Below are 222,734 nucleotides of genomic sequence, written 5' to 3'. Positions count from 1 at the left end.
GGCCGCGCAGGCCAGCGCCACGTCCGACTGGTCGGGCCCGCGGCTCTCCTCGCCGATCAGCCGCATGCGGTAGGGCGTGTTGACGGCCTCCAGGGGACGCAGCGCGGCATCGCGCCACTCGAGCCGGAGCCATTCGCGGTGCTCGCGCAGCAGGCTGGCCGCGGCCTCAGGCCAGTGCGTGCGGTCCAGGCCGGAGGCTTGCGTGGCGCGCAGGCTCTGGGCGTTGCGCTGCAGGCCGTTGCGCAGGTCGGAAACCGCGTCGGCGGTGTCGCGGTCGAGTGTCGCCTGCACCTGCTCGATCTCGTGCCGCCCCGCGAGCCACACCACGGTGATCAGCAAGGCCGACACCAGGACGGCCAGGATCAGCCAGAGAAACCAGCGCTGCCAGAGCGAACGCAGGCGCGCGAAGGCGGACAGCGCCCACCGCGGCGGTGCGACTCGCAAGGCATCCTCCATCGCTAGAGCACGCAGTGCGAGAGAACCGGCAGCTGGGCGCGCATGCGCTCGATCTGCCCGGCATCGATGTCGAACAGCACCATGCCTTCGTCGCTGGCCTGCTGCGCCACCACCGTGCCCCAGGGGTCGACCACCATCGACTGGCCCCAGGTCTGGCGGCCGTTCTCGTGCGTGCCGCCCTGCGCGGGCGCCACCACCCAGGCCAGGTTTTCGATGGCGCGGGCACGCAGCAGCACCTCCCAGTGCGCTGCGCCCGTCGTGCGGGTGAAGGCACTGGGCACCAGCAGCAGTTCGGCGCCTTGCCTGGCAAGCGCGCGGTAGAGCTCGGGAAAGCGCAGGTCGTAGCAGACGCTCATGCCCACGCGCCAGCGGTGCCCGTCGCGCGAGGGCAGGTCGAACACCACGGGCGTGGCGCCCGGTGCGATCACGCGGCGCTCGTCGTAGCGCTCGCTGCCGTTGTCGAAATAGAACAGGTGGATCTTGTCGTAGCGCGCCACGCACTGGCCATCGGGCGAATAGCACAGCGAGCTGTTGAACACGTGCTCGGCATCGGTGGTCTCGATGGGCAGCGTGCCGCCGACGATCCAGAGCCCGAACTCGCGCGCCGCATCCGCAAGAAAGCCCTGCACGGTGCCGGCGCCCGCAGTTTCGCGCAGGCCCAGCTTGTCGGTGTCGCGCGCGCCCATCATGCAGAAATACTCGGGCAGCACCGCCAACTCGGCGCCGGCCTCGGCGGCTTGGGCGAGCAGGCCGTGGGCACGCGCGAGGTTGGCTTCGCGGGCGATGGCCGACACCATCTGGATGGCTGCGACTTTCATTGCGTGGTCTCCGTTTTCTTGCCTGCGCCGCCCGCGGGCGGCGCGGGAAGGGCCGAGGCGTTCGGCACGATGGATCGTGGCACCTTGGCGATCTTTGGGTCGGCCCAGGTGCCTTCGATGTGGAACTCCTGCGTGGCGGCTGCGGCGAGCGGCTTGCTCAGCACCCACTGCGCGAGGAAGGTGCCCAGGCCGATCGCGGGATTGATGGCGGTGGCCACCAGCGCGGCGGTGCCGGCGTTGATTTCGGGCACCACCACCACGCGCAGGTCTTGGGTCTCGCGCACGATGTCGGCCGAGCCGTCCATCAGCGCGGCGGCGTTGACGCCCTTCATCTGCAGGTTGTTGGTGCTCGCGATGCCGTTGGTGATTTTCGCGTCGCCGCGGATGAAGTCGAAGGCGAAGCCCTGGCTGAACACGTCGCGGAAATCCAGCGTGAGCCGGCGCGGCAGCGCCTGCAGGCTCAGCACGCCGAGCAGCTTGGCAAGGCCGGGGTCGGCCTTGAGGAACTGGCCCGATTCGACGTTGACCTGGATCTGGCCGCCCAGGCTCGGGTAGTCGAGCGAGAACGGCGAGCCGCGCCAATGGACGTCGCCCTCGAGCCGCCCGCTGCCGCGCCGCAGCACCCCGGGCATGCCGAAGCGCGTGAGCAGGTTGCCGGCGTCCGCGATGTCGAGCGTGAAGGTCATGGCCGTGCGGCGCCGCTCGGAACGCCCGGGCGTGGTGACCGAGCTCGCGGCCCAGGTGCCCTTGGCCGTGAAGTTCGCCTCGGGCATGGTGAAGCTCAGTTTGTTGAGCAGCCATTCGCGGCCCGCGCCGCCGCGGTTGACGGCGTCGATCTCGGCGCGGCCCAGGCGCTTGCCCAGCAGCTCGAAATCATCGACGACGATATCGAGCGCGGGCAGCGTGCCCGGCTCCTCGTCGAGCAGCGCTTCGACCTGCGTGGCCTCGGCCGGCGCAATCTTGAGCCGCGCGAGCCGCGCATAGAGCCGGCCGGCCTGCGCGTGGCGGTACTCGGCATAGCCGCTGAGTTCTGTGGCGTCGATGTTGGCGCGCCAGAGCGTACCTTCGCGCGTGCCGCCGAGCACCACGTTGTGCAGCGTCCGGCCCGCAATGCCGAGCTGCTGCGCGCGCACCGCGATGCGCGTGGGCACGTAGCTCATGGCCGCGTCCTCGGGCCGTTCGCCGCCGCCCGGCGCCTCGGCCGCACCAGCGCCCGTGCCGGTGTCGCCCACCAGGGCTTGCCATGCGGGCATGTCGAGCTTGGCGATGTTGACGTTGGCCGTCACGCCTCTATCTGGCACGCTGGCGGTTTCGCCCGCGGCAAGGCCGATGGCGACGCTTCCGCGCAGCACCCGCGCATCGGCGCCCGAAATGTCGCGCACATACTGAACCGCGCCAATGCGGCCGAGCTCCAGCGACAGCTGGTCCTGCACCGCAACGGCAACACCCGCGCGGGTTTCGCGCTGCAACACCTTCTTCTCGATGCGCAGCGGCATCTGCTCGTCGGCCGTCTTCACCAAGGGCGCTGGCAACTGCAAGGCCAGGCCCTGCAGCGTGCTGGTGAGAGAAAACTCGGGTGCGCCGTCGCGCATCGAGAAGGAGGCCGCGTAGGGCGTGCTGCCGCTGGCCTTGGCCGCGATCCGGGTGAGCCACTCGGCCTCGCGCGCACTGCGCAGGCCCTCGGCCGTGGCGGTGCCTTGCGCCTTCAGCGCCACTTCGCGGTTGGCACCGGCGAAGCGGCCGCGGCCCTCGAGGCGGATGTCGCCGCCCAGCAGCCTGGCCTGGACGCCGGCCAGCGAAAAACCTGTTTCGGTGAAGCTGACCGTGCCCTTGGCCTGCGTGAACGACGGCGCTTCGGGCACGAACTGCAGTTCGTTGTCGGACAGCACAATGCTGGCCTGGACCTTGGCCGCGTCCATCGCGGCGAGCGGCAGTTCGAGGTGCAGGCGGTAGTCGGCCACGCCGGTGGCGCGTGCGCGGGACAGCAGCTCGCCGGTCTCGCCGGCCAGCGGGGCGCCCACGCGCAGCAGTTCGCCAAGCGGCCCCTTGGCCTGTGCATCGACGCGCAGCAGCGAGGCGTGGTGCGACATGTCGGCAATCTGGGCTTCCGCCTTGGTCACCTCGATGCCGGATGCACCGACCAGCCGCCCGCGCGCATTGCGCACCAGCATGCCCGCGCGCTCGAACACCAGTTCGCCCGAGAGCCCCGTGAGCGCCGGCCAGACCGGCACGGGCGTGCCGGCGCGCGTTGCCGAGGCCGCAGCCTTCGACGCGGTCGACGCGGCAATGGCCGACGTGGGCGGAACGTAGGCGTAGTTCACGTCGGCCACCTTGGCCACGATGCGGAACTCGCCCTTCCTGGGGTCCATGAAGGGCATGTCGTGCAGGTCGCCGCGCACGCGGAAATCGACACTGCTGGCCGTGCCCTTGGTGACCGCATTGCGCACGTAGTCGCGCGTGTGCTGGGGAATTTCAAGCGGCAGGTAGCGAAACACGCGCGTGCCGTCGGCGCGCGTCAGCTTGCCCTGCAGGTCGAGCACGCCGGGGTAGCGCGCGCGCCCGGACGATACCGCAGGGTCGCTGGTGCGCCAGCTGGCTTCGGCCTCGCCCTCGGCGTCGGTGTTGGCGAAGCGCAGCTTGGAGACCTGGAGCTGCGCGTTGCCCTTGTCGAGCTTCCACTGGAGCTGGGCGGCGAGCCGGTCGATCGGAATCACCGGCTCTTCGAACACGCCCGGAAATTCGAGCGTGCCCTTGGCCATGGTCAGTGCCGCGGTGCCGCCGGCGTGGGTGGCCTCGAACTCGACCGTGGCGCCGCTCACGCCGGGCGAGCCGGCATGCGGGCGTTGTGGGGCCGAGGCCGTGCTGCCCGCGGTGTTGCCTGCAGCGGGTGCGGTTGTGGCGGTTTGCGGCGCCCCGGGCTGCGAGGCGACACGCAGGCCGCTGATCCGCCCCTTGGCCTGGTAGCGCTCGGGCGCGCCCAGCGACCCCTGCCAATTCATGTCGATGCGCTCGACCAGCCCGCGCGGCGCATAGGCATCGAGCACGCGGTGCGTGGCATCGCCCAGCGGCAGGCGGTCGGCAATCAGGGCCAGCGCCGCCAGGTCGAGCCGGTCGGCACGCAATGCGCCGTGCTCGGGCGTGCGGCCCTGCGCGGGCGAGTGCTGCAGCCACAGGTTGCCGCCGGGCCAGCGCATGCCGTCGGCGGTGTCGAACTGCAGCGCGGCGGTCGAGAACTCGAAGGTTTCTTCGTTCAGCTGGCCCGCGAGCCGGCCGGTCACCGAGCGCATCACCAGCGGCTGGAGGCCGCGGCCGAGCGAGGCATCGATGCGGTTGAGGCCGAGGTCCGCCGCGCCGCCCACGATCTGCCCTTTCTTCATGTCGGCCCACAGGCGCAGCGCACCGCTGCCTTCGCGGATGCGCGCGTCGATGGAAACGTAGCGGCCAAGGCGCGTGACGTCCATGTAGGGCAAGTCGGCGTAGATCTGGCCGTCCCACGTCTGCCAGCGGCCGGAGCGCACCGACAGCAGCGGCTGGCGGAACTGGCCGCGCAGGGTGAAGCGCTCGCCCCATCCGGCCGGCGGCGTGGCGTCGAGCCGAAGGTTGTGTCGGCGGGCGGTGTTGCGCGCCACGAAGCGCACGTTCGTCAGCAGCAGGGGCTCGGCCTGGCGCTGCTCGTCGGTCCAGCGCACGGTGCCGCCTTCGACGACCAGTTCGCGCTGGGCGAAAAACCAGTCGGCGGCACGGGTCTCTCCGGTGGTGTCGGTGTCCATGTGGAGGCCGGCCACGTGCAGCTTGCCGAGCACGTCACGGCGAACGTCGACCTCTGGCCCCTCGATGTAGAGCTGCTCGAAGTTGAGGCGCCACAAAGAACGCGGCGAGACGCTCGCCACCACCCGCACGAGGCGCAGGGCTTCTCGATCACGGGCATCGTGCAGCACCACGTCGCGCAGCTCGAAAACCGGAAACAGGCTATCCGATCGGGCGGTGATCGACCCGATGCGCACGGGTACCCCGATGGTCTTGCTGGCTTGCGCCTCCAGCGCACCACGGTACTCGCCGATTCGCGGCACAATCCATGCGTGTAGGACAACCACTGACAGTGCCAGCAGAAGCCATGCAGCGATCAGTAAACCCAACAGCCAGCGCGCCGTCGCAGCGGTGATCTTGAGCAGACGTGAAGGGGAAGACGCCGTGTCGTTCATTGAGGATCGCGCTGTGTCAGGAATTATGACCGCCAGCACTCAGAGGGGTTCCACGGAAACCAATATCAGTGTGAACCAGTTGCCAGCCACACCACCTGACGCGATCGAGGTCGCGTTTTCTTCTTACTCGCGCTTCGTTCAGCGCCTGCGCCGCAGGTATGCGGCGGAGCTTGCATTGCTTCCCCCTGGCGCGCCGCTGCGCGAGTCGATGTCAAAGGCCTACGAGGCATTGCGCCAACGCGGGGATGGCGTCGGCGATGCGCTTCGGATTGTGCGGCAGCTGGTGATGGAGCGGCTCGTCACCCTCGATTGCGACGCCCAGGCGCCGCTGGCCGTGGTGACCACTGCCGTGACCGAGCTTGCGGAATTCGCGCTCGATATCGCCTGCCGCGACGCCTGCCAGGAACTCGACGCCACGCACGGCGCACCGCTCGGTCCCGAAGGCCAGCGCGCGCAACTCTGGGTGGTGGGCATGGGCAAGCTCGGCGCGCGCGAGCTCAACGTGTCGAGCGACATCGACCTCATCTATCTGTACGACCTGGACGGCGAAACCCGTGGCGATGCCGACGGCCGCGGCCGCCTCTCGAATCAGGAGTATTTTTCGCGCGCCGTGAAGCGCATTTATGCGCTGGTGGGCGACATCACCGAGCACGGCTTCGTGTTCCGTGTCGACCTGGCGCTGCGGCCGAACGGCAATTCGGGGCCGAGCGTGGTGTCGCTCGACGCCCTCGACGAATATTTTCAGGTGCAGGGCCGGGAGTGGGAGCGCTTTGCCTGGATGAAGAGCCGGGTGGTCGCGCCGCGCGACATCGTTTCGGAAGGCCTCGCCCAAGGCCTGCGCGCCACGGTGCTGCCGTTCGTGTTCCGCCGCTATCTCGACTACAGCGTGTTCGATTCGCTGCGCACGCTGCACCGGCAGATCCGCGAGCAGTCGGCACGGCGCAGCGCGGGCCGACCCGAGCGCGCCAACGACGTCAAGCTGTCGCGCGGGGGCATCCGCGAAATCGAATTCACAGTGCAGTTGCTGCAGGTGGTGCGTGGCGGGCAGTTTCCTGAACTGCGCACCCGGCCGACGCTCGACGCCTTGCAGCGTGTGGCGCGTGCTGGACTGATGCCGCAGGAAACCGCCGATGCGCTGGCCGCGGCCTATGAATTTTTGCGCCGCGTGGAGCACCGCATCCAGTACCTGGACGACCAGCAGACCCATGTGCTGCCGGTGGCCGACGACGATTTGCGCTGGATCGCCCAGACCATGGGCTATGCCGGCTGCTGCCCCTTTCTCGAGCAGCTCGACACGCACCGCGAACTCGTGGCGCAGGAGTTCGACAAGCTGCTCGGCGGCGTGAAGCCTTGCAATGGCAAATGCAGCGGCAAGAAGGCGGGCGCGCCCACCGACCTGGTCGATCTGCTCGAAGAACTGCCGCCCGCCTTTGCCGCGCGCATCGGCAACTGGTGCGAGCAGCCCCGCGTGCTGGCGCTGCGCGAAGAAACCCGCGCCCGGCTGCGCCAGCTGGTGCAGCGCACCGGCCAATGGCTGAAAGAACCCGATGGCGACGGCCCGGGACAAACGCCGCGCCACGTGGACGCTGCGTTGCGCTGGGCCGACTGGATCGAGCCGCTGCTGCGGCGCGAGAGCTATGTGGCGCTGCTGGTCGAGCGGCCCGCCGTTCAAGAGCGGCTGCTGCGGCTCCTGGGCGCCGCGAAGTGGCCGGCGCGCTATCTGATGCAGCATCCCGGCGTCATCGACGAGCTCGCAAGCGATGAAATGCTGTCGGGCCGTTTCGTGGCGGCGGAGTTCGAGCGCGAGCTCGAAGCGCGCCATGCCTCGCTCAGCCGCACCGGCGAAGCCGACGAGGAACGCCTGCTCAACCTGCTGCGCCACGCCCACCATGCCGAGGTGTTCCGCACGCTGGCGCGCGACGTGGATGGCCGGCTCACCGTGGAACAGGTGGCCGACGACCTCAGCGCGCTGGCCGACACCACGCTGCGCGTGACCGCCCGCTGGTGCTGGCCGCACGTGCGCAACCGCCACCGCGAAGTGCCGCAATTCGCGATCATCGGCTACGGCAAGCTGGGCGGCAAAGAGCTGGGCTACGGCAGCGACCTGGACATCGTGTTCGTCTACGAGGACGACGACGAACGCGCGGGCGAGGTCTACGCGGCCTATGTGCGCAAGCTGATCAACTGGCTCACCGTGAAGACGCGCGAGGGCGACCTGTTCGAGATCGACACCGCCCTGCGGCCGAACGGCAACTCGGGCCTGCTGACGACCACCTTCGAAGCCTACGAGCGCTACCAGCTCGGACGCGGCAGCAACACGGCGTGGACCTGGGAGCACCAGGCCATGACGCGCGCGCGATTCGTGCTCGGCAGCGCCGAACTGGGCGCGCGCTTCGACCAGGTGCGGGAGGCCGTCATCGTGGCGCCGCGCGACCACAAGGCACTGAGGTCCGAGATCATCGCGATGCGCGACAAGGTGCGCGGCGCACGGCCGGTGAAGGCCGATCGCTTCGACGTGAAGCACAGCCCTGGCGGCATGGTGGACGCGGAGTTCGCGGTGCAGTTCCTGGTTCTGTCGGAGTCGGCCGGGCACCGGGAACTCATTCCCAACGTGGGCAACATCGCGCTCTTGGTGCGCGCGGAAGAAGCCGGCCTGCTGCCGGCCGCCGTGGGCCGCAATGCCGCCGCGGCGTACCGCGAACTGCGCCGCGTGCAGCATCGCGCGCGGCTCAACGAAGAGCCGACGCAGGTCACCCCGCCCGCCTTGGCCAATGAACGCAAAGCCATGCTGGCGCTGTGGAAGGCGGTATTTGGCTGACGGCGCCCGCACCCACGCGCCCTCGGCGTTGGCCGCCTGCGCGGTGGCTATCGCCGTTCTTCTCGCCGGCTGCGCGAGCGGCCCGCGCAGCGGGGGCGGCGCTGGCGGCAGTTTTGGCGGGCGTGACGGCCCCGGCAGCAACATTCCCTCGGACCTCGACCGCGTGCCCGATGCCGAGCCCCGTGTCGAACCCATCCGCAACAGCGGCGGCACCAGCAAGCCCTACACGGTGCTGGGCCGGGGCTATCAGCCGATCACCGACGACCGGCCGTTCCGCGAATCGGGCATTGCCTCGTGGTACGGCCGCAAGTTTCACAGCGCCTCGACCGCGAGCGGCGAGCCCTACGACATGTACGCCATGACGGCCGCGCACAAGACGTTGCCGCTGCCCAGCTATGTGCGCGTGCGCAACCCCGCCAACGGGCGCGAGGTGGTCGTGCGGGTGAACGACCGCGGGCCGTTCGTCGATGGACGCATCATCGACCTGAGCTACACGGCGGCACTCAAGCTCGACCTGCTGCGCGGCGTGGCGCCGGTGGAAATCGAACGCATCACGAACGAGGACTTACGCACCGGCGCGTGGCGGCGGGATTCGGGGACGGCGTATGCCTCGGCGGCCCCGGCTGTGCAACCGCCGCGCACAACGGCGGCTGCGGCTGTGCCCGTTCCCTCGGCATGGGTGGCGCAGGTGGCGATGGACGCGCCGGCTGCTTCGACGATGCCGATCGCACCGCAGACGACGATGACACCGATGACGGCGCCTGAGCCTCTGGCGCAAACGGCGCCGCCGACGCCGGAGGCCGCATCGCCCCGGCAGATGGAGGTCGCCGAGCTGCCGCCAATGGCGCCCGTCACGGCGCCAGCGCCCTTGGCTCGTTCAACGGCTGCAAGCTCTTCCGCCGCCGCAACGGCTGGCTTCTGGGTGCAGCTCGGCGCGTTCCGCGAGCGCGATGGCGCACAGAACCTGCTGAGCGAAGCCGCGCGCGGCCTCCCCGCGCTGGCGCCGCAGCTGCGTGTGTTCAGCGAGGCCGGCACGCACCGCCTGCAGGCCGGGCCCTTTCCCTCGCGCTCGGCGGCCGGCGAAGCCGTCGCTCAGCTGCGCGAGAGCCTGCGCATCGCGCCGATGGTGGTGGAACGCCGCTAAACCGCGGCCTCGGACGCACCGGCCTCAGGGCATCGGCTTGGCCAGCACCTGCGAGCGCATGCCGACGCCCATGCGATTCCACGCGTTGATCTGCGCGATGGCGATCGAAAGTTCGACGATTTCGAGTTCGCTGAAATGCGCCTTGAGCGCCTCGAACTCGGCGTCGCGGGCGTCGTGACGGTCGGCGAGACGCGTCAGCGTTTCAGCCCAGGCCAGCGCCGCACGCTCGCGCTCGTTGAAAAAGCTCACTTCGCGCCAAGTGGGCAGGCTGTTGATACGCTGCCAGTCTTCGCCCTGCTGGCGCAGGTCGCGCACGTGCATGTCGAGGCAGTAGGCGCAGCCGTTGATCTGCGAGACGCGGGCAAAGACGAGATCGATCAGCACCTTGCCGAGCGTGCTCGATTCGATGGTGCCGTTGACGGCGATCATGGCCTGGAAGGCCTTCGGAGCGGTCTTGTACCAGGTGAGGCGTGGGGCGATGGTGTTGCTGATCGTGTTGCTCATGGCGTGTACTCCAGGTGGTTGAGATTGAAAAAATCTGCTTGCTACCTGTTGAAGACGAGCCGGCCCCGGGCCCTGTGACACGCCGGGCGAATTATTTCGAAGAAAAATGTTGTGCGATGCGCGCCAGCTTGTCGGGATTGCGCTGTGCGCGGATGCGCACGATGCGCTCGCCCTCGATCTCGAAGGTTTGCGCCGATTCGAGCTGGCCGTCGACAAAGCGAAGCAGCCCGGGTTCGCCGTTGATCTCCGCCAGCTCCATGCGCACCGCCGCGCCCATGCGGCGCCAGAGCGCGAAGTAGAGCTGCGCCAGCCGCTGGCTGCCGCGCAGCACCTTGCTGAAGCTCTGCACCTTGCCTCCGCCGTCGCCGATGAGCTCGACGTCTTCCGCCATGAGTGCCTTCAGGTCATGCAGGCTGCCGCGCGCGGCCGCATCGGCGAAGGCGCGCAGCAGGCGCTGGTGGGTTTCGCGCGACACCTGATAGCGCGGGCGCGCCTCCAGCACCTGTGCCTTGGCGCGGTGCACCAGCTGGCGGCAGGCCGCCTCGCTCTTGCCCAGGGTACGGGCCACTTCCTCGTAGTCGGCGTCGAACACCTCGCGCATCAGGAAGGCTGCACGCGCCTCGGGCGCCAGGCGCTCGAGCACGGCGAGGAATGCGACGGAAATGTTGTCGGCGCGCTCCAGCGATTCTTCCGGCGTATCGGGCGATTCGGTCAGCGTGGGCTCGGGCATCCAGGCCCCGATGTAGTGCTCGCGCTGGACCTTGGCGGCGCGCAGCCGATCGATCGAAAGGCGCGTGACGACGGTGACCAGCCAGGCTTCGGCGCTGTCGAAACCGGCCTTGTCGGCCTCGTGCCAGCGCAGCCAGGCGTCCTGCACCACTTCTTCGGCCTCCGCAACGGAGCCGAGCATGCGGTAGGCGATGCCCTGAAGGCGTCGGCGGTGGCTATCGAAAGTGAGGGTGGCGTCGTCCATGTTCGGCTAGACGGCTGGCAGTGTGGCTTTGTGACACCTTTGCCCGCAATCCGACCGAAATTATCGGGGACGACCCGCCGGCTACGCGCCCTGGTATTCGGCCTTGGGGCCGATGGATGCGGCCAGTTCCTTGCGGTAGCGGTTGAGCTCCTGCACGGTCTTGAAGCTGCGGTCCATCAAGAGGCTCAGGTTGTGCAGGATGCGCTCGCCGACCTTGCTTTCCCAGACGGCATCGAACTTGATCTGCTTGTCGAGCCAGTGCTCGAGCCAATCCGGGTCGGGCATGCGGCTCTGGATGGTGTCGTTCGGGAACAGCGCCTTGTTGACGTGCAGGTTGGTCGGGTGCAGCGCCTGGGCGGTGCGGCGCGCGCTGGCCATCAGCACGCCGACCTTGGTGAACGCGGCCCGGGCCTCGTCGCCGAACTTTTCCATGGCCCGCTTCATGTAGCGCAGGTATGCACCGCCGTGGCGGGCCTCGTCCTGGCTCAGCGTGGTGTAGATGTGCTTGATGACCGGCTCGGTGTGCCACTGGGCGGCGCGGCGGTACCAGTGGTTGAGTCGGATCTCGCCGCAGAAATGCAGCATGAGCGTTTCGAGCGGCGGCGCCGGATCGAAATCGAAGCGCACTTCGTGCAGCTCCTGCTCGGTGGGCGCATGTTGGGGGCTGAAGCGCTTGAGGTATTCCATCAGCACCAGCGAGTGCTTCTGCTCCTCGAAGAACCAGATCGACATGAATGCCGAAAAGTCGCTATCGTGGCGGTTGTCGCGCAGGAACATCTCGGTGGCCGGCAGCGCCGCCCACTCGGTGATGGCGTTCATCTTGATGGTTTGCGCCTGTTCTTCAGACAGTAGCGAAGCATCGAACGACTGCCACGGAATGTCCTTGTCCATGTCCCAGCGGACAGATTCGAGTTGTCTGAAGAGTTCCGGATAAAGCATCAAAGTCTTTCTAAGGCCGCCGATTTTAATCGGCCCGTTTGGCGCGCCGGTGACAGACGCGCGATGATGCGAATTCGCGCTGCCTGGCAGCGCAGATTCACACCCCCCTTTTTTGTATCAGGAGCCCCCATGCGAACCCCCTCCCGATTGTCTGCGCTCAGGCGCTGCACACCGGCCGCCGCACTGGCAGCATGCCTGTTTGCCCTCGGGACGGCGGGTGCCCAGACCCCTTCGGCCCCTTCCGCAGCGGCATCAGCCGCCCCTGCCGACGGCGCTGCTACTGCCTGCCCCGCCACCTTGCAACATACCTTCCCGCGGTTGCAAGACGAAAAACCCCAAGATTTGTGCCAGTACTCCGGAAAAGTGGTGCTGGTGGTGAACACCGCGAGCTTCTGCGGCTTTACTCCGCAATACAAGGGCCTGGAAGCGCTGGACAGCAAATATCGCTCGCGCGGCCTGGTGGTGCTGGGCTTTCCCTCCAACGATTTTTCGCAGGAATCGGGCTCCAACAAGGAAATTGCAGATTTCTGCGAAAGCACCTTCGGCGTGAAGTTTCCGATGTTCGCCAAAACGTCGGTGCGCGGCGCCAATGCCAATCCGCTGTTCAAGCAGCTGGCCCTGGCCTCCGGAACCACGCCCAAGTGGAACTTCTACAAATACCTGATTGGGCGGGACGGCAAGGTGGTGCAGGCCTGGTCGAGCATGACGGCGCCGGACGAGGCGGCCTTCGTGAAGGTCATCGAAAGCCAGCTGGCCGCGCATTGACGCCCCCGAGGTCGTACGAGTCGTCACAAACGTTTACCACTGGGGTGGGAACCGGGCTGGCACACTGTGCTCATATCGAGCGTGGGCAGCAAATGCCCTCCGGTTTCATGTTGCGAGGTCTTCTGGGCGTCTAGTCTGGTTGAAATCCCGAGGCGATTCTTCTCCTCCTCCCTCCCTCCCTCCTTCGCGTCGGGGCGCCTCGCAGCATTTTTGTATTTCCCTCAGGGACGGGGCGCGGCAACACAGGCGCCCTGAAACGAAAAAGGCGCCAGAGGCGCCTTTTTTCATGGTTGGGTGTCGATGAAGCTGGGCCGAAGCAGCAGCTTGTCGTACAACTTTGCCAGATTGGGGTGCTGGCCGCGCCAGTCGATCTCGGGGAAGCGAAACCCCACCCAGCCCAGCGCGCAGCCCACGGCGATATCGGACAGGCCAAGGTGGATGCCGCTGCAAAAGGGCTTGTCGCTCAGTCCCTTGGCCATGGCGGCAATGCCGCCTTCGACCTTGGCGCGCTGGCGTTCGATCCAGGCCGCGCTGCGCTCGCCATCGCCGCGGCCGGTCCACGTGGATTCCAGGCGCCAAAGCACGCCGGCATCCATGACGCCGTCGGCCAATGCCTCCCATGTCTTGACTTCGGCACGCTCGCGGCCCTGCTGCGGAATGAGCTTGCCCACGGGCGACAGGGTGTCGAGGTATTCGACGATGACGCGCGAATCGAACATCGCGTCGCCGCCTTCCATGATGAGGCAGGGCACCTTCCCGAGCGGGTTGGAGTGCGCAATGGTGGTGTCGGCAGCCCAGACATCTTCGATCACGAACTGGTAGTCGAGCCGCTTTTCGGCCAGCACCACGCGCACCTTGCGCACATAAGGGCTGGCGGCCGATCCGATCAGTTTCATGAAAGCTCTCTCCCTAGGCTTTGATTTACGTTTATTCAACTTCATTTTAGGGGAACGCCAAAAGCGCGGCTTCGATCTGTCGCGAACGCACGTCGCCGCGGCCCGCCTAAAATTCGGGCATGAGCTTCTCCACCGTTTCCGCCCTCTCCCCACTTGACGGCCGCTATGCGGCCAAACTTGCGGCACTGCGACCGCTGATGAGCGAACAGGGCTATATGCACCGGCGCGTGCAGGTCGAAGTGGCGTGGTTCATTGCGCTGTCCGACTGCGGCTTTGCCGAATTCAAGCCGCTCACGGGCGGCGCTCGCAAATACCTGCTGGGCCTGGTGGCCCATTTCTCGGAGGCCGACGCCCTGGCCATCAAGGAAATCGAAAAGACCACCAACCACGATGTGAAAGCCGTCGAATACTGGATCAAGTCCAAGTTCGACGCCCGGCCGGAGCTGCTGGCCGCCGCCGAATTCGTTCACTTTGCCTGCACCAGCGAAGACATCAACAACACCAGCCATGCGCTGCAGATCCAGGCCGCACGCGAAAAAGTGGTGTTGCCGGCCATCGACGGGCTGATTGCCAAGCTGCGCGAGATGTCGCACCAGTTCGCCGGCGTGTCGATGCTGTCGCGCACGCACGGCCAGACCGCCAGCCCGACCACGGTCGGCAAGGAAATCGCCAACGTGGCGGTGCGGCTTTCGAAGGCGCGCGCGCAGATTGCCTCGGTGCAGCTGCTCGGCAAGATGAACGGCGCCGTGGGCAACTACAACGCCCACCTGGCAGCCTGGCCCGATTTCGACTGGGAGGCTTTCAGCCGCAAGGTCATCGAAACGCCCGCGCCGCTCGGCCTGGGCTTGAGCTTTCAGCCCTACAGCATCCAGATCGAGCCGCACGACTACATGGCCGAGCTGTTCGACGCCGTGGCGCGCACCAACACCATCCTGATCGACTTCTCGCGCGACATCTGGGGCTACGTGAGCCTGGGCTACTTCAAGCAGCGGCTCAAGAAGGGCGAGATCGGCTCTTCGACGATGCCGCACAAGGTCAACCCCATCGACTTCGAAAACGCCGAAGGCAACCTCGGCCTCGCCAACGCGGTGCTGCGCCACCTGAGCGAGAAGCTGCCGATCAGCCGCTGGCAGCGCGACCTGACCGACAGCACGGTGCTGCGCAACATCGGCGTGGCCTTCGGTTATGCCACGCTGGCTTATGCGAGCCTGGCCACCGGCCTGGGCAAGCTGGAACTCAACGAGGAAGCGCTGGCCGACGACCTCAATGCTTCATGGGAAGTGCTGGCCGAACCCATCCAGACCGTGATGCGCCGCTTCGGCGTGCAGGGCGCGTACGAGCAGCTCAAGGAAGTGACGCGCGGCAAGACCGTGACGGCCGAGGCGCTGCACGGGCTGATCCGCTCGCTCGACATTCCCGAAACGGAAAAAGAGCGGCTCCTGGCCATGACGCCCGCGAGCTACGTGGGCAAGGCCGCGGAGCTCGCCAGTAGAATCTGAGGCTTCCCGCACCGACGCAACAGCCGCTTGAAGGCGGTCTGCCTGCGTCGCTTCTCGGCCCCCTATCCAGCCAACGCGCCGCCCCGCGGTGCGCCAGCCAACGACCTGACGGGGCTTCAAAGTCCCTGTTGTTCATGCTGCGCGCCCCCCTCCGACGCCTCTGGCTCAAGGTTCACCGCTGGATCGGTCTCACGCTCGGACCGGTACTTGCCCTCACGGCGCTGCTTGGCGCGGTGCTTGTGGTCGCGTCGCCGATCGACCGCTATGCGCATCCCGAGCTCTTCGTGGCCCGAAACACGGCCGTTGCGGCGCCCGTGCTGCCGCTCGAGCCGCTGCGCCAGCGCATCCTGACCGAGTTCGGGCCCGACACCAACTTCACGCTGCGACCACCGCGCGACTCCGGCGAGACGCTCTGGGTGTATGTGCGCGGGCCCTGGGACGGCACGCTCTATCTCGATCCCGCCACCGGCGCCGAGCAAGGCCGGCGCGGGTCGCACGAAGGCGCCTACAACCTGCTCTTCGAACTGCACAGCAGCCTGCTGCTGGAAGATACCGGCAAGGGCATCCTCGCCTTCGTCGCGCTGGCCTATCTGTTGATGCTGATCACCGGCGTGGTGCTCTGGTGGCCCACGCGCTGGCCGCCTTCACTTCGCATTGCGCTCGACCGCGGCCTGCTGCGGGGGCTGTTCGACCTGCACCGCACCGGCGGCGCCGTGCTTGGACTGCTGATTGCGGTGTCGATCTTCACGGGCGCCTACATGGCATGGCGGCCGCTCGGCAACTTCATTTCGGCCGCCATGGGCCAGGAGCCGGTCAAGCCGCCCACGGTTCCCAAGGGCACGGCCGCAGGCCCCCGGCTGTCGCTCGACGAACTGGTCGCCCGCGCGCAGAACGTGTTCCCGGGCCAGCCGATCGGCTATGTGCAGGTGCCTTCCAAGCCGAACCGCCCGATCCGGGTGCGCTTCCGGCTTGCCGACGATCCGCATCCGAACGGCATCAGCTCGGCGTGGCTGCATCCGCTGACCGGCGAGGTGCTGGCGGTGCGCCGATGGCAAGACCTGGACGCCGGCAACGGCGCGGTGGTGGTGATCTATCCGCTGCACACCGGCGTGCTGGGCGGGCCGGTGCTCCAGGCGGTCGTCGCGCTGCTTGGCCTGGCACTGGCCGGCCTGGGGCTGAGCGGCATCTGGCTCTGGTGGCGGCGCCGCGCCGTAGCCGCCGCGGCCCGAGGCGCCGCGCTTTCCAACAACAGCAACCGCACGACCTCCTGAACGGGACGTCTGCTGCGGTCGATTTTTATTGATATTCGAGGAGAAGCCGTGTTCAAGCAGAAGAAGTGCGCCGCCCTGGTGATGGCGCTATTCCCCATCAGTTTCCAGAGCTTTGCGGCCGAAGCCGAACCGGCGGCCGATGCCACGTCTGGTGCGAAGTCGCTGGAAGCCGTGACCGTCACGGGCGACTGGCTCGGCACGCCCAGTGAAACCAAGGTGCTCGAGCACCCCGGCGCGCGCAGCATCATCGAGCGCAAGCAGATCCAGGAGAGCGGCTCGAGCAGCGTGCGCGACGTGCTGCGCCAGGTTCCCGGCGTGCAGGTGCAGGAGAGCAACGGCACGGGCGGCAGCGACATCTCGCTCAACGTGGGCGTGCGCGGCCTCACTTCGCGCCTGTCGCCGCGCTCGACCATCCTGCTGGACGGCGTTCCGCTGGCCTATGCGCCCTACGGCCAGCCGCAACTCTCGCTCGCGCCTGTGTCGCTCGGCAGCCTGGAGGCGGTCGACGTAGTGCGCGGCGCGGGCTCGGTGCGCTACGGCCCGCAGAACGTGGGCGGCATCATCAACTTCGTGACGCGGGCGATTCCGAAGCAGTTCGCGGGCGAAGTCGGCGTGGGCGTCGAAAGCGCCAGCCACGGCGGCGGCATCAAGACCACACCCACCCTTTTCATGGGCGGCACCAACGAGAACGGCCTCGGCCTCGCGCTGCTGTATTCGGGCACGCACGGCGACGGCTTTCGCCGGAGCAATGACCACACCAGCATCGACGACCTGATGCTGAAGGGCGCCTACCGGATTTCGAACACCGACGACATCGCCGTCTCGCTGCATCACTTCGAAGGCAAGGGCCGCATGCCGGGCGGCCTGACGACGGCGCAGTTTGCCGCGGACCCGTTCCAGTCCGACCGCCCTTTCGACGAATTCTCCGGACGCCGGACCGACGGTTCGATCAAGTACACGCACAACGACGGCGTGAACAAGTTCGAATTGCTGAGCTACTACACCGACTCGTTCCGCAGCAGCTACCTCGAGCAGGAAGGCACGGGCGCCAATGCCGGCCGGCGGCGCCTGACCAGCGCTCCGCGCAACTACAAGACCTACGCCTTCGAGCCCCGCTACTCGCGCCTGATCGATTCGGGCAGCGTGGTGCAGGAGATCAGCGTCGGCGCGCGCTACCTCAAGGAAGAGGCTTCCGAAGTGGCGACGCGCAGCGCCTACTACCGGCCGCGCCCCGGATTCGATGCGTTCACGCTCGCGCAGCCTGCGTACCAGTCGAGCAAAGGCGGCACGACCGCACATGCGTTCTACATCGACGACCGGATCGACTTCGGCAACTGGACCATCACGCCCGGCGTGCGCTACGAATCCATCCGCTCGCACAATGACGTCTTCACGCTGGCCAACAACCGGGTCACCGGCGCGAACTATCCGAAGATCGATTCCAACGAGGTGCTGCCGACGCTGTCGGTGCTCTACCGCATGAGCGAGCGCTGGTCGGTGTTCGCGAATGCCGGCGTGTCTTTCGGCCCGCAGCAGTACGCCCAGCTCGCGCAGTCGACCACGGGCTTGCATCCGGAGAAAGCCAAGACCTACGAAATCGGCACGCATTACAAGGGCGAGGCGTGGAGCGGCGAGCTGACGCTGTTCAATATCAACTTCGACAAGGAACTACAGCTCGCGCGCTCCATCACCGGCGACGTCGGCCAATGGACCGACCTGGGCGCCACGCGGCACCGCGGGCTGGAGTCGGCGCTGCGCTACGACCTTGGCACGCTGAGCGATTCGCTCAAGGGCGTGTCGGTGTCCGCAACCTACACGTACACGCAGGCCACCTCCAAGGCCGGCGCTTTCGCGGGGCGCGACCTGCCGTTCTACTCGCGACAGGTGGCGACGCTCGGCGCGCGCTATGAGCGCGGGCCGTGGACCTTCAACGCCGACGTGTACGCGCAATCGAAGCAGCGCTCGCCAGGCTCGCCCGACGACGGCGCGCAATACATCACGCTGGAGGATTCGACCGGCCGCCTGGGCAACATTCCGGGCTACGCGACCATGAACCTGCGCGCCGCGTACGACTTCGGCCCTTCGATGAGCAACCTGAAGCTGGCCGTCGGCGTCAAGAACCTGTTCGACCGGCGCTACTACAACCGGTCGGTCGACAACAACGGCGGCAAGTACGTGGGCCAGCCGCGCACCGTGTACCTGCAGGCTTCGGTGACGTTCTGACGAAGCCTGTAGGGGCGCATACACTCGCGCACCCATGGCCCTCAAATCCACCATCTTCAAGGCCGCCCTCGCGGTGGCCGACATCGACCACGGCTACTACGCCGACCATGCGCTGACCCTGGCGCGCCACCCGAGCGAGACCGACGAGCGGATGATGATCCGGCTCGTCGCGCTTGCACTCAACGCGCACAAGCTGCAGGACGTGTGCCAGGGCGACGGCACGCTGGCCTTTGGCGCGGGCTTGTCGAACGTCGACGAGCCCGACGTGTGGCTGCGCGATTTCACGGGCGAGACCAAGCTGTGGATCGAGGTCGGCCAGCCGGAAGACAAGCCCATCATCAAGGCCTGCGGCAAGTCGGACGAAGTGATCGTCTATTGCTTCAACCACGCGGCCGAGATCTGGTGGCGCGGCATCGAGAACAAGCTCACGCGGCCGCAAAACCTGCAGGTCTACCGCGTGCCGACGGAAGCCTCGCAGGCGCTGGCCGCGCTGGCGCAGCGCAGCATGCAGCTGCAGGCGACCATCCAGGAAAACACGCTGACGCTGGGCGACGGTGCAAACAGCATCGACGTCGAACTGCTGCGCTGGAAATAGCCTCTAGGCGGCCGGCATCATCGCGCCGCAGTGCCAGCACTGCTCGAAGCCGCCCTCGATCCGCTCGCCGCACACGCATTGCCAGTTGCGCTGAGGCCTGTGCTGCGCCGCATACAGCACTTGCTGCGCGCGCTCGAACTGCGCTTCGTCGTCGATCCAGATTTCAGGCAGGCATTGGTCGGGCGGTAGCTGTCCCATCACGGCGCCGAGAAATTCACGCTGCACCGTCGCTTCGACGCCCTCCTCTTGCAACGCATGCACCCACAGGGTCGCGATCGCGAGGTTCGGTGCTTGGGCGAGGCGGCGCATTTGGGCCCCTCAGGGCGTGTCGTCGGGCCCGAGGGGCTCGGCCGGGTCGTCAGGCCATTGCGCCGGCTCGGCCTCGCGGGCGCGCTCGGCGTACTTGTTGAAGCGCCAGGCCGTGTCTTCCATGGTGATGCGGCGCCAGGTCACGCGCTTTTCGACCGGCGACATGGCGGGCCAATGCTGCACTTCGTCGAAGGTGCGGCCGCAACCCTTGCACTCGTCGTCCCCCTGGCTGGTGGAACAGATCGCGATGCAGGGGGTGTCGGGCGTGCTGTGGTACCAATCGAGCCAGGCCGCCCAGGCATCAGACGGAAAACCGAACTCGTCGACCTCGTCTTCGTGGTGGAACACCATGAGCGCGTAGACCTCGGCGAGCGCGCGAAGTTGTGGCGCCAAGGTGACACCGTCGGGCGAGGGACTCTTCTCGCGCCAATGGTTGATGGCGGCCTCGATGTCGATGATGTGAATGGCGGCCATGAAGAGTGCAAAACAGCGAGCGGCGATCATAGTCCGGCAATGCCCCGCGACCGTCGAAGGTTATATGCGCTACAAAATTCATAGCCTCGTGCCTTGTTTCACCCAGCTTTTCAAGGCATTGCTTTTGGCGGACCGGAAATTTCAGGTTGCCAGAACACCGGCCAGGATGCTCTAATTCGCCCCACGAAGGGGAGTAGCTCCCAACTGCCGCACAACGGCGGGAATCGACTGGTCGTCAATACGAAGCACAACACTTCCGGCCTGTCGGGCAACACGTGCCCCTTGGGTACGCGCTGTCGAGCAAGACCTTCGATTTGAACCTGCGCAGGTTTGGTCGAAGCGTTCCAGAATCCCCGGTCATTCGCCCGGTCTTCGCCATCGCTTCGACATTCCTGCACGGGATGGATCGAAATGCAACGCATGCGCCGGACTGCTGCCATCCAGCCAGGATGGACGGGCCGCGCGAAGACAAGAGGAACCTATGGAACAGTTCATGACCCCGGAATTCTGGGTCGCGGTCGGTCAGATCATCATGATCGACATCCTGCTCGGCGGAGACAACGCCGTCGTCATTGCCCTGGCCTGCCGCAAGCTTCCGCCTGCGCAACGCACCAAGGGCATCCTGTGGGGCACGGCCGGCGCCATCGTGTTGCGTGTCGTGCTGATCTTCTTCGCGCTCACGCTCCTGGCCATTCCGTTCCTCAAGCTGGTGGGGGCCGCACTGCTGGTGTGGATCGGCATCAAGCTGCTGGCGCCCGACCATGACGACGCGCACGGCAACATCCAGAGCAGCGACAAGCTGTGGGCCGCCGTCAAGACCGTGATCGTGGCCGACCTGGTGATGAGCGTGGACAACGTGATCGCCATTGCAGGTGCCGCTCAGGGCGCCGGCCAGGCCCACCAAATGCCGCTGGTGATCTTCGGCCTGCTGGTGAGCATCCCGATCATCGTCTGGGGCAGCCAGCTGGTCATCAAGCTGATGGACCGTTTCCCGATCATCATCACGCTCGGCGGCATGCTGCTGGGCTGGATCGCCGGCACGATGGCTGTGTCCGATCCCGCGCTGTCGAACACCGCCGCCTGGACATGGGTGCCGAAGGTGCCGCAGTCCGACATGGTCAGGTATGCAGCCGGCATCGCCGGTGCGCTGCTGGTGCTGGTCATCGGCAAGTGGGTGGCAGTGCGCCAGGCGCGCCAAAAGCCCGCCGAGGCCGTCACGTCGAGCTGAACGCCGGCAAGCGCCGGCAAAAAATGCCCTTCCCCTATCGGCCAGTCTCTGCCACTCTAGCTACCTGAAGGAGCGCACCGTGGAAACGATCATTCTCTATGTCGACGACGCCGGCTATGCCTGCGAGCAGTTCGCCGAACTGACGCCCGACGCCAACAGCGTCGTGGCGCGCCATTGGGTGCTCGTGGCCTGCGCACCGCGCATGACTCACCGCATCAGCAAATGGGTGAGCCACAGCGCGCGAGAGAACTGGCGCGCCAAGTGGTTCAGCAAGGTCCAGGCGCAGCTGCTGCCGGTGCTCGAACGCAATGGCGGACAGGTGACGCCGGTGCTTGCCAAGGGCCCGCTGGCCGATCTCACGCAGCAGCTGAAGCGAGAGCATGCGGCCACCCACGTGGTCGATGCCCGCCGCCCCAAGATCGGTGTCGACCTGGAACCGGTCTCGCTGGACCAGACCCCCCCGCGTCAATCGGGCTGGGCCTTTCCTGGCGCCGTGATGGGCATGGGCGCGCTGCTGGTGCTCGCGAACGAACTGGCCGAATAACACATCCCGCTTCACGACGAGCCCCGGTGCGGCAACGCGCCGGGGCTCTCGTCTTTTTGGCGGGCCGGTGGGGTATCCTGCGGCGCATGCGCATCATCCTCAAATGGCTGCTCAGCGCCGTCGCGCTGCTGGCGGTGGCCTATCTCTACAACGGTGTCCAGGTCAACAGCTTCGGCTCCGCGCTGATTGCCGCAGCGGTCATCGGCTTGCTCAACATGGTCGTCAGGCCGGTGCTGGTGGTGCTCACGCTGCCGGTCACCATCGTCACGCTGGGGCTGTTCCTGTTCGTGATCAACGCGCTGCTGTTCTGGGCCGCATCGGGCCTGCTCGCGGGCTTTCAGGTCAGCGGCTTCGTGGCCGCGCTGATCGGCTCGCTGATCTATTCGCTGCTGGGTTTGGTGATCGAAGCCGCGCTGGGCGGGCTTCTTTCCAAGGCCTGAACGGCCGCGCGTCCTTTCTTTTTTCTACCTGAGCGGCGGCTCTTCGGCCTGCCGCTTCACCAATACCTCGACGTCGCGCGCGCGGGTGTCGATGATCGACGCCTCGTAGTGGTCGATGGGCGCGCCCGGCTTGCGCATCAGTTCCTGCGCGGCCTTGAACCGGTCCCGCGCAGCGGGGTAGTCGAGGATGGCCACGTTCGCTTCGGCGTCGGCACGCACTGCGCGCAGCGTGTCGTTCTGCGCGCCATACAAGTTGGCCAGCGCCCGCCAGGCGGTGGCGTCGCGCGGATGGGTGGCGACCCAGTCGCGCAGCACCGGCACCATTGGCGCGGGTTGCCGCGTGGCCACGGCCGCGTCGGCGGCCAGCAGCATCTCGGGCCGTTCCTTGGACTTCACATCGAGCAAGGCGGCGGCCTTGGCAGCGCCGCCGCCCGCAAGTTCGATCTCGGCATTGAGCCAGCGCGCAAGCCTGGCGGCCGATGGATCTTCCGCGGTGCGCGCCGTCAGCCGTTCGGCCATTGCGCGCGCCGCCTTGAAATCGCGCAGATCCTTGGCCGACAGCGCCGCCGCGTAAAGCGTGCCGGCCTGCTGCGCCGGGCTGCTCCTGGCAAACTCGCCGCTGGAAGCCGCATCGACCCAGAGCCGCAGCACATCGACCCCCGGCCGCGTGAGCACGCGCGCACGCGCCGCAATCATGGCGTGGTCCATGGCCAGCGGCATGGGTGGTGCCGCGTCGAAACGGAACTGGAACCGGCCCTGCATGTCGGAAATGCGCTCGGACGTGAGCGGATGGCTGCGCAGATAGGGGTAGGAGCCGTTGTCGTTGAGGCGCGAGGCGTACTGCAGCTTTTCGAACATGGCGGCCGCGCCCTGCGGCGCAAAGCCGGCCTGCGTCATCACGCCGAAGCCGACGCGGTCGGCCTCGCGCTCCATGTCGCGCGAGAAGCTCAGCTGGTTCTGCATGAAGAGCGCCTGGCTGCCCATGATCACGGCTTGGCCGGCATCGGCGTTGCGGCTCTTGCTGGCCGCGATCATGCCGAGGATCAGGCCGGCCAGCATCCACGGCATCTGCTTGCCCTGCCGGCTCATGATGCGCGAGATGTGGCGCTGCGTGACGTGCGACAGCTCGTGGCCGAGCACCGTTGCCAGTTCGTCGCGGCTGCCCACAGTAGCTATCAGGCCCATGTTCAGGCCCAGATAGCCGCCCGGCAGAGCAAAGGCGTTGACGTTGCGGTCTCGCCCGAGCAGGACGGTCCAGGCAAAGCGCTCGTCCAGTTCGGGCGTGAGTTCGCCACGCTGGCGAGCGGCGGCCAAGAGGCGCTGCCAGATCTCCTGCACATAGGCGGCAATGACGGGGTCGTCGATGTAGTCTGTGTCGCGATAGAGCTCGCGCGCAATCTGGTCGCCCAGGTTGCGCTCGGCGCTGGCGGTCATTTCGCCGCCGTCGCCCAGGCCCGGCAATGCCTGCAACTGTGCGCGGGCGGGCACCGGCAGCAAGATCTGGGACGCTATGAGAACCGTAGCGCACAGGGCCCGCAACGCGGGCATGGCAGAACTTTTTTTAGGGGCAGAAAGAGTCAAGCGCGGCATTCCTCGTCCATGGCTCGGGCTCGTATGATGCATCCACACACCGATCGTTCACACATGAGTTCCCTCACCCATTTTGACGCGCAGGGCCAGGCCCACATGGTCGACGTTGCGGCCAAGCCCGCCACCCACCGCGTGGCCGTGGCCACCGGCCGCATCGAGATGCAGCCTGCGACGCTGGCCCTGATCGAATCCGGAACCGCAAAGAAGGGCGACGTGCTCGGCATCGCCCGCATCGCGGGCATCCAGGCGGCCAAGAAAACCAGCGACCTCATACCGCTGTGCCACCCGCTGGCCCTCACGCGCGTGGCACTGGCCTTTGCGCTGGCCGAAGAAGGCAATGCGCCGCAAGTGGTCTGCACCGCGACGGTCGAGACCGTGGGACCCACCGGCGTCGAGATGGAAGCCCTGACCGCCGTTCAGGTGGCCCTGCTCACCATCTACGACATGTGCAAGGCCGTGGACCGCGGGATGCGGATCACCGACGTGCACGTGCTGGAGAAGCACGGCGGCAAGTCCGGGAGCTACGTGGCGGGCTGAAGCAAGGCGAAGCCAGGCTAAGGCATGTCGGCTTCGACGGACTGGCCGTTCAGCCAGCGCTCGTAGGCCTCCGGAAAGGCAATGCGGAAGCGCTCCGCCTGGTCTCGGGCTTCCTGGCGCTGCCCCATCAGTTCGGCGCTCTCGATCAGCTTGACGATCACGCGCGGCTCGGGCGAAAAATGCAGCGTGCGCTCGGCCAGCGAATGCAGTGCTGCCGCGTTGGCGGGGGTCACCGCCGTGAGCGTCAGTTCCGCAAAACCCACTTGCCTGGCGAAAAGCCACGATGACTTGGCCTTGGTCAGCGTGTTTTCTTCATAGGACGGCAAGCGCTCATCGCGCGTCAGGTAGACCTGGCTGATGCGGATGTAGTCCCAGGTGGCATAGCCGACCGCCCCCATCAGCACGCCCGCAGCAGCCAGAGGCAAGATGGGCGCCTCGCCCCATCGGCCCTTGCCGCGTTGACGCAGCGACGATGACTCCTGGCGCCTGGCTGGCCACAGCATTCCCAGGCAAAGCCCGAACGCCAGCTGGAAGGGCCCATACCAGAGCGGATATTCGAGCAGGCTGTGCAGCACGATCGCGCCCAGCACGCCCCACGCCATGAGCCGCGCCGGGTCGCGCTCCCACCAGGGCCTTGCGGCCAGCACCATCCAGGCGAAACCGCCGCAGATCAGCACCGACACCGGTATGCCCAGTTCCACGGCAAGGTGCAGCGGCAGGTTGTGCGCGTTGTCCAGGATCTCGGGAAACCGCGGCCCGTCGTACAGCGTGCTGTAGTGCGCGAAGCTCAGCTCGCCCCAGCCCCACCCCGCGAGCGGGTGCTGCGCAATCAGCGTCAGCACGTTGCGCCACAGGATGAGCCGCGTGTGGTCGCCCGGTGCGCCCTCCTGCAGGCGCCGCATCATGCCTTCGACCTCGCCCGCCGCAAGTTGCGGCAGCAACCACGCGATCGCGAAATAGATGGGAATCATCGCCAGCAGCAGCCACGGCGGCGGCAGGCTGAAGCGAACATCGCCCGGCGCGCTTTCGGCCACGCCGCGGCGCTCGCGCCACGCAATCAATGCAGACACGCCCACGATAGACAGCAACTGAAGCAAGCCCGTGCGCGAGGTGGACGCCGCCGCGGCCACCAGCAACAGCAAGGCCGCCGCCACCAGCCAGCGCCGCACGCGCACCGACGGCTGCGTGGCGTGAATCCATAGCGCCGCCACCAGCGCCATGCTGATCAGCGTGGCGAACTGGTTGCGCTGGCGCAAGTTTCCGTAGGCCTGCCCCAGCGCCGGCGTGGTGGTCCAAGGCACCAGCGGCTCGGCCAGCCCGTAGTACTGGAGCAGGCCCAGCACCGCACTGACCAGCCCGGCCACCAGGATGCCCACACCCAGCGCCGCCGAAGCCGAAGGCCCGCCGCGTGCCATGCCGGCTCCCACGCACGCCGCAGCCCCCATCGCGCCCAGCACCACCACGGCCGGCAGCCACGAAGCAGCGGCTGCGGCGTGCGAGGCCGAGAAGAAAGAAGAAAGCACGATCGCCGCCATTCCCGCCGCCAGCCAAGCCCAGACCACCCGTGCCGGCGCGCCCGGTGGGATGGCCAGAAGCAGCGCCGCAACGCACACCCAGGTGGCGAACAGCTGCCAGGCCTGGACCGAGGGGCCTGCAACGAGCGGACAGAGGAAAGGGAACGCCACCAGCCCGGCGCGCACCGCGCCAATGGTTTTCGATGGAAGGACGGCCGCCTCGAGGGGCGCTGTACGGGACGTCATGCGTCGATTGTGCCGACCGCGGGCCGACGAATGGCTGCGGGTGAGAGACGAGCGGTAGGCCCGGATGGCCAAGCAAAACTTACCATCCAACGGTCACATTTAGACACGTTTGCAAAGTATTGTGCCGATGAAAACGCTCCTTGTTACTCGCCGCGCGCGCCACACCGGCTTCAGCCTCATCGAAGTGCTGATCGCCATCGTGGTGTTGTCCTTCGGTTTGCTTGGAATGGTAGGCCTGCAGGCGGCCTCGCTCCAAGCAAACCGCGACGCCCGGCTGCAATCCGCCGCGACGGTTCTTGCGCGCGAATTTGCCGAAATGATGCGGGGCAACAAGGCGATCGCGCTTCTTGGCACCGGCAATCCGTACATCGGCGAATTTTCGAGTCCGCTGGCTCCGGAAACGCCGAGCTACTGCTTGACGGTGGGGTCGACTTGCGCGACCGCAGAAGCCACGGCTCAGGCGGAATTGACGGAATGGCTGGCCCGTGTCGATGCCGAGCTTCCTGGCGCCCGCGTCAGCATCTGCCACGACTCGGCCCCCTATGGGACGACAGGCCTTCCGACATGGACCTGCACCAGCGGTGCAACGACCGACGTCGTGGTGGTCAAGATCGGCTGGACGCGCGCGAGCACGCGCCGAGGCGACACAGCCCTCGACCAGGCCAGCGCGCCTTCCGTAGTGCTGCCCGTGACCGCTGGGAGCACGCTGTGATGCGCCGCTCGCAACAGCGCATGCGTGGCTTGACGCTGATCGAGCTGCTGGTGGCAATGGTTATCGGCCTGGTGATCGTCCTGGCTGCCGTTGCCGCCCTCACTGTCGCACGCCGTGGTTTCAACACCGTGGACGCCGCTTCGCAGTTGCGCGACAGCGGCCGTTTTGCAGCCGACCTGATCCAGCGCGTCGGCGCGCAGACGGGCTACCGCGATGTTTTCATTGCGGCCGGGCTGGCCTCGGAAGATGCCACGCGCGAAGCGAACCTCGGGGGCTTCAACAACGCTTTGCTGGACGCAACCAACCCCACCACTGCATCGACCGCGCGCACAGCCAGCGTGGTGGGCTACGGAAGCGACATCCTCATCCTGCGCTATCAGGCTTCGCAGCTCTACTCCAACTCGGAGGACAGCACGAAGGCCGCAGTCGCCGATCAGACCATGATCGATTGCGCGGGCAACACTGTGGCAAGTGTCCCGAATCCCAAGGACGCGGACCCGTCCCAAGTCGCCCAGGCCTACGACCGCCGCATCGTCAGCATCTTCCATGTGGCGATCAGCCAGGGAGAGCCGGCCCTGATGTGCACGTATTCCAGCACCGGCGCAGCGCCCTGGACCACCGTGCCGGTGATTCAAGGCGTGGAAAATTTCCAGGTGCTCTACGGCGTGGACGGCGTCACGGCCAATGCCGCCCCAGCCGCGCCAACAGCTGTGCCGGACGTGCCCGACAGCTACCTGCGGGCCGACCAGATGACGGTGGCTGGTTCCGCCAATAACACCAAGGCCAATTGGCGCCGCGTGCGGAGCATCCGCATTGGCATGGTGCTTCGCAGTGCGCCTGGGTCCAGCCAGGACATGGCTGCGCAAACCTTCTGGCCCTTTGGCGCAGCCAAGGGCTCTGCGACGGGCGAAGCGGGGACTGCATTTGCCAACTCGAACGACATGGGCACCTCGTTCCAACCCACGCCGGACGGGCGGCTGCGCCAGACCGTCTCTTTCACCATCCACCTGCGCAACGACCAGGGCCTATGACACATCCCGCCCACAGCTACTCGACCTCTCCTTTCGCATTGCGCGGACAGGAGCGCGGCGCATCGCTCATCGTCGTGATGCTGATCCTGATCATCGTCTCGATCCTGGGCGTCGGTGGCGCACAGATTGCCATGATGGCCGAGCGGGGTTCGCGAAACGACCGCGACATGCAGCTCGCGTGGCAAGCGGCCGAAGCGGCCCTCATGGATGCGGAGTTCGACATCCACGGTCCAGGTACGGCCAGCCGCAAGGTGCTCTTCACCGACATGCACAACACCAACGACTTCGTTGCCGGATGCGGCTCCTCCGACAACAGCAAGGGCCTGTGCGCGCTGGTGGAAAGCGGCAAGCCGGCCTGGCTGGTGGTGGACTTCACCAGCGACGCGACCGGCGCAAAAACCGTCCCGTTCGGCCTGTTCACCGGCCGCACCTTTGCCGCAGGCCAAACGGGTGTTCAACCTGCCAAGGTGCCGCGCTACATCGTCGAGCCGATCTCCGATCCGCTGAACCGCGACAAGACTTTCGACAAACCGCCCACCTACGTCTACCGGGTGACGGCAATGGGCTTTGGTCCGCGTGACGACATCCAGGCCGTTGCGCAAATCCTTTACCGCGATTGAGGCGGCAGTGCACATGAACAAACACCAAGAATCTCCTCGCCGCACGTTCGCTTCGCAAGTTGCGCGCACATGGGAGCTCGCAACCCGTCCGCGGCTGTGGTCGGCCCGCCAGCGCTCGGTCGCGTGGTTCGCCCTGCCCCTTGCGGCACTCGCGATATCTTTCGTGGTCAACAGCCAGACCTCTGCGCCGGCGTTCAAGGCCATCAGCCTTTCGAGCGACCCTCTCTACGCCACCACGTCCGGTGACAAGCCGACGCTTGCGCTCGCACTGTCTGTCGAGTACCCGACCGTGGGTGCGCAATACACGCCGGGCGGCGCCGACGACAACACCTACAGCAATACGACCGAGTACCTTGGCTACTACGACGCGGAGGCTTGCTACTCCTACAACAACGCCCCCACCGAGACGCCCGCAACCGGCTTCACGGCTGCCGACTACAAGCGCTTCGATCGTGTGGGGCCGGCCACCAGCCGCACTTGCGCAGACGCATATCCCAATGCATTCAGCGGCAACTTCCTGAACTGGGCCGGCAACTCGGCCATCGACATGCTTCGGCTGGCCCTGTCGGGTGGCGACCGCTACATCGACACGACCGACCTGACCATTCTTCAACGCGCGGTCATCCCGAACGGCGACCCCGTGTGCATGTGGAACAGCACCAACTTCCCGGCCAAACAGCTCCTGCGCAGCGGCGGTTCGAGCGGGAAGGCGTTCTGGGGCGCCGTTCCGGCCGCCATGGCCTCGGCCGCGGGCAGCAACGACATCTGGGTAGGCAACACCCTGAACCGCATGTACTTTGGTACGACGAGAGGCGGCGGTTGCGGCGACACGAGCAGCTACGCGCTAGGCACCGTGCCTTCGGGGCCCGCCATCGGGCCCATCGGCAACGGAAAAGATCTGCCGACCGACGCCACACGTTGCGCCGGCGAGGGCGGGACTTGCAGTTTCACAAGCATTAGTGAGGTTTGGTACGGCGCAGCTGGCAAATGGAAGGTGGCTCCCGTCAACATCAGTACGGCATGCACCAACGGCGTGTTCGGCGACCCAATCAAGAACACGGCCAAGGCGTGTTACACGCGACCCTACACCGGCTCATGGACGCCTCCGACCACCGGTGGCGGAGATGGCTTCTTCTACGCCCGCGTGCAGGTTTGCCAAAAGGACAGCGCCGGCAATCTGCTCGACAACCGCGACTACCCCTTCTGTACCAAATACCCAAGCGGCAATTTCAAGCCAGGCGGTGTGGTGCAGAAATACAGCGACCAGTTGCGGCTCGCGGCCTTCGGATATTTGCTCGAACAGACGGCCAGTTACGACGGTGGCCGCTATGGCGGCGTGCTGCGCGCGCCCATGAAATACGTGGGTGCGAAGACCTTCGACATCAACGGCCAGGACAGCACGCCGTCCGGAGGCAATGCCAATGCCGAGTGGGACGCCACCACCGGTGTGTTCAAGGCCAACCCGGACTCCAACACGATGGGCATCAGCGGTGTTGTGAACTACCTCAACAAATTCGGCCGCACCGGCACTCCGGGCAAATACAAGAAGTACGACCCGGTGAGCGAGCTTTACTACGAGTCCTTGCGGTACATGCAAGGCTTGTCGCCGAGCCCGGACGCCATCAGCGGCATCACCGATGCGTTGAAAGACGGCTTCCCCGTCTACACCGACTGGACCAACCTCGACCCCTTTGGCGGCGGACGCTCCAACACCGGCAACTACGCCTGTCTGAAGAACAACATCGTGGTCATCGGCGACGTCAATACGCATGACGGGAGCCGCTTTCCCACCGGCAACGCCGCAGGCAACATTCCCGACCTCGGCGGGTGGACCGGGGTTGTCCAGAACTTCGAAAAAGGATTGGTGCGGGACTACGTCGACGGTGCGGGCACCGGGCGTAAGACTGGCAATCCCAACGCGGCGAACACCAATCCCAAGGGAGACGCCATCATCGGCTACTCGTACTGGGCTCACACACACGACATTCGGGGCACCGGTTGGACCGGCGAGACTGCCAAACAACGCCCGGGCCTGCGCGTCAAGACGTTCATCTTCGACGTCAACGAGTATGGCGACCAGAACAATGTCGCCACCCGGCGCACCCGCAACCAGTTCTTCACGGCCGCCAAATACGGCGGCTTCGAGTCAGACAGCGGCAACCTCGGCAGCAAGCCATTCAACACCTACGGCAACCCCTTCCTGAAGGAAGACGGAACTGCCGACAACGACGTGTGGCAAGACCCGGAGAACCCTGGCGAGGCCGGAACTTACTACCTGCAAAGCAGCGCGCGCGGCGTACTGAGTGCCTTCGACAGCATCTTCAGCCGGGCATCGACCACCGCGCGAAGCATTGCCGGCAGCGCCATAGCGTCGCAAAAGCTCACCGCGGGCAACCAGATCTACCAAGGTTCTTTCGATACTTCCAACTGGTCCGGGGACCTGCAGGCGTTCAACATCAGCGTGGACAGGAACAACAACGTCTCGATCAGTTCGACGGCCGCCTGGAGCGCGAGCGACCGCCTTGCGGCGCTCACCGCCCCGGCAACGTCGCGGAACATCGTGGTGGGCAACTCCGGCGCAACGTCGTCCCCTACCGCCACGGCATTTACCTGGGCGGCCATATCGGATGTCCTGAAAGCCCATCTCAACAAGCCGTCACCTGCCGCCGCGGCCGACACACAAGGCGAAAACCGCTTGAACTATTTGCGCGGCAGTACTGCCAACGACGGCACCACCTTCCGTCGTCGCAACAACAAGCTTCTTGGCGACATCATCAACTCCGGGGTTGCGTATTCCGGCGCGCCACCCACGACCATCAGTTCGGCGAGCTACACAGGCTTTCGTACGGACAACCTGAACCGCACGCCCGCCGTGTTCGTAGGTGCCAACGACGGCATGCTGCATGCCTTCAACGCCGGGACCGGCGACGAACTGTTTGGCTACATCCCGAGTTGGCTGGGGCCAAAGCTGTCGGCGCTCACTTCCACCACGTATGTGTCGGACCACCAGAGCTACGTCGATGCCTCGCCGGCAGTGGCTGAAGCCGAAGTGGGTACGGCCGGCACCAAGGCAGACTGGAGAACGGTGCTCGTTTCGGGCACCGGTGCAGGCGGGCGCGGCGTCTTTGCGCTCGACGTGACCGATCCGGCCGCGTTCGACGCATCGAAGGTGATGTGGGAGTTCACCAACGCAGACGACGCCGACCTGGGCTTTGTCGTGGGCAAGCCTCAGATCCTGAAAATGCGCACCAGCGCGGCCGGCGCAACGGCCACCTACAAGTGGTTTGCCTTGGTTGCCAGTGGCGTCAACAACTACGTGCGAGACAGCGCCGGCTTGTTCAGCTCGACCGGGCGCCCTGCCCTGTTCCTGCTCGACCTGGCCAAGCCCGCAGGCACGGCCTGGACGCTCGGGTCCAACTATTACAAGGTGTCGCTGCCCGTCGACGCGACGCTGGCGCAGACCGTGGCGCCCGGCCTGATCAATTTCTCTGCCGTTCCGGGCCCGCAGCGCGAAGTCACCCAAGTGTTTGCCGGCGATCTGCACGGCAATGTGTGGAAGCTCGACTTCCGCGCGTTTGGTACCTCCAACTGGAACATCGGCAAGCTTTCGGCCTTCAACAAGGGCACAGCCGAAAACCCCGTTCCCTATCCACTTTTCATTGCCAAGACCAGCGCCGACAAGGTTCAGCCGATTTCCATGGCACCAGCCCTGATTGCCGGCCAGCGCGGCAACAGCACCTATGTGGCATTTGGAACCGGCAAGTACCTGGAAGCCGACGACCGCTCATCGACCCTCCAGAACTCCTTCTACGCAGTGCACGACAACGGCTCGACGACGCCGGACGCCAGCCCTGCCGGAGCGAGCGTGATCAGCGGGCGCGGCCGACTGCAGCCAGGGACTGTCGATGCAACTGCGAGGACCGTGGCGATTGCACCTTTTGTGTGGGGCCGCGCGATGTCCGACGTCGACGCAACCCAGCGCTCCGGCTGGTACTTCGACTATTCGACCAGCGGCGAGAAGCAGATCAGCAACGCGCTGCTGAATGGCGAAACCCTGATTTTCGGCAGCCTCATACCTGGCTCAACCAGCGGCGCCAATAGCTGCGGCGTGAGCGGTGGCAGCGGCAACGAATATCGCCTGGACGTCGACTCCGGTGACGGGGATTTCCGAGTGTCCACCGTGGGCATTCTTGGCCAGCCGCTGGTGATCGAGCTTGCGAACTCAGTCGAAACCGTCAGCAACAGCACCGGCCGTCGCACCCGGACCATCACGAGCCAGGTGGTGAAGCAAGGCTCCGGCGGCATCGACACCGCCACCGGCTCGGGCGACAAGACGACCAAGACGATCGTCGCTGGCCGCCTGAGCTGGCGGCAGATCAATAACTATCAAGACTTGAAGAACGCACCATGAAGAACAGGCCACTTATCCAAAGAGGCTTCACCCTCATCGAGCTGATGATCGTGGTCGCGATCGTCGGCATCCTTGCATCAATCGCTTATCCGGCCTACCAAGACTCGCTTCTGAAAGGGCGCCGCGCAGAAGCCAGGACCGCACTGCTGGAGTTGATGCAACAGCAGGAACGCTACATGACGCAGCGAGGCACGTATCTGGAGTTCAGCAATTTAAACGGGGTCACAACCCCCGCTGCCGCTGCAACGACGTTCAAGGTGTTCAGCGGCGACAACGCAGCCACCCCCTCGTACCGACTTTCGGCAACGGAATGCGCCGTTGGCGTGTCATTGCGAGATTGTGTTCGCGTAGACGCCACCCCTGTCCGAACTGATTCTGTGGTGGGCGTGCTCAGCATGACCAGCACGGGCGTCAAAAGCTGCAGCCGCAATCCCTCAAACGCGAAGCTTTGCTGGCCATGAAAAACTCTACTTCGAGCCGGCGTTCCGGTTTCACATTGATCGAGTTGATGGTCACCGTCGCCATCGCGGCAGTTCTGCTCGTTGTGGCCGTGCCGAGTTTCGTGAGCTTTCAGAGAAACTCCGAGCTGACTTCGGCAACCAATTCATTTGTTGCAGCCGTCAATGCAGCGCGAGGCGAGGCAATGAAACGCGGCATGAACGCGATGGTGGTACCAGCCACCGGCATCGATTGGAGTACGGGCTGGACAGTGTTCGTGGACCAAGACCGGAGCGGCGGACTTAATACGGGTGACACCACGGTGGTCCAGCAGCCTGCATTGTCGAGTTATTTCAGCGCTACAGGGCATGGCACTGCGAGCGAAACTCCGGCCTACATCATGTTCGACGCCTCTGGGTACGCAAAAACCAAAACGGCTGGCTTCGGCGCCCTCACGATTACCATCGCGCGCAACGATCTTAGCGATACCGCGAACACCGAGCAGACCCGGCGCGTCGTCATCGCTAAGTCCGGGCGTGCTCGAGCTTGTAAGCCTGCAACAGACAGCACGTGCACGGTGACTGCCGAAGAATAGTTCAGTCGTCGAAGGCTACCCACCTATGTCAGCAGCGGGCAGAACTACTGCCGCGGTCCCAGATAGGTGCCGGCACTTGCCCAATCAGACACATTGGTCCCCAGTACACCCACAGCCTGCCATCAAGCAAGCTGTGTAGGGCCCCATGACCCGAGGCTCACTCGCGGGGCCGGCGAAAGCACGCCATCGATCGACTTCGACGGCAGTAACTACCTCCCTAGTTCACTGCTCTCCGTTCGCCCCTGGCCTTTACGAGCATTGCTCTGGTTATGTCAGAGGGCGATTTCGCGGCCGAGCGCTGATCAAAAGGACGGGATTTTTCTTGCCGAAAGGTCTTGTCATTGATTTATGCGCCGGCGGCTTGCCCGAATCGAACCAACAGATGCGGCCGAACCGATTGGCATTCGTTCCCCTCCTCTTTGGACTGTCCATGAACGCAATCTTCCCTGTTTCAGTACCAGCTCAGCGCTACCGCTGTAACGGGGAATTGACGCCGGATTTCCAACCCAGATCAGGACGGGTCGCTGAAACGAAAAAGCCGCCCGAAGGCGGCCTTTCTCAAGCAGGCTTTGTGAAGCAACGCTGGATTTAGCGGCACGAACCCGGTGCGTACTTCTGGGCAGCGCCGGTCGAGGTGCACTTCCACTCATAGACTTGGGTGCCTTGGCCGCCGGTGGTCGCCGTTCCCAGAGCATAGGCAACTGGAGTGGGGGCAGCGCCGGCTGCAGCGGTATTGCGAAGGGGGGTAAGGATAATCTTGTCGTCCGCGGGAACGAAGGCTGTTGCCTGTCCCAAATTGGTCGCATGCGGAACGACGGTGATCGCACCGGTTGCGGCGTCCGTCGTGATCGAGGCGACCATCTTGGTGGGGTTGTCGGCCGCATCGCACCCGAAGGAGTTCGCGGCGCTGAGTGTCGTGCTCGGGCTCATGCTTTGAACCGTCTCGCTGATGGTCGTGCGGCACTGCGATGCGGCCAGAACCACTTCAGCCATGCGAGCCTTGATGGTGTAGTCCTTGTAAGCCGGCAGAGCGACTGCAGCCAAGATACCAATGATCGCCACGACGATCATCAATTCGATAAGGGTGAAACCCTTTTGCACGTTACGTGCAATCAAACGACGGTTCATTTAAAGAAACTCCAGGTTGGTTGGTAGAGCCCGGGAACCAAGCCCGGAGCGAGGTACCTTCCGCACCATCTGTGCCACCCTTTTGGGAGGCCGTTCTGGCGGAAAAATGAATACTTTTGTTGTCGTTTTACTTACATCACGTGACACATTCTGCGGATAGATGCTACAGAACGTGACAAATTTGTCATTCCCGGCATCTGCCCGGACTCAAAAAGTCAATACCCCGTCCGCCTTAAGCCACCGGATATCCCGCTGCGCCAACCCTGCCACCTGATGCCCAACGAGCGCGTCGATCTGACTCATGATCTCTTCGGTTTCGGCAGGCTTAGTGTGGGTAATGTAGATCGGGTAGTGCCTGCCGGGCACGATGCGCGCCAGCTCATCTGCGAGCACCTTGGGCGACAGGTGCAGGCTGCGGTCTGCCAGGGCCTGTTCGCGGTCGCTAAAGGCAGTTTCAATGACGAGCATGGCCACGTCGAGGGCGTTGACGCGGTCCCAGAAGGGTGCGTTGCGTTCGGTATCGCCTGAAAAAACCCAGTGGGCGCCGCCCTCGGCGCGGCTCACGGCAAAGCCGCAGGCGGGCACGGTGTGCACGGCGGGCAATACTTCGATGCGCTTGGGGACGGCGCTGCCCAGTTGCAGGGTCTGGCCGACGGTGATGTCGTGAAAGCTTACGAAGGGGGCTTCGGCGCTGGGAATGCTCTCGAAATCGGGCCAGATGACGTTGTTGAACACATGGGCGCGCAACGCCTCGATGGTTTCGCAGAGGGCGTGCACGCGCAGCGGGCGGGTGCGGCGGCCGCCGACGGCGTCGAGCATGAGGGGGAGGGCGGCAATGTGGTCGAGGTGGCAGTGGGTGAGCACCACGTCGTCGATGCCTGCCATTTCGTCGAGCGTGAGGTCGCCCACGCCGGTGCCCGCATCGACGAGCAGGTCGGTGTCGACGAGGAACGAGGTGGTGCGGCAGTCTTTGGCAATGGCACCCGAGCAGCCCAGCACGCGAACCTGCATTGTGAAAGTCCCCCCGTTTTTGGCTGTCGTCATTTGGTTTCGAACCGGGTTGCGCCGTCCCATTCGGGGTCCAGTGGGCGCAACGCCATCGAGGCTAATCGCTGGGCGTAGAGCTGGTAAAGGACTTTTTTGGCATCTGCGGCAAGCAATGGGTCCAGCAGGCTCCGGCCCATTGCCCAGTCCTGGCGCCGATAGGCATCGAGCACTTGCGCCCAGCGCTGCAAGTGTTCGGATTTTTCTTGGGCCGCGGGACCGTGGGCACGTTCGGTGTCCGCAGCCAGGGGCGTGTGCACGGCAACGGCCTGGGCCTTGCCCTTGACGAGCACGCTGTCGAGCTCCTGCCAGAGGCAGCCGGGCGCAAGGTCGCGGGTGGCGCCGCTGGCGACGATCTCCACACCGTAGTGTGCGCTGAGGCCCTCGAGACGCGACGCGAGGTTGACCGCATCGCCAACCACGGTATAGCTGCGCCGTGCCACCGAGCCCATATCGCCCACGCACATGACGCCGCTGTTGATGCCGATGCCCACGCTTATTTCGGGCCGCCCGGCGACGCGCTGGGCCTGGTTGATGTCGCGCACGGTGTGTGCCATTTCGAGCGCGGCGCGCACGGCCAGGGTGGCGTGGTCGGGGGTGTCGACGGGTGCGCCCCAGAAGGCCATGACGCAGTCGCCCATGTATTTGTCGACGGTGCCGCGGTGCTCGCTGATGACGTTGGTGAGCCGGCTGAACAGGGTGTTCAAGAAGGCCTGGAGCTCGGCGGGCGCCATCTTCTCCGACAGCTTGGTAAAGCCGCGCATGTCGCAGAACATGACGGTCATCTGCTTGCTCTCTGCGTGCATGTTGTAGCGGCCGGGGTCCATGAGCATTTCATCGACCAGCTGGGGCGGCACGTAGGTGCCGAAGAGCCGCACCAGCCCGCGCCGCTCGCGGGACTCGATGAAATAGCCCCAGCCCATGTTGAGCATGAAGGCGAGTGCCGCCATGGCCAGCGAGCCGGCCAGTGGCAGCACGACGCCGTGGCCCTGGTAGAGCCAGGCGTTGGCACCGACGAGCGCCGCCACGGTGGCAATGCCGAGCAGCACGGCGCGCGTGGCCGGCAGCAACGAGAGGCCCAGCGCCAGCACGAGGCCCGCAGCCAGCACGCTCAAGACTTCGTAGCCGGCCGCGTAGTCGGGCACCGAGAGCAGGCGATGGTCGAGCATGGCCGACACGATGTTGGCGTGCACCTCCACGCCGGGGAAACCGGCGCCCAGAGGCGTGGCGCGCAGGTCTTGCAGGCCGGGCGCTGTGGCGCCGACGAGCACGATCTTGTCTTTCAGCTCGCCGGGCGCGAGCCGGCCTTCGAGCACGTCGGCAGCGGCCACGTAGCGGAACGAACCGCCGTTGGCGCCGCCCGGGCCGCGAAACGGCACCTGCATGCTGACGGTCTGGTCGACAGGGATGCGCAAGCCGCCCACCAGCAAGGATTGGAGCCGAGGCGCGGCGCCATCGGAGGCAAAGGCCGGCAGCACGGGGGGCATGCCGCTGGCGAGCCGGTAGACGGCAAGGCCGAGCGATTCGTAGTAACCGGTCCACGCCGCATCGCCCTCATAGCGCGCAACAAGGGGCGCGGCGCGAATCACGCCGTCGCCTGTCGACGTGACCAGTGTGTTGACGAACCCGGAGTTGGGCGCAGCCGCGGCCAGCACGGGGAGGTTGGCGCCAAAGCCGTTCCAGGACGTGGCGTAGCCGTGGCCCGGCGGAAAGGCCTCGGGCTGCAGCAGCGGAGCGGCAGGCAGCTGGCCCTTGGCGCTCGGGTTTTCAGTGCGCGTGAAGTAGTAGCCGAGCGCCACGCGGCGGCCTTCGAGCGCGCGGGCAAAGGTGGCGTCGTTGTCGAGCGCGGGCGCGAGCCGCTCGATGTTCGCGGAAAGGCCGGGCATGTCGCGCAGCGGTCCGCTCGCAATCTGGCGCAGCTTGTCGAGCCCGGAACTCCGGTCGGGCTCGATGAACATCACGTCGAAACCCAGCACGGCCACCTGCTGGCGCCCGGTGAGCTCCTCGGTGAGCCGGGCCAGCTTGTCGCGCCCCCAGGGCCACTGGCCTTGCCGCGCCAGGCTGGCATCGTCCACGTCGACGATCACCACGCGCGGGTCGAGCGTGCGCGGCATGGTGGCACGCAGCCGGGCGTCGTAGATCAGGTGGTCGAGGTGATCGATGACGCCCACGCGCCAAATGCCGGTGGCGTGCGCAAGCGCCAGCAAGACCGGGAGCAGGGTGATGGCAATGCGCGGCCAGTGCCGACTCAGCGCTTTCATGGCGTCGCACGCACGCGGGCCGCGCTGTGGAAAGAAGAAAGAAAAGAGAAAAAGAAGAAGCGGAAAGAGTCAGACCCGCATGAACTGCATGCGCGTGGCGCCGCCGAGTTCCAGCACGTCGCGCTCCTGCAACCCCACGGCTTCGGTGCCCAGCGGGGTGCCGTTGAGCGTGACACCGCCCATGACGCTGGCGGCCACGTAACCTTGCCGACGGCGCGTGACCACGGCCACGGCAACACCGGGCTTGCCGATGGTGGTGACCACCTTTTGCAGCGGCACGTCCTCGCCCTTGTTGACGCCGGCAAGAACGCGCAGCACCGGCACGCCAAGCTCGACCAGCGCGCCGGCTTCGGTGGGCGCTGAAGACAAGGGGATGGAGTCCGCGAAGTCGCCGGGCGCGTCGGTGTGCGCCGTGCCGCCGCCCACCGCCAGGTGGCTGTCGGCGCGGAACTTGATGCGGCAGCCGCCCAGTTCGACGATGTCGTTGTCCTTGAGCACCTGCTTCTGGACGACGAGGGCATTGACGTAGGTGCCGTTGGTGCTGTTGAGGTCTTCAATTTCGACTTGGCCATCGCGCATGTGCACCACGGCATGCTCGCCGCTGACGGCGAGATTGTCGATCACGATGTCGTTGTAGGCGCGTCGGCCCAGCGTTGTCCGGTCTTTGGCGAGCGCCAGTTGCCCGATGACAGCACCATCGATCGAAATGATCATTTTCGGCATTGCCGATACCCCGAATAGCAGAATTTGATTGACCGCAAGCGGGACGACAGGTGTCGCCAGGGCCTGCGACTAGGCGGCGCCAGGCGTGTCTTCGTTGACGCGCGCTTTTGCCAGAACCACTGAAATGTTATCTCGGCCGCCATTGTCGTTTGCAATTGCAACCAAAAGTGAAGCTTTCTGCTTAAGTCCGATGTCGTGACCCAACAGCGTGAAAAGCTGCGCATCCGTGATCATCTCGCTGAGCCCGTCGGAGCACAGCATGTAAAGGTCGTCCGGCCTCGCGGTGTGCTCATGCATTTCGAGCACGACCTGGGATTCCACGCCCACCGCCCGCGTCACCAGGTTGCGGTGGGGCGAGTTCAGCGCTTCTTCGGCGGTGATGGCGCCGGCGTCGAGCTGCTGCTGCCGCAGCGAATGGTCGCGCGTGAGCTGCTCGAGCTTGTTGTTGCGAAGCCGGTAGCAGCGCGAATCGCCGATGTGGCCAACCACCACGCGCTGCGGGCGGAAGGCTGCAAGGACCAGGGTCGTTCCCATGCCCAGCACCTCGGGGTTGGTCATGCCGGCCTCGAAGATGGCCGCATTCGCCTCGTCGGTGGCCGCTTGCAATGCGCGGCGGATCACGCGGGCGGGCGCCTGCGGCCCGGCCTGTGCGTACCAGCGGGCGAAGCTGGACTGCACCAGCGTTACAGCCATGGCACTGGCCACCTCGCCGCCCTTGTAGCCTCCCATGCCGTCAGCCAGCACGGCGAGGCCGAGCGCCGGATCGATCTTGAGGTCGTCCTCGTTGTGAGCCCGGACACGCCCGACGTCCGTCAGGGCGGCAAACTCCCAACCCAGCGAGGGCCGGTTGGAAAAGAGGGACGCGCCGACGCTCGCCATATTTTGAGAAGGGGGCGGGCGCGCCGTCAGTGCCCCGCGCCGGCGTGCGCACGCCGTTGCAGAAACCGGCCCGCGGCCACCACGAACAAGGCGCCGGCAGCGGCCGCCGAATATTGCAGCCACGGGTCGGCAGCCAGCACGTCCTTCAGCGATACGTCGCTCACGATGGTTTCGCCGCCGACCCAGCCGATCAGGGCGGCGCCCAGCATGACGATGATCGGGAAACGTTCCATGAGCTTGATCATGAGCGTACTGCCAAAAATCACCAGCGGAATGCTGATGGCCAGGCCGAGCACCAGCAGCACCATGCTGCCCTGCGCGGCGGCGGCCACTGCAATCACGTTGTCCAGGCTCATGACCAGGTCGGCCAGCAGGATGGTGCGCACGGCCGCCAGCAGGGTGCCGTATTCCTTGGCCTCGCCGCCATCCTCTTCTTCTTCGCGCAGCAACTGCAGGCCGATCCACAGCAGCAGCAGGCCCCCGAGGATCTGCAGGTAAGGCAGCGCGAGCAGCTTGGCCGCGACGATGGTGAGCACAATGCGCAGCACCACGGCTGCGCCCGAGCCGAGCAGAACGGCTTTTTGCTGCTGCGCAGGCGGCAGCGAACGGGCGGCCATGGCAATCACCACGGCGTTGTCACCCGAAAGAATGATGTTGATCCAGACAATCTTGATCAGGCCGATCCAGAAATCGGCGCTTTGAAGGGATTCCATGCCTCTTTTTCCACTGTGTTGTTGTGAAAAAAGCGCCCGCAGAGTTTGCGGGCGCTTTTTACTTTTTGCGTGGTGCGCAGAGAGGAGATCTGCGGTGTTTTAGAGCTGAGCCTTCAGCAGCTTGGCCAGTTCCGAGAAGTTGCGCGTCACGGTAAAGCCGCACTCTTCCATGATGGCGAGCTTGGCATCGGCCGTGTCGGCGCCGCCCGAGATCAGCGCGCCGGCGTGGCCCATGCGCTTGCCGGGAGGGGCGGTAACACCAGCGATGAAGCCGACCACCGGCTTCTTCATGTGCTCTTTGCACCAGCGTGCTGCGTCGGCTTCGTCGGGACCACCGATTTCGCCGATCATGATGACCGCGTCGGTCTCGGGATCGTCGTTGAAAGCCTTCATCACGTCGATGTGCTTCAAGCCGTTGATCGGGTCGCCGCCAATGCCGACTGCCGACGATTGGCCGAGGCCGATTTCGGTGAGTTGCGCCACGGCTTCATACGTGAGCGTGCCCGAGCGCGAGACCACGCCGATGCGGCCCTTGCGGTGAATGTGGCCGGGCATGATGCCGATCTTGATTTCGTCGGGCGTGATGAGGCCGGGGCAGTTCGGGCCCAGCAGCAAGGTCTTCTTGCCGCCGGCCGCTTCCTTGGCCTTCATCTTGTTGCGCACTTCGAGCATGTCGCGAACCGGAATGCCTTCGGTGATGCAGATCGCCAGGTCCAGGTCGGCTTCGACGGCTTCCCAGATGGCGGCGGCCGCGCCTGCCGGCGGCACGTAGATCACCGACACGGTGGCGCCGGTTTGCGAAGCGGCTTCCTTCACCGAACCGAAGATCGGGATGTTGAAGATCGACTCGCCGGCCTTCTTGGGGTTCACGCCCGCGACGAAGCAGTTCTTGCCGTTCGCGTATTCCTGGCACTTCTCGGTGTGGAACTGGCCGGTCTTGCCCGTGATGCCTTGCGTGATGACTTTGGTGTCTTTGTTGATGTAGATCGACATGACTTTTTCCTTAGGCCTTCTTGACTGCTGCGACGACCTTCTGGGCCGCGTCCGCCATGGTGTCGGCGCTGATGATGGGCAGGCCCGAATCGGCCAGCAGCTTCTTGCCTTCGACTTCGTTGGTGCCCTTCATGCGAACGACCAGCGGCACTTGCAGGTTCACGGCCTTGCAGGCTGCGATCACGCCGGTGGCGATGGTGTCGCACTTCATGATGCCGCCGAAGATGTTGACCAAGATCGCTTCCACGTTCTTGTTCTTCAGCATGATCTTGAAGGCTTCGGTGACCTTCTCGGGGGTGGCGCCGCCGCCCACGTCCAAAAAGTTGGCCGGCTCGCCGCCGAACAGCTTGATGGTGTCCATGGTGGCCATGGCCAGGCCGGCACCGTTCACCAGGCAGCCGATGTTGCCGTCCAGGCTGATGTAGGCCAGGTCGAACTTCGAAGCTTCGACTTCGGCCGCGTCTTCTTCGTCGAGGTCGCGCAGGGCCACGATTTCAGGGTGGCGGAACAGCGCGTTGCTGTCGAAGTTGAACTTGGCGTCCAGCGCCATGACGTTGCCCTTGCTGTCACGGTTGAGCGGGTTGATCTCGACCAGCGAGGCGTCCGTCTCCATGTAGCAGGTGTAGAGCTTCTTCAGGATGTCGACCGTCTGCGCGGTCGAGTCGGCCGGCATGCCGATGCCGTCGGCGATCTGCTTGGCTTGCGCGTCGGTGAGGCCTTCCTTGGGGTCGGCGAACACCGTGATGATCTTCTCGGGCGAGGAGTGGGCCACTTCCTCGATGTCCATGCCGCCTTCGCTCGAAGCGATGAACGCGACCTTCTGGGTCGCGCGGTCGGTCACGGCCGAAATGTAGTATTCCTTGTTGATGTCGGCGCCATCTTCGATGTAGAGGCGGCGCACCTTCTGGCCTTCGGGGCCGGTCTGGTGGGTCTTGAGCTGCATGCCGAGGATTTCGCCGGCGAGCTTCTTGACGTCTTCGATCGACTTGGCGACCTTGACGCCGCCGCCCTTACCGCGGCCACCCGCGTGGATCTGGGCTTTGACGACCCAGACCGGGCCTCCAAGCTTCTGGGCGGCCTCGACCGCCTCCTGGACCGTGTAGGCCGGGATGCCGCGCGGCACCGGCACGCCGAACTTGGCAAGGATTTCCTTGCCTTGGTACTCGTGAATCTTCATGAGGGATGTCTCTCGGAAGGAGGAAGTTGAGAACGGGAGATCTGGGGTCTGAGGCGTCTTTGGCTCTGTTGTTCGCGGGCGACGGCAGCCTGACGGCTGGGGGCGGCGAACAACCGCGGACTGTATCATGGTGCGGCGCACCAATACTCGACGTGACCTTGCGGTCAATACGTACTTTCTTCTAGCCACACTACGCATACTCCGATATGGCCAAGGTTTTCATCGACGGCGAAGCCGGTACCACCGGCCTGCAGATTCGCGAACGGCTCCAGACGATGCCGCAGATCGAACTCGTGAGCATTGCCCCTGAGCTGCGAAAAGACGCGAACGCCAAGCGCGAGCTCATGGCCGGCGTCGACCTGGTGGTGCTGTGCCTGCACGACGACGCGGCCCGCGAATCGGTGGCGCTGATCGACCAGTTGCAAGGCAAGAAGCCCAAGATCATCGACGCCTCCACCGCGCACCGCGTGTCGCCCGGCTGGGTGTTCGGCTTCCCTGAACTGGCAGAGGGCCATTGGCAGGCCGTGGCCAAGGCCGACCGCGTCGGCAACCCCGGCTGCTACGCGACCGGCGCCATCGCCATCGTGCGGCCGCTGGTTGATGCCGGCCTGCTGCCCGCCGACTTCCCGATCTCGCTGCCTTCGGTCAGCGGCTATTCGGGTGGCGGCCGGGCCATGATCGAGGACTACGAAAGCGGCAAGGCGCCGCTTTTCGAAACCTACGCGCTCGGCCTCAAGCACAAGCACATCCCCGAAATCATGAAGTACACCGGCCTGACGCGCCGGCCGGTCTTCGTTCCTTCGGTGGGCAACTTCAAGCAGGGCATGCTCGTGCAGCTGCCGCTGCACCTCGATTTGCTTCCCGGCAAGCCGAAGTCGGGCGACCTGCACGACGCCCTGGCCGCGCACTACGCCAAGAGCAACACGCCCGAGAAGTTCGTCAAGGTGCTGCCGCCCACCGACGATGGCAAGCTCGATGCGCTGGCGCTCAACGACACCAACCAGCTCGAGATCCGCGTGTTCCCGAACGAAGACCACCGCCACGCGGTGGTGATCGCGCGCCTGGACAACCTCGGCAAGGGCGCGAGCGGCGCCGCGGTGCAGAACCTGAAGCTGATGCTGGCGCTCTGAGCGCCAGCCATCGTCTGCAATTCGCCTCGGTTCAGTTGACGAGCCAGAGGCCCACGCCCAGCAGGACCGCGTGCGCGCCCAGCGCAATGTAGAGCGGCTTGCGTGATGGCGTCGACATCTCCTGCAAGGTCTCGTTGATGCGGCGCGTGAGCAGCGCGCGCAAGGCCGGGTCTTGCGCCGCACCCTCCGCTGTCACCGGTTCTCCATGCGCTGCGCGGCCCTCTTGCCATTCGGCCAGCATGTCGCTCATCGGCAACCGGTTGAGCACAAAGCCAACCACCGAGCGCACGGCCTTGCCTTCGCCCAGCACCGGCGCAAGCTGCTTACTCAAGGCATCGACCGACAGCCAGTCGGCCGCACGCTGCAGCGTGCCATGGGTGCGCGGCATCGATTCGATGCGGCCCGCGATCGCGCCGGCCAGGCGCTCGGACACGGCCTCGCCGCGCGCGGCCACCAGGTGCTGCATCGCCTTGGCTCGGCCTTGTTGCACACCCAGCATCGCGTAGACGACAACGAAAAGAAGCAGCAGCACCGCGACCAGCAGCGGCGGCGACGTGATCAGCGCGAGTACCGCGCCGGCACCGCCCGCGCGCGCCGCCGTGTTGCCGGGGCCCTGCAGCTGGCCCACGTAATAGAAGAAAGCGCCGCCGCCGAGGATCAGCGCGAGCAGGCCGCCCTTGATGACAGAGCCGACGAACGCGGCCCCGGCCTTGGCGCCCGTGCGCACGAGCGACGGCTGGCCAGTTGGTCCTGAAGACATGGGATTTCCCCCTCCGAAGTTTTTTGAAGGCGGTCCTCGCACGGGACCGGCTGGCGCCGATCATGCCATCGGGGTGAATCCACAGCACGGCGTCGATTGGCGGCGCGCAGCAATGTGGCCGGCGATTCAGCCGGCTTCGAGCAGGCGACGCAGCGACTGCAAGTCGCGCGCGATCCATCCGACATCGCGCTCGAAAGCCGCATCGTCCATGTGCGGCTGGCGCAGCAGCGTGAACTGCAGCTCGCAGACGCCGGGTGCGACGCCGATCACGCGGAACGGCATATAAATTTCGGGCACGCCTTCGGGCGCCACCCAATGGTCGAGCACGCCGAAATCGTTGGGGGGTGCGAAGCGCAGGCGGGCTTCGCCGTCCGGTGTCGTGGCCACCCAGTGATCGCCATGCGGGACCAATGCGCTCTTGGCCAGGCCGCTGGCCCAATCGGGCAGCCGCGCCGGGTCGGAAGCCAGCGCATAGGCATGGCGCCAGTCGCAGGCCACGCGCTGCGTGACGACGCGGGACTGCACTGCGGCACCTTCATTCGCCTGATTCGTTGTTGTCGTCGCCATCGAAATCGCTCCTGAGTACCTTGGCCACCACCGCGCCCGAAAAGCCGCGTGCCAGCAGAAAGCGCATCTGTTTGGCGCGCTCTTTGGCATCGGCGGGCGGTGCGTCGAACCGGCGGCGCCAGAGAGCCGTGGCGCGCGCCACTTCGGTATCTTGCAGGCTGGCCACGGCCTCTGCAATGGCGTCCGGCGCGATGCCTTTGGCCTGCAGCTCCTGCCGCACCCGCAAGGCGCCCGAGCGGGCGGCGCGCTGGTTCAGCACCGAAGCCACCACACGCGGCTCGCTGATGAAGTCCTTCGCGACCAGCTCGTCGAGCGCGCGCGCCAGCGTGCCGGGTTCTTCTTCGTGCCGGGCCAGCTTGCGCTCCAGCTCCGCGCGCGAATGTTCGCGCTGGCTCAGGAGCCGCAATGCGCGGCCTTTGAGGGAGGGGGCACCGAAAGCCATGCCGGGTGATCGCTTGCGCGGCCCTGGAGGAGGCCGCGCTGTGCTTGCTTACTCGCCCTTGTCGGCCTTCTCTGCCTTGGCCGCCTTGGCGGGCTTCTCGGCTTTTTCAGGTGCGGCGTCGGCATCGGCCGCGAGCAGCGGAATGCCCAGCGACTCGCGCACCTTGTTCTCGATTTCGCGCGACAGCTCGGGGTTCTCGCGCAGGAACTCGCGGGCGTTGTCCCGGCCCTGGCCGATCTTTTCGCCGTTGTAGGCGTACCAGGCACCCGACTTGTCGAGGATCTTGGCGGTCACGCCCATGTCGATGATCTCGCCTTCGCGGCTGATGCCCTCGCCAAACAGGATGTCGAACTCGGCCGTCTTGAACGGAGGACTGACCTTGTTCTTCACCACCTTGACCTTGGTTTCGTTGCCGATGGCCTCGTCGCCCTTCTTGATGGTGCCGATGCGGCGGATGTCCAGGCGCACCGAGGCGTAGAACTTCAGCGCATTGCCGCCGGTGGTGGTTTCGGGCGAGCCGAACATCACGCCGATCTTCATGCGGATCTGGTTGATGAAGATGACCATGCAGTTGGTCTTCTTGATGGTGGCGGTGAGCTTGCGCAGCGCCTGGCTCATCAGGCGGGCCTGCAGGCCGGGCAGCGAATCGCCCATTTCGCCTTCGATTTCGGCCTTGGGCGTGAGCGCGGCGACCGAGTCGATGACGATCAGGTCGACAGCACCCGAGCGCACCAGCGAATCGACGATTTCGAGCGCCTGCTCGCCGGTGTCGGGCTGGCTGATCAGGAGGTCGGACAGGTTCACGCCGAGCTTCTGGGCGTACTGCACGTCGAGCGCATGTTCGGCGTCGACGAAGGCGCAGGTGCCGGCCTGCTTCTGCATGGCGGCGATGACCTGCAGCGTGAGCGTGGTCTTGCCCGAGGATTCCGGGCCGTAGATTTCAATGACGCGGCCGCGCGGCAGGCCGCCGACGCCCAGCGCGATGTCCAGGCCCAGCGAGCCGGTGGAGACCACCTGGATGTCTTCGAGCGCCTCGCCTTCGCCGAGCCGCATGATCGTGCCCTTGCCGAACTGCTTTTCGATCTGGGCCAGTGCGGCCTGCAGGGCCTTGGCTTTTTCGCTGTTGGCGACCGAGATGCTTGAGCCCTTGACGACTGCGTCCATGTGGAAATCTCCTTGAAAATCAACGGTTTGTGTGTGACTGCCATCCGTCTGCTTTTAATCACAGGCTGGATGCTTGAACAGTAGTGTAGGGGCTGATGGGTATGGGTAAACCCATTTTTTGGTCAGTTTGCTTTACTATTTGGCGGATGGTCGAAACCGCTTTTCCAACCGATCCCGACGCCTGGCGGCAAACCCATCTGGGCCGCCTGCTGGGCCATGCGATGCGCCGCTTCGATGAGCGCGTGCTCGAACTCATGGCACACGACGTGGACGTGCCGCTGGCGCTGTCGAACCTGGCCGCCCGCGCGCAGGTGAGCGCCGCGCACATCCACATCACGCGGCACTTGGCGCGCGAGGGTTCGCGCCTGACCGAGATGGCTGAACGCGCCGGCATGACCAAGCAGGCCATGGGCGCGCTGGTGGACCAGTGCGAGGCCTGGGGTCTGGTCACGCGCGGGCCCGACCCGCTCGACGCGCGCGCGCGGCGCGTGCTTTTCACCGCCGACGGACTCGCGTGGCTCGATGCCTTTCGCGGCGCGGTGACGCAGGCCGAGCGAGAATTCCGCGCCAGCGTGGGCAACGACGTTGCCACCGTGGTAACCATCGGCCTGGAAGCGTACGCCGAGGGCTAGACTCGGCTGAGAGAGACATATGTGAACGCGGCGCCAGCGAGGCGCCGAACCGGCCGGAGGTGGCTCATGCGGATTCTGATTGCCGAAGACGACCAGGTGCTGGCCGATGCCCTGCTGCGCAGCCTGCGCACTTCGGGCGCGGCGGTCGATCATGTGGCGAACGGCTCGCAGGCCGACGCCGCCCTGATGACGCACAGCGAGTTCGACCTGCTGATTCTCGACCTCGGCCTGCCCAACCTCCATGGCATCGAAATCTTGAAGCGGCTGCGCGCGCGCGGCTCGCAGCTGCCCGTGCTAGTGCTCACTGCGGCTGACAGCGTGGAGGAACGGGTCAAGGGCCTGGACCATGGCGCCGACGACTACATGGCCAAGCCCTTCAGCCTGCAGGAGCTCGAAGCGCGCGTGCGTGCGCTCACGCGGCGCGGCATGGGCGCCACCAGCAACACCATCCGGCACGGCCCGCTTGTGTACGACCAGGCCGGGCGCGTGGCCACCATCGACGGCAAGATGGTCGAGCTCTCGGCGCGCGAACTCGGCCTGCTCGAGGTGCTGCTGCAGCGCGCCGGTCGCCTGGTCAGCAAGGACCAGCTGGTGGAGCGCCTGTGCGAATGGGGCGAGGAAGTGAGCCAGAACGCGATCGAGGTGTACATCCACCGCCTGCGCAAGAAGATCGAGAAAGGGCCGGTGCGCATCGCCACGGTTCGCGGCCTCGGCTACTGCCTCGAAAAAATCCAGTAATGACACTCAGGCATGCCCGGCGGCTTTGGAGGCCGTAAGCCTTGAAACTGTTTCAGCGCGCGCAGCGCTCCCTGTTCGGCGAGATCCTCGACTGGATGCTCACGCCACTGCTGCTGCTGGTGCCGGTGAGCATCGGTGTCACGTGGCTGGTGGCGCAGGGCATTGCCAACGCGCCGTTCGACCGCGCGCTCGAATACAACGTGCATACGCTGGCGCGGCTCGTCACCGTGCAGCAGGGGCAGACGCAGTTCGTGCTGCCGCAGCCGGCACGCGAGATCTTGCGGGCCGACGGGGCCGATCGCGTCTACTACCAGCTGCTCGACAGCCACGGCAAGCTCCTCAGCGGCGAATCCGACGTGCCGCACCCCAATACCGATGAGCCGCCGGTCACGGGCGTGGTCACGCTGCGCAATGGCGAAATGCGCGGCAAGCCGGTTCGCGTGGCCTCGCTCTGGCTGGCCGACGGCGACGACGACTCGGCCTCGGCCCTGCTGCAGGTGGCCGAGACGCGCGAGAAGCAGTCGGTTCTGGCCACCGAGATCATCAAGGGCGTGCTGCTCCCGCAATTCGCGATCCTGCCGCTCGCGGTGCTGCTGATCTGGCTGGCGCTGGTCCGCGGCATCAAACCGCTGTCGGTGGTGGAGGCCCGCATCCGCGAACGCCGACCGGGCGACCTGAGCCCGCTCGACGAATCGTCGGTGCCACTCGAAGTGGTGCCGCTGGTGTCTTCGGTCAACGAGTTGCTCGACAAGCTCAACGATTCGATCCATACCCAAAAGCGCTTCCTGGCCGACGCCGCGCACCAGCTCAAGACGCCGCTCGCGGGCCTGCGCATGCAAGCCGACCTGGCGCAGCGCGAGGGCGCCAACGCCGACGAGCTCAAGCAGTCGCTCAAGCAGATCGGCCGCGCCAGCGTGCGCGCCACCCACACGGTCAACCAGCTGCTCTCGCTCGCCCGAGCCGAAAGCACCGGTGCGGGCACCGGCCGCCAGCCCTGCGACCTGGCCCGGCTCACCATTGAAGTGGTGCGCGAAGCCGTGCCGCGCGCCATCGAGAAACGCATCGACCTGGGCTACGACGGCGCCGAGGCGGGCGCGCCCGGCGTGGTGCTCGAAGGCAACCCGACCTTGCTGAAGGAGCTGGTGCGCAACCTGGTCGACAACGCCATCAACTACACGCCATCGACCCCCGAGCGGCCGGGCGTGATCACCGCGCGCCTGCTGGCCGATCCGTTCGGCCACGTGGTGCTGCTGCAGGTGGAGGACAACGGCCCGGGCATCGCGGAATCCGATCGGGAGCTGGTGTTCGAGCCCTTTTACCGCGTGCTGGGCAACGAGGCCGACGGCTCGGGGCTGGGCCTGCCGATCGTGCGCGAGATTGCCAACCAGCACCACGCGCAGGTCAAGCTCGAAGACGCGCATCCGGGGCGGCAACCGCCGGGCGCCCGCTTCACGGTGCGCTTTGCCGACGAAGAAGCCGCGCCCTGAGCCGCGACGCGCGCGCCGGTCAGGGAGCAGCGCTGCTGCCCTTGCCTTCCTTGCGGATCTGAAGCCAGTCGGGATGAACCTGGCGCGCAAGGCGCTGCGGTTCGCGCTCGCCGAGGATCGCGGGCGCCAATCCGAAGCCCGCCAGATCGCCGCGCGACCACAGCCAGTAGCCGGCATTGGCCAAAAGCAGAACCACCAGCACGAGGCGCAACTTCATGTGGATCTCAAAAGGCCATGCCGCGCGGGCGCACGCTGACTTCATCGCTCGAGACCAGCTGCAGGCCGGCGGCGGTGCGCACCTGCAGCTCGCCGCCCCAGGCCACGCCCTCGCACAGGCCGACGCTGCCGTCGCTGAGCTGGACCTCGCGCCCGCGCAGCGCATCGCGCGCGGCAAAGCGCTCGGCAAAGGACACGAAGCCCTCGGCCTCGAAACTCTGAACGCTTCGCACCAGCGGCGCCGCCAGCTGGGCTAGCACCTCGGGCGCGGTGGCGTCCGGGCGCCATTGGCGCAGCCACGCGGGCGGAGTGCGCATGCCCTCTGCGTCGCGCGGGCCGATGTTGATGCCGATGCCGATCACCAGGTAGCGCGGCTCTGCAAGCGGCCCCTCGGAGCGCGCGGCGTGCGGCATGGCGGTTTCGATCAGGATGCCGGCCAGCTTGCGGTCGTCCACCCACAGGTCGTTCGGCCACTTGAGCATGACCTTTGCATCGCCCGAGGGGTCGAGGCTTTCCGCCACGCTGACGCCCACGGCCAGCGACAGGCCCGACCAGTCGCGCGGCGCGAGCGGCAGGCCCAGAGAGAAGGTGAGGGAAGCGGCGCTGTCTTCGCTTTGCTGCGCGCTTTGCCAGGGCCGGCCGAGTCGGCCGCGCCCGGCGGTCTGGCGCTCGGCCACCAGCAGCACAGGTTCGATGCGGCCGGCGCGCGCGCGGCGCATCAGCTCGGTGTTGGTCGAATCGATCTCGGCCACGGCCTCGACCGTGAAGCCGGGCAGCAGCGGCGCGACAGCGGCGGCAATGCGGTCTTCGAACCAGGCGGCCGTGGTGCCCATGCTCAGCCCTTGCCGGCCTCGTCCTTCTTGGACTTCTTTTTTTCCGCCTTCTTTTCAGTCTTCTTGTCGGCCTTCTTCTCGGCTTCCTTGTCCGCCTTCTTGGCCTCCTTTTTCTCGGCCTTTTTCTTTTCGGCCTTCTTCTTGGCCTTTTTCTTCTTTTTCTTTTCTTCGTCTTCGTCCTTGGGCGTCAGCAAGGTGCCACGGCAACTCTCTGAGCCGCACCAGCAGGGAAACTCGGCCAGCAGCTTCGGCGTGTAGGGCTCGTCGATGATCAGCCCGTAGTCGTAATTGAGCTCTTCTCCTGCAGCGATGTTGCGCAGCGCCTTGATATAAACGCGCCCATTGACCTCGTCGGCCTCGCAGTTCGGCTCGCAGGAATGATTGATCCAGCGGGCCGCGTTGCCGTTCACGTTGCCGTCAATCACGCGCCCGTCGTCGATGTGGAAGTAGAAGGTGTGATTCGGCTGAGCGGGATCGTGCGGGTGGCGGCGCAGCGCCTCTTTCCAGTTGATGACTTCGCCCTTGTATTCGATCAGCGTCTCGCCTTCGGCCAAGTCGTCCACGGCGAAAACGCCGTTGCCGTGGACATCCGATCGCCGCATCTGAATGCGGCGGCCGGCAAATTGTGGGGATTTGGAAGGCATCGCCGAAGTCTGTTAGGTTGAATATGCACACATGCGCGTGTGCGCGTGCGCACACGCGGGAAGCCGCAGAGTATAGAGAGCCCTTAGATGACAAAGACTTTGGTAATTGCAGAAAAGCCGTCGGTGGCACAGGACATCGTCCGTGCGCTCACGCCGGTGGCCGGCAAGTTCGACAAACATGACGAGCATTTCGAGAACGAAAGCTACGTTGTGACCAGCGCTGTCGGTCACCTGGTCGAGATCCAGGCGCCCGAGGAGTTCGACGTCAAGCGGGGCAAGTGGAGCTTCGCGAACCTGCCGGTGATTCCGCCGCACTTCGACCTCAAGCCGGTCGACAAGACAAAGACGCGCCTGAACGCCGTGGTCAAGCAGGCCAAGCGCAAGGACGTGACGCAACTCATCAACGCCTGCGACGCGGGCCGCGAGGGCGAACTGATCTTCCGCTTGATCGAGCAGTACGCCGGCGGCAAGACCGGCCTGAACAAGCCGGTGAAGCGCCTGTGGCTGCAGTCGATGACGCCGCAGGCCATTCGCGACGGCTTCGACGCGCTGCGCACCGAAAAGCAGATGCAGGGCCTGGCCGACGCCGCGCGCTCGCGCTCCGAGGCCGACTGGCTGGTGGGCATCAACGGCACGCGCGCCATGACGGCGTTCAATTCGCGCGATGGCGGCTTCTTTTTGACGACCGTGGGCCGGGTGCAGACGCCCACGCTCTCGGTGGTGGTCGAGCGCGAGGAAAAGATCCGCAAGTTCGTGAGCCGCGACTACTGGGAAATCCACGGCGCGTTCCAGGCCGAGGCCGGACAGTACCCGGGCAAGTGGTTCGACGCCAACTTCAAGAAGCCGCCGCCGGGCCCCGACGGCGTGGCCGACCCGGAAATTCGCGCCGATCGCGTGTGGAGCGAGCGCGAAGCGCGCGAGATCGCCGATGCGGCGCGCGGCAAGCCCGCCACCGTCACCGAGGAAAGCAAGCCCACCACCCAGGCCTCCCCGATGCTGTTCGACCTGACGTCGCTGCAGCGCGAGGCCAATGGCCGCTTCGGCTTCTCGGCCAAGACCACGCTGGCGCTGGCGCAGAGCCTGTACGAGCGCCACAAGGCGCTGACCTACCCGCGTACCGACTCGCGCGCGCTGCCCGAGGACTACCTGCCGGTGGTCAAGGACACCATGAAGATGCTTGCCGACAGCGGCATGAAGCATCTCGCGCCTTTTGCGCAGCAGGCGGTCGACGGCAGCTATGTGAAGCCGAACAAGCGCATCTTCGACAACGCCAAGGTGTCGGACCACTTCGCCATCATCCCAACGCTGCAGGCGCCGAGCGGCCTTTCGGAGGCCGAGCAGAAGCTCTACGACTTCGTGGTGCGCCGCTTCATGTCGGTGTTCTTTCCGAGCGCCGAATTCCAGGTCACCACCCGCATCAGCACGGTGGAAGCCGGTGGCAAGAAGTACCCGTTCCGCAGCGACGGCAAGGTGCTGGTCAAGCCGGGCTGGCTGGCCATCTGGGGCAAGGAAGCCATCAACGACGACGACGAGAAGGACGGCAAGAACCTGGTGGTGGTGAAACCGGGCGAAACGGTGAAGACCGAATCGGCCGACCTGAAGGCGCTGAAGACCCGACCGCCGGCACGCTATTCGGAAGCCACGCTGCTCGGCGCCATGGAAGGCGCCGGCAAGACTATCGACGACGACGAACTGCGCGAGGCCATGCAGGAGAAGGGCCTTGGCACGCCAGCCACGCGCGCCGCCACCATCGAAGGCCTGATCACCGAAAAATACATGCTGCGCGAAGGCCGCGAGCTGATTCCCACCGCCAAAGCCTTCCAGCTCATGACGCTGCTGCGCGGCCTGGGCGTGGAAGAACTCTCCAAAGCCGAACTCACGGGCGAGTGGGAATACAAGCTCGCGCAGATGGAGAAGGGCGCGCTGAGCCGCGACGCCTTCATGCGCGAGATTGCCGAAATGACGGAGCACATCGTCAAGAAGGCGAAGGAATACGACCGCGACACCGTGCCGGGCGACTACGCCACGCTCGCGACGCCATGCCCCAACTGCGGCGGCGTGGTGAAGGAGAACTACCGCCGCTACGGCTGCGTGGGCAAGAGCGGCACGGGCGAGGATGCCTGCGGCTTCTCGTTCGGCAAGTCACCGGCCGGGCGCACCTTCGAGGTGGCCGAGGCCGAGGCGCTCTTGCGCGACAAGCACATCGGCCCGCTGGAAGGCTTCCGCTCCAAGGCGGGCTGGCCCTTCACCGCCGAGATCATCCTCAAGTACGACGAGGAAGAATCAAAGAACTGGAAGCTGGAGTTCGACTTCGGCGACGACAAGAACGCCGATACCGGCGAGATCGTCGACTTCAGCGAGCAGGACACGGTGGGCCCATGCCCCATCTGCGGTGCGCCGGTGTTCGAGCACGGCAGCAACTATGTCTGCGAAAAGTCGGTGCCCACCAACGCGCAGCCGACGCCGAGCTGTACCTTCAAGACCGGCAAGATCATCCTGCAGCAGCCGGTGGAGCGCGCGCAGATGGAAAAGCTGCTCGCCACCGGCAAGACCGACCTGCTCGACAAGTTCGTGAGCATGCGCACGCGCCGCGCCTTCAAGGCCTTCCTGACCTGGAATGCCGAAGAGGGCAAGGTGACTTTCGAGTTCGCACCGCGTGAAGGCGGCAGCAAGTTCCCGCCGCGCAAGACCTTCGGCAAAGCGCCGGCTGCCGGCAAGACTGCGGCAGCCAAGAAGGTGGCTGCGAAGAAAACCCCCGCCGCCAAGAAAGCACCGGCCGCGAAGAAGGCCGCCGCGCCGCGCAAGCCCGGCGCCGGCCTGAAGCCGAGCGACTCGCTGGCCGCGGTCATCGGCGCCGAACCGGTGGCGCGCACCGAGGTCATCAAGAAGCTGTGGGACTACATCAAGGCCAACGGCCTGCAGGACGCAACCAACAAGCGCGCGATCAATGCCGACGCCAAGCTCAAGCCGGTGTTCGGCAAGGACCAGGTGACGATGTTCGAACTCGCGGGCATCGTGGGCAAGCACCTGTCGGCGCCGTAACTTCGTGCTACGGGCCGGGAAACGCACCGGCCTATAGTGGGCGCAGTCTCACCATTGCCAGGAGTTTTCCGTGAAGCCATTCATTGCCGCCGTTCTTGCCATCGCGATGGGCGCCCTGGCGGCGGGCTGCGCCGGTACGGGGTCGGCGGGCAACGCTGACGGCAGCACCTCGTCGCCGCGCAGCAGCGGTGTGACGGTGTTCGGCACCATCGATGCCGGCGTCAGCGGCAGCACGAACCGTTCCGACCGGCGCTAGCCAGTCGGTGCGTCAGCGCCGCAGCAGCGCCTGGCGCAGCACGCGCGCCGCGCGGTCGCGGATGCGGCCTGATCCGGTATCGAGCGAGGTCCGGGGCGCGACCCTCGCGGTGGCGCAGGCCCAGAGAAAGTCGTGCAGGATGGGCGTGTCGTCCACGGTCTCGGTGCTGCCGTATTTGTGGAATTCAGGGTGCCACTGCGTGGCAGAGATGTAGCTGCGGCCCTTGTCGGTGCGGCGGCGGATGGCCTCGGGCACGCGGTCGGGCAGGCTCCAGGCCTCGACCTCGAAACCGGGTGCCAGATCTTTCACGCCCTGATGGTGAATGCTGTTGACCTTTGCGGTCTTCACCTCTGGATAGAGCTTGGCCAGGCGCGTGCCTTGGACGATCTCGATCTGGTGAAAATTCTGGTCGTAGGTCACCGGATCGCGGTGCCGGATGGTTTCGGGATGGTCGTGCTGCGCCTCGATGTCCTGGTACAGCGTGCCGCCAAACGCGACGTTGATGAGCTGCAGCCCGCGGCAGACGCCGAAGATCGGCTTGCCGGCCTGCTCGAAGGCTTCGACCAGCGCCAGGTCGTACAGGTCGCGAATGCGGTCGCCGACCCAGGCATCCTTGAGTGGCTCCTCGCCGTAGCTGCCGGGCCAGACGTCGGCGCCGCCGTGCATCACGACGCCGTCGAGCCATTCGGCGTAGTGCGAGAGCTTGGTGTCACCCCGCGCGGTTTCGCCCGTGGGGCAGGGCACCATCACCACCATGGCACCAGCCGACATGAGCCAGTGAGCGATGGACTGTTCGACATACTGCAGCGTCTTGTTGGTGAACAGCGAGCGCGCCGGATCCGCATGGGAAAAGCAGGCAGACAGGCCGATCTTCAGCCGGGCGGAAACGGGTTGCGGCATCTCGGGACTGGCAGGACGTGCTGTGCGAAAAGGAAAGTCCATTTTGGCGCTTTGGCCTCTCGCACGGGGTCGGACGACACGCCAAGTATGCTTTCAACGCCGCTACGACCAAGAAGGAAGACAAGCCATGAAGACGATCAAGGGCCCGGCCATTTTTCTCGCGCAGTTTGCCGGGGACGAAGCGCCGTTCAACTCGCTCGATGCCATTGCCGGCTGGGCCGCCGGCCTGGGCTACAAGGGCGTGCAGATCCCAAGCTGGGACGCGCGCCTGTTCGACCTCAAAAAGGCCGCCGAGAGCAAGACCTATTGCGACGAGGTCAAGGGCACGCTCGCCGCGCACGGCATCCAGATCACCGAGCTGTCGACACACCTGCAAGGCCAGCTGGTCGCGGTGCACCCGGCGTACGACGCAGGCTTCGACGGCTTTGCGGCGCCCGAGGTGCGCGGCGATCCGGTGCGGCGCCAGCAGTGGGCCGTGGAGCAGCTCCACTTGGCGGCCAAGGCCTCGGCCAACCTTGGGCTCACGGCGCATGCGACTTTTTCGGGCGCATTGGCTTGGCCGTATCTCTATTCGTGGCCGCCGCGGCCGCCGGGGCTCATCGAGGAAGCCTTCGACGAACTGGCGCGCCGCTGGCGGCCCATCCTCGATGCCTTCGATGCGGCGGGCGTGGACGTGGGCTACGAGATCCACCCCGGCGAAGACCTGCACGACGGCGTCAGCTACGAGATGTTCCTGGAGCGCGTGGGCAACCATCCGCGCGCCTGCCTTTTGTACGACCCGAGCCACTTCATGTTGCAGCAGCTCGACTACCTGGCGTACATCGACCACTACCATGAGCGCATCAAGATCTTTCACGTGAAGGACGCCGAGTTCAACCCGACCGGCAAGCAGGGCGTGTACGGCGGCTTCCAGAGCTGGATCAACCGGGCGGGGCGCTTTCGTTCACTGGGCGACGGGCAGGTGAACTTCAAGGCCATCTTCTCGAAGATGGCGCAGTACGACTTTCCGGGCTGGGCGGTGCTCGAGTGGGAGTGCTGCATCAAGCACCCGGAAGATGGCGCCCGCGAAGGCGCGGCCTTCATTGCCGACCACATCATTCGCGTGGCCGAGCGGGCGTTCGACGATTTTGCGGCGGGCGGTGTCGACGTGGCCGCGAACAAGCGGATGCTCGGCCTCGGCTGAGCCGCGCGCTCGAGCTATATCTTTAGTAGCACCAGACACCGTGTGGCGGGTGCCGGTGCCTAATTCACAGGTGCGTTGTATTTAAGACAAGCAACTGTCATGCCCCGCGCGCTATAATGTCGGGTTCGTTTCGATACCACGACGAAGCACTTTTCGTCACTCCGCCGGCTGACCTGTACCGTCCCTTGGATTTTTCAGGCCTCTTTTTTCAAGCCGGCTTCACAGTGTGTTGGAGCGCCAGACCGGGCGCCCATGATTGCCACCACTGCCTTCGTTCTTGTTGAAGCGAATAGCGCGTCCGCCGCGCCGTTCTGGCCGGCCCACGCCCGTTTTCAATCATTTTTTCGGCATTTTGCGCACACTTTTCGCGCAGGGTGCCAAGGCTTCATGGACATCATTCAACACAGTATCGCGGTGGGCAAGTACCTTGTTTCTCCGCTCATTCGCCACCAGGACGACGGCAAGTACGCCGCTTCCGTCTCGATCCGCTCCGGCCAGGGCAGCGGCATGCACGACCGCGTGATGCGGTTCACGCCGCGCTTTGCGAGCCACGCCGCCGCGCTGCGCTATGCCATCGACCAGGGTCTTTGCTGGGTGCGCGAACGCAGCAGCCCTCTCGGCGTTGCCCCGCTCGCACTTCCGTGCGCAGGCTGAAACAATTACGCCCATCTTCATATCCAACACACATCGAACGAGAATTCAGAGGTAATCACACATGCCCAAGGAAGAACTGATCGAAATGAACGGCGCAGTGACCGAAGTCCTGCCCGACTCGCGCTACCGCGTGACGCTCGACAACGGCCATCAGCTGATCGCCTACAGCGGCGGCAAGATGCGCAAGCACCACATCCGCATCCTGGCGGGTGACAAGGTGTCGCTCGAACTCTCGCCTTACGACCTGACCAAGGGCCGTATCACCTTCCGCCATCTGGAGCGCCGCGGTCCGCCGCCGACCAACTCCGGAAACAACAACGCACCTCGCCGCTGATCCGCGACGGACGAAGGGCCTTGCGGCGCCCCGCGAAGGGTGCCGGCAAGGCCTTTGTTTTTCCGGGTCCGGCTGCCGAACGACGATGACCACGACCAATTCCCCAGCCGACGGCTCCCCAGCCCAGGCCCCTGCCGACCACGGCTTTGCCACGCTGGCGCTCTCGCCCCAGATGCTGGCCAACCTCACGCAGCTCGGCTACACGCAGATGACGGCAATTCAGGCGGCCGCGCTGCCGCCGGCGCTGCTCGGCAAGGACCTGATCGCCCAAGCCAAGACCGGCAGCGGCAAGACCGCCGCCTTTGCCCTGACGCTGCTCTCCAACCTCAACCCGCGCCGCTTCGCCATCCAGGCGATGGTGCTGTGCCCCACGCGGGAGCTGGCCGATCAGGTCACGACCGAAATCCGCCGCCTGGCCCGCGCCGAAGAAAACATCAAGGTGGTCACGCTCTGTGGCGGCGTTGCGCTGCGCGGACAAATTGCGAGCCTGGAGCACGGCGCACACATCGTGGTGGGCACGCCGGGCCGCATCATGGACCACCTGGAGCGCGAGAACCTGAATCTCGAAGCGCTCAACACCCTGGTGCTCGACGAAGCCGACCGCATGCTCGACATGGGTTTCTTCGAGGACATCGTGAAGGTGGCTCGCCAGTGCCCGAAGGAACGCCAGACGCTGCTGTTCTCGGCCACCTACCCTGAAGGAATCGCCAAGCTCGCGCAGCAGTTCATGAAGAGCCCGCAGCAGATCACGGTGCAGGCGCAGCATGAAGGCAGCAAGATCCGCCAGCGCTGGTACCAGGTGAAGGAGAGCGAACGGCTGCACGCAGTGAGCCTGCTGCTCGACCATTTCCGCCCTGTGAGCACGCTCGCCTTCTGCAACACGAAGCAGCAGTGCCGCGATCTCGTCGAGGTGCTGCAGGCCCAAGGCTTCAGCGCACTGGCGCTGTTTGGCGAACTGGAGCAGCGCGAGCGCGACCAGGTGCTGGTGCAGTTTGCCAACCGCAGCTGCTCGGTGCTGGTGGCCACCGACGTGGCGGCCCGTGGGCTCGACATTTCGCAGCTCGAAGCGGTGATCAACGTCGACGTGACGCCCGATTCCGAAATTCATATCCACCGCGTCGGCCGCACCGGCCGCGTGGGCCAGCAGGGCGGCGCAGAAGGCCTCGCGCTGAACCTGGCCAGCATGGACGAGATGGGCAGCGTCGGCAAGATCGAGCAGCTGCAGGGCCGCGAATCCGAGTGGCACGACCTGGCCGAGCTCACGCCCGGCAAGGGCGAACCGATGCGCCCGCCCATGGCCACGCTGCAGATCGTGGGCGGCCGAAAAGAAAAGATCCGCGCCGGCGACGTGCTGGGCGCGCTCACCGGCGACTGCGGCTATGCCAAGGACCAGGTCGGCAAGATCAACGTCAACGAGTACTCGACCTATGTTGCGGTGGACCGCAGCATTGCCGAAGAAGCCGCACGCAAGCTCGACAACGGCCGCGTGAAAGGCAAGAGCGTCAGGGTGCGCCTGCTGACACCGCAGTCCACCTGACATCCCTCCCATGGCCCCTCGTTTCGGCGCTTGGCAGATGAAATCTGCCGATGTGGCCTAATCGGGGGTCGAACATCCTTTTTATCCGAGCTTTCCATGCCCAAGAAAATCCGTACCGAAGCCGACCGTCTTGCTAGCCCGAAGCCGACCCCCATGCCCGGCTACACCGCGCCTCGCACCGGTGGCGGCCAGAAGATCAGCCTCGAGCGCGGCACCGCCACGCGCAGCAAGAAGAACCCGGGCAAGCGCCCGACCAAGGGCGGCTGATCCTGCCCCCGCGGCTCTTTCTTCGGAGCCACGACGAACGCGCCCCCGGGCGCGTTTTGTCATTGGGCCCGCTACAAACAAGGCCGCCATGTCCGACGACAACCAGATCTTCATTCCGCCCTCGTTCTTCGCGGTTTATAGCGATGCGCGCCAGCGCCTCCTGGAGCCAATCGGCGTAGTGCGCGAGCGCTATGAGATCTGCGAAGACCTGGCCAATCACCTGGTGGGCCATGCGCAGATCCAGCACCACACCGAGGTGCCGGTCGAGAGCGAGATCCTGCGCCGCATCCACGCCGGGCTGGCCACGCCCGAAGCCGGGGTGTCGGTTGCCGAAGCCGATTGGATCGTGCAGCGGCTGGCCGAGCTGCTGGGTTGGCGCGGTCCCGAGCCGTCGCCGGCTGACTATTGACGAGAAGGCGCAAGCACGCAACGCATGTGCTGCGCGCGCATTGTGCGCAATTCCGCCGTCCAGAGGTCCTTCGGCCTTATTTGTCGATGATCTTGCGGGCGAACAACTCGAGGTAGTCCAGCAGGCGATTGGCCCCGGCCGTGGCCGCCGCCTCGTCACCGGTCGCAATGCCTTGCGCCAGTTCGAGGTGGGCATTCGCGCCTTCGACGATCTCGCCTTCATGCTGGTAGGCGTACCAGAAGCGCCGGCACTGCACGATGAGCGGGGTCACGGCCTTCACCGCCGAATCGTTGTGGCTCGCCTGATGGTTGACGAGGTCGAGCGCGCGGTCGGCCTGCATGTAGTCGTTCAGGTCGCCGCGGTGGGCGGCCTTCACCATCAGCTCGGCGCAGCGCACGATTTCCTTGCGCTGCAGCGCGGTGGCGCGGCGCGCCGAGCAGGCCGCAATCAGCAGTTCGAGCACGCGCCGGGTCTGGATCACGTCCAGGTGGTCGGCCAGGTCGATGGTCGACACCAGGAGGCCGCGGCGCGGCTGCTGCACGATGAGACCGATCGACACCATGCGCATCAACGCCTCGCGCACCGGCGTGCGGCCGAGGCCGGTGCGCTCGGCGAGGTCGGCTTCGACGATCTGGCTGCCGGGCTCCAGCTGCAGCGTGGAAAGCAGCGTCTCGATCGCGTCATAGGCGAGGTCGGCGGCCCGTCGTTTGGGCTGGGGGCGAGGCACGGTCTTCGGGGGGGCCATTGTTTTCTTCTGGTGCTGCTTCGGCTTCATTGTCGGTCCACATCGTCAGGGCCCGCGAGGCCGGCCAGGGTTGCGATGCGCGCCGGCGACAGCGGCGGGCGCGGCGCGGGCGGTGTCCAGCCGAAAAGGAACTGCGCGGCATCGCCGCAGACGCGGCCCTGGCAGGCGCCCATGCCGCAGCGGCGGTGGAGCTTGGCGTCGGTCCAGCCGCTGCAATCCGCGAGCGCCGAGAACGGCACATCCTCGCAGCGGCAGACGAGGGTGTCGGGCTTCGGCATGTGCTTGATGGCGGATGCCAGCGCGAAGCTGCGGTGTAGCTGCGCCGCAAAGGCGTCCCATCGGGCGCGCTCGCCTTCATGCTGCTTTGCGGCGTGCTCGTTGCCAATCGCCGCAAGGCCCGCGATGGTGCCCTGCGCGAGCGCGCGTTCGCTGCCGCCGAAGCCGGTGCATTCACCGGCCGCATAGACATCCGGCAGGCTGGTGGCCTGGCGCGCATCGACAGCCAGTGCCTGCACGCCGGTGCCTCCGGTCGTGAGGGCGCAGCCGAGCATCTGGCCCAGTTGCGTATTGGGGACGAGTCCGAAGCCGCAGGCCACGCGATCGCATGCGATCTCCACTTTGCGGGGGCCTTGGCGAAGCCGGACGGATTCGACCTGCGTGGCGCCTTGCACGGAGACGATGTGCGACGAGGTGCGGTACTGCGCATCGGCCAACGTGATCGCTTGCGCGGCCTTGCCGGGCCAGCGCGTGAGGCTGACGACAAAGCCTGCGATCGCTGCCAGCGAGGCCTGCTCGGCAATGCGCATGACCTTCGCGCCCGCGGCGCGCGCCGTCGCCGCCGCGGCGAGCAGCAAGGGTCCGCTGCCCGCAATCACGATGCGTTCGCCCTCGACTGGCAACCCCGCCTTGACGAGCGCCTGCAAGCCGCCCGCGCCCGTGACGCCGGGCAGCGTCCAACCGGGGAAGGGCAGCAGCAGCTCGCGCGCGCCGGTGCAAAGAATCAGCTTGTTCCACCGCATGCGCCAGCCACGTTCTGCGTCTTCGAGCAGCAGTTCGTTTCGCGATGGCGCCGCGACGACGCGCGTGCCGCTGCACACGCGGATGTTGGCGTGGCGTTCGAGCGCATCGCGCCACTTGCGCGCGGCCGGCGGCAGCGTGGCGCCAGGGCCGTCGCGCCAGATCTGCCCGCCGGGTGCGGGGTTGTCGTCGATCACGACGATCGATGCACCGCTCGGCGCCGCCGCCACTGCCACGGCCATGCCGGCAGGACCCGCGCCGACGATCAGCAGATTGCAATGTTCCAGCGTCATATTCGTCACTCGGAGGTCTCCACGCGCATGCCATCGGCGCAGACGGTCTGGCAGGCTAGCCTGCGGCGGCCGTCGATGCGCACGCGGCATTCCTGGCACACGCCCATGCCGCAGAACGGCGCGCGCGGCTGGCCCGTGACCGAGGTACGTGCCACGCCCATGCCGCCGACCACGCGCAAGGCGGCAGCCACCGAGCTGCCCGCCTTCACGCGGACGAGCCGGCCATCGATGTGCAGCGAGGTCTCGCCGCTCATGCGTGCCTCTCCAGCAGCCCGCGCGGCGCATAGGGCGCCGCATCGAATTCGGGGACGCCGCCGGTCATCAAGGCCGCGAGCAGGTGCGCGCTGCCCGGCGCGGTGGTCACGCCCAGGCCTTCGTGGCCGACGGCGAGCCACAGCTTGTCGCGCCACGGGTGCTTGCCCAGCAGCGGCAGTCCGTCGGGCGTGGCGGCGCGCATGCCGGTCCACGAGCGGATCGCGTTGAGATCCGCGAGGCCCGGCAGGTAGTCGAGCGTGCGCTGCAGCATGCGCGCGAGCATCGGTGTTTCGACGGCGGGATCGGTGGTGTCGAACTGGCGCGACGAGCCGATCAACAGTTGCCTGGTCGGCCGCGGCTGCACGTTGAACGCGACCGAGTCGCCGTCGCTGTGGTGCGCGCTGGTCACGTAGCCGAGCTCGACCAACTGGTGGTGCACCGTGCCCGAATAGCGGTCGGTGATCAACAGGTGGCCCTTCTTGGGGCGGATCGGAAGCTCGGGGCAGAGCGTCGTCGCCTCGATGCCATTGGCGAGCACGATCTGCGGCGCGCTGCGACGGCCGCCGTCTGCGAGCCGCAGCGTGCCGTCGTCTTCGATGGCATCGACCTTCGCATGCTCGATGCGGATCGAATCTCCGCTTTGCGCGAGCAGCCAGCGCGCCGCATTCGGTGCATAGAGGATGCCGTCGCCGGGCACTTCGAGCGCGCCCGCAAGGCCCTTGCGCAACGCGGGCTCGGCGCGAGCCAGCTGCAGCGCGCCGAGCAGGCGGCTTTCGATACCGTGCTCACGCAGCCGCTGCTGCTTGCGCTCGGCCTCGGCCATTTCTTCTTCGTTGGCCGCGATCCAGAGCGTGCCGCAGGCGCTGTACGCGCAGTCTTCGCTCATGTGCGGCGCCAGGGCGCGCCATTGCGCCGTCGAATGGCTGCTCAATACAAGCTCGGCCGGGTTGTCGTCCATCACCACGAGGTGCCCCATGCCGGCTCCGGTGGCGCCGCCGATGCGCGCGTCGAGCACCAGCACCCGGCGGCCGGCCTGTGCCAGCGCATGCGCGCAGGCGGCACCGACGATGCCGGCGCCGATGACGATGACGTCCGCGTCCATGCCGCCCGGCGTCAGAGCCGGATGCCCCATCCGAAGGGGTCCTCGTCCTCGATCAGCAGCGTGGCTTCGGCGCTGATGTACGCACGGCCGCGCAGCGTGGGAATGACCTTGCCGTCTTCCAGCGCGTAGCTGGCCTCGAAGCGGCTCCCGATCACACTGGCCTGCGTCCACACCTCGCCCGGCGCCAGCTTGCCGTCGGCCGCGAGGCAGGCGATCTTGGCGCTGGTGCCGGTGCCGCAGGGCGAGCGGTCGTACGCGTTGCCGGGGCAGAGCACGAAGTTGCGGCTGTCCGCGCCTTCGATGTCGTTGGCGAAGAGTTCGATGTGGTCGATCTCCGCGCCATCGGCGCCCGTGATGCCTTGCGCCGCCAGCGCCTTGCGCAACGCGGTGGTGTAGCCGGTGAGCGCGTCGAGGTTGTCGCTCGCCACGCGCTGGCCGTGTTCGCTCACCAGGAAGAACCAGTTGCCGCCCCAGGCCACATCGCCGCGTACGGTGCCGTGCCCCGGCAGGTCGACCGCGACCTGGTGCAGATGCCGGTACGCCGGCACATTGCGCACGCTCACCGAACCATCGGCATGCAGCGTGGTCGTGACCGTGCCCACCGGCGTCTCGATGCGGTGCTCGCCCACGCCGATGCGCCCGATGTGCGCAAGGCTTGCGACCAGCCCGATGGTGCCGTGGCCGCACATGCCGATGTAGCCGGCGTTGTTGAAGAAGATCACCCCGGCGGCGGCATCTTTCGACACCGGCTCGCACAGCAGCGCGCCGACGATCACGTCGCTGCCGCGCGGCTCGAGCACCGTGGCCGCGCGCCATTTGTCATGCCGCTCGGACAAGAGCGCGCGGCGTTCGGCCATGCTGCCGCCGCCCAGATCGGGAAACCCGCCGATGACCAAGCGCGTGGGCTCGCCGCCCGTGTGCGAATCGATGATCTGGATGCGTTGCATGTGGCGGGGTCCGATCAGTAGCTGGCGAGTGGCACGGGCGCTGCGTTCTTGAAGGTGAACACCGTGATCGGCGCCTGCTTCATGTTGCCCTTGTCGTCGTAGCTGTAGGTGGCGGCCACGCCCTTGTAGGTGGTCTTGTAGAGCTCAGCGCCCACCTTGTCGGGATCGATGGAGTTGGCCTTTTGCATCGATTCACCGATGAACAGCACCTGGTCGTAGTACGAGGCGGCATACGCGTCCGCGTCGGCGTTGAAGCGCTTCTTGAACTTTGCCTTGAACGCCGGGCCGCTCTGCGCCTTTTCGAGAATGGAGCCGCCTTGCGCGCAGAACACCAGGTCGTTGACCGCGTCGCCACCCAGCTTGCCGGTGGCCGGGCTGCACAGCGTGTCACCGCCCAGCAGCTTGCCGGGCACGGCGAGCTGCTTCATCTGGCGTGCCATGGGTGCGGCTTGCGGCGCGTAGCCGCCGAAGAAGATCGCTTCGGGCGCCTTGGCCTTCATGTTGGTCAGGATGGCGGTGAAGTCCACGGCCTTGTCGGTGGTGAACTCCTGCCCGACCACCGTCAGGCCCTGCTTTTTCGCTTCCTTGGTGAACTCTTCCGCAAGGCCCTGGCCGAAGGCGGTGCGGTCGTCGATCACGCCCACCTTCGTCACCTTGAGCACCTTGGCCGCGTACACCGCCATGCTGGAGCCGATCTGGTTGTCGCTCGCGATGATGCGGTACAGGTTCTTGTAGCCGCCCTGCGTCACCTTCGGGTTGGTGCCCACGGTGGAGACCATGGTGCCGCCATCGGCGTAGATGCGCGAAGCCGGAATGGCCACGCCCGAGCAGTACGGGCCCATGACGTACTTGACGCCGTCGTCCACAAACTTCTGCGCCACGCTCACGCCGGATTTGGCGTCGCACTGATCGTCTTCGGACACCAGCTCGAACTTCAGCGTCTTGCCACCGGCGGTGATCTTCTTCGCGTTGAGTTCCTCGATGGCAAGCCGCACGCCGTTCTCGTTGTCCTTGCCCGCGAAGGCATTGGGGCCCGAGAGCGGCCCGCTGTGGCCGATCTTGACGACCTGCTCCTGCTGCGCATTGGCGTGGCCCGCCACGGCGATGGCCACGAGGCCGAGAAACGGAATCATGTGTGCTTTGGACTTCATGCTTGTTCCTATGTAAGGGACGAGGGGGTTATGCCATGACCGACTGGTACTGCACAGGCCGCGTGGCCAGCGCCTTCTTCACGATGGCCTCTACGGCCGCGCGCTCCTCGCCGATGAGCGGCAGCCGCGGACGGCGCATGTGCTCGCTGCCCACGCCCACCAGGGCGTCGATCAGCTTCAGGTTCTGCACCAGCTTGTTCGAGACATCCAGGTGCAGCATCGGCGTCATCCACTGGTACAGCGCCAGCGCCTCGGCGAAGTTGCCCGCCTTCATCAGCTCGTACAGCGCCACGGTTTCCCGCGGAAACGCGCAGCCCACCCCCGCCAAGAGGCCGTCACAGCCCAGTGCCAACCCTTCATAGGCCAGGTCGTCCACCCCCAGGAACAGCTGGAAGCGGGTCCCCACCGTGTTGCGCAGGTCCGTGATGCGGCGGATGTCGCCCGTNGCCAACCCTTCATAGGCCAGGTCGTCCACCCCCAGGAACAGCTGGAAGCGGGTCCCCACCGTGTTGCGCAGGTCCGTGATGCGGCGGATGTCGCCCGTGCTCTCCTTGATCGCCGCAATCCACTCGCAGTCCGCCAGTTCCAGCATGTGCTCGGGCTTCAGGTCCACCCGGTAGGCCACTGGGTTGTTGTAGACCATGACCGGCTTTTGGGCCGCATTGGCGATCGTGCGCACATTCAGCATCGCCTCGCGNGGGCTTCAGGTCCACCCGGTAGGCCACTGGGTTGTTGTAGACCATGACCGGCTTTTGGGCCGCATTGGCGATCGTGCGCACATTCAGCATCGCCTCGCGTGCATCCGCCACGTAGATCACCGAGGGCATCACCATGAACCCGGCCACCCCCAGCTTGTTGGCCCCGTCCACATAGCGCAACGCTTCGCGGGTGCTGGTTTCCGACACATTGGCCAGCACCGGGATGCGGCCATCGGCCGCTTCCAGGGCGATCCGGGCGACCTGCAGCTTTTCCTCCAAGGTCAGCGTGCTGGCCTCGCCCAGCGAGCCGCAGGTCACCAGGCCGTGGATGCCGTTGCGGATCTGGAAGTCGATGTGGCGCGCGGTGCCTTCGGCATCGATGNAGCGTGCTGGCCTCGCCCAGCGAGCCGCAGGTCACCAGGCCGTGGATGCCGTTGCGGATCTGGAAGTCGATGTGGCGCGCGGTGCCTTCGGCATCGATGCTTTCGTCGGCGTGGAACTTGGTGGTGATGGCGGGGAAGATGCCTTGCCAGCGGGGGTTGGTCACGTGATCGGCTCCTGGGTTGCGCGACGGGAAATGGCCGCGGTTTAAATATATTAATAATATATCTTCAGGATATGCGTGGGGCAAGCGCTCTTTTGGGCGAGGGTCTTCTGTGATATCCGGGATATGGCGGGGGCGTCCGCCTGATTGGGCGCTGCTACTCGTGCGCGTCCGCTGGGCGCTCTGCTTTGTTCACGCGCATGCGTTCAGGGCGCGATCCCGCCGACGCGGTACCTTACTCCGCGAATGTCCCCCGCCTTCGGCTCCTCCTTTATTTCGCTGCGCAAGGCACCCCATCGACGTGATCGTTATTCAGAGCGGTAGTTGATCGAGCGGAACAAGAGCAGCGCCCAGTGGGCACAGGGCGCCGGGTGCTCCCCGCAGCGAAATAAAGGAGGAGGGCGAAGCCCGGGGGACATTCGCGGAGGGGAGTACCCGGTGGCCTTTGCACGCGCCCTGAACAGGAGCGCCAAAAAACCAGAAGCCAGTCAGTCGATCTTCGCCCCAGAAGCCTTCACCACCGCCCCCATCGCATCCCAGTCCGCTCGCAGCAGCTTCTGGAACTCTTCCGCGCTCTGCGTGCGTGGCTCCACGCCCAGGCGCTTGAACCGCTCCTGGATCGCTGGATCGGCCAGCACCTTGTTGGTGGCCGCGTTGAGTCGCTCGACCTCGGCCTTGGGCGTGCCGGCGGGTGCGAGCAGGCCAATCCATGAATCGAAGGCGTAGCCCGGCAGGCCGCTTTCGGCCACGGTCGGTAAAGTCGGCAGGAAGGGGCTGCGCGCCTGGCCGGTGGAAGCCAGCAGTTTCATGCGCGGATCGGCCTGGAAACCCATCACGCCGATGCTCGACGAGATGACCGCCTGCACGCGGCCCGCGAGCACCTCGTTGACGGCCTCGCCGGTCGACTTGGTCGGGATGTGCGTCATCTGTAGCCCCGCCTTCGCAAGGAACGACGCCATGGCCAGGTGCGTGGCACTGCCGTTGCCGGCGGAGGCGTAGTTGTACTTGCCCGGATTGGCCTTCACCTCCTTGATGAAGTCGGCTGTGTTCGACACGTTGAGGCCGCTCGACACCGCCAGCACATAGCCCGCGTTGCCGATGTTGGCCACGCCCACGAAATCCTTCAGCGGGTCGTAGGAGAGCTTGTTGTATAGGAAGCCTGCGATGTGGTGGCTCGCGGCTGCGAGCACAAGCGTGTTGCCGTCCGGCGGAGCCTTGGCGACCACGGCTGCGCCCACCGTGCCGCCCGCGCCCGCGCGGTTCTCGACGATCGCGCTGGCATTCAAAGCCGCGCCCAGTTCGGCGTTGAAGGCGCGCGCCACCGTGTCCTGAACCGCACCCGTGCCGAAGGGCACGACGATGTGGATCACGCGCTGCTGCTGCGCGTGCACGGGCGCGATGGCGCCCAGGGCCGTGGCGACTGCGAGGGCAGCCATCGAACGTCGGGTGAACAGGGTCGAGGTCATCAGGTGGCCGCTTTCATCATCGTCGTCAACAGAAAAAAAGTTCAGCCGCCCGAAGGCAGCCAGCGCTGCACCAGCTTCACGAAGTAGCTGGCGCCGATCGGAATGATCTCGTCGTTGAAGTCGAACGAGGTGTTGTGGATGATGCAAGGGCCGGGCCCGTGGCCACCCAGCCGGTGGTCGCCGTCGCCATTGCCCAGGAAGGCGTAGCAGCCGGGCCGCGCTAGCAGCATGTGGGCGAAGTCTTCGGCACCCATCACAGCGGGAAAGTTGTCGGTCACCATGTCGTCGCCCACCACTTCGCGCATCACACTGGCGGCAAAGCGCGCCTCGGCCACGTGATTGACCACCGGCGGCGAAGAGCGGTTGAAGAAAACCTCCGCCGTGCAGCCGTGTGCCGCGGCCACGCCGGCAGCCACTTCGCGCAGCCGGGCCTCGATCTTGTCGATGGCTTCGATGGAGAAGGTGCGGATGGTTCCGCCGACGGTCGCCACGTCGGGAATCACGTTGGGCGCATCCGAGCCCTGCAGCTGCGTGACCGCAAGCAGCGCGCGCTCGGTGCTCGGGATGGTGCGCGGCACGATGGTCTGCAGCTGCTGTGCAAGTGTGATCACCGCGGCCACGGGGTCGATGCCGGTGTGCGGCATCGAGGCATGCGTACCGCGTCCGCGCACCGTGATCTTGTAGGTATTGCTCGACGCCATCAGCGCGCCCTCGTTGAGCGCGAAGCGGCCCACGTCGCCAACCGGGAAGTTGTGCAGCGCAAAGACCGCGTCGCACGGGAAGCGCTCGAACAGGCCGTCCTGGATCATCTTCTTGGCGCCGGCCTTGCCCATCTCCTCGGCGGGCTGGAAGATGAAATGCACGGTGCCGTCGAAGTCATCCGGCCCCTGCTGCGACAGGTGCCACGCGGCGGCCAGCAGCATGGTGGTGTGGCCGTCGTGGCCGCAGGCATGCATGCGGCCCGCGTGCGTGGACTTGTGGGCGAACTCGTTGGCCTCGTGCAGCGGCAGCGCGTCCATGTCGGCGCGCAGGCCGATGGTGCGTGTGCCGGTGCCCTTGCGCAGCACGCCGACAAGGCCGGTGCCCGCAATGCCGCGGTGCACCTCGATGCCCCATTCGGCGAGCAGGCCCGCCACCTTTTCGGAGGTGCGGTGTTCTTCGAAACCAAGTTCGGGGTGGGCGTGGATGTCGCGCCGGATATCGACGAAGCGGGAGGCGTTGCTGGCGAAAGAGTCGACGATGTTCATGAGGGTGGGAACTGCAGCGGAGTCGTTCGAAGCGAACGATTCTGGCGCAGCCGCCCACCGCTTGCACGCTCGTTTGCGCCGGGCGGGCCCAAAGCGAAACCAGCCTCAGCCGAGGCGCCCTTGCTCGCGCAGCTGCGCCCCGATGCGCCGGATCTCGGCTTCGCCCTGATCGAGCGCCGCCTTGCTGGTGTGAACCGAGTAGCGTCCCATCACCAGGTCGTGCGGGTGCTTCACGGCGGAGCCCAGCACGAAGGACGTGTCGCCGTGGGCCACGAAGTCGATGGCCGCGCCGGATTCCTCGAACACCGCGAGTTCGCCGGTGGCGATCGGCTCGCCACTGCCGTCACCGGCGTCGAGCTGGCCGGCGTTGACTGCGACCCAGCCCACCGTGTGGCCGGCGGGCGGCGTGTAGCGCCAGTGCTCGCCGTCTTTCAGCTGGACGGCCAGGTAGTTCATGGGCGCGGGGGCCGGAATGGGGCTTTGCGCCGCGCCGTAGCGACCGAGCAGGACGCGCGCCGGGCCTTCGCTCGGTACCTGCGAGGGTGCCAGGTAGATGCTTTGGGCCGGCGCGTTTTCTTCCGCTGCCGGCAAAGCAACCCAGAGTTGGAAGCCCTGCACGCGCTTCGTGTCCGGCGCGGGCGCACCGTCGTGCCATACGCCGTTGCCGGCGCGCATCCATTCGACGCCGCCGGCCGGCAGCACGCCTTTTTCGCCGGTCGTGTCTTCGTACGCCGTGTCGCCTTCGATCAGCCACGTCAGCGTGGCGATGCCCGAGTGCGGGTGAATGCCGAACCCCTTGCGGCTGCCGGTGGTGTCGAAACCGAACAGGTCGAGGAACACGAAGGGCTTCAGAAATTCGCCCAGGTCGCCCGGGCTCATGAGCCGGATGATCGGCCCGTGCTGCGAGCCGCGCGTGCGGTAGACGATGGGGCGGGCTTCGGTGGTGGTTGCAGCAATGGCAACGGCGGTGGTCATGGGATGCTCCTGAATCGATAGAAGAAGAAGAAGAACAAGAGGAAGAAGAGATCAGGCCGCTCTGGCCGCCAGCCGCGTGAGGGGCCGCAGGCGCCAGGTCACGAACGCCGAAAGCAGTGCGAGCACCATGGCCGGTGCAGGGTTGCCGCCGATCAGCACCAGGTGCGTGGCCACGCCGAAAACCATGGTCACGGCCATCAGCAAGCCGCCGAGGAAACCGGTCGCCGGCACCAGCAGCAGCACCGCGCCGCCGACTTCGACCACGCCGGTCACATAGCGGAACCACTGGCCGAAGCCGATGGCCTCGAACACCTGGACCATCTGCGGTGCGCCGGACAGCTTGGCGATGCCCGCCGCACCGAAAGCCAGCGCCAGAAGGATGCGAAGACCCCAGACGATGCGGCGCTGGGTGGGAGAAGAAAAGGTTGAAGAAGTCATGGGTCCAAGGTTAGGACCGCACCCATTAATCGACTAGACGGCAGAATCGTATTGCACTCGTCCACATAAAGAAGGAATCGCCGTCATGCTCGACCTCAACGACATCGCAGTGTTTGTGCAGGTGGTGCGCCACGGCAGCTTTGCCGAGGCGGCGCGTCGGCTCGGCCTGCCGCCCAACACCGTGAGCCGGCGCGTCCAGCAGTTGGAAGCGCAGCTGGGCACGCGGCTGATGCAGCGCTCCACCCGCAAGCTCACGCTCACCAGCGCGGGCGAGGCCTTTCATGAGCGCTGCGCGGGCGCGGTCGACGGGCTGGTCGAGGCTGGCCAGGAACTGATCACCGGCAGCCGCGAACCCAGCGGCCTGGTGCGCGTCGCAGCCACCGCCGACTTCTTCGATTTCTTCCCGATGGAGTGGGTCGCCGACTTCCTGGCCGCGCATCCGCTGGTGCGCGTCGACTTCGTGCTCAGCGACGCCAAGGCCGACCTGATCGCCGAGCAGATCGACATCGCCTTTCGCGGCGGCGCATTGCCCGACTCAGGTTATGTCGGCCGCAAGCTCATGAGCGTGCGGACCGACGGCATGGTCGCGAGCCCCGAGTACATTGCCGCGCGCGGCGCGCCCGCCACCTTGCAAGACCTGGTGAGCCACGACTGCATCACCTCGCCCCATCCCAGTGGCCGCACCGTGTGGCGCCTGGCCGGTCCCGACGGCGCGGAAGAAGAAGTGCAGGTGGCGGGCCGTTTCACCGGCAACACCGCGCAGGCATTGCGCAAGGCCGCACTCGCCGGCCTGGGCGTCGCGCTGCTGCCACCCACCATGGCCCGGCTCGACCTTGAAGCCGGCCGGCTCGTGCGGGTGCTGCCGCAGTACCAGCGCACCGGGCAGGGGCTAAGCGTGCTGTATCCGAGCCGCAAGCACCTGCCGCTGGCGGTGTCGGCGTTCATCGGCATGGTGATGGAGAAGCTGCAGGGGGTGGAGGGGTTGCCGGAGATGTTGCGGGTGGGGGCGTAGCGCCACCGGCCGGCCGATTTGCACAGAAAATGCCCTTCATGAAAATCGAAAAAGACACCGTCGTCACCCTCAAGTACAAGGTCGCCGACGCACAGGGCAAGCTGATCGAAGCCAGCCCCGAGCCGATGGCATATCTGCATGGCGGGTACGAGAACACGCTGCCCAAGATCGAGGAAGCGCTCGATGGCAAGGAAAAGGGCTTCCAGACCACGCTGCATCTGGCGCCGGAAGACGCCTTCGGCCTGAGGGACGAGTCGCTGGTGCGCAGCATTCCGAAGGCCGACTTTCCGCCGGGCGTGAAAGTCGGCGGGCAGTTGGAAGGGCGGCTCGACGACGGGCGCGAGCACCTCTTTACCGTGATGAAGATCAAGGGCCCGATCGTGTTGCTCGACGGCAACCATCCGTGGGCCGGCAAGGCACTGCGCTTCAGCCTGCAGGTGACGGACGTGCGCGCGGCGCTGCCGGTGGAGATCGAGCATCGGCATGTGCATGGGGCGCACGGGCACCATCACTGACCGTTGGGTTTCAGTCGCCTAGTTCTGCTTTTTCTTCTTCCAAAACCGCGGCGCCTTCACGATCTTGCCGAGCGCCTTGCGGGACGCCTTTGCGCCCACCGCGTGGCGCGCGCTGAACCAGCCCACGGCGAACCAGGCGCGCGCATCGCGCGCGGTGGCCTCGCGGTAGAGGGCCTGTGCGACAGCCTCGTCGTTGAACTCGCCCAGTGCGTCTTGCGCCGGGCGCAGGCGTTTCAGGTAGCGCTCGGCGGCTGATTTTTCTTTATCGTCCGCATCCGCGAACAACGGCATCACGAACTCGGCGAGGTAGCGCAGGCGCTTGAGCCTCTTGCGCGTGCGATGCTGGTCTTCGGAGCTCAGCGATTCGAAGCGCTGGCCATCGCGGACGATCTGTTCATGCAGATGCTGCAAGCGCTTGCGCAGATAGCGGCGCGCATTGCTGGCATCCAACGGCCCCGATGGCGACGGGGCTTGTTTGGGTGCTTCGGCATCACTTTTCGGTGCGGCTTCCACTGCAACCGTTGCCGCGGTAAACCCGATCAGCGAAACCAGTACCGATTGCAAAGCCGGCGCGCGCACGACGTCACCAGGCGAAGGTGCGTGGGCCGCTGCCGCATCGTCGCCGGCCAGCGGATCGAACTCCGGCGCCCCCGCGTCTCGCAGTTGCGGCTGCGCCAGCTTGACCACTTGGTCGCGGTCGCGCAGCACGCCAAGCGCGCGAAAGGCCTCGACTAGTGGCGGCTCCCATTCAGCGCCGTTGAAAAGATCCGTCCGCTCGTCGAGCCCCGCCAGTTCGCGGATCGCGCTGCGCAGGCGCCGGATGCCGATGCGCAATTGGTGGATCTGTTCCTCATCAGTGCTGCCCGCCGCGATCTCGCTGGCGTTGGGCAGCATCTGCGCCAGGCACGACGCGACCACGCCTTGCTGGATGGCATGGCCGTCGGGCTCTTTGGCAAAACGCGGCGTCTCGGCTTTGACGGCCGGCACCACGTCGAGCTTGGCCAAGAGGCGCGCGCCGCGCTCGGCCTTCGAAACGGTGCTGAACCACAGGCCGTGCTGGTGGGACCATCGGCGTGCGAGCGCGACCAGGCCTCGCACATCGCCGCGCTTGAGTTCGAGCTCCAGCTCGCACACGGGCGATTCGCGCTCGTCGGGCGTGCCCGCGTGGGCGACGACCTTGCCGACGTCGAGCGCCAGCTCGACCGCTGCGCCGCCCGCCCCGGTGGTGCGCACGTCGCGGGTGAGCCGCACGATGTCGGTGGACTGGCGCTCGACCAGAGGCGCGCCGCTTGCGGCCAGCACCTTGGCGAGCCGGTCGCCCACGGGCGTGCCCTGGTGGCGCTGAGGGTCGATCAGCGGCGCTGCGCTGCCGGCCGCTGCTGCGCCCAGGTCGACGTTGTGCTCGAGCCGGTGCAGCGCGTTGTCGCCGGTGGCCTTGACGGTCTGAACCCAGCGCCGCCCTTCCTTGCGCAGCCGCAGCACGATGCCTTGCGCGGCCAGCGCCTGGTCGGCGGTGTCGAAGTAGCGCGCCTGCAGACGCGTGCGGACGACCGCGCCGCGCCGCATGGCGGCCTCCACCGCTTGCAGGCGCTCGGCGGGAATATGAAACTTGAACTCGATTTCCATGGCGGCCATGATGCCCGTCTTCACCATGCGCGCTACACACGACCCCACTGCATTGCTCGCCGCGGGCGCTGCACGGTCGGCCAGGGCACTGGCCGCCGGGCAGGTGAGCGCCGCTGACCTTTGCGAAGCAGCCATCGCCCGCATCGAAGCGCTCGATGGCGCGCTGAACGCGGTGGTCGTACGCGACTTCGCCCGTGCGCGGCGCCAGGCTGCCGAAGCCGATGCGGCCCTCGCGCGCGGCGAACGGCGGCCGCTGCTCGGCGTGCCGATGACGGTGAAGGAAGCCTTCAACGTCGCGGGCCTGCCGACCTGCTGGGGCCTGCCGCCGTTCCGCGATTTCGTTCCGCCACACGACGCCATCGCGGTGCAGCGTCTCAAGGCGGCGGGCGCGGTGATTCTGGGCAAGACGAACGTGCCGCCAGGCCTGGCCGACTGGCAATGCGACAACCCGGTATATGGCCGCACGGTGCACCCGCTCGACCACGCGCGCACGCCGGGCGGCTCGTCGGGCGGCGGCGCCGTGGCGGTGGCCACGGGCATGGTGGCGTTGGAACTGGGCAGCGACCTGACAGGTTCGTTGCGTGTGCCCGCGAGCTTTTGCGGCGTGTACACGCACAAGCCGAGCGAGGGCCTGCTGCCAACGCGCGGCTTTGCGTTTCCGGGCACCGAGGAGGCACCCTCGGGGCTGCCTTCGGTAATCGGGCCGATCGGCCATTGCGCCGACGACCTGTTGCTGGCGCTCCAGGTGCTGTCTGGGCCCGATGCAGCCCATGTGGCAAAAGGTTGCTTCGCGCTACCTGCGCCGCGCCGCACGGCCGCCAAGAATTGGCGTGTGCTCGTGGTCACGAAGCATCCGCAGGCCCCCGTGGCGGCGGAGGTGCGCGCCACCGTCGAAGGCGCGGGCCGGGGGCTGGCGAAGGCGGGCGCCGTAGTGACCGAAGCGTCCGATCTGTTGCCCGATCTGGCCGAGATCGGCGACACCTACGACCAGATTGTGCAGACCGTGCTCGCGCACGTCGAGCCGGGCGGCCGGTCGCCGATGTCGCGGCATGCCTGGTTCGACCTGCTCGCCACGCGCACGCGCATTCGGACGCAACTGCGGGCACTGTTTACGCAATTCGACGCGGTGCTGTGTCCCGCGGTCGGCTGCGCGGCCTTCGAGCATGTGAGCGAGCCGGATTTCAACAAGCGAATACTCACTATCGATGGAGTCGCTACACCGTATGAGGCGCTGGGCGTCTGGGCCGCCCTGGCGAGCCTTGGCGGATTGCCGGCCACGGTCGCTCCCGCGGGCTTCGCGAAGGGCGGATTGCCACTGGGTGTGCAGATCGTCGGTCCGTACTTCGAGGACCGCAGCACCATCGCCCTGGCCCGATTGCTGACGAGAACAGCGCTTGAAAAATAATGTGGACGCCGTCCATTTTCTTTGATATCTTTTGTGGACGGCGTACACAACACGTCGGCAAACATCCGATCCACTCTTCATCGAAACAGGAAGACAACCCATGGCCAACAAGCAGATCTTCGTGAACCTCGCCGTCAAGAACCTGGAGAAGTCCAAGGCTTTCTTTGCGGCGCTGGGCTACACCTTCAACGAGAACTTCACCGACGCGAATGCCGCCTGCATGGTGATCCAGGAGGGCAGCATCCACGCCATGCTGCTGGTCGAAGACTTCTTCAAGACCTTCACCGACAAGAGCCTTACCGACACCAGCAAGAGCACCGAGGTGCTGCTGTGCCTCTCGTGCGAAAGCCGGGCCGAGGTCGACGAGATGGTGGCCAAGGCCTTGGCCGCGGGCGGCACGGTGCCGCGCGCGCCGCAGGACTATGGCTTCATGTACGGCCACGGCTTCCAGGACATCGACGGCCACCTGTGGGAGCTGAGCTACATGGACCCGAACGCCGAGATGCCTCCGCAGTAAGGCACGGCCGAAGAGAACAAGAACGATGCCCATCGTTCCATATGCGCTCTTCACTGTTGCACGGAAGGCACCTTCCTTAAAGCACGTTCGCCCCGATATTCCGAGGAACAATGTTGCCGCACCTTCCGCGGCGCGATCACCGGAAAGGAATATCGAGGTGTCCAGCAACAAGAGTTATGAAGAAGGCAGCAGCCCAGTGCTGCAGGTGAGCCCGCTCGGCTTCCCGTGGCAGACGATCGACCCGTTCCTGTTCTGCGTCTATCACGACGACGCCTATCCCAAGGCCAACGCGCGGATGGGTCCCGATGCCCCGCTGGCAGGCCGCCAGATTGGCCAGGACTTCAGCCGCAAGGACGGCTGGAGCATGTATCACGGCGAGACGGTGCCGGGCTTTCCCTCGCACCCGCATCGGGGTTTCGAGACGGTGACCATCGTTCGCAAGGGACTGGTCGACCATTCCGATTCGCTGGGCGCCACCGCGCGCTTCGGCGGCGGCGACGTGCAGTGGCTCACGGCCGGCAAGGGCATCGTGCATTCGGAGATGTTCCCGCTGCTCGATGCGAACGCGCCCAATCCGCTGGAGCTGTTCCAGATCTGGCTCAACCTTCCGGCCCAGAGCAAGATGGCCGAGCCGCATTTCACGATGTTCTGGTCGGAGGCGATTCCGCGCTTTGCATCGGACGATGCGAAGGGCGGTCGCACCGAGGTTGCTGTCATCGCGGGCCGCTTCGGCGACGCTGCGGGCAATGAACGGGAAGCCATCGCGCCTCTTGCGCCGCCGCCCGATTCATGGGCCGCAAAGGCCGATGCCGACGTGGCGATCTGGACGCTCAAGATGACGCCGGGCGCCCAGTGGACGCTGCCGGCCGCCGCGGGCGAAGGCACGCGGCGCGTTCTGTACTTCTTCAAGGGCGCCTTCGCACACATCGCGGGCCGGCGCGTGGAAGGCCCGACCGCCATCGAGCTGCGTGCCGACGCGTCCGTGGAGCTGCGCAATGGCGACGCCGAAGCCAGCGAGTTCCTGCTGCTGCAGGGCCGCCCCATCGCCGAGCCGGTGGTGCAGTACGGCCCGTTCGTGATGAACACGCAGGCCGAGATCGGCCAGACCCTGGACGACTACCGCCGCACGCAGTTCGGCGGCTGGCCCTGGGACGATCCGGCGCCGGTGCACAGCCGCGGCGCCGCGCGCTTTGCGCGGCACCCTGGCGGACGCGAGGAAACGCCCAAGGTCTGAAGCGCGCAGCCTCGGGGCCGCGTCAAACGGTCTTGAGGATCTCGGTGGCAGGGGCGGTCATGCTCGGCACGAACTCGATCACTTCGGTGGTCGCGACGCCGTTCTGCACGAACGGATCGCGTGCCAGCACCGCCTCGAGCGCGTCCCGTTCGCCCGAGCGTGCAAAGATCACGCCGCCCTTGCGCGGCACCTGGCGGCCCGAGGCCAGGAAGAGTCCGCTTTCGTAGTGTTTTCGGAGCCAGGTCATGTGTGCGTCCATCAATACATCGAGCTCTTCGAGGGGGCGAATGTAGGTCAGGGTGACGATGAACATGGCAAGGGCAGCAAGTGGATCGAAGCTCCGATCCTATGGCCTTGCCTTTCCATTTCGTGACACCAGAAGTAACGAAGTGATCCACGTTTTACGGGTTTCTGCTACCGTCTTTTCTACCGCCCCATCGCTCGAGGAAAGTCGCCCATGCCGCTTCGGTCGCCACCCCTTTTGCCACCCAGCTTCGTACCGCCGTACCTGCTGGATCGGCTGGCGGAACGTGCCAGCGCGCATGCCAGCGCACGGGCGGCCCAGACGCTGATGATCGATCGCGAACACCGCGGCCTTCGAGAGGCGGTGGCGTCAAATGGCGTGTCGTCGGGCCCGGCGCCGCGCTACCTTCGGCGTGGCTCGCCCGCGCGCGCCATCCACGATGCGGATCACACCATGAGCCTGCCCGGCAGGCTGGTGCGCGCCGAAGGCCAAGCCGCCATCGGCGACATCGCAGCCGACGAGGCCTACGACTACCTTGGCGCTACCTACCGCCTGTACCACGACGTCTTCGAGCGCGACTCCATCGACGGCGCGGGCATGCCGCTGACCGGCAGCGTGCACTACGGCAACGACTACGACAACGCCTTCTGGAACGGCAAGCAAATGGTGTTCGGCGACGGCGACGGCGAGGTCATGAACCGCTTCACCATCGCGGTGGACATCATCGGCCACGAGCTGACGCACGGCGTCATCGACCATGAGTCGGGCCTCGTCTATCAGGGGCAGCCGGGGGCGCTCAACGAATCGATCTGCGACGTGTTCGGTGTCCTGGTCAAGCAGCACCTCCTGAAGCAGACGGCGCAGCAGGCCGACTGGCTGGTGGGCGCGGGACTTTTCACCGCCAAGGTGGAGGCGCGCGCGCTGCGTTCGATGGCCGAGCCCGGCACGGCCTACGACGATCCGGTGCTGGGCAAAGACCCTCAGCCCGCCCATATGAAAGACTTTGTCGTGACGCGGCAGGACAATGGCGGCGTGCACATCAATTCCGGCATTCCGAACCGCGCTTTCTACCTCGCTGCCACGGCCCTCCCTGGCGCGGCATGGGAGACCGCGGGCCGCGTCTGGTACGACACGGTGTGCGACCGGCGGCTGCGCCAGGACTCCGATTTCGAGGCCTTTGCGCAACTGAGCGTGGAGAATGCGGCCAAGCGCTTTGGGGCCGATAGCGCGGTGCACAAGGCCGTCGGCGCCGCATGGAACACCGTGGGAGTCACGCCATCATGATTCAGCTTCCACCCCTGGACCAAACCTCCGTCGTGCGCGTGACGCGCGAGGGCGGCGTTGCTTATTTGCCGGGGCTTTCGCGCCCGCGCAGCTACCAGCTGGGCAATTGCAGCAAAGAATTGCGCCAGCAGATCGGCGAGGCATTGCAAAGCGCTGCCCCGCATGCGGAGCAGGGCGGCGGGCCCGGCTCGCAGGGCGGCGACCAGCGCTTCTATCGCGTCGAAGTGGTGGTGGAAAGCGCTACCGCGCGTTCGAGTTCGGTCAGCTTCGAAGTGCCCGAGTCCGAGGCGCCCGAAGCGCTGGTGCACCTGTGGAAAGACGCCGCCGACCGCTGAGCGCGCAATGACAGGGTCGCGCGCGAGACCGGCGCCGAAGCGGCGAATCTTTTAGATTCGGCGACTGACATCCACAACCACACCGGAGCCTTTTTCCATGATTCACGTCGTCGCCGTCATCAACGCCAAGCCGGGCCAGCGTGCCAAACTGCTCGAAGCCTTTGCCGCCAACCGCGCGGCCGTGCTGGCCGAAGAGGGCTGCATCGAATACGGTGCCACCATCGATGCACAAGGCGTTCCGACATCGAAGGCCAGCTTCGGGCCCGAGACCTTCGTGGTCATCGAGAAGTGGGAAACACTGGCCCATCTGCAGGCCCATGCGGTGGCACCGCACATGGCGGCGCACGGCGCCAGGACGAAGGAGCTGGTCGAGAGCAAGCTGATCCACGTGCTCGAACCCGTCTGAGAGGTCCGCGAGCGGACCTTCGCGCGCGGCGCATTGCCTGCTACCCTCGTGCCGGGAGCAGGCATCTCGAGGAGGGATACAAGGCATGGCGATCTTCTTCAGACCGCATGGTTTGCGCTTGCGCGCTTTCATCGCAATGCTCGGCGCGCTGGCCGCGGGACTATTGGTGTCCGGCTGCGCGCAGCTTGCGGCGCCGCCCTACGCGGCCGACTACGAAGCGCTCGACCGGCTCGAAGCGGCGCGCCCCGGCATGGTGGCCGTGGCGAAGGTACAGCCGACCGATCCGAACGACGGCATCAACACGCTCGGCCTGCGCCGCGCGAAACTGGTGTCGCCCAGTGGCACCTTTGCGCAATACCTGGAAGACGCGCTGATGCGCGACCTGGGAGAAATATCGGCCTACGACCCCAAGGCGTCGACCCGCATCGCGGCGCGGATCGTGGTCAACGAACTCGACCTTGGCGTCATCAACGGCACCGGCCGCATGGACGTGGAAGTGGTCGTGACGCGTGCGGCCGCACAGCGGTTGCGCAAGACCTACCGCGGCGAGATCGCCTTCGACTCGAGCTACGCGAACATCGTGGCCGTGCCTGCCGGCCAGGCCGCCTACCCGCGGCTGGTGCGCGCGCTGCTGCGCCAGATGTATGCCGACCCGCAGTTCGTCGCGGCCATTGCACCGTAGAGCCGGAGAAAGCCGCATCATGACGTTTGTTCTTTCTTCGGCCGCTCGCCTGTTGGCTGCTGTCGCCCTGACCATCGCCGTGGCAGGTTGCTCCCATCCGATCACGATGATCACGGAGACGGCGCCGCCGCGCGCAACGGCCCATCTCCTTCCGAAGAAGGTGGCCTACGTGATGACCGACGCCCAGCGCGACCAGCAGGTGACCACCGCCGGCGGCAGCGGCGACCGCGTGAGCTACTACCCGTACCGCGACCTCGAAAAGTCGATTCGCGACGCGCTGCGCGCGGTGTACCGCGACGTGGTCGTGCTGCGTACCGCCAACGATGCCAAGGCCAATGAGACAGCGGGCGTGTCGCTGGTGTTCACGCCGCAGATCAAGACCGATTCGAGCTCGTCCTCCTGGATCACCTGGCCGCCCACGTCGTTCACCGCCGAGGTGAGCTGCGTGGTCAGCGATGCCGCAGGCGCCGAGGTCACGCGCGTGCGCGCGGTCGGCAACGGCACCGCGGAATTCGGCGAGTTCAACGGCGACTACGGACTGGCCGCCCGGCGCGCGGCGACGCGGATGACGTCGCAGCTCAGCAGCGAGATCCGGCGGAACGAGAAGCTGCGCTGACGCGATTCCCTTGTGCGCGAACCCATGAAAAAACGCGCCCGAGGGCGCGTTTTTCGTTGGAGCTTCGAAGGCTTACTTCGAAACGACCTTCACCATTTCGAGGCACTTGTTCGAGTAGCCCCATTCGTTGTCGTACCAGCTCACGAGCTTCACGAAGGTGCCGTCCAGCGCAATGCCGGCTTCGGCGTCGAAGATCGACGTGCGCGGGTCGCCGCGGAAGTCGGTGGCCACCACCTTGTCCTCGGTGTAGCCCAGCACGCCCTTGAGCGCGCCTTCGCTCTGCGACTTCATTTCGGCGCAGATTTCCTTGTAGGTGGCTTCCTTCTCCAGCTCCACCGTCAGGTCGACCACCGACACGTCGGAGGTCGGCACGCGGAAGCTCATGCCGGTGAGCTTCTTGTTGAGCTCGGGGATCACCACGCCCACGGCCTTGGCGGCGCCGGTGCTCGAGGGAATGATGTTTTCCAGGATGCCGCGGCCGCCGCGCCAATCCTTGTTGCTCGGGCCGTCGACGGTCTTCTGCGTGGCGGTGGCGGCGTGCACGGTGGTCATCAGGCCGCGCTTGATGCCCCACTTGTCGTTCAGCACCTTGGCGAGCGGTGCCAGGCAGTTGGTGGTGCAGCTGGCGTTGCTGACGATGGCTTCGCCGGCGTACTTCTTGTCGTTCACGCCGTAGACGAACATGGGGGTGTCGTCCTTCGACGGGGCCGACATGATCACTTTCTTGGCGCCTGCCTCGAGATGCTTCTGGCAGGTTTCCTTGGTGAGGAAGAGGCCGGTCGATTCGAGAACGATGTCGGCGCCGACTTCGTTCCACTTGAGTTGCGCCGGGTCGCGCTCTTGCGTCAGGCGGATCTTCTTGCCGTTGACGATCAGCGTGTTGCCTTCAACCGTGACTTCGCCCTTGAAGCGGCCGTGCACCGAGTCGTACTGGAGCATGTAGGCCAGGTAGTCGGGCTCGAGCAAGTCGTTGATGGCGACGATTTCGATGTCGTTCTTGAAGTTCTGCACCGCTGCGCGCAGCACGTTGCGACCGATGCGACCGAAGCCGTTGATACCGAGTTTGATAGCCATCTGATTTGCTCCTAAGGTTGAAAAACTTTTTGATCGAACAGAAAGAAAACGCCTCGCCGGGCTCAGTCGCGCAGGGCGGCTTCGACCGTGGCGGCAACGTTCTCTGCCGTGAACCCGAAATGCTTGAACAGCGCCGATGCCGGTGCCGACTCGCCGTAGCTGTCGATGCCCACCACGGCCGCGCAGCCGTACTTCCACCAGCCGGCGGTGCAGCCCATTTCGACGGCGATGCGCGGCAGCTTCTTCGGCAGCACGCTCTTCTTGTAGGCCACGTCCTGGCGGTCGAAGGTGGTGGTCGAGGGCATCGACACCACGCGCACCGCAATTTTCTTCTCGGCCAGCAATTTCTGCGCGGCCAGGGCCAATTGCACTTCGGAACCGGTGGCAATGATGACCGCGGCGGTCTTCTTGCTCTTGAGGCCGACGACCTCGGGTTCCGACAGCACGTAGGCGCCGCGGCTGATGTCGCCGAGGTCGCCCTTCGGCGCGTAGGCGATGTTCTGGCGGCTCAGCAGCAGCGCGGTGGGGCGCGCCTGGTTCTGCAGCGCCACGGCCCAGGCCACAGCGGTTTCGGCCGTGTCGCCCGGACGCCAGACGTCGAGGTTGGGGATCAGGCGCAGCGATGCGGCGTGCTCGATCGATTGGTGCGTGGGGCCGTCTTCGCCAAGGCCGATGGAGTCGTGCGTGAACACGTGCACCACGCGGCGCTTCATGAGCGCAGCCATGCGGATGGCGTTGCGGCTGTAGTCGCTGAAGGTCAGGAACGTGCCGCCGTAGGGAATGAAGCCGCCATGCAGCGAGACACCGTTCATGATGCCCGCCATGCCGAACTCGCGCACGCCGTAGTTGATGTGGCGGCCGATCACGCCGTGCGGCGGCTCGGCGTTGTCTGCGGTGCTCTCGGGCGCGGCTTCGTCTTCGGCGCCCTGGTTGGGCTGCTGGACTGGCACGTCCATGACCACGGTGCCGGTCTTCGCATCGAAGCGCAGAGCGGCCGTGCTCTTGGTGTTGGTGAGGTTGGAGCCGGTGAGGTCGGCGCTGCCGCCGAGCATTTCAGGCAGCGCGGCGGTGAAGGCCTCGAGCGCGAGCTGGCTGGCCTTGCGGCTGGCCACGGTTTCGCCCTTGGTGTGGGCGGCCACCACGGTGTCGAACGCCACCTGGTGGAAGTTCTTGGGCAGCTCGCCTCGCATGCGGCGGGTGAACTCGGCGGCGAGATCGGGGAAGGCCTTCGCGTAGGCGTCGAACTTGTCGTTCCAGGCCGCTTCGGCCAAGGCGCCTTCGGCCTTGTGATCCCAGTCGGCGTAGGCTTCCTCCGGCACTTCGAAGGCCGGGTGCGTCCAGTTCAGCGCGGCGCGGGTGAGGGTGATTTCCTCGGCGCCCAGCGGCTCGCCGTGGGCCTTGGCGGTGTTGGCGCGGTTCGGGCTGCCCTTGCCGATCTGCGTCTTGCAGATGATGAGGGTGGGCTTGCTGTCCTGCTTCTTCGCCTTGGCGATGGCCTTGGACACTTCCTTGGCGTCGTTGCCGTCGATCGGGCCGATCACGTTCCAGCCGTAGGCCTTGAAGCGCTCTTCAGTGTTGTCGATGAACCAGGGCTTGACCTGGCCGTCGATGCTGATGCCGTTGTCGTCGTACAGCGCAATCAGCTTGTTCAGGTGCCAGGCGCCGGCCAGAGCGCAGGCTTCGTGGCTGACGCCTTCCATCATGCAGCCGTCGCCCAGGAAAGCGTAGGTGTGGTGGTCGACGATGGCGTGGTGCTTGCGGTTGAACTCGGACGCAAGCAGCTTCTCGGCCAGCGCAAAGCCCACGGCATTGGTGATGCCCTGGCCTAGCGGGCCGGTGGTGGTTTCCACGCCGGGGGTCACGTCGACTTCGGGGTGGCCCGCGGTCTTGCTGTGCAGTTGACGGAAGTTCTTGAGCTCGCTGATCGGCAGGTCGTAGCCGGTGAGGTGCAGCACCGCGTACAGCAGCATCGAGGCATGGCCGTTCGACAGCACGAAGCGGTCGCGGTCGAACCAGTGCGGGTTCGCGGGGTTGTAGCGCAGGTGCTCGCCCCAGAGTGCGACGGCCATGTCGGCCATGCCCATCGGTGCGCCCGGATGTCCGGAGTTTGCTTGTTGGACGGCATCCATGGCCAGCGCGCGAATCGCGTTGGCCATCAGGGCTTGGTTTGCCATGGGCGGAGGACTTTCGGGGAATGTGGATTGGGGGGAACCCGCGATTTTACCGGGCTCGCTCCGACCCCCTTCAATACGCCCTGTGCACCCGGCCGATGTTCTTTGGCAGTGCCCGGACTGCTAGAGTTGCCACCCATGCATGGGTTGCACCTCACCGCCGATCTCCACGACTGCCAATGCGGGATGCAATGGCTCACCGACAAGGAGGCGCTCGGCGCCGTCTGCCTCAAGGCTGTCACCGCCGCAGGGCTGCAGCCGGTGGGCCAGCTGGTCCACGGATTTCCGGCCACGCCAGAGGGGCCGGGCGGCGTGACGGCCACGGTGCTGCTGGCCGAATCGCACCTGTGCATCCACACCTGGCCCGAACAGCGCGGCGCCACGCTCGACGTGTATGTGTGCAACTTCGGCGGCGACCATTCGGCCAAGGCGCATGCGCTGATGGAATGCCTGGTCTCTCTTTTCAAGCCCGGCCACAGCGAACGCAACGAGTTGCTGCGCGGCAAGGTGGCGGCTTGAGCACCCGGACTTCCCTGCGGGCGATGATCCTTGCCGCAGGCCGCGGCGAGCGCATGCGGCCCCTGACCGACACCACTCCGAAACCCCTGCTCGAAGTGCGCGGCAAGCCGCTGATGCAATGGCCGATGGAGGCGCTGGCCGCCGGCGGCTTCACCGAACTGGTGGTCAACACCGACTGGCACGGCGAGAAGATTTCCAGCCGGTTCGGCACCAGCCCATTGCTGAATGGGCGCAGCGCGCTATCAATTTCATATTCCGACGAAGGCCGCGACTTTGGCGGAGCGCTGGAAACGGCCGGTGGCATCGTGCGCGCGTTGCCTCAGCTGGGCGAGGTTTTCTGGGTCGCGGCCGGCGATGTGTTCGCGCCGGATTTCGCCTTCACGCAGGCTGCGGTCGACCGCTTCGCGGCGAGCGGCAAGCTCGCGCACCTGTGGCTGGTGCCGAACCCGGCGCACAACCTGAAGGGCGACTTCGGCCTTTCAGCTGGCGGGCTGGCGCTCAATTCGGCGGCGGAGAAGTACACCTTCTCGACGATCGGCCTGTATCGAGCCGCCCTTTTTTCGCCGCCCTATTGCGACATTCCTCCCGGCAACCCGGCAGGTGCCAAAGCCCCGCTCGCACCCATCCTGCGCGCCGCGATGGACAATGAACTCGTGAGCGCCGAGCTCTACACCGGGCCCTGGACCGATGTGGGAACGCCCGAACGGCTTCTTCAACTGAACACGCCAAGATGACCTCAGAACACAACAAGATCTACGCCGAGCGCCGCGCGCGCCTCGCCTCGCAATTGGGCAAGGACGGCATCGCCATCGTGCCGACCGCGCCCGAGCGGCAGCGCAACCGCGACAGCGATTTCTTGTTCCGGCACGACAGCTACTTCTATTACCTGACCGGCTTCACCGAGCCGAACGCCTGGCTGGTGCTCGCGGGGGACGGCCGCGCCACGCTGTTCTGTGCGCCCAAGGACCTGGAGCGCGAGATCTGGGACGGCTTTCGCCTCGGCCCCGATGCGGCGCCCGCGGCGCTTGGCGTGGACGAGGCTTTCTCGATCAACGAGCTCGACGCCAAGCTGCCGAAGCTGCTCGAGAACAGGTCGACCGTGTGGTTCCCGTTCGCGATTCACAAGGGTCTGGAAACTCGCATCGACGGCTGGCTGCAGTCGGTGCGTGCGCGCGTGCGCTACGGCGCACTGTGCCCCGAGGAGCAGCGCGACCTGTGCGGGCCGCTCGATGAAATGCGCCTCTTCAAGGACGCGCACGAACAGGACACCATGCGGCGCGCCGCACAGATCAGCGCGCGTGCCCACATCCGCGCGATGCAGCTCTCGGCCCGCATGCTGCGCGAAGGCAAGGACGTGCGCGAATACCACCTGGATGCCGAGTTGCTGCACGAGTTTCGCCTGAGCGGCTCGCAGTACCCGGCGTACGGCTCCATCGTGGCCGCCGGTGCCAATGCCTGCGTGCTGCACTATCGCGCCGACGCCGCGCCAGTGCGAAGCGGCGAGCTGGTGCTGATCGACGCGGGCTGCGAGCTCGACAGCTACGCGAGCGACATCACCCGCACCTTTCCGGCCAACGGCAAGTTCAGCGGCCCACAGCGCGCGCTGTACGACCTGGTGCTGGCCAGCCAGGACGCGTCGGCCGCGGCCACCAAAGCCGGTAACCGCTTCACCGATCCGCACGATGCGGCCGTCAAGGTGTTGGCGCAGGGCATGCTCGACCTGGGCCTGCTCGATGCGAACAAGGTGGGCAGCGTGGACGACGTGATCGACAGCCGCGCCTATTTCCAGTTCTACATGCACCGCACCGGCCACTGGCTCGGCATGGACGTGCACGACTGCGGCAGCTACGTCGAGCCCACGCAGGTCGGCGAGGTGAGCGAGCGCAAGGATCCGCTGTCGAACGAAGTCATCAAGAACCGGCCGAGCCGCATCCTGCATCCCGGCATGGTGCTGACGCTGGAGCCCGGCATCTACGTGCGGCCTGGCGACGGCGTGCCCGAGCAGTTCCACAACATTGGCATCCGCATCGAGGACGACGCGATCGTCACGGCCACCGGTTGCGAACTCATTTCTCGCGGCGTGCCGGTGAAGGCGGACGAGATCGAGGCGCTGATGCGGGCCTGACCGCCCGCACGCGGCAGCGCAACGCCCTTATTTCGCCTGCAGCAGCGCGCCTGCCTCGAGCAGCACCAGCTCGTTGTCATCCGCCTTGTTCGGCTCGCGGCTGCTGGAGAACGGCAGGTTGTTGTCGTTGCCCACCACGATGTGCGTGGCATCGACCACGTCGACGTTCTCGATGGTGAAGAACGGGAACTTGAGCACGCCGTCGTTGAGTGGCTTACGCGCGAGCTTGGCCGGGTCTGCAATGTTCAGCAAGTCGATGTAGCCGATCTTGCGCACCGCACCGCCCGCGTTGGCGTCGTTCAACTCGACCTTGTAGACGCGCTTGAATTTGGCAATGTCGTGGAAGCAGTCGGTGCGCTTCTGACCTTCGGGGCAGGCCTTGTCGCTCGTGCCTTCGCCGTTGTCGCGCTCGATGATGAGACCCGTGGTGGCGTCGATCATGTTGAAGTCACCGATGGCGTTGCCGTTGGCTTCGAGAACGTAGTGCCAGTGGCGGCCCGTCCATTTTTCCGAGGCCACGTCGAACTCCAGCACGCGCAATGCTTCCTTGCCGCCCTGCTTTTCGTAGTCCTTGGCCTCGGCGTTCCACACCGGACCTTCGAGCAGCGCGTAGAGCTTGCTGCCGTCCTTCGACGCCGCCATGCCTTCGAAGCCCTTGGAGCGCTTGACCTGGAAGTCGACCGCGCCGCCCGGTACGCCCGGGGTGGTGACTGCGGGATGGTCGGGCGAGCGCACGGCCTTGCTGTCGACCTGCGTGTCGAACACGGCGAGCACCTTACCTTTCAGGTCAGCCTTGATCAGAAAGGGGCCGAACTCTTCGCCGATCCACAGCGCGCCGCCGGCAAACTGAAAGCTCTCGGGGTCGAAGTCGGAACCGGTGAGGTAGCGCGGCTTCGTGCCTTCGTGAACGATGCGGAAGGGCACCTTCTTGTCGGGGTCGTGCAGGAAGATGGTGTCCAAGCGGTTGAACTTACCGCTCTTGAAGTCCACCTTGTAGTGGTTCAGGTAGAGCATGAAGTCGGGCGAGTTGGCCTTGGCTCCCGCACCGTTGTCGGTAAGGATCCAGAACGAACCATCGTCCATCTTCTTGATGCCCGAGTGGCCTTGCAGGGGCTGGCCCTTGAAGGGCAGCGAGACGCCTGTACCGCGGCCGGCCGAAAGGCCTTCGACCATTCCCAATGCTTCGACACGCTTACCCGAGGTGAACTTGCCGCTGGCCTGCAGGTCGGCAGGCGCATCCTTTGGCGCGGCCACGAAGCTCTGCGCGGGCAGCACCGCGTGGCCGGCGAGCGTCGCGGGGAAGGCGGTCTGTGCGGATACGCTGCCGCAGGCGAGCGCTGCGGCAAAGGCGATGAAGGAGAGCGAAGCAAGGCGCGTCATGAGCAAGAAGAAAGGTTTCAGTCGAAACGCGAGACCATGCCAATTGCGCGTGACGCAGCCATGACATGCAAGGCTCAGAACTGGAGCGCGGGCTTGTTCACCATCAGATAGAACACGACCACCATGGCGACGAACGCCGGATAGCCCAACACCTCCCAGTAGCGTTGATAGCGCGCATGGAGTTGAGGCAGCGGCGCTATGTCGCGGTGCGCGTGCGCGGCCATTGCTGCCATGCGGATCTGCAGCCACACCACCGGCACCCAGCAGGCGCCGGCGAACACGAACAGCGCTATCGAAAGCGCGAGCCACGGGGTGGAAAGCGGCCATCCCGCCATGTGAGCCAGGGCGAAGCCGGTCAGCGGCTGCACGATGGCGGTCGGCGTGGTGAACCACCAATCGGCCCGCACCACCAAGCGGCTCACAACGGCTTGCGCGGCTACGCTGCCGCTGCGGTTGGCAAAGAACATGTAGAAGGCCGAGCCGAGTCCGGTGCCGACCAGCAGCACGCTCGAGACGATGTGCAGCCATTTGAGAACGAGATAGGTATTCATGGCGTGATGCGCCGGTACAGGTGCCAGAGCAGCGCGGCGATTGGCAGGTTCTTCAGCAGCGGACCCAGCGGGTGCATCCACAAGCTCGGCTGGAGGAGTGTCGCTACCGCCGTCATGACCAGCAGCAGAGCCAAGGCCGCGAGGTAGCTGATGCGGCCCGGCCGCCACCACAGAGCGAGACCGATGACAAGGTCTGCCGCCGCGCCGCCGATGATCAGGCACCGAACCAACCAGAGCGGCGAAGCAACGCCGGCCTCGGCGAGCACCCGCGAGCTCTGGCCGTCGAGTTCCACGATGCTGGCGAATGCAGTGAGCAGCCACACCGCGACAAGGCTGAGGTGCAGCAGGCGATCGTCTTCGAGGGAAGTTGTCATGCCGCGCCGTTCCCGTGCTGCACCCGTTGCCACTCGACGACCTCGGCCGCGTGCTCGGTCAGGAAATCACGCATGCGCCCGAAACGCCGCTGCGTCTGCCGTGCAAAGACCCAGGTCACCACCGGCTCCAGCAGCCAGCGCAACGCCGTCGGACCGGCCTCGATGGTGTAGACGTAAATCAGCATCGAGCGGCCGGGTTGCGTGTCGCGGTGCCGCATGGAGGCAGCCCAGCGGCTGAAAGGGAAGGAACAGCCGATCATCGAAGCCGCCGCCACATGCGGTCGGTCGAAGGCAATGAACCGTGTGCGCATCGAAAGGCCGCGCAGCCACCCGCCGCCGGTGTTCTCGGTTTCCGCGCCGACGAACGGGCACGGTGCGCCGCCCACGACGCGGGCGTCACTCACCAAGGAATCCCAGCGTGCGCGCCAGACGTGATAGTGGAAAGCATCGAAGACCACGTCGGACGACGCCGGCATTTCGAATTCAAAGCGTTGATGCGCCATGGCCCGTCGCGTTTTCGTCAATCACATCTGTCACCATTCCCCAGCGCGCGAACTCGGTTTCGAACTCGCTCAAGGCCAGCAAGCCGCTACAGGCATGCGCGCCGACGGGCAGCGCGTCGCCGCGTGCCAGGCGGCGCGCCAGCAGGATGGCGGCCATGCAGGGAATCTCGGGGCCGTGGTTGTCGTCGGCGGCAATGTGCCAGGCGCGGCGCGCTTCCATGCCGCGCGCATCGATGCCTTCGACGCGCACCACCATGCCGCCCAGCGCGGTGCCGAAGGCATCGAACACGCGGCCCGCCGAATGCAGCAGCGGCGCAAGTCTTAGCGGCGATGGCAGCAGGCCCATGCGGCGCATGAATGCCATGAAGGCAAACGCATGCTGCGCAAGGCCGACCTCGAGCGCCGCGCGAAACATGACGGACTGGACGCCGACATAGCGCGCCGGAAAAAGTTCGAGATCGGGGATGTCGCACAGCGCGCCGCGGCGCGGCTTCATGCGCGCGAATCGCACTGCGGTGGGGTTGGCCCATCCTGGCTTGTCGGTCCATCCGCCGTCGCACCAGACCCGGATCGGCTCGCCGCAGTAGGCGAGCACGCCCGCAAGCGTGGCTTCGCCGCGCGGTGCGCCTTGGGCTGGCGCAATGCAGGTGTCGATGCTTCGGATGCTGCGCCATCCTCCGGTGAGGTGGTCCACCACCGCCGACGACAGTGCCGGCACGGTGCTGGCGCCGGCAATGGCCGTGCGGCCCGCGCTGCGAAAGGCCGCGTCGAGCGCAGCGGGAAAGTCGCAGACGAAGCGCCGCCCGTCGGCCAGGTCGATGTAGTGCGCGCCGGCTGCCGCCACGGCATGCGGCACGCGATAGTCCTGGTTCTGGAAAGGGCCCGCGGTGTGAATGACGAGTTCGACGCCGAAGCTGCGCAGGTTTTCGACAAGGTCGCCGGCCTGGACGTCGATTCGCACGCCGCGCGCCGCACCGCCCAGCGTCTGCGCGAAACCGGTGGCGCGCTGCTGGTCGCGGCCGCCGATCATCAGTTCGATGCCGGCATCCGATGCCAGCGCGCGGCAAATGCGCGCGCCGAAGTTGCCGTAGCCACCGAGCACCAGGATTTTCATGAGACGCCCATGCCCGCAACGTGGCCGCGCGTGAAGGCTTCTTCGAAGATCGAGTAGCCCGACCAGTCCGCATGCGCGAACGAGAGCCGCCCGACGGCAACGTGGCCTCCGTATCCCGCACCCATCCGTGCCAACAGCCCCGGCGCGGGAATGGCCATGGCGTGGCCATAGCGCGTGATCTCGATGCGCGTGGCCAGCGCCGGCAAATCAGGATGTGGCAGCGAAAGCTCGGTGAGCAACTCGTCGCGCCATGCGGCCCACGGGCGCTCGAGCAGCAGGCGGCGGCCGTCGGCGGGGTCGTAGCGGCTCGGACCGAGCGGGCGGTACCAGCTGATGACAGTGCCGCGCGGCGTGGGGTCGAGCGTCTGGTGGCGCGCATCGACATATCCCAGGCCGCGGGTGCCGAACACCACGTTGTCCCAGCTCGGCGCTGCGCCCAGGCGGTCGGCAAGCGGCCCGCGCAAGTGCACATTGGCGACAAGCCAGGGCGCGTAGCGCACATGAGCGGCGGCGTTCGCGAGGACTGGGGGCGGGCTCTCGACCACGCGCGCCGCGATGAACACCGGTAGCGCGACGATGCAGCGCTCGGCCTGCCAGCGCACCAGCGATTTCGATGCGGCGTCCCATGCGTCGACCTCGACACCGCCACGCAGCTCGGCGATGCGGGTGACGATCTGGCCGGTGCGCAGCCGGTCGCCGAGCGGCGCGGCCAAGCGCTGCGTAAGCCAGCCGTTGCCTTCGGGCCAGGTGAGCACGCCGTCGCGCTCGGGGGTCGAGTCAGCGCCGCTGCTCGATGAACCCGGCGCATGAAATCCGTGCCGGCTTGCAAAGTAGTGAATGCCGGCCCAGGCCGAAACTTGTTCGATGCCGGCACCGTAGTCATCGCGGCAGCAGTAGTCGAGATACCACCGAAGCTGCGGGTCGCCGAAGCCTTCGCTGTCGAGCCAGCGCTCGAATGGAAGGGCGTCAAGCGCGAGCAGCTCGGGCGTCGGGTCCACCCGGAGCGTGGGAATGGCGAAGTGCGCCGCATGCTGCAGCGCATCGATCCGCTGCGCGAACTTGCGGTATTGCGCATGGGTGCTCTCGCCCACGTCGTGCAAGGGCAGCAGGCCGTCCTGCCACTCCCCGCGGAAGAACAGCCGCTCCTGAGGGCTGTGGCACAGGTGGCGCTCGTCGTATTCCCAGCGGCCGGCCACGCGGCGACGCAGGCCGAGTTCTTCGAGCAGGTCCTGCACTTCGCGCGCATCGCCGTTGGGCACGGGCAGGTAATGCGCGCCGAGCGGGCACGCAATGCCATTAACCATGCCGCCGCGCGCATTGCCGCCCGGCGTGTCTTCGAGTTCAAGGAGGGCGAAGTCCTCGATGCCCGAAAGACGCAGCGCGCGCGCCGCGGCAAGCCCTGCGACTCCGCCTCCGGCAATGACCACGCGCGTTCGCTTGACGGTTGCGGGTGCCTGGCGCTTCAGTCCGCCGTCGCGCATGGCATGGCCTCTCGCCATGTCGGTACCGGTGAAGCCGCCTTCGATGGCAGGAAACGAAGCCTCGCAGCCGGCGAGCGCAAGAGCGCCCGCCGCACCGGCCACGCCAAGAAAATCGCGCCGTTGCATGCGAGGCTAGTGCGTCATGACCTTGCCCCACTCCTGCTCATAGGTGGTGACGAGGGTCTGGTTCGAAAGGCGATTCACTTCCGCGGGCACGCGCGCCATGTCGAGCGGAAAGTCGAACATCAGGGGCAGTGTGGACGGCGCCAGGAAGCGCAGGCCGGAAGGCAGCGCATCGGGCATGCGATAGGGCCTGCGGCTCGCGATGATGTAGCCCCATTCGCCGAAGCTCGGCACGTGCGCGTGGTAGGGCGTGGCCCGCAGGCCGACCGATTCGATGGTGGTTGCCACTGTCCAGAAGCTCTTGCGCGCCACAAGCGGCGAGGTGGTCTGGATCACCGCGTAGCCGCTTGCCGAAAGGCGCTTTTCGAGCAGCGCGTAGAAGCTGCTGGTGTAGAGCTTGCCGATCGCAAAGTTGGTCGGGTCGGGAAAGTCGACCACGATCACGTCAAAAACGTCCCCAGGTTGCTGCAGCCATTGGAACGCGTCGGTATTGACGATCTTCACTTTCGGCGACGAGAGCGAGTGCCCGTTCAGCGCCGCCAGCGTTTCGTGCTCGGTGAAGAGCTTCGTCATGTGGGGGTCGAGCTCTACCAGCGTGATCGATTCGACCGACGGGTACTTGAGGATCTCGCGCACCGCCATGCCGTCGCCGCCGCCGAGCACGGCCACTTTCTTTGGCGCGCCCTGCGCGGCCATGGCGGGGTGAACCAGCGCCTCGTGGTAGCGGTATTCGTCCCGCTCGGCGAACTGCAGGTTGCCATTGAGAAAGAGGCGATGGCCGAGCTCGCCGCGCGTGACCACGATGCGCTGATAGGGCGAGCTGGCGCTGAAGACGATGCGGTCCTGATAGAACTTGTCTTCGGCCAGCGTGGTGATGCGATCGGCCCAGGCGAAGGCTCCGATGAGCGCCGCAAGCGCAAGAAAGCACGCGAGCGCATGGGCGCCGATGCGCCGCAGTTCATGGCGAAACAGCCACAGCGCCCACACGGCCACGGCCGCGTTCATGATGCCGAACAACAGGCCGGTGCGGATCATGCCGAGCTGCGGCACCAGGATGAGCGGAAACGCAACCGACACCGCGAGCGCACCGAGGTAGTCGAAGGTGAGTACCTGCGACACCAGGTTTTTGAGCACGATGTTGCGCCTGAGAATGCGCATCACCAGCGGAATCTCGAGCCCCACCAGCGTGCCGACCACCAGCACGAGCCCGTAGAGCAGCAGCCGGAACGCGCCGGGCACGTACGCATTCGCCAGGAAAAGAATGGCAGGCAGCGCACCGCCGATGAGCGCCACGAGCAGCTCGATGCGCAAGAAGTGCGCCGGCAGCTGGCGCTCGAAATACCGCGAGAGCCACGAGCCCACGCCCATGGCGAACAGGTAGGTGCCGATGATGGTGCTGAACTGCAGCACCGAGTCGCCGAGCAGGTAGGAGCTCAGCGCGGCCGCGGTCAGTTCGTAGACCAGGCCGCAGGCGGCCACCACGAATACGCTGGCGAGCAGCGCGATCTCGACGGGCTGCGGCCCGTGCGCATCGGCGGAACTCGCGGACACGGCCGCCTCCCCGCTCAATGGATCGCGGCTGCGACGATGACGCAGATGCCAAGGCTCATGGCGGCCACGACCACGCCGAGCGCGACGTTCTGCTTCTCGACGATTTCGCCCCACAGGTCATAGGGCGTGAGCTTGTCGATGATGAGAAAGCACAGCCAGAAGATCAGCACGCCAAGCAGCGCATACACGAGCGATCCGAGGACGACGCCCGGTTTCAGCCATTCAAATCCCATGGGGACCTCCATTCGTAGTAGCAGTAATAGATGACATCAGCGCAAACCCGCCCTGTTCTTCATTTGTGGCCGCCGCCGCTCGAGTAGCCGCCATACGATCCGCCCGAACTGCGCGATCCGCTGGACGAACCGCTGCAGGTGCTCAGGATCACCAGCAGCACGATGACGGCGATCACGATGAAGATGATGGTGCCGCAGCCCAGGCCCGAGGCGGCGCTGACTGGCAGCGCGTCGCCGCGCACGAACATGTCCTTCTTGTCGTCGAGCTTGAACGCGGCGGAGACCACGCCGCTGTCGAGCTTGCTACCCGAAGACCAGGTCAGCTCGTTGGTCGAGCGCTCCATCGAAAGCAGCGCATTGCCATTGGCGAAGTCGCGGTTGAAGGTTTTCTGCCCGCGCTCCACCTGCCAGTAGAACTCGCCCGCCACGTAGGTGGTCTCGGCGTTGTAGGCGTACTGCTGGACGTAGCGCTTGCTCAGGTAGGTGGCGCTGCTGCCGCTCTCAGCCATCACCGGCGCGCCGGTGGTCGGCTTTACCATGCTCCAGCCGTCTTCGGCATCGACCAGAAAGCTGAAGCCGCGCTTCTTGTTGTACAGCAGGTACTCGTTCCAGCCGAAATGCTCGTCGTCGCCGGGCTCCACGCCCATGCGATGCTGAAAGCCTACCACCTGCCATTGCGCGCCCTGCAGCTGGCCAATGCTGCCGATGGCGATGAGCGGACGAACGGGTTCGTTCTGCTCCGCGTGCTTCAGCTCGCCGCCAATGCCTTGCGACAGGTCGATGATGCTGTCGCACGAGCCGCAGGTGATGCTCTTGCTGTCGGCCAGGTTGACCGTGACGGGCGCACCGCAGTTGGGGCAATTGAAGGCGCGGCCCTTTTCGTCCTTGGCGGATTCGTCTCGCAGCCCCGTGAGCTGCAGGTCCTCCAGCTGCACCGAGCGGCCCAGGTAGGCGGTGGGCGGCTCCGTGCCGTAGTCGATGCTGAGCACCAGGCCCTTGTCGTTGCGCAGCTCGACCATGGGGAACGCGCGGCCCAGCTCGGGCAGATACGGCAGTTCGCCTTGGGCAGAAAGCAACGCCACCTGTTCGTTCGACGAAACGGTGTAGCTCTGGCCGTTGAATGCGGTGGTAGCGCCGACGCGCAGCTCGGTGGGCGGAGGCGCCGCGCGTTGCAGCTCGAAGGGCAGCGCGAAGACATAGGCTCCGTTGTCCTCGCTGAGGATGCCGGTGCGATCGCCGTCGAGTGCGGCGATCCATTCGGTCCAGCGCCCGCCGGGGTTGCTGTATTGCAGCCGGCCGACGATGGTGAACGGCTGGTTCTGGATCCGGCCGGCGGCAAACAGCTGCAGCGGGCTGAAGTCGTCGAACAGCTCCGCCATCTTGCCGATGCGCGCGAGCGTCTCGCCCTGGCGGACGACGGTGCTCTGGCAATACGGACAAACCGCGAAGGTCGACTGCGCGGACCTGAATTCGACCGGTGCGCCGCAGCCGGGGCAAGGCGCACGGTAGGCGCGCTCGGCGCCTGGTTGCTCAGCCATTGCCGGTACTTAGACCAGCTTCTTGAGCAGTTCCGCCTTCTTGGCGTCGAATTCTTCCTGCGTGAGGATGCCCTTGGTCTTGAGCTCGCCGAGCTTCTCGAGCGTGGTCATCACGTCGGCCGGGCTCACCACGGCCACGGCCGGCTGCTGCTGGGTTGCCGCGGCCTGCGCGGCTGCGTTCGGGCTCAGGCCCTGCGCGAGGTTCTGCGCCAGCACCTGGCCCAGCGCCACGCCGGCGCCCAGGCCCATGGCATCGCCCGCGATGCCGCTGCCGCCACCCGCACCTTCGGCAAACTTGGGGATGGCCTGCGCCGTCTGGTACTGCATGAACTTGCCCATGTCGTTGCCGACCATGCCCATGCCGATCTTTTGGTCGAGGATCTTCTGCAGCTCTTCGGGCAGTGAGACGTTCTGGACCGTGATGTTCTCGAGCTTGATGCCGATCTTCTCGAACTCTGGCACCAGCTGCGCCGCAAGCGCCTGCGCAAACTGGATCTGGTTGGCCGCGAGGTCGAGAAAGGGCACGCCGCTGGAGGCGATGGCGTTGCTGATGTTCTGCAGCACCAGGCCGCGCAGCTGGCCGTCGAGGTCGGCCACGCTGTAGATGTCGCGCGTGCCGGAAATTTCGGTGTGGAAGCGCTTGGCATCGCCGATGCGGAAGCTGTAGTTGCCGAAGGCGCGCAGGCGCACGGCACCGAAGTCCTTGTCGCGGATGGTGATGGGCTGCGGCGTGCCCCACTTCTGGTCGACCTGCTGGCGGGTGCTGAAGAAGTAGACGTCGCTCTTGAACGGGGACTCGAACAGCTTGTCCCAGTTCTTCAGGTACGTGAGCACGGGCAGCGTCTGCGTCGTGAGCTTGTACATGCCGGGGCCGAACACGTCGGCCACCTGGCCTTCGTTGACAAATACCGCGACCTGCGACTCGCGCACGGTGAGCGAGGCGCCGTTCTGGATTTCCATCTCGGCCATCGGGAAGCGCCAGGCCAGCGTACCGTCGCCAGTTTCGGTCCACTGGATGATGTCGATGAACTGTTTCTTGATGAAATCCATCAGGGCCATGGCCGCTCCTCGTATATTTTTTTCCGGAAGAGTACATATTGCCACATCGTCTTGACGGGCCTTCGTGCTTTTGGCAAGGCGCATCTCCGCCATGTGGCCTATGACGCCCTTGGCCGAGGTCTACAATCGGCGCCCCCAGAAGAAGCGCCACCAGGAGCAACGGCCCATGTCCGATTTGACGACCTCATCGACCCCTACGCCCGAAGACAAGCGCGCCGAACTGCGTCGCGCCGCCCTCGAGTACCACGAGCTTCCGGTGCCGGGCAAGATTGCCATCGCCGCGACCAAGCAGATGGTCAACCAGCGCGACCTGTCGCTAGCCTATTCGCCCGGCGTGGCCGCGCCCTGTGAAGAAATCGTCAAGGACCCGGCCAACGCCTTCAAGTACACGGCGCGCGGCAACCTGGTGGCGGTGATCACCAACGGCACCGCGGTGCTCGGCCTGGGCGACATCGGCGCGCTGGCGTCCAAGCCGGTGATGGAAGGCAAGGGCGTTCTCTTCAAGAAGTTTGCCGGTGTCGATGTGTTCGACATCGAGATCGACGAAAAAGACCCAGCCAAGCTGGTCGAGATCATCGCCGCGCTGGAGCCAACCTTCGGCGCCATCAACCTCGAGGACATCAAGGCCCCCGACTGCTTCTACGTCGAGCGCGAGCTGCGCAAGCGCATGAAGATCCCGGTGTTCCACGATGACCAGCACGGAACGGCCATCACCGTGGCGGCGGCCATGCTCAATGGCCTCAAGGTCGCGGGCAAGGACATCGGCGAGGTCAAGCTGGTCACCTCGGGCGCGGGCGCCGCGGCGCTGGCCTGCCTGAACCTGCTGCTCAAGGTGGGCCTGAAACGCGAAAACGTGTTCGTGACCGACCTAGCCGGTGTGGTCTACGAAGGCCGCGAAGAGCTCATGGACGACGACAAGCGCCAGTACATGCAGAAAACCACGGCCCGCACGCTGGCCGAGGTGATCGAGGGCGCCGACGTGTTCCTGGGCCTTTCGGCTGGCGGCGTGCTCAAGCCCGCCATGGTGGCCAAGATGGCGCCGCGCCCGGTGATCTTCGCACTGGCCAATCCGAACCCGGAAATTGCGCCTGAAGACGCGCACGCCGTGCGCCCCGACGTGATCATGGCCACGGGCCGGACCGACTACCCGAACCAGGTCAACAACGTCCTGTGCTTCCCCTACATCTTCCGCGGTGCGCTCGATTCGGGCGCCACCACGATCACCGACGAGATGGAAATTGCCGCGGTTCGCGCCATTGCCGACCTCGCCCAGGCTGAGCAGAGCGAGCGCGTTGCTGCCGCCTACGTCGGCGAAAAGCTGTCTTTCGGGCCGGAATACCTGATTCCGAAGCCCTTCGATCCGCGTTTGATGATGAAGATCGCACCCGCGGTGGCCAAGGCCGCCGAGGAAAGCGGCGTGGCGTCGCGCCCCATCAAGGACATGGACGCCTACCGCGACCGCCTGCAGAGCTTCGTCTACGCCTCGGGCACCACGATGAAGCCGATCTTCGACGCCGCCAAGCGCGCGCAGAAGAAGCGCGTGGCATATTGCGAGGGCGAGGAAGAACGCGTCCTGCGCGCGGCCCAGATCGTGGTGGACGAAGGCATTGCCCGCCCCACGCTGATCGGCCGCCCGGCCATCATTGCTCAGCGCATCGAGAAGTTCGGCCTGCGGCTGAAGGAAGAGCTCGACTACGACATCGTCAACGTCGAGCAAGACCACCGCTATCGCGACTTCTGGCAGACCTACCACCGCATGACCGAGCGCAAGGGCCAGACGGTGCAAACCGCCAAGATCGAGATGCGCCGCCGCCTGACGCTGATCGGCGCCATGCTGCTGCACAAGGACGAGGTCGACGGCATGATCTGCGGCACCTGGGGCACCACGCTGATCCACCTGCACTACATCGATCAGGTGATCGGCAAGCGCCCGGGCGGCTGCGAGAGCACTCCGCAGGACGTGCCGGTGTACGCCTGCATGAACGGACTTTTGCTGCCCGATCGCCAGGTGTTCCTGGTCGACACGCACGTCAACTACGACCCGTCGCCCGAGGAACTGGCCGAGATCACGACCATGGCGGCCGAGGAAATGATGCGCTTCGGCCTCAAGCCCAAGGCCGCGCTGCTGTCGCACTCCAACTTCGGCACCAGCAACGAACCCAGCGCCATCAAGATGCGCAAGACGCTGGACCTGCTGCGTGTGCAGGCGCCCTGGCTCGAGGTGGACGGCGAAATGCACGGCGACGTGGCGCTCGACAGCAAGCAGCGCGCGATCGTCATGCCGCACAGCGCGCTGGCGGGCAACGCCAATCTGCTGGTTTTCCCGAACATCGACGCAGCCAATATTTCTTACAACCTGCTCAAAACTGCGGCAGGCGGAAATATTGCGATCGGCCCGGTGCTGCTCGGCGCGGCCAAACCTGTGCATATTCTCACGGCCAGCGCAACTGTTCGGCGCATCGTGAACATGACGGCCTTGACAGTCGCTGACGCAAACGCTGAGCGATAAGCCTTTTTTCGAGAGTGGTCGCCCACTTTGGGCGCCACTCTCCGTCCCATGCACTGCTCAATCTTTGGGCAGTCGCTTGCTATTTTCGTCAGCGTGGTGCACACTCGCGGGCTTGAATTTGCGGGTTAACCCCAGGGTTGATCGCCAATTCGGAACCCGCTCTTTTCTTGTGGTGCCCCATGGCGGCTTACGCCTCGATCACGTCCTCAGTCACTAAGTTTGCGCTCACCGGCTTTTTGCTGGCGGCGTTGGCGACGGGGGCCGAAGCCCGCGATTGGTTTGGCACCGGAAAGCCCGCCCAGGATTCGATTGCACTGGCCGAACTACCGGCTCAGGGCCAGCGAACCTACAAAGCCATTCTGAGTGGCGGCCCCTTCCAATATGAAAAGGACGGCACGGTATTTGGCAATCGCGAGCGTCTCTTGCCGCAAGCGCGGCGCGGTCATTACCGCGAGTACACGGTGGCAACGCCCGGCTCGCGGGACCGAGGGGCGCGTCGCATTGTCTGCGGCGGTGAACAGCGCACAACACCCGAGGCCTGCTGGTACACGGCAGACCACTACGCGAGTTTCAGACGGATTGCACCATGAGCGATGACAACGACTTGAGCGGCGCCCCGAAGCGGCCCGAAGAAATGATGATGACTATGGAAAGACCAGCGGAGATGACACTATCCCTTCGTGCCGTACGCCCGAACATCGTGCAGTCGATTCGTGCGTTCCGCGTGAACGACCTGCAGGAAGCCGCGAACGCCGCGGGCCAGCATTTCCTGTACGCCAATCTGGGCAACGCCCAGACCAAGCAGGACGTTCTCGACCTGATTGCCCAGCAGTTCACCTTTCCGGCGCACTTCGGCAAGAATTTTGACGCGCTGTACGACTGCATGACCGACCCATTGCATAAATCGGGCCCGCAGCCCGGCTTTGTGATCGTGCTCGAGCAGATCCCGGCCAACGCCAAGTTCGACAAGGAAGCGCGCGAGCAACTGCTCGACATCTTCCGCGACGCCTCCGACTACTGGGGGGACCGAAAAGTCCCGTTCCGGTGCTTCTATTCTTTTCTGTAGCCCGTTCTGCACACACCAGCCAAGCAGAACGGGCGAACGAGGCTCAGCCGAACGGCGCAGCACTCGATGGCATCGAAATCAACGGCGGCACAGCTGCCGCGGCAACCGGCACTGAGCCGGAAGGCGAAAAAATGCCGACCGATAAACTGGTCGACGTCTCGCCGCTCGCATTGCGCATGAGCAGCCCCTTCAACGCGGGCTACTGGCTAGCCGCAGCTTAAGGCTCGCCCAAGCGCCAACAAAAAAGCCCGTTTCGACGGGCTTTTTCTATTTGGGCTCGGGGGGAACGGCCTGGGCCAAGGCGACGTACTCGGCCACCGGCACTTCCTCGGCCCTGCGCTGGGCATCGAACTGGCCGGCGAAGCCGTGCTCGTCCAGCCACTTGCCCAAGGTGTGCCGCATGATCTTGCGGCGCTGGCTGAAGGCGACCTGCACGATCTCGCCGAGGCGGGCGGCATCGACGGCCGGCGGTTGGGCCAGCGGCACCATCCGCACCACGGCGCTGTCGACGCGCGGCGGGGGGTCGAAGCTCTCGGGCGGCACGAACAGCACGTTTTCCATTTCGTAGCGCCACTGCAGCATCACGCTCAGGCGGCTGTAGTCGGAAGTCGCGGGCCTGGCGACCATGCGGTCGATCACTTCCTTCTGCAACATGAAATGCTGGTCGGCAATCAGGTGCGCAAAGCCCAGCAGATGGAACAGGATGGGTGTGGAGATGTTGTAGGGCAGGTTGCCCACCACCCGCAGCGGGGCCGAAAACCTGGCGGCGAGCTCGGCGAAATCGACCTTGAGCACGTCCGACTCGATGACGTCGAGCTGCGGATGGTCGCGCAGCCGCTTGGCCAGGTCGCGGTCAAGCTCGATGACGGTCAGGCGCCCGAGCCGCTCGACCAGCGGCTGCGTGAGCGCCGCCAGCCCCGGACCGATCTCGACCATGGCGTTGCCAGGCTGCGGGGCGATCTCGTCCACGATCGCATCGATGATGCCCCCGTCGGACAGGAAGTGCTGCCCGAAGCGTTTCCTGGCGATATGGGCCATCAGGACTGGGGTGGCTCGCGGTATTCGACGTAGGCGCGCGCGCGCACTTCCTGCACCCAGGTGGTGAAGGCCTCTTCAACCCGCTGATCGCGCAGTACCGCGCGCGCAGCTTCGCGCTGCTCGGCCTGGGTGAGCTTGGACTCGCGCCGGCCGACCACCTGGATCAGGTGGACGCCGAAGCGCGACACGACGGGGTCGCTGATCTGGCCCGGCGCGAGCCGGTCCATGGCTTCCTCGAACTCGGGGACGAACTGCCCCGGACGCGACCAGCCCAGGTCGCCGCCTTCCTTGGCGCTCGCGTCCTGCGAGTTGTCGCGCGCAAGGCCGGCGAAATCGGCCGTACCGGCTTGCACGCGTCGCTTGAATTCGGCGAGCTGCGCCACGGCCTGGGCAGTGGGGCGCTTGGGATCGTTGAGCAGCAGGATGTGGCGGACCTGCGTCTGGGTGACGGTGGCATCGGTGGCGCCGAGCTGCGACTTGGCCAGCACCTTCAGCACGTGGAAGCCGGCGCCCGAGCGAATCGGCCCTGCAATGCCGTTGACTGCTGTCGACTGCGTGGCTTCGACGAACAGCGAGGGATAGCGGTCCGCGGTGCGCATGCCGACTGCGCCGCCGTTGGCGCGGTCGGGCGAATCGGAGTTTTCCTGCACCAGCTTGGCAAAGTCTTCGCCCGAACGGGCGCGCTGCGCCAGGCTTTGAGCCCGCTGCTGCAAGGTGGCGACCTGCGCCGGAGTCGCGTTCTCGGGCACGGCGACCAGCAGGTGCGCGAGGTTGATGTTTTGCAGCGACGCGGCCTTGGTGGGGGAGTTTCGCTGGTCGCGCAGGTATTCGTCGGCTTCGGAGTCGCTGATCTTGACCTTCGATTCGACCTCGCGGTCGCGCAGGCGCGTGAGCAGCAGCTGGTCGCGCAGGTCGTTGCGGAATTCGCGCGGCGAGATGCCCTCGGCCACCACACGGCGGCGCAGTTCTTCAACCGTGACCTGGTTCTGCCGCGCCACGGTCTGCTCGGCCTGGTCGATGGCAACGTCGTCCACCTTGATGCCGTTTTCCTTGGCCAGCTGGAGCTGGGCACGCTCGGAGATCAGGCGCTCGAGCACCATGCGGGTGAGCTCGGCGCGGGGAACGCGCTCGGCCTCGTCGTTTTCTCGGATCAGCCGCGTCACGCGCGACTGCACCTCGGTGTTGGTGATGGGTTCGGAGTTGACCAGGGCGACGATGTATTCGGCCGAGCGCTGCACCGGCGCGGCGGTAGAAGGTGCGGGTCGTGCAACGGGGGGAGCAAGGCGCGGTCCGGCGCGCATGATGTCCGTGATGCCGCTGCCGCCACCGGGACGCAGGCCCTGCGCGCCCGACGATGCGGCCAGCGCCGCGAGGCAGCTCAAGGTAAGGATGGAACGGATGTGTTTCATGGCGTTGCTCAATCGTCTCAGTCGTAATTGGTGAAGCGGCTCGGCCCTTCGGTGGGCTGGCGAAGAGGCTGGTAGCGCTGGATGTTTTGCCTAAGGGCCTGCATAGGACTCGATCCGATGCTGGAAAATCCGACGAATTCGAGCTGGAACATGATGCGGGTGTTTGCGGTCACTTGGCCGGTGGTGACGCGCTGGAGCACCACGCGTCCGATCCAGCAGCAGCCGTCGTATTCGAAGCCGAGCACGCCGTCCGTGAGTTTCTTGTCCTGCAGGCTGTAGTTGAGACGGCCGACGGCGTACCACCGTCCGCCACCCTGGCCCTTGCCGGGGCCGAGGTCCTTGCCCTTGTCGCCCCACAGGTCGTTGAGCGGCCATTGCCAGCCCACGTCGAACGATTTGTTGCCGTCGGTGGCGGTCGGGGTGCTGGGCGCCTGGTAGCGGAAGGCGGCGCTCAGGTTGTGATACGGCTCGGGGTTGTAGCGCGCGCTGATGGCCGAGCGCTCCGACTTGCGCGTGTCGGGGTTGTACTGGACCACGGTGTCCAGGCTCCACTTGGGCGTCCAGTTGATCTGCGCGCCCACCAACAGGTCGCTCGCCCGGTCGGTCACCGGCGTGCCGCCCGGCAGGGTGACCTTCTGGTCGCTGAAGCGCAGCCGCTGCGCAATGCCGAAGCGCGCCGCCTCGACGCCGGTTTCGGGGTCGATCAGGCGGGAGGTCACGCCGAGCGTGAGCGTGTTGGTGTCAGAGATGCGGTCGTTGCCCGAGAACGCGTTCTCGGTGTAGATGGTCGCAAAGCTGAAGTCGTTGGCCGCCGAATCGTAGTTCGGCAGCATGCTCTGGTTGCGGTACGGCGTGTAGACGTAGTACGCGCGCGGCTCCAGCGTCTGGCGGAAGGCGCGGCCGAAGTAGCTTGCGTCGCGCTCGAAGATCAGGCCGCTGTCCAGGCTGAAGGTCGGTACCGTCCTGTTGCTCGAGGTCGGAAAGAAGTACAGCGAATTCGGGTTGTAGGGCACGCCGTTGACGTACTGGATCCCGTTTACCGTGAGCCTGGGAACGTCCGACTGCGGCAGATAGTAGTTGTACGAAGCCGTGTTCAGCTGCAGCTTGGGAATGACGAAGGAACTCGGCGTGATGAACGGCCGGCTGATCGAGCCAATGGCCAGCGCGCGATCGCCGTCGGGCTGCGACTGCTGGTTGATGTCGAAACCAGGCTGGCCCGAAAGGATGCTGTTGACGCGGAAGCGCGTGTAGTCGAGGTTCAGCGAAACGTCAAAGCCGTGCCAGTCGTACTTGTTGTAGTTGGCCGTGATCTGCGGCATCCGGTCATAGGACGGGACGATCGGCGACAAGCTGTATTGCAGCGTCTGGTAGCGCAGCGCACGAATCCCGCCGCTCCAGTCGCCCTTGCTCCAGTTGAGCGCCGCTTCGTTCGACAGCTGGCGCTGCGCCAAGGTGGGCGTGCGCGTGAAGTCGCGCCAATAGTCGTCGTCGCTGACGCGGTTGATGTTGATGTTGGCCGACAGCGAATCCAGGCCCAGCGCCTTGGCGTTGAACTCCTGGTGGTGATTGGCCCAGATGCCCCAGCGCTTGCTGCTGCCGGGCGCAGCGGTCAGGTCCTTGGCCTGGATTTCGCCGTTGGCCAGCTGCTGGAGCTGGGTGGCGCGCAGCTCGTTGTAGCGCTGCCCCACCAGGCGATCGCTGCCCATCAGGTCCATGCGGATGCTGCCGCTGTAGTCCTTCTCGAGGTAGCGGAATTCCGAGCCCAGGTTGAGTCCGCGCTTGCTCATCAGCGTGGGCGTGAACGTGGCGTCGCGGTTGGGTGCGATGTTCCAGTAGTACGGCTGCGCGATCTCGACGCCGTTTGTGTTGTCGACGCCGATCGTCGGCGGCAGCAGGCCGCTCTTGCGCTCGTTCGACAGCGGAAAGCTCACGCTGGGAAGCGGCGGCGTGCTGATGCCCATGAAACTCAACCGCGCATCGGTGGCCACGCCGACGTTTTCCTCGGTGTCCGTGGTCATCGTGGCCGCGGTCAGCAGCCAGGCAGGCATCCAGCCCGGAAAGTCTTCGCGGCGGCAGGTTGTGTAGGTGGCGTTGCGGGCCACCGAGACGTTGCTGTCGACAAAATCGATGCGCTGCGCCTCGCCGTGCCCGCCGTTGGCGAGGAAGGAATAGCGCACGTTATTGAAAAAGCCCTCGAAGGTCTCGAGCTTGAGCTCGAGCTCGGGGCCTTCGTACACGTTGCCGGCCTGGTTGACCCGCACGTTGCCGCGCGCCTTGGCGCGGTCGTCGGGCTGGTAGTACTCGAGCCGGTCGGCCGTGATGGCGACTTCGCCGCGCCGCAGCGTGGCGCGGCCTTCGACCACGGTTTCGAGGTCTTGCCGGCCCGACAGCTTGTCGCCGGTGATGAGGCTCGGCAGCTGGCTGCGTTCATTGGCCGGAAGCGTTTCGGTGAGTTGCGGCGTGCGCTTGAGTATGAGCGGACCATCGAGGCCGCCCGCCTGCTGCGCGAATGCGCCGTGCGCATGCAGCAGCGCCAGCGACAACACGGCCAAAGGCAGGGGCGGGCCGGAACGCCGCAAGGCAGCGCGTCGGCTCATCAAGCCACCCGCCCAGTCGTTCCGGAGAAGTCACGCAGTCTCCCCCGGGAGGGCTGCGAGTGCACAAGGTGCCAAGCGTGAGGGCTTTGGATCGTAGGCATCGGTCAGGAACGAAGGATCGTCGGGAGGACGGCGCGGCAGGCCGGCAGGTTGCAGGAGCCGGCGGCAGCCCTGTTCGACCGTGGAGGATCGCAGGAGTTGCCGCGCCAGGCGGATTTGTAGAATCGATTATCCATGACAGCACCCTCGCTCCCGGCTTCCGAGCCTACCCCCTCCGCCGAGGCCATTCTCTGGGCCGATCCGCAGCGTGCCGCAACCTTCCAGCAATGGCTGGCCGGCATCTCCGCCACGCACCGCTTGTTGCCCGATACCGTGCGCCTTGCGTCCGCCGACGCGAGCTTTCGGCGCTACTTCCGGATCGACGCCGCGGATGATGGCGGGACCTGCATCGTGATGGACGCGCCGCCGGACAAGGAAAACAGCGAACCTTTCGTGCAGGTTGCCCGCTTGATGGCCGAGGCCGGTGTGATCGCGCCCACGGTGTTCGAATGGGACCGGGTCAATGGCTTCCTGCTGCTGGACGACCTGGGCCGCCAGACCATGCTCGACGTGATCGATCCGGCCCAGCCTGACGCGAGCCGTCCGCTCTACGACCAGGCCATTGATGCGCTGATCCGCTGGCAGCTGGCGTCCAAGCCGGGCGTGCTGCCGCCCTACGACCGCGCGCTGCTCGAGCGCGAACTGGCGCTCTTTCCCGAGTGGTACATCGGGCGTCACCGCGGCATTGCCGTCGAGGGCAAGCTCAAGGAACGGCTGGAGCGCAGCTTCAGGCTCATCGTCGAGAGCAATCTGGCTTCGCCGAGCGTCTACGTGCACCGCGACTTCATGCCGCGCAATCTCATGGTCAATATGGCCCCCACGCTCGGCACTGGCGTGTCCTCGCTGCCCCCCGAGGGGGCGCTCGCCGCCTTGGGGCGGCCCGGCGGCGGCTCGGCAGCTGACCTGGGCGTGCTCGACTTCCAGGATGCGGTCTACGGCCCGATCACCTACGACATCGCAAGCCTGATGCGCGATGCCTTCCTGAGCTGGGACGAGGAGTTCGTGCTCGACGTGACGATCCGCTACTGGGAGGCCGCTCGCAAAGCCAAGCTGCCGGTCGACTCCGATTTCGGTGCTTTCTACCGCTCGGTCGAATGGATGGGGCTGCAGCGCCACCTCAAGGTCGCCGGCATCTTCGCCCGCCTGACGCTGCGTGACGGCAAGCCCCGCTACCTGGCCGACACGCCCCGATTCATCGCTTACATCCGATCGACGGCCAGCCGCTACATGGAATTGACGCCGTTGCTGCGCGTGATCGACGAAATCGAAGGCAGCTCGGCGCTCACCGGCTTCGTCTACGGTCGGCCCTAGATGCCCCGTTTCTATTGCCCGGTGCCGCTGATTGCGGGTGCCACGTTCGAACTGCCCCCCGGCGCGGCGCGCCACGTGCAGGTGCTGCGGATGCAGCCCGGCGACGCGCTCACGCTGTTCGACGGCGCGGGCGGCGAATACGCAGCCACGGTCGAGCGCATGGGACGCAGCGACGTTTCGGTGACGCTCGGCGCGCATGCGCCCCTGGAGCGCGAAGCCGCTCGCGCGGTACATCTGGCGGTCGGCATGCCCGCCAACGAGCGCATGGACTGGCTGGTCGAGAAAGCCACCGAACTGGGCGTCGCAAGCATCCAGCCGCTGGCAACGGCCCACGGCGTTCTGCGCCTCTCGGGTGAGCGCGCCGAAAAGAAGAGGGCGCATTGGGAGGCGATTGCCATCGCGGCCTGCGAGCAATGTGGCCGCAACCGCGTGCCGGTGATCCATCCGGTGCGGCCGTTTTCGAGCCCCTCGGGCTGGATCGAGGCGAACACCGTTGGCAGTGCGCTGCGCCTTGTCCTGAGCCTCGCCGACGGCACACGGCGCCTGGCCGATGCCGCGGCATCGGGTTTGGCGGATCGCAGCGTACTGGTGCTGAGCGGCCCCGAAGGCGGCTTGAGCGGCGCCGAGGAGCAGGAGGCCCTGGCGTGCGGCTTTGCGCCGGTCACTCTCGGACCGCGCGTGCTGCGCGCCGAGACGGCCGCGCTTGCGGCACTGGTATCGCTCGCCGGCCCCTGACTGTGTTCCCGTGAGGCGAGCGTGCCTCACCCATTCGTCATGACAGACAGAGAGAAGGATCTTCACGCCATGCTTCGTTCGCCACGCGCCCACCGGCTCGCCCCCCTTGCGCCCCTGGTTCTGGCCATGCTTTGCGCCGCGCAAGGCGCGCAGGCCCAGAACACGGCCGTTGCGCCCACGCCGGCGCAGGTTGCTCCCGAGGTGGATAAAGCCTTTACCCAGCTGATGGCGGCGCCCGCAATCCAGAAGCTGCTCGACGCAGTCAAGGCCGACCACGACCGCGCGATCGAAGACCTGAAGATGCTGACGGAAATCGAGGCACCGCCTTTCAAGGAACAGAAGCGCGCCGAAGCCTTCCTTGCGCGCATGAAGGCGCTGGGCCTCGCGGACGCGAAGATCGATTCCGAAGGCAACGTGGTCGGCCTGCGCAAGGGCACCGGCAACGGACCCAAGCTGCTGATCTCGGCGCATCTGGACACCGTGTTTCCCGCTGGCACCGACGTGAAGGTGAAGGAGCGGGACGGCAGGCTTCATGCCCCCGGCATCGCCGACGACACGCGCGGCCTCTCGGTGCTGCTCTCGTGGCTCAAGGTGCTCAACGACAACAAGGTGCAGACCGTGGGCGACCTGCTGTTCGTTGCCAATGTCGGCGAGGAAGAGCTGGGCAACCTGCGCGGCATGAAGGCCATCTTCCGCGACCACCTGGACATCGACGGCATGGTGGGGCTGGAGCCTTCGCCCGACGGCAACGTGCTGATCCTGGGCACCGCGAGCCACCGCTACGAGGTCACATTCAAGGGGCCTGGCGGCCACAGCTTTGCGGCTTTCGGCCAAGTGCCCAGCGCGATCCATGGCATGGGCCGCGCCATTGCCAAGATCGCGGAGGTGCGCACGCCCAGCTTCCCGAAGACCACGTACACCGTCGGCACCGTGGGCGGTGGGACCTCGGTCAACACCATCGCACCCGATGCGCGCATGGCCGTCGACATCCGCTCGGACGACATGGCCTCGCTGCTGGAGACGGAGAAAAAAATCCTCTCGGCCATCGACGAGGCCGTGGTCGAAGAAAACAAGCGCTGGAATGTCGGCACGCTCAGCGCAAGCAACAAGCTGATCGGCGACCGGCCCGGCGGGCGGACACCTTCCGATTCAGCGATGGTGGAAGCGGCCATCCGCTCGAACACCGCCTTTGGCCACAAGACGATGCTGCGCGGCGGCAGCACCGATGCCAACGTACCGATGTCGTACGGCATCCCGGCCATCATCATCGGTAGCGGCGGCAAGTCGACGGGTTTTCATGCGCTCTCCGAGTCGATCGACGTGACAGATGCATGGAAGGGCGCGCAGAATTCGCTCGTCACGGTGCTGGGCCTGGTGGGCGTGCAAGGGGTGAGTCCCGCACTGCTGCCCAAACGCCCGGCACGTACGCGGTAATTTGTCACACAGCAGAGTTTTGGCAGCGCCCACTATCGGCTCGCCGTCCGTTTGCATTGGAAAATGCGAGCGGTTCTGTCACACACCAAGGAATGTCCATGGGTTTGCTTGATTCGGTACTCGGCCAGGTGCTCGGAGGCGCGGCCCAACAGCAGCAGCAACCGCAAGGCGGCGGGATGGGAGATCTCGGCGGACTGGCCGGCGCGCTGGGCGGGCTGCTCGCCAACAACGGCGGCGCAGGAGGCCTGGGAGGGCTGGTGTCGAAATTCGAACAGGCCGGCATGGGCGACGTGATCGGCTCCTGGATCGGCAAGGGAGAAAACCAGCCGGTCTCAGGCGGGCAACTGCAAGACGCGCTGGGCAGCGACACCATTGCCAGCATCGCTTCCAAGCTGGGCATCAACGCGCAAACGCTGCTGCCGATGCTGGCCACCCTGCTGCCCGTTCTCATCGATCAGCTCACGCCGCAGGGCAAGGTGCCGGAGCAGGGCCTCGGCGAACAGAACGATCTCCTCAGTTCGCTCGGCGGCCTGCTGCAGAACAGGCAGCCGTAGGCAAGTTCGCTCACAAGAATTCCAGCGCCCGCAAGGGCGCTTTTTTTCGCCTGCGCATTTCGGCTGGCGCAGCAAGGGCGAATCGCGTAGAACCTCAGGCTCCATGCCGCTGCGCGCCACTGCCATTTTTTCATGAACCGCAACCTTTGGCTCCTCGCCATCTGCCAGGGCCTGTTCCTGACCAACAACGTCACGTTCATCGCCATCAACGGGCTGGTGGGCCTCAGCATCGCGCCACAAAACTGGATGGCCACCCTGCCGGTCATGGGGTACGTGGTGGGTGGCGCACTCACCACCGGGCTGGTGGCGCGCACACAGCAACGCTTCGGCCGACGCGGGTCGTTCCAGATCGGCCTGGCCATCGGCTTCGGCTCGGCCTTGCTGTGCGCGTTCGCGGCGGTCTCCAAGAACTTCTGGCTGCTTTGCTTCGCCACTGTGGTGGCGGGCTACTACAACGCCAACGCGGGCCTCTACCGCTTTGCAGCCGCCGAACTCGCGGCGCCGGCCTGGCGGGAGAAGGCGGTGTCGCTGGTGATGGCCGGCGGTTTGATCGGCGCGGTGGCCGGCCCCAACCTGGCGGCCGCAACGCGCGAAGTGTTCGCCGTGCAGTTCGCAGGCGCGTACATCGCACTGGCGGCGGTGGCGCTGCTGTCGATGGGGGTCATGCGCTTCATCGAATTTCCCGCCACGCTGACCCGGCATCAGGCACTGGGTGGGCGGCCGCTGTCCGAAATCGTGCGGCAGCCGGTCTTCATCGTGGCGGCCGCGGCGGGGGCACTGGGGTTCGGCGTGATGAACCTGCTGATGGCCGCCACGCCCATCGCCATGCAGATCTGCAGCCTGCCGTTTTCCGATGCCGCACTGGTGCTCGAATGGCATGTGATCGGCATGTTCGCGCCGGGCTTCTTCACCGGACACCTCATTCGCAGGTTTGGCGCGCTGCCGGTGATGGGGGTGGGGCTCGCGCTCAACTTCTGCTGCATAGCCGTTGCGTTGTCGGGGGTGGAACTGCGGCACTTTCTGGTGGCGCTGTGCCTGCTAGGCGTGGGCTGGAACTTCCTGTTCACCGGCAGCACGACGCTTTCGCTCACGGCCTACACGGCGGAAGAGCGCGATCGGGCGCAGGGCGCGCTCAATTTCTGCGTGTTCGCGACGGTGGCGCTGACCTCGTTCGCCTCGGGCGTGCTGGTGACAACGCAGGGCTGGCAACTGTTGAACTACGGCTCGCTGGTGCCGGTGGTGCTCACGGGCGCGGCGCTGCTGTGGCTTGCGCAGACGCGCCGCCGCGAGGCTGCCGCGAACGCCTGAAGGGAGGCTTCAGCCCGGCGGAAAGCGCTTGTCGAGCCAGCGTTGCAGCGCGGCGAACACCGGCCCGGCATCCACCTCGTTGAATATCTCGTGATACAGGGATTCGAAGCACCGCGCTTCGACCATCCCGCCGGAGGCGGCCGCCTCGGCGAAGGCACGGCTGGCGGCCGGCACTACCAGACGATCGTCGCCCGCGTAAATCAACAAGGTAGGAACCGGCCAATGCGCCGCTACCTGCTGCACCAAAGCCCCTTCGTGCGCGAGAAAGCGCGCGAGCCGGCCTCCGATGCGGTCGTGCGTGAGCGGGTCGTCTCGGTAGGCTTGCACCACGGCGCGGTCGTGCGAAAGAAAATTGTCGTCCAGCCCATTGCCGACGCGAAGCCCGGGCGCAATGCGCGGCAGCACGGCGAGCAGCGCCTTCTGGAACTTATTCAGGCCGGGATCGAGCCCCGGAGAAGACAGCACCAGCCCGTCGACGCTCCGCACGCCGCGCGCCACGAGGCTGGCCGCGACCAGCCCGCCGAGGCTGTGGCCCAGCAGCACCAGCGGCAGGCCAGGGTTCTCGCGCCGCGCATCGTCGATGACCCGTGCAAGGTCGTCGACCAGCCGCAACTCGCTCGGCAGGCCGCCGCGCGCACCGGAGGACTCGCCGTGCCCGTGATGGTCATGCGCCCACACGGCGAAGCCCCACCCACGCAGGCGCTCGGCCAGCGCCTTGTAGCGGCCAGCATACTCGCCAAGCCCATGGACCAGCACCACCACGCCGCGCGATCGCCCAGCCGCCGGAAGGCGGCGCAGCGACAGCGTCTCGCCGTCCGGCGTGGACAGCGAAACGCGCTGCAGCCAAGTTGGCGTCAGCGGCGCAGGTCCGGTCAAGCGGCTACGGGCTCCGCGGTCGCGGCGCGATGCGCAGCCGGCAAGGCCGCAATCACCTCGGCCACGGCGGCGGTGAGCTTCTTGGCGTAGGGCACATGCAGGAATTCGTTGGGTCCGTGCGCGTTGCTCTTCGGGCCGAGCACGCCACAGACCATCATCTGGGCCTTCGGGAAGCCGGCGCTCAGCATGTTCATCAGCGGAATGGTGCCGCCCTGGCCGATGTAGCCACAGGAGGCGCCGAAGTGCGCCCGCGACGCCTTGTTGAGCGCGTCTTCGAACCAGGGCGTGATCGTCGGCGCATTCCAACCCGTAGCCCCGCCGCCACTTTCGAAGGTCACGCGTGCCTGGTAGGGCGCGTTGTCCTCGAGCAGCTTTTTCAGGTTCTGCACTGCCTCGGCCGCATCGACGAGCGGAGGCAGGCGCAGCGAGAGCTTGAACGCGGTGTACGGGCGCAGTACGTTGCCCGCGTCCTTCAGCGCCGGAAAGCCCTCCGCACCCGTGACCGACAGCGTCGGCTTCCAGGTGCGGTTGAGCAGCGCCTCCACCGGATCGGTGGTGGTCGGGAGGGCAAACATGGTCGAGCCGCCGCAGTCGTAATGCGCCCACGGAAAGCGCTTGTAGACCTCGTCGCCGAGGATGGCGGCGGTGGCCCTGGCTTGCGCCAGCCGGTCGGACGGCACTTCGCAATGGAAGCTCGCGGGCAGCAGGCGGCCGGTGGCGCTGTCTTCGAGGCGGTCGAGCACCTGCCGCATGATGCGAAAGCTCGACGGCACCAGGCCCGACGCGTCGCCGGAGTGGATGCCTTCGGTCAGCACTTCGACCTTGAGCGTGCCGCTGGCCATGCCGCGCAGCGACGTGGTGAGCCACAGCTGGTCGTAGTTGCCGGCGCCGGAGTCCAGGCAGATCACCAGTTCGACATTGCCCAGCCGCGGGCGCAGCGCGTCCACATAGGGCAGCAGGTCGTAGGAGCCGCTTTCCTCGCAGGTTTCGATGAGACCCACGATGCGCGGATGCGCTGCGCCCTGGCTCTTGAGCGCCTGCAGCGCGGCGACGCTGGCGTAGACCGCATAGCCGTCGTCAGCGCCGCCGCGGCCGTAGAGCAGGCCGTTCTCGTACTTGGGCGTCCAGGGGCCGAGGTCGTTGCGCCAGCCAGTGAATTCGGGTTGCTTGTCGAGGTGGCCGTACATCAGCACGGTCTCGCCCATGTCGGTGCCGGTGGCCGGCACTTCGAAGAACAGCACCGGCGTGCGGCCTTCCAGGCGCACGATCTCCAGCTTCAGGCCCTCGACCTTCTGCGCCTCGACCCACGCGGCCGCGTTGCGCAGTACCGTTTCAAGGTAGCCGTGCGCGGCCCAGTCGGCGTCGAAGCCGGGCGACTTGGCGGGAATGGCGATGTAGTCGGTCAGCTGTTTGACGATGTCGCCGTCCCAGCGGGCGCTGACATCGGACAGGGCGCGCTCGGCATCGAGCGTTGCGGCGGGCATTTCGCGGTGCAGGGGGGCGTTCATCGGGGGATTCTCCGCGGGTGACGAAAAAACGCATTTTGCGCCCGTGCGCGACCCCGCGTAGAGTGCGGGCGATCTCAACCCGGAGCGCAATGTGAGCAAGGCAACATCGACTTCGAACCAGATGGATATCAGGGTGGGCATCGGCGGCTGGACCTACGAGCCCTGGCGCGACAACTTCTATCCCAAGGGGCTCGCGCAAGCCAAGGAACTGCGCTATGCGAGCCGCCATGTGAGCGCCATCGAGATCAACGGCACCTACTACAGCACCTTCAAGCCCGAGACCTTCCGCAAGTGGCACGACGAGGTGCCCGAGGACTTCATGTTCTCGATGAAGGCGTCGCGCTTCACCACCAATCGCAAGGTGCTTGCGACCGCGGGAGACTCGATCAAGCGCTTCATCGAAAGCGGCGTGGTCGAGCTCGGCGACAAGCTCGGACCGATCGTCTGGCAGTTCATGCCGACCAAGCAGTTCGATGCGGAGGACTTCGAGGCTTTTCTGCAGCTGCTGCCCAAGAAAGAGGGCAGCCGCGCGCTGCGCCACGTCATGGACGTGCGGCACGAGAGCTTCGTCACGCCCGCCTACCAGGCGCTCGCGAAAAAATACAAGGTATCGACCGTGTTCACCGACGCGGACAAGTTCCCGTCGTTCGAAGAGCCCGAAGGCGACTTCGCTTATGCACGGCTCATGATGGCCGACGCCAAGCTCAAGACGGGCTATGCGCCGAAAGCGCTCGACAGCTGGGCCGAGCGCGCGCAGCAGTGGGCCGGATCGCCCAAGAAGCGCGAGGTGTTCGTCTACTTCATCAACGGCGCCAAAGAAAAAGCACCGGCCGCGGCCGGTGCCTTGCTGGAGCGCCTGGGCTGGAAGCCGCCCGAAGAAGCGGTCTGATCAGGCCGCGGCTTGCAGCGACGGCTTGGCGCCGAAGCTGATTTCGCCCGACAGCTGGCCGCCTTCTTCGATCACGATCTTGCCGTAGCGGATCTTGCCGGTGACCTTTCCGGTCGAATGGATCACGAGCTTTTCGCGCACCGTGAGGTTGCCGTCGAACACGCCGCGGATTTCTGCGATGTCGATTTCAGCCGAGCCCTTGAACTCGCCCTGTTCGGCGATCTGCATCAGGCGCGAGTCCATCGTGGCCTCGACCAGACCTTCGACCACGAGCGTGTCGCAATCGGTGATCTCGACGCCCTTGAGCTTGATGTTGGGGCCGACGGTGAGCTTGCTGCCGCCTTCCTTGGCGGGTGCGGTCGCTGCGGACAGGCCGCCTTGCTGGGCGGTCAGCGAAGAAGGATTGACGGGCGAACCCGAGAGATTGGTACCCGAACCCACCAGCGGCGCGGGGCGAGAGGTCAACGAGTCGGTGTCACGATCACGCTTGCCGAAAAAGGGGGACTGTGTAGCCAATGGGGAGCTCCTCAACAAAGGGGCTATCGTAAGAACCCCCTCGTGGCCTGCGGCACTTCATTGCGCAAGAAACGTAACTGAATAAATCCATGGCCGCCCGACAATGGCACTCTCCAGTGGCCTCGGCCTTGCAAAAGATGACCCGAACGAACACCGACTCTGCCGCCCGGACCTTCGCGATCTCCTCGACCATCGATGCGCGCTTCGACAAGCCGGCAAGCGGCTGGCGACGCCGGCTGTTCACGGTGATCTTCGAGGCTGACACGCGCGCCGGCCTGCTCTTCGACCTGGCGCTGATTGCCGTCATCGTGACCAGCGTGCTGGTGGTCATTCTGGACAGCGTGCAGTCGATCCGCGACCAGTGGCGGTCGCTGTTCAATGCGTTCGAATGGACGTTCACCATTCTGTTCACGCTCGAATACATTGCGCGGCTCGCCTGCGTGAACAAACCGATGCGCTACGCGCTCAGCTTCTACGGCGTGATCGACCTGCTGGCGCTGCTGCCGACCTACCTGGTGGCGTTCGCACCCGAACTCGCCTATCTCATCGACGTGCGCGTCTTGCGGCTCCTGCGCGTCTTCCGCATCTTCAAGCTGTCGCGCTACTCGGTGGAATACCGGGCGCTGGTCTCGGCCGTGGCCGCGAGCCGCCGGAAGATCACGGTGTTCGTGGGCTTCGTGATGCTCGTGGTGCTGGTGATGGGCACGCTGATGTACGTGGTGGAGGGCCCGGTGCACGGCTTCACCAGCATTCCGATCGCAATCTACTGGGCCATCTCGACCATGGCCACGGTGGGCTTCGGCGACCTCGTGCCCAAGACGGATCTCGGCCGTGCCATTACCTCGGTGATGATGCTGCTGGGCTGGGGCGTGCTGGCCGTGCCGACGGGCATCGTCACCGCCGAGATGGCGCGGCGCGGTCCCAATGAGGATGCCGAGCCCCTGCCGATAGCGGGGCGTGGCGTGCTGGCGATGACGGCGCCTTCGGCACCGGCGGTGCCCACGCGGCGGCTTACGCCTGCTGCCAGACGGCGCGCCCTTGCGCAGCATCGTCGAGGCGGGCGATGAAGGCGTTCGCGTCCGGCTCGGGCAGCGTGAACGTGAAGTCCACCGCATCGCCGTGGCGCACGTCGACAAGCGAGGCGCCTGCAACGGCCGCAATTTCGCGCCGCACCAGCCCCTCGAGCGCATAGGGCACGGCGCATTGCAGCAGCCGCTGGCGCACCAGCGCGATCAGCGTTGCCCCGAGGCAGGCCTGTGCCACGGCATCGGTGTAGGCCCGCACGAGCCCTCCCGCGCCCAGCTTGATGCCGCCGAAGTACCGCACCACCGTGGCAAGCACGCCTTCGAGTTGCTGGTGCCGCAGCACCTCGAGCATCGGCCTGCCGGCGGTGCCGCCCGGCTCACCGTCGTCGTTGGCCGCCGATTGGCCGCCTGCCATCAATGCCCAGCAGACATGCGCGGCGGCGGGGTGTTCGTTGCGAAGCGACGCGACGATGGCCAGTGCCGCGGCGCGGTCGGACACGGGCTGCACGCAACCAATGAAGCGGCTCTTTTTGATCAGCAACTCGCTGTGCGCCGGTTGCGAGAGCGTGAAGCTCATGAGTCCGCCGTTCTCCAGGGCGCTCAGCGCTCCCGCTCAAACTTGAACACCGCGGTGCCCGCGCGCGCATTGGGCAGCCAGCGCACGCTGCGGCCTTCCTGCACGCCGAAGGCGTCGAGCACGCGCAGGCTGTTCTTTTGCGCCAGCACTTCGAAGTCCTTGAACGTGCCGACGCGGATGTTGGGCGTGTCGTACCACTGGTAGGGCAGGCGGCGCGTCACCGGCATGCGGCCGCGCGCAATGCTGATGCGGTTGGGCCAATGCGCAAAGTTGGGAAAGGCGACGATGCCGATGCGGCCCACGCGCGCGGTTTCGCGCAGCATGACCTCGGCATTGCGCAAGTGCTGCAGCGTGTCGATCTGCAGCACCACGTCGAAGGTGGCGTCGTCGAACACGGCAAGGCCTTCGTCCAGGTTCAGCTGGATCACGTCGACGCCGCGGCGAATGCACTTCAGCACGTTGCCGTCGGCAATTTCGACGCCGTAGCCGCTGCAGCCGCGCTCGCGCTGCAGCAGGTCGAGCATGGCGCCGTCGCCGCAGCCGAGGTCGAGCACGCGCGAGCCTTCGGGCACCAGATTGGCGATGAGTCGCTGGGTTTCGATATCACTCATTGCGCTGCCCCTTCGGCCTGGATCTCATGCGCCACGCGCTCGAAGTAGGACCGCACCACGCCCATGTAGCGCACGTCGTCGAGCAGGAAGGCATCGTGGCCGTGCGGTGCGTCGATTTCGGCATAGCTCACGTTGCGGCGGTTGTCGAGCAGCGCCTTCACGAGCTCGCGGCTGCGCGCGGGCGAGAAGCGCCAGTCGGTCTTGAAGCTCACGAGCAGGAACTTGGCAGTGGCCTGGGCAAGGGCCGTGCTGAGGTTGCCGCCATGGGCGCGCGCGGGGTCGAAGTAGTCGAGCGCGCGTGTGATCAGGAGGTAGGTGTTGGCGTCGAAGTATTCGCTGAACTTGTCGCCCTGGTAGCGCAGGTAGCTCTCGATCTGGAACTCGATCTCTTGCGTCGAATAGCGGTAGTCCAGCCCCGCCGCCTCGCCCTCGACCGCACTGCGCAGAATGCGTCCGAACTTCTCGTTCATGACGTCGTCGCTCAGGTACGTGATGTGGCCGATCATGCGTGCGATGCGCAGGCCCCGCTTGGGTATGACGCCGTGATCGTAGAAATGGCCGCCATGAAAATCGGGGTCAGTGACGATGGCGCGGCGCGCCACTTCGTTGAAGGCGATGTTCTCGGCCGTGAGGTTGGGCGCGCTGGCCACCACCACCGCATGGCGCACGCGGTCGGGGTACTGCAACGTCCACGACAGCGCCTGCATGCCGCCGAGGCTGCCGCCCATCACGGCCGCCAGCGTGCGGATGCCGAGCGCGTCGAGCAGTGCGGCCTGGGCATCGACCCAGTCCTCGACCGTGACCACCGGAAAGTCGGCGCCATAGACGCGCCCGGCGGCGGGGTTCACATGCATCGGCCCGGTCGAGCCGAAGCAGGAACCGAGGTTGTTCACGCCGATCACGAAGAAGCGGTCGGTATCCACCGGCTTGCCCGGTCCCACCATGTTGTCCCACCAGCCTTCGGACTTGGGCTGCCCTTCGTAGGTGCCAGCGACATGGTGCGAAGCATTGAGTGCATGGCACACCAGCACCGCATTGCTGCGGTCGGCGTTCAGCGTGCCGTAGGTTTCATACGCGAGCGTGTAGTCGCCGAGCGAGGCGCCGCTGCGCAAGGCCAGCGGGCCCGCGAACTGCATCGACTGCGAAGAGACGACCAAAGAAGGTGACGACATCAATAAAAAACCCGGCCTCGCCAAAAACGAGCCGGGTTGTCGCCAACTGACTGTCTTTAGCTGAATTTATAAAGCGCCCGCAAGCTGAAGCAAATCGGCGCAAGAAGCAGTATATCGCCCTGTCGGATTACCAGCCGACGATCATCACGACGCCGAGCACGAGGAAGATCGCCGCCGAGATGCCGTGGACGAGCGTGATCGGCACCCGCTTCACGATCTTGTCGCCCAGCCAGACGACGGGCGCATTGGCCAGCATCATGCCGAGCGTGGTGCCTGCGACCACCCAGACGTAGGCGTCGGTGAAGCGGGCGGCGAGCATGACGGTCGCGATCTGGGTCTTGTCGCCCATCTCGGCCAGGAAGAACGCAATGAGCGTGGTGCCGAAGACACCGTAGTGCGAGGCTGCGGGCGCGTCGTCCGCATCGAGCTTGTCCGGAATCAGCATCCACGCGGCCATGGCGATGAACGAGCCGCCCAGGATCCAGCGCAGCACCTCGGGGCCGAGCCAACGGGTGATGTAGTTGCCGACGGCGCCAGCCAGGGCATGGTTGACGATGGTGGCGGCAAAGATGCCGAGCACGATGGGCCAGGGTTTTCTGAAACGAGCGGCCAGCAAGAGGGCCAGCAACTGGGTCTTGTCGCCCATTTCGGCGAGCGCAACCACGCCCGTTGCAACGAGAAAAGCTTCCATGAGAGCAGGGGTTCCTTGGGCCGAAGGACGCAATTGACCGTGCAACACCTTCGGCCATATTCCCGAAGTTGCACGGTCAAAGGTCTCGCCAGGTGATTCACTGCACGCGCCATGTCCTGTGTGGGGCAGGACAAGTCTGTTGACGCGGGCCCTTCTCGCGGTGGAAGGCGGCTACTCCCCAATGACGCTCGGGATTCTACCTAACCGCCGAGTGCCCTCTGTCGGCAGGTAAGCGGGCGCTAGCTTTTCGTAATTTTTGGAGCCCCTGCAGGAAGCGGCAAATTCCTGCTTGCATTTCACATATTTCACCCATAATGCACGAGCCTCCCTCTTGATTTTGCCGGGAGGAAGTTCGGTGATCGGTCAGTTTCGCGCGACTCGACAGCTCTTGGTTGAGTGATGCTTTCGGGACTCCATCGCTTTTCTTGCTATGTGTTTATAGGAGTCCCTTGATGGGCAACAAACTGTACGTCGGCAACCTGCCTTACTCGGTGCGCGACGGTGATCTCGAACAGGCTTTTGGACAATTCGGTTCGGTGACCAGTGCCAAGGTCATGATGGAACGCGACACCGGCCGCTCGAAGGGCTTCGGCTTCGTCGAGATGGGCAGCGACGCGGAAGCGCAAGCCGCCATCAACGGCATGAATGGCCAGCCCCTGGGCGGCCGCAGCGTCGTCGTCAATGAAGCACGTCCGATGGAAGCACGTCCTCCGCGCAGCGGTGGTGGCGGCGGCTACGGCGGCGGCGGTGGTGGTTATGGCGGCGGTGGTGGCGGTGGCTACGGCGGCGGTGGTGGCGGCTACGGTGGTGGCGGCGATCGCAGCGGTGGCGGCGGTGGCCGCTCCGGCGGTGGCGGCGGTTACGGCGGTGGTGGTGGCGGCCGCAGTGGCGGCGGTGGTGGTGGTGGCGATGGCGGTTTCCGCAGCCCCTACGGCGCCGGTCCCCGTGGCGGCGGCGGCGGTGGCCGCTCCGGCGGTGGTGGCGGTGGCTACGGCGGCGGCGGAAACAGCGGCTACTGAGCCCTGCGCCCAGGCACAAAAAAGCAAAAGGCTCCTACGGGAGCCTTTTTCATTGGAATGACCGCAACAAGGCGGCGGCCGATGAAGGCTCAGCTTTCGCCGCTGCGCTTCTTGCGGGCACGGCCCTGCACCGCGCGGTCGAGCAGCGCGTTCGGCAGCATGCGCATCAGCTTGGCGACCACACCCATCTGCCAGGGGATCACGCGGTAGCTGGTGCCGGCCTCGATGGCGCGCAGTGCCTGGTCCGCAAAGTCCTCGGCCTTCATCAAAAAGGGCATGCCGTAGCGGTTGCCCTGGGTCAGCGGCGTGTCGATGTAGCCTGGGCAGAGCGTGACGACCTTGACGCCGCTGTTGTGCAGCTCACCGCGCAAGCTCTCGCAGTACGCGACCACGCCGGCCTTGCTGGCGCAGTAGGCCCCGTGCCCCGGCAGGCCGCGAATGGCCGCAACGCTCGCAATACCGACCAGCCGGCCGCTGCCGCGCTGCCGCATTGCCGCCACGAAGGGGTGGAAGGTGGCCATCAGCCCCACGTTGTTGGTGGCGAAGGTCCGGGCCATCACCTCGATGTCCTCGCGCTCCGCCGTGTCGATGCCCACGCTGATGCCGGCATTGGCAATCACCACGTCGGGCAGGCCCTGCCGTTCGGTGCAGGCGGCGCCTGCAGCAACGATGCTGTCCGTATTGGCCACGTCGGCGCTATAGACCTGATAGCGCGACGGATCCAGCTGGACGGCGGCAGCCCAGGCTTCGATCTCCCCCGTGCGCCGGGCGGCCAGCGCCAGCCGGTAGCCTGCCTCGTAAAAACTGGCGGCAAGGGCCTGGCCAATGCCACTCGACGCGCCGGTGATGAAGACAAGGGGGGAGGGGCTCATTCGCGGGTTGTCTTCCGAGGTCGGCGACTTTTTCTTCAGCGCGGTTTACCTGCTGCGGCAGATGGAATCAGCACGCCGCGCACCCGGCCGGTCAGGTTGGCGACGCCGCTCAGGTTGTCGTAGTCGAGGTTGTCGGCGGTGAACTGGTCGGTGCCGCGGATGAGCGTGACGGGCTTGTTCGACGTGACGCGCTCGGTATCGAGAAAGGCGTGCAAGAAGTCGCCGCGAAACTCCAGGCGTGGCGTGCCCTTGCCGCCCGGCGCCACGACCGGGTCGCGAATCACGACGGCGTTGCCAAAGAGCTGGATCTCGCTGCCATCGGAGTTCGACACGCCGCGGTTGGCCGTGGCGTGGGTGGTGTAGCCCTGCGGGGAGACGGAGCGCATGCGCACGTTGTCGACCTCGACGGTGTCGGTGTCCGGGTAGTGGCGGCCTTCCTTGCCATGGAGTTCGCTGCGCAAATCGCCGTTGGGCAAAAAGTTCTTGATCACGAAACCGCGCATGAAATAGTCGGGCTCGTGCGTGGGCGCGACCTTGGCGGTGGGTTCGAGCAGCTTGGGCGCATTGCGCACCAGCCAGTAGGTGCCGAGCGCAACAGCCGCCGTCAGGATGATGGGCAGGTAGATGGTGGCGCGGTCGAGAACGTCGCGCAGCAGGTTCCAGGCACCCCTCATTGCTGGGGACCCCGGGCGGCGTCGAGCAGGCGCCGATATTGGCCGCAGGCCGTCAGCAGCAGGTCGCAGAATTCGCGCGCCGCGCCTTCGCCGCCGCGTGCACGGGTGACGTAGTTGACCGTTTCGCGCACTTCCACGTGCGCATTGGCGGGCGCCGCCGCAAAGCCGGCCCGCGCCAGCACCGGCAGGTCGGGCCAGTCATCGCCGATGGCGGCCGCCTGGTGCCAGCCGAAGCCGAGTTGCTGGAGCATGGCTTCGGCCGCCGGCAGCTTGTCTTCGGTGCCGTAGCGCACATGCTCGATGCCGAGCGCCTCGAGCCGCACGCGCAGCGGCTTCGAATCTCGCCCGGTGATCACCGCGGGCGTGATGCCGGCCAGTCGCAACAGCTTGAGGCCGTAGCCGTCGAGGATGCTGAAGCGCTTGAGGGTTTCGCCGTGCTCAGTGAAATAGACGCCGCCATCGGTCAGCACGCCGTCGATGTCGAAGAACGCAATGCGCGCGTCTTGCGCAGCGAGCAAGGTCTCGGCCTGGAAGTCGAGCGGCATCAGATGACCTTCGCACGCATCAGGTCGTTGATGGTGAGCGCGCCGATCAACTGCCCCGAGGGGTCGACGATGAGAACGCTGGTGATGCGGTGTTCTTCCATCAGCTCGGCCGCCTCGACTGCCAATGCATCGGCGCGCAGCGTGCGTGGACTGGAGTGCATCACGTCGGCAGCCGTCAGGCCGCGCAGGTCGCCGCCGGTCTCGACCTGCCGGCGCAGGTCGCCGTCGGTGAAGATGCCGATGGCCCGGCCGTCGGCGTCGACCACCGCGGTGGCACCCAGGCCTTTGGAACTCATCTCTCGCATCAGTTCGCTGAGCGTGGCGGTGGGGGCGACGCGCGGCACTTCGTCGCCCGAGCGCATCACGTCGGCCACGTGGGTGAGCAGCTTGCGGCCCAGCGCGCCGCCGGGGTGCGAACGCGCGAAGTCTTCGGAGCCGAAGCCGCGCGCATCGAGCAGCGCCACCGCCAGCGCGTCGCCCATCGCCATCTGGGCGGTGGTGCTCGCGGTGGGGGCGAGGTTGAGTGGGCAGGCCTCCTTGGCAACGCCGGCGTCGATGACGATGTCAGCGTGGCGCGCCAGGGTGGAATCGACGCGGCCGGTCATGGCGATCAGGGGCACGCCCTGGCGCTTGACCACCGGCAGGATCACGGTGAGCTCGTCGACCTCGCCGCTGTTGGAGATGGCCAGCACCAGGTCGACCGCCTTGATCATGCCGAGATCGCCGTGGCTGGCCTCGGCCGGATGGACGAACATGGCCGGCGTGCCCGTGGAGGCCAGGGTCGCGGCGATCTTGCGGCCCACGTGGCCGCTCTTGCCCATGCCCATGACGACCACGCGGCCGCGCACTTCGAGGATCTTGCGCACGGCGTCGACGAAGCTCGGGCCCACGCGCGACTTGAGGCCGAGCACGGCGTCGGACTCGATGTCGAAGGTGGCGCGAGCGCGCGCAAGGATCGCGTCGGCATCGACCACGGGGGGCAGGGGAGCTGAACTCATCGCAGGATTTTACGGGCCGGCCGCCCTGGCCGGTCGCCAAGGGAAAGCGGCACGCGCGGGGCATGGACATTGCTCTAGCATCCGACCATGTCTACGTTCGATCTCACGCTGATGTATTTGCTGGCCGCGGTCATCGGCGTGGTGGTCTGCCGCTCGCTGAAACTGCCGCCGATGCTCGGCTATCTGACGGCCGGCGTGCTGATCGGGCCTCATGCGCTGGGATTGGCGCACAACTCCGAAGCCATCCTGCACCTGGGCGAGTTCGGCGTGGTGTTCCTGATGTTCGTGATCGGGCTGGAGTTCAGCCTGCCCAAGCTGCGCGCCATGCGCAAGCACGTGTTCGGACTCGGCCTGTTGCAGGTGCTGCTGACGATGACCGTCGCCACCGCCGGCGCGCTTCTGATCGCCTCCCAGCTCCCGCCAGCCTGGCGGCTCGGCTGGCAGACGGCGCTGGCGTTGTCGGGCGCGCTCACCATGAGCAGCACCGCGATCGTGGTCAAGCTGATGGCCGAGCGGCTCGAGCTCGAGAGCGAGCATGGCCGGCGCGTGATGGGCGTGCTGCTGTTCCAGGACTTGGCCGTGGTGCCTCTGCTGGTGCTGATTCCTGCGCTTGGCGCACCGCCCGAAGCGCTGGCCAAGGCCATCGGCTTCGCGATGGTGAAAGCCACCTTGCTGATCGGCGTGCTGCTTTTCGGCGGGCCGCGCATCATGCGCTGGTGGCTCACCCTGGTGGCCCGCCGGCGCAGCGAGGAACTCTTCATCCTGAACGTGCTGCTGATCACCCTAGGCCTGGCGTGGCTCACCGAACTGGCCGGCCTGAGCCTGGCGCTGGGCGCCTTCATCGCCGGCATGCTGGTATCGGAAACCGAATACAAGCACCAGGTCGAGACCGACATCCGTCCGTTCCACGATGTGCTCCTGGGTCTCTTTTTCATCACGGTGGGCATGTCGCTCGACTGGCACATCGTGGTGGACCGATGGTTCTTGGTGGCCGTGCTGCTGCTGCTGCCGCTGGCCTTCAAGCTTGTGCTGGTGACTGTGCTGGCGCGGATGCTGGGCGCCACCTCGGGGGTGTCGTTGCGCACCGGCCTGTATCTGGCGCAGGCCGGCGAATTCGGCTTCGTGCTGCTGACGCTGGCGCAGGAGCGCAGCCTGCTGCCGCCGTGGCTGGCCAACCCGGTGCTGGCCTCGATGGTGCTGTCGATGCTGGCCACGCCATTCATCGTGATGTACACCAACGCCATCGTGCGCAAGCTGGTGGCGAGCGACTGGCTCCAGCAATCGCTGCAGATGACCAGCATCGCGCGCAAGACCATCAATACCGCGAAGCACGTGATCATTTGCGGCTACGGACGCTGCGGCCAGAACCTGGCGCGCATCCTGGAGCACGAAGGCATTCCGTACATGGCGCTCGACCTCGACCCCGACCGCGTGCGCCAAGCTGCCGCGGCCGGCGACTCGGTGGTGTTCGGCGACGCGGCACGGCTGCAGGCGCTGATGGCGGCCGGCCTGGCCCGCGCCAGCGCCGTGGTTGTGACGTACCTCGACGTGCCGGCCGCCATGAAGGTGCTGGCCAATACCCGGGCCCATGCGCCGCAGGTGCCGGTGATCGTGCGCACGCAGGACGACCACGACCTGGAGAAGCTGCAAGCCGCCGGTGCGACCGAGGTGGTGCCCGAGGCCATCGAGGGTTCGCTGATGCTTGCGAGCCACGCGCTCGCACTGGTTGGCGTGCCGATGCGACGCGTGATCCGCGTGGTGCAGGACCAGCGCGATGCGCGCTACAACCTGCTGCGCGGCTACTTCCACGGCGCCGACGATGACAACGCCGACGAGATCGACCACGAGCGGCTCGACACCTTCACCCTCACCCCCGGCGCCCGCGCCGTGGGCCAAACCCTGGCGCGAATCGCACTGGAATCGTTGGGCGTGCGCGTTGCCAGCCTGCGCCGCCAGAACGGCCAGGCCCAAGTACTCAGCGACGACACGGTGCTGAGCGACGGCGACACCCTCGTGCTGTCCGGCAAGCCGGCAGCCCTGGCGGTAGCCATCGAGCGGCTGCAAAAGGGATAGGCACTGCGGCCTGGGCGACGAAGGCGCGCGGAGTGTGCGGCAGCCTGCCGCGGACGCTCGATCTAGTTGATCAGCGTGGGATTGCGCTTTTCTTCGTCGATGCGCTGCTGCCGGCGAACCGTTTCGCATTGCGCATGCGGCTTGAATTCCGGCTTGAGGCACTGAGCGGCCATGCACTGGGCCTTCGCGATGAAGTTGCGGTCGCCGCAGATTGCCAGCGGGTCGGTGGGCGCCGAGGGTGCCTGGGACGGCGTCGGCGCCGCAGCGGTTGCCGCCGGCACGGACTCAGCCGCTCCGGCCTGCGACGGTGCCGCGGGTGCGGGCTTGCGAGACTTGCTCACGGCTGTGGGCGATGGTTTGAGGTTGGCGGCAGGGGCGGTGATTGCCGCCGCATCGTGCGGTGTGATTTCCGCGGCCGGCGGCTCTACACGCAGGGGTTCGGGCATTGCCGCCGGCGGCGCGCTCGATGGCACGGGCGGCACGGCGAGCGGCGCGGGTTTGGCGATTTCGACTCCTTCGTCGGGCTGGTCCGCTCCGTAGCCGCGCCAGCCCGCAACGACCATGACGAGCCCCACCGCCAGCAGCAACAACCAGAGCCAGAAGCCGCGCGAGTGCCAGGGCTTCCGGGGCTCGGCACGGGGCGGCCGCGGCGCCCTGGGCGTGGAAGACTTCCTTGCCCGGGGTTCCCGCGGCGGCGAAGGCGGGCGCCTCAAGCGGACCAGCGCGGCAATGAGGGTCCTCTCATCCGCCAGCGTTGCGGCGCCCCCGGACGGCGCCGTGAATGCGGCCTGCATGCCGGATTCGAAGAGCCCGCCGGGAATCGTGGGTGCGCGCAGTTGCGCCGGCGCCGTGGCGGCCCACTCGCGCTCCGACCGGCTACGAGGACCGGGAGGTGGCGGAATCGGCGTCGGCGCGGCAGGCGCCAGCTTGCCGCCGCAGCTCTTGCAGAAGTTCGCGCCCTCGCGGTTTTCCATGCTGCAGACCGGACAGATCAAGGCCATTGCGACTGACTTCTAGGGAACGGACGAACGATTTTTTCGGGAGCGAACCGCGGCGTGCTGCGAGCCACGGTTTGCGTGCGAGGCGGAATGGCCGGATGGAGTGCTCAGGTGACTGCGACGCGCTTGGACCTGTGCGCCATGCGCTTGGCGATCACCGCGCCAAGACCCATGGAGAGCTCGAGCGCGAGGTTGGGCTGCCGATTCGACATTTCCAGGAAACGGACCGCGGTGAGGCGCCATACCCGGCCCGCGCCGGTAACCACCACGTTGGCCGAATGCGGCTCGCGCGAGAAAAAGGAGCCTTCGCCCACCACCGACCCGGGCATGAGCACGGCCAGCTTCATCTGTTCCTTGCTGCTCACTCGGTGCACGCTGATGGCGCCGCTCTCGAGAAAGTACACCGAGCGATCATGCGTGCCTTGCTCGATGAGAACGTCGCCAACGCCGGTCGCGATGGGCTGCAGATAGCCCGCCAGCGTTTCCCACTGTTGTACGTTCAACGTCAGCACAAAGGCGTCGTTGCTGTTGTTTTCCGCGATGGCGCGGCTCAGGTTCTGGATGGACATGCTTTTCTCAACCCCCGCATCTGTGCCGGAGTATCCGCGAAGGGCGCGGTTTTCGGCTACAACTCTTTACGTTTTTCGGGTTGGCTGTCTCTATTTGCCGATACAGAAGCGCGAAAAGATGACCCCCAGCAAGTCGTCGGCGCCGAATTCGCCGGTGATTTCGTTCAGCGCGTTCTGCGCCAGGCGCAGTTCCTCGGCCAGCAGATCGAGCAATTGCGCCTGTGCCGCCAGGTGGCTCGCGGCCAGCGCCAAGTGCGTCTCGACCCGGGCCAGCGCCTGCACGTGGCGCGCGCGCGCCAGGTAGACGCCCTCGGGCACGGCCTGCCAACCGGCCATGGCCAGCAGCTGCTCGCGCAGCGGCTCGATACCGAGGCCGGTCTTGGCGGACAGGACGATGCCATGATTCGCGTTCGACGCTGGCGCGGCGTCCTGCTTGTTCCACACATCGAGCACGGGCACGCTCACGGGCAGCTTCTGACGAAGCCCGCGCAAGATTTCGGCATCGGCCGCGGCGTAATCGGACAGGTTCGCACGCGTCAGGTCGTGCAGGAAGAGTACCGCGTCGGCGCTCTCGATCTGGCCCCAGGCGCGTGCAACGCCGATCTGCTCGACCTCGTCGCTGCTTTCGCGCAGGCCCGCCGTGTCGGCCACGTGCAGCGGCACGCCGTGAATCTGGATGGTCTGCGAGACCACGTCGCGCGTGGTGCCCGGCACCGCGCTCACGATGGCCAGTTCGGCGCCGGCCAGCGCATTGAGGAGCGAGCTCTTGCCTGCATTGGGCTGGCCTGCGATCACCACCTTGATGCCCTCGCGCAGCAGTGCCCCCTGTTTCGCGCGCTGCTGCACCGCCGCCAATTGCGTCTGCAATTTCACGAGCTGCCCAGCCGCGTCGGCTTTCTGGAGAAAGTCGATCTCCTCCTCGGGAAAATCGAGCGTGGCCTCGACCAGCATGCGCAGATGGATCAACGCATCGCGCAGCGTGTGGATCTCGCGCGAGAAGGCGCCCGAAAGCGATCGTCCAGCGCTGCGTGCGGCCGCCTCGGTGCTGGCGTCGATCAGGTCGGCAATGGCCTCGGCCTGGGCCAGGTCGATCTTGCCGTTGAGAAAGGCTCGCTGGCTGAACTCGCCCGGCTCGGCCACGCGCAAGCCGGCGAGGCGAGGGCGACCGGTGACCGGATCGGGCTCGGCGGCGGCTTCGAGGCAGCGTGCCAGCAAAAGCTGCAGCACCACCGTTCCACCGTGGGCTTGCAGCTCGAGCACGTCCTCGCCGGTGAACGAATGGGGCGATGGAAAGTGGATCGCCAGCCCATGGTCGACCGGTTCACCGGCCGCGTCGCGGAACGGGAGATAGGTGGCTTCGCGCGGCTTCAGCGGCCGGCCGCAGAGGGCTTCGATCAGCGGCGCAAGCCGGGCGCCGGACACCCGCACGATGCCCACGGCGCCGCGCCCCGAGGCGGTGGCGACGGCGACGATGGGATCGGTGGTGCGGGCGAAGGTCATGGAAGCACGATTCTTTCAGCAAAAAGGCAAAGGGCCGCGGATGCGGCCCTTTGCATGGGTAGCGGAGACTGCTCGGCTTACTTGCCCAGCACGCCCAGCCGCTTGTTGATGAACCACTGCTGAGCGATCGACAGCACGTTGTTCGTGATCCAGTACAGCACCAGGCCAGCCGGGAAGAAGATGAACATCACGCTGAACGCGAGCGGCATGATCCACATCAGCTTGGCCTGCATCGGATCGGGCGGCGTCGGGTTGAGCCAGGTCTGGAACAGCGAAGTGAGCGTCATCACGACCGGCAGGATGTACCAGGGATCGGGTGCCGACAGGTCGGTGATCCAGCCGATCCACGGTGCGTGGCGCATTTCGACCGACGACAGCAGCACCCAGTAGAGCGCAATGAACACCGGGATCTGGATCACGATCGGGAAGCATCCACCCATCGGGTTGACCTTCTCGGTCTTGTAGATGCGCATCATCTCCTGCTGCATTTCTTGCGGCTTGTCCTTCAGCCGCTCACGCATTTCCATGATCTTGGGGTTGATGGCCTTCATCTTGGCCATGCTGGCGTAGGCCTTGGCGTTGAGCCAGTAGAAGGCCGCCTTCAGCAGCACCACCAGCGCCACAATGGCCCAGCCCCAGTTGCCCAGGATTTCATGCAGCTCGTTCAGCAGCCAGTACAGGGGCTTGGAGATGATCGCGAAGATGCCGTAGTCCTTGACCAGGTCCAGGCCGGGTGCGATGGCTTCGAGCTTCTTTTCTTCTTCGGGGCCGGCAAATAGCGCGCTGTTGACCACCTGCGTCTGGCCCGGGGCGATCTTCGGCAGCGTGGCCACCATGGCCACGGTGAAGAGGTTGCCGCCCAGGTCCTTCACGCGGAATTCGCGCTTGAGCTGTTCGCTGGCCGGGTCGCCCTTGAGCAGCCAGGCCGACACGAAGTAATGCTGCACCATGGCAATCCAGCCGTCGTTGGCAGGCGGCGGCGGCTCGACCTTGGCCTTGGCAATGTCCGAGAAGTCGAGCTTGTGGAACTTCTTCTCGTTGGTGTACGCCGCGGGGCCGGTGAAGGTGTTGGTGCCGAACATCGTGCCGGCGGCCACCGTGCCGTGGCGCAGCAGCTGCATGTAGAGCTGTGCGTCGCGCGGCTGGTCGCTCACGTTGACGACTTCGTGGCGCACGCCGATGGTGTAGTCGCCGCGCTTGAACACGTAGGTCTTGACGTACTTCAAACCGCCCGAGGGTGCGCTTTCGAAGCTCACCTCAAGCGTGTTCTGGCCTTCGGCCATCGCGCGCGGACCGGCCTTCGGCGTCATCGGCGTCAGGTGGTTGGGAAACGGCTCACCGGTCTGGCTCAGCAATCCGGTCTGCGCTATGTAGCGCGTGGCCGGCGAGTCGTTCTCGAACAGGACGACGTGCTTGGTTCGGTCGGCCTCTTCGTACTTCAGCAGTTCGAGGTAGTTGACCGTGGCGCCTTCGCTGTCGATCACCGCCTTGAACAGGTCGGTGGTCACGCTGACCTGCTCACGCGGTGCGACCGGCGCGGCTTGCGTCGGCACGGCGGCTGCGCTGCCGCCGGCGGTGGACGCGGTCGGCACGCCGTTGCTGCCGGCCGGCGTGCTGCCCGCCGGGGCGGAGGCCACGGCAGCCGGCTTGCTCGACGGCAGGAAGGTGGGCTTGTTGCCGTTGAAGACCTGCCATTGGTCCCACAGCAGCACCAGCGAGAAACCAAAAATCACCCACAGGATCGTGCGGCGTATATCGTTCATGACGAAGACTTCTTGTCGGAGGAGAGAAGAGACGAAAACAGCGAGCCTGGCTTGCCAGTGCGACGCCGTGATTTCGGTGGAACCGGATCGTGCCCGCCCTGGCACCAGGGTTGGCAGCGCACGATGCGGTGCAGGGTGAGATAGCTGCCCTTGAGAGCGCCGTGGACTTCGAGCGCCTCGATCGAATAGACGGAGCAGGTCGGCTCGAAGCGGCACGACTGCCCGAGCCAGGGGCTCAGCAGCAGGCGATAGCCCTTCACGAGGCCGATCAGCAGGCGCTTCATGATGACGAAGGTGCGGAAGTACGCGCGGCCCGCGCCAGCAGTTGCTGGAGCTCGGCGCGCACGGCGGCCTTGAGCTTGTCCGAGGAGGCGCTCACGAATTCCTTGCGGTCAAATCCCGCGCGCAGCCGCACCACGTGCGCCGCACGGGGCAAGCCCACATCGGGTGCGGCGCTCACGGTATAGATCTGACGCTTGATGGCGTTGCGCGTGACCGCACGGCGCGCCCAGCGCTTGGGCACCATAGCGCCCAGCCAGACGTCGTCGGACGCGAACAAGGGCTGCGCGCTCGACGAATCGAGCGCGCAGCGATGCAATGCGAAATGAGCAGTGCGCGCCACGGTGGCACCTGCGAGGACGGCCTGAAACTGCGCGCGGGTCTTGAGCCGCTGCATGGGAGCCGGGCCGCTTGCGTTGTCGCTGGTCGGGCCAGAAGAACTGGCGGCGAAAGCTGGCGCTGGCGGCTCGGCGGCTGGCAACGGCAGAACTGCCGTCAGACGGCCAGGCGCTTGCGGCCCTTGGCGCGACGTGCGTTGATGACGGCGCGGCCGCCGCGGGTCTTCATACGGACCAGAAAGCCGTGGGTACGGGCGCGGCGGACTTTGGAAGCTTGGTAAGTGCGTTTCATGATGAGATTTCCTGCTGATTCCCCCGATATGCACGCCGTCCTTCTATGAAGCCATGAAGGCCATATCGGACATGCGGGCGCTGGGAGCGTTTTTCGGATGACCCCCGAAAGACGCAATGAGGTTTTCAGGGAAACCCGCAATTATCGCAAACATTCGGGCCATCACCAAACGCCGAGCAACTTTGCGGGCCTTTGCCGGGCGCATGCGGGCATGTGGATAAGGTTTTGACAAGTTAGAATGCGGACCGCCTTGCAGCAGAGAATATCCACAATACATATACCAAAAAATGGACGAGGGACACACCACTTTTTCAAGCACCCATGTCGACTGACGGCATCGGTGAGAGCCTCTGGCAGGCCTGTGTCGACCAGCTCGCGCAGGAGCTGTCCGAGCAGCAATTCAACACCTGGATCAAGCCCCTGACGGCGCAGGTCGCTGACGACCTTTCGCGCATGACGGTGTTCGTTGCCAACCGCTTCAAGCTCGACTGGATCCGGGCCCAGTACGCCGGCAAGATTGCCGCCATGGCCGAGAAGATGTACGGCCAGCCCGTGGCGGTTGAGTTAGCGCTCGCTCCGCGCGAGGCGCCCGTGCGCTCGTCACCCGTGGCCGTTCTGGCCGAAACCGATGTGCCGCGCGACGTGGCCGGCCCCGGCGAAGAGCCGGCTGCGGCAGGCTTCAAGAACCGCCTCAATTCGGGCCTGACTTTCGACACCCTGGTGGAGGGTACGGCCAACCGCATGGCGCGCGCCGCGGCCATGCACGTGGCCGGCATGCCGGGCCACCTGTACAACCCGCTGTTCATCTATGGCGGCGTCGGCCTGGGCAAGACCCACCTGATGCACGCTGTGGGTAACCGGCTGCTCGCAGACCGTCCCGACTCCAAAGTTCTCTACATCCACGCCGAGCAGTTCGTCTCGGATGTGGTCAAGGCCTACCAGCGCAAGACTTTCGACGAGTTCAAAGAACGCTACCACTCGCTCGATCTGCTCCTGATCGACGATGTGCAGTTCTTCGCCAACAAAGATCGCACGCAGGAAGAATTCTTCAATGCGTTCGAAGCGCTGCTCGCCAAGAAGTCGCACATCGTGATGACCAGCGACACCTATCCCAAGGGCCTGGCCGACATCCACGAGCGGCTGGTCTCGCGCTTCGATTCGGGCCTCACCGTCGCCATCGAACCGCCCGAGCTCGAAATGCGCGTGGCCATCCTGATCAACAAGGCGCGCGCCGAATCGGCCGAAATGCCGGAAGAAGTGGCCTTCTTCGTCGCCAAGAACGTGCGCTCCAACGTGCGCGAGCTTGAAGGCGCGCTGCGCAAGATCCTGGCGTACTCCCGCTTCAATCAAAAAGAAATCTCGATTGCCCTGGCGCGCGAGGCTCTGCGCGATCTGCTGTCGATCCAGAATCGGCAGATTTCGGTCGAAAACATCCAGAAGACGGTGGCCGACTACTACAAGATCAAAGTCGCCGACATGTACAGCAAGAAGCGCCCCGCCAGCATTGCCCGGCCGCGGCAAATTGCCATGTACCTGGCCAAGGAGCTCACGCAGAAGAGCCTGCCCGAGATCGGCGAGCTGTTCGGCGGTCGCGACCACACCACGGTGTTGCATGCGGTGCGCAAGATTTCGGGCGAGCGCCAGCAGCTCACCGAACTCAACCAGCAACTGCACGTGCTCGAGCAAACGCTCAAGGGCTGACCTCGAATGTCATCAGGAATGCGCCTCGCAACAGCGGAGAATGGCGTCTTACAAGCGGATTCAAAGAGATAAGAGAAGAGGAAGAAGACATGATCGTTTTGAAGGCAACCCAAGACAAAGTCCTCGCCGCACTGCAATCGGTGGCGGGCATCGTGGAACGGCGCCATACGCTGCCGATCCTCGCCAATGTGCTGATCCGCAAGACCGGCGGACAGCTGCAGCTGACCACCAGCGATCTCGAGATCCAGATCCGCACCACGGCCGAACTCGGCGGCGATGAAGGCAACTTCACCACCACCATCGGCGCGCGCAAGCTCATCGACATCTTGCGCACCATGCCGGCCGACCAGACCGTGAGCCTCGAATCGAACGCGAGCAAGCTGGTGCTCAAGGGCGGCAAGAGCCGCTTCACGCTGCAGTCGCTGCCGGCCGAAGACTTTCCGCTGGTGCAAGAGGCCGCCAACTTCGGCCCCGTGTTCAGCGTGCCGCAAAAAACGCTGAAAGACCTGCTCTCGCAGGTCTCGTTTGCCATGGCCGTGCACGACATCCGCTACTACCTGAATGGCATCCTGTTCGTCGCCGAAGGCAAACAGCTGAGCCTGGTGGCCACCGACGGGCACCGCCTGGCTTTTTCGTCGGCGACGCTTGACGTCGAAGTGCCGCGCCAGGAAGTCATTCTTCCGCGCAAGACCGTGCTCGAAATGCAGCGCCTGCTGTCGGACGCCGAAGGCGCCATCGAGATGCAGTTTGCCAACAACCAGGCCAAGTTCAGCTTTGGCGGCATGGAGTTCGTCACCAAGCTGGTCGAGGGCAAGTTCCCCGACTACAACCGCGTGATTCCCAAGAACCACAAGAACAGCGTCACGCTCGGTCGCGCCCCACTTCTGGCCAGCCTGCAGCGCACCGCCATCCTGACGAGCGAGAAGTTCAAGGGCGTGCGCCTGAACATCGAGCCGGGCACGCTGCGCATCGCATCGAACAACGCCGAGCAGGAAGAAGCGCAGGACGAGCTCGACATCGACTACGGCGGCGACGCCATCGAAATCGGCTTCAACGTGACCTACCTGATCGACGCCCTGTCCAACATGGACCAGGACATGGTCAAGCTGGACCTGGCCGACTCCAACAGCTCCGCCCTTTTGACCATCCCCGAGAACGCATCCTTCAAATATGTCGTGATGCCGATGCGAATCTAGAAGACAGAAAACACAGCGCCTTGCGCAGACAGCCCGCGGCCCCCCGCGGGTTTGCGCTTTCAAGAGGCCGGAAAAACAGGCTCCCAGAGCCCGCAAATCCCCGTGAACGCCGTGAGAGATAGAGGAATATCCGAATGAGTGCAGAAGAGAACAAGCCCGAAGTGCCCCATACCGAACCGGTCTACACGCCCGAGATCGAGAATGCGGTGCCGATCGAGATCACGCCCGCCGACACCAGCTACGGCGAAGGCTCGATCACGATCCTCGAAGGGCTCGAGGCGGTGCGCAAGCGCCCCGGCATGTACATCGGCGACACCTCCGACGGCACGGGCCTGCACCACCTGGTGTTCGAAGTGGTCGACAACTCCATCGACGAAGCGCTGGCCGGCCATTGCGACGACATCGTCGTCACCATCCACTCCGACAACTCGATCTCCGTCACCGACAACGGCCGCGGCATCCCGACCGGCGTGAAGATGGACGACAAGCACGAGCCCAAGCGCTCGGCCTCCGAAATCGCGCTCACCGAGCTGCATGCCGGTGGCAAGTTCAACCAGAACAGCTACAAGGTATCGGGCGGCCTGCACGGCGTGGGCGTGAGCTGCGTGAACGCGCTGAGCGTGATGCTGCGCCTGGTGGTGCGCCGCGAGGGCAAGATCCACGAGCTCGAATTCAGCCGCGGCTTCGTGCAGAACCGCCTGATCGAGACCGTGAACGGCGTCGAGGTTTCGCCGATGCGCATCATCGGCGAAACGGACAAGCGCGGCACCGAAGTCCACTTTCTGCCGGACGCCGAGATCTTCAAGGAGAACGCCGATTTCCACTACGAAATCCTCTCCAAGCGACTGCGCGAGCTGAGCTTCCTGAACAACGGCGTGCGCATTCGCCTGAAGGACGAGCGCAGTGGCAAGGAAGACGACTTCTCGGGCACCGGCGGAGTGCGTGGCTTCGTGGAGTTCATCAACAAGGGCAAGACCGTCCTGCATCCAAACTCGTTCTATGCCGCTGGCGAAAAGCCGGCTGACACCTACGGCGGCATCCCGGGCACGCACATCGGCGTCGAAGTGGCAATGCAGTGGAACAGCGGCTACAACGAGCAAGTCCTCTGTTTCACCAACAACATTCCCCAGCGTGACGGCGGCACCCACCTCACGGGCCTGCGCGCCGCGATGACCCGCGTCATCAACAAGTACATCGAAGAGAACGAATTCGCCAAGAAGGCGAAGGTCGAAGTCACCGGCGACGACATGCGCGAAGGCCTGTGCTGCGTGCTGAGCGTGAAGGTGCCCGAGCCCAAGTTCTCGAGCCAGACCAAGGACAAGCTGGTGTCCAGCGAAGTGCGCGCGCCGGTCGAAGACATCGTCGGCCGCCTGCTCACCGACTACCTGCAAGAGCGCCCGAGCGATGCCAAGATCATCTGCGGCAAGATCGTCGAGGCCGCCCGCGCCCGCGAAGCCGCCCGCAAGGCCCGCGAAATGACCCGCCGCAAGGGCGTGCTCGACGGCATGGGCCTGCCCGGCAAGCTGGCCGACTGCCAGGAAAAGGATCCCGCCCTGTGCGAGGTCTACCTGGTGGAGGGCGATTCCGCCGGCGGTTCCGCCAAACAGGGCCGCGACCGGAAGTTCCAGGCCATCCTGCCGCTGCGCGGCAAGATCCTGAACGTCGAAAAGGCGCGCTACGAGAAGCTGCTCACCAGCAACGAAATTCTCACCATGATCACCGCGCTGGGTACCGGCATCGGCCGTGCGGGCGCCACCACCGCGGGCGGCGGCGCGGACGACTTCAACGTCGCCAAGCTACGCTACCACCGCATCATCATCATGACCGACGCCGACGTCGACGGCGCCCACATCCGCACGCTGCTGCTCACGTTCTTCTACCGGCAGATGCCGGAGCTGGTCGAGCGCGGCCACATCTACATTGCACAGCCGCCGCTTTACAAGGTAAAGGTCGGCAAGGAAGAGCAATACCTGAAGGACGGCCCTGCGCTCGACGCCTTCCTGCTCAAGGTGGCGCTGAAAGACGCAAGCATCGAAACCGGCGGTCCCAACTCGACCACCCTGAGCGGCGACACCCTGGCCGAGCTGGCGCGCAAGCACCAGCTGGCCGAGGCCGTGATCGCGCGCCTTCGCAACTTCATGGATGCCGAGGCCCTGCGCGCCATTGCCGATGGCGTGGCGCTCGACCTCGACACCACGCCTGCGGCCGAAGCCTCGGCCGTGGCGCTGCAGGCCAAGCTGCGCGAGCTCAACACCACCGGCGTTCCTGCCGAAGTGAGCAGCGAGTTCGACGTTCGCACCGACAAGCCGCTGCTGCGCATCAGCCGACGCCACCACGGCAACATCAAGAGCAGCGTGCTCACGCAGGACTTCGTGCACGGCGCCGACTACGCCGCGCTCGCCGAAGCCGCCAACACCTTCCGCAATCTGCTGAGCAGCGATGGCGCCATCGTCCGCCGCGGCGAAGGCGAGCGCGCCAAGGAAGAAAAGGTGGCCGACTTCCGCATCGCCATGAAGTGGCTGATCGGCCAAGCCGAAAACGCCACCTCGCGCCAGCGCTACAAGGGCTTGGGCGAAATGAATCCCGCACAGCTGTGGGAAACCACCATGGACCCGACCGTGCGCCGCCTGCTGCGCGTGCAGATCGACGACGCGATCGAGGCCGATCGCGTGTTCACGATGCTGATGGGCGACGAGGTGGAACCGCGGCGCGAGTTCATTGAGCAGAACGCGTTGCGGGCGGCGAATATCGACGTTTGATGTTGTCGGGTGACACGGAAAGTGAAAACTGCGACAGGTAGTGAAAAAACACTGACGCAGTTATTGAAAAATTCCTGAATCTTGCTCGTGCTCGTCGTCTTGAGGACGATGGAAGATCGGGCCACGCAACAAGTTTTCCCCAGAACTCTCGCGCGGGGCTCACTCTCCGTTCACTAGAGACACCCCGTCCAGCGGCTTAAGCATCCATTTCGCAACGTCCGCGCCCAACCCGCGAATTACCGCATCCATTGAGCTGCATTCGGTAGCCTCCGTCGTGATCTCGGAGGATTGGGTGTGCATCTGGCGCAGGCCTTTGAAATGGGCGGTTGGAAGTCCCGGTCGTTCGAGCACAGCATGGATGACCACGATCGTGGGACCGCCGGCGCTAACGGTCACTATGTCCATGATCTCGATCTTCAGCAAAGAGGCGGGATCTCTGCCGGTACCCAACACGGGGCGCACAACTTCAGATCGCGCCTTCAACTGATCTTCCACCGCCTGACGCAACGGGTCCGGTACCCCGCACGCGTCATCGGATTCAGACATCCGGCGGCCTTGGTAATACCCGTACACGACAGGCGGCAGTATCACTGTGTTGTGGGCAGCAGGCGCAGGCGGCATTCGCTCGTGTGACTGGGGACTGCCCAAATCGCAAGCAACGAGAAGTGAGCTCGTCGCTATCGCGATGCAAATCTTGCGCACGGACTCTCTACCCGTCATTGATTAGCAGGGGAGGCGTGAGGAATTCGACCATCCAGCGCAGCGCCGACATGAGTTTTGGCAAAGGCCATGCTGCCAGTGGATAGCTTGCTCATTGGGTGTTCCTGGTGTCTCGCGATCGATCCCGGCGGCGTCGTGAAGAGATTTGTTACATTAGTCCGTGGAGTTGGATGAATTTTTGCAGAATCGACTTCCTATTCGGGCCAACGGCCTTCAAAAACCATAAGGAAAAATAGCATGCAGACCATTAATTATAAAATGGAATACTCGATTCTCGAGTACGTTTTCGGTCTTATTGGCCCAGCAATTATCATTGCTGCGATTTTTTATCCGATCGCCGATCTGAAAATTGGAACCTTGCGGCTTCACCTGCCGACAGGCGTGGCTAACGGCGCCCTCATGTTGCTTGGGGCTTATGTCACATATCTCACAGTTGGGACGCTTTTCAAGAAGCGCGCGGCCAATAGTCGGGGCGCCAGCATTGTTCTTGATGAGAAGAGCATGTCCTTCACGACCGTCAAGAAATTCGCCGGCGTACTGACTGCCGTGAACTATGACGCGATCGACAAGGTCACTGTCACGGATATCCCTGAAACCTCAACATCGAGCGCAGAGAAAACAATAGAAATCAGTGCGCCATCAATGACGCCTAAAAAATATGAGTTCGATGCTATTCACATGGCCAAAGACTCAGATTTTGATGCTCTTGTCAATGTGCTCAAGCATCGCGCCACTGGCGCTGCCTTTAAGAACATATAATTTATGGGCTTCCTGAAGAAGCTGTTCCAGATAGTTTCTGGAAAAAAATACAGAAATTGTCCCGATGGGGCCGCGGTGGATCCGGTAGCGCAGCGAGCACTTCAAGCTGGGCTAATCAACTCCGAGCAGATCATGGCGTACTGCGACAGTTACACAACTGGACTGTCTCACAGTACTCTCGCCGAAGGGCTTGGCTCACACTGGGATATAAGCTCGCCTCAGGAGGCTGCTGAAACGCTGGAGTCGCTCGGTCGCTATGGCCATCGCTTTTTCTACGACATTGTTTTTCGGGTTCACAGCGATGGTGCTTCAGAGGGGCGCCAAGAGGTTCTCGAGGCATTGATAGTCAGTGGTCGATACGGCGCCCCGGAAACGGTGCGTAAGCAGATTACGGCACAGGAGCCCTGCGAGGAAAAATCTCTCGTTTTCTCGGCTTTGGAGCAGGCTATGGAGATGCTGGGGAATTTGCGATCCGTTTTTCGACTTGTCGAAGATAAGGTCAATGGGTCATATCTTCCCAAGGATTACAGCGCTGGAATACTTGCCTGGGATCTCGGCCGACTCGTTACCGTTGCGAGGATGTCACTTGACTGCAAATACATCGAGCTGGACGAATTCAGTCGCATTCTTGCGCATGTAGATAAAGAAGTACGGTCGAATTTTTCGTCTTGGCCACAGTTTGCAAAGAGCTACATCATTGGTCGAGCCAGTTGGGCTGGCCAAAATATGATGCTAAGCGGAATTACCGGCATCGCTGAAGATCTCATGACTGATGACAAGAGCCCGTGGGTGCTGTCTCCCCTTTGAGTTATTGGGCGGCTGCGCAATAGGCAGTGTTCCAAGGCTAAAGCCACCAGTCTCCGACCCATTGACGATCAGCGGCAGCCCAGTCGGAACCGCCGGTCTCGGGCCCGCTGTCTTTCATTGCGCAGCCAGTCCTGCATGGCTGCACCTTGTGGCTGCCGCGCCATCGTGTCGATCCACTTGACGTTGGCATCGAGTGCGCTGCACTCGCCCGCCTGCGTTGCATTGCCGGCGCTCGGAAGCACTTGTCGTTCATAAGATTGCTGCTGCGCCACGAGCGCCGCGTTGGCCCGGTTCGACGCCTCCCGCGCCTCGACGCTCATTCCATCCGCGAGATTCAGATCGCGCTGCAGCCGCACCGTGCTGGCGACCGCGCCTGCCGGGCAGGGGCCATCCGAATAGGCGGCCTTGCCTGAAGCGCTCACGCATTTGCTGACCTCCACCGTGCCCGGCACGGCAGAATTTTCCGATCGAACCGCGGGTGGTGGTGGCGAGGGGACGCGACCCGTCATTGGCGATGGCGCCGGAAGGGAGGGCAGGGTAGCGGACGCCTTGGGCCTAAGCGCGGCACGCTGCGCCAGCAGCCATTCAGCGCCTCGATAAAGCGCGAACAACAGCAAGGCCGACAGCGCGATCCACATCGCCCAATGGCGCTCTCGGGTGGGGCGAAGGCTGCGCTCCCATTCCGTCATCGCGTTGCGGCTGTCGTGCAGCGGATCGCGATGATCGGAATTCATGAAGGCCGAGTATCTCCGCTCCGCCGGCTTTTGCGCCAACGAAGCGGCCACGAATGGCCTGGCTTCGCAGGCCGGTCAGCTGAAGGCTCAAATAGACCGGTGCACCCGAGGGCCGCCCCTGGTTCCCTGCACCATCCGGGCAACCCGGGCGAGGCCGCCAGTCCCGCTGGCCGCCCGGCCGACCAATGCACCGCCAGCCGCGCCTGCCAGCACGCGCCGCATGAGCGAGCGGCTGCTTCCTGCCTTCAGCAGCAGCAGAAGGCCTGCGCCGAGGACAGCCAGGTGCTCGCCCGGAATACCGCGGCGCTGGGCGTCCATCTTCTTGAGGGTCTCGATCTTCGATCCGATGGTCATTGAAAGCTCCTTTTCTGTACGAACTTCTTCATAACCAAGCGGGCTTTGCACCGCTGTAGGCACGGGTCACATGTGCCGCGTCGGATCGGACGCACAACCACGGCCTATCAGGGTTTTCATAGGTGAGAGGCCGCAAAACGGCGCAGATACCCGTCACACAATCGTCATGAGCTATTAAAACAATAGCGTTCAACGGGTCGCCGAGGATCGTTCCTCGTAAACGCTATATCTAGCCCGACTCTTGCTAAGCAAAATCCTCGACGGATTTCACGTCACCCATGATCGAGGACATCGAAGCAATGAACCTTATGCGTCTCCGGCAGCCGATGGCTGCGTTGGTACTGGGCGGCACAGCAGCATTCTTCGGCGCGATGACCACATCGGCCCATGCGTTCTCCAATCCGCCCATCCAGATGGCGCAGGGCGTCGAATACATGTGCGGCGGCACGAGCAAGGACGAAGCCGCGTTCATGCAGATGGTCTCGCCGCGCTGGGCGGCCACCCTCGAATTCGGTGTCAACGACAGCGCGCAGAAGAGTAGTTTCCCTGCGCGGGCAGCCGTGCAGGTGCGCGAAAGGTACACGGGCCGTCCTGTGATGGAAGCTCAGTCGCAGGGGCCCTACATGCTCGCGCGGCTCGACCCGGGCGCCTACGACGTGAACGTCACGCTCGGCGGTCTCACGATCACGCAGTCTCTGACGGTCATTGCCGGTGCGCCGGCGCGTGCCGTGTTCATGTGGCCGTCGAATTTCGACATGGCCTCGGTGCTGCCGCCCGGGCCGCAAACGCAGGCGCTTGCGCAGACCTCCGGCGTCCGCTGAACCTTTCCACCGGCTTGCTGCCGGGGGTCGGATCCTTGTTAAGCCTTGTCTAAGCCGTGCGCCGCACAGTGGCGCCGTGGTGTTTCGCCACGCAGGTAAGAAAGAAAGGATCCAGATCATGACGATCTCTCGCAATTCATCATCGCACCGCCGATCCGCAACGGCGGCCGCAACCGCGCTGTGCGGTGCCACTCTTCTTTTTCTCGCGGCACTTTCTTCGGCGCATGCCACGGAGAATCCGCCGATCCGCATGACGCATGGCATCGAATACATGAGCGGCGGCATCGGCAGCGACGAGGCCCAGCTGATGAGAACGGTGGCGCCGCGCTGGCCGGCCACTTTCGAGTTCGCGATCAAGGACCACAAAGGGGCCGATTTCGCATCGGACGTTCGCGTGACGATACGCGACGCCAATGGCAGGGTGCTGCTCGACCACGTCGCCTCGGAGGGGCCGTTCATGGTGGCCCGGCTCGATCCGGGCATATATGAAGTGGAGGCTCGCTTGCGCGGAAATACGCTCAAGCAAACGCTGCACGTGAATGCCGGAATGCCCGCCAGGATGGCATTTCTGTGGCCCACGGGCACCGACATGGCCTCGATCGGCACACGTACGGTGCAGTAAATACATGTCCTTCGATCCGGAGGGCTTGAGCGTCACTCCAAACTAACGCGTCCGGATCGCCGACGACCCCCCGCTATCCGGGTGCAGTTCGCTATAGATAAAATAGCATTACTTTGCACGGGCGCCTCCTTGAATGCACGGCATGCGCCTTGCAGATGCCCTATCCCGGGCTTGCCCGTTCCCATTGCCCCCATGCCGATACGTTCCCTGAGCGTTCTCACCGCGCTCTTGCATGCCTACATGGCGATGCGCCTGCTGCCTGCGTTGGCCATGCTCACGCCAGCGTGGCCGCTCGCGCTCGCCGCCCTGATCATCTCGGCCATCACCATTCCGCTGCCATTTGCCTCTCGCCGCATTGCGGCGAACGCCCCCCTGGGCAACACGCTCAAGTGGGTCGGCCTGATCAGCATGGGCTGGTTCTCGTCGATGTTTGTGCTGACGCTCGCGCGCGATGCGGGCCTGCTGATCGCCTGGCTGGCAAGCGCCGTGGGCGGGCTGCAGGTGCGCTGGGACGCGGGTCTGCCGTGGAGCGCGCTGGCGGTTTTGGCCCTGGCCACGGGCACTACGCTGATCGGTTTCATCAACGCCCGCCGCACCGCGAGCGTGAAGCGCGTCGACATTCCGATTCGCGGCCTGCCGACGGCGCTCGAAGGTTTCACGATCGCGCAGCTCAGTGACATCCACGTCGGTCCGACCATCAAGAGCGCCTACATCCAGCGCATCGTGGACGCGGTGAACCGGCTCGGCGCCGACGCCATCGCGATCACGGGCGACCTGGTGGATGGCAGCGTGCCCGAGTTGCGCGACCACATCGCGCCACTGGCGGGCCTGCGTGCGCGGCACGGCACTTTCGTCGTCACGGGCAACCACGAGTATTACGCCGGGGCGCATGCATGGATCGACGAGCTGCGCCGGCTGGGTTTGAAGGTGCTGCTCAATGAGCACGTGGTGCTGCAGACGCGTAACGTGCGCGGCGCACAAAACGACGAAGAACTGTTCGAAAGCCAACTGGTGCTGGCCGGCGTGACCGACTACACCGCCGGGCATTTCGATGCCGCGCACACAAGCGACCCCCACCTGGCGTTGTTCGATGCGCCGCCGCTGGTGCACACGCGGGTGCTGCTTGCGCACCAGCCGCGCAGTGCGTCTTTGGCCGCCCAGGCAGGCTACCAGTTGCAGCTGTCGGGCCACACGCACGGCGGCCAGTTCTTTCCGTGGAACCTGTTCGTGCCAATGCAGCAACCCTTTACGGCGGGCCTGCATCGACTGCACGACATGTGGATCTACGTGAGCCGAGGCACCGGCTATTGGGGTCCGCCGAAGCGCTTTGGCGCGCCTTCGGAGATCACGCTGCTGACCCTGGTGACGGCGCTCAACTAAAGAAGAAGAGTTGCGCGTTCAGTCGCGCAATTCGGCCAGTCGCCGGGCGTTGGAGGTGGCGGCCGCGTGGATCGGCTTCAGTCCGCGTCGCGCGATACGCACCGCCGCACCCGACAGCTGGCTGGCCGTGCCCGCTGCGCGTGCAGTGGCCCGCATGAAAGCGTCGCTGCGCACGGCAGCTTGCGCCGGCGTGATGCTGCCCGCCATCGAGAAAAAAGCGCCCGCGCTTTGAAACCATTGCTGCAGTGCGCGGTTCGCCAGGGCGACTTGGCTGCTGTGCCACTGCTTGGCCATGGCGACGCCCGATTCGCCCGCCGCAGCGAGTTTTTCGTCGCCCATGAGCTGGAACTCGGCGAGATCGGCTGCGCTGGGTGCAAGCCCCGCCTTGGCGATGCGCTCGGTGCGCATCTGGATGACGGAACCCGAAGACAACAGCATCTCGTGGGTCTTGAGGGCCAAGTCGACCCACAGCATCAGGGGGCTGGCCAAACGAACGGCGGAGGTAAGGGACGACATGAAGACGGTCTATGGAATGGACGAACACCACTATAGGCGCCGATAGAGGGATTTGCTGCACTGCAGCAAAATACGCAGCCATTTTGTTTAGCAAGTCGTGCCTTTTGACACGGAAACAGGCTTCCGCGCAGGCAACGAACGGATTAGAAGTTACTGTTTACTTTCTTCGTTGACCACGGCCCGTGCGCGCCATCGCTTGGCGCGCAGTTCCGCAACAAAGTAAGCCAGCGTGGCCACGCCCAGCGGCAACAGGTAGTAGAGGCCTCGGTAGACCAGCAGCACGCCCAGCAGCCTGCCTTGAGGCACCTGGTCCGAAAGCAGCGCAATGAACACCGCTTCCAGCACACCAAGCCCCGCCGGCACGTGCGTGATGACGCCCGCGACCGCGGCCACGAGCAGCACCGCAAGCACCGAGTGGTAGGGCACCTGGCCCTGCAACAGCACCCAGATCACGCCACCTATCAGCGACCAGTTCAGGCAGGACATGGCCAGCTGAAGCAGCGCCATGCGGAGCGACGGAACCTTGAAGGAGTGCCGGTGGATCCGGAAGACGTGCCCGCTGGCGAAGGCGCACAGCACCAGGTAGGCCGCGGCCAGGAGCAGCAGCACCGCGCCCAGGATGCGCAGGCCCGTGTTGTCGATTCTCCATCCGGCCGGCAGCACCAACGGCCAGAAGCAGAACACCACGCCCGCCGCTACCAGGTAGCCGAGCCAGTTGGTCAGCATGCTGAAACCGAGCACGCGGGTGATGGTGCCGTTGGAAAGCTCCAGCCGCGAATAGAGCCGGTAGCGGAACGCCACGCCGCCCACCAGCGAACCCAGGTTGAGGTTGAAGGCGTAACTGATGAAGGTCACGCCCATCACGGTGCCGGCGCCCAGCGGGTGCCGCGTGAGATGCCGGCCCAAGAGGTCGTAGGTGCTGTAGACCGCAAAGCTGCACGCGGCGAGCGCGCCCGCCAGCAGCAGCGTGGCCGCGGGAAGGGCGCGCATGGCGTCGAACACCTCTTGCCAGTCGATCGCGCGTGCCTGGTTCACTAGCAGCCAGGCAATCAAGCCGAAGAAGGTCCAGGTCGCAATGCGGCGCACCCAGGGCCACCAGGGCCGGTGCGCAAGCTTTGCGGTGCCGACGCTCATTCGGCAACCTCCGTGCTCCGCACTGCGGTGCGAGCCCCCTTCGGAACGGCCGTGCGGGAGCTCATGCCACTTCCGTCGGGGTCACGGCGTCCTCGTCGTTTTTCTTGTTCTTTTCGCGTTCTTCGCGCCTTTCTGCCAAGTCGATGGCTTCTGCGGGCGTCAGGCGAGGCACCTGGCGAGGCAGCCAGCCTAGCCAGGAGGGATACCAGCGCAAGAAGTGGAAGATGAAGAAGCTGCGCACCAGCCGCCAGCCGCTCCATCCGCTTTCGAGGTCGGCCTCTCCGATCTCCTTGCAGCTCTCGCGCATGAGCGTGTCCATGCGCTCCCACAGCAGCTGGTTGAAAGCCTTGTCACGCGCGATCACGTTGGCCTCCAGGTTGAGCGACAGGCTCAGCGGATCGAGATTGCTCGAACCGACCGTGGTCCAACGATCGTCCATCAGTGCGATCTTCGCGTGCAGTGGGCGTTTGCAGTATTCATAGATGTGCACGCCCGAATGCATCAGGTGGTGGTAGAGCATGCTCGCGGCCGTCTTGACGATCGGCATGTCAGGCTCGCCCTGCAGAATGAGCCGCACGTCCACCCCGCGGCGTGCGGCGCGGCGCAGCTCCTTGATGAGCCGGTAGCCCGGAAAGAAATACGCATTGGCAATCACGATGCGCTCGCGCGCGGCACGGATCGCAATCAGGTACTGGCGCTCGATGTCGCCGGTGTGGCGGCGGTTGTCGCGCGTGACGAACATCGCCTCCACCTCGCCAACCGCTTCCCGGTCGACTGGCGGCGCCTGCTTGAGCCGGCGGCGGAACCAGCGCGGTCCCTTGTCGCCAAGCGCGATGGCACGCAGCACGTACTGGTGGATCTGCGCGACGATGGGTCCGCGCAGCGCCACCGCGTAGTCCTGCTTGGCCTTGGGCCCGAAGTCGAGCAGGTGGTCCGCCGAGTAGTTGATGCCGCCGACGAACGCGAGTTCGCCATCGACCACCACGATCTTGCGGTGCATGCGCCGGAACACGTTCAGCCGCTGGCCGAGGATGCGCTTGCCGGGATCGAACACCCGCATACGCACGCCCACCGAGCACAGCCCCTCGATGAACTCGCGCGAAAGATCCGGCGAGCCGAAACCGTCGACCAGCACGTCGATCTTGACGCCGCGCTGGGCCGCGGAGCGCATCACGGCGTGCAGCGCCAAGCCCACCTTGTCCTCGAACAGGATGAAGGTTTCGATGATGACTTCGCGCTTGGCCTCGCGAATGGCATCGAACACGCGCGAAAAGAACTCCTCGCCGTTTTCGAGCAGCTCGATGCAATTGCCGCCGACCCAGCGGTCACCGCTTTCCATGGCGGCCCCCTTCAGTGCCCGGCGAGGCAGGCGATGAGCGTCGCGGCGCGAAATGGACTGCGCGGAACATGGGCGTAGTCCATCTTCAAAGGTCGATGTTCGCCACCAGCGGCGCATGGTCCGACAGGTGCGACCAGGGCTTGCGCGGCAGCACGACCGGTTCGTGTACGCCCGCGTTGCGAACATAGATGCGGTCGAGCGACAGCAGCGGAAAGCGCGATGGAAAAGTCTTGGCGGCCGCGCCGTTCGCATGCAGGAAGACCTCGCGCAGCGCGGCGCCTTCTTCGAGCACCCGGTGCGCGCGGCCGCGCCAGTCGTTGAAGTCACCCGCCACGACCAGCGGCGCGTCAGGCGGCACTTCGTCGCGCACGATATGGCAGAGCAGCTCCAGCTGCTGCTGCCGATGCGTCTCGGCCAAGCCGAGATGGGCACAGATCGCATGAACATCGACCGTGCGTCCGGGCAGGCGCAACACGCAGTGGAGCAAGCCGCGTTTTTCGGGGCCGGCCACCGACACGTCGTGATTGCGGTAATGCACGATCGGAAACTTCGACAACACCGCATTGCCGTGGTGCCCTCTCGGATACACCGCGTTGCGGCCGTAGGCGAACTGCGGCCACATGGTGTCGGCCAGAAATTCGTAGTGCGGGGCCTCGGGCCAGTTGTTCACCTTGCGCGAGTGGCGCGAATGCGTGCCGAGCACCTCCTGCAGAAACACCACGTCGGCACCGACCGTGCGCACCGCGTCCCGTAGCTCCGGAAGAATGAACTTGCGGTTGAGCGCGGTGAACCCCTTGTGGGTGTTCACCGTCATGACCTTGATGGAGGTCGGCGCCGCTGCGGGGAGTGGAATCGGAGAAGAAGACATCAGTCCTGCGGTTGTACGTTGCCGCGCGGCCGGCGCCTGTAGGAACGCGCCACCTTCTTCATTGCCTTTCGCGAGCGGGCGGCCAACTCCTACAGGGAGGCCTTCCGCACCCCGACATGGCGAGCATCTGGGGCCTCCTACGGTGATTTCAGGCCGAGGGAAGCGGCCACTGCTCTACCCATCCGTTCTCGATTCACCGAGACAAGCAAAGGAACCACCATGAAGCAAGGAATCTTTCGCGCGACGCTGCTGGCCGGCCTGATGGCCGCCGCCGGCGCCGCCATGGCGCAAGCCACCTCGATCCCCGCGCAGCCCGACCCGTCCGTGGGCGGCCAGGCCAGCACGCAGACACCCTCCGGCGTGCCCAACCCACCGCAGCGCCCCGACAACAGCATGCCGATTTCACGCGAGGCCGTGAAGGCCGAGGCACGCGCGCACAACCGCAACAACGCCAACAACCTGGTGCCCAAGGGCGAGGCCAGCACCACCGTCAATGCCCAGCCCAATGCGATGCCGCAGCCCACGGGCGAGATGTCGCGTGCCGAGGTGAGCCAGCAGGCCCGCAAGACCAAGCCCCGGTTCGGCACCCCGGGTGAACGGCCGGACGTGCCGACGAACCCGACGGAACGGACCGGCACGCCTCAATAAGCGCTTGTACGAAAAAAAGCCCGCGATGCACGAGGCATCGCGGGCTTTTTACCGTCTGCGCGGTTCAGCGCGCCGTTCGTTCAGCTCTTGGCGGGCGCTGCCGAATGGTTGTGCCCGTCCGGACCACCATGGCCATGATGGCCGCGATGCCCGTGCATGCCGGCATGCACCGTTTCCGCGTCGAAGGTCTTCTTCTGCTCCGGCGTCAGCGCCGTATAGAACGTCTTGGTGGCTTCGGCGCGCTTGGCGAACCTCGCGCTGCGCTCGGCCTGGCGCGCCTGCATGCGCTCCAGGCGCTCGGGCGTGGTGAGCTTGGCAAACTCGGCGCGGTCCATGCGCGCCGGACGGGCGCCAGCGGGCGGCTGGCTGGCCGATGCGAAGGTGGTCCAGGCGCTTTCCTGCGCGGCCGTCAGCTTGAGCTTTTCCTTCAATGCGGCAAGGTGCTTGGCGCGATGTTCCTGCATACGCTGCATGCGCTCGGCTGGGTCCATGCGCTTGTGCTGTGCCTTGTGTCCGGCGGCACCATCGGCCTGGGCGACGGCCGCAGGCGGGGCCGACGAAGTGCTGGGCGCGGCCGGAGCCTGGGCGAAGGCGCCCGAAGAGGCGAGGGCGGCCGAACCGAGAAGGCTGGCCCAGACGATGCGTTGGCGAAGAGAGATCATGAAAAGTGCTTCCTTTCGAAGAAGCCCGCCGCCAAGGGGCAGCAGGTGAAGCGAAGTGTGGAAGACCTCTGTATCGCCCAAGTGAGGCTGGAGTGAGCGTGCGTAAAGAATCATGAACCGCAAGGGCTGCACGCCGCCTGCGGCGCCGCTACTTGGGCCGTGGAGGCTTCAGTCCGCGATCGGGCGCCTGCAGCTTGCCCGAGCGCAGCTCGCCGACCGCCAGCGCGACCGCACGGGCAGCGTTACGCACCTCTTCCTGCACGTCTTCATTGGCGTCGAGGCTGTCGTGGCTGCTCGCATACGGCTCGTAGTAGCCGATGTAGCGGTCGAGCCGGGCCTGGGCGCCGGCATCGATCAGCCCCATCCAGTCGAGCCAGTCCGACAGATTGCGGCGCACGCTCTCGACGCCGGCAACGTCGCCGTGCACCACCACCCCGTAGACCCGCCCGCTCAGGTGCTTGGGATAGCCCCAGCCCTCGAGTTCGAGCGCCTTGGCTTCCTCCGGCTTCTTGCCGTGGGTGCTGGTCGGGTCGGGGTTGCCGCCGTCGGCGCACACCAGCCGGTCGGCCATGAGCTTGAGCGGACTGGCCGACTGATACCAGTGGGTGGGCGTGAACAGCATCACGCCGTGTGCGGCAACCCAGCGCTCGTAGATCTCGTTCATCCAATCGCCGGTCTGGCGCAAGGAGTGGTTGGGATAGCAGCTGCAGGGCCAGTGGCACAGCGGCATGGCGGTGGAGACGCAGCCTTTGCAGGGATGGATGTGCCGGCCGTACTCCGAGGTGAGCAGGCTCAGGTCGAGCACGTCGACGTCGATGCCGCAGCCGTCGAGCACCTCGCGCGCGAGCTGCACCAGCCGCCAGGTCTTGGAAATTTCGCCGGGGCAGGTGCCGTCGTTGCGCGGCGAACCGTTGACCAGCAGCACGCGCGAGCGTGTCTGAGGGTCGCCCCAAGCCGCCTGCGCCGCCTCGATGCGCGCCTTGGCTTCAAGCCAGTCGACCGAAAGTTCGTACTCGGGGTCGGCATAGCCGGGGCCGGCCTTGCGCGTGACCGGTGCCTTGCGGCCTTCCTGGTAGGCCTCCCATGCAATGAGTTCGATGCGCTGCAATGATTCCTTCTCGGCCTCGAAGGCCGGGTCCCGGAAGGTTTGCATGAAGCGCTCGTGAAACTGGTCGCGCGGCAATGTGTCGGGCGCCTGTCCCTTGCGAACACGGGGTGCTTTGGAAGTGCGAAAGGGCATGGCGACAATCTATTCGCCGCATGGCCTGCCGTAACCTGTGCGCGGCGCCGATTTTCGGTAGGCCTGCGACTACACGCAGGCACGGCCCCGCCGGTCAGCCGCCGAACTTGCCGTTCTGGAAGTCGTGCACCGCCTGCTTCACTTCTTCCTGCGTATTCATCACGAAGGGGCCATATTGGGCGATGGGTTCGCGCAGTGGCTTGCCGGCAATCAAGAGCGCCCGGGCCGGGCTGTGGTTGGTGGCGCCCGCGCGCAACACCACGCCGTCGCTTCCGGGGTCGTTCGCCAAAATGGCCATGCGGCGCGTGGGCACCTCGCTGCCCGCGATCCACAGCGATTCGCGATACACGTACACCAGCGCGTTGTGATCCTCGGGCAGGGGCTGCGCAAACTCGGCGCCCGGCGGCAGGGTGATGTCGAGATACAGCGGCTCGGTGTCCTCGCGCCGAACCGCGCCCTCGATGCCGTGGCTGGCGCCGGCAATCACGCGCACGTGCACGCCCGCGGCGGTGGTGTACTCCGGTATTTCCTCGCCCTGGATGTCCCGATACCAGGGCTCGCGCATCTTGTCTTTCGCGGGCAGGTTGAGCCAGAGCTGGAAGCCCTCCATGAGCCCCTCTTCCTGCTCGGGCAGCTCGCTATGGATGAGCCCGCGGCCGGCCGTCATCCACTGCACGCCGCCGTTTTGCAGCAGCCCTTCATGGCCAGCGCTGTCGCGGTGGCGCATGCGGCCCGCGATCATGTAGGTGACAGTTTCGAAGCCGCGGTGCGGATGGTTGGGAAAGCCGCCGATGTAGTCGCCCGGGTTGTCGCTGCCGAATGCATCGAGCATCAAGAAGGGATCGAGCCTTTTCTGCAGTGGCTGTTGCAGCACGCGGGTGAGTTTGACGCCGTCTCCATCGCTGGTGGAAACACCGGCCACGATGTGGTCGATGCCGCGCGGCGTGGCCACGGGATCGGTGGGGTGGTTGGCATGATGATTTGCGTTCGTCATGCGGCCATGGTGGCACTAACCCCGTGACCGCGCCACCGGTGGGGGCGGCGCGGCGTTCAGGCGGGCACCGTCAGCGCGGCCACTGCTGCCGCTGCCAGTAGCGGTATTGCCACTGCGTGGAAAAACCTGCTCGGCGGTAGAGTGCATGGGCGGCGGCGTTGTGCGCGTCGACCTGCAGGAACACGCGTTCGAAGCCGCGCTCGAGGGCCGCCTGCGCGAGGCCCGCGAGCACGCGGCCCGCCAGGCCGCGGCCCCGCTGCGACTGCTCGGTTCGCATGCCGTGCACGCTGGCCCATCCGTGACCGAAGGCCATGGCGCCCGCCGCCACCGTGCGCCGGCCTTCGCGCACGCTGGCATAGAGCGAACCCTTGGCACGCGACAGTGCCCGCACGCGGTGCGCGCCATCGACAGGATCGAAGCCCTCGCCGAGAAACAGCGTCGCCCAGGCCTCGTCGGGCGCAAGGTCGACCGCGGCCAGCGCGGCACCGGTGGCCGCCACCTCGCGCATGCGCCGCGCAGAGCCGACCTGTACGCAGGTGGGCGAATCGCCGACGTAGTGCCGCTGCTCCAGCTCGGCTTGCAGCGCGGCAAAGCAGGGAACGTCGGCCAGGCGGAAGGCGGGCACGCATTGCCGGCTGTCGTAGCGGTCTTCGATGCGGTCGATCGTGCGGCCGCCGACCTCGCTGCGGTGCAGCGGAACCGCCGACCGGGCGCGCTTGACCGTGCCGTCGTCGAAGGGCAGCAGCCAGCCGTCGAGCTCTTCGACGGCAAGAGGCGACACGGCGGCAACCGTGGCGCGTTCGATGGCTTCGACATCGTTCATGGTGCTGCCTCCGGCGCGGCGAACCGGGCCGCCGCCACGCTCTTGAGCAACGCCTCGCGCTGGTTGCGGCTGATGCCGCGCACGCCCTCGGCCACCCACTTGGTGCGATCCGGGTCGATGCGGCCGTCGCGCCGCCATTGTTCGAGCACCGCCTGCGGCTTGTGCAGCATGGCCGCAAGCCACACGGCCTGCGCGGGTTCCAGGTTGCGCGCCGGGCGCTTGAAGTAGCGACGCGCGGCGGCTTCGGCGCCGCACAGGTGGCCGCCCCAGGGTGCGTTGTCGAGGTAGAGCTGCAGGATGCGCGCCTTGCCCAGGGTCTGTTCCATTTCGACCGCATAGAGCAATTCGCGCAGCTTGCGTTCGGCGGTGCGGTCGCTGCCTGTCACCAGCATCTTGGCCAGCTGCTGCGTCAGCGTGCTGGCACCGCGCTTGTGCTGGCCGTCCTTCTGGTTGTTGTCGATCGACGCGACGATCTCGGTCAGGTCGTAGCCGGCATGCGTGAAAAAGCGCTGGTCCTCGGCCGCGATGACGGCCCGCGCCAGCCAGCTGTCGTTGGCGAGCTTTGACGGCGCTCCGCAGCTGGTGCGCGCACCGAGCATGGCTTCGGTGCCCAGCCCTTCGACAGTGAACTGGCTCACGGTGGGCACCACGACGAAAGTGCCTTCGGGCAGAGCGACCTGCGCGCGCAGCGCCAGCGTGCCGCCGATGCGCGCGCGCTGCAGTTCGGGCAGATTGGGCACGAGCACCGAATACCAGCGGGCAATGGGCGCATCCTTGATGTCGGCGCTGAGGTGCAGACCCTTGGGCACGAGGCGCCCTTCCCATGGGCCCTGGATCACAGCGGCGGCATCGGCATTGCGAGGCGTGGCTGCGATCGTGCCGGCCAGCGTGTTGCCGTCGCGCCGCACAGTGGCGATCAGGCCCTCGACCTGGATTGGCTGCGTGCCAAGCGCCGGGACCTCCATGCTGCAGGGTGCGCAGCGCATCTCGAGCAGGCCCTCCGCGTCCTTCCAGGCAAAACGTATCGTGCCGATGCGTGTGTCGAGAGCGTGGCCGTCCAGCCGCGGTGCAAGCCATGAAGAGGTCGCCAGGCGCACTGCCGTGGGCACGCCGATCTGGAAGCTCAGGGGTCCGGCCTTGACACTGGTGCTCCACTCCCCCGCCGCGGGCGCAAGCGCGAACTTGACTATCAGGAAGACAGCCACACAGACTGTCACCACCAGGGCAGACAGCGCATAGATCACGAATCTCAGAATCTTGTTCACACAACTCTCACAAGGGTCTCGCCACTGTGACGGCTTGCCACGGACCGCGCGACTGCCCGCTGGCTGCCGCCCAGTACCAGGCTGAAGTGTCGGTGAAAGCAGCGCCTTCGGCATCGACGATGCGCTCGCAGACGCGGAACTTTTGCGCACCGTGCAATTGCGCAACAAAACAGCGCCACAGTCGCTCCTGCGCATCGCGTTCCAAGCGCGCCTGCTCGATGCGATAGCCGAGCGCGCGGTAGCAATCGGCCGCCGGATGAAGCATGCGCGTCGGGGTGTTCACCGCGCGCATCACGATCATCTGCGTGCCATCGGTCATGCGGCCGATAGCGCCCGGAAAGCGGTTGGCAAAGCGCTGCTCGACATCGCCAAGCGCCATCGGCCGCAGCGGAACACCGTCCCATTCGCGCGGCCATTCATGCGATGCCGCGGCCGCCAGGGGCTCTTGCGGCGCGCGCAGCGCGGCGGCGGTCGACCACAGCAGGCACAGCAGCATCGCCAGCGCAAAGGCCGTCTTATGGCCGATACGGTTGATGAAGTGGTTAGCGAAAAAGTTTTCAAAGAACCGTGTCGACATGCCGGGCTCCGTGCGTAGTGATCATTCCGGGAATGGGTTGGCCGGCAAGTTCGACAGAAGTGCGTTTCGGCACCATCAGCCGGGCGATGCCACCACACACGGCAGCCAAGACCACCAGCCCGAGCGTGTTGTGCGCCCATGGCGCCAGCGGATGGCCCGCGCCTTCGAAGGCAATCAGCACGCTGTTGCGCAGGATGTTGCCTGTCAGCACCAGCAGGCCGACCATCGGCAACCGGCGCAGAAAGCCTCGGTCGTCCTGGCGCGCCCAGAGCGCCACAGCGCACGCGGTGAAGTAGCCGAGCCACACCATTTGCACGCCCGAGCACGGCGCATCGACGATCACCAGCCGGCCGTCGACCCAGAGGCTGCTGCCCTCGCGCGCCACGCTGAAGCCCGGTGCCAGCAGCCAGCGGCTCGCCTCGGCCGTGACCACGCGCAGCGGATAGCCCGCATAGAACTGCAGCGACGACAACAGCGGCAAAGCCAGCACCGCAAGCCCCGTGACCGGCAGCGCGGCCACGCGCCGCGGCAGGAAGGCGAGCAAGCCGCAGGCCAGCGCCAGCACCGCCACCAGGCCGGCCGCAAGCGGGGGCAGGGCGGGCAATGCGCCAAGCCCCGTGCGCAGCAGCGTAGCCAGCAAGGTGCTGGCCGCCGCCAATGCCAGCCAGCCGAGCCGCGGCGCGGCGCGCAGTTCGCGCCGGCATTGCCATGCCAGCGCGGCCAAGGCGGCAAGCGCCAACAGGCCCAGCGGATCGTCGGAGCCGTCGCGCATGCGCTGGACCATCCAGGCCCAGGTTGGCGCCAGCGCGGCAAACTGCAGCGCGAGCCAGCCGGCGGCCGGTGCGCGGTCGATGCGAATGCCCCAATCCACAATGCGCGGATGCTGGTGGGCGAGTGCGGCCAGAGACATTTTTCTTTTCCTTTTCTTTTCGCGCTCAGGCCGTGTAGCGGCGCGGATCGTTGCGGCGCGCCCGGCGGCGCAGCATGGCGAGCATCGACAGCACGACGGCAATCGCGCCCAGCGTTTCGGGTTCCGGCGTGCTCGGCACCTCGGCGCCGAGTGCGAGTTCGCTCACGCCCTGCGGCAAGGGCAACGGCTGGTTCACGCCCACGCTGTTCTGCGGCGCGAGGTTGCGCACCACCTTGTCCACGGCAATGAAGCTGGTGTACTGCGTCAGCAGGCTGTACTTCAGGCCGAGTTCGGTGATGCGTTCCTTGAAGGCGCTGCCGCCCTCAAGCGTCTCCTGGTCGCTCAGGCTCTGGATGCGGTGGCGCGCCCACAGCGTGCGCAGCGCGACGGTGTCCTGGCGCATCTGCGGATCGATGCGCAGCTCCTGGCGGTACGGGCCATTGGCGCCCTGGCCTTCGACGATCACCCGGCCGCGGGCCTTGCCTTCGGCATCGGCGCGCCACTTGCCGAACACGATCACCGGGCGTTCGCCCAGCACGTCGGGCAGGGCTTGCGGCTCCACGTCGTACACGTCGAGGCCGCCGAAAGTGACCTTTACGTTGGTGAGCACCGGCGACTCCACCATGCGGCGGAAGCGCGCGGCCTGCTCCGGTGCCTGAATCGGGTCGGTGATGATGAAGGGCTCGCCCATGCCGGCGCGCGCAATGCCTTCCATCAGGCTGCGGTTCACCGAGGAGCCGATGCCGAAGGCGAACACGTTGGCTTTCGAGAGGTTCTTGCGCACCAGTTCAAAAGCCTCGCGCTCCACGCTCACGTAGCCGTCCGTCACCAGCACCACGGTGCGCGAGACGTTGTCTTGCTTCGGCTCCGCATAGACACGCTTGAGCGCGGGAATCAGCTCGGTGCTGCCGCTGCCGCCGTAGTTCTGGATGGTGGCGAGTGCCTGCTCGATGTTGGCGCGCGTGGCGGGTACCGATTGGGGAGAGAGCATCTTGTTGCTGCCCGAGAACAACAGCACATTGAAGGTATCGCTCGGGCGCAGCCCGCCGATCAGACGCTCGAGCACCGTCTTGGCAGTGTCGAGCGGAAAGCCGTGCATCGAACCCGAGATGTCGACCACGAAGATGTAATCGCGCGGCGAAATGGCGCTGGCCGCCACGGCCTTGGGCGGTTCGATCATTGCAAGAAAGAAGTTCTCGGCGCTTCCGTCGGCGTTCTGCCCTTGGCTCTTGTAGAGCATCAGGCCCGATTCGATCTTTTCGCCAGCAAGGCGATAGTCGAGCACGAAGTCGCGGTTGTCGGCGGGGCGGCCGTCGGCCGTCAGCACCACGTCGGCATGCCGGTCTTCATCGCTCTTCTTCACGTCGATGGCGTGGGTGCTCGAGCGCACCTCCTTCAGGCCCATGGGCGTATCGATGCTGGCCTTGAGCCTGAAGCTCGTGCCGGGCGCCACGCCTTCGCGAAGCGTGGGCTGGGCCACCCACTTGGCCTGGGCGTTTTCCGACTGCGGGCTGTTGTAGCGCGGGCCCACCACGGTGGGAAACACGAACGCGTAGTTGCCCGACTGCGGCACCAGGAGCTCGGAGTAGCGCAGTTCCACCCTCACGTCGTCCCCGGGGAGGATGTTGGCGACGTTCATCTGGAACACGTTGGGCAGGTGCTGCTCGAGCAGCGCGGCGGTCTTGCCTTCTTTCTTGGCGGTGTCGTATTCGATCTGCGCCTGCTGCTTCTCGCGGATCTGCGCGGTAATCAAACGGTCGGCCAAACGCACGTTGAGGCCGCTGACCGCGGCCTTGGTCGAACCCGGAAAAACATACTTCGCTTCGATCGCTCGCTGGCCCTCGTTGCGGTAGGTCTGCGTGACGGTCACGTCGGCAATGACGCCCGAGATCTTCACCGCCACCTCGGTTCCCTTGAGCGGCAGCCGGTCGACCGAGGGGTCGTCGCTTTTCACGAAGAAGTAGGGGCTCTCGGTCTTCAACCGCGGGCCGGGCGCTTCCTGCGCATGCACGGGGTTAAGGCTGAGTGCGACGAAGCCCGCCGTGGCCAGGCTCACGGTGGCGAGCCAGAGCCAGCGGCCGGGACGAGAGGTGGTGTGGGCATCCATGGCGGTGTGGTGTCGGTTTCCGTGCGAACTTGCACAGCCGCAACTGTCGACACCGCGCGAGAAGGAAATTGGAAGGCTGCTTGAAGTCCGTCCGCCGGACGCAGCCTTGTGTGAAGCCTGTGTGAAGTCCGCCGCCGCCACGCTTCACACGCCCTTCGGATCGCGCGGCGAGCATCGCCGCTTCGTTATCGAAGTGGAGAAGAAAACATGTTTCAGTTGTTCAAGGCCTTGCAGAGTTCGATGCTGGTCAAGGTCGCCGGCCTGCTCATGCTCACGCTCCTGCTGTGCATTCCATTGGCCGAGATCAACTCGATCAACCGCGAACGCGGCCGCAGCCAGCGGGAAGCGGCCGAAGAGCTTGCCGCCACCTACGCGAGCGGGCAGACCGTGGTGGGCCCGCTCTTGCTGGTGCCGTATGTGGAACGCTGGATGGAGCCGTTGCGCAATGCCCAGGGCAAGGTGATCGGCCAGGAGGCGCGCAGCAAGGAAATGGCCCACGCGGTGTTTCCCGACAAGCTGCACACCGAAGGTTCGATGGCGCCGCACGAGCGCTACCGGGGCATCTTCAAGATTCCCTTCTACACGCTCAACGCCACGCTCGACGGCGGGTTTCCCGCCTTCGACCCCAAGTCCGTGGCGCACAGCGAAACCGATTCCCGCATCGAGTTCAAGGCCCCTTTCGTCGTCTTCTACGTAAGCGATTTGCGCGGGCTCGACGGTTCGCCCACCATCGCCATCAACGGTGAGCCTTTGCGTTTCAAGCAGCGCGTGCCCGGCCTGGCGGACAGCAGCTGGCTGGCCGATGCCATCCACGCGCCGCTCACCGGCACCGCACTCGCCGCATGGGAGTCGAAGACACCGCTGCCCTTCGAGATGAAGCTCGGCCTCGTGGGACAAGACACGCTCTCGATGGTGCCGATTGCCGAAGAGACCACCGCCCATCTGAGCTCGCCGTGGGCGCATCCGAGCTTCGGCGGCCGCTTTCTCGCCACGCAGCGCGAGGTGACGCCGCAGGGCTTCGATGCACATTGGCGCGTGTCTTCGCTCGTGACATCTGCACGCGAACAGGTGCGCGCCGGACTGTCGGAGCGGGGCGAAACGAGTGCCGCAGCCACGGCAGCAGCCGCCGTTGCGACGGGCCCGCGCAACCTCGGCCCGCTGCAGACCTTCGACGTATCGCTCGCCCAGCCGATCAACGTGTATTCGATGAGCACGCGCGCCGGCAAGTACGGTGCGCTTTTCATCGGCCTGGTGATCATGGCGGCCTTCATGTTCGAGCTGTTCCGCAGGCAGCGCATGCATCCGGTGCAATACGGGCTGGTCGGCCTGTCGATTGCGCTGTTCTTTTTGCTGCTGCTGGCCTTGTCCGAGAAGCTGGCTTTCTGGCTGGCGTATGCGAGCGCGGCCTCAGCAAGCGTGCTGCTGCTCGGCATCTACTTCAGCGCTGTCTTGCAAAGCTGGAAACGCGGCGCCGGATTTGGGGCCTTTGTCGCGGTACTCTATGGCGCGCTCTACGGCCTGCTGGCATCGGAAAGCAACGCCCTCCTACTCGGTGCCCTGCTGACATTCGGCATGCTGACGGTATTGATGCTCGCCACGCGCAAGGTCGACTGGTATGCGCTGTCGGCCGGGAACCCCCGAATGCCCGAGCCGGTCTCACCTGAAGTGGCTCCGTCCGTGTAACCGAAGCTACCGACTGTTTTTTCTACTTACTGATTTCCATGGACGATTCCTCTCCTTCCGCCGACCCGGCGCGCTCCGAGCGATCGATACGGCTGCGCCGCATTGCACGTTGGAGCGCCATCGTGCTCGGCTCCGGCGCGGTGGTGCTGGCGGTGGCCGCCGTCGTGGCGGTGGCTGCCATTTATCCGCGCCTGCCCGACATCTCCGAACTGGCCGACTACCGGCCCAAGCTGCCGCTGCGCGTGTATTCGGTCGAAGGCACGCTCATTGGCGAGTTCGGCGAAGAGCGCCGCACCCTCACGCCTTTCGCCAGCATTCCCAAGGTCATGAAGGACGCCGTGCTGGCCGTGGAAGACGCGCGCTTCTACGACCATGGCGGCGTCGATTACAAGGGCTTCGTGCGCGCGGCGGTTGCCAGCCTGAAGGGCGGCCGGAAGCAGGGCGCCTCGACCATCACGATGCAGGTGGCGCGCAATGTGTACCTCAGCTCGGAGCGCACGCTGAGCCGCAAGACCTATGAGATCTTGCTGGCGCTGCGGCTCGAGCAGCAACTCAGCAAGGACCAGATCCTCGAGATCTACCTGAACCAGATCTACCTGGGCAACCGCGCCTACGGCTTTGCCGCCGCCTCGGAAGCCTACTTCGGCAAGCCGCTGCAGAACATCACCACGGCCGAAGCGGCCATGCTGGCCGGCCTGCCGAAGGCGCCCGGCGCCAACAACCCGGTGGCCAATCCGCGCCGCGCCCGCGCGCGCCAGCTCTACGTGATCGACCGCATGCAGGAGACCGGCTTCATCACCGCCGAGCAGGCGGCCGAGGCCAAGAAGGAAGAACTCCACTTGCGCGATGCCGCCGATCCGAACCGGCTGCATGCCGAATACGTGGCCGAGACGGTGCGGCAGATGATGTACGCGCAGTACGGCGACAGCATCTACACCAGCGGCATGAAGGTCTACACCTCGCTGGTCGCGGCCGACCAGGCGGCAGCCTACAGGTCGCTTCGCAAGGGCATCATGGACTACGAGCGGCGCCAGCCTTATCGCGGGCCCGAGCGTTTCATCGATCTGCCGACCGATCAAAAAGAAGCCGACGAGGCGGTGGATGATGCCCTCGCCGAACACCCCGACAACGGCGACGTGATGGCGGCCGTGGTGCTGGAAGCCAACAGCAAGGAAATCAACGCGGTGCGCGCGAACGGCGAGACTGTGCAGATCAACGGCGAAGGTCTCCGTCCCGCGCAATCGGGCCTTGCGGCCAAGGCACCGCCCAACATCAAGATCCGCCGCGGCGCGGTGATCCGGGTGGCGAAGACGCCCAAGAACACCTGGGAGATCACCCAGTTGCCCGAGGTCGAGGGCGCGTTCATCAGCATGGACCCGCGCACCGGCGCCATCAAGGCTCTGGTGGGCGGCTTCGATTTCGGCAAGAACAAGTTCAACCACGTCACGCAGGCCTGGCGCCAGCCGGGGTCAAGCTTCAAGCCCTTCATCTATTCGGCAGCGCTCGAAAAAGGCTTCACACCGGCCACCATCGTGAACGATGCGCCACTGTTCTTCGAGCCGAGCACGCCGGGCGGCCAGCCCTGGGAACCGAAGAACTTCGATGGTGGCTTCGAAGGGCCGATGCCACTGCGCACCGCCTTGATGAAGTCGAAGAACCTGGTCACCGTTCGCGTGCTGCAATCCATCGGCGCACCGTATGCGCAAGACTGGATCACCCGCTTCGGCTTCGACAAGGATAAGCACCCCGCCTACCTGCCAATGGCGCTGGGTGCCGGCTCGGTCACACCCATGCAGATGGCTACGGCCTATTCGGTGTTCGCTAACGGCGGCTACAAGGTCAATCCGTATCTCGTCACGCGCGTGACCGACCTGCGGGACAAGGTACTGCTCGAGACCGAGCCGCCGGCCCTCGACGAAACCCGCCGCGCCATTCCCGAACGCAACGCCTTCATCATGGATTCGCTGCTGCAGAGCGTGGTGAAGGGCGGCACCGCCGCACGCGCCTACCAGGCGCTCAAGCGCGACGACCTGTTCGGCAAGACGGGTACCACCAACGATTCTTTCGACACCTGGTTTGCAGGCTTCCAGCCCACGAACGTCGGCATTGCGTGGATCGGCTACGACACGCCGCGCCAACTGGGGGTGCGCGGAGAGACCGGCGGCAGCCTGAGCCTGCCGATCTGGATCGGCTACATGCAGACGGCCCTCAAGGGCGTGCCGGTGAGCAAGATCCCGGAGCCGCCGGGCGTCGCCAACATCGACGGCGAGTGGTACTTCGACGACTTCACACCGGGACGCGGCGTGCCGAGCCTGGGCGTGGAGAACGCCGAGTCGCCGCCACCGCCGGCGGAAGAACTCTCGGGCGTGCCGCTGGGGCCGCCGCCGCCGCCGGAAGAGCGCAACCGCATCCTCGAGTTCTTCCGCTAGGAGAGGGCGAAGGCGGGCGAGCCAAGTCCCCGGGTGTCCCTACACTCGGTGCTGCCGCCGCTTTCACTTTTTTCCTTCCCCACGCCTCATGGAAATCCTTACCCTGGTGACGCTGATCGTCATCGGCGCCTACATCCTCAAGTTGCGGGATCAGCGCCAGCGCATCGCGCTGCTCGGGAGCCACCTCGGCAAATACCAGATCGAAAACCTGATGGAGACCCTTACCGAGGGCTACCTGCGCTGCCTTGGCGAGGACGACGCCGCGCGGCGCCAGCAGATCTGGAGCTTGCTCGACTCCACCGAGCAAAAGCTCTCGGCCCAGTTCGACAGCTTTGCAGCGGAGTTCGCGCGTGTCGATGAGGCACAAGCGCGCGTGAGCAAGCTGCCACTGGCCATTCCATTTGCGCACAAGCTGTTTCCCGCCGCCACCTTCGACTTTCGGCAAGCCCTGGCCATCCACGCGCGCGGCATTGCCGAAGTGACGCAAAACGAATCGCACCGCACACCCAAAGCCAAGGCTTTCACGATGTCGGCCGAGCTGTTCCTCATGCAACACAGCTGCCATTGGTTCTGCAAGTCGAAGACGGTGGCGTCGGCGCGCATGCTGGCGCGGCACAAGACGTCGTACGAGCAATTGCTCGATGCCGTGAGTCCCGCAACGCGCAGGGCCTATGTCGCACTGACGGGCCAGTGATTTCTTCTTCAGTGATGTGACGCAGGCAGCAGCGGCAGCGTGAGCGTGGCCACCGCACCGCCGCGCGCCGCATTGCCGAGCTCGATGCGGCCGCGGTGCAATGCCGCAATCTCTTTCACGAAGGCCAGCCCGAGCCCGGTGCTCTTTTTCTGGCTGTGCGGGCGCGCCAGCGAATAGAACTTCTGGAAGACTTTTTCCTGCGCATAGTCCGGAATGCCCGGACCGCGATCGCGCACCGTCACGCGCGCGAGCTTGGTGGTGGTTTCCAGCGTCAGCAGCACCTCGCTTTCGGGCGGCGAAAAATCGATGGCGTTGTCCAGCAGGTTGCTGATGGCGCGGCGCAGCAGGAACGGATCGCCCTCGGTACTGGCCTCGTTGCGGATGTTCACTTTCACGCTGATGTTGCGCTGGGCCGCTGCGGGCTGCGCGCTGATGGCAATGTCCTCGATCAGCGAAGCCAGCGGCACCGGTTCCGTGCGGTCGAGTCCACGCCGCGTTTCGAGCGCAGTGAGTTCCATCATGCGGTCGACGATTTCCTGGATGCGCTGTGTCTCGCGCTCGATGTTCTTCAGGAAACGTTCGCGCTCCGCATGCGGCATCGACGGTTCCTGCAGCAGCTCGGCCGCGCCTCGAATGGCGGAGAGCGGGCTCTTCACTTCGTGCGTGAAAGTCTGCACGTAGTCGGCCACGTAGTTGCGGCCGGTGAGCGCATCGCGCATTTCGCTGAAGCCGGTGCGCAGCGCATCGACCGCGCGCCGCGCCATCCGCGAAACGCTGAGGGTGCGTTGCGCGCGCACCCAGGTCCAGTAGTCTGAAATCAGCCCAAAGGGGCGTACCAGCCAGACCGAGACGATCACCGCCAGCAGCAGCAGTGCCAGCCCTGAACCCACGCCCACCCACAGCGTGCGGGCGCGCGCGTCTTCCACGAACTGGCCGAAGCTCTGCACCGGCTTGCCGACGCTGACCATGCCGACGATCTCGTTGTTCCAGCGGATCGGCGCGCCCACGTACATCACCGAGGTGCGCGGATCGCCATCGACGTCGCGCGAGGTGCGCGCGCCGTACAGGCCGGCGAGCGTGCGGTTCACGTCGCTCCACTGCGAGTAGTCGGCGCCCAGGTGCCTGCCGAGCGAATCGAACACCACGCGGCCGCTGCGGTCGGTCACGTACACGCGCAGCTCGACGCGGCTCTTGTGGAGGTTGTAGATCTGGGCCGAGAACTCGCGCGCATAGACCGTGCGGAACAGCGGCTCGAGCCGCGCGGTGGTGATGGCCCCGGCGATCACGTCCTGCTCGACCAGGCTGGCGATGAGCTGCGAGGTCTCGACCAGCGATTCCTCCGCCGATTCGCGGTAGCGCGGGTCGATGTCGGACACCACGCGGTACAGCAGGAACGCGATGCCCGCCGTGTAGATCAGCAATATGCCGATGAATATCCGTGTGCGCCGGCTCACGGCACGCTATGGGGCAGTTCTTCGTTCAATGCGTAACCGGTGCCGCGCAGCGTGCGGATCGGCTCCACGTCTGGCGCCACGGCCTTGAGCTTGGCGCGCAGGGTTTTCACGTGCGCGTCGACGGTGCGGTCGAAGCTGTCGCTGGCGTCGTCCCAGACCAGTCGCAGCAGCTCGTCGCGCGTGAAGACGCGGCCCGGCCGCTGCACCAGCAGCCGGAGCAGGCCGTATTCGTAGCGCGAGAGCTCGAGCAGGCGGCCGTAGTAGCGAATTTGCATGCGCTCGTTGTCCAGCGCAAACGGCATTGCGGGGGGTTGAGAGCTCGCTGGGGCCGCCGCACCCGAAATTTGAGGGGGCACCCCGTTGTTCGTCCCCGCGACCCCTCCTGGGACCGCTCGCGCGCTGCGCCGGAGGATGGTGCGTACCCGCGCCACCAGCTCGCGCGGTGAAAAGGGCTTGGCGATGTAGTCGTCGGCACCAAGTTCCAGCCCCACCACGCGGTCGATCTCGTCGCTTCTGGCCGTGAGAAACAGCATCGGCACCTCGGCGCCGCCCTGCGACTGGTTCAGCGCGCGCAGCCGCTTGAAGAGCTCAAAACCGTTCAGGTCCGGCAGGCCGACGTCCAGGATGGCCAGCGCCGGCGGCTCCTGCGCGAACTGCGCGATGGCCTCCTCGGCGGTGGCGCACCAGACCGGCGTGAAGCCGTCGCTCTTCAAAACGTACTGGAGGGTGTCGGCAATGCCCGATTCGTCTTCGGCGATCAGGATCCGGGGTTTGAAACTCATCCCCGGATGTTAGCGAGGGGGCGCTGTTCGGCGAGGCTGGTTTTCGTGCGTGGCGCCGCGAACACGGCGCGGCCGCTCACGGCTTTTTTTTCGAGCGCAGCGCTGGTTTCCTATCTTCTTCTTATTCTTCTTATTCAAATTAGTAGTAGTAGATAAGGGTCGCACCTGTCTGTGGACATGGCAATTTTTCCCTTGCGTGACAGTCACTTGTCATACGTCTGTCACTGTGCGCAGCCGTGCTTCCGAGCTGTCGCGCCAAAAGGAACAACATTGACCGGCCGCTCCGCCCTGTGGATAACACCCCGCTTGTGCCAGAACTCTCCCCAGAGTTGTCCTTTGACACGGGTTTGGAAATCTGCGAAAGACGATTTCTGGCGCAAGAAATTCATTGCCTGTTAATTGGGCAGCCTGTAGATTTGTATTTGATATCAACGACTTAGCGTTCCCTTACAAGGAAGTGCGGGTGTTATCCACAGAGTTGCCCAAGCTTTGTGGGGAGAACCCGCGGCGGAACCTTCGCGCGCGATGTCGAACGAACTTTGTCCTTCAACCTTTGGAAATTCGAACGTGACCCCTTCCGAAACCAAGGCCATCGTGACGCTGAGCTTGCTGGCCGCCTTCGTCGACGGCGAAAAACACGAGCGCGAACGCGCCGAGATCAAGCGCATTGCCGAGGGCCTTTCGCAGGCCGATGGCGTGAACCTCCCCACGCTCTACCAGGACGTGCTGATGAAGCGCGTCTCGCTGGCTTCCGTGGCGGGCGAACTTCAAAGCACCGAATCGAAGCAGCTCGCCTATGAAATGGCGGTGTGCGTGTGCGATGCCGACGGCACGCAGTCGGACGCGGAGCGCATGTTCCTGACCGACCTGCGTACGTCGCTGGGGCTCGATGCCTCGGCCGCGCAGTTCTCGCGCCAGGCAGAAGAGATTGCCGCGGCGGTTCCCGTGGTGGCGACCGGTGCAGCCGCGGCGTCGACACCCACCGCGGTGGCGGCGCCCGACAGCGCGGAGCTCGACAAATCCATCCTCAACGCAGCCATCCTCAACGGCGCGCTCGAACTGCTGCCGGAAACGCTGTCGACCATGGCGATCATTCCGCTGCAGATGAAACTGGTCTACCGCATCGGCAAGGCCCATGGCTACGAGCTCGACAGCGGCCATGTGAAGGATTTCCTGGCCACGGTCGGTGTGGGCCTGACCTCGCAATACCTGGAACAGGCTGGTCGCAAGCTGCTGGGCGGCCTGCTCGGAAAGATGGGCGGCGGTTTGCTGCGCGGCCTGGGCAATCAGGCCGTGAGTTCGGGCATGAGCTTTGCCTCGACCTATGCGCTGGGCCATGTGGCCAAGCGCTACTACGCGGGCGGCCGCACGCTTTCGACGCAGATGCTGAAAGACAGCTTCTCGAACGTCGTGCAGGAAGGAAAGGGTCTGCAGACTCAGTACCTGCCAGCCATCCAGGAAAAGGCCCGCACCCTCGATGCCGGCAAGGTACTGGCGCTGGTCAGGGGCGCCTGAAGCAGCTCAGGCCGCGGCCAGGTCGTCGAGAATGGGACAGTCGGGGCGCGCGTCCCCGTGGCAGCAGTGCACCAGGTGCGCCAGCGTGTTGCGCATCGACTGCATGTCTGCAATGCGCTGTTCCAGTTCATCGAGATGCTTCTGCGCTATGCGCTTGACGTTCGAGCTCGCACGGCGGCGGTTGTGCCACAGCCCCACGAGCTCGGCAATTTCTTCCATCGAGAAACCGAGATCGCGCGAGCGCTTGATGAAGCGCAGCGTATGGATGTCGGCATCGCCGTACTGGCGGTAACCGCTTTCGGTGCGCGCTACCACGGGCAAAAGGCCAAGCCCCTCGTAGTGCCGCACCATGCGCGCCGACACACCCGAAAGCCGCGCCGCTTCGCCGATGGTCACGGTGCCGAAGCTGCTCATTGGACCCTGTAGCCGGCGTTTTCGATGGCGGCGACGATGTCCTGCCGAGGCTGCGCGCTCAATACGTCGACATGCCCTGTTTCGAGATCCACCGTCACCTGCGCTTCCGGATCGACCGTCTGCACCGCGTTTCGAACCGCGCTCACGCAGTGGCCGCAGCTCATGCCCGAGACCTGGAATTTCTGGCTCATCGTTCTTGCTCCTGTTTGATCAGTGATGGGAAACACGAGTTTGAACCCTCTCACGATGTCAATGTCCAGTGCAGGGGCACTCGGCACGGCGGCTTGACCTTGCCATGATGTGAGACTTTAGCCTTGGGGCATGGACAATCTGCTTCACTCTCCGTACCACCCCATGAGCACCCTGGATCTTTCTGTTGGCGGCATGACCTGCGCCTCGTGCGTGATGCGCGTGGAGCGCGCGCTCAAGAGCGTGCCGGGCGTGCAGGACGTCAGCGTCAACCTCGCCACCGAATCGGCGCGCGTGGTCGCGGCCGACGGCGAAGACATCGACGCACGCCTGCGCCGCGCCGTGCGTGCCGCGGGCTACGAGCCGCGCGTTGCAAGCGATACGGCCGACGACGCTGCCTCGCTTTCCCCCTGGCACGGCTTCGGGCCCGTTGGCATCGGCCTCTTGCTGTCGATTCCGTTGCTGGCACCGATGCTCGGAGAACCCTTCGGGCAAGACTGGATGCTTTCGCCCTGGATCCAGCTGCTGCTGGCTGCACCGGTGCAGTTCTGGCTCGGTGCGCGCTTCTACCGCGCGGGCTGGCATGCCGCGAAGGCGGGCACCGGCAACATGGACCTGCTGGTGGCACTCGGCACCAGCGCGGCCTTCGGGTTGTCGCTGTGGCTCTGGTGGCGCTCGGCGACCGGCGAGCACGCGGGACACGGCGCTGTGCCCCACCTCTACTTCGAAGCGTCGGCCGTGGTCATCACGCTGGTGCTGCTCGGAAAATGGCTGGAGGCGCGCGCCAAGCGGCAAGCGACTTCGGCGATCCGCGCGCTGCAGCAGTTGCGGCCTGAAATTGCGCACCTGGTGGGAAAGCGCGGCGAAAGCGATGTGCCGATCGGCGAGGTGATGGTCGGCGACTTGCTCGCGGTTCGCCCGGGTGAGCGCGTGCCAGCCGATGCGCGCGTGGTCGAGGGGGAGTCCGAAGTCGACGAATCGATGCTCACCGGCGAACCGCTGCCGGTGCCCAAGAAGCCTGGCGACGCATTGACGGGCGGCGCAGTCAACGGCGACGGCCGCATGGTGGTCGAGGTGAAAGCCGTCGGCGCCGAAAGCGTGCTGGCGCGCATCATCCGCCTGGTCGAGGACGCACAGGCGGCCAAGGCCCCGATTCAGCGGCTGGTGGACCAGGTCGCGGCCGTGTTCGTGCCGGTGGTGCTGGTTATTGCGCTGGCCACGCTGGCAGGCTGGCTGTTCACTGGTGCTGGTATCGAAATCGCCATGATCCATGCGGTGGCCGTGCTGGTCATTGCCTGCCCCTGTGCGCTGGGCCTTGCGACGCCGGTGGCGGTGATGGCCGGTACTGGCGTCGCGGCACGCCGCGGCATTCTGATCAAGGACGCACGCGCGCTGGAAGTCGCGCACCGTGTCGACACCGTGGCCTTCGACAAGACCGGCACGTTGACGCTGGGCCGGCCGGTGCTCACAGCGCTTGTGCCTCTTGTACCTCTTGCAGCCAACGAAGACGAGGCCCGATTGCTTGCCACGGCTGCCAGCCTGCAAGGAGGCAGCGAGCATCCGCTGGCCCGCGCCGTGATGGCGGCTGCCACACAGCGCGGCGTGCAGGCACCACCCTTGAGTGCCATGCAGGCGATGCCTGGCCGTGGCGTGCGCGGCGAGGTGAATGGCGAACGCTGGGCCATCGCCAGCCTGCGCTGGTGCACGGAACTGGGCGTGGTTCCCGATGCCGCGCAGGTCGACCGCCTGCATGCAAAGGGCGCCACGGTGTCCGCGCTGCTGCGATTCGATGCGGCAGGCGCTGCCGAAGTACAGGCATTGCTGGCCTTTGCCGACAAGCCCAAGCCGGAGGCGGCCGAAGCGATTCGCACCCTGCGAGCGCGGGGCCTGCGCGTGGTGATGATCTCGGGCGACAACCGGCGAGCGGCAGAGGCCATGGCGGCACGGCTCGGCATTGCTGCCGAAGACGTGCGCGCCGATGTGCTGCCGGCCGACAAGGCGGCGCAGGTCAGCGCGCTGAGGAACGATGGCCACGTGGTCGCGATGGTCGGCGATGGTGCCAACGATGCGCCCGCGCTGGCCGCGGCCGACGTGGGCATTGCCATGGCACCCTCGGGCGGCGGCACTGACGTAGCGATGGAAGCCGCGGGCATCACGCTGATGCGCGGCGACCTGGCGCTGGTGGCCGAGGCGCTCGATCTTTCGGCACGCACGGTTGCCAAGATCCGGCAGAACCTGTTCTGGGCCTTCGCCTACAACGTGGCTGGCATTCCGCTCGCGGCCTTCGGATTGCTGAGCCCCGTGGTGGCGGGCGCGGCCATGGCGCTGTCGAGCGTCAGCGTGATGGCCAATGCGCTGTTGCTGCGGCGATGGAAGCCCTGAGCCCTATTCGATTTCAGTTGATCAGCAGCGCCAGCAGGTGATCGTCGATGTAGTCGGTTTCGCCAGCGCGCTTGTAGAACTTGCGCAAGGTGCCCTCGCGTTCGAAGCCCAGCTTTTCATAGAAGCGCAAGCCCGGCGTGTTGTCGCTTTCGACATAGAGTTCGATGCGCTTGACGCCTTCGGCCACGAGCCTGGCAATGCCATCGTTCACCATGGCGTGCGCAATGCCCTTGCCGTGAAACGACGGATCGACTGCGAGCGTGCCGAAGCAGGCCACATGGCTTACGCGGCCCGGGTATCGCGTTGCGCGGTAGAAGCCTGCAACGCGACCCTCGGCTTCATAGATGTAGAAGCTGCGGCTCTCGACCAGCTCCCTGTAAATGGGCCGAAACTGGTCGAGCGGCATCGGGTCGTAGCCCAGGAAGGGCACGACCTTCTCATGCATGTAGATGGAAAAGACCGCTTCGAGGTCCTGGGGTGTGGCAAGCCTGCGCATGGGCGACAGCATACCCAGATGCGACTTCTCGCTCGCGGCTGCCACGACGCAGCTGCCGCCGCGTTCTTCAGCGGCTGGCGGCGCGGCCCGCGATCAGCACCGCGTTGGTCCCGCCGAAGGCGAACGAATTGGAAAGCACGTAGCGCAGGTTAGTGGCCTCGCGTGCATCGCCGCGCACGAAGTCGAGATCAAAGGCCGCATCGGGCAACCGCAGGTTGGCGGTGGGCGGAAGCCTTCCGTGCGCCAGCGTGCGCAGCGCAGCCACCAGTTCGATGGCGCCGCCGCCGCCGAGCAAGTGGCCGTGGATGGCCTTGGTGGCGCTCACGGGCACGGCATTGCCGAACACCTCGCGAATCGAAGCAGCCTCGGCCGCATCGCCCGCCGTGGTGGCGGTGCCGTGCGCATTGATGTGGCCGATCTGCCCGGCCTGGAGGCCAGCGTCTCGCAGCGCCGCGCGCATGGCGCGGACTTGGCCGGCGGGGTCGGGGTTGGTGACGTGCGTGGCGTCGCAGTTGGTGGCGTAGCCGGCCAGAAAAAGCGGCATCGCTTCGCTTGCGTTGCGCGCGCGTGCGTTTGCGTGTGCTTCCGATTCGAGCACCAGCGCTGCCGCGCCTTCGCCGAGCGCAAAGCCCGCGCGGTCTCCCGAGAAGGGCCGGCAGGCACTGGCTGGCGCATCGGGCGGGGGAGGCGCGGTCACGCGCATCGCATGCCAGCTGGCCATCACGCCCGGTGTGAGCATGGCCTCGTGTCCGCCGACGACGGCCACGTCGATCCAGCCGCCGCGAATCGCGCGCATCGCTTCGCCGATAGCCACGGCCGAGGAGGCGCAGGCGCAGGCGTAGGCAATGGCCGCGCCCTGGGCGCCGAACTGCAATGCGAGCTCTGCCACCGCCGCATTGGGCATGACGGTGAGCACCGTCGTCGGTCGCATGCGGCGCTGTTCGGCATAGAGCGCGCGCGTCGTATCGTCGAAGGCACCCGCGCCGGCCAGGCCGCTGCCCCAGAAGATGCCCAGGCGCTCGGGATCGACGCTGCCCGCGTGGAGCCCGGCCTGGGCCGCGGCATCGCGCGCGGCCGAAAGCACCATGGCGGTGCCCCGGTCGAGCGGCAGGCGCGAACTGCTGCGCACGCTTGCCGAATCGAAATCGCAGGGCGCCACGGCGAGCTCGACGGGATCGAAGCCCGCGATGCCGAGCGTTTGCGCGCGCACCGCGGAGCTTCCGTCGAAGAGCGCTTTGTCGAAGGACCCGGCCGTGTGGCCGATGGGCGTGACGAAGCCGAGCCCCGTCACCCGTACCGGCGCAGGGGCGTCATGCAGAAAGGAGGTTGCGAGCACCGAATGGGCGACACCGCTGCTCACGCGGGCGCGGCCATCGAGGGCTCGATGTCGCAACGGATCTGCGCCTCGATCGCATCGCACAGGCGCTGGAGCGTGATCCCGGCTTCGCGCGGATCGAGCTTGTCTTCGGGAAGGCGGAGCTGGAAAGCGTCTTCCACCGCGAAGACGAATTCCATCAGCGCGAGCGAATCGAGCCCGAGCTCGGACAACGGAACTCCAGGCACGATGGAAGTGGGCGCAACTTCGAAGTTGTTCACCAGGATGGCAGCGATGCTGTTGAAGACCGGGGTCGTAAAGGAAGCGGAGGACATGGCGTTTTTCTTTCAGGCAGGAACCAGATGCAGCGGCAATGCGCGCGCGGTGCCGGGCGTGCCGATGCCATGGACCAGGGCATCCGCGAAGGCGACTGTTTCGCGCGCCACCTGCTGGCGGTCGTTGTCGATCGAGATCATGTGGTAGCTGTTGTGGAGAACCACGCTGCGAAATTCGCGGCAACGCAGGCCGCGAGCGAGGATGTCGAGATTGGCGAGGCTGGCGACTTCGTCTTCGCGGGCATGCAGCGCGAGCACGCTGCCGCATTGCACGCGGTGCAGGTTGCGCTTCACATGGCGGATCAGCCGGTCGTGCTCGCGCAGGTGGCCGACGCCGAGCACCGAACTGCCTGCGCGCGACACCTTGCGATGGTGCAGTTCGCGTTCGATCCAGGCGCGCACGCGTTCGTTCTTCACGCCATAAGGCGCGCGTTCCCGGTACTGCCAGAAGCGCCCAAGCGGCGTGTGGAACGCCAGCGGCAGCAGCACGCGCGTGCGTGGAATCGCCCAGCCGTCGAAGCGCAGCGTGGTCGACATCAGCACCAGCGCATCGACATCGCTGCCGCAGCGAATGGCCGCGCCGAGCGCAAGCGACGAGCCGGCCGAGATGCCGACCAGCAGCACGCGGTCATGCTGTGTGCGCAGCGCCTTGACGCGGGCCTCGATGGCGTCGAGCCAGCGCTCGTATGGCAGGGCATTCTGCAGCGGCGCGCCGGCATCGAAGGAGTAGCCGCCGATCGCCATCGGGTGCACGGGATAGCCGCTGCTGCGCAAGGCCGATTGCACGGTCAGGAGCTCGTCAGGTGTGCTGCATAAACCATGCAGCAGCACGACGGACGTGCGGCGCACCGCGGGGTGCACCATGCTCAGCAGCTCGGCAGGATCACGGGCGCTCATCGAATCGCAAGGGGCTGGAAAGGGGCCCCGGCCGCAAGTTGCTGTCGTATGCTCATGGCGTGTTTATCGCCGGGGTGTGCTGACCGGCCGCTGACCCTCCTTCGCGCAAGAATTGGCACTCCAACAGACCACTCACACACCATGCGAATCCTGCTTGTCGAAGACGACGCCGTGCTGCGCGACGTGATGCTGCGCAGCCTTGCCGATGCCGGCCATCGGGTCGACGTGTCGGCCAATGTGGAGGACGCCGACCACCTCTGGCGCGTGCAGCCGTTCGACGCGGTACTGCTCGACCTGAACCTGCCGGCCACCGCAAGCCCGACGAGCGGCCTTGCAAGTGGCCTCACCGCCCTGCGGCAGGCGCGGGCGCGCGGCGACCGCACGCCAGTGCTGGTGCTGACGGCGCGCGGCCGCACAGAGGAACGCATTGCGGGCCTCGACGCCGGTGCCGACGACTACCTGGGCAAGCCGTTCGACCTGGCCGAGGTCGAGGCTCGCCTGCGTGCGCTGGTGCGGCGCGCCAAAGGCACCGAAGACATCGTGCTGCTCGGCCAGCTCAAGCTCGATCGCAAGGCGCGCCGTTTCTCCACCGCGAGCGGGCCGCTCGACTTGCCCGCGCGCGAGTTCGAGGTGCTGTGGGAGTTGATGAGCCCGCCGGGCCGCACGGTCAGCAAGCGGGCGCTCTCGGACAAGCTCTCGAGCTTCGATGAATCACTGGGCGACAACGCACTGGAGGCCTTCATCTCGCGGCTTCGCAAGAAGCTGGCCGGGTCGGGCGCAGGCATCCGCACGTTGCGCGGCATCGGCTACCTGCTCGAAGCCGAAGTGTGAGCCGCACCACGCCTGATGCGCTTCGGCCGCCCGAGGCCGCACCGTCGCTCACGCGGCGCGTGCTGCGCAACGTACTGGTGCCACTGGCGCTCACGTGGATGCTGGGCGCGGTGATCGCCCTCGTCATTGCCAACTATTTTTCCGAACAGGCCTTCGATCGCGGCATGCTGGACGACGCCTACGCGCTCGCGGCCAACGTGCAGGCGGGCGAACGCGGCGTCGAGCTGCTGCTCACTGCGCGCGAGGTGGCCACGGTGCTGTTCGACCAAGTCGACAAGATCTACTTCGCGGTGCAGCGGCTCGACGGCACGCTGATCTCGGGGCAGGCGGGCCTGAACGCACCGCTGCCGCCGGAGGGTGTGCGCTACCGCTTCTCCGATGTGGAATTCGACGGCAAGGTGCTGCGAGCGGTGGTGCTCCGACCTGTCGTGGAGCCAGGCCTGCCGGTGCCGTATCGGGTGGTGATTGCGCAGACCACGCTGAGCCGCACGGCGCTGGTGCGGCGGCTGCTCGGCTATGCGCTCGCACCGCAGGTGCTGCTGCTGATGCTGCTCGCGGTGTGGCTCTGGTATGGCATTCGCAGCGACTTGCGCCCGCTCGGCGAGCTGCAGCAGGCACTGGACCGGCGCGATGTGTACGACCTATCCCCGGTAGCGGTGGTCCGCACCTCTCGTGAGGTGCAGCGCCTGGGCAATGCGGTCAACGCGCTGTTCGACCGGCTGAACCACAGCGTGCGCGCGCAGCGCGAATTCGTGGGCAACGTGGCACACGAGTTGCGCACGCCGCTCGCGGGCATCCGTGCGCTGGCGGAGTACGGGTTGGCGCAGCACGACTCCGCGGTCTGGCGCGAGCAGCTCGCGCGTGTGGCCGAGCGGCAGGCGCGCGCGAGCCATCTCATCGACCAGCTGCTGGCGCTCGCACTGGCCGACGAGGCCCGCACCGGCCTCGCACGCGAACCCGTGCGGCTCGACCTTCTTGCCGAGGAAACGGTGCTGCGGCACCTGGCGCGCGCCGATTCGCGCGGCGTCGACCTGGGTGCGCGTGGCCTCGACGAGCGCACCACGGTGCTCGCGAACGAAGCGCTGGTCGAAGGCATTCTCGACAACCTGATCGACAACGCGCTGCGCTACGGCGGGCGCACCATCACCATCGAGTTGGCGGGCCGCACCTTGAGCGTGATCGACGACGGCCCGGGCATTCCGCTGGAGGCGCAGCGCGACCTGATGCAGCGCTGGGCGCAAGGTCCCGCGGGGCAGAAGCTGGGGCAGGGCTCGGGCCTGGGGTTGTCGATCGTGGCGCGTTATGCGGAACTGCTGGGCGCCGAACTGCGGCTCGATGCGGCCGAGCCCTCGGGATTGCGGGTGAGCGTGGTGTTCGGCGACGTGTCCTGAGTCGGCGTCTACAGCGGCGTGCCCTGGTGAAAAATCATCCGCCACCTGCCGCGCCGCAGGCGCCACAGCGAGCTGCGAAGCGAATCAGCCTTGGGGCGCCCATGTATCGCGGCACGGTGTGCGCGATAGGTGGCCAGCGCGATGTCGGGTGCCAGGCGTTGCACGCGGAAGCCTGAGATCGTTCGTTCCGAGAAGGCTTCGTCGCGCAGCGCTTCGATGATTGCGGGCCGGGTCCATTCGGTGCCCGAAACGCCGAGTTCACGGAAGTCTTCGTCCAGCAATTCTTCGAGTTGCGCGGCACTTGCTCGCACCTCGCGCTGGTGCAGTGCGCCTTCGAGTTTCAGCAGCAGTGCGTCGAGGTCTTCGGCCGCGGCTGCTTCGTAGAGTTCAAGTGGAAGACCATCGGGGTCGGCGAAGAAAGTGAAGCGCCGGCCCGTGTACTCGTCGATGCGCAGTGGCTCCACCGCGATGCCCTGCGCCGCGAGTTCGTCGGCCGCGGCGCGCACGTCGTGCACTTCGAAGGACAAGTGCCTCAGGCCTTGTGCCTCGGGGCGCGTGCGGCGCGCAGGTGCTTCAGGAAACGAGAACAGCTCGATCTGCGAACCGTCGGGCAGTGCGAGGTCGAGCTTGTAGGAATCGCGCGCGGCGCGGTAGTTCTCGGCGATGACGCAGAGGCCGAGCACCTCGGTATAGAAGCGCTTCGACCGCGCGTAGTCGGCGCAGATGATGGCGACGTGGTGGATGCGGGCCAGCTGCATCGTCATCTCGATGAATGTGCAGCAGGACGCGGGGCGGAAAGTGGTTGCTCGGTGCGGGCCATGGCATTGCTCTCCTGGGGCGGACATGAAGCGTCCGCTTTATCTTGCCATGGCTCCGGAGATCAACCCAGTGCCGGATAGTCCGTGTAGCCCTTGGTGCCGCCGCCGTACATGGTGGCCTTGTCGACCTCGTTCAGCGGTGCGTTCTCGCGCAGGCGGCGCACCAGGTCGGGGTTGGCGATGAAGGGCTTGCCGAAGGCGACCAGGTCGTCGCCCTCCTTGACCGCCTCGTCTGCCAGCGGCTTGTCGTAGCCGTTGTTGACCATCCATGCGCCTTTGCCGCCGGCCTGGCGGTAGGCGGCCTTGAGCGCCTCGTAGTCGAAGGGACGGTCCTCGATTTCGCGCGGGCCGCCGGTGGCGCCTTCGATGATGTGGATGTAGGCCAGGCCGAGCGGGGCAAGCTGCTTCACCACGTAGGTGAAGAGCGGCTGCGGATCGGAATCGTGCACGTCGTTGGCTGGCGTGACGGGCGACAGGCGGATGCCGGTCTTGCCGCCGCCGACCGCATCGACCACGGCGCGCGTGGCTTCCAGGAGCAGGCGGGCGCGGTTCTCGATGCTGCCGCCGTAGTCGTCGGTGCGCTTGTTGCTGCCGTCCTTCAGGAACTGGTCGAGCAGGTAGCCATTGGCGCCGTGGAGTTCCACGCCGTCGAAGCCAGCTGTTTCCACCGCGTTGCGCGCGGCCGCCGCATAGGCGTGAACGATGCCGGGCAGCTCCTTTGCATCGAGCGCGCGCGGCTCGGAGGTTGCGACGAAGGTCGGCACGCCATCCTTGATGAGCACGGTCTTGGTCTTGGCGGTGATGGCCGAGGGCGCGACGGGCTTGCCGCCTTCGGGCTGCAGTTCGGTGTGCGACACGCGGCCCACGTGCCAGAGCTGCACCACGATCTTGCCGCCCTTGGCATGCACTGCGTCCGTCACGCGCTTCCAGGCGTCGAGCTGTTCGGTGCCGTAGAGCCCAGGCACGTCGGCATAGCCCTGGCCCTGGTGGCTGATGGCGGTGGCTTCGGTGATGAGCAGGCCCGCCGTGGCGCGCTGCGCGTAATAGGTGGCTGCGATGTCCTGCGGAATGGCGTTGGGCGAGCGGTTGCGCGTGAGCGGCGCCATCACGATGCGGTTGGCGAGCTTCAGGTCGCCGGCCTGTACGGGGTCGAAGAGGGAGGACATTGCGCGGATTGAAAAGTGGGAAGAGGCCGCGAGGCTAAACCTGCGCGCCCAACCCTGCTGTCGCACGGTTGTCTGGTTGGTGCTAGGCGATCTGGGTGCCGAGTGCCGCGAGGTCGAGCAAGCTTGGATTCACGCGCATGGGCATCGCGAGCAGGATCTGCCCCATGCCCTTGCCCAGCGGATCGTTGCGCAGCGACGCCATGCCACCGCCGCCGAGCGCCTGTTCGCAGACGAAGTTGAAAGCGCCAATGCCGGACACTTCGTAGCGCGTGACTTTGCCCGTTACGAGGTGCGCCAGCCATTCGGCTACGCGGGCCTCGGTGAGTTGATCGCGCAGCAGCGGCAGCAATGCCGGATGGCGCGCTATGACGCCGATGTTGGAGGTGTCGCCCTTGTCGCCGCTGCGGGCCCATGCAAGGCGGATGAGCGGCACTTCGATGGCATCGGCGATGGCGATGGCAAAGGATTCGGAAGCGCTTGGCGCTGCTGCCACTTCACGCCCTGGTGAAAGAGGCGCATCGGCGGCAACGGAGGCTGCATCGCGCGGCCACTCGATGGGCTGCCCGTCGACCGTCACGCGGGCTTCGACATTGGATTTGTCCAGCAAGAAAGCGTATTGCCGTATCGACGGCGACACGGATGCGCGCCCGCCACCCGCGCCCGTGGTGCCGGGGGCCCACGAGGTGCCGGCCGGTGCCACCTCTCGCGCGAAGAGCTCGAGCGCCTCCTTGCGCGCATGCGTCACCGCGAGCCGGAGCACGGCCTCGCGCGTCTGCGTGGCCTGTGCGTGCGGGCCGTAGCAGGACTCGGCGCCGAGCACCTCGAGCTGCGTGGCGCTGTAGGGGCCGAAGCCATGCTGCGTGAACAGCGTGCTGGTGCGTGCAAGGATGGCTTCTCCGGTGCGGCGTGCCTTCGCGACCGCATCGAAGCCGACGATGGTGAGCTGTGCCGCGCACTTGAAGCCTTCCACGTAGGTGGTGCAGACCTTGTAGCTTTCGGTGGGTGCGCGGCCCTTAGCGCCGTGCACGCGCACGCGGTGCTCGCCGGCCTGTTCGATGCGCACTTGCGTGAAGTCGGCCACCACGTCGGGCAGCAGGTAGGCCGAGGGGTCGCCGATCTCGTACAGCATCTGTTCGCCCACCACGGCCGGCGTGACCTTGCCGCCCGTGCCCGTCGGCTTGGTGACGACGAAGCTGCCGTCGGCATGGCACTCGACGATGGGGTAGCCGATGTTGGGCCAATCGGGCACCGTGTCCCAGTCGGTGTGCAGCCCGCCGGTGGCCTGGCAGCCGCATTCGATGATGTGGCCCGCGAGGCTGCCGGCCGCGAGCAGGTCGTGGTCGCCAGGCTGCCAGCCAAACGCGTGCATCAGCACGCCGAGGGTCACGGCAGAGTCGACGCAGCGGCCGGTGATGACCACCTGTGCGCCCGCGTCGAGCGCGGCCTGGATCGGCCTCGCCCCCAGATAGGCATTGGCCGTGAGCACGCGCTCGGGCAATGGCGCGCCGCTTTGGAGTTCGCGCACTGGGGGATGCTGCTGGCGGAGCTGCGGCAGCAACGGAGAGACGTCATCGCCACTCACCACTGCGATCTTCAGCGCAATGCCTTGCTCGGCCGCCAGCGCCGCAAGTGCATCGGCGCAGCCCTCGGGATTGACGCCGCCGGCGTTGCTCACCACGCGGATGCCTTGGCGCACCACGTCGTTCAGCACAGCCTTCATTGCGACCGAGACGAAGTCGGTGGCGTAGCCCAGCTCCGGTTTCTTGAGCCGTGCGCCCGCGAGGATCGACATCGTGAGTTCGGCCAGGTAGTCGAACACGAGATAGTCGATCTGCCCGCTGGCCACGAGCTGCGGTGCGCCCACGCTGCTGTCGCCCCAGAAGCCCGAGGCGCCGCCGATGCGCACGATGCGTTCTGGCTGTTCGCTGCGGTCGGCACTCATCGGCCGCTCCACTGAGGCTTGCGCTTTTCGCGAAAGGCGAGCTGGCCTTCGACCGCATCTTCCGTGAGGGCGAAGAGCCCGATCTGGCTTTCGGTGAACGCCATCGATTCTTCAAAAGCCATGGCCTCGATCTTCTTCATCGTGTACAGGCCGCGGCGTATGGCGGCAGGGGACTTGTCGAGCACGCGGCCGAGCAGCCAGTCGACGCTCTCGTCGACATCGTCGCTCACGCGATTCACGAGCCCGTGTTCGTGCGCCTGCACGGCGGTGATGGGTTCGCCGGTGATGCACATTTCGGCCAGCACGCGGCGCGGCAGCAGGTTGCCGAGCACGCTGAGCACCTGCGCGGGAAAGAGGCCGACCTTGACCTCGGGCAGGCCGAACACGGCCTGGCTGCTGGCCACCGCCATGTCGCACATGCCCATGATCCCCATGCCGCCCGCCATGCAGGCACCGTTGACGCGCGCGATCAGCGGAACGGTCGATTGCCTGGCCTGGCGGAACAGGTTGGCAAAGCCCTGGTAGGGCTCGGCATAGTCGAATTTGAAGGCGCTGCCGGTTTGCAGGTCGGCACCGGCGCAGAAGGCGCGCGTACCGGCGCCGGTGATGACGACGGCACGCACAGCGCGGTCGGTCTCCGCCCGAGCCAGTGCGCCGGACAGCGCAGCAAGCACGCCGGCGCTGATGGCGTTGCGGCGTTCTTGGCGGGCGATGGTGAGCCACATCACGGGCCCGCGCATCTCCTCGCGCAGTTCTTGGAGGGCAGGGGCTTCGGCCATTGGCGGGTCCTTCGCTTTTCCAGGGGTCTGAAGTTCGACCCGTAGCGTGCCCCGAAAAAAAAGCCGCGGCATGCGGCTTGTGGCTGAAGGCGGCCCGGGTTTTCCCCATGATGGGCAAGGCCGCCTCGCAGTCGTTGCGAGCTTGTTCGCGCTTCTTCTTACTTCAGCAGGCCTTCGGCCTTCATTGCGTCCTGAACCGCAGGACGGGCTCCGACGCGTGCATGCCAGGCCTGGAGATGGGGGAAGTCCGAAATGTCGACGCCGGTTGGCTTGGCCCAGTTGGTCACGGTGAACAGGTAGCCGTCGGCCACGCTGAAGTGCTCGCCCATCAGGTACTGCTTGTCGGCCAGTTGGCCGTCGAGCCATTGGTAGCGCGACTTGAGCTTGTCCTTGAAGATGGTCTTGGCTTCTGGGGGCATGGCGGCGTTGAACAGCGGGCTGTAGCCCTTGTGCATCTCGGTGCCAATGAAGGTTAGCCACTCCTGCAGGCGGTAGCGCTGCAGGGTGCCTGCGGCCGGCGCCAGATTCTTGGTCGGTGCGAGATCGGCGATGTACTGCACGATGGCCGGGCCTTCGCGCAGGCGGGTGCCGTCGTCGAGCTCGAGCATCGGCACGTACCCGAGCGGGTTGATGCCGTAGTAGTCGGTGCCGTCTTGCAGCTTGTGGCTCTTGGTGCTGGCCATCACGGGTTCGAAGGCAATGCCTGCCTCATGCAATGCGATGTGGGGCGAGAGCGAACAGGCACCGGGCGAGTAATACAGCTTCATGCGGAAAGATCTCCAATGTTGAATATGGATGGCGGAATTCGATCCATGGACCGAAGGGCATGCTATCGGGTTTGGGCGCAGCGCGTTTTTGTCCTACGGCCGCTCGCGCGCGCCGACTATCGGGGCGGCTCCGGCGGATTTCTAAGCTGTGCCCGCACGGTGGGCGAGGGCCCGCCGAAAGGAGTGTTCAGATGTTGAAGTACGCCATTGTGTTTGCGGTGATCTCATTGATCGCCGGGCTGCTGGGCTTCGGCGGCGTTGCCGCGGGTGCAGCGGGTATTGCCAAGCTGCTGTTCGGCTTGTTCCTAATCCTCGCCGTGGTGTTCGTGGTGCTGGCGGCATTGGGCGTTGGCGCGGTAAAAAAGGCGATCGATTGATGCAGCGACTGGTACCGCAATGGCCGCGTGCGCGTCCGCTCGGCTTGTTGCTTCAGAGCCCGGCCCACTGCGTGGTGCGGGTGCTGCTGGTCACGCAATCGCACTGGCAGCTTCCCGAGCACCGCTCGCGGCGCCGGCGGATCTGAGGCGCGCATGCACATTTCCCACGTCGAGGCAGAGCTCCGCTATGAGGTCCAGGCGCCCGCGCACATGCTGCTGAACATCGAGGCAGCACAGGCCGGCACGCAAGCCGTCATCAGCGAAGTGTTGGCCATCGAACCGCCGGCCGAAGTGCGGGTCTACTGCGACGGATCGAGCGGCAACCGCTTCGCGCGGTTCGACGCCCAGCCGGGGCCGCTGCAGATCAGCTACAGGGCGAGCGTGCAGCGCAGGTATGTCGACGTGCCGCTCGACCTCGCCGAGGTGTCGGTCAACCAGGTGCCCGATGAAATCCTTCACTACATGATGCCGTCGCGCTACTGCGAGTCGGACCTCATGTCGCGTTGCGCGCAGCAGCTTTTTGGGGATCTGCCACCCGGCATTGGCCGGGTGCAGGCAATCATTGACTGGATCCACGAGAGCATTGCCTACGAACCTGGCAGCAGCAATTCGACGACCACGGCACGGGAGGTGTTCGTGGAACGCGCGGGGGTGTGCCGCGACTTCGCGCATTTGGGCATCACCTTTTGCCGTGCGCTCAATATTCCGGCCCGGCTGGTGGTGGGCTACGTTTGGTTCGACGAGCCGCCGCAGGATTTTCATGCCGTGTTCGAAGCTTGGCTCGGCGGGCAATGGGTGCTGTTCGATCCGACGCGCATGGCGCCGGTCGATCGGTTGGTGCGCGTGGGAACCGGGCGCGACGCCAAGGACGTGGCCTTCTGCACCATCTTTGGCGCTGTGACGATGACAGGCAAGGACATCAGGGTGCGCGAAGTGCAGGACGAAAGCGTGCCTCCCGCAGCGGCGCCGCAGCCGACCGGCGCGATCGTGGGTATCGAGAAGCCTGTGCCAGTCATAGAGTTGGCTAGCGCAGCCGACTGAGAAGCCCATCTGCACTGAATAGTTTGCTATAAATAATGTAGCAAACTTTTGAGTTTGAATGGGGACGGCCAAGGGTTGGGAATGCCTCGGCACCGGTTGCCCTTATTCCCGCCGCAAAAGGGTACCCCCGATTAAAATTGGTGCCCCTTTGCGCAGCGCACGCGTCAGTGCGCCCCCTCTCTCATGCTGTATCCCGAAGAATTTGATGTCATCGTCGTTGGCGGTGGCCATGCCGGCACCGAGGCCGCGTTGGCGGCTGCCCGCATGGGCGCCAAGACGCTGCTGCTGTCCCACAACATCGAGACGCTGGGGCAGATGAGCTGCAACCCATCGATCGGCGGCATCGGCAAGGGCCACCTCGTGAAAGAGGTCGATGCGCTGGGCGGCGCCATGGCCATTGCCACCGACGAGGCGGGCATCCAGTTTCGCATTCTCAATTCGAGCAAGGGCCCTGCCGTGCGCGCGACCCGTGCGCAGGCCGACCGGGTGCTGTACAAGGCGGCGATTCGCCGCCGGCTCGAAAACCAGCCGAACCTCAGCCTGTTCCAGCAAGCGGTCGACGACTTGATGGTGGAGGGTGATCGGGTGGTGGGCGCCGTCACTCAGGTGGGCATTGCCTTCCGCGCGCGCACCGTGGTGCTCACGGCGGGGACTTTTCTTGACGGTCGCATCCATGTGGGCCTCGACAACTACCAGGCCGGGCGCGCGGGCGACCCGCCGGCCATCAGCCTGTCGGCACGGCTCAAGGAATTGAAGCTGCCGCAGGGCCGCCTGAAGACTGGCACGCCGCCGCGCCTCGACGGCCGGACCATCGATTTCTCGAAGTGCACCGAGCAGCCGGGCGACGGCATGCCGGGCGGGGCAGGGCCGATGCCGGTATTCAGCTTCATGGGCCGGGCCGACATGCATCCGCAGCAGATGGCCTGCTGGATCACCCACACCAATGCGCGTACTCACGACATCATCCGCTCCGGCTTCGACCGCAGCCCGATGTTCACCGGCAAGATCGACGGCGTCGGTCCGCGCTACTGCCCGAGCGTCGAGGACAAGATCAACCGCTTTGCCGACAAGGAAAGCCACCAGATCTTTCTCGAGCCCGAAGGCCTGACGACCAACGAGTACTACCCGAACGGGATTTCGACCAGCCTGCCTTTCGACATCCAGTACCAACTGGTGCGGTCGATGCCCGGACTGGAGAACGCCCACATCCTGCGGCCCGGCTATGCCATCGAGTACGACTACTTCGACCCACGCGAGCTCAAGAGCAGCTTTGAGACCCGATCGGTCAAGGGCCTGTTCTTTGCCGGGCAGATCAACGGCACCACCGGCTACGAAGAGGCGGCGGCGCAGGGCTTGTTTGCCGGGATCAACGCGGCGCTGCAATGCCGGGGCGAAGAGGCGTGGCTGCCCCGCCGCGACGAGGCTTACCTGGGCGTGCTTGTCGACGACCTGATCACCAAGGGCGTGACTGAGCCGTATCGAATGTTCACCAGCCGCGCCGAGTTCCGGCTGCAGCTGCGTGAAGACAATGCCGACATGCGCCTGACCGAGGCAGGTCGCAAGCTTGGTTTGGTCGACGATGCGCGCTGGGATGCTTTCAGTCGCAAGCGGGATGTTGTTTCACGTGAAACAGAACGACTCAAATCGATCTGGGTGAATCCGCGCAACCTGCCGGCGGCTGAGTCGGAGCGGGTGCTTGGTAAAGCCATCGAGCACGAATACAACCTTGCCGACCTGTTGCGCCGGCCGGACGTGAACTATCAAACACTGATGTCGCTGGACGGTGGAAAGTACAGCGCGTCCACTGCGCTGAACGAGATCGAGATCGAGCAGATCGAGATTTCGGCCAAGTATTCGGGTTATATCGAGCGCCAGCACGACGAAGTCGAGCGTGCAGCGCACTTCGAAAACCTGCGCATGCCGTCCGACTTCGACTACAGCCAGGTCAAGGCACTGAGTTTCGAGGTCCGGCAGAAGCTAGATAAGCATCGGCCTGAAACGCTGGGGCTCGCTTCACGTATCTCGGGCGTGACGCCTGCTGCCATTTCCTTGCTGATGATTCATTTGCGAAAAGGCGGCCACAAAGCTTTCGACCGCGACGCTGCCGCTGAAGCCCCAGCCGAACCGCAGTCCGCCCAATGAACCCGCCCATCGATACGCTGCGCCAAGGTGCAGCAGCCTTGGGCCTCGCTTTGTCCGATATCCAAGCGGAGCAGTTGCTGTCTTACGGCACGCTGATGCTCAAGTGGAACAAGGTCTACAACCTCACGGCGCTGCGCGACGCTGCGAGCGTGCTCACGCACCATCTGCTCGACAGTCTGGCGGCCGTGCCGCCGTTGCAACGCGAGTGGGCAGGGGAGGGCAAGCTGCTGGACGTGGGCTCGGGTGGCGGCCTGCCGGGCGTGGTGATTGCCATCATGCGGCCAGACCTCCAGGTCAGCTGCCTCGATGCGGTCGCCAAGAAGGCGGCTTTCGTGCAGCAAGTGGCCGCTGAGCTCGAGTTGCCCAACTTGCGCGGATTGCACGCACGCGTCGAATCGCTTGCCGGCGGCTATGAAGTCATCAGCTCCCGCGCCTTTGCTTCCCTGCCGGATTTCTTCAATGGTTCGGGACATCTGTTGGCACCCGGTGGCGTCTGGCTGGCCATGAAAGGCAAAGTGCCGACTGAAGAATTGGCCGTGTTACCGGCCGGTATCGCAGTGTTTCACGTGGAACAATTGACTGTTCCTGGCCTGGACGCAGAGCGTTGCATTGTCTGGGCACGCAAGGAAGCCGCCTGACCGGGCAAAAAAGAAACGCCTACGCTGGTGAAAGCCGCCGGCGGAGGGTGATCGCAGGGGTCGCCTCGCTTAGACTCGACGCCTCCCCCTGGCTCTCTTTCCCGAGGCAAATCCATGTTCGGCATCGCTGACTACGGCGCATTCGTCGCCGCCATCGTCCTCTTTCTACTGATCCCCGGTCCGGGCAACCTCGCGTTGATCACCTCGACCAGCAAAGGTGGGATTCGCGGGGGATTGGCGGCAACGCTGGGCGTGATTATTGGCGACCAGTTCCTCATGTGGGCTGCGGTGGCCGGGGTGGCTGCCGTCCTGACTGGCTATCCGGCAGCGTTCAAGGCTGTGCAATGGCTGGGCGCGGCTTACCTTGCCTGGTTAGGCGCCAAGATGCTGCTGGCCAAGCCCGGCGCGGCCCCGATCCTCAACATTCGCCCCAGCCATTTCCTGCGCCAGGCGCTGGCGATCACCTTGCTGAATCCCAAGGCGATCGTGTTCTACATGGCATTCTTTCCGCTGTTCGTCGACCCCGCGCGCCACCAAGGCATGGCCACCTTTGGCGCCATGGCGGTGACGATTGCGGTACTGACCTTCCTGTATGGCCTGACCTCGACGCTGCTGACGCACTTTCTTGCGGAACGCATTCGCGCCAATCCACGAATTTCGGGTGCGCTCGAAAAGCTCGCGGGCGTTTTCCTGATCGCCTTCGGCGTCAAGCTCGCCATTTCCCGCTGATTTCCCTATGGCCAAGATTTTCTGTATTGCCAACCAAAAGGGCGGCGTCGGCAAGACCACCACCACCGTCAACCTGGCCGCCGGCCTGGCCAAGGTCGGCCAGCGGGTGCTGATGATCGACCTTGATCCCCAAGGCAATGCGACCATGGGTTCGGGCATCGACAAGCGCCAGCTGGAGCTCACGGTGTACGACGTGCTGCTCGAGTCGGCTTCCGTTGCCGAGGCGCGCGTGAAGGCCGACAAGCTCGTGGAGGGCGGCTGCGGGTATGACGTGCTCGGCGCCAACCGGGAGCTGGCCGGTGCCGAGGTCGAAATGGTGGCACTCGACCGCCGCGAAAAGCGCCTGCGCACCGCGCTGGCAGCGGTGGGCGCCGAGTACGACTTCGTGCTGATCGACTGCCCGCCGAGCCTGAGCCTGCTCACGCTCAACGGCCTGTGCGCCGCGCATGGCGTGATCGTGCCCATGCAATGCGAATACTTCGCGCTCGAGGGGCTGACGGACCTGGTCAACACCATCAAGCAGGTGCACGCCAACCTCAACAAGAACCTGCAGATCATCGGCCTGCTGCGCGTGATGTTCGATCCGCGCATCACGCTGCAGCAGCAGGTGAGCGAGCAGCTCAAGGCCCACTTCGGCGACAAGGTGTTCGACACGGTCATTCCGCGTAACGTGCGGCTGGCCGAGGCGCCGAGCTACGGCCTGCCGGGCGTGGTGTTCGACCCGAACGCCCGCGGAAGCCAGGCTTTTGTCGCCTTTGCCAAGGAGCTGGTCGAGAAGCTGCCGCCCGCCAGCGCCTTTGCATCGAATGCGGTGGCGCCGCCGATTGCGCCGGTCGCAGCCGGCGCGCCCAACCTGGCCATTCCTGAAGACGTGCTGGCCCCGGCGGCCGCACCCGATTCCACCAGCGAAAAAAGCCTCTGACGCGGTCCATCATGGACCTGCGCCAACAAGTTTCCAGCAGATGACGACGACGACCCCCCGCATCCTCTTGCTGCCGGGCTGGCAGAACAGCGGCCTCGGCCATTGGCAGACCCGGTGGGAATCCGCATACGGCGACCGCCGCGTCGAGCAGCACGAGTGGATGCGCCCGCTGCGTGGCGACTGGTCTGCACGGCTCGAGGAAGAAATGCTCGCCGCACCCGGCCCGCTCGTGTTTGCCGCGCACAGTCTGGGCTGCATCCTCGTCGCGGCCTGGGCCGCGCATTCGCGCAACACGCACAAGGTGCGAGGCGCACTGCTGGTCGCGCCCGGTGACCTGGAGCGCGACGACCTGCGCCAGCTCATTCCAGGCTGGGCTCCCATCGTGCGCCAGCCCTTGCCATTTCCGGCGGTGCTGGTCGCCGCCAACGACGATCCCTATTGCGACGCCGCGCGCTCGCGCCAGCTGGCGGCCGACTGGCGCGCGCGCTTCGTCGACGCCGGCCCGGGCGGTCACCTGAATGCCGAATCCGGCCTGGGCGATTGGCCCGAAGGCCGGAAACTATTGAACGAAATCTCGAAAGACAAGCACTGATGGCGACCAAGAAACCCAAGGGCCTCGGGCGCGGCCTCGAAGCACTGCTCGGCCCGACGGCCGGGCATTCCGTCGACAACGCAGGGATGGAAGAGGGCGCCGCCGCGCAGAACCCCACCACGCTGATGCTCGATCAGATGGTGGCGGGCGTTTACCAGCCGCGCACCCGCATGGACGAAGGCGCGCTGTACGAGCTTGCCGAGAGCATCAAGGCGCAGGGCATCATGCAGCCGATCCTCGTGCGCCGCCTCGATGGAGAATCGGCTGAGGCCAAGAACGCCGAGTTCGAAATCATCGCCGGCGAACGCCGCTTCCGTGCCGCACGGCTCGCGGGCCTCGACCGCGTGCCGGTGCTGGTGCGCGACGTGCCCAACGAGGCCGCAGCGGCCATGTCGCTGATCGAGAACATCCAGCGCGAAGACCTCAACCCGCTCGAAGAAGCCCAAGGCCTGCAACGCCTGGTCTCGGAGTTTGGGCTCACTCACGAGGCGGCCGCCCAGGCCGTGGGCCGCTCGCGCAGCGCCGCCAGCAACCTGCTGCGGCTGCTGAACCTGGCCGAACCAGCGCAGCAGATGCTGATGGCCGGCGACATCGACATGGGCCACGCCCGCGCGCTGCTGTCGCTGGACCGCGGCACGCAGATCACCGCCGCCAACCAGATCGCCGCCAAGAAGATGTCGGTGCGCGAAGCCGAGGCGCTGGTGAAGCGGCTCGCGGCCGAGTTCACGCTCACGCCCTCGCGCCGCAGCAACGACGGGGAAAAGTCGCGTGATCTGCAGCGGGTGGAAGAAGAGCTGGCCGACCTGCTCACCGCCGAGGTCGAGGTGCGCATCAAGAAGCGCAGCAAGCGCGGCGGCAAGGTCGAGGAGAGCGGGGAGCTCGCCATCCACTTCGGCTCCATCGAAGCACTCAACGGACTGATCGAACGCATCCGCCGAACGGCTTAGGCGCGGGCGGGCTCCCTCTGACATCCGTCTAATCGATCTTGCAATCTTTTACGGGTATCCTCGCCGGGCACATCGACCCAAATATCAAGGAGAGGGAGTCATCATGAGGTTCACTACAAAATTTCCATTCGCGGCCGTGGCTGCGGGTGCGCTGCTTTTGACCGGCTGCGTCACCACCGACATGCAAATGGGCAGCCAGTCGGCCAAGACCATGGCCACGGGCAGCGCGGCAGGGTCGGCCACTGCCGGCGAAAGCAGCCAGCTCGAGCGCTGCGAGTCGCCGCTCGGCACGGTTTCGCTGATCGAGAACGTGAANACGGGCAGCGCGGCAGGGTCGGCCACTGCCGGCGAAAGCAGCCAGCTCGAGCGCTGCGAGTCGCCGCTCGGCACGGTTTCGCTGATCGAGAACGTGAACTCCGGCTGGTACACCATCCTCACCGGCGAATACCGCCTGCCGCCCACGGCCAACCTGCTGCGCCTCCTGGTCCAGCAGTCGAACTGTTTCGTGGTGGTCGAGCGCGGCGCGGCCGGCATGAACGCCATGACGCGCGAGCGCGCACTGCAGCAGTCGGGCGAAATGCGCGGCGGCAGCAACTTCGGCCGCGGCCAGATGGTGGCGTCCGACTACGGCCTCTCACCCGAGATCGTGTTCAGCAACAGCGATGCCGGNGGCGAAATGCGCGGCGGCAGCAACTTCGGCCGCGGCCAGATGGTGGCGTCCGACTACGGCCTCTCACCCGAGATCGTGTTCAGCAACAGCGATGCCGGGGGCATCGGCGGCGCCTTGGGCGGCTTGGTCGGCGGCAACCGTGGGCGCGCCCTGGCTGCGGTCGGCGGCAGCATGCAAACCAAGGAGGCCAGCGCGCTCCTGACGCTCATCGACAACCGCTCGGGCGTGCAGGTCGCAGCATCGGAAGGCAGCGCCTCCAAGACCGACTTCGGCGCCTTCGGCTCGGTGTTCGGCGCCCGCGCCGGCGGCAATCTCGGCGGCTATACCAATACGGCGCAAGGCAAAGTGATTGCCGCGGCGTTCATGGACGCCTTCAACCAGATGGTTCGCTCGCTGCGCAACTACAAGGCGCAGACCGTGCGCGGCCAGGGCCTTGGCGGCGGCGGCCGGCTGGGCGTGGACGGCGGCGCAGCCCCTTCGCAAACGTACGTGCCGCCGGAGCAGCCGGCACCCGCACGCCGCCGCCGATAAGAGGGTGCGGCCAGCCGCAAAAAAGCCCGGGGCTCTCGCGAGCCGCCGGGCTTTTTCATGGGGGCCTGAATGGGCCGGGTCAGAGCGCGAAGATCTTGCCGGGATTCATGATGTTCTTCGGGTCGAGCGCGCGCTTGATCGTGCGCATCATGTCGATCGCGCCCACGCCCGCTTCGGTCACCAGGAAGTCCATCTTGTGCAGCCCCACGCCGTGCTCGCCGGTGCAGGTGCCCTCGAGCGCCAGCGCGCGGCTCACGAGCGCATGGTTCAGTTCCTCGGCCTTCACGCGCTCTTCAGGAATGTTCGGGTCCAGCAGATAGCCGAAGTGGAAATTGCCGTCGCCCACGTGGCCGACCAGAAAGTAGGGGATGCCGCTGGCATCGGCCTCGGCCACGGAGTCGAGCAGGCAGTCGGCCAGGCGCGAAATGGGCACGCAGGTGTCGGTCGAGATCACGCGGCAGCCCGGGCGCGACTGCACGGCCGCGAAGTAGCTGTTGTGCCGGGCTGTCCACAGCCGGGTGCGTTCCTCCGGCGTGCTGGCCCATTCGAAGGCATTGCCGCCGTGGCCGCTGGCGAGCTCCTGCACGGTCTCGGCCTGTTCCTTCACGCCGGCCGGCGAGCCGTGGAATTCCATCAGCAGCATCGGCTCTTCGCGCAGGTTGAGCTTGGCATAGGCGTTCACCATGCGCACCGTGTTCACGTCGATCAGCTCGACCCGCGCGATCGGCACGCCGAGCTGGATGGTTTCGATGGTGGTGCGCACCGCGGCCTCGATGCTCGGGAACGAGCAGATCGCGGCCGACACCGCTTCGGGCAGCGGATAGATGCGCAGCGTGACCTCGGTGACCACGCCCAGCGTGCCTTCGCTGCCCACCATGAGGCGTGTGAGGTCGTAGCCCGCGGACGACTTCTTGGCGCGCGTGCCGGTGCGGATGACGTCACCCGCCGCGGTCACGACTTCGAGCGCCAGCACGTTCTCGCGCATGGTGCCGTAGCGCACGGCGTTTGTGCCGCTCGCGCGCGTGGCCGTCATGCCGCCGATGGAGGCGTCAGCGCCCGGGTCGATGGGGAAGAACAGGCCCGTGCTCTTGATGTCGTCGTTGAGCTGCTTGCGCGTGACGCCAGGTTGCACCGTGACCGTGAGGTCGTCCGCATTGACCGAGAGCACCTTGTTCATGCGCGACACGTCGATGCTGATGCCGCCCTGCACCGCGAGCAGATGGCCTTCGAGCGATGAGCCCACGCCGAAGGGAATGACCGGCACGCTGTGCTCGCTGGCGAGCTTCACGGCGTCGGCCACGTCCTGTGTGCTCTCGGCAAAGATCACGGCCGAAGGAGGCGGGGCGTCGAACGAGGACTCGTCGCGCCCATGCTGCGTGCGCACCGCCATGGCCGTGGAGCAGTTGGCGCCGAAGCGTGCTTTCAGCCCTTCGATCAGGCTGTCGGGTACGTCGCGCAGATGAAGCTCCGGCATCAGGTGCGAGGTTTGGGTCGGTGCGTTCATCGGGCGTCTCCTGGAGAAGGTGAGGGCGGGGCTCTGTCCGGCCATTTTACGGAGCGAGCACCATAATGCGCTTCGAAAGCACCATGAACCCTACGACCCTCAGCACACTCGCGGCCTTTCCGTCGCAACTCGCCGCCCACTACGCGGCCATTCCCGATGCGTTCCGGCATTGGGCGCCGACCTCGTGGGAGGGCGTTCCGAGCGAAGCCTTCACCGCCATCGAACAACTCTGCCATGTGCGCGACATCGAGATCGAGGGCTACCACGTCCGCTTTCGCCGCACGCTGGAAGAGCGCAATCCCACGCTGGCTTCGATCGACAGCGAGCCGCTTGCCATTGCACGCGCCTATGGCATGGCCGACGCGGCCAAGGTGCTGGCCGAGTTCAGGACCGCGCGTGCGCAAACCATGGAAATCATCTCGAGCCTGAGCGATGCGCAACTGGCGCGCACCGCCGTGTTCGAGGGCTACGGACCGCTCACGATGCGCAGCCTCATTCACTACCTCTGCAGCCACGACCAGCAGCATCTGGCGGGCCTGCAATGGCTGGCCGGCAAGATCGACGCGGCGACCATCCTGCGATAAAACAGGCACAACAGGAGCGCCCATGGGCAACCGACTTTCCCAGATCGCCACCCGCACCGGCGACGACGGCACCACCGGCCTCGGCGACAACACGCGCGTGCCCAAGGACCACCTGCGCGTGCACGCCATGGGCGACGTAGACGAGCTCAACTCGCAAATCGGCGTGCTGCTCTGCGAGCCCATGCCGGAGCCCGTGCGCGAGCTGCTCGTCGACGTGCAGCACCAGCTCTTCAACCTTGGCGGCGAGCTTTCGATGCCAGGCTACACGCTGCTGAAGGCCGACGCGCTGCTGCAGCTCGACAACGCGCTGGCCGAGCACAACGCCGCCTTGCCGCGCCTGGCTGAATTCATCTTGCCCGCGGGCACGCGCGCGGCCTCGCTCGCGCACGTGTGCCGAACGGTGGCGCGGCGGGCCGAGCGCGCGGTAGTGGCTCTCGGCGCCACGGCGGAACTCAACGATGCTTTGCGTCAATATCTCAACCGGCTCAGCGACCTGCTCTTCGTGCTTGCGCGCGTGCTCAACCGGATGGACGGCGGCGACGACGTGTACTGGAAGAGCGAGCGCATGGCGCGCGCTGCCGCAGAAGCATCGGATGCCGACCAGTCTGACGACAAGGAAGGAAGCCCCTCATGACCAAGAAGATGCCTGCTCATTCATTCGCACTGGCTGCTGCGAGCGCCGCGCTCCTGCTGCTGTCCGCCACTGCCGTTCACGCCCAGAGCGCCGACAACCCACCCAAGGTCCAGCCCGCGCACACCCTCCCGCCGCCGCCGCGTGACAGCAAGGTCGTGAACAGCGTGCAGCGCGGCACCAACGCCGCCGGCCGGGGCATCGACCGCGCCGAAGACGCCACGCGGCGCGGTGTCAACAACGTCTCGGAAAAAGCCAGCCGGCCGGTGCGCAGGGTGGGCGAGTCCTTCGGCCGCAAGCTAGCGCCCGGCTCCAGCGGCCGCACTGCGCCGCCGCCGGTGGGGCCGCAAGGCAACGCGCCCTGATCATCATCATCAGGGCGCGATCCCGCCGACGGGGTACCTTGCTCCGCGAATGTCCCCCGCCCTTCGGGCTCCTCCTTTATTTCGCTGCGCAAGGCACCCCATCGACGGGATCGTTGTTCAAAGCGGTGGTTGATCGGCCGCACACCAGCAGTGCTTTTCGTGCGCAGGGCATCGGGTGCTCCGCGCAGCGAAATAAAGGAGGAGGCCGCAGGCCGGGGGACATTCGCGGAGGGGAGTACCCGGTGTCCTGTGCACGTACCCCGAACACAAGCAAGCCTCAACAGCACGACCGAGATGGCACGAAACATAGAGATCAAGGCCCGCATCGACAGCGTGGAACGCGTGGCGCTCATCGCCGCAAAGCTGGCTGATTCAGGCCCGATCGAAATCGCGCAGGACGACACGTTCTTTCGCTGCGAGAACAGCGCCGATCGCCTCAAGCTGCGCACCTTCGCGCCCGACCATGCGGAGCTGATCTTCTACCGCCGCGCGAACAGCAGCGGCCCGAAAGAGTCGTTCTATCTGATCTCGCCCACCACCACGCCCGACACCCTGCGCGAGTCGCTCACGCTGGCCTGGGGCCAGGCCGGCCGTGTGCGCAAGCAGCGCCGGCTCTTCATCGTGGGCCGCACGCGCTTGCACCTCGACCGCGTGGAGGGCCTGGGCGAATTCCTCGAACTCGAGGTGGTGCTGAAAGAGGGCGAGCCCGCTGAAGACGGCGTGGCCGAAGCGCATGCGCTCATGGCGCAACTCGGCATTGCACCCGGCCACCTGGTGCAGGGCGCCTACGTCGACCTGCTGCGCGCCGCTGCTGCTTGAGTCTCGTCAGCGCCAGCCCGCGGCCTTGAGCTGGTCCGCGAGCTGCTGCGCAACCTTGGCATAGCCCTTGGCGTTGGCATGGATGCGGTCGGAGCGCAGCGAGGCGTCCGACAGCACGCTCGAATACACATTGGCGACGAGCAGCGCCTGCCCCGACTTCGCGACCTCGTCGTAGAACGGCGCGTCGCTGAGCGATCCGACAGCCGCGCGCATCGCATCGGGCGAGGGCGTGGCCAGCAGCGCGACATGGGGTGTGTGCGCGCGCGCCTGGCTCACGAGGGCCGCAAGGTTGTCGCGCGTGGCAGAGGGCGACACGCCGCGCAGCATGTCGTTGCCGCCGATGCCGATGAGGATGGCGTCGTAGCTGCCCGCCGCCAGCAGCGACGGCAGGCGCTCCAGCGCCCCGGCCGAGGTGTCGCCATTGATGCCCGCGTTGTCGATCTGCCAGCCGGTGAGCTCGCCCAGTTTCACGGGCCAGGCCGCCTCGGGAGGTGCGCCATAGCCGAAGGTGAGGCTGTCGCCCAGCGCGAGCACGCGGGCGTCGGATTTCAATGCGGCGGCGGAGGGCTTGCGCTTGCCGCAGGCGGCCAGCGTGGCGGCTGCGGACATGCCGGCCAGCAGGTGGAAAAGGTGTCGTCGCTTCATGCTGGCCGCGAGCTTAAACGCATTCAATGAAGCGCCGGTCTCAGCCCTTGCGCGCGGCGGCGTGCGTCTTGCGCAGATCCGCCTGCATCTGCTTCCAGAGCACCGGCCCACCTTTTTCCATGGCGGCCGCGGCCGTTGCGCTCTCGCGCGTGACGGGCTGGTGCTTGCGCCCCCAGATGCCGATCTGCGCCACCACCGGCAGCAGGTCGATGCCCATGGGTGTCAGGCTGTAGATGGCCTTCTGCTTGTGCGTGGGGTCGTCAGCCTTGTGGAGCACGCCGTGCTCCACAAGCGTGCCCAGGCGCTCGGTGAGGATGTTCGAGGAGATGCCTTCGTCGGACTGCAAGAACTCCCTGAAGTGCCGCTTGCCCGCAAACATCATGTCGCGAACGATGAGCAGGCTCCAACGGTCGCCGAAGACCTCGAGCGACAGGTTGATGGGGCACTGGGATTTCTGCTGGTTCGCCATCGCAATATCGCTCTCGTTTTGAAACTGCTTGCATTTTCGCAGCAGTTCTTCAATACTTCAACTGGTTGCAAATCAGGAGCAGTTGCCTGGCAAGCGTCCCCGAAGGAGAAACCTCGTGAGAAAGCTTGTCCTGCAAATGCAGATGTCGGTCGATGGCTGCGTCGCAGCTGCCAACCCCGGCCTCGATTGGCAACTGTGGGGTTGGGGCGATCGCTGGAACTGGGACGACGCGCTCAGGCGGTACTTCAATGAAGTCTTCGAGTCCGTCGATACCATTCTTCTGAGCCGCAAGATCATCGAGGAAGGCTATCTCGACCACTGGGGCCGAGTCGCAAGAAGCCACGCCGCTGATCCGCACTATGCCTTCGCACAAAAAGTGATCGATGCGCGCAAGGTCGTGCTCACGAACAAGCTCAAGGCATCGCGGTGGCCACGCACCAAAATTGCAGCAGGGAGCATGGCCGACGAAGTGAATGCGCTCAAGCGGCAGCCGGGCGCCAACATCCTCTGCATCGGCGGCGCCGGCTTTGCATCGTCGCTCGTCGCCGAAGGGCTCGTCGACGAGTTTCAGTTCTTCGTGAATCCGACGGCCGTGGGCGGTGGTCGCTCGGTGTTTCACGACCAGCGCAACGGCCACAAGTTGCGCTTGCTCGGCGCCAATGCCTACGAATGCGGCGTCGTGGTCAACCGCTACGCCCCTTGTTGAAGGACAACGCGCCGCCGCGATACCAGCGCTTACCTCATTTCACCTGACGGCGACCTGATGTGCTCCGGGCAGACACAAGCGCCACTGACAATGGACTCGTCATCAACACGAAGGAGTTCCAGATGATCATCAATTCAAAGAGCATGGCCGTCGCTGCTGCGGCACTCGCGATGTGCATGGCGGCGGGAAGTGCCTTCGCGCAGGACCGTGGCCACGATCGCGGCCATGACCGCGGCAACGATCAAGGTCACGGCCGCTACGAGCAGGGCAACGGCCGCCACGAACAACAGGACCGTCGATTCGACCGGCACGACAACCGCGGTGGCAATCACTACGGCCGCGAGGACTACCGTCCAGGCCGCCAGTTCGATCGCCGCGGCTACCCGCAGCCGCACGCAGAGTGGCGCCGCGGCGGACGCGTGCCTCACGAGTACCGCGGTCGCAACTACGTGGTGAACGACTACCGGGCCTACCAGCTGCAGGCCCCCCCTCGCGGTTACCAGTGGGTGGGCGTGGGCGGCGACTACGTGCTCGCGGCCATTGCCACCGGTCTGATCGCGCAGATCATCGTGGGCAACCAGTAAAGACAAGGAGCGCGGCGCGCCACGCGCGAAGCTTCATTCAAGACCGCCGCAGGGCTTCCTGCGGCGGTCTTTGTTTTTTTGGAGAGGGGTAAAGCCCTCAGGCTGCCACGGTGGGCAGCGACTGGGCGCAGACATTGCGCCCGGTGATGGTGAGCCGCAAACCACCGCCGTGCCACTCGAGCCAGTTAAGGCTCACATACGCATCGATGTCGGCGTCGTCGATGCGGTCCGCCTGGCGGCTTTGCAGCAGTTCGACGGTGGCAGGCAGTGCCCGTCTGAGCCGCTCACGCCGTTCGGCGGCGTCGGCGGCCTTCTGGGCGGCCTTGGTTTGCTGCTGTTGCTGCTGCGGGGTCGATGCCATTGCTGATCCGTTCCGGGAAGCCAAGGAATTAACCCGAATGTACGCTGCCTGTGTGAAGCAGCCAGCTTCTTTTTTAATCCTGTGTCGGCAAGCGTTGAATCCGTTGCGCCAGCGCTAGATTTCGTAGTGCGAGCCCTTCGCTTCATCGCCCAGAGCCTTTTCGACCACGCTGCGCGTCAAGGTCGGTGCAAACGACTCGATGAACGAGTAGACGTACCTGCGCAGGTAGTTGCCGCGCCGCACCGCCAGCTTGGTCAGGTTGATGCCGAACAGCCGGCCCGCATCGAGCGCGCGCAATTGCGTGTCGCGCTCGGCCTCGTAGGCCACGCCGGCGACGATGCCCACGCCCATGCCTAGCTGCACGTAGGTCTTGATCACGTCGGCGTCCATGGCCGCGAGCACGATGTGCGGTGTGAGCCCGCGCTGCGCAAAGGCCTCGTCGATGCGCGAGCGGCCGGTAAAGCCGGTGTCGTAGGTGATGAGCGGATGGCGCGTGAGCGCCTCGAGCGTCAGCGGCGCATCGAGCAGCGCATGGCCCGGCGGCACCACTACCGAGTGCGTCCAGCGGTAGCAGGGCAGGGCCACCAGCTGGGGGTAGTCGCCCAGCGCCTCGGTCGCAATGCCCACGTCGGCCTCGCCGTCGATCAGCATCTGCGCAATTTGCTTGGGCGAGCCCTGGTGCAGGTGCAGCTTCACGTTGGGAAACTGCGCGCGAAATTCCTGCACCGCCACCGGCATGGCGTAGCGCGCCTGCGAATGCGTGGCTGCCACCGAGAGCAGCCCGCTCTGCTGCGCCACGAACTCCTGCCCCGCCTGCCGCAGGTTGCTGCTTTCCATCAGCATGCGTTCGATGATCGGCAGCACGTGGCCGCCTGGCTCGGTGAGCCCGGTGAGCCGCTTGCCGGCGCGCACGAAAAGCTCGATGCCCAGTTCCTCCTCCAGCTCGCGGATCTGCCGGCTCACCCCCGGTTGGGAGGTGTGCAGGGTGTGGGCGACCTCGGTCAGGTTGAAGCCGCAACGAACGGCCTCGCGTACCGAGCGCAGTTGTTGGAAGTTCATCTGGTGCGAAGGATCGGAAGGAGAAGGCCCGGACGGGCCGAGCGGCGATTCTCGGCACAAGTGCTTATGCGGGGAACGATGCGTTTGTTGGTTTCACATGAGCAAATCATCTGTGCCGCATCGATTGGAGCGTCTCTGCAAGGTGCATTTGCAATTTCGCACGACTGTGCTAAAGTTGCAGCCATGGACGCCAAAACCCAGAAAAGCGAACTCACCCGCACCGCCATCGTCGGCGCGGCGATGGATCTCGCGCTGACCGAAGGCCTGGAAGCAATCACGCTCCAGGCCGTGGCCAGCCGCTTGGCGCTCTCCAAGAGCGGCGTGTTCTCACGGGTGGGCTCGCGAGAGGCGTTGCAGAAGGCGGTGATCGAAGAGTACGGCCGCCGCTTCCTCGCTGACGTGTTTGTGCCGGCCATGCAAAAGCCCAAGGGCCTGGCCCGGCTCAACGATATCGTCGACCGATGGATCGCGCGCACGCGCGACATCGAGGCCGAAACCGGCTGCATCTACATGGCCGGCGCCTTCGAATACGACGACCGCGAAGGCGAGCTGCGCGACCTGCTGCTCGCCGAGATCACGCGCTGGCGCGCCGCCCTGCGCCGCACCGTGCTGCAGGCGGTGGAGACCGGCGAACTGCGCGCCGACACCGACGCCGCGCAGGTCGTCAGCGAACTCAACGGCCTCATCATGGGCTTGCTGCATGACGCGCGCTTTCTGCGCGACCCCCAAGCCGCCGACCGCGCCAAGCAGACCTGGCAGCGGCTTCTTTCCAGCTACCGCGCCTGATCACGGCGCCATGCACTTTCATTCGTCTTTCTGTATTCTAATTTCGCACAGTCGTGCGATAAAAGGAGAAGCACCATGCTGATCATTGCCCTCTGCCTTGCCGTCTACCTGGGCGCCATTGGCGCTGAAACCGTCCGAGAGTCATTGCACAGCCTGCCGCGCAGCAACGAAGACTGGGTTTGGTACTGAACCGAAGGAGCCATTGCATGACGAGCAGCACTACAACCTCCGCGGCCGCGCACGCCGCGCAGTCGAACTACTACCGCCCCAGTCGTGTAATGCGCACCCTGCGTTTCGGCCTGACCACCGCGCAGCGCGTGTGGCCTGCACTGGGAGTGCAAGCCGCCTACCGGCTCTTCGGCACGCCGCTGCCGCCCAAGTGGCTCTACCGCGGGCAGGCGCCCGGCGCCGATTGGCGTCGCGAAGATTGGGCCTTCGAAAACGCGAGCCTCGGCCTCTATCACCTGGCCACGCAGGATTCAGGTGCGGAATCGGCGCCCATCGTGCTGCTGGTGCATGGCTGGGGCGGGCACGCCGGTCAGATGCTGTCGTTGGCCAAGGTGTTGGCCGATGAAGGCCTGCGGCCCGTGCTGCTCGAGCTGCCGGCCCACGGCCGCAGCGCGGGCATCATGAGCAACTCGCCGCAGTTCGCCCGTGCCATCTCGTATGTGGTTGCAAGGCTCGTCGCAGACGGCCATACCCTCCGCGCAGCGGTCGCGCATTCGATGGGCGCCAACGCGCTGGGGTTGGCCGCCGCGCAGGGCTTGCGCGCCGAGCGGCTGGTGTTGCTCGCACCACCGGCTTCGGCGCGCGAATTCACGCGCTACTTCGCGCACACGTTCGGGCTGAGCGAGGCGACGCGGCTTGCAATGCAACGGCTGTTCGAAGCGCGGGAAGGCCTCTTGATGGCGCAGCTGGAGCCACCGGCTGTCGGTCCGCGCATCGTGCAGCCGACGCTGATCGTGCATGACCGCGATGATCGCGTGAACCGCTTTGCCGACGCGGAGGCCTACCGCGATGCCATCAAGGGGGCGCGGCTCGTGGCCACGGAGGGGCTGGGACACCGCCGCATCCTCAAGGAAGAGGACGTGCTGCGGCAGGTGGCGCGCTTCGTGGCGCAGCCTTGAGCTGAGCCCTGAACTGAAACGGGAGGGCTGCGCCGCCCCCCGCGTGTTCGATCAGCGTGCCGGCGAGGGCGTCGCGTCGGGCAGTTCGATCTTGATGTCGAGCACTTCGAGGTCGTCCTGCTTTTCCAGGTGGACCTTGATGTCCTCGGCATTGATCTTCACGTACTTCGAGATCACCGCCATCAGCTCGCGCTGGAGGTCGGGCAGGTAGTCGGGGCGCTTCTTGCCGCTGAGGCTGGACCGCTCGTGCGCGAGGATGATCTGCAGCCGCTCTTTGGCGACGCTGGCCGTCTTCTTCTTTTCGCCGAGCAGGAACGAGAAAAAGGACATGGCCTACTTGCCTCCGAAAATTCGCTTGAAGAAGCCCGGCTTTTCCGCATCGACGAAGCGCATGGGCTTGTCTTCGCCCAGGAAGCGCGCCACCACGTCGCTGTAGGCCTTGGCCACGTCGGTTTCCTTGTCGTGGATGGCGGGCACGCCCTGGTTCGACGCCTGCAGCACGCTTTCCGATTCGGGAATGACGCCGATCAGCTTGATGCGCAGGATGTCCTGGATGTCTTCCAGCGAGAGCATCTGGCCGCCGGCCACGCGGTTGGGGTTGTAGCGGGTGATCAGCAGGTGCTCCTTGATGGGGTCGCCGCCTTCCTTCGCCCGCTTGGTCTTGCTGCTCAGCATGCCCAGGATGCGGTCGGAGTCGCGCACCGAGGATACCTCGGGGTTGGTCACCACGAGTGCCTCATCGGCAAAGTGCATGGCCATCATCGCGCCGGTTTCGATGCCCGCGGGCGAATCGCACACGATGTAGTCGAAGTCCATGGCGGCCAGGTCGGTCAGCACCTTTTCGACGCCCTCTTGCGTGAGCGCTTCCTTGTCGCGCGTTTGCGAGGCCGCCAGCACGAACAGGTTGTCGCACTGCTTGTCCTTGATGAGCGCCTGGCTCAGGTTGGCTTCGCCCTGGATCACGTTGATCAGGTCATACACCACGCGGCGTTCGCAGCCCATGATGAGGTCGAGGTTTCGCAGGCCCACGTCGAAGTCGATCACCGCCGTCTTCTTGCCGGCGAGCGCGAGGCCCGACGCGAAGCTGGCGCTCGTCGTGGTCTTTCCGACGCCGCCCTTGCCTGAGGTCACCACCACAATTTTGGCCATTGCCATTCCTTCTTGTTTCGATTCGGTTGTTGGTTTTTCGAATGCGCCGCGGCGCATCAGATCGGATCGATCACTAATTTCTTGCCGTCCAGGCGTATCTGCGCCGGCTTGCCGAGCACCGGATCGGGCAGCGGCACTTCGTTGGTGCGATAGATGCCCGCAATGGCCACCAGCTGCGCTTCCATGCAGGTCGAGAAGATGCGCGCCTCGGTATTGCCCCGCGCGCCGGCAATCGCCTTGCCCCGCAGCGGCGCATACACGTGCACGTTGCCGTCGGCGATCACCTCGGCACCAAAGCTCACCACCGCCGTCACCACCACGTCGCCGCCACGCGCGTAGACCTGCTGGCCCGAACGCAGCGGCTTGTCGATCAGGAGCGTGCCGTTGGCCGGCACCGGCACTTCGCGCACGATCTGCGGCGCTTCGCTGGCGGGTGCTGGCGATGCGGCGGGCGGCGCGGGGGAACGCGGCGCCGGAGCCACCGGCATGGCCGTGAGCGAGAGTCCGGCCGCGCGGGCCGCCGCATTCTGGGCGTCGTTACCCCCGCGCACCGCAATGGGCTGCGTCTGGTGGCGCGCCAGCAGGCCGCGCAGCGCCGCGAAGTCGAGCGCTGCGGGTTCCTCGCCGCCTTCTTCTTCCGGCTGCAGCTGCGAGAGGTCGATGACCACCGGCTCCTGCTCGAAGAAATCGGGCGAATCGGCCAACTGGGCGTCGAGCGCCTCGGCCAGCACGGCCAGGTCGGCCGTCTTGAGGATCACTGCGATCAGCGGCAGCGTGGCGCTCTTGAATTCGAAAACCGCCTTGGTGCGCGCGGCGGAGACATCGGCCATTGGAAAACGTCGGTGCGAAAAGCGTTGAAGTCTAACGGGCGCGGGCTTCCGGGCAGTGACCGGGCCCTGCTTCAACCACTTGGCAGAACATTTATTGCAAGGCGTTTCACTTTGAAAGGGTGGAAGCGTTGCGCGTTCTGCCCAGAAGTGCGTAAAGAATGATCGCACCGAAAGTCGCGGTTCCGATGCCGCCCATTGCGAAATCGCCGAACTTGAGCGTGAAGTCGCCGGTGCCGATGATCAGCGTGATCGCGGCCACGATGAGGTTCTTGTTCTGCGAGAAATCGACTTTGTTGTCGACCCAGATCTTGGCGCCAGCGATGGCGATGAGGCCGAACACCACGATGCTCACGCCGCCCATCACCGGCAGCGGAATCGCCTGGATCAGCGCGCCGAACTTCGGGCTGAAGCCCAGCACCAGCGCAATGAGCGCGGCCACCACGAACACCGCCGTCGAATAGATGCGTGTGGCCGCCATCACGCCGATGTTTTCGGCATACGTGGTCACGCCCGTGCCGCCGGCGGCGCCGCTCACCACGGTGGCAATGCCGTCGCCGATGAAGGCGCGGCCGATGTAGGGGTCGAGGTTGCGGCCCGTCATGGCCGTGACCGCCTTCAGGTGGCCGAGGTTTTCCGCCACAAGGATGATGGCCACGGGTGCGATCAGCAGCATGGCGTTGGTGGTGAACACTGGGGCGGTGAAGGTCGGCATGCCGAACCACGCGGCATTGACGATGCCGGACAGGTCGACCGGCTTGCCCATGCCCATGAGGTTGGTCAGCAGCGCATAGACCACAGTGGCCAGGATGAGCCCGATCAGGATCAGCAGGCGCTGCAGCATGCCGCGCGTGAACACGGCCACCAGCCCCACGCAAAGGAAGGTGACGGCTTGCATCCAGGAATCGAAATTGCTGGCCGCCATGTTCTTGATCGGCACGCTCGCCAGGTTGAGCCCGATCACCGCCACCACCGCGCCCGTGACCACCGGTGGCATGAAGCGTTCGATCCAGCCAGTGCCAATGGCCTGCACCAGGGCGCCGATGAGGATGTAGATCACTCCGCAGGCCACGATGCCGCCGAGCGCCACCGCGATGTTGGCATTGGGCCCCTTGCCCGCATAGCCGGAGGCCGCGATCACCACGCCGATGAACGCGAAGCTCGAGCCCAGGTAGCTGGGCACCTTGCCGCCCGTCACCAAAAAGAAGATCAGCGTGCCGATGCCGCTCATCAGGATGGCGATGTTGGGGTTGAAGCCCATCAGGATGGGCGCCAGCACCGTGGCGCCGAACATCGCGATCACGTGCTGCACGCCCATGGCGCCGGTCTGCAGCCAGGGCAGGCGTTCGTCGGGCGCGACCACGCGTCCTTCGGTGGCGGCGACTTCGCGCCAGCTGAATAGATTGCTCATGAGTTTGCTTTCTCCTCGTCTTGTGTTTTTGAGGGGCTTCTTCCGGCCCGCTGCCGCCCGGTGTGTGTCGGGCGGGTCTTCTTGCTTGCCTAGCGCGGCGGCAGCACCGCCATTGTGATGCGCGAGACGCAGGTCAATTCGCCGGCGTCGTTGGTCAGGTCGATCTGCCACACCTGCGTGGTGCGCCCCCGATGCACCGGCCGCGCAGTGCCCGTGACCCAGCCGCTGGTGGCAGAGCGGATGTGGTTGGCGTTGATGTCCAGGCCCACGGCCCGGTCTCCCTCGGGGGCCGAGTAGTGCGCGCCGCAGGAGCCCAGCGTTTCGGCCAGCACCACCGACACCCCACCATGCAGGATGCCGTAGGGCTGCCGGGTGCGCTCGTCCACCGGCACGCGGGCGCGGATGAAGTCGTCGCCCACCTCCAAAAACTCCATGCCCAGCGTCGAGACGGCGGTGCCGATGTGGTTGCGGGTCAGCTCTTCGACCGAGATGTCTTTCTTCCAGATGCGCATGAGGTTGTCTCCACTACAAGTTCCGGAAACTATAGCGATGGCGGCTGACAACCGCAGTCGCCTTCGCGTGCTAAGTTGGTCCGATGAAGCACCCCGTCAGACGCTGGCTCATCGGCATTGCCGCGGTGTTGCTGCTCGGCACCGGCGCGCTGGTGTGGGTGGCCAGCACCCGTTTGCCCAGCGACGAGGAAGTGGCCGTGCGGATTTCCGAAGCGTTCGAAAAGCGCTTCGGCATCGGCTTGAAGATCGGCGGCGCGCATTGGGCGCTTTGGCCCAGCCCGGTGCTGGTGCTGTCCCAGGTCGCCACCGATCAGGCGCGCCCCATCACGCTGCGCCGCATCACGCTCCAGCTCAAGCTCCGGAAGCTGCTGCAAAGGGTCGTCGCCATCGACGAGGCCGAGATCGAAAGCCTGGTGCTGCCGCGCGAATCGGTGCGCGCCTTCCGCGGCAAGGGGCCCAAGCCGAAGGAGGCAGGCCACCTGTTCTCGCTGCCGGCGCCATGGGCGCTGGCGCCCATTCCGCTCGAGAAGCTGCGCTGGCGCGACATCGTCTGGATCGACCGGCGCGGCATCGAACTCGCCTATGACGGCGACGTTGTTTTCGACACCGGCTGGCGACCGCGCCAGGCGCGCCTCGAACGCGCCGGCGCCTCGCCTCCCGCGCGGCTGCGCCTGGACCGAGAAGCCGACCGGGACCGGTGGCGCACCCGCATCGACGTGGGCGGCGGCACGTGGAACGGCGTCTCCCTCTTCGAGCTGCTGCCCGACGACACGATGCGCGTATCGGCCGAACTCGAGCCCCGGCAGATCGACATCGAAGGGCTGGTGCACGCCTTTGGCCGACGAACCGCCGTAGCGGGCAAGTTTTCGGGCCAGACCACGCTGGTGGCCCAAGCCGGCGAGCTCGGCGCGCTGATCCGCAGCCTGCACACGCGCACCACCTTCTCGGTGAAGCCCGCGACGCTCACCCGGCTCGACCTGGCCAAGGCCGTGACCACCGCCGGCATCAGCCGCGGCGGCACCACGCCGCTCGACGAACTCACGGGCACCCTTGACACGCAAGGCGGCGAAGACGGCATCGTGATGCGCTACACGGGGCTCAAGGCCCGCTCCGGCCTGCTCACCGCCAGCGGCAACCTCAAGCTCTTCAACCGCAAGCTGGACGGCGAGGTGGCGGTCGATCTTGTCGACGGCGTGGTCGGCGTGCCGCTCAAGGTGGGTGGAAGCATGAGCGATCCCGAGGTGTCGCTGACGGGCGGTGCGCTGGCCGGTGCGGCGGTCGGCACCGCGGTGCTGCCGGGCGTGGGCACGGCCCTCGGGGCGCGCATCGGGCAGCAGGTGGAAAAGCTGTTCGGCGAGGAGGAGCCCGCGAAGAAGAAGACGGTGCCGCCTCAGCCGCAAAGATCGCCTGGCGTTTCCCGCTGACCGCCTTCTCCTTGCAGCGGTTCAACTGCGCAGCTTTATCACCTGCAGGTCATTGTGCGCGCCGGCATGCAGCCGCGCGACTTCAACTGCGCGCCGCGTGAGCACCGCGCGCTGATTGATGTAGCCCTTGTCGGTGATCTCGCCCGCGTCCAGGCTCGGCGGCTCGGCGAGTACCAGTGCGCGCGTGGGGCACTGGGAAGAACCTGCGCCTTCCTCGCGAAGCGTGCGCAGCACCTCGGCGATGCGCGCGGCCAGTGCCTGCGGTTCGGCCTGCGGCGCGGGAAACACGAGCATGCCGATCTCGTCGCTGTCATGGCCTGTGAGCACCACGTCTTGCACATGGGGCGCCAGCATCGACACCAGCTTGACGCGCAGGGTGCCCACCGACACCCAGGTGCCGCTCGACAGCTTGAAGTCTTCGGCCACGCGGCCGTTGAAGATCACGCCGCGTTCGGCATGCTCGGGATCGGCCAGGTAGCCCGCATCGCCGATGCGGTAGTAGCCCTCTTCGTCGAAGGCTTCAGAGGTTTCGCGCGGTGCATGGCGATAGCCGGGGAATACAGAGACGCCCTTGACGCGCATCTCGAGCTTCTGGCCGTTGGGCACGAACTTGAGTTCGAGCCCCGGCAGCGGTGCGCCGATGCAGCCCGCGCCGTCGAGCTTCCAGTGCGCCGAGGTGATGGCCGGTGACGTTTCTGTCGCGCCCCACGAGGTGGTGAGCCACAGCGGCCGCTCGGGCCGCACGCGCTTGGCGACCGCTTCGAGCCGCTGCCAGGTCGAGGGCGCGAGCGCCGCGGCCGCGTAAAAGGCGAGCCGCAGGCGCGAGAACACCTCGGCGGCCAGTGCGTCGTCGGCTTCAAGAAACGGCAGCAGCATGTCGAAGCCGCGCGGCACGTTGAACAGCAACGTGGGCTTCACCTCGCGCAGGTTGCGCACGGTCTTCTCGATCAGCCCCGGCGCGGGCCGGCCCTCGTCGATGTAGAGCGCACCGCCATGGCACAGCACCATGTTCAGGTTGTGGTTGGCGCCGAAGGTATGGCTCCAGGGCAGCCAGTCGACCAGCACGGGCTTTTCGTGCGCCGGCGCCGGGCCGCCCCAAGCCGGCGAGCCCCCCGCGGGGGGTGGCGGCGAAGCCGCCAGGGGGCCGTCATCTCCGAGGAAGCGCCAGGTCTGCGCCATCATCTGCTGGTTGGCGCACAGCATGCGGTGCGTGTTGATCACCACCTTGGGCTTGCCCGTGGACCCCGAGGTCAGCAGGTATTTGGCGTGGGTGTCGGGCAGCACGGCTTCGTAGGCCTGCATCACGGCCGGCGTTTCGCTGGCCTGCAGCAGCTGCGCGAAGGGCAGGGCGCCGGCGTGCGCATCGGCATTGCGGCTGAACACCGCCACCGCCTCCACGCCCGAACCCGCGAGCGCGCCGCCATACACCTTGGCATCCGATGCGTAGATCAACGCTGGCTGCAGCGCCTGCAGCATGCCGTGCAGCCGCGACGGATCTTTTGCCATGCGCGAATACGCGCTCGAGAGCGAGCAGGCCGTGCGGCCGATGTGCATTGCGGCGAGCATCAGCACGGCATGGTCGATCGCGTTGTCCGAGAGGATCGCGATGGGCTTGCCCTCAGGCAGCTTCATGTCGAGCAGCGCCTGCGCCACCGCACCCACGGCTTGGCGCAGCGCGCGGTAGTCGAGCTTGCGCCAGCCTTCGCCGCTCTCGTCACGTTCCGCGAAAGCCAGCGCATCGGGCGTCTCGCGCGCCCAGCGTTCGATCCATTCGCCGATGCAGCGCGCATAGGGCTTGAGCGCCACCGGCGAACGCAGCGCGAAGGAGCCGTCGTCGAAGTCGATGCGCACCGTGCGCGGCGGGGCGATCTGGCTCTCGTCCAGGAGGAAGTCGTTGTCTGTCATATGCGGTCGCTGCCGGGCCGCCCCAAAGCGAACCGCGCCTCCCCCACGGGGGGTGGCGAAGCACACGAAGTGGCGAGCCGGGGGGCAGTCATTTAATCGAGTCTGCCGGTGTCGGCTTTGGCGCGAATCAGGTTTAACAGCAGGATGTCGCGGGCGGACTCGAGTTCGGCCACGCGCCGCGCGCCCAGTTCTTCAGCCACGCCCTCGGTCACCTTCGCTTTGAGTTCTTCCGTCATCGAAGGCGCTCCGAGATCCTTCCACCAGTCCTCGATCGGCCCGCCCAGGTGTGCGAGCACATGGGCGATACCGCCTGCGCCACCCGAGAGATGCAGGTTCATGAAGGGTCCCATCACCGCCCAGCGCAGGCCGGGGCCGTGCGCAATGGCGGTGTCGATGTCGGCGACGCTGGCTACGCCTTCATCGACGAGGTGAAAAGCCTCGCGCCAGAGGGCGGCCTGCAGCCGGTTCGCGATGTGGCCCTTGACCTCGCGCTTCACGTGGATCGGCCGCTTGCCGATGGCGGCGTAGAACGCCATGGTGCGCTCGATGGTCTCGGCCGAAGTGCGATCGCCGCCCACCACTTCCACCAGCGGAATCAGGTGCGGCGGGTTGAAGGGGTGGCCCAGCACCACGCGCTCCGGATGGCGGCATTCGGCCTGCACCGCACTGATGGCCAGCCCCGAAGAGCTCGATGCCAGGATCGCGCGGGCCGGCGCGGCCTCGTCCATGCGGCGGAACAGGTCGATCTTGAAATCAAGCCGCTCGGGGCCGCTCTCCTGGACGAAGTCGGCCTCGGCCACCGCGTCTTCGAGCCGCGCGTGAAAGCGCAGCCGCCCAGCCGAGGCGCCTTCAGCCAACCCGAAGCGTTCCAGCGTCGGCCAGTGCGCGGCCACCGCCACGCGCAGCCGCGCCTCGGCGTCGGGCGAGGGGTCGGTGGCGTCCACGTCGAGGCCCCGCGCCAGGAAGAAGGCAGCCCAGCTGGCGCCGATGACGCCGGTGGCGACCACCGCCACGCGTTTCGGGTTCGGTTCCATCCGCATCGCTTCAGGATTCCGCCGTGAAGCCGATCTTCTTGACCAGCGGCCCCCAGCGATCGGCCTCGGCCTTTTGCGAGCGCGCCATTTCCTCGGCCGTGGAGCCCTGGGCGATCAAGCCGACCACGGCGAGGCTGTCCGTCACCACCTTTTCCTTGATGGCCGCGTTGATCGCGGCATTGGCCGTTGCCACCACGCTGGCCGGCGTCCTGGCCGGGGCGTAGAAGCCGAACCACTCCTCGGTGGTCAGTTCCGCAAAGCCCTGTTCGGCAAAGGTCGGTACCTCCGGCGAGAACGGCGAGCGCGCCTTGCCCGAGGTGGCGAGCAGCCGCAGCTTGCCGGCCTTGTGGTTGGGGATGAAGTCTCCGCTGGGGGTGACCATGGCCGCGATTTGTCCGCCCACCACATCGGTCACACCGGGAATCGAGCCGCGGTAGGGCACGTGCTTCAGGTCGACCCCGTTGTTGAGGCCCAGCAGCGCGCCGATGAAGTGCGGCGTGGAGCCGGCCGCCGGCGAGCCATAGCTGGCCTGGTTCGGGTTGGCCTTGGCCCAGGCGAGAAAGTCTTTCACCGTACGCACCTCGGGCGGCACCAGGGGGCCGACCGCCAGGCCGTGGTGCATGACCGCGGCAATCGACACCGGCACGAAATCCTTGCTTGGGTCGTAGCTGAGCTTGCTGTAGATGTGCGGGTAGATCGACGTGCACGAGAAAGGCGACAGCGCCAGCACGCTGCCGTCGGCCGGTGCGTTCTTGAGGCTTTCCAGCGCGATGCGGCCGCCCGCGCCCGGCTTGTTTTCAACGACGGCCGCATTGCGCGTGTAGGCCGAGCCGGCGAGCTTTTCACCCACGCGGCGCGCCACGCTGTCGCCGGCGCTGCCGGCCGGAAAGCCGTAATAGATCTTGACCTGCTCGAGCGCCTGGGCGAATGCGGCCAGCGGCGAGAGGGTACCCAGCGCAGTGACTGCGCCCAGGGTGTGGAGGAAGTGGCGGCGGGTGTTCATGAAATGTCTCCTACTAATATCTTCAGGGCGGTTTCTGGCGGGATCAACGGCCGCTTCAACGCGGCGCGAATTCGGGGCGCGGCCCGCCTCTGCGCGGCAGTCCCATCATCTGCCTTGCTTCGGCCGGTGTGGCCACTTCCATGTCGAGCTCATGGATAACGCGCACGATCCGCTCGGTGAGCTGCACGTTGGTGGCGAGCTCGCCCTGGCGGAAATACAGGTTGTCTTCCAGCCCCACGCGGGCATGCCCGCCCAGCAGCAGCGCCGCCACGTTGGCCTCGAGCTGCGAGGGGCCGATGCCGCTCACGCAGAAGATGCTTCCCTTGGGCAGGGTGTCGACCATCATCTGCAGGAAGCGCGGCGAATAGGGCATCGCGTTCTGGAAGTTGCGGTGCACGTTCATCACCAGGTTGACGAAGTAGGGTTCGTCGTCATGGCCTTCTTCGATCAGCGTGGTCGTGTCCTGCAGGATGTGCGTGGGGCTGAACACCTCCCATTCGGGCTTGATGCCGCGCGCCTTCATGCCGGCGGCCAGCTCGCGGCCCTTGGTGATCGGCGTGTCCATCAGGATCTGCTTGCCCTCGAAGCTCAGGTTCAGCGTGGTCGCGTCCAGCGTGCACATCTCGGCGCCCGCGTCCATGCCCTTGATGCGCTCTTCCCAGGCAATTTCCCAGCGATCGCCCGCCAGCGGCTTCACCATGTCGCCGTGCACGCCGCCGCCGGTGGAGTTGTTGATGACGATGTCGCAGCCGCCCGCGCGGATCCGGCTGTTGATGTCGCGGTACACGTCGGCGTTGCAGGTGGCACCGTCGTCCGGCCGGCGCGCGTGGATCGCCACCACGCTGGCGCCGGCATTCCAGCAGCGCAGCACGTCGGCCGCAATTTCGGCCGGCTGGGTGGGAAGGTGGGGGTTCTGCGACTTGTGCGCCATGCCGCCCGTGGGGGCGATGGTCACGATCACTTTGCGCTTCGACGACATGCTCCGGAGTCTCCTGGTGTCTTCTTTCATGAGGGGCGCGCTATTATTTTTGGAGGCGCATGCACACTCAGTCATTGCGACGACATTTAGGCTCAGGGTTTACGCGGCGCGGGCCGCGCCCACGCCATCAGGAGCTTTCTTTCATGCCTACGACGAAGCCGGCCATCAAGGCGGCATCGCTGACCGTTGCGCAGCTGCTTCAGGGCTCGGCCTGGTTTCCGCTGCTCGACGAGGTGGCGCGCGAGCGCGTGCTCGACGAAATCCGAGAGGTCGAAGTCGCGGCCGGCGCCGCCCTGTGCCGCCGCGGCGATACGCCGCTGCACTGGTACGGCACGCTTGAGGGGCTTCTGAAGTGGTCGATCACCTCGAGCGACGGCCGCTCGGTCACCTTCGGCGGGCTCTCGGTCGGCAGCTGGTTCGGCGAAGGCACGCTGCTGCGCGGCGCTCCGCGCTCGGCCGACGTCATTGCGCTGCGGCCGAGCCGCGTGGCCCAGCTGCCGGTAGAGACTTTCGAATGGCTGCACCGCACGCAGCGCGACTTCGATCATTTTTTGCTGCAGCAGCTCAACGAGCGGCTGCACTGGTTCATGGGCAACTACGCGGCGCACCGGCTGCTCGACGCCGACAGTCAGGTGGCCCGTGCGCTGGCGGGGCTGTTCCATCCGTGGCTGTATCCTGGCAGCGAGCTGCATCTGCAGACCTCGCAGGAGGAGATTGCCAACCTGTCGGGTGTTTCGCGCCAGCGCTGCAATGCGGCGCTGAACCGGCTGAAGGAGGCGGGGTTTCTGCGGATCGAGTACGGGGGGATTACCGTGATCGACCTGGAAGGGCTGCGGCGTTTCATCGAATAGGCGCGCCGCGCCCGCCACTTCACTGCGCCGGCGTCGCCTTGTCCGCCAGCCGCTTGCGGTACTCCGTCGTCGTCAGGCCCGCGAAGCCCCAGTCGTCGGTGGCGATTTCCTCGATCACGATGTGCGTCCATTCCGGCGGCTTGTTCAGCACGCGTTCCAGGGTTTCCGTGAACTCGGCGATGACCTGGGTCTTCTGTTCGCGGGTGACGCCGTCGCGGGTGATCTTCAGGTTGATGAAAGGCATGGTGCGCTCCTTGGAGTGGATGGTTGAATGAACGAGACGATTACCACTTGCCCGTGCTCATGCCGCCGTCCACCGGCAGCACCACGCCCGTCGTGAAATCGGCGCTCGTGAGATAGAGCACGGCATCGGCGACCTCGCGCACGGTTGCAATGCGGCCGGCGGGCGAGAGGCCGTTCAGGAATCCGTGCTGCTCGGGCGTGTACAGCGGCGTGTCGACGATGCCGGGCGCCACCGCATTCACCTTGACGTTGTGCGGTGCGAGTTCGAGTGCCAGCGCCCGCGTCGCGGCGTTGATGCCGCCCTTGATGAGCACTGGCAAGGCGGCCGGCACCTGCTGGTTCGGCTGCAGCGCAATGCTCGCGGTGATGTTCACGATGTGGCCCTGGCGGCGCGCCACCATGTGCTTCGCCGCGGCCTGCGAGGCGTAGACAAAGCCCTTGAGGTTGGTGGCCACGAGCTGGTCGAGTTCTTCCTCGGTGTATTCGACGAACGGCTTGGCGTTGAAGATCCCCGCGTTGTTGATCAGCACGTCGACCTGGCCGAAGCGCTCCACGGCGCGGTCGACGAGTTGCTGCGCGGTGTCGCGGCCGCCGATGTCACCGGCCACGCCGAAAAAGCGCGCGGGGTTGCCGAGTTGCTTGGCCGCGGCGGCGAGCCGCTCGTCGGTGCGCGCATTCGCGACCACGTTGAAGCCACGTTCCAGATAAGCCTGCGCGAGGCCCAGGCCGATGCCGCTCGAGGCACCGGTGATGACGACCGTGGACGGGGTGTTGAGGGTGTCTTGCATGTCGGTACTCCAAAGAGTTGAGGGGATGCACGAACTGTATTGATGACACCACCAGAGATAAATCACTAGACTCGCACTTCACTTGATACGCGAGGTAATCAATCCATGCAGCGTCAGTTCGGCGACATCCTCCTGGGCAGCATTGAGCTGTTCTGCCTGGCGGCGGAAACGGGCGGCTTCACCTCGGCCGCGCTGGCCGCGGGCGTTACGCCGGCGGCCGTCAGCCGCTCGATCTCGCGGCTTGAAAAGCGGCTGGGCCTGCGCCTCTTCGTGCGCACCACGCGCAGCGTGCGGCTCACCGACGCGGGCCGCTCCTACTTCGCGCAATGCCGCCAGGCGCTGACGCAGTTGGCCGAAGCCGAGCGCGAGGTCATGGGACAGCAGGCGCAGCCTTCCGGCACGCTGCGCATCAGCGTGCCCACCACCTACGGCCACCACCGCCTGCTGCCGCTGCTGCCGGTATTTCGCGAACGCTTTCCCGACATCCGGCTGCACGTGCACCTGAGCAACCGCAACATCGACTTTGTGGAAGAGGGCTACGACATGGCCGTGCGTGTGCGCGCCCAGCCTGACTCGACGCTGATCGCGCGGCATTTGGAAGATGCGCAGCTGGTGGTGGTGGCCAGCCGCAAATACCTCAAGAAGGCCGGCACGCCCCGCACGCTGGACGATCTGTCCGCGCACGAGTGCATCCAGTTCGAGCTGCCCAGCAGCGGCCGCCGCATCTCATGGCTCTTCAAGGAAAACGGCAAGGACCGCGAGGTCTTCGCGGACAGCGCCTACAGCTGCTCCGACGACGTGCTGGGCGGCGTTACGCTGGCGAAGAGCGACGCGGGGCTCTTCCAGGCCTATCGCTTCGTGGTGGAAAAAGAGCTGGCCGACGGCTCGCTGATCGAGGTGCTCAAGCCCTTCGCCGGCCGCTCGCGGCCCTACACGCTGCTGTACCCCGACGGGCGGCACGTGCCGCTGCGCATGCGGGTGTTCATTGACTTCCTGATGGCGCAGCGGGCCGCGTGAGCCGGGCTCACACGCCGAGCAATTCTTCCAGCGCCTGAGGTTCGGCCAGCAAGTCGGCCGACGCGCCGTGCCGCACGATCTGCCCCTTCTCCATCACCATCGCCAGGTCGGTGTGCGCAAGCACCTTGCGGTAGTCGCGATCGACGATCAGCGTGGCGATGCCGGTCGCGCGGATCTCGCCGATCACACGCCAGATCTCGGCCACGATCAACGGCGCCAAGCCTTCGGTGGCTTCGTCGAGGATCAGCAGGCGCGGGTTGGTCATCAGCGCGCGGCCGATGGAGAGCATTTGCTGCTCGCCCCCCGAAAGTTGCTGGCCGCCATGCGACAGCCGCTCGGCGAGGCGCGGAAAGGTGGCCATCACGCGGTCGAAGGTCCAGGCGCGATGCCCGTCGATGCCCGCGCGCTCGCTCATCACGAGGTTCTCGCGCACCGAGAGGTTCGGGAAGATGCCGCGGCCTTCGGGCACGTAGCCGATGCCCAGGCGCGCCATTTTCTCTGGTGGCCAGCCGGTGACCGTGCGGCCATCGACCTGCACTTCGCCCGAGGCGGGGCGCACGTAGCCCATCATGCTGCGGATCAGCGTGGTCTTGCCCATGCCGTTGCGCCCGAGCAGGCCCACTGACGTGGCGGCCGGAATGCCGGCATGCACGCCGCGCAGGATGTGGCTGTTGCCGTAGTAGGTGTTGAGATCGCGGACTACGAGCATGTCAGTGGCCTCCCGACGGGCCGCCCCTAGGGAGGCCAGCGCCCCCTCGGGGGGCAGCGAATACACGAAGTGATGAGCGTGGGGGCATCAGTGATCCTCTCCAAGATAGGCGGTGCGCACTTCGGGGTTCTCGCGGATCGAGGCCGGGTCGCCCGTCGCGATGACGGTGCCGTTCACCATCACCGTGATGCGGTCGGCAATGCGGAACACCGCATCCATGTCGTGCTCGACCAGCAGGATCGCATGGGTCGATTTCAATCGCGCGAGCAGCGTGAGCATGCGGTCGGTTTCCTCGGCGCCCATGCCCGCGAGCGGTTCGTCGAGCAGCAACACGCGCGGCTTGGTTGCCAGGCACATCGCCACTTCGAGCTGGCGCTGCGCGCCGTGGCTCAGCGTGCCGGCCACGCGCCGGGCTTCGTTCGACAGGCCCGCGGCCTCGAGCGCCGCATCGGCCGCCGCATTGCTGGCCGCGCAGCGCTGCGACGACTGCCACACGGTCCAGGGCCGCGCTGTGGCGGCCTGCGCTGCGAGCCGGCAGTTCTCGTGCACGCTGAACTCCGGGAAGATGGTCGTGCGCTGGTAGCTGCGGCCCACGCCCGCACGCGCGCGGCGCCATTGCGCGCGCTGCGTGACGTCGATGCCGTCGAGCGTGATGCGGCCTTCGGAGGCGTCGATTTCGCCCGAAAGCATGTTGATGAGCGTCGACTTGCCCGCGCCATTGGTGCCGATCACCGCGTGCACTTCGCCGACGTGCAGATCGAGCGTGACGGCGTTCACCGCGGTGAGGCCGCCGAAGCGGCGCGTGAGTCGTTCGACAGAAAGCAGTGCGTTCATGGTTTTGCTCCTTCCCCTTCCGGGGGAAGGTTGGGATGGGGGCAGGCAGGGCGCCCGATGGTGGCGCCGCTTGCCCCCACCCCGGCCCTCCCCCGGGAGGGGAGGGAGAAACACAGGGAGCCGGTCATGCGGCCTCCTTGGGCGACAAGCGCTTGACCAGGCCGATCAAGCCCTTCGGCAACAGCGCCACGAACACGATGATCGCAATGCCCAAGGTCAGCTGCCAATGGTCCGCAAGCGGCCCCATCACCGCATGCGTCGAGAAGATTTCCTTCAGCAGCGTGAATGCAATCGCGCCGATAACAGCGCCGCGCAAGTGGCCGAGGCCACCGAGGATCACCATCAGCAGCACCTCGCCCGAGTTGTGCCAGGCCATGAGCTCCGGGTTGACCACGCCGTCGCGCGAGGCCAGCAGAAAGCCCGCGAGCCCAGCCAGCGCGCCCGCCAGCACGAAGGCCGCGAGCTTGTAGCCGTACACCGGAAAACCCGCCGCACGCATGCGCTGCTCGTTCACGCGGATGCCCGCCAGCGCCGCACCGAAGCGCGAGCGGCGAACCAGCGCCAAGAGGCCGTAGGTGAACACCAGCGATGCGAGCACCACGTAGAACAGCACCATGCGGTTTTCCATGTCGAGCTTGCCGATGGCCGGCCGCACGTACATGTAGATGCCGTCGCTGCCGCCGCCCACCTTGGTGTCGTGGAACACGAAGAAGGCCATCTGCGCAAAGGCCAGCGTCACCATGATGAAGTACACGCCGCGCGTGCGCAGGCTCAGCGCACCAACGAACAATGCATACAGCGCGGCCGCGCCCATGGCCGCCGGCAGCAGCAGCGCGAGGTTGCCGCCCTCGTTGCCCGAGGCCAGCACCGTGACGTAGGCACCGATACCGTAGAACGCCGCATGGCCCAGGCTTACGAGGCCGGTCATGCCGACCAGCAGTTCGAGGCTCAGCGCGAAGATCGACAGGATCATCACCTTGACGACGAAGTCGGAAACGTAGTTGCCCATGAGAGGGCCGAGCACGCCGATGGCAATGGCGCAGACCACCGGCACGGCGAACGCGCCAAGCCGCATGGAGGTGGTGCGCATGGAGGTGGTGGCTTCGGTCATGGCCGCCTCCCCATCAGCCCTTCAGGCTTCCATATCAGCACGATGGCCATCAGCAGATAGATGCCGATGCCGGCGAGGTCCGCAAAGAACACCTTGCCGAAGGTGTCGACGAAACCCACCAGCAGCGAGGCCAGCAGCGCGCCGGTGATCGAGCCGATGCCGCCGATCACCACCAACACGAAGCAGATGATGAGCACGCTCGCGCCCATGTTCGGATACACCGAGGACATCGGCGCCGCGATCATTCCGGCCAATGCCGCGAGCGCCACGCCGGCTGCAAAGACGATGCGGTAGAGCCGCTTCACGTCGATGCCCAGGCCGCGCACCATGTCGCGGTTGCTCGCACCCGCGCGGATCATCATGCCGAGCCGCGTGCGGTTGACCACCCAGTACAGCCCCACCGCGAGCACGATGCACGCGGCCGAGGCAAAGAGCCGGTACCACGGATAGCTCATGACGTTGCCGAGCGCAAAGCTGCCGTCCAGCCATGCGGGCACCTTGACGCCGTGAACGTCGTTGCCAACGAGGATGGAGCGCAGCTCCTCGAACACCAGGATGAGCCCGTAGGTCATGAGCACCTGCTGCAGATGGTCGCGCTGGTACAGGTAGCTGAAGAAAGCCCATTCGAGCAGGTAGCCGAACACGGCCGCCAGCACCACGCCGGCCACCAGCATCAGCAGGAACTGGTCGCCGAACACCGGTGCGAGCGCGAACGCCATGTACGCGCCGATCATGTAGAAGCTGCCGTGCGCCAGGTTGATCACGCCCATGATCCCGAAGATCAGCGTGAGCCCCGAGGCCACCAGGAAGAGAAGGAGTCCGTACTGAACCGAGTTCAGGCACTGGACGAGAAAGGTGCCGAAGTCCACGTTAGGTCATACCGGTAGGAGGGCTTGGGGAGCGTGGCGCAAAGCGCCCGCGATGTTCGGGGGACACCGCGGATCCGGCTTCGCCGGTCCGCTGGTGTCGCCCCCTTGAGGGGGGAGTCGAGCTACACGAAGTGAGCGAGGGACGGGGGTGGGTCGATCACATCCTGCAGCCGCGGGCCGGGTCGGACAAGCCCTTGATCGCCGTGCTCACCAGCTTGTTCTCCTTGCCGTCCACCTTGCGCAGGTAGATGTCCTGCACCGGGTTGTGCGACTTGCTCATGGTGAACGTGCCACGCGGGCTGTCGATCTTGGCTTTCTCGATGGCGGCCGTGAACTCGGCCTTCTTGCCGATGTCGCCCTTGGTAGCGGCGAGGCCCACGCCCAGCATCTGCGCTGCGTCATAGCCCTGCACCGCGTACACATCGGGCTGCAGCTTGAAGGCCTTGGCGTAGGCGACGCGGAAGGCGTTGTCGCGCGTAGTGTTGAGGCCGTCGGCGTAGTGCAGCGTGGTGAGCATGCCCTGTGCGGCCTCGCCCTGCGCATCGAGCGTGCCGTCGGTCAAAAAGCCCGGGCCGTACAGCGGAATGGTCTTGTTGAGACCCGCCGCCTGATAGTCCTTGACGAACTTCACCGCGCCGCCGCCTGCGAAGAAGGCGTACACCGCGTCGGGCTTGGCCGCCGCGATCTCGGTCAAGAGCGCCTGGAACTCGACGTTGGGGAAAGGCAGCGTGAGCTGCTTCTCGACCTTGCCGCCGTTCTTCTCGAAGCCTTCCTTGAAGCCGTTGACCGACTCCTCGCCGGCCGCGTACTTCCAGGTGATGGTCATGACCTTCTTCTTGCCCTGCTGCTTGGCCGCCACTTCGCCCATGGCGTAGGCGGGCTGCCAGTTGCTGAACGAGCTGCGGAAGATGTTGGGCGCGCACATCGGGCCGGTGACCGCGTCGGCGCCGGCGTTCGGCACGATCAGCACGGTGCCGCTTTCCTTCGCCGCCTTGGCCATGGCCATGGCGACGCCGGAGTGCACGGTGCCGACGATGACGTCGACGTTGTCGCGCTTGATCAGCTTGTTGACGTTGTCGGTTGCCTTGGCGGGATCGGACTCGTCGTCGACCTTGAAGTATTCGATCTCACGCCCGGCGAGCTTGCCGCCCTGCTCGTCGACGTAGAGCTTGAAGCCGTTTTCGATGGCCACGCCCAGCGCGGTGAAAGTGCCGCTGTACGGCAGCATCAGGCCGACCTTGAGTTTGCCGGTGCCCTGGGCGCCGGCGGCGGATGCCAAAGCGGCGAATGCGATCGCGGTGAGCGCGAGGCGGGCGGTACGGATGGTCATGATGGCTGTCTCCTGTTTTTGCCAATGAAAGAAGTGGTCGCGACGATGACACGATCCGGCTGATCGCGATGCGGGGAATGCCCGCATTCCGGGATTTCCAGCAGTTCGCAGCCGGGCACGCGCGCCGCAATACCGCGGATCTGCGCCATCGTGCCGTACTCGTCGCCCGTGCCCTGGATGGCGAGCACCGGGCAGCGGATGGTGTCGAGCTCGGCCTCGATGTTCCATTCACGGAAGGGCGGATGGAGCCAGATTCGGTTCCATCCCCAGAAGGCCGAGTCGGCATTGTCGTGGTAGCGGCCGAGCTTCTTCGGCAGGTCGGTGCCGAGATACGCGCTGCGCGCCTGTTCGATGTTCTCGACCGTCACGTCTTCCACGAAGATGTGCGGTGCGAGGACCACGAGGCCTTGCACGCGGTCCGAAAAACGCGAGGCATAGAGCAGCGAGATCGAGCCGCCGTCGCTGTGGCCGAAGAGCCAGGGTTTGTCATCGGTGCCGATGTTCAGCGCAGCGAACAGCGCGGGCAGCACCTCGTGCGCCTGGCGGTGCATGAAGTCGACGTCCCAGATCTCGTTTTCTTCGCGTGGCGTGGAGCGGCCATAGCCGGGCCGTGAAAACACGAGGCCGCGCGCGCCGGCGGCTTCGCAGAGCTGGGCGGGAAAATCCTTCCACATGGCGACGGAACCGAGGCCTTCGTGGAGGAAGACGATGAGCGGGGCATCGGTGCGCTCGGGGGCGATCCAATGGCATTCGATGCGAATGGGGCGGTTGCGCCAGTTGATGGTGGCGAAGTCGGGGAAGTTCATCGCGCGGCTCCCGGCTGTTGCTCCCTCTCCCTCTGGGAGAGGGCGGGGGTGAGGGCCAGCGGCCCTAGCAAAAGTTGTGCGCCTGCGAAGGCGGATGCCCTCACCCTAGCCCTCTCCCAGAGGGAGAGGAAATAAAGCGGGAGCTTCATGCTCATGCCTGCTTCTCCCGCTCACGCAACCTGAACCGCTGGATCTTCCCCGTCGCCGTCTTCGGCAGTTCCTGCACGAACTCCAGGAACCGCGGGTACTTGTACGGCGCAAGCCGCTCCTTCACGAAAGCCTTCAGTTCGTCGTCCGTGATCGAGTGGCCGTCCTTCAGTACGACGAATGCCTTGGTCTTGGTGAGGCCGTCCGAATCTTCCTTGCCGATCACCGCCGCCTCGAGCACGGCGGGGTGCTGCATCAGCGTGGCTTCGACCTCGAAGGGCGACACGTAGATGCCGCTGACCTTCAGCATGTCGTCGCTGCGGCCGGCATAGGTGTAGTAGCCGTCGGCGTCGCGCGTGTACTTGTCGCCGCTCTTGGTCCAGCCGCCCTGGAAGGTCTCGCGCGACTTCTCGCGGTTGCACCAGTACATGAGCGCCGCGCTGGGGCCGCGGATGTAGAGATCGCCCACCTCGCCGTCGGGCACCGCGCGTCCGTCCTCGCCGCGCAGCTCGACCTCGTAGCCTTCCACCGGCTTGCCGGTGGTGCCGTAGCGCACGTCGCCCGGGCGGTTGGAAAGAAAGATGTGCAGCATCTCGGTGGAGCCGATGCCATCGATGATCTCGCAGCCGAAGTGCGCCTTGAAGCGCTGCGCGATCTCGCCGGGCAAGGCCTCGCCGGCGGAAGAGCACATGCGTAGCGCCACCTGCTCGCGAGCCGGTAGCTTCGGTGAGGCGAGCATGCCGGCAAAGCCCGTGGGCGCACCAAAGAACACGGTCGGCTTGTGCTCGACCCAACGGCGGAAGGTGGCGTCGGGTGTGGGCCGTTCTGCCATCAGTACGACGGTCGCGCCGACCGACAGCGGGAAGGTCAGCGCATTGCCGAGCCCATACGCAAAGTACATCTTGGCGGCCGAGAAGCAGACGTCGTCTTCGGTGAGGCCGAGCACCGGCTTGCCGTAGAGCTCGGCCGTCCACCACAGGTTGGCGTGCGTGTGGACCGTGCCCTTGGGCTTGCCGGTGGAGCCGGAGGAATAGAGCCAGAAGCCGGGGTCGTCCGAGGCCGTGGCCACGGGCGATGCCATCGGTTCGGCGGCCGCGAGCGCGGCTTCGAACTCCTGCGCGCCCGCGGGCAGCGCACCCGTGGGCTGCGAAACGATCAGCGTGTGCACTTCATGCGCGCCGCGGTTCATCGCGTCTTGCAGAGTGGGCAGCAGCGCGCCCGACACCAGCACGGCCTGCGCGCGGCTGTGGTCCAGCATGTAGGCGTAGTCGTCGGGCGTGAGCAGCGTGTTGACGGCGACGGGAACCACGCCCGCGTAAAGGCAACCCAGGAAGCCCACGGGCCAGTCGTTGGTATCGAGCATGAGCAGCAGCACGCGCTCTTCGCGGCGTACGCCGGCGGCTTTCAGCGCGGCGGCCAGACGGCGCGCGCGGTCTTCGAGTTGGCCGTAGCTCAGTGTGCCGCGGTCGTCGATGTAGGCCGGGCGTTCGGCGCGGCCGCGGTTGAGTGCGAACAGGTGTTCGGCAAAATTGAATCGTGCGGGCGGGCTCGTCATGGGATCTCCTTGGGCCGTGTTCTTTTTTCTAGAGGCCGAGCTGCGCGAGCACGCCAGGGCTCGCTTGCACGGCGCTGCGGCGATGGTAGAAGTCCAGCGCGCGCAGTCCGCCGAGTTCGGCGCCGCCGCCGGCACGGCCCGGGCCGCCGTGCAGCGACATCGGCATCACGTTGCCGTGGCCGGTGTGGGCCTGTGCCACTTCGGGCGTGACCACGTGCACGCGGCCGTGGCTCGGTGCGAGGGCCAGCGCGGCCAGTGCGAGCGCTGCGTCGTCGCTGCCGTAGAGCGAAGTCACCAGCGAACCCTGGCCGCGATGCGCCAGCGCGATGCCATGCGCGAGGTCGCGGTAGGGCAGCAGCGTGGCAACCGGGCCGAACACTTCCACGTCGTGGACGCGCTCTGCCGCATCGGCATCGCGCGCGCCCAACAGCACCGGGCCGATGCAGGCCGCCACGGCCGGGTCGGCGTCGATCAGCGGCGTGCTGCGGCCGTCGTACAGCACGGTAGTCTGGGCGGAAAGTGCTTCCAGCCCGTCGTTCACGGCGTCGAGCTGCGCGCGGCTCACGAGCGAACCCATGCGCACATTCTCGTTGCGCGGATTGCCGACCGTCACGCCCTTGAGCTTGGCGCCAATGGCTTCGGCCGCGGCGTCGTACACCTCGGCCGGCACCAGGATGCGGCGGATGGCGGTGCACTTCTGGCCCGACTTCACCGTCATCTCGCGCACCACTTCGCGCACAAGAAGGTTGAAGGCGTCGCTGCCGGGCGCGGCGCCTGGCATGAGCAGGGCGCTGTTGAGGCTGTCGGCCTCGATGTTCACGCGCACCGAGCGCTCGGCCACCGCCGGGTGCGAGCGGATCACCGCGGCCGTTTCGGCCGAGCCGGTGAAAGAGACCACGTCGAAAGGCTGCAGCGCATCCATCAAACCGGCGGAACTGCCGCAGACCACCGACAGCGCGCCGGCGGGCAGCACGCCCGCAGCGACCACGTCTTTCACCATGCGCTGCGTGAGCCAGGCGGTGGCCGTGGCGGGCTTCACGATCACGGGCACGCCGGAGAGCAGCGCGGGCGCGGCCTTTTCCCACAGCCCCCACGAAGGAAAGTTGAAGGCGTTGATGAACAGCGCCACGCCCTGCGTCGGCAGCTGGAGATGCTGCGACTGGAACACAGGCTCCTTGCCGAGCTTGACCGCGTCGCCGTCGCGCAGCGCGCGCACGTCGCCCAGGCCGTCGCCCCACTTGGCGTACTGGCCGAGCGTGAAGATCGCGCCATCGATGTCGACGGCCGAGTCGTTCTTCACCGTGCCCGAGTTGGCCGTGGCAATTTCGTAATAGGCATCGCGGTTGGCCTGCAGCACCTTCACGATGGCGCCAAGCAGCCCCGCGCGCTGGCGGTAGGTGAGGGCGCGCATCGCGTTGCCGCCCTGTTCGCGCGCAAAGGCAAAGGCCGCGGGCAGGTCCAGGCCGGTGGCGTCGACGCGCACGAGCTCGGTGCCCAGCACCGGGTCGAACAAGGGCGTGCCGGCGCCCGATCCGCTTTGCCAGCGGCCGGCGACGTAGTTGGGTAGGAGCTCGGTCATTGGGTGAATTTGATCTGCCCTTCGGGCAAGAGATAGAGAACCAGCGCGCGGCCTTGCGCCACGGTCGGACGGTGTGCGGTACCTGGCCCGTAGACGCACCAGCCCGCGGGCCGTCCGTCGAAGGTGGCATCGGCGCTGCCCTCGAGCGGCATGATCAAGTCGATCTCGCCGTTCGGGTGGGTGTGATGCGGTCCCGCGATGTCCTGCATGTCGACCACGTCGACCGAAAACCGGTGCAGCGCATCTTCGGCCTTGAACACGCGGCCATACCTGATGCCGCCGCCTTCGCGCTCGCACAGCCAGCCCTCGGCCACGCCGCCAATGCAGGCCTGGCGCAGCTGCTCGAAACCGGGACTGCCCGCGCCATGGGTGGCGTTGAGCCACTGGTCGAGTTGTTCGTCGAGCGGCCTGCCGGCGATTTCGGCGGTCAGGCCGGCGATCAACTGGTGAAATGCTTCCTTGCTGGACATTGGCGGGCTTCCTTTGGGAGGCTGGCTGGCAGCGGTGGTGCCACAGCGAAACTTACGATCTACCTTGCATGATTCGTGCGCGTGCAGTATCTTGCTTGTGATCGAACAATAAGCACCGAGACATCGAGTGTCAAGCAATATAGTGCATATATGGTGTTTACCCTGAGCGCGCACAATCCCGGCCAAGAACGAGGACTTGCATGAACGAGCATGTAGACGCGGTGCTGGGCACCGCGCGCGACGGCGACCACGCCAACAATGCAGCACCGCCGGCAGAAGCCAAGAACCCTTTGCTGGCTACCCTGGGCGACCGCGTGCGCAATCTGCGCGCACAGCGCGGCCTCACACGCAAGGCGGTGGCGGTGTCGGCTGGCGTCTCGGAGCGGCATCTCGCCAATCTGGAATACGGCATCGGCAATGCGTCGATCCTGGTGCTGCAGCAGGTGGCCGGCGCGCTGCATTGCTCGCTGGCCGAGTTGGTCGGCGATGTGACCACCAGCTCACCCGAATGGCTGCTGATTCGTGAACTGCTTGAGCACCGCAGCGAAGCCGACCTGCGCCGCGTGCGTGTGGCGCTGGGCGAGCTGCTGGGCACGGCCTCGGTCGACCCGGCCCGGCACCGGCGCATCGCGCTCGTGGGGTTGCGCGGCGCGGGCAAGTCGACGCTGGGGCAGATGCTGGCCGAAGACCTCGACGTGCCCTTCATCGAACTGAGCCGCGAGATCGAAACGCTCGCGGGCTGCAGCGTGCGCGAGATTCACGACCTCTACGGCACCAACGCCTACCGTCGCTACGAGCGCCGCGCGCTCGAAGAGGCCGTCCAGATCTACAGCGAAGTGGTCATTGCCACGCCGGGCGGCATCGTGTCCGACCCCGCCACCTTCAACGAGCTGCTCGCTCACTGCACCACCGTGTGGCTGCAGGCCGCGCCCGAGGAACACATGGGCCGCGTGGCCGCCCAGGGCGATACCCGCCCAATGGCCGCCAGCAAGGAAGCCATGGAAGACCTGCGCCGCATTCTGAATGGCCGCGCGGCCTTCTATTCGAAGGCCGACCTGTCAGTGGACACCAGCGGCAGGACGCTGGCGCAAAGCTTCCAAGCGCTGCGCGCCATCGCCCACCAATCCATGCGCCCCGGCGCCTGAACTGCTGAATTGAAAAAAAGCGATTCAGGCATTGACTTGCCTGTTCGCATGCAGCATGATGCATGTCATCGGAACCAGAAGATGCATTATTCTTCCGGTTTGCATCTGGCCCACAGGAGACTTCCGTATGACCGAGAACACGACCCTTCAGGCGCCTCCGCGCGTCGACTACCGCATCGAACCCACGCAATACAAGCACTGGAAGCTCAGCTTCGAAGGCTCGGTAGCGCGCCTGGTGCTCGACATCGCGGAAGACGGCGGCATTCGCCCCGGCTACAAGCTCAAGCTCAACAGCTACGACCTGGGCGTGGACATCGAGCTGAACGACGCGCTGAACCGCGTGCGCTTCGAGCACCCCGAAGTGCGCAGCGTGATCGTCACCAGCGGCAAGGACCGCATCTTCTGCTCGGGCGCCAACATCTTCATGCTGGGCGTGTCGAGCCATGCATGGAAGGTGAACTTCTGCAAGTTCACCAACGAGACGCGCAACGGCATCGAAGACACGTCGAAGCACTCGGGCCTGAAATTCATCGCGGCCGTGAACGGCGCCTGCGCCGGCGGCGGCTACGAGCTGGCATTGGCCTGCGACGAAATCCTGCTGGTGGACGACCGCTCCTCGGCCGTGTCGTTGCCCGAAGTGCCGCTGCTCGGCGTGCTGCCCGGCACCGGCGGCCTCACCCGCGTGACCGACAAGCGCCATGTGCGCCATGACCTCGCCGACATCTTCTGCACCAGCGTCGAAGGCGTGCGCGGCCAGCGCGCGGTCGAGTGGCGCCTGGTCGATGCCGTGGCCAAGCCGGCACAATTTGCCGCCGCCGTGCAGGAGCGCGCCGCACAGCTCGCCGCCGGCAGCGACCGCCCCGCGGGCGGCAAGGGCGTGGCGCTGACCCGCCTCGAGCGCGAGGAAACCGCCAACAGCCTCAGCTATTCGCACGTCGACATCCAGATCGACCGCAGCAAGCGCACCGCGACCATCACCATCAAGGCGCCCACCGGCGTGCAGCCCGCGGACATCGCCGCCATCGAAGCGGCGGGCGCCGCCTGGTGGCCGCTCGCAATGTGCCGCCAACTGGACGACGCCATCCTGAACCTGCGCACCAATGAGCTCGACATCGGCACCTGGCTGCTCAAGACCGAAGGCGACGCAGAGGCCGTGCTCGCATCGGACGCCGTGATGCTCGCCAACAAGAACCACTGGCTGGTGCGCGAAACCATCGGCGCGCTGCGCCGCACGCTGGCGCGCCTGGACGTGTCATCGCGCAGCCTGTTCGCGCTGGTCGAAGCGGGTTCGTGCTTTGCCGGCACGCTGGCCGAGGTTGCATTTGCGGCCGACCGAACCTACATGCTGGCACTGCCCGACGATGCCGCGCGCGCACCGAAGCTCGTGCTGAATGAATTCAACTTCGGCTTCTACCCGATGGTGAACGACCAGAGCCGCCTGCAGCGCCGCTTCTATGAAGAAGCCGCGCCGCTCGACGCCGCACGCGCCGCGGCCGGCAAGCCGCTCGATGCCGACGAGGCGCTGAAGCTCGGCCTCGTCACTGCCGCGCCAGACGACATCGACTGGGAAGACGAGATCCGCATCGCCATCGAAGAGCGCGCCGCCATGTCGCCCGATGCGCTCACCGGCCTGGAAGCCAACCTGCGCTTCGCCAGCAAGGAGAACATGGCCACCCGCATCTTCGGCCGGCTCACCGCCTGGCAGAACTGGATCTTCAACCGCCCCAACGCCGTCGGCGAAAAGGGTGCGCTGAAGGTCTACGGCACCGGCGAGAAAGCCGGCTTCGATTTGAACCGCGTCTGACGAAACCGCAGTCCCGCACAACCCTAGGAACAACGATGAGCACGATCAACTACAGCGAGAAGATCCCCAACAACGTCAACCTCGGCGAGGACCGCACGCTGCAGCGCGCGCTCGAAGGCTGGCAGCCCAACTTCATCAATTGGTGGGACGACGTGGGCCCCGAGGGATCGACCAACCACGAGGTGTACCTGCGCACGGCGGTGAGCGTCGATCCGCAGGGCTGGGCGCAGTTCGGCCACGTCAAGATGCGCGACTACCGCTGGGGCATTTTCCTGAACCCGGGCGATGCCAACCGCGAGATCCATTTCGGCGACCACAAGGGCGAGAAGGCCTGGCAGGACGTGCCCGGCGAACACCGCGCCAATCTGCGCCGCATCATCGTGACGCAGGGCGACACCGAACCCGCATCGGTCGAGCAGCAGCGCCACCTGGGCCTGACTGCGCCGAGCATGTATGACCTGCGCAACCTGTTCCAGATCAACGTGGAAGAAGGCCGCCACCTGTGGGCCATGGTCTACCTGCTGCACAAGCACTTCGGCCGCGACGGCCGCGAGGAAGCCGAGGCGCTGTTGCAGCGCACCTCGGGCGACGTGGACAACCCGCGCATCCTGGGCGCCTTCAACGAGAAGACGCCCGACTGGCTCGCGTTCTTCATGTTCACCTACTTCACCGACCGCGACGGCAAGTTCCAGCTGGCCGCGCTGGCCGAGAGCGCGTTCGATCCGCTCGCGCGCACCACGAAGTTCATGCTGACCGAAGAAGCGCACCACATGTTCGTGGGCGAAAGCGGCGTCTCGCGCGTCCTGGCGCGCACCGCACAGGTCATGAACGAGCTCAAGACCGACGATGCGCAGAAGGTGCGCGCGGCCGGTGCCATCGACCTGGGCACGATCCAGCGCTACCTGAACTTCCACTACAGCGTGACCATCGACCTGTTCGGTGCCGACCAGTCGAGCAACGCCGCCATCTTCTACAGCTCGGGCCTGAAGGGCCGCTACGAAGAAGGCAAGCGCGGCGACGACCACGTGCTCAAGGGCCAGACCTACAAGGTGCTCGAGGTGAAGGACGGCCAGCTCCTGGAGAAGGAAGTGCCGATGCTCAACGCGCTCAACGAAGTGCTGCGCGACGACTTCATCAAGGACTCCGTGGCCGGCGTGGGCCGCTGGAACAAGGTGCTCGAGAAGGCCGGCATCCCAACCCGCCTGACGGTGCCGCACAAGGCCTTCAACCGCCAGATCGGCGCACTCGCCGGCATCAAGATGTCGCCCGAAGGCCGCGTGGTGAACGAGGTCGAATGGGCCGCCAAGAGGGACGAATGGCTGCCGAGCGCCGAAGACTTTGCTTTCGTGGCATCGTTGATGGGCCGCGTGGTGGAGCCGGGCAAGTTCGCTGGCTGGATCTCGCCGCCGGTGATGGGCATCAACCGCCAGCCGGTTGATTTCGAGTACGTGCGTTTCGGTTGATTGGGGTATTACTCCCTCTCCCCTC

Annotated in this window: 220 protein-coding genes, 7 pseudogenes and 1 riboswitch (1 of these 228 cut by a window edge); of the genes and pseudogenes, 98 read left to right on the top strand and 129 right to left on the bottom strand. The window is 65.8% G+C overall.

Annotated features, from left to right (window positions below; genetic code table 11):
- The 3 genes in view from ASC78_RS24435 to ASC78_RS24425 are tightly spaced (at most 2 nt apart) and all read right to left on the bottom strand, a layout consistent with a single transcriptional unit that may run on beyond the window.
- A protein-coding gene (locus tag ASC78_RS24435) for a two-component system sensor histidine kinase NtrB (protein ID WP_055807604.1) crosses the window boundary here: on the bottom strand, positions 1-456 show its beginning. Its footprint begins 1,593 nt before the window's first position; 456 of the gene's 2,049 nt are visible here — the first part of the coding sequence; it begins with the start codon at positions 454-456; the stop codon falls past the left edge of the window.
- Between the two features lie 2 nt (positions 457-458).
- Positions 459-1,274 carry a carbon-nitrogen hydrolase family protein gene (locus ASC78_RS24430; RefSeq protein WP_055807601.1) on the bottom strand — a complete coding sequence of 272 codons (816 nt, stop codon included), beginning with the start codon at positions 1,272-1,274 and terminating at the stop codon, positions 459-461.
- Positions 1,271-5,476 (bottom strand): YhdP family protein, encoded by a 4,206-nt coding sequence (locus tag ASC78_RS24425; RefSeq protein WP_055807598.1) that lies wholly within the window; start codon positions 5,474-5,476, stop codon positions 1,271-1,273. Before ASC78_RS24425 ends, ASC78_RS24430 begins: the two co-directional genes overlap by 4 nt.
- A gap of 25 nt (positions 5,477-5,501) precedes the next feature.
- Between ASC78_RS24425 and glnE the strand changes: the two genes are divergently transcribed.
- Both glnE and ASC78_RS24415 read left to right on the top strand, forming a co-directional pair.
- The gene (gene glnE / locus ASC78_RS24420) at positions 5,502-8,294 is read left to right on the top strand and encodes a bifunctional [glutamate--ammonia ligase]-adenylyl-L-tyrosine phosphorylase/[glutamate--ammonia-ligase] adenylyltransferase (protein ID WP_055807595.1); all 2,793 of its coding nucleotides are present in this window, start codon (positions 5,502-5,504) and stop codon (positions 8,292-8,294) included.
- Positions 8,287-9,438, top strand: a complete 1,152-nt coding sequence (locus ASC78_RS24415; protein ID WP_055807592.1) for a septal ring lytic transglycosylase RlpA family protein — start codon at positions 8,287-8,289, stop codon at positions 9,436-9,438. Before glnE ends, ASC78_RS24415 begins: the two co-directional genes overlap by 8 nt.
- A 24-nt stretch (positions 9,439-9,462) precedes the next feature.
- Here the strand turns inward: ASC78_RS24415 and ASC78_RS24410 are convergent, their stop codons facing one another.
- The 3 genes from ASC78_RS24410 to ASC78_RS24400 all read right to left on the bottom strand — a co-directional run bounded on the left by ASC78_RS24410 (position 9,463) and on the right by ASC78_RS24400 (position 11,854).
- Positions 9,463-9,942 carry a carboxymuconolactone decarboxylase family protein gene (locus tag ASC78_RS24410; RefSeq protein WP_055807589.1) on the bottom strand — a complete coding sequence of 160 codons (480 nt, stop codon included), beginning with the start codon at positions 9,940-9,942 and terminating at the stop codon, positions 9,463-9,465.
- A 91-nt stretch (positions 9,943-10,033) separates the two neighbouring features.
- Complete coding sequence (locus ASC78_RS24405) at positions 10,034-10,915, bottom strand: RNA polymerase sigma-70 factor (protein WP_055807587.1); 882 nt, start codon at positions 10,913-10,915, stop codon at positions 10,034-10,036.
- An 81-nt stretch (positions 10,916-10,996) separates the two neighbouring features.
- A complete protein-coding gene (locus tag ASC78_RS24400; protein ID WP_055807583.1) occupies positions 10,997-11,854 on the bottom strand; it encodes a hypothetical protein in 858 nt (285 codons plus the stop codon).
- Between the two features lie 129 nt (positions 11,855-11,983).
- On the opposite strand from ASC78_RS24400, the gene ASC78_RS24395 reads away from it, so the two are divergent.
- Complete coding sequence (locus ASC78_RS24395; protein WP_055807580.1) at positions 11,984-12,619, top strand: glutathione peroxidase; 636 nt, start codon at positions 11,984-11,986, stop codon at positions 12,617-12,619.
- A 284-nt stretch (positions 12,620-12,903) separates the two neighbouring features.
- Here ASC78_RS24395 and ASC78_RS24390 read toward each other — a convergent pair whose 3' ends face one another.
- Positions 12,904-13,515, bottom strand: coding sequence for a glutathione S-transferase N-terminal domain-containing protein (locus ASC78_RS24390; protein ID WP_055807577.1), 612 nt, complete (start codon positions 13,513-13,515; stop codon positions 12,904-12,906).
- A 119-nt stretch (positions 13,516-13,634) separates the two neighbouring features.
- Here ASC78_RS24390 and purB point away from each other — a divergent pair, with 119 nt between their 5' ends.
- The 4 genes from purB (at position 13,635) to ASC78_RS24370 (ending at position 19,103) form a co-directional block, all read left to right on the top strand.
- Positions 13,635-15,014 (top strand): adenylosuccinate lyase, encoded by a 1,380-nt coding sequence (gene purB / locus ASC78_RS24385; protein WP_055807574.1) that lies wholly within the window; start codon positions 13,635-13,637, stop codon positions 15,012-15,014.
- 134 nt (positions 15,015-15,148) lie between these two features.
- Complete coding sequence (locus tag ASC78_RS24380) at positions 15,149-16,285, top strand: PepSY-associated TM helix domain-containing protein (protein WP_055807570.1); 1,137 nt, start codon at positions 15,149-15,151, stop codon at positions 16,283-16,285.
- Positions 16,286-16,366: 81 nt separating this feature from the next.
- Complete coding sequence (locus tag ASC78_RS24375; protein WP_055807906.1) at positions 16,367-18,508, top strand: TonB-dependent receptor family protein; 2,142 nt, start codon at positions 16,367-16,369, stop codon at positions 18,506-18,508.
- 34 nt (positions 18,509-18,542) lie between these two features.
- Positions 18,543-19,103, top strand: a complete 561-nt coding sequence (locus ASC78_RS24370) for a YaeQ family protein (RefSeq protein WP_055807567.1) — start codon at positions 18,543-18,545, stop codon at positions 19,101-19,103.
- Between the two features lie 3 nt (positions 19,104-19,106).
- On the opposite strand, the gene ASC78_RS24365 is transcribed toward ASC78_RS24370, so the two are convergent.
- Positions 19,107-19,412: a putative signal transducing protein gene (locus tag ASC78_RS24365; RefSeq protein WP_055807564.1), complete on the bottom strand. Its 306-nt coding sequence runs from the start codon at positions 19,410-19,412 to the stop codon at positions 19,107-19,109.
- Between the two features lie 9 nt (positions 19,413-19,421).
- A complete protein-coding gene (locus ASC78_RS24360; protein ID WP_055807904.1) occupies positions 19,422-19,886 on the bottom strand; it encodes a DUF3717 domain-containing protein in 465 nt (154 codons plus the stop codon).
- A gap of 481 nt (positions 19,887-20,367) precedes the next feature.
- On the opposite strand from ASC78_RS24360, the gene ASC78_RS24355 reads away from it, so the two are divergent.
- The 3 genes from ASC78_RS24355 (at position 20,368) to ASC78_RS24345 (ending at position 22,098) form a co-directional block, all read left to right on the top strand.
- Complete coding sequence (locus tag ASC78_RS24355) at positions 20,368-21,114, top strand: TerC family protein (RefSeq protein WP_055807562.1); 747 nt, start codon at positions 20,368-20,370, stop codon at positions 21,112-21,114.
- Between the two features lie 79 nt (positions 21,115-21,193).
- Complete coding sequence (locus ASC78_RS24350) at positions 21,194-21,658, top strand: hypothetical protein (protein ID WP_055807559.1); 465 nt, start codon at positions 21,194-21,196, stop codon at positions 21,656-21,658.
- An 86-nt stretch (positions 21,659-21,744) separates the two neighbouring features.
- Positions 21,745-22,098 (top strand): phage holin family protein, encoded by a 354-nt coding sequence (locus tag ASC78_RS24345; RefSeq protein WP_055807556.1) that lies wholly within the window; start codon positions 21,745-21,747, stop codon positions 22,096-22,098.
- A 24-nt stretch (positions 22,099-22,122) separates the two neighbouring features.
- On the opposite strand, the gene ASC78_RS24340 is transcribed toward ASC78_RS24345, so the two are convergent.
- A complete protein-coding gene (locus ASC78_RS24340; RefSeq protein WP_055807552.1) occupies positions 22,123-23,688 on the bottom strand; it encodes a M48 family metalloprotease in 1,566 nt (521 codons plus the stop codon).
- Between the two features lie 54 nt (positions 23,689-23,742).
- On the opposite strand from ASC78_RS24340, the gene moaC reads away from it, so the two are divergent.
- The gene (moaC, locus tag ASC78_RS24335; RefSeq protein ID WP_028258305.1) at positions 23,743-24,225 is read left to right on the top strand and encodes a cyclic pyranopterin monophosphate synthase MoaC; all 483 of its coding nucleotides are present in this window, start codon (positions 23,743-23,745) and stop codon (positions 24,223-24,225) included.
- Positions 24,226-24,242: 17 nt separating this feature from the next.
- Here moaC and ASC78_RS24330 read toward each other — a convergent pair whose 3' ends face one another.
- Positions 24,243-25,985 (bottom strand): PglL family O-oligosaccharyltransferase, encoded by a 1,743-nt coding sequence (locus ASC78_RS24330; protein ID WP_055807549.1) that lies wholly within the window; start codon positions 25,983-25,985, stop codon positions 24,243-24,245.
- A gap of 127 nt (positions 25,986-26,112) precedes the next feature.
- On the opposite strand from ASC78_RS24330, the gene pilV reads away from it, so the two are divergent.
- From pilV to ASC78_RS27580, 7 genes are all read left to right on the top strand, one after another.
- On the top strand, positions 26,113-26,697 hold the full coding sequence (pilV, locus tag ASC78_RS24325) for a type IV pilus modification protein PilV (RefSeq protein WP_082517645.1): 585 nt from the start codon (positions 26,113-26,115) through the stop codon (positions 26,695-26,697).
- Complete coding sequence (locus tag ASC78_RS24320) at positions 26,697-27,728, top strand: PilW family protein (RefSeq protein ID WP_055807899.1); 1,032 nt, start codon at positions 26,697-26,699, stop codon at positions 27,726-27,728. Before pilV ends, ASC78_RS24320 begins: the two co-directional genes overlap by 1 nt.
- Positions 27,725-28,348, top strand: a complete 624-nt coding sequence (locus ASC78_RS24315) for a pilus assembly PilX family protein (RefSeq protein ID WP_055807544.1) — start codon at positions 27,725-27,727, stop codon at positions 28,346-28,348. Before ASC78_RS24320 ends, ASC78_RS24315 begins: the two co-directional genes overlap by 4 nt.
- 13 nt (positions 28,349-28,361) lie before the next feature.
- A complete protein-coding gene (locus ASC78_RS24310; RefSeq protein WP_082517644.1) occupies positions 28,362-32,759 on the top strand; it encodes a pilus assembly protein in 4,398 nt (1,465 codons plus the stop codon).
- Positions 32,756-33,220, top strand: a complete 465-nt coding sequence (locus tag ASC78_RS24305; RefSeq protein ID WP_055807541.1) for a type IV pilin protein — start codon at positions 32,756-32,758, stop codon at positions 33,218-33,220. The genes ASC78_RS24310 and ASC78_RS24305 overlap by 4 nt, the downstream gene beginning before the upstream one ends.
- Positions 33,217-33,792 (top strand): GspH/FimT family pseudopilin, encoded by a 576-nt coding sequence (locus ASC78_RS24300; protein WP_055807536.1) that lies wholly within the window; start codon positions 33,217-33,219, stop codon positions 33,790-33,792. The genes ASC78_RS24305 and ASC78_RS24300 overlap by 4 nt, the downstream gene beginning before the upstream one ends.
- A gap of 430 nt (positions 33,793-34,222) precedes the next feature.
- Entirely contained in the window at positions 34,223-34,384 is a 162-nt protein-coding gene (locus ASC78_RS27580) for a hypothetical protein (protein WP_157634520.1), read from the top strand.
- Here the strand turns inward: ASC78_RS27580 and ASC78_RS24295 are convergent.
- The 8 genes from ASC78_RS24295 to sucC form a co-directional block, all read right to left on the bottom strand.
- Entirely contained in the window at positions 34,381-34,920 is a 540-nt protein-coding gene (locus tag ASC78_RS24295; RefSeq protein WP_055807532.1) for a pilin, read from the bottom strand. The two genes, ASC78_RS27580 and ASC78_RS24295, sit on opposite strands and share 4 nt — an antisense overlap.
- 207 nt (positions 34,921-35,127) lie before the next feature.
- Positions 35,128-35,931, bottom strand: a complete 804-nt coding sequence (locus ASC78_RS24290; RefSeq protein WP_055807529.1) for a 3',5'-cyclic-nucleotide phosphodiesterase — start codon at positions 35,929-35,931, stop codon at positions 35,128-35,130.
- Between the two features lie 29 nt (positions 35,932-35,960).
- Positions 35,961-38,225, bottom strand: a complete 2,265-nt coding sequence (locus ASC78_RS24285) for a CHASE2 domain-containing protein (protein ID WP_055807526.1) — start codon at positions 38,223-38,225, stop codon at positions 35,961-35,963.
- 69 nt (positions 38,226-38,294) lie between these two features.
- A complete protein-coding gene (locus ASC78_RS24280) occupies positions 38,295-38,948 on the bottom strand; it encodes an FHA domain-containing protein (protein ID WP_055807523.1) in 654 nt (217 codons plus the stop codon).
- A gap of 69 nt (positions 38,949-39,017) precedes the next feature.
- Positions 39,018-39,827 carry a Stp1/IreP family PP2C-type Ser/Thr phosphatase gene (locus ASC78_RS24275; RefSeq protein ID WP_055807520.1) on the bottom strand — a complete coding sequence of 270 codons (810 nt, stop codon included), beginning with the start codon at positions 39,825-39,827 and terminating at the stop codon, positions 39,018-39,020.
- A 26-nt stretch (positions 39,828-39,853) separates the two neighbouring features.
- Positions 39,854-40,540 carry a TerC family protein gene (locus tag ASC78_RS24270; RefSeq protein ID WP_055807517.1) on the bottom strand — a complete coding sequence of 229 codons (687 nt, stop codon included), beginning with the start codon at positions 40,538-40,540 and terminating at the stop codon, positions 39,854-39,856.
- Between the two features lie 99 nt (positions 40,541-40,639).
- Complete coding sequence (gene sucD, locus ASC78_RS24265; RefSeq protein ID WP_055807514.1) at positions 40,640-41,533, bottom strand: succinate--CoA ligase subunit alpha; 894 nt, start codon at positions 41,531-41,533, stop codon at positions 40,640-40,642.
- 10 nt (positions 41,534-41,543) lie between these two features.
- Positions 41,544-42,710, bottom strand: a complete 1,167-nt coding sequence (gene sucC / locus ASC78_RS24260; RefSeq protein ID WP_055807511.1) for an ADP-forming succinate--CoA ligase subunit beta — start codon at positions 42,708-42,710, stop codon at positions 41,544-41,546.
- 206 nt (positions 42,711-42,916) lie between these two features.
- Here sucC and argC point away from each other — a divergent pair, with 206 nt between their 5' ends.
- Complete coding sequence (gene argC, locus ASC78_RS24255) at positions 42,917-43,840, top strand: N-acetyl-gamma-glutamyl-phosphate reductase (protein ID WP_055807509.1); 924 nt, start codon at positions 42,917-42,919, stop codon at positions 43,838-43,840.
- A 31-nt stretch (positions 43,841-43,871) separates the two neighbouring features.
- On the opposite strand, the gene ASC78_RS24250 is transcribed toward argC, so the two are convergent.
- The 4 genes from ASC78_RS24250 to recA form a co-directional block, all read right to left on the bottom strand.
- Entirely contained in the window at positions 43,872-44,600 is a 729-nt protein-coding gene (locus ASC78_RS24250; RefSeq protein ID WP_055807506.1) for a hypothetical protein, read from the bottom strand.
- Between the two features lie 126 nt (positions 44,601-44,726).
- Positions 44,727-45,125 carry a hypothetical protein gene (locus tag ASC78_RS24245; protein ID WP_055807505.1) on the bottom strand — a complete coding sequence of 133 codons (399 nt, stop codon included), beginning with the start codon at positions 45,123-45,125 and terminating at the stop codon, positions 44,727-44,729.
- A gap of 10 nt (positions 45,126-45,135) precedes the next feature.
- A complete protein-coding gene (gene recX, locus ASC78_RS24240) occupies positions 45,136-45,609 on the bottom strand; it encodes a recombination regulator RecX (protein ID WP_055807502.1) in 474 nt (157 codons plus the stop codon).
- Positions 45,610-45,657: 48 nt separating this feature from the next.
- Entirely contained in the window at positions 45,658-46,773 is a 1,116-nt protein-coding gene (gene recA, locus ASC78_RS24235; RefSeq protein WP_055807499.1) for a recombinase RecA, read from the bottom strand.
- 146 nt (positions 46,774-46,919) lie between these two features.
- Between recA and ASC78_RS24230 the strand changes: the two genes are divergently transcribed.
- From ASC78_RS24230 to ASC78_RS24220, 3 genes are all read left to right on the top strand, one after another.
- Entirely contained in the window at positions 46,920-47,405 is a 486-nt protein-coding gene (locus tag ASC78_RS24230) for a MarR family winged helix-turn-helix transcriptional regulator (RefSeq protein WP_055807498.1), read from the top strand.
- Between the two features lie 66 nt (positions 47,406-47,471).
- Complete coding sequence (locus tag ASC78_RS24225; RefSeq protein ID WP_055807494.1) at positions 47,472-48,143, top strand: response regulator; 672 nt, start codon at positions 47,472-47,474, stop codon at positions 48,141-48,143.
- A 41-nt stretch (positions 48,144-48,184) separates the two neighbouring features.
- Positions 48,185-49,630: a sensor histidine kinase gene (locus ASC78_RS24220; RefSeq protein ID WP_055807492.1), complete on the top strand. Its 1,446-nt coding sequence runs from the start codon at positions 48,185-48,187 to the stop codon at positions 49,628-49,630.
- A gap of 19 nt (positions 49,631-49,649) precedes the next feature.
- Here the strand turns inward: ASC78_RS24220 and ASC78_RS24215 are convergent, their stop codons facing one another.
- Genes ASC78_RS24215 through ASC78_RS24205 form a run of 3 tightly spaced genes read right to left on the bottom strand, consistent with a single transcriptional unit; the run spans position 49,650 to position 51,323 of the window.
- Positions 49,650-49,847, bottom strand: a complete 198-nt coding sequence (locus ASC78_RS24215) for a hypothetical protein (protein WP_055807489.1) — start codon at positions 49,845-49,847, stop codon at positions 49,650-49,652.
- Between the two features lie 7 nt (positions 49,848-49,854).
- Positions 49,855-50,679 (bottom strand): biotin--[acetyl-CoA-carboxylase] ligase, encoded by an 825-nt coding sequence (locus ASC78_RS24210; RefSeq protein WP_055807486.1) that lies wholly within the window; start codon positions 50,677-50,679, stop codon positions 49,855-49,857.
- 2 nt (positions 50,680-50,681) lie between these two features.
- Positions 50,682-51,323 (bottom strand): SET domain-containing protein, encoded by a 642-nt coding sequence (locus tag ASC78_RS24205; protein ID WP_055807484.1) that lies wholly within the window; start codon positions 51,321-51,323, stop codon positions 50,682-50,684.
- A gap of 87 nt (positions 51,324-51,410) precedes the next feature.
- Here ASC78_RS24205 and ASC78_RS24200 point away from each other — a divergent pair, with 87 nt between their 5' ends.
- Positions 51,411-54,365, top strand: coding sequence for a DNA topoisomerase III (locus ASC78_RS24200; protein ID WP_055807482.1), 2,955 nt, complete (start codon positions 51,411-51,413; stop codon positions 54,363-54,365).
- 70 nt (positions 54,366-54,435) lie between these two features.
- Positions 54,436-54,621: a hypothetical protein gene (locus tag ASC78_RS24195; protein ID WP_055807480.1), complete on the top strand. Its 186-nt coding sequence runs from the start codon at positions 54,436-54,438 to the stop codon at positions 54,619-54,621.
- Positions 54,622-54,633: 12 nt separating this feature from the next.
- Here the strand turns inward: ASC78_RS24195 and ASC78_RS24190 are convergent, their stop codons facing one another.
- Entirely contained in the window at positions 54,634-55,521 is an 888-nt protein-coding gene (locus tag ASC78_RS24190) for a gamma-glutamyl-gamma-aminobutyrate hydrolase family protein (RefSeq protein WP_055807477.1), read from the bottom strand.
- A gap of 127 nt (positions 55,522-55,648) precedes the next feature.
- On the opposite strand from ASC78_RS24190, the gene ASC78_RS24185 reads away from it, so the two are divergent.
- The 6 genes from ASC78_RS24185 to ASC78_RS24165 all read left to right on the top strand — a co-directional run bounded on the left by ASC78_RS24185 (position 55,649) and on the right by ASC78_RS24165 (position 59,905).
- Entirely contained in the window at positions 55,649-56,704 is a 1,056-nt protein-coding gene (locus tag ASC78_RS24185; protein WP_055807472.1) for a sugar phosphate isomerase/epimerase family protein, read from the top strand.
- Positions 56,705-57,091: 387 nt separating this feature from the next.
- Positions 57,092-57,358 carry a hypothetical protein gene (locus tag ASC78_RS24180; RefSeq protein WP_055807469.1) on the top strand — a complete coding sequence of 89 codons (267 nt, stop codon included), beginning with the start codon at positions 57,092-57,094 and terminating at the stop codon, positions 57,356-57,358.
- A gap of 61 nt (positions 57,359-57,419) precedes the next feature.
- Positions 57,420-57,692 carry a translation initiation factor IF-1 gene (gene infA / locus ASC78_RS24175; protein ID WP_015867950.1) on the top strand — a complete coding sequence of 91 codons (273 nt, stop codon included), beginning with the start codon at positions 57,420-57,422 and terminating at the stop codon, positions 57,690-57,692.
- 85 nt (positions 57,693-57,777) lie between these two features.
- Positions 57,778-59,229, top strand: coding sequence for an ATP-dependent RNA helicase DbpA (dbpA, locus tag ASC78_RS24170; RefSeq protein ID WP_055807467.1), 1,452 nt, complete (start codon positions 57,778-57,780; stop codon positions 59,227-59,229).
- A 96-nt stretch (positions 59,230-59,325) separates the two neighbouring features.
- The gene (locus ASC78_RS27800) at positions 59,326-59,496 is read left to right on the top strand and encodes a hypothetical protein (protein ID WP_175543319.1); all 171 of its coding nucleotides are present in this window, start codon (positions 59,326-59,328) and stop codon (positions 59,494-59,496) included.
- A gap of 88 nt (positions 59,497-59,584) precedes the next feature.
- Positions 59,585-59,905, top strand: a complete 321-nt coding sequence (locus tag ASC78_RS24165; protein WP_055807464.1) for a hypothetical protein — start codon at positions 59,585-59,587, stop codon at positions 59,903-59,905.
- Positions 59,906-59,981: 76 nt separating this feature from the next.
- Here ASC78_RS24165 and ASC78_RS24160 read toward each other — a convergent pair whose 3' ends face one another.
- The 14 genes and pseudogenes from ASC78_RS24160 to ASC78_RS24105 all read right to left on the bottom strand — a co-directional run bounded on the left by ASC78_RS24160 (position 59,982) and on the right by ASC78_RS24105 (position 70,783).
- The gene (locus ASC78_RS24160; RefSeq protein WP_055807896.1) at positions 59,982-60,650 is read right to left on the bottom strand and encodes a GntR family transcriptional regulator; all 669 of its coding nucleotides are present in this window, start codon (positions 60,648-60,650) and stop codon (positions 59,982-59,984) included.
- Between the two features lie 26 nt (positions 60,651-60,676).
- Positions 60,677-61,960: an NAD(P)/FAD-dependent oxidoreductase gene (locus ASC78_RS24155; protein ID WP_055807461.1), complete on the bottom strand. Its 1,284-nt coding sequence runs from the start codon at positions 61,958-61,960 to the stop codon at positions 60,677-60,679.
- A 5-nt stretch (positions 61,961-61,965) separates the two neighbouring features.
- Positions 61,966-62,214 (bottom strand): (2Fe-2S)-binding protein, encoded by a 249-nt coding sequence (locus tag ASC78_RS24150; protein WP_055807457.1) that lies wholly within the window; start codon positions 62,212-62,214, stop codon positions 61,966-61,968.
- The gene (locus tag ASC78_RS24145) at positions 62,211-63,317 is read right to left on the bottom strand and encodes an NAD(P)/FAD-dependent oxidoreductase (RefSeq protein ID WP_055807894.1); all 1,107 of its coding nucleotides are present in this window, start codon (positions 63,315-63,317) and stop codon (positions 62,211-62,213) included. The genes ASC78_RS24150 and ASC78_RS24145 overlap by 4 nt, the downstream gene beginning before the upstream one ends.
- Positions 63,318-63,328: 11 nt before the next feature.
- Positions 63,329-64,264 carry a 4-hydroxyproline epimerase gene (locus tag ASC78_RS24140; protein ID WP_055807454.1) on the bottom strand — a complete coding sequence of 312 codons (936 nt, stop codon included), beginning with the start codon at positions 64,262-64,264 and terminating at the stop codon, positions 63,329-63,331.
- 14 nt (positions 64,265-64,278) lie between these two features.
- Positions 64,279-65,415: a branched-chain amino acid ABC transporter substrate-binding protein gene (locus ASC78_RS24135; RefSeq protein ID WP_055807451.1), complete on the bottom strand. Its 1,137-nt coding sequence runs from the start codon at positions 65,413-65,415 to the stop codon at positions 64,279-64,281.
- Positions 65,416-65,443: 28 nt separating this feature from the next.
- Positions 65,444-65,860 (bottom strand): annotated as a pseudogene (locus tag ASC78_RS28190) (dihydrodipicolinate synthase family protein); the annotation flags it as partial.
- A 1-nt stretch (position 65,861) separates the two neighbouring features.
- Positions 65,862-66,112, bottom strand: a pseudogene (locus ASC78_RS28185) (dihydrodipicolinate synthase family protein); the annotation flags it as partial.
- Between the two features lies 1 nt (position 66,113).
- Positions 66,114-66,495, bottom strand: a pseudogene (locus tag ASC78_RS27570) (dihydrodipicolinate synthase family protein); the annotation flags it as partial.
- A gap of 99 nt (positions 66,496-66,594) precedes the next feature.
- Positions 66,595-66,660, bottom strand: a pseudogene (locus tag ASC78_RS28415) (hypothetical protein); the annotation flags it as partial.
- 485 nt (positions 66,661-67,145) lie between these two features.
- On the bottom strand, positions 67,146-68,123 hold the full coding sequence (locus ASC78_RS24120; protein WP_082517642.1) for a Bug family tripartite tricarboxylate transporter substrate binding protein: 978 nt from the start codon (positions 68,121-68,123) through the stop codon (positions 67,146-67,148).
- A 41-nt stretch (positions 68,124-68,164) separates the two neighbouring features.
- Entirely contained in the window at positions 68,165-69,370 is a 1,206-nt protein-coding gene (locus ASC78_RS24115; protein ID WP_055807446.1) for a M20 aminoacylase family protein, read from the bottom strand.
- Positions 69,371-69,475: 105 nt separating this feature from the next.
- Positions 69,476-70,345, bottom strand: a complete 870-nt coding sequence (locus ASC78_RS24110) for a pirin family protein (protein ID WP_055807443.1) — start codon at positions 70,343-70,345, stop codon at positions 69,476-69,478.
- 51 nt (positions 70,346-70,396) lie between these two features.
- Positions 70,397-70,783, bottom strand: a complete 387-nt coding sequence (locus tag ASC78_RS24105) for a DoxX family protein (RefSeq protein WP_055807440.1) — start codon at positions 70,781-70,783, stop codon at positions 70,397-70,399.
- A gap of 85 nt (positions 70,784-70,868) precedes the next feature.
- Here ASC78_RS24105 and ASC78_RS24100 point away from each other — a divergent pair, with 85 nt between their 5' ends.
- The gene (locus ASC78_RS24100) at positions 70,869-71,795 is read left to right on the top strand and encodes a LysR family transcriptional regulator (protein ID WP_055807437.1); all 927 of its coding nucleotides are present in this window, start codon (positions 70,869-70,871) and stop codon (positions 71,793-71,795) included.
- 38 nt (positions 71,796-71,833) lie between these two features.
- Complete coding sequence (locus ASC78_RS24095; RefSeq protein ID WP_055807890.1) at positions 71,834-72,310, top strand: FKBP-type peptidyl-prolyl cis-trans isomerase; 477 nt, start codon at positions 71,834-71,836, stop codon at positions 72,308-72,310.
- 18 nt (positions 72,311-72,328) lie between these two features.
- On the opposite strand, the gene ASC78_RS24090 is transcribed toward ASC78_RS24095, so the two are convergent.
- Positions 72,329-73,945 (bottom strand): CYTH and CHAD domain-containing protein, encoded by a 1,617-nt coding sequence (locus ASC78_RS24090; protein ID WP_055807435.1) that lies wholly within the window; start codon positions 73,943-73,945, stop codon positions 72,329-72,331.
- Between ASC78_RS24090 and ASC78_RS24085 the strand changes: the two genes are divergently transcribed.
- The 3 genes from ASC78_RS24085 to ASC78_RS24075 all read left to right on the top strand — a co-directional run bounded on the left by ASC78_RS24085 (position 73,920) and on the right by ASC78_RS24075 (position 77,092).
- Complete coding sequence (locus tag ASC78_RS24085; protein ID WP_235505200.1) at positions 73,920-75,341, top strand: amidase family protein; 1,422 nt, start codon at positions 73,920-73,922, stop codon at positions 75,339-75,341. The two genes, ASC78_RS24090 and ASC78_RS24085, sit on opposite strands and share 26 nt — an antisense overlap.
- 100 nt (positions 75,342-75,441) lie before the next feature.
- Positions 75,442-75,858 carry a VOC family protein gene (locus tag ASC78_RS24080; RefSeq protein WP_055807432.1) on the top strand — a complete coding sequence of 139 codons (417 nt, stop codon included), beginning with the start codon at positions 75,442-75,444 and terminating at the stop codon, positions 75,856-75,858.
- Between the two features lie 25 nt (positions 75,859-75,883).
- Positions 75,884-77,092: a pirin family protein gene (locus tag ASC78_RS24075; RefSeq protein ID WP_082517641.1), complete on the top strand. Its 1,209-nt coding sequence runs from the start codon at positions 75,884-75,886 to the stop codon at positions 77,090-77,092.
- Positions 77,093-77,114: 22 nt separating this feature from the next.
- On the opposite strand, the gene ASC78_RS24070 is transcribed toward ASC78_RS24075, so the two are convergent.
- On the bottom strand, positions 77,115-77,405 hold the full coding sequence (locus ASC78_RS24070) for a YciI family protein (RefSeq protein ID WP_055807426.1): 291 nt from the start codon (positions 77,403-77,405) through the stop codon (positions 77,115-77,117).
- Positions 77,406-77,549: 144 nt separating this feature from the next.
- On the opposite strand from ASC78_RS24070, the gene ASC78_RS24065 reads away from it, so the two are divergent.
- From ASC78_RS24065 to ASC78_RS24045, 5 genes are all read left to right on the top strand, one after another.
- Positions 77,550-78,620, top strand: a complete 1,071-nt coding sequence (locus ASC78_RS24065) for a M4 family metallopeptidase (RefSeq protein WP_055807423.1) — start codon at positions 77,550-77,552, stop codon at positions 78,618-78,620.
- Positions 78,617-78,955 (top strand): protealysin inhibitor emfourin, encoded by a 339-nt coding sequence (locus ASC78_RS24060; RefSeq protein WP_055807421.1) that lies wholly within the window; start codon positions 78,617-78,619, stop codon positions 78,953-78,955. Before ASC78_RS24065 ends, ASC78_RS24060 begins: the two co-directional genes overlap by 4 nt.
- 97 nt (positions 78,956-79,052) lie before the next feature.
- Entirely contained in the window at positions 79,053-79,361 is a 309-nt protein-coding gene (locus tag ASC78_RS24055; protein WP_055807416.1) for a putative quinol monooxygenase, read from the top strand.
- Between the two features lie 85 nt (positions 79,362-79,446).
- Positions 79,447-80,043, top strand: coding sequence for a hypothetical protein (locus ASC78_RS24050; RefSeq protein WP_055807413.1), 597 nt, complete (start codon positions 79,447-79,449; stop codon positions 80,041-80,043).
- Positions 80,044-80,062: 19 nt separating this feature from the next.
- Positions 80,063-80,659 carry a hypothetical protein gene (locus ASC78_RS24045; protein ID WP_082517640.1) on the top strand — a complete coding sequence of 199 codons (597 nt, stop codon included), beginning with the start codon at positions 80,063-80,065 and terminating at the stop codon, positions 80,657-80,659.
- Between the two features lie 72 nt (positions 80,660-80,731).
- Here ASC78_RS24045 and gap read toward each other — a convergent pair whose 3' ends face one another.
- The gene (gene gap, locus ASC78_RS24040) at positions 80,732-81,733 is read right to left on the bottom strand and encodes a type I glyceraldehyde-3-phosphate dehydrogenase (RefSeq protein ID WP_055807410.1); all 1,002 of its coding nucleotides are present in this window, start codon (positions 81,731-81,733) and stop codon (positions 80,732-80,734) included.
- A 62-nt stretch (positions 81,734-81,795) separates the two neighbouring features.
- The gene (locus tag ASC78_RS24035) at positions 81,796-83,907 is read right to left on the bottom strand and encodes a transketolase family protein (protein WP_055807407.1); all 2,112 of its coding nucleotides are present in this window, start codon (positions 83,905-83,907) and stop codon (positions 81,796-81,798) included.
- A gap of 135 nt (positions 83,908-84,042) precedes the next feature.
- Between ASC78_RS24035 and speD the strand changes: the two genes are divergently transcribed.
- From speD to ASC78_RS24020, 3 genes are read left to right on the top strand one after another with little or no spacing between them, the layout of a single operon-like run.
- Positions 84,043-84,423, top strand: a complete 381-nt coding sequence (speD, locus tag ASC78_RS24030) for an adenosylmethionine decarboxylase (protein WP_055807404.1) — start codon at positions 84,043-84,045, stop codon at positions 84,421-84,423.
- 23 nt (positions 84,424-84,446) lie between these two features.
- On the top strand, positions 84,447-85,157 hold the full coding sequence (locus tag ASC78_RS24025; RefSeq protein WP_055807401.1) for a nucleotidyltransferase family protein: 711 nt from the start codon (positions 84,447-84,449) through the stop codon (positions 85,155-85,157).
- The gene (locus ASC78_RS24020) at positions 85,154-86,548 is read left to right on the top strand and encodes an aminopeptidase P N-terminal domain-containing protein (RefSeq protein WP_055807398.1); all 1,395 of its coding nucleotides are present in this window, start codon (positions 85,154-85,156) and stop codon (positions 86,546-86,548) included. Before ASC78_RS24025 ends, ASC78_RS24020 begins: the two co-directional genes overlap by 4 nt.
- A gap of 27 nt (positions 86,549-86,575) precedes the next feature.
- Here ASC78_RS24020 and ASC78_RS24015 read toward each other — a convergent pair whose 3' ends face one another.
- The 10 genes from ASC78_RS24015 to ASC78_RS23970 form a co-directional block, all read right to left on the bottom strand.
- Positions 86,576-87,928, bottom strand: coding sequence for an esterase-like activity of phytase family protein (locus ASC78_RS24015; RefSeq protein ID WP_055807395.1), 1,353 nt, complete (start codon positions 87,926-87,928; stop codon positions 86,576-86,578).
- 74 nt (positions 87,929-88,002) lie between these two features.
- Entirely contained in the window at positions 88,003-88,479 is a 477-nt protein-coding gene (locus ASC78_RS24010) for a DUF2269 family protein (RefSeq protein WP_055807393.1), read from the bottom strand.
- Complete coding sequence (locus ASC78_RS24005) at positions 88,476-88,853, bottom strand: DoxX-like family protein (RefSeq protein ID WP_055807389.1); 378 nt, start codon at positions 88,851-88,853, stop codon at positions 88,476-88,478. Before ASC78_RS24005 ends, ASC78_RS24010 begins: the two co-directional genes overlap by 4 nt.
- Positions 88,850-89,356: a hypothetical protein gene (locus tag ASC78_RS24000; RefSeq protein WP_055807386.1), complete on the bottom strand. Its 507-nt coding sequence runs from the start codon at positions 89,354-89,356 to the stop codon at positions 88,850-88,852. Before ASC78_RS24000 ends, ASC78_RS24005 begins: the two co-directional genes overlap by 4 nt.
- Entirely contained in the window at positions 89,337-90,470 is a 1,134-nt protein-coding gene (locus tag ASC78_RS23995) for a saccharopine dehydrogenase family protein (protein ID WP_055807383.1), read from the bottom strand. The genes ASC78_RS24000 and ASC78_RS23995 overlap by 20 nt, the downstream gene beginning before the upstream one ends.
- Positions 90,467-92,077: an FAD-dependent oxidoreductase gene (locus ASC78_RS23990; protein WP_055807381.1), complete on the bottom strand. Its 1,611-nt coding sequence runs from the start codon at positions 92,075-92,077 to the stop codon at positions 90,467-90,469. The genes ASC78_RS23995 and ASC78_RS23990 overlap by 4 nt, the downstream gene beginning before the upstream one ends.
- 6 nt (positions 92,078-92,083) lie before the next feature.
- Positions 92,084-93,625 (bottom strand): polyamine aminopropyltransferase, encoded by a 1,542-nt coding sequence (locus ASC78_RS23985; RefSeq protein WP_055807884.1) that lies wholly within the window; start codon positions 93,623-93,625, stop codon positions 92,084-92,086.
- Positions 93,626-93,639: 14 nt separating this feature from the next.
- Positions 93,640-93,858 (bottom strand): DUF350 domain-containing protein, encoded by a 219-nt coding sequence (locus tag ASC78_RS23980; protein ID WP_055807882.1) that lies wholly within the window; start codon positions 93,856-93,858, stop codon positions 93,640-93,642.
- 59 nt (positions 93,859-93,917) lie between these two features.
- Positions 93,918-95,396 (bottom strand): DUF4178 domain-containing protein, encoded by a 1,479-nt coding sequence (locus ASC78_RS23975; protein WP_055807378.1) that lies wholly within the window; start codon positions 95,394-95,396, stop codon positions 93,918-93,920.
- A 9-nt stretch (positions 95,397-95,405) separates the two neighbouring features.
- Positions 95,406-96,455, bottom strand: coding sequence for an SPFH domain-containing protein (locus tag ASC78_RS23970; RefSeq protein WP_055807375.1), 1,050 nt, complete (start codon positions 96,453-96,455; stop codon positions 95,406-95,408).
- Between the two features lie 166 nt (positions 96,456-96,621).
- Between ASC78_RS23970 and ASC78_RS23965 the strand changes: the two genes are divergently transcribed.
- The 3 genes from ASC78_RS23965 to ASC78_RS23955 all read left to right on the top strand — a co-directional run bounded on the left by ASC78_RS23965 (position 96,622) and on the right by ASC78_RS23955 (position 100,030).
- Positions 96,622-98,964, top strand: coding sequence for an NADP-dependent malic enzyme (locus ASC78_RS23965; RefSeq protein ID WP_055807880.1), 2,343 nt, complete (start codon positions 96,622-96,624; stop codon positions 98,962-98,964).
- Between the two features lie 179 nt (positions 98,965-99,143).
- Positions 99,144-99,554, top strand: a complete 411-nt coding sequence (locus ASC78_RS23960) for a ribonuclease domain-containing protein (RefSeq protein ID WP_055807372.1) — start codon at positions 99,144-99,146, stop codon at positions 99,552-99,554.
- A gap of 50 nt (positions 99,555-99,604) precedes the next feature.
- The gene (locus ASC78_RS23955; RefSeq protein WP_086012221.1) at positions 99,605-100,030 is read left to right on the top strand and encodes a barstar family protein; all 426 of its coding nucleotides are present in this window, start codon (positions 99,605-99,607) and stop codon (positions 100,028-100,030) included.
- 267 nt (positions 100,031-100,297) lie between these two features.
- Here ASC78_RS23955 and rsmA read toward each other — a convergent pair whose 3' ends face one another.
- From rsmA to ASC78_RS23940, 3 genes are read right to left on the bottom strand one after another with little or no spacing between them, the layout of a single operon-like run.
- The gene (gene rsmA / locus ASC78_RS23950; RefSeq protein ID WP_055807369.1) at positions 100,298-101,068 is read right to left on the bottom strand and encodes a 16S rRNA (adenine(1518)-N(6)/adenine(1519)-N(6))-dimethyltransferase RsmA; all 771 of its coding nucleotides are present in this window, start codon (positions 101,066-101,068) and stop codon (positions 100,298-100,300) included.
- A complete protein-coding gene (locus ASC78_RS23945; protein WP_055807365.1) occupies positions 101,068-102,477 on the bottom strand; it encodes a peptidylprolyl isomerase in 1,410 nt (469 codons plus the stop codon). Before ASC78_RS23945 ends, rsmA begins: the two co-directional genes overlap by 1 nt.
- Positions 102,478-102,494: 17 nt before the next feature.
- Entirely contained in the window at positions 102,495-105,074 is a 2,580-nt protein-coding gene (locus ASC78_RS23940) for an LPS-assembly protein LptD (RefSeq protein ID WP_055807362.1), read from the bottom strand.
- A gap of 234 nt (positions 105,075-105,308) precedes the next feature.
- On the opposite strand from ASC78_RS23940, the gene ASC78_RS23935 reads away from it, so the two are divergent.
- From ASC78_RS23935 to ASC78_RS23915, 5 genes are all read left to right on the top strand, one after another.
- Entirely contained in the window at positions 105,309-106,484 is a 1,176-nt protein-coding gene (locus ASC78_RS23935; protein ID WP_055807360.1) for an aminoglycoside phosphotransferase family protein, read from the top strand.
- On the top strand, positions 106,485-107,219 hold the full coding sequence (locus tag ASC78_RS23930; protein ID WP_055807357.1) for a 16S rRNA (uracil(1498)-N(3))-methyltransferase: 735 nt from the start codon (positions 106,485-106,487) through the stop codon (positions 107,217-107,219).
- 69 nt (positions 107,220-107,288) lie between these two features.
- Complete coding sequence (locus tag ASC78_RS23925; RefSeq protein WP_055807354.1) at positions 107,289-108,653, top strand: M20/M25/M40 family metallo-hydrolase; 1,365 nt, start codon at positions 107,289-107,291, stop codon at positions 108,651-108,653.
- A 98-nt stretch (positions 108,654-108,751) separates the two neighbouring features.
- On the top strand, positions 108,752-109,207 hold the full coding sequence (locus ASC78_RS23920; protein WP_055807878.1) for a YidB family protein: 456 nt from the start codon (positions 108,752-108,754) through the stop codon (positions 109,205-109,207).
- 132 nt (positions 109,208-109,339) lie between these two features.
- Positions 109,340-110,515 (top strand): MFS transporter, encoded by a 1,176-nt coding sequence (locus tag ASC78_RS23915; protein ID WP_055807351.1) that lies wholly within the window; start codon positions 109,340-109,342, stop codon positions 110,513-110,515.
- A 9-nt stretch (positions 110,516-110,524) separates the two neighbouring features.
- On the opposite strand, the gene ASC78_RS23910 is transcribed toward ASC78_RS23915, so the two are convergent.
- Positions 110,525-111,391: an alpha/beta hydrolase gene (locus tag ASC78_RS23910; protein WP_235505197.1), complete on the bottom strand. Its 867-nt coding sequence runs from the start codon at positions 111,389-111,391 to the stop codon at positions 110,525-110,527.
- The gene (locus ASC78_RS23905) at positions 111,388-112,899 is read right to left on the bottom strand and encodes a M20 family metallopeptidase (protein ID WP_055807349.1); all 1,512 of its coding nucleotides are present in this window, start codon (positions 112,897-112,899) and stop codon (positions 111,388-111,390) included. Before ASC78_RS23905 ends, ASC78_RS23910 begins: the two co-directional genes overlap by 4 nt.
- A 91-nt stretch (positions 112,900-112,990) precedes the next feature.
- On the opposite strand from ASC78_RS23905, the gene ASC78_RS23900 reads away from it, so the two are divergent.
- Positions 112,991-113,788 carry a DUF72 domain-containing protein gene (locus tag ASC78_RS23900; RefSeq protein ID WP_055807346.1) on the top strand — a complete coding sequence of 266 codons (798 nt, stop codon included), beginning with the start codon at positions 112,991-112,993 and terminating at the stop codon, positions 113,786-113,788.
- Here ASC78_RS23900 and ASC78_RS23895 read toward each other — a convergent pair whose 3' ends face one another.
- Positions 113,789-114,304 (bottom strand): bactofilin family protein, encoded by a 516-nt coding sequence (locus tag ASC78_RS23895; protein WP_055807343.1) that lies wholly within the window; start codon positions 114,302-114,304, stop codon positions 113,789-113,791.
- A gap of 137 nt (positions 114,305-114,441) precedes the next feature.
- Here ASC78_RS23895 and ASC78_RS23890 point away from each other — a divergent pair, with 137 nt between their 5' ends.
- Positions 114,442-115,371, top strand: a complete 930-nt coding sequence (locus ASC78_RS23890) for an ion transporter (RefSeq protein WP_055807874.1) — start codon at positions 114,442-114,444, stop codon at positions 115,369-115,371.
- On the opposite strand, the gene ASC78_RS23885 is transcribed toward ASC78_RS23890, so the two are convergent.
- The 4 genes from ASC78_RS23885 to ASC78_RS23870 all read right to left on the bottom strand — a co-directional run bounded on the left by ASC78_RS23885 (position 115,316) and on the right by ASC78_RS23870 (position 118,380).
- Complete coding sequence (locus ASC78_RS23885) at positions 115,316-115,906, bottom strand: IMPACT family protein (protein WP_055807340.1); 591 nt, start codon at positions 115,904-115,906, stop codon at positions 115,316-115,318. The two genes, ASC78_RS23890 and ASC78_RS23885, sit on opposite strands and share 56 nt — an antisense overlap.
- A gap of 23 nt (positions 115,907-115,929) precedes the next feature.
- Positions 115,930-116,517, bottom strand: a complete 588-nt coding sequence (gene metW, locus ASC78_RS23880; RefSeq protein WP_055807337.1) for a methionine biosynthesis protein MetW — start codon at positions 116,515-116,517, stop codon at positions 115,930-115,932.
- On the bottom strand, positions 116,514-117,689 hold the full coding sequence (gene metX, locus ASC78_RS23875; RefSeq protein WP_055807334.1) for a homoserine O-succinyltransferase MetX: 1,176 nt from the start codon (positions 117,687-117,689) through the stop codon (positions 116,514-116,516). The genes metW and metX overlap by 4 nt, the downstream gene beginning before the upstream one ends.
- A 127-nt stretch (positions 117,690-117,816) precedes the next feature.
- Positions 117,817-118,380: a TMEM165/GDT1 family protein gene (locus tag ASC78_RS23870; protein WP_055807331.1), complete on the bottom strand. Its 564-nt coding sequence runs from the start codon at positions 118,378-118,380 to the stop codon at positions 117,817-117,819.
- Positions 118,381-118,395: 15 nt separating this feature from the next.
- Positions 118,396-118,572: riboswitch (yybP-ykoY riboswitch) on the bottom strand.
- 260 nt (positions 118,573-118,832) lie between these two features.
- Between ASC78_RS23870 and ASC78_RS28255 the strand changes: the two genes are divergently transcribed.
- Positions 118,833-119,399, top strand: coding sequence for an RNA recognition motif domain-containing protein (locus ASC78_RS28255; RefSeq protein WP_055807328.1), 567 nt, complete (start codon positions 118,833-118,835; stop codon positions 119,397-119,399).
- Positions 119,400-119,488: 89 nt separating this feature from the next.
- Here the strand turns inward: ASC78_RS28255 and ASC78_RS23860 are convergent, their stop codons facing one another.
- Genes ASC78_RS23860 through ASC78_RS23845 form a run of 4 tightly spaced genes read right to left on the bottom strand, consistent with a single transcriptional unit; the run spans position 119,489 to position 122,488 of the window.
- The gene (locus ASC78_RS23860) at positions 119,489-120,271 is read right to left on the bottom strand and encodes an SDR family oxidoreductase (protein WP_055807324.1); all 783 of its coding nucleotides are present in this window, start codon (positions 120,269-120,271) and stop codon (positions 119,489-119,491) included.
- A 35-nt stretch (positions 120,272-120,306) separates the two neighbouring features.
- Positions 120,307-120,945 carry an LPS export ABC transporter periplasmic protein LptC gene (lptC, locus tag ASC78_RS23855; protein WP_055807321.1) on the bottom strand — a complete coding sequence of 213 codons (639 nt, stop codon included), beginning with the start codon at positions 120,943-120,945 and terminating at the stop codon, positions 120,307-120,309.
- The gene (locus tag ASC78_RS23850; RefSeq protein ID WP_055807319.1) at positions 120,942-121,490 is read right to left on the bottom strand and encodes a KdsC family phosphatase; all 549 of its coding nucleotides are present in this window, start codon (positions 121,488-121,490) and stop codon (positions 120,942-120,944) included. Before ASC78_RS23850 ends, lptC begins: the two co-directional genes overlap by 4 nt.
- Entirely contained in the window at positions 121,490-122,488 is a 999-nt protein-coding gene (locus ASC78_RS23845) for a KpsF/GutQ family sugar-phosphate isomerase (protein WP_055807315.1), read from the bottom strand. The genes ASC78_RS23850 and ASC78_RS23845 overlap by 1 nt, the downstream gene beginning before the upstream one ends.
- 87 nt (positions 122,489-122,575) lie before the next feature.
- On the opposite strand from ASC78_RS23845, the gene ASC78_RS23840 reads away from it, so the two are divergent.
- Positions 122,576-124,561 carry a monovalent cation:proton antiporter family protein gene (locus ASC78_RS23840; protein ID WP_055807313.1) on the top strand — a complete coding sequence of 662 codons (1,986 nt, stop codon included), beginning with the start codon at positions 122,576-122,578 and terminating at the stop codon, positions 124,559-124,561.
- 62 nt (positions 124,562-124,623) lie between these two features.
- On the opposite strand, the gene ASC78_RS28170 is transcribed toward ASC78_RS23840, so the two are convergent.
- Positions 124,624-125,124, bottom strand: coding sequence for a hypothetical protein (locus ASC78_RS28170; RefSeq protein ID WP_235505194.1), 501 nt, complete (start codon positions 125,122-125,124; stop codon positions 124,624-124,626).
- Here ASC78_RS28170 and ASC78_RS28165 point away from each other — a divergent pair.
- Positions 125,123-125,578: a hypothetical protein gene (locus ASC78_RS28165; RefSeq protein ID WP_235505192.1), complete on the top strand. Its 456-nt coding sequence runs from the start codon at positions 125,123-125,125 to the stop codon at positions 125,576-125,578. The genes ASC78_RS28170 and ASC78_RS28165 overlap by 2 nt on opposite strands.
- Before the next feature lie 88 nt (positions 125,579-125,666).
- On the opposite strand, the gene ASC78_RS23830 is transcribed toward ASC78_RS28165, so the two are convergent.
- From ASC78_RS23830 to rpmH, 6 genes are all read right to left on the bottom strand, one after another.
- Positions 125,667-126,128 carry a Crp/Fnr family transcriptional regulator gene (locus ASC78_RS23830; RefSeq protein WP_055807307.1) on the bottom strand — a complete coding sequence of 154 codons (462 nt, stop codon included), beginning with the start codon at positions 126,126-126,128 and terminating at the stop codon, positions 125,667-125,669.
- 90 nt (positions 126,129-126,218) lie between these two features.
- Positions 126,219-127,628, bottom strand: a complete 1,410-nt coding sequence (gene mnmE / locus ASC78_RS23825) for a tRNA uridine-5-carboxymethylaminomethyl(34) synthesis GTPase MnmE (protein ID WP_055807305.1) — start codon at positions 127,626-127,628, stop codon at positions 126,219-126,221.
- 77 nt (positions 127,629-127,705) lie between these two features.
- Positions 127,706-129,391, bottom strand: a complete 1,686-nt coding sequence (gene yidC / locus ASC78_RS23820; RefSeq protein WP_055807301.1) for a membrane protein insertase YidC — start codon at positions 129,389-129,391, stop codon at positions 127,706-127,708.
- Complete coding sequence (yidD, locus tag ASC78_RS23815) at positions 129,388-129,675, bottom strand: membrane protein insertion efficiency factor YidD (RefSeq protein WP_055807298.1); 288 nt, start codon at positions 129,673-129,675, stop codon at positions 129,388-129,390. The genes yidC and yidD overlap by 4 nt, the downstream gene beginning before the upstream one ends.
- The gene (locus tag ASC78_RS23810; RefSeq protein WP_055807295.1) at positions 129,672-130,067 is read right to left on the bottom strand and encodes a ribonuclease P protein component; all 396 of its coding nucleotides are present in this window, start codon (positions 130,065-130,067) and stop codon (positions 129,672-129,674) included. The genes yidD and ASC78_RS23810 overlap by 4 nt, the downstream gene beginning before the upstream one ends.
- A gap of 98 nt (positions 130,068-130,165) precedes the next feature.
- Entirely contained in the window at positions 130,166-130,300 is a 135-nt protein-coding gene (gene rpmH, locus ASC78_RS23805) for a 50S ribosomal protein L34 (RefSeq protein WP_007834827.1), read from the bottom strand.
- Positions 130,301-130,621: 321 nt separating this feature from the next.
- Between rpmH and dnaA the strand changes: the two genes are divergently transcribed.
- From dnaA to gyrB, 3 genes are all read left to right on the top strand, one after another.
- On the top strand, positions 130,622-132,001 hold the full coding sequence (dnaA, locus tag ASC78_RS23800; RefSeq protein WP_055807292.1) for a chromosomal replication initiator protein DnaA: 1,380 nt from the start codon (positions 130,622-130,624) through the stop codon (positions 131,999-132,001).
- Between the two features lie 89 nt (positions 132,002-132,090).
- Positions 132,091-133,197 carry a DNA polymerase III subunit beta gene (gene dnaN, locus ASC78_RS23795; protein ID WP_055807290.1) on the top strand — a complete coding sequence of 369 codons (1,107 nt, stop codon included), beginning with the start codon at positions 132,091-132,093 and terminating at the stop codon, positions 133,195-133,197.
- A 134-nt stretch (positions 133,198-133,331) separates the two neighbouring features.
- Entirely contained in the window at positions 133,332-135,956 is a 2,625-nt protein-coding gene (gene gyrB / locus ASC78_RS23790) for a DNA topoisomerase (ATP-hydrolyzing) subunit B (RefSeq protein WP_055807286.1), read from the top strand.
- Positions 135,957-136,115: 159 nt separating this feature from the next.
- On the opposite strand, the gene ASC78_RS23785 is transcribed toward gyrB, so the two are convergent.
- Positions 136,116-136,502, bottom strand: a complete 387-nt coding sequence (locus ASC78_RS23785; RefSeq protein ID WP_157634519.1) for a hypothetical protein — start codon at positions 136,500-136,502, stop codon at positions 136,116-136,118.
- A 411-nt stretch (positions 136,503-136,913) separates the two neighbouring features.
- Here ASC78_RS23785 and ASC78_RS23780 point away from each other — a divergent pair, with 411 nt between their 5' ends.
- Both ASC78_RS23780 and ASC78_RS23775 read left to right on the top strand, forming a co-directional pair.
- On the top strand, positions 136,914-137,435 hold the full coding sequence (locus tag ASC78_RS23780) for a hypothetical protein (RefSeq protein WP_055807280.1): 522 nt from the start codon (positions 136,914-136,916) through the stop codon (positions 137,433-137,435).
- Between the two features lie 3 nt (positions 137,436-137,438).
- Positions 137,439-138,242: a DUF1266 domain-containing protein gene (locus ASC78_RS23775; protein ID WP_055807277.1), complete on the top strand. Its 804-nt coding sequence runs from the start codon at positions 137,439-137,441 to the stop codon at positions 138,240-138,242.
- 68 nt (positions 138,243-138,310) lie between these two features.
- Here ASC78_RS23775 and ASC78_RS27560 read toward each other — a convergent pair whose 3' ends face one another.
- Together ASC78_RS27560 and ASC78_RS23765 are read right to left on the bottom strand one after the other, a co-directional pair.
- Positions 138,311-139,027: a hypothetical protein gene (locus ASC78_RS27560; protein WP_157634518.1), complete on the bottom strand. Its 717-nt coding sequence runs from the start codon at positions 139,025-139,027 to the stop codon at positions 138,311-138,313.
- 36 nt (positions 139,028-139,063) lie between these two features.
- A complete protein-coding gene (locus ASC78_RS23765; RefSeq protein WP_055807271.1) occupies positions 139,064-139,330 on the bottom strand; it encodes a hypothetical protein in 267 nt (88 codons plus the stop codon).
- 299 nt (positions 139,331-139,629) lie between these two features.
- On the opposite strand from ASC78_RS23765, the gene ASC78_RS23760 reads away from it, so the two are divergent.
- From ASC78_RS23760 to ASC78_RS23750, 3 genes are all read left to right on the top strand, one after another.
- On the top strand, positions 139,630-140,151 hold the full coding sequence (locus ASC78_RS23760; RefSeq protein ID WP_055807872.1) for a hypothetical protein: 522 nt from the start codon (positions 139,630-139,632) through the stop codon (positions 140,149-140,151).
- Positions 140,152-140,269: 118 nt separating this feature from the next.
- Positions 140,270-140,773 (top strand): hypothetical protein, encoded by a 504-nt coding sequence (locus ASC78_RS23755; protein ID WP_055807268.1) that lies wholly within the window; start codon positions 140,270-140,272, stop codon positions 140,771-140,773.
- A 192-nt stretch (positions 140,774-140,965) separates the two neighbouring features.
- Positions 140,966-142,153 (top strand): metallophosphoesterase, encoded by a 1,188-nt coding sequence (locus ASC78_RS23750; protein ID WP_055807266.1) that lies wholly within the window; start codon positions 140,966-140,968, stop codon positions 142,151-142,153.
- A gap of 18 nt (positions 142,154-142,171) precedes the next feature.
- On the opposite strand, the gene ASC78_RS23745 is transcribed toward ASC78_RS23750, so the two are convergent.
- From ASC78_RS23745 to ASC78_RS23730, 4 genes are all read right to left on the bottom strand, one after another.
- Positions 142,172-142,669 carry a polyhydroxyalkanoate granule-associated phasin gene (locus tag ASC78_RS23745; protein WP_055807264.1) on the bottom strand — a complete coding sequence of 166 codons (498 nt, stop codon included), beginning with the start codon at positions 142,667-142,669 and terminating at the stop codon, positions 142,172-142,174.
- A 150-nt stretch (positions 142,670-142,819) separates the two neighbouring features.
- On the bottom strand, positions 142,820-143,803 hold the full coding sequence (locus ASC78_RS23740; RefSeq protein WP_055807261.1) for a lysylphosphatidylglycerol synthase domain-containing protein: 984 nt from the start codon (positions 143,801-143,803) through the stop codon (positions 142,820-142,822).
- 61 nt (positions 143,804-143,864) lie between these two features.
- Entirely contained in the window at positions 143,865-145,142 is a 1,278-nt protein-coding gene (clsB, locus tag ASC78_RS23735) for a cardiolipin synthase ClsB (RefSeq protein ID WP_055807258.1), read from the bottom strand.
- A gap of 85 nt (positions 145,143-145,227) precedes the next feature.
- A complete protein-coding gene (locus tag ASC78_RS23730; RefSeq protein WP_055807255.1) occupies positions 145,228-146,010 on the bottom strand; it encodes an endonuclease/exonuclease/phosphatase family protein in 783 nt (260 codons plus the stop codon).
- A 219-nt stretch (positions 146,011-146,229) separates the two neighbouring features.
- On the opposite strand from ASC78_RS23730, the gene ASC78_RS23725 reads away from it, so the two are divergent.
- The gene (locus tag ASC78_RS23725; protein WP_055807252.1) at positions 146,230-146,658 is read left to right on the top strand and encodes a hypothetical protein; all 429 of its coding nucleotides are present in this window, start codon (positions 146,230-146,232) and stop codon (positions 146,656-146,658) included.
- A gap of 80 nt (positions 146,659-146,738) precedes the next feature.
- Here ASC78_RS23725 and ASC78_RS23720 read toward each other — a convergent pair whose 3' ends face one another.
- The 8 genes from ASC78_RS23720 to ASC78_RS23685 all read right to left on the bottom strand — a co-directional run bounded on the left by ASC78_RS23720 (position 146,739) and on the right by ASC78_RS23685 (position 155,236).
- Positions 146,739-147,320, bottom strand: a complete 582-nt coding sequence (locus ASC78_RS23720; protein ID WP_055807870.1) for a Spy/CpxP family protein refolding chaperone — start codon at positions 147,318-147,320, stop codon at positions 146,739-146,741.
- 148 nt (positions 147,321-147,468) lie between these two features.
- Positions 147,469-148,560, bottom strand: a complete 1,092-nt coding sequence (locus tag ASC78_RS23715; RefSeq protein WP_055807249.1) for a flavodoxin family protein — start codon at positions 148,558-148,560, stop codon at positions 147,469-147,471.
- A 94-nt stretch (positions 148,561-148,654) separates the two neighbouring features.
- Positions 148,655-149,554 (bottom strand): pirin family protein, encoded by a 900-nt coding sequence (locus ASC78_RS23710; protein ID WP_055807246.1) that lies wholly within the window; start codon positions 149,552-149,554, stop codon positions 148,655-148,657.
- 70 nt (positions 149,555-149,624) lie between these two features.
- The gene (locus tag ASC78_RS23705; protein WP_055807242.1) at positions 149,625-150,377 is read right to left on the bottom strand and encodes a GNAT family N-acetyltransferase; all 753 of its coding nucleotides are present in this window, start codon (positions 150,375-150,377) and stop codon (positions 149,625-149,627) included.
- The gene (locus ASC78_RS23700; RefSeq protein WP_055807240.1) at positions 150,374-151,642 is read right to left on the bottom strand and encodes a biosynthetic peptidoglycan transglycosylase; all 1,269 of its coding nucleotides are present in this window, start codon (positions 151,640-151,642) and stop codon (positions 150,374-150,376) included. Before ASC78_RS23700 ends, ASC78_RS23705 begins: the two co-directional genes overlap by 4 nt.
- A 7-nt stretch (positions 151,643-151,649) precedes the next feature.
- Positions 151,650-152,219 (bottom strand): hypothetical protein, encoded by a 570-nt coding sequence (locus tag ASC78_RS23695; protein ID WP_055807237.1) that lies wholly within the window; start codon positions 152,217-152,219, stop codon positions 151,650-151,652.
- Positions 152,200-153,129, bottom strand: coding sequence for an exosortase Q (gene xrtQ / locus ASC78_RS23690; RefSeq protein ID WP_055807235.1), 930 nt, complete (start codon positions 153,127-153,129; stop codon positions 152,200-152,202). Before xrtQ ends, ASC78_RS23695 begins: the two co-directional genes overlap by 20 nt.
- A 25-nt stretch (positions 153,130-153,154) precedes the next feature.
- Positions 153,155-155,236 carry a VIT and vWA domain-containing protein gene (locus ASC78_RS23685; protein ID WP_055807232.1) on the bottom strand — a complete coding sequence of 694 codons (2,082 nt, stop codon included), beginning with the start codon at positions 155,234-155,236 and terminating at the stop codon, positions 153,155-153,157.
- A gap of 207 nt (positions 155,237-155,443) precedes the next feature.
- Between ASC78_RS23685 and creD the strand changes: the two genes are divergently transcribed.
- The 3 genes from creD (at position 155,444) to ASC78_RS23670 (ending at position 160,042) form a co-directional block, all read left to right on the top strand.
- The gene (gene creD / locus ASC78_RS23680; RefSeq protein WP_055807229.1) at positions 155,444-156,919 is read left to right on the top strand and encodes a cell envelope integrity protein CreD; all 1,476 of its coding nucleotides are present in this window, start codon (positions 155,444-155,446) and stop codon (positions 156,917-156,919) included.
- 38 nt (positions 156,920-156,957) lie between these two features.
- Positions 156,958-159,348, top strand: a complete 2,391-nt coding sequence (locus ASC78_RS23675; protein WP_055807226.1) for a penicillin-binding protein 1A — start codon at positions 156,958-156,960, stop codon at positions 159,346-159,348.
- Between the two features lie 88 nt (positions 159,349-159,436).
- The gene (locus ASC78_RS23670; protein WP_055807223.1) at positions 159,437-160,042 is read left to right on the top strand and encodes a hypothetical protein; all 606 of its coding nucleotides are present in this window, start codon (positions 159,437-159,439) and stop codon (positions 160,040-160,042) included.
- 8 nt (positions 160,043-160,050) lie between these two features.
- Here ASC78_RS23670 and creC read toward each other — a convergent pair whose 3' ends face one another.
- Positions 160,051-161,496: a two-component system sensor histidine kinase CreC gene (creC, locus tag ASC78_RS23665; protein WP_055807220.1), complete on the bottom strand. Its 1,446-nt coding sequence runs from the start codon at positions 161,494-161,496 to the stop codon at positions 160,051-160,053.
- The gene (gene creB, locus ASC78_RS23660) at positions 161,493-162,278 is read right to left on the bottom strand and encodes a two-component system response regulator CreB (protein ID WP_055807216.1); all 786 of its coding nucleotides are present in this window, start codon (positions 162,276-162,278) and stop codon (positions 161,493-161,495) included. The genes creC and creB overlap by 4 nt, the downstream gene beginning before the upstream one ends.
- Positions 162,279-162,845: 567 nt before the next feature.
- Between creB and ASC78_RS23655 the strand changes: the two genes are divergently transcribed.
- Positions 162,846-163,793 carry a YcjF family protein gene (locus tag ASC78_RS23655; protein WP_055807214.1) on the top strand — a complete coding sequence of 316 codons (948 nt, stop codon included), beginning with the start codon at positions 162,846-162,848 and terminating at the stop codon, positions 163,791-163,793.
- Positions 163,794-163,799: 6 nt separating this feature from the next.
- On the opposite strand, the gene cueR is transcribed toward ASC78_RS23655, so the two are convergent.
- Together cueR and ASC78_RS23645 are read right to left on the bottom strand one after the other, a co-directional pair.
- Positions 163,800-164,207, bottom strand: coding sequence for a Cu(I)-responsive transcriptional regulator (gene cueR, locus ASC78_RS23650; RefSeq protein WP_055807211.1), 408 nt, complete (start codon positions 164,205-164,207; stop codon positions 163,800-163,802).
- Positions 164,204-164,398 carry a heavy-metal-associated domain-containing protein gene (locus tag ASC78_RS23645; RefSeq protein ID WP_055807207.1) on the bottom strand — a complete coding sequence of 65 codons (195 nt, stop codon included), beginning with the start codon at positions 164,396-164,398 and terminating at the stop codon, positions 164,204-164,206. The genes cueR and ASC78_RS23645 overlap by 4 nt, the downstream gene beginning before the upstream one ends.
- Positions 164,399-164,528: 130 nt before the next feature.
- On the opposite strand from ASC78_RS23645, the gene ASC78_RS23640 reads away from it, so the two are divergent.
- Positions 164,529-166,778, top strand: coding sequence for a heavy metal translocating P-type ATPase (locus tag ASC78_RS23640; protein WP_055807204.1), 2,250 nt, complete (start codon positions 164,529-164,531; stop codon positions 166,776-166,778).
- A 13-nt stretch (positions 166,779-166,791) separates the two neighbouring features.
- On the opposite strand, the gene ASC78_RS23635 is transcribed toward ASC78_RS23640, so the two are convergent.
- From ASC78_RS23635 to ASC78_RS23620, 4 genes are read right to left on the bottom strand one after another with little or no spacing between them, the layout of a single operon-like run.
- On the bottom strand, positions 166,792-167,319 hold the full coding sequence (locus ASC78_RS23635) for a GNAT family N-acetyltransferase (protein ID WP_235505191.1): 528 nt from the start codon (positions 167,317-167,319) through the stop codon (positions 166,792-166,794).
- Positions 167,320-167,341: 22 nt separating this feature from the next.
- A complete protein-coding gene (locus ASC78_RS23630; RefSeq protein ID WP_055807202.1) occupies positions 167,342-168,634 on the bottom strand; it encodes a beta-ketoacyl-[acyl-carrier-protein] synthase family protein in 1,293 nt (430 codons plus the stop codon).
- Positions 168,631-168,924: an acyl carrier protein gene (locus ASC78_RS23625; protein WP_055807199.1), complete on the bottom strand. Its 294-nt coding sequence runs from the start codon at positions 168,922-168,924 to the stop codon at positions 168,631-168,633. Before ASC78_RS23625 ends, ASC78_RS23630 begins: the two co-directional genes overlap by 4 nt.
- 12 nt (positions 168,925-168,936) lie before the next feature.
- Positions 168,937-169,821, bottom strand: coding sequence for an alpha/beta hydrolase (locus tag ASC78_RS23620; RefSeq protein WP_055807196.1), 885 nt, complete (start codon positions 169,819-169,821; stop codon positions 168,937-168,939).
- 141 nt (positions 169,822-169,962) lie between these two features.
- On the opposite strand from ASC78_RS23620, the gene ASC78_RS23615 reads away from it, so the two are divergent.
- Both ASC78_RS23615 and ASC78_RS23610 read left to right on the top strand, forming a co-directional pair.
- A complete protein-coding gene (locus ASC78_RS23615; RefSeq protein ID WP_055807193.1) occupies positions 169,963-170,652 on the top strand; it encodes a response regulator transcription factor in 690 nt (229 codons plus the stop codon).
- Positions 170,649-172,043: a sensor histidine kinase gene (locus ASC78_RS23610; RefSeq protein ID WP_055807190.1), complete on the top strand. Its 1,395-nt coding sequence runs from the start codon at positions 170,649-170,651 to the stop codon at positions 172,041-172,043. Before ASC78_RS23615 ends, ASC78_RS23610 begins: the two co-directional genes overlap by 4 nt.
- 8 nt (positions 172,044-172,051) lie before the next feature.
- Here ASC78_RS23610 and gloA2 read toward each other — a convergent pair whose 3' ends face one another.
- From gloA2 to gstA, 5 genes are all read right to left on the bottom strand, one after another.
- Positions 172,052-172,801, bottom strand: a complete 750-nt coding sequence (gene gloA2 / locus ASC78_RS23605; protein WP_055807866.1) for an SMU1112c/YaeR family gloxylase I-like metalloprotein — start codon at positions 172,799-172,801, stop codon at positions 172,052-172,054.
- Between the two features lie 122 nt (positions 172,802-172,923).
- Positions 172,924-174,027 (bottom strand): alkene reductase, encoded by a 1,104-nt coding sequence (locus ASC78_RS23600; protein ID WP_055807188.1) that lies wholly within the window; start codon positions 174,025-174,027, stop codon positions 172,924-172,926.
- Between the two features lie 82 nt (positions 174,028-174,109).
- Positions 174,110-175,969: an acyclic terpene utilization AtuA family protein gene (locus ASC78_RS23595; RefSeq protein WP_055807187.1), complete on the bottom strand. Its 1,860-nt coding sequence runs from the start codon at positions 175,967-175,969 to the stop codon at positions 174,110-174,112.
- Positions 175,966-176,748 carry an enoyl-CoA hydratase-related protein gene (locus ASC78_RS23590; RefSeq protein WP_055807184.1) on the bottom strand — a complete coding sequence of 261 codons (783 nt, stop codon included), beginning with the start codon at positions 176,746-176,748 and terminating at the stop codon, positions 175,966-175,968. The genes ASC78_RS23595 and ASC78_RS23590 overlap by 4 nt, the downstream gene beginning before the upstream one ends.
- Before the next feature lie 158 nt (positions 176,749-176,906).
- Positions 176,907-177,515 (bottom strand): glutathione transferase GstA, encoded by a 609-nt coding sequence (gene gstA, locus ASC78_RS23585; RefSeq protein ID WP_055807181.1) that lies wholly within the window; start codon positions 177,513-177,515, stop codon positions 176,907-176,909.
- A 191-nt stretch (positions 177,516-177,706) separates the two neighbouring features.
- On the opposite strand from gstA, the gene ASC78_RS23580 reads away from it, so the two are divergent.
- From ASC78_RS23580 to ASC78_RS28150, 12 genes and pseudogenes are all read left to right on the top strand, one after another.
- Positions 177,707-177,892 carry a DUF1328 family protein gene (locus tag ASC78_RS23580; protein ID WP_055807179.1) on the top strand — a complete coding sequence of 62 codons (186 nt, stop codon included), beginning with the start codon at positions 177,707-177,709 and terminating at the stop codon, positions 177,890-177,892.
- Complete coding sequence (locus tag ASC78_RS27790; RefSeq protein ID WP_200934359.1) at positions 177,892-178,038, top strand: hypothetical protein; 147 nt, start codon at positions 177,892-177,894, stop codon at positions 178,036-178,038. Before ASC78_RS23580 ends, ASC78_RS27790 begins: the two co-directional genes overlap by 1 nt.
- Before the next feature lie 7 nt (positions 178,039-178,045).
- Positions 178,046-178,933, top strand: a complete 888-nt coding sequence (locus ASC78_RS23575) for a transglutaminase-like domain-containing protein (RefSeq protein ID WP_055807176.1) — start codon at positions 178,046-178,048, stop codon at positions 178,931-178,933.
- A 183-nt stretch (positions 178,934-179,116) separates the two neighbouring features.
- Positions 179,117-181,075, top strand: coding sequence for a tRNA uridine-5-carboxymethylaminomethyl(34) synthesis enzyme MnmG (gene mnmG, locus ASC78_RS23570; RefSeq protein WP_055807173.1), 1,959 nt, complete (start codon positions 179,117-179,119; stop codon positions 181,073-181,075).
- Positions 181,072-181,713, top strand: coding sequence for a 16S rRNA (guanine(527)-N(7))-methyltransferase RsmG (gene rsmG, locus ASC78_RS23565; RefSeq protein WP_055807169.1), 642 nt, complete (start codon positions 181,072-181,074; stop codon positions 181,711-181,713). The genes mnmG and rsmG overlap by 4 nt, the downstream gene beginning before the upstream one ends.
- A 114-nt stretch (positions 181,714-181,827) precedes the next feature.
- A complete protein-coding gene (locus ASC78_RS23560) occupies positions 181,828-182,442 on the top strand; it encodes a LysE family transporter (RefSeq protein ID WP_055807166.1) in 615 nt (204 codons plus the stop codon).
- 7 nt (positions 182,443-182,449) lie between these two features.
- Complete coding sequence (locus ASC78_RS23555; protein ID WP_055807163.1) at positions 182,450-183,364, top strand: ParA family protein; 915 nt, start codon at positions 182,450-182,452, stop codon at positions 183,362-183,364.
- A 40-nt stretch (positions 183,365-183,404) separates the two neighbouring features.
- Positions 183,405-183,956, top strand: coding sequence for an RBBP9/YdeN family alpha/beta hydrolase (locus tag ASC78_RS23550; protein WP_055807160.1), 552 nt, complete (start codon positions 183,405-183,407; stop codon positions 183,954-183,956).
- Positions 183,956-184,903, top strand: coding sequence for a ParB/RepB/Spo0J family partition protein (locus ASC78_RS23545; protein WP_055807157.1), 948 nt, complete (start codon positions 183,956-183,958; stop codon positions 184,901-184,903). The genes ASC78_RS23550 and ASC78_RS23545 overlap by 1 nt, the downstream gene beginning before the upstream one ends.
- A 103-nt stretch (positions 184,904-185,006) precedes the next feature.
- Positions 185,007-185,120 (top strand): annotated as a pseudogene (locus ASC78_RS28410) (peptidoglycan-binding protein); the annotation flags it as partial.
- Positions 185,121-185,219: 99 nt separating this feature from the next.
- Positions 185,220-185,572, top strand: a pseudogene (locus ASC78_RS28155) (peptidoglycan-binding protein); the annotation flags it as partial.
- 1 nt (position 185,573) lies between these two features.
- Positions 185,574-186,104: pseudogene (locus ASC78_RS28150) on the top strand (peptidoglycan-binding protein); the annotation flags it as partial.
- Between the two features lie 79 nt (positions 186,105-186,183).
- Here the strand turns inward: ASC78_RS28150 and ASC78_RS23535 are convergent.
- Positions 186,184-187,608 carry an FAD-binding oxidoreductase gene (locus ASC78_RS23535; protein WP_055807152.1) on the bottom strand — a complete coding sequence of 475 codons (1,425 nt, stop codon included), beginning with the start codon at positions 187,606-187,608 and terminating at the stop codon, positions 186,184-186,186.
- Positions 187,609-187,691: 83 nt separating this feature from the next.
- On the opposite strand from ASC78_RS23535, the gene ASC78_RS23530 reads away from it, so the two are divergent.
- From ASC78_RS23530 to ASC78_RS23515, 4 genes are all read left to right on the top strand, one after another.
- Positions 187,692-188,192: a DinB family protein gene (locus ASC78_RS23530; RefSeq protein ID WP_055807865.1), complete on the top strand. Its 501-nt coding sequence runs from the start codon at positions 187,692-187,694 to the stop codon at positions 188,190-188,192.
- Positions 188,193-188,214: 22 nt separating this feature from the next.
- The gene (locus ASC78_RS23525) at positions 188,215-188,826 is read left to right on the top strand and encodes a cob(I)yrinic acid a,c-diamide adenosyltransferase (RefSeq protein WP_055807149.1); all 612 of its coding nucleotides are present in this window, start codon (positions 188,215-188,217) and stop codon (positions 188,824-188,826) included.
- Positions 188,823-189,188 (top strand): hypothetical protein, encoded by a 366-nt coding sequence (locus ASC78_RS23520; RefSeq protein WP_055807146.1) that lies wholly within the window; start codon positions 188,823-188,825, stop codon positions 189,186-189,188. The genes ASC78_RS23525 and ASC78_RS23520 overlap by 4 nt, the downstream gene beginning before the upstream one ends.
- Before the next feature lie 294 nt (positions 189,189-189,482).
- Positions 189,483-190,007: a class IV adenylate cyclase gene (locus ASC78_RS23515; RefSeq protein WP_055807142.1), complete on the top strand. Its 525-nt coding sequence runs from the start codon at positions 189,483-189,485 to the stop codon at positions 190,005-190,007.
- A 6-nt stretch (positions 190,008-190,013) separates the two neighbouring features.
- On the opposite strand, the gene ASC78_RS23510 is transcribed toward ASC78_RS23515, so the two are convergent.
- Complete coding sequence (locus ASC78_RS23510; protein ID WP_055807140.1) at positions 190,014-190,652, bottom strand: GDSL-type esterase/lipase family protein; 639 nt, start codon at positions 190,650-190,652, stop codon at positions 190,014-190,016.
- A gap of 40 nt (positions 190,653-190,692) precedes the next feature.
- Positions 190,693-191,121: a winged helix-turn-helix transcriptional regulator gene (locus tag ASC78_RS23505; RefSeq protein ID WP_055807137.1), complete on the bottom strand. Its 429-nt coding sequence runs from the start codon at positions 191,119-191,121 to the stop codon at positions 190,693-190,695.
- A 115-nt stretch (positions 191,122-191,236) separates the two neighbouring features.
- On the opposite strand from ASC78_RS23505, the gene ASC78_RS23500 reads away from it, so the two are divergent.
- Entirely contained in the window at positions 191,237-191,827 is a 591-nt protein-coding gene (locus ASC78_RS23500; RefSeq protein ID WP_055807135.1) for a dihydrofolate reductase family protein, read from the top strand.
- A 122-nt stretch (positions 191,828-191,949) separates the two neighbouring features.
- On the top strand, positions 191,950-192,411 hold the full coding sequence (locus tag ASC78_RS23495; RefSeq protein ID WP_055807863.1) for an RcnB family protein: 462 nt from the start codon (positions 191,950-191,952) through the stop codon (positions 192,409-192,411).
- Positions 192,412-192,508: 97 nt separating this feature from the next.
- Here ASC78_RS23495 and ASC78_RS23490 read toward each other — a convergent pair whose 3' ends face one another.
- The gene (locus ASC78_RS23490) at positions 192,509-192,772 is read right to left on the bottom strand and encodes a hypothetical protein (RefSeq protein WP_055807132.1); all 264 of its coding nucleotides are present in this window, start codon (positions 192,770-192,772) and stop codon (positions 192,509-192,511) included.
- A gap of 114 nt (positions 192,773-192,886) precedes the next feature.
- On the bottom strand, positions 192,887-193,831 hold the full coding sequence (locus tag ASC78_RS23485) for a CysB family HTH-type transcriptional regulator (RefSeq protein WP_055807129.1): 945 nt from the start codon (positions 193,829-193,831) through the stop codon (positions 192,887-192,889).
- Positions 193,832-194,014: 183 nt separating this feature from the next.
- On the opposite strand from ASC78_RS23485, the gene ASC78_RS23480 reads away from it, so the two are divergent.
- Both ASC78_RS23480 and ASC78_RS23475 read left to right on the top strand, forming a co-directional pair.
- Entirely contained in the window at positions 194,015-194,617 is a 603-nt protein-coding gene (locus ASC78_RS23480) for a TetR/AcrR family transcriptional regulator (RefSeq protein ID WP_055807126.1), read from the top strand.
- A 206-nt stretch (positions 194,618-194,823) separates the two neighbouring features.
- Complete coding sequence (locus ASC78_RS23475) at positions 194,824-195,744, top strand: alpha/beta hydrolase (RefSeq protein WP_055807123.1); 921 nt, start codon at positions 194,824-194,826, stop codon at positions 195,742-195,744.
- A gap of 51 nt (positions 195,745-195,795) precedes the next feature.
- On the opposite strand, the gene minE is transcribed toward ASC78_RS23475, so the two are convergent.
- The 5 genes from minE to ASC78_RS23450 all read right to left on the bottom strand — a co-directional run bounded on the left by minE (position 195,796) and on the right by ASC78_RS23450 (position 199,643).
- On the bottom strand, positions 195,796-196,074 hold the full coding sequence (gene minE, locus ASC78_RS23470) for a cell division topological specificity factor MinE (RefSeq protein WP_055807120.1): 279 nt from the start codon (positions 196,072-196,074) through the stop codon (positions 195,796-195,798).
- A gap of 3 nt (positions 196,075-196,077) precedes the next feature.
- On the bottom strand, positions 196,078-196,893 hold the full coding sequence (minD, locus tag ASC78_RS23465) for a septum site-determining protein MinD (protein WP_055807861.1): 816 nt from the start codon (positions 196,891-196,893) through the stop codon (positions 196,078-196,080).
- Positions 196,894-196,949: 56 nt separating this feature from the next.
- A complete protein-coding gene (gene minC, locus ASC78_RS23460) occupies positions 196,950-197,723 on the bottom strand; it encodes a septum site-determining protein MinC (protein WP_055807118.1) in 774 nt (257 codons plus the stop codon).
- A 106-nt stretch (positions 197,724-197,829) separates the two neighbouring features.
- Positions 197,830-199,131, bottom strand: coding sequence for a solute carrier family 23 protein (locus ASC78_RS23455; RefSeq protein WP_055807115.1), 1,302 nt, complete (start codon positions 199,129-199,131; stop codon positions 197,830-197,832).
- 89 nt (positions 199,132-199,220) lie between these two features.
- Positions 199,221-199,643 carry a hotdog fold thioesterase gene (locus ASC78_RS23450; RefSeq protein ID WP_055807112.1) on the bottom strand — a complete coding sequence of 141 codons (423 nt, stop codon included), beginning with the start codon at positions 199,641-199,643 and terminating at the stop codon, positions 199,221-199,223.
- An 83-nt stretch (positions 199,644-199,726) separates the two neighbouring features.
- Here ASC78_RS23450 and ASC78_RS23445 point away from each other — a divergent pair, with 83 nt between their 5' ends.
- Entirely contained in the window at positions 199,727-201,067 is a 1,341-nt protein-coding gene (locus tag ASC78_RS23445; protein ID WP_055807109.1) for a hypothetical protein, read from the top strand.
- Positions 201,068-201,088: 21 nt separating this feature from the next.
- On the opposite strand, the gene ASC78_RS23440 is transcribed toward ASC78_RS23445, so the two are convergent.
- From ASC78_RS23440 to ASC78_RS23425, 4 genes are all read right to left on the bottom strand, one after another.
- A complete protein-coding gene (locus ASC78_RS23440; RefSeq protein WP_055807106.1) occupies positions 201,089-202,972 on the bottom strand; it encodes a feruloyl-CoA synthase in 1,884 nt (627 codons plus the stop codon).
- Positions 202,973-203,064: 92 nt separating this feature from the next.
- Positions 203,065-204,006: a 3-hydroxyacyl-CoA dehydrogenase NAD-binding domain-containing protein gene (locus ASC78_RS23435; protein ID WP_055807101.1), complete on the bottom strand. Its 942-nt coding sequence runs from the start codon at positions 204,004-204,006 to the stop codon at positions 203,065-203,067.
- 10 nt (positions 204,007-204,016) lie between these two features.
- On the bottom strand, positions 204,017-205,009 hold the full coding sequence (locus ASC78_RS23430; RefSeq protein WP_055807098.1) for a Bug family tripartite tricarboxylate transporter substrate binding protein: 993 nt from the start codon (positions 205,007-205,009) through the stop codon (positions 204,017-204,019).
- A 55-nt stretch (positions 205,010-205,064) separates the two neighbouring features.
- A complete protein-coding gene (locus tag ASC78_RS23425; RefSeq protein ID WP_055807096.1) occupies positions 205,065-205,988 on the bottom strand; it encodes a 3-keto-5-aminohexanoate cleavage protein in 924 nt (307 codons plus the stop codon).
- Positions 205,989-206,131: 143 nt separating this feature from the next.
- Here ASC78_RS23425 and ASC78_RS23420 point away from each other — a divergent pair, with 143 nt between their 5' ends.
- On the top strand, positions 206,132-206,839 hold the full coding sequence (locus ASC78_RS23420; protein ID WP_055807093.1) for a Crp/Fnr family transcriptional regulator: 708 nt from the start codon (positions 206,132-206,134) through the stop codon (positions 206,837-206,839).
- A 19-nt stretch (positions 206,840-206,858) separates the two neighbouring features.
- On the opposite strand, the gene ASC78_RS23415 is transcribed toward ASC78_RS23420, so the two are convergent.
- A complete protein-coding gene (locus tag ASC78_RS23415; protein ID WP_055807090.1) occupies positions 206,859-207,083 on the bottom strand; it encodes a tautomerase family protein in 225 nt (74 codons plus the stop codon).
- 40 nt (positions 207,084-207,123) lie between these two features.
- Complete coding sequence (locus ASC78_RS23410) at positions 207,124-207,870, bottom strand: SDR family NAD(P)-dependent oxidoreductase (RefSeq protein WP_055807087.1); 747 nt, start codon at positions 207,868-207,870, stop codon at positions 207,124-207,126.
- 105 nt (positions 207,871-207,975) lie between these two features.
- Here ASC78_RS23410 and ASC78_RS23405 point away from each other — a divergent pair, with 105 nt between their 5' ends.
- A complete protein-coding gene (locus ASC78_RS23405) occupies positions 207,976-208,887 on the top strand; it encodes a LysR family transcriptional regulator (RefSeq protein WP_055807084.1) in 912 nt (303 codons plus the stop codon).
- A 7-nt stretch (positions 208,888-208,894) separates the two neighbouring features.
- On the opposite strand, the gene ASC78_RS23400 is transcribed toward ASC78_RS23405, so the two are convergent.
- The 9 genes from ASC78_RS23400 to ASC78_RS23360 form a co-directional block, all read right to left on the bottom strand.
- Positions 208,895-209,596, bottom strand: a complete 702-nt coding sequence (locus tag ASC78_RS23400) for an ABC transporter ATP-binding protein (RefSeq protein WP_055807081.1) — start codon at positions 209,594-209,596, stop codon at positions 208,895-208,897.
- Between the two features lie 87 nt (positions 209,597-209,683).
- The gene (locus ASC78_RS23395; protein WP_055807078.1) at positions 209,684-210,430 is read right to left on the bottom strand and encodes an ABC transporter ATP-binding protein; all 747 of its coding nucleotides are present in this window, start codon (positions 210,428-210,430) and stop codon (positions 209,684-209,686) included.
- A 124-nt stretch (positions 210,431-210,554) separates the two neighbouring features.
- Positions 210,555-211,541: a branched-chain amino acid ABC transporter permease gene (locus ASC78_RS23390; RefSeq protein WP_235505189.1), complete on the bottom strand. Its 987-nt coding sequence runs from the start codon at positions 211,539-211,541 to the stop codon at positions 210,555-210,557.
- Positions 211,538-212,410, bottom strand: coding sequence for a branched-chain amino acid ABC transporter permease (locus ASC78_RS23385; RefSeq protein ID WP_055807075.1), 873 nt, complete (start codon positions 212,408-212,410; stop codon positions 211,538-211,540). Before ASC78_RS23385 ends, ASC78_RS23390 begins: the two co-directional genes overlap by 4 nt.
- A gap of 157 nt (positions 212,411-212,567) precedes the next feature.
- The gene (locus ASC78_RS23380; protein WP_055807072.1) at positions 212,568-213,740 is read right to left on the bottom strand and encodes an ABC transporter substrate-binding protein; all 1,173 of its coding nucleotides are present in this window, start codon (positions 213,738-213,740) and stop codon (positions 212,568-212,570) included.
- On the bottom strand, positions 213,737-214,546 hold the full coding sequence (locus ASC78_RS23375; protein WP_055807069.1) for an alpha/beta fold hydrolase: 810 nt from the start codon (positions 214,544-214,546) through the stop codon (positions 213,737-213,739). The genes ASC78_RS23380 and ASC78_RS23375 overlap by 4 nt, the downstream gene beginning before the upstream one ends.
- A 151-nt stretch (positions 214,547-214,697) precedes the next feature.
- Complete coding sequence (locus ASC78_RS23370; protein ID WP_055807066.1) at positions 214,698-216,248, bottom strand: benzoate-CoA ligase family protein; 1,551 nt, start codon at positions 216,246-216,248, stop codon at positions 214,698-214,700.
- A gap of 28 nt (positions 216,249-216,276) precedes the next feature.
- Positions 216,277-217,827, bottom strand: coding sequence for a 3,4-dehydroadipyl-CoA semialdehyde dehydrogenase (locus tag ASC78_RS23365; protein ID WP_055807062.1), 1,551 nt, complete (start codon positions 217,825-217,827; stop codon positions 216,277-216,279).
- Positions 217,824-218,297: a 4-hydroxylaminobenzoate lyase gene (locus ASC78_RS23360; RefSeq protein WP_055807059.1), complete on the bottom strand. Its 474-nt coding sequence runs from the start codon at positions 218,295-218,297 to the stop codon at positions 217,824-217,826. The genes ASC78_RS23365 and ASC78_RS23360 overlap by 4 nt, the downstream gene beginning before the upstream one ends.
- A 200-nt stretch (positions 218,298-218,497) precedes the next feature.
- On the opposite strand from ASC78_RS23360, the gene ASC78_RS23355 reads away from it, so the two are divergent.
- From ASC78_RS23355 to boxB, 3 genes are all read left to right on the top strand, one after another.
- Entirely contained in the window at positions 218,498-219,442 is a 945-nt protein-coding gene (locus tag ASC78_RS23355; protein ID WP_055807056.1) for a helix-turn-helix transcriptional regulator, read from the top strand.
- A 127-nt stretch (positions 219,443-219,569) separates the two neighbouring features.
- Complete coding sequence (gene boxC / locus ASC78_RS23350) at positions 219,570-221,246, top strand: 2,3-epoxybenzoyl-CoA dihydrolase (protein ID WP_055807053.1); 1,677 nt, start codon at positions 219,570-219,572, stop codon at positions 221,244-221,246.
- 35 nt (positions 221,247-221,281) lie between these two features.
- Positions 221,282-222,709 (top strand): benzoyl-CoA 2,3-epoxidase subunit BoxB, encoded by a 1,428-nt coding sequence (gene boxB, locus ASC78_RS23345; protein ID WP_055807050.1) that lies wholly within the window; start codon positions 221,282-221,284, stop codon positions 222,707-222,709.
- The last annotated feature ends 25 nt before the right edge of the window (positions 222,710-222,734 follow it).

Source organism: Variovorax sp. Root318D1 (assembly GCF_001424835.1).
Classification (GTDB): domain Bacteria; phylum Pseudomonadota; class Gammaproteobacteria; order Burkholderiales; family Burkholderiaceae_C; genus Variovorax.
This window is presented reverse-complemented; position numbering and strand designations above follow the sequence as displayed.

Coding starts and splice junctions, on each gene's coding strand:
- ASC78_RS24430 (WP_055807601.1), bottom strand. CDS start 1,274: ATGAAAGTCGCAGCCATCCAGATGGTGTCGGCCATCGCCCGCGAAGCC.
- ASC78_RS24425 (WP_055807598.1), bottom strand. CDS start 5,476: ATGAACGACACGGCGTCTTCCCCTTCACGTCTGCTCAAGATCACCGCT.
- glnE (WP_055807595.1), top strand. CDS start 5,502: ATGACCGCCAGCACTCAGAGGGGTTCCACGGAAACCAATATCAGTGTG.
- ASC78_RS24410 (WP_055807589.1), bottom strand. CDS start 9,942: ATGAGCAACACGATCAGCAACACCATCGCCCCACGCCTCACCTGGTAC.
- ASC78_RS24405 (WP_055807587.1), bottom strand. CDS start 10,915: ATGGACGACGCCACCCTCACTTTCGATAGCCACCGCCGACGCCTTCAG.
- ASC78_RS24400 (WP_055807583.1), bottom strand. CDS start 11,854: ATGCTTTATCCGGAACTCTTCAGACAACTCGAATCTGTCCGCTGGGAC.
- ASC78_RS24395 (WP_055807580.1), top strand. CDS start 11,984: ATGCGAACCCCCTCCCGATTGTCTGCGCTCAGGCGCTGCACACCGGCC.
- ASC78_RS24390 (WP_055807577.1), bottom strand. CDS start 13,515: ATGAAACTGATCGGATCGGCCGCCAGCCCTTATGTGCGCAAGGTGCGC.
- purB (WP_055807574.1), top strand. CDS start 13,635: ATGAGCTTCTCCACCGTTTCCGCCCTCTCCCCACTTGACGGCCGCTAT.
- ASC78_RS24380 (WP_055807570.1), top strand. CDS start 15,149: ATGCTGCGCGCCCCCCTCCGACGCCTCTGGCTCAAGGTTCACCGCTGG.
- ASC78_RS24375 (WP_055807906.1), top strand. CDS start 16,367: ATGGCGCTATTCCCCATCAGTTTCCAGAGCTTTGCGGCCGAAGCCGAA.
- ASC78_RS24370 (WP_055807567.1), top strand. CDS start 18,543: ATGGCCCTCAAATCCACCATCTTCAAGGCCGCCCTCGCGGTGGCCGAC.
- ASC78_RS24365 (WP_055807564.1), bottom strand. CDS start 19,412: ATGCGCCGCCTCGCCCAAGCACCGAACCTCGCGATCGCGACCCTGTGG.
- ASC78_RS24360 (WP_055807904.1), bottom strand. CDS start 19,886: ATGGCCGCCATTCACATCATCGACATCGAGGCCGCCATCAACCATTGG.
- ASC78_RS24355 (WP_055807562.1), top strand. CDS start 20,368: ATGGAACAGTTCATGACCCCGGAATTCTGGGTCGCGGTCGGTCAGATC.
- ASC78_RS24345 (WP_055807556.1), top strand. CDS start 21,745: ATGCGCATCATCCTCAAATGGCTGCTCAGCGCCGTCGCGCTGCTGGCG.
- ASC78_RS24340 (WP_055807552.1), bottom strand. CDS start 23,688: ATGCCGCGCTTGACTCTTTCTGCCCCTAAAAAAAGTTCTGCCATGCCC.
- moaC (WP_028258305.1), top strand. CDS start 23,743: ATGAGTTCCCTCACCCATTTTGACGCGCAGGGCCAGGCCCACATGGTC.
- ASC78_RS24330 (WP_055807549.1), bottom strand. CDS start 25,985: ATGACGTCCCGTACAGCGCCCCTCGAGGCGGCCGTCCTTCCATCGAAA.
- pilV (WP_082517645.1), top strand. CDS start 26,113: ATGAAAACGCTCCTTGTTACTCGCCGCGCGCGCCACACCGGCTTCAGC.
- ASC78_RS24320 (WP_055807899.1), top strand. CDS start 26,697: ATGCGCCGCTCGCAACAGCGCATGCGTGGCTTGACGCTGATCGAGCTG.
- ASC78_RS24315 (WP_055807544.1), top strand. CDS start 27,725: ATGACACATCCCGCCCACAGCTACTCGACCTCTCCTTTCGCATTGCGC.
- ASC78_RS24310 (WP_082517644.1), top strand. CDS start 28,362: ATGAACAAACACCAAGAATCTCCTCGCCGCACGTTCGCTTCGCAAGTT.
- ASC78_RS24305 (WP_055807541.1), top strand. CDS start 32,756: ATGAAGAACAGGCCACTTATCCAAAGAGGCTTCACCCTCATCGAGCTG.
- ASC78_RS24300 (WP_055807536.1), top strand. CDS start 33,217: ATGAAAAACTCTACTTCGAGCCGGCGTTCCGGTTTCACATTGATCGAG.
- ASC78_RS27580 (WP_157634520.1), top strand. CDS start 34,223: ATGAACGCAATCTTCCCTGTTTCAGTACCAGCTCAGCGCTACCGCTGT.
- ASC78_RS24295 (WP_055807532.1), bottom strand. CDS start 34,920: ATGAACCGTCGTTTGATTGCACGTAACGTGCAAAAGGGTTTCACCCTT.
- ASC78_RS24290 (WP_055807529.1), bottom strand. CDS start 35,931: ATGCAGGTTCGCGTGCTGGGCTGCTCGGGTGCCATTGCCAAAGACTGC.
- ASC78_RS24285 (WP_055807526.1), bottom strand. CDS start 38,225: ATGAAAGCGCTGAGTCGGCACTGGCCGCGCATTGCCATCACCCTGCTC.
- ASC78_RS24280 (WP_055807523.1), bottom strand. CDS start 38,948: ATGCCGAAAATGATCATTTCGATCGATGGTGCTGTCATCGGGCAACTG.
- ASC78_RS24275 (WP_055807520.1), bottom strand. CDS start 39,827: ATGGCGAGCGTCGGCGCGTCCCTCTTTTCCAACCGGCCCTCGCTGGGT.
- ASC78_RS24270 (WP_055807517.1), bottom strand. CDS start 40,540: ATGGAATCCCTTCAAAGCGCCGATTTCTGGATCGGCCTGATCAAGATT.
- sucD (WP_055807514.1), bottom strand. CDS start 41,533: ATGTCGATCTACATCAACAAAGACACCAAAGTCATCACGCAAGGCATC.
- sucC (WP_055807511.1), bottom strand. CDS start 42,710: ATGAAGATTCACGAGTACCAAGGCAAGGAAATCCTTGCCAAGTTCGGC.
- argC (WP_055807509.1), top strand. CDS start 42,917: ATGGCCAAGGTTTTCATCGACGGCGAAGCCGGTACCACCGGCCTGCAG.
- ASC78_RS24250 (WP_055807506.1), bottom strand. CDS start 44,600: ATGTCTTCAGGACCAACTGGCCAGCCGTCGCTCGTGCGCACGGGCGCC.
- recX (WP_055807502.1), bottom strand. CDS start 45,609: ATGGCTTTCGGTGCCCCCTCCCTCAAAGGCCGCGCATTGCGGCTCCTG.
- recA (WP_055807499.1), bottom strand. CDS start 46,773: ATGGACGCAGTCGTCAAGGGCTCAAGCATCTCGGTCGCCAACAGCGAA.
- ASC78_RS24230 (WP_055807498.1), top strand. CDS start 46,920: ATGGTCGAAACCGCTTTTCCAACCGATCCCGACGCCTGGCGGCAAACC.
- ASC78_RS24225 (WP_055807494.1), top strand. CDS start 47,472: ATGCGGATTCTGATTGCCGAAGACGACCAGGTGCTGGCCGATGCCCTG.
- ASC78_RS24215 (WP_055807489.1), bottom strand. CDS start 49,847: ATGAAGTTGCGCCTCGTGCTGGTGGTTCTGCTTTTGGCCAATGCCGGC.
- ASC78_RS24210 (WP_055807486.1), bottom strand. CDS start 50,679: ATGGGCACCACGGCCGCCTGGTTCGAAGACCGCATTGCCGCCGCTGTC.
- ASC78_RS24205 (WP_055807484.1), bottom strand. CDS start 51,323: ATGCCTTCCAAATCCCCACAATTTGCCGGCCGCCGCATTCAGATGCGG.
- ASC78_RS24200 (WP_055807482.1), top strand. CDS start 51,411: ATGACAAAGACTTTGGTAATTGCAGAAAAGCCGTCGGTGGCACAGGAC.
- ASC78_RS24190 (WP_055807477.1), bottom strand. CDS start 55,521: ATGCCGCAACCCGTTTCCGCCCGGCTGAAGATCGGCCTGTCTGCCTGC.
- ASC78_RS24185 (WP_055807472.1), top strand. CDS start 55,649: ATGAAGACGATCAAGGGCCCGGCCATTTTTCTCGCGCAGTTTGCCGGG.
- ASC78_RS24180 (WP_055807469.1), top strand. CDS start 57,092: ATGGACATCATTCAACACAGTATCGCGGTGGGCAAGTACCTTGTTTCT.
- infA (WP_015867950.1), top strand. CDS start 57,420: ATGCCCAAGGAAGAACTGATCGAAATGAACGGCGCAGTGACCGAAGTC.
- dbpA (WP_055807467.1), top strand. CDS start 57,778: ATGACCACGACCAATTCCCCAGCCGACGGCTCCCCAGCCCAGGCCCCT.
- ASC78_RS27800 (WP_175543319.1), top strand. CDS start 59,326: ATGCCCAAGAAAATCCGTACCGAAGCCGACCGTCTTGCTAGCCCGAAG.
- ASC78_RS24165 (WP_055807464.1), top strand. CDS start 59,585: ATGTCCGACGACAACCAGATCTTCATTCCGCCCTCGTTCTTCGCGGTT.
- ASC78_RS24160 (WP_055807896.1), bottom strand. CDS start 60,650: ATGGCCCCCCCGAAGACCGTGCCTCGCCCCCAGCCCAAACGACGGGCC.
- ASC78_RS24155 (WP_055807461.1), bottom strand. CDS start 61,960: ATGACGCTGGAACATTGCAATCTGCTGATCGTCGGCGCGGGTCCTGCC.
- ASC78_RS24150 (WP_055807457.1), bottom strand. CDS start 62,214: ATGAGCGGCGAGACCTCGCTGCACATCGATGGCCGGCTCGTCCGCGTG.
- ASC78_RS24145 (WP_055807894.1), bottom strand. CDS start 63,317: ATGGACGCGGACGTCATCGTCATCGGCGCCGGCATCGTCGGTGCCGCC.
- ASC78_RS24140 (WP_055807454.1), bottom strand. CDS start 64,264: ATGCAACGCATCCAGATCATCGATTCGCACACGGGCGGCGAGCCCACG.
- ASC78_RS24135 (WP_055807451.1), bottom strand. CDS start 65,415: ATGAAGTCCAAAGCACACATGATTCCGTTTCTCGGCCTCGTGGCCATC.
- ASC78_RS24120 (WP_082517642.1), bottom strand. CDS start 68,123: ATGACCTCGACCCTGTTCACCCGACGTTCGATGGCTGCCCTCGCAGTC.
- ASC78_RS24115 (WP_055807446.1), bottom strand. CDS start 69,370: ATGAACATCGTCGACTCTTTCGCCAGCAACGCCTCCCGCTTCGTCGAT.
- ASC78_RS24110 (WP_055807443.1), bottom strand. CDS start 70,345: ATGACCACCGCCGTTGCCATTGCTGCAACCACCACCGAAGCCCGCCCC.
- ASC78_RS24105 (WP_055807440.1), bottom strand. CDS start 70,783: ATGACTTCTTCAACCTTTTCTTCTCCCACCCAGCGCCGCATCGTCTGG.
- ASC78_RS24100 (WP_055807437.1), top strand. CDS start 70,869: ATGCTCGACCTCAACGACATCGCAGTGTTTGTGCAGGTGGTGCGCCAC.
- ASC78_RS24095 (WP_055807890.1), top strand. CDS start 71,834: ATGAAAATCGAAAAAGACACCGTCGTCACCCTCAAGTACAAGGTCGCC.
- ASC78_RS24090 (WP_055807435.1), bottom strand. CDS start 73,945: ATGGCCGCCATGGAAATCGAGTTCAAGTTTCATATTCCCGCCGAGCGC.
- ASC78_RS24080 (WP_055807432.1), top strand. CDS start 75,442: ATGGCCAACAAGCAGATCTTCGTGAACCTCGCCGTCAAGAACCTGGAG.
- ASC78_RS24075 (WP_082517641.1), top strand. CDS start 75,884: ATGCCCATCGTTCCATATGCGCTCTTCACTGTTGCACGGAAGGCACCT.
- ASC78_RS24070 (WP_055807426.1), bottom strand. CDS start 77,405: ATGTTCATCGTCACCCTGACCTACATTCGCCCCCTCGAAGAGCTCGAT.
- ASC78_RS24065 (WP_055807423.1), top strand. CDS start 77,550: ATGCCGCTTCGGTCGCCACCCCTTTTGCCACCCAGCTTCGTACCGCCG.
- ASC78_RS24060 (WP_055807421.1), top strand. CDS start 78,617: ATGATTCAGCTTCCACCCCTGGACCAAACCTCCGTCGTGCGCGTGACG.
- ASC78_RS24055 (WP_055807416.1), top strand. CDS start 79,053: ATGATTCACGTCGTCGCCGTCATCAACGCCAAGCCGGGCCAGCGTGCC.
- ASC78_RS24050 (WP_055807413.1), top strand. CDS start 79,447: ATGGCGATCTTCTTCAGACCGCATGGTTTGCGCTTGCGCGCTTTCATC.
- ASC78_RS24045 (WP_082517640.1), top strand. CDS start 80,063: ATGACGTTTGTTCTTTCTTCGGCCGCTCGCCTGTTGGCTGCTGTCGCC.
- gap (WP_055807410.1), bottom strand. CDS start 81,733: ATGGCTATCAAACTCGGTATCAACGGCTTCGGTCGCATCGGTCGCAAC.
- ASC78_RS24035 (WP_055807407.1), bottom strand. CDS start 83,907: ATGGCAAACCAAGCCCTGATGGCCAACGCGATTCGCGCGCTGGCCATG.
- speD (WP_055807404.1), top strand. CDS start 84,043: ATGCATGGGTTGCACCTCACCGCCGATCTCCACGACTGCCAATGCGGG.
- ASC78_RS24025 (WP_055807401.1), top strand. CDS start 84,447: ATGATCCTTGCCGCAGGCCGCGGCGAGCGCATGCGGCCCCTGACCGAC.
- ASC78_RS24020 (WP_055807398.1), top strand. CDS start 85,154: ATGACCTCAGAACACAACAAGATCTACGCCGAGCGCCGCGCGCGCCTC.
- ASC78_RS24015 (WP_055807395.1), bottom strand. CDS start 87,928: ATGACGCGCCTTGCTTCGCTCTCCTTCATCGCCTTTGCCGCAGCGCTC.
- ASC78_RS24010 (WP_055807393.1), bottom strand. CDS start 88,479: ATGAATACCTATCTCGTTCTCAAATGGCTGCACATCGTCTCGAGCGTG.
- ASC78_RS24005 (WP_055807389.1), bottom strand. CDS start 88,853: ATGACAACTTCCCTCGAAGACGATCGCCTGCTGCACCTCAGCCTTGTC.
- ASC78_RS24000 (WP_055807386.1), bottom strand. CDS start 89,356: ATGGCGCATCAACGCTTTGAATTCGAAATGCCGGCGTCGTCCGACGTG.
- ASC78_RS23995 (WP_055807383.1), bottom strand. CDS start 90,470: ATGAAAATCCTGGTGCTCGGTGGCTACGGCAACTTCGGCGCGCGCATT.
- ASC78_RS23990 (WP_055807381.1), bottom strand. CDS start 92,077: ATGCAACGGCGCGATTTTCTTGGCGTGGCCGGTGCGGCGGGCGCTCTT.
- ASC78_RS23980 (WP_055807882.1), bottom strand. CDS start 93,858: ATGGGATTTGAATGGCTGAAACCGGGCGTCGTCCTCGGATCGCTCGTG.
- ASC78_RS23975 (WP_055807378.1), bottom strand. CDS start 95,396: ATGGCTGAGCAACCAGGCGCCGAGCGCGCCTACCGTGCGCCTTGCCCC.
- ASC78_RS23970 (WP_055807375.1), bottom strand. CDS start 96,455: ATGGCCCTGATGGATTTCATCAAGAAACAGTTCATCGACATCATCCAG.
- ASC78_RS23965 (WP_055807880.1), top strand. CDS start 96,622: ATGTCCGATTTGACGACCTCATCGACCCCTACGCCCGAAGACAAGCGC.
- ASC78_RS23960 (WP_055807372.1), top strand. CDS start 99,144: ATGGCGGCTTACGCCTCGATCACGTCCTCAGTCACTAAGTTTGCGCTC.
- ASC78_RS23955 (WP_086012221.1), top strand. CDS start 99,605: ATGACTATGGAAAGACCAGCGGAGATGACACTATCCCTTCGTGCCGTA.
- rsmA (WP_055807369.1), bottom strand. CDS start 101,068: ATGGCCCATATCGCCAGGAAACGCTTCGGGCAGCACTTCCTGTCCGAC.
- ASC78_RS23945 (WP_055807365.1), bottom strand. CDS start 102,477: ATGAAACACATCCGTTCCATCCTTACCTTGAGCTGCCTCGCGGCGCTG.
- ASC78_RS23940 (WP_055807362.1), bottom strand. CDS start 105,074: ATGAGCCGACGCGCTGCCTTGCGGCGTTCCGGCCCGCCCCTGCCTTTG.
- ASC78_RS23935 (WP_055807360.1), top strand. CDS start 105,309: ATGACAGCACCCTCGCTCCCGGCTTCCGAGCCTACCCCCTCCGCCGAG.
- ASC78_RS23930 (WP_055807357.1), top strand. CDS start 106,485: ATGCCCCGTTTCTATTGCCCGGTGCCGCTGATTGCGGGTGCCACGTTC.
- ASC78_RS23925 (WP_055807354.1), top strand. CDS start 107,289: ATGCTTCGTTCGCCACGCGCCCACCGGCTCGCCCCCCTTGCGCCCCTG.
- ASC78_RS23920 (WP_055807878.1), top strand. CDS start 108,752: ATGGGTTTGCTTGATTCGGTACTCGGCCAGGTGCTCGGAGGCGCGGCC.
- ASC78_RS23915 (WP_055807351.1), top strand. CDS start 109,340: ATGAACCGCAACCTTTGGCTCCTCGCCATCTGCCAGGGCCTGTTCCTG.
- ASC78_RS23905 (WP_055807349.1), bottom strand. CDS start 112,899: ATGAACGCCCCCCTGCACCGCGAAATGCCCGCCGCAACGCTCGATGCC.
- ASC78_RS23890 (WP_055807874.1), top strand. CDS start 114,442: ATGACCCGAACGAACACCGACTCTGCCGCCCGGACCTTCGCGATCTCC.
- ASC78_RS23885 (WP_055807340.1), bottom strand. CDS start 115,906: ATGAGCTTCACGCTCTCGCAACCGGCGCACAGCGAGTTGCTGATCAAA.
- metW (WP_055807337.1), bottom strand. CDS start 116,517: ATGAGTGATATCGAAACCCAGCGACTCATCGCCAATCTGGTGCCCGAA.
- metX (WP_055807334.1), bottom strand. CDS start 117,689: ATGTCGTCACCTTCTTTGGTCGTCTCTTCGCAGTCGATGCAGTTCGCG.
- ASC78_RS23870 (WP_055807331.1), bottom strand. CDS start 118,380: ATGGAAGCTTTTCTCGTTGCAACGGGCGTGGTTGCGCTCGCCGAAATG.
- ASC78_RS28255 (WP_055807328.1), top strand. CDS start 118,833: ATGGGCAACAAACTGTACGTCGGCAACCTGCCTTACTCGGTGCGCGAC.
- ASC78_RS23860 (WP_055807324.1), bottom strand. CDS start 120,271: ATGAGCCCCTCCCCCCTTGTCTTCATCACCGGCGCGTCGAGTGGCATT.
- lptC (WP_055807321.1), bottom strand. CDS start 120,945: ATGAGGGGTGCCTGGAACCTGCTGCGCGACGTTCTCGACCGCGCCACC.
- ASC78_RS23850 (WP_055807319.1), bottom strand. CDS start 121,490: ATGCCGCTCGACTTCCAGGCCGAGACCTTGCTCGCTGCGCAAGACGCG.
- ASC78_RS23845 (WP_055807315.1), bottom strand. CDS start 122,488: ATGAGTTCAGCTCCCCTGCCCCCCGTGGTCGATGCCGACGCGATCCTT.
- ASC78_RS23840 (WP_055807313.1), top strand. CDS start 122,576: ATGTCTACGTTCGATCTCACGCTGATGTATTTGCTGGCCGCGGTCATC.
- ASC78_RS28165 (WP_235505192.1), top strand. CDS start 125,123: ATGACGAGCCCCACCGCCAGCAGCAACAACCAGAGCCAGAAGCCGCGC.
- ASC78_RS28170 (WP_235505194.1), bottom strand. CDS start 125,124: ATGGTCGTTGCGGGCTGGCGCGGCTACGGAGCGGACCAGCCCGACGAA.
- ASC78_RS23830 (WP_055807307.1), bottom strand. CDS start 126,128: ATGTCCATCCAGAACCTGAGCCGCGCCATCGCGGAAAACAACAGCAAC.
- mnmE (WP_055807305.1), bottom strand. CDS start 127,628: ATGACCTTCGCCCGCACCACCGATCCCATCGTCGCCGTCGCCACCGCC.
- yidC (WP_055807301.1), bottom strand. CDS start 129,391: ATGAACGATATACGCCGCACGATCCTGTGGGTGATTTTTGGTTTCTCG.
- yidD (WP_055807298.1), bottom strand. CDS start 129,675: ATGAAGCGCCTGCTGATCGGCCTCGTGAAGGGCTATCGCCTGCTGCTG.
- ASC78_RS23810 (WP_055807295.1), bottom strand. CDS start 130,067: ATGCAGCGGCTCAAGACCCGCGCGCAGTTTCAGGCCGTCCTCGCAGGT.
- rpmH (WP_007834827.1), bottom strand. CDS start 130,300: ATGAAACGCACTTACCAAGCTTCCAAAGTCCGCCGCGCCCGTACCCAC.
- dnaA (WP_055807292.1), top strand. CDS start 130,622: ATGTCGACTGACGGCATCGGTGAGAGCCTCTGGCAGGCCTGTGTCGAC.
- dnaN (WP_055807290.1), top strand. CDS start 132,091: ATGATCGTTTTGAAGGCAACCCAAGACAAAGTCCTCGCCGCACTGCAA.
- gyrB (WP_055807286.1), top strand. CDS start 133,332: ATGAGTGCAGAAGAGAACAAGCCCGAAGTGCCCCATACCGAACCGGTC.
- ASC78_RS23785 (WP_157634519.1), bottom strand. CDS start 136,502: ATGTCTGAATCCGATGACGCGTGCGGGGTACCGGACCCGTTGCGTCAG.
- ASC78_RS23780 (WP_055807280.1), top strand. CDS start 136,914: ATGCAGACCATTAATTATAAAATGGAATACTCGATTCTCGAGTACGTT.
- ASC78_RS23775 (WP_055807277.1), top strand. CDS start 137,439: ATGGGCTTCCTGAAGAAGCTGTTCCAGATAGTTTCTGGAAAAAAATAC.
- ASC78_RS23765 (WP_055807271.1), bottom strand. CDS start 139,330: ATGACCATCGGATCGAAGATCGAGACCCTCAAGAAGATGGACGCCCAG.
- ASC78_RS23760 (WP_055807872.1), top strand. CDS start 139,630: ATGAACCTTATGCGTCTCCGGCAGCCGATGGCTGCGTTGGTACTGGGC.
- ASC78_RS23755 (WP_055807268.1), top strand. CDS start 140,270: ATGACGATCTCTCGCAATTCATCATCGCACCGCCGATCCGCAACGGCG.
- ASC78_RS23750 (WP_055807266.1), top strand. CDS start 140,966: ATGCCGATACGTTCCCTGAGCGTTCTCACCGCGCTCTTGCATGCCTAC.
- ASC78_RS23745 (WP_055807264.1), bottom strand. CDS start 142,669: ATGTCGTCCCTTACCTCCGCCGTTCGTTTGGCCAGCCCCCTGATGCTG.
- ASC78_RS23740 (WP_055807261.1), bottom strand. CDS start 143,803: ATGAGCGTCGGCACCGCAAAGCTTGCGCACCGGCCCTGGTGGCCCTGG.
- clsB (WP_055807258.1), bottom strand. CDS start 145,142: ATGGAAAGCGGTGACCGCTGGGTCGGCGGCAATTGCATCGAGCTGCTC.
- ASC78_RS23730 (WP_055807255.1), bottom strand. CDS start 146,010: ATGTCTTCTTCTCCGATTCCACTCCCCGCAGCGGCGCCGACCTCCATC.
- ASC78_RS23725 (WP_055807252.1), top strand. CDS start 146,230: ATGAAGCAAGGAATCTTTCGCGCGACGCTGCTGGCCGGCCTGATGGCC.
- ASC78_RS23720 (WP_055807870.1), bottom strand. CDS start 147,320: ATGATCTCTCTTCGCCAACGCATCGTCTGGGCCAGCCTTCTCGGTTCG.
- ASC78_RS23715 (WP_055807249.1), bottom strand. CDS start 148,560: ATGCCCTTTCGCACTTCCAAAGCACCCCGTGTTCGCAAGGGACAGGCG.
- ASC78_RS23710 (WP_055807246.1), bottom strand. CDS start 149,554: ATGACGAACGCAAATCATCATGCCAACCACCCCACCGATCCCGTGGCC.
- ASC78_RS23705 (WP_055807242.1), bottom strand. CDS start 150,377: ATGAACGATGTCGAAGCCATCGAACGCGCCACGGTTGCCGCCGTGTCG.
- ASC78_RS23695 (WP_055807237.1), bottom strand. CDS start 152,219: ATGTCGACACGGTTCTTTGAAAACTTTTTCGCTAACCACTTCATCAAC.
- xrtQ (WP_055807235.1), bottom strand. CDS start 153,129: ATGTCTCTGGCCGCACTCGCCCACCAGCATCCGCGCATTGTGGATTGG.
- ASC78_RS23685 (WP_055807232.1), bottom strand. CDS start 155,236: ATGGATGCCCACACCACCTCTCGTCCCGGCCGCTGGCTCTGGCTCGCC.
- creD (WP_055807229.1), top strand. CDS start 155,444: ATGTTTCAGTTGTTCAAGGCCTTGCAGAGTTCGATGCTGGTCAAGGTC.
- ASC78_RS23675 (WP_055807226.1), top strand. CDS start 156,958: ATGGACGATTCCTCTCCTTCCGCCGACCCGGCGCGCTCCGAGCGATCG.
- ASC78_RS23670 (WP_055807223.1), top strand. CDS start 159,437: ATGGAAATCCTTACCCTGGTGACGCTGATCGTCATCGGCGCCTACATC.
- creB (WP_055807216.1), bottom strand. CDS start 162,278: ATGAGTTTCAAACCCCGGATCCTGATCGCCGAAGACGAATCGGGCATT.
- cueR (WP_055807211.1), bottom strand. CDS start 164,207: ATGAGCAGCTTCGGCACCGTGACCATCGGCGAAGCGGCGCGGCTTTCG.
- ASC78_RS23645 (WP_055807207.1), bottom strand. CDS start 164,398: ATGAGCCAGAAATTCCAGGTCTCGGGCATGAGCTGCGGCCACTGCGTG.
- ASC78_RS23640 (WP_055807204.1), top strand. CDS start 164,529: ATGGACAATCTGCTTCACTCTCCGTACCACCCCATGAGCACCCTGGAT.
- ASC78_RS23625 (WP_055807199.1), bottom strand. CDS start 168,924: ATGTCCTCCGCTTCCTTTACGACCCCGGTCTTCAACAGCATCGCTGCC.
- ASC78_RS23620 (WP_055807196.1), bottom strand. CDS start 169,821: ATGAGCGCCCGTGATCCTGCCGAGCTGCTGAGCATGGTGCACCCCGCG.
- ASC78_RS23615 (WP_055807193.1), top strand. CDS start 169,963: ATGCGAATCCTGCTTGTCGAAGACGACGCCGTGCTGCGCGACGTGATG.
- gloA2 (WP_055807866.1), bottom strand. CDS start 172,801: ATGCAGCTGGCCCGCATCCACCACGTCGCCATCATCTGCGCCGACTAC.
- ASC78_RS23600 (WP_055807188.1), bottom strand. CDS start 174,027: ATGTCCTCCCTCTTCGACCCCGTACAGGCCGGCGACCTGAAGCTCGCC.
- ASC78_RS23595 (WP_055807187.1), bottom strand. CDS start 175,969: ATGAGTGCCGACCGCAGCGAACAGCCAGAACGCATCGTGCGCATCGGC.
- ASC78_RS23590 (WP_055807184.1), bottom strand. CDS start 176,748: ATGGCCGAAGCCCCTGCCCTCCAAGAACTGCGCGAGGAGATGCGCGGG.
- gstA (WP_055807181.1), bottom strand. CDS start 177,515: ATGAAGCTGTATTACTCGCCCGGTGCCTGTTCGCTCTCGCCCCACATC.
- ASC78_RS23580 (WP_055807179.1), top strand. CDS start 177,707: ATGTTGAAGTACGCCATTGTGTTTGCGGTGATCTCATTGATCGCCGGG.
- ASC78_RS27790 (WP_200934359.1), top strand. CDS start 177,892: ATGCAGCGACTGGTACCGCAATGGCCGCGTGCGCGTCCGCTCGGCTTG.
- ASC78_RS23575 (WP_055807176.1), top strand. CDS start 178,046: ATGCACATTTCCCACGTCGAGGCAGAGCTCCGCTATGAGGTCCAGGCG.
- mnmG (WP_055807173.1), top strand. CDS start 179,117: ATGCTGTATCCCGAAGAATTTGATGTCATCGTCGTTGGCGGTGGCCAT.
- rsmG (WP_055807169.1), top strand. CDS start 181,072: ATGAACCCGCCCATCGATACGCTGCGCCAAGGTGCAGCAGCCTTGGGC.
- ASC78_RS23560 (WP_055807166.1), top strand. CDS start 181,828: ATGTTCGGCATCGCTGACTACGGCGCATTCGTCGCCGCCATCGTCCTC.
- ASC78_RS23555 (WP_055807163.1), top strand. CDS start 182,450: ATGGCCAAGATTTTCTGTATTGCCAACCAAAAGGGCGGCGTCGGCAAG.
- ASC78_RS23550 (WP_055807160.1), top strand. CDS start 183,405: ATGACGACGACGACCCCCCGCATCCTCTTGCTGCCGGGCTGGCAGAAC.
- ASC78_RS23545 (WP_055807157.1), top strand. CDS start 183,956: ATGGCGACCAAGAAACCCAAGGGCCTCGGGCGCGGCCTCGAAGCACTG.
- ASC78_RS23535 (WP_055807152.1), bottom strand. CDS start 187,608: ATGAACGCACCGACCCAAACCTCGCACCTGATGCCGGAGCTTCATCTG.
- ASC78_RS23530 (WP_055807865.1), top strand. CDS start 187,692: ATGAACCCTACGACCCTCAGCACACTCGCGGCCTTTCCGTCGCAACTC.
- ASC78_RS23525 (WP_055807149.1), top strand. CDS start 188,215: ATGGGCAACCGACTTTCCCAGATCGCCACCCGCACCGGCGACGACGGC.
- ASC78_RS23520 (WP_055807146.1), top strand. CDS start 188,823: ATGACCAAGAAGATGCCTGCTCATTCATTCGCACTGGCTGCTGCGAGC.
- ASC78_RS23515 (WP_055807142.1), top strand. CDS start 189,483: ATGGCACGAAACATAGAGATCAAGGCCCGCATCGACAGCGTGGAACGC.
- ASC78_RS23510 (WP_055807140.1), bottom strand. CDS start 190,652: ATGAAGCGACGACACCTTTTCCACCTGCTGGCCGGCATGTCCGCAGCC.
- ASC78_RS23505 (WP_055807137.1), bottom strand. CDS start 191,121: ATGGCGAACCAGCAGAAATCCCAGTGCCCCATCAACCTGTCGCTCGAG.
- ASC78_RS23495 (WP_055807863.1), top strand. CDS start 191,950: ATGATCATCAATTCAAAGAGCATGGCCGTCGCTGCTGCGGCACTCGCG.
- ASC78_RS23490 (WP_055807132.1), bottom strand. CDS start 192,772: ATGGCATCGACCCCGCAGCAGCAACAGCAGCAAACCAAGGCCGCCCAG.
- ASC78_RS23485 (WP_055807129.1), bottom strand. CDS start 193,831: ATGAACTTCCAACAACTGCGCTCGGTACGCGAGGCCGTTCGTTGCGGC.
- ASC78_RS23480 (WP_055807126.1), top strand. CDS start 194,015: ATGGACGCCAAAACCCAGAAAAGCGAACTCACCCGCACCGCCATCGTC.
- ASC78_RS23475 (WP_055807123.1), top strand. CDS start 194,824: ATGACGAGCAGCACTACAACCTCCGCGGCCGCGCACGCCGCGCAGTCG.
- minE (WP_055807120.1), bottom strand. CDS start 196,074: ATGTCCTTTTTCTCGTTCCTGCTCGGCGAAAAGAAGAAGACGGCCAGC.
- minD (WP_055807861.1), bottom strand. CDS start 196,893: ATGGCCAAAATTGTGGTGGTGACCTCAGGCAAGGGCGGCGTCGGAAAG.
- minC (WP_055807118.1), bottom strand. CDS start 197,723: ATGGCCGATGTCTCCGCCGCGCGCACCAAGGCGGTTTTCGAATTCAAG.
- ASC78_RS23455 (WP_055807115.1), bottom strand. CDS start 199,131: ATGAGCAATCTATTCAGCTGGCGCGAAGTCGCCGCCACCGAAGGACGC.
- ASC78_RS23450 (WP_055807112.1), bottom strand. CDS start 199,643: ATGCGCATCTGGAAGAAAGACATCTCGGTCGAAGAGCTGACCCGCAAC.
- ASC78_RS23445 (WP_055807109.1), top strand. CDS start 199,727: ATGAAGCACCCCGTCAGACGCTGGCTCATCGGCATTGCCGCGGTGTTG.
- ASC78_RS23440 (WP_055807106.1), bottom strand. CDS start 202,972: ATGACAGACAACGACTTCCTCCTGGACGAGAGCCAGATCGCCCCGCCG.
- ASC78_RS23435 (WP_055807101.1), bottom strand. CDS start 204,006: ATGGAACCGAACCCGAAACGCGTGGCGGTGGTCGCCACCGGCGTCATC.
- ASC78_RS23430 (WP_055807098.1), bottom strand. CDS start 205,009: ATGAACACCCGCCGCCACTTCCTCCACACCCTGGGCGCAGTCACTGCG.
- ASC78_RS23425 (WP_055807096.1), bottom strand. CDS start 205,988: ATGTCGTCGAAGCGCAAAGTGATCGTGACCATCGCCCCCACGGGCGGC.
- ASC78_RS23420 (WP_055807093.1), top strand. CDS start 206,132: ATGCCTACGACGAAGCCGGCCATCAAGGCGGCATCGCTGACCGTTGCG.
- ASC78_RS23415 (WP_055807090.1), bottom strand. CDS start 207,083: ATGCCTTTCATCAACCTGAAGATCACCCGCGACGGCGTCACCCGCGAA.
- ASC78_RS23410 (WP_055807087.1), bottom strand. CDS start 207,870: ATGCAAGACACCCTCAACACCCCGTCCACGGTCGTCATCACCGGTGCC.
- ASC78_RS23405 (WP_055807084.1), top strand. CDS start 207,976: ATGCAGCGTCAGTTCGGCGACATCCTCCTGGGCAGCATTGAGCTGTTC.
- ASC78_RS23400 (WP_055807081.1), bottom strand. CDS start 209,596: ATGCTCGTAGTCCGCGATCTCAACACCTACTACGGCAACAGCCACATC.
- ASC78_RS23395 (WP_055807078.1), bottom strand. CDS start 210,430: ATGAACGCACTGCTTTCTGTCGAACGACTCACGCGCCGCTTCGGCGGC.
- ASC78_RS23390 (WP_235505189.1), bottom strand. CDS start 211,541: ATGACCGAAGCCACCACCTCCATGCGCACCACCTCCATGCGGCTTGGC.
- ASC78_RS23380 (WP_055807072.1), bottom strand. CDS start 213,740: ATGACCATCCGTACCGCCCGCCTCGCGCTCACCGCGATCGCATTCGCC.
- ASC78_RS23375 (WP_055807069.1), bottom strand. CDS start 214,546: ATGAACTTCCCCGACTTCGCCACCATCAACTGGCGCAACCGCCCCATT.
- ASC78_RS23370 (WP_055807066.1), bottom strand. CDS start 216,248: ATGACGAGCCCGCCCGCACGATTCAATTTTGCCGAACACCTGTTCGCA.
- ASC78_RS23365 (WP_055807062.1), bottom strand. CDS start 217,827: ATGACCGAGCTCCTACCCAACTACGTCGCCGGCCGCTGGCAAAGCGGA.
- ASC78_RS23360 (WP_055807059.1), bottom strand. CDS start 218,297: ATGTCCAGCAAGGAAGCATTTCACCAGTTGATCGCCGGCCTGACCGCC.
- ASC78_RS23355 (WP_055807056.1), top strand. CDS start 218,498: ATGAACGAGCATGTAGACGCGGTGCTGGGCACCGCGCGCGACGGCGAC.
- boxC (WP_055807053.1), top strand. CDS start 219,570: ATGACCGAGAACACGACCCTTCAGGCGCCTCCGCGCGTCGACTACCGC.
- boxB (WP_055807050.1), top strand. CDS start 221,282: ATGAGCACGATCAACTACAGCGAGAAGATCCCCAACAACGTCAACCTC.